This window comes from Bryocella elongata (assembly GCF_900108185.1).
GTDB lineage: Bacteria > Acidobacteriota > Terriglobia > Terriglobales > Acidobacteriaceae > Granulicella > Granulicella elongata.
In genome coordinates, this window is record NZ_FNVA01000008.1 from 57,672 (window position 1) to 288,357 (window position 230,686).

185 protein-coding genes, 2 tRNA genes and 2 pseudogenes (2 of these 189 only partly in view) are annotated in these 230,686 nt (G+C 62.7%); 94 read left to right on the plus strand and 95 right to left on the minus strand.

Annotation, left to right across the window (positions count from 1 at the left end; translation table 11 throughout):
- Both C4S68_RS19980 and C4S68_RS19990 read left to right on the plus strand, forming a co-directional pair.
- On the plus strand, positions 1–95 hold the 3' end of the coding sequence (locus tag C4S68_RS19980; protein WP_103934896.1) for a helix-turn-helix transcriptional regulator. It extends 97 nt beyond the left edge of the window; the window shows 95 of its 192 coding nt (coding positions 98–192); its start codon lies off the left edge, out of view; its stop codon occupies positions 93–95.
- A gap of 441 nt (positions 96–536) precedes the next feature.
- On the plus strand, positions 537–1,463 hold the full coding sequence (locus C4S68_RS19990) for an alpha/beta fold hydrolase (RefSeq protein WP_235011739.1): 927 nt from the start codon (positions 537–539) through the stop codon (positions 1,461–1,463).
- A 109-nt stretch (positions 1,464–1,572) separates the two neighbouring features.
- Here C4S68_RS19990 and C4S68_RS19995 read toward each other — a convergent pair whose 3' ends face one another.
- The 3 genes from C4S68_RS19995 to C4S68_RS20005 all read right to left on the minus strand — a co-directional run bounded on the left by C4S68_RS19995 (position 1,573) and on the right by C4S68_RS20005 (position 4,032).
- The gene (locus tag C4S68_RS19995) at positions 1,573–2,313 is read right to left on the minus strand and encodes an EAL domain-containing protein (RefSeq protein WP_103934899.1); all 741 of its coding nucleotides are present in this window, start codon (positions 2,311–2,313) and stop codon (positions 1,573–1,575) included.
- Positions 2,310–2,777, minus strand: coding sequence for a BLUF domain-containing protein (locus C4S68_RS20000; protein ID WP_103934900.1), 468 nt, complete (start codon positions 2,775–2,777; stop codon positions 2,310–2,312). The genes C4S68_RS19995 and C4S68_RS20000 overlap by 4 nt, the downstream gene beginning before the upstream one ends.
- Before the next feature lie 130 nt (positions 2,778–2,907).
- Positions 2,908–4,032: a serine hydrolase domain-containing protein gene (locus C4S68_RS20005; protein ID WP_160115259.1), complete on the minus strand. Its 1,125-nt coding sequence runs from the start codon at positions 4,030–4,032 to the stop codon at positions 2,908–2,910.
- A 275-nt stretch (positions 4,033–4,307) separates the two neighbouring features.
- On the opposite strand from C4S68_RS20005, the gene C4S68_RS20010 reads away from it, so the two are divergent.
- On the plus strand, positions 4,308–5,753 hold the full coding sequence (locus C4S68_RS20010; RefSeq protein ID WP_103934902.1) for a methyl-accepting chemotaxis protein: 1,446 nt from the start codon (positions 4,308–4,310) through the stop codon (positions 5,751–5,753).
- A 53-nt stretch (positions 5,754–5,806) separates the two neighbouring features.
- Here C4S68_RS20010 and C4S68_RS20015 read toward each other — a convergent pair whose 3' ends face one another.
- Together C4S68_RS20015 and C4S68_RS20020 are read right to left on the minus strand one after the other, a co-directional pair.
- The gene (locus tag C4S68_RS20015) at positions 5,807–6,037 is read right to left on the minus strand and encodes a DUF433 domain-containing protein (protein ID WP_103934903.1); all 231 of its coding nucleotides are present in this window, start codon (positions 6,035–6,037) and stop codon (positions 5,807–5,809) included.
- A 70-nt stretch (positions 6,038–6,107) separates the two neighbouring features.
- Entirely contained in the window at positions 6,108–6,458 is a 351-nt protein-coding gene (locus tag C4S68_RS20020; protein ID WP_103934904.1) for a hypothetical protein, read from the minus strand.
- A 73-nt stretch (positions 6,459–6,531) separates the two neighbouring features.
- Here C4S68_RS20020 and C4S68_RS20025 point away from each other — a divergent pair, with 73 nt between their 5' ends.
- From C4S68_RS20025 to C4S68_RS20040, 4 genes are all read left to right on the plus strand, one after another.
- On the plus strand, positions 6,532–7,593 hold the full coding sequence (locus C4S68_RS20025) for a 1,9-bis(guanidino)-5-aza-nonane synthase (protein ID WP_103934905.1): 1,062 nt from the start codon (positions 6,532–6,534) through the stop codon (positions 7,591–7,593).
- Positions 7,594–7,927: 334 nt separating this feature from the next.
- Positions 7,928–9,184 carry a magnesium transporter MgtE N-terminal domain-containing protein gene (locus C4S68_RS20030; RefSeq protein WP_103934906.1) on the plus strand — a complete coding sequence of 419 codons (1,257 nt, stop codon included), beginning with the start codon at positions 7,928–7,930 and terminating at the stop codon, positions 9,182–9,184.
- Between the two features lie 36 nt (positions 9,185–9,220).
- Entirely contained in the window at positions 9,221–10,273 is a 1,053-nt protein-coding gene (locus C4S68_RS20035; RefSeq protein ID WP_103935085.1) for a CgeB family protein, read from the plus strand.
- A 262-nt stretch (positions 10,274–10,535) separates the two neighbouring features.
- Complete coding sequence (locus C4S68_RS20040; protein WP_103934907.1) at positions 10,536–11,798, plus strand: Nramp family divalent metal transporter; 1,263 nt, start codon at positions 10,536–10,538, stop codon at positions 11,796–11,798.
- 79 nt (positions 11,799–11,877) lie between these two features.
- Here C4S68_RS20040 and C4S68_RS20045 read toward each other — a convergent pair whose 3' ends face one another.
- The 4 genes from C4S68_RS20045 to C4S68_RS20060 form a co-directional block, all read right to left on the minus strand.
- Positions 11,878–12,309: a hypothetical protein gene (locus C4S68_RS20045; protein WP_103934908.1), complete on the minus strand. Its 432-nt coding sequence runs from the start codon at positions 12,307–12,309 to the stop codon at positions 11,878–11,880.
- On the minus strand, positions 12,302–13,507 hold the full coding sequence (locus tag C4S68_RS20050) for a DUF4236 domain-containing protein (RefSeq protein WP_235011763.1): 1,206 nt from the start codon (positions 13,505–13,507) through the stop codon (positions 12,302–12,304). The genes C4S68_RS20045 and C4S68_RS20050 overlap by 8 nt, the downstream gene beginning before the upstream one ends.
- 130 nt (positions 13,508–13,637) lie before the next feature.
- Positions 13,638–14,102 carry an 8-oxo-dGTP diphosphatase MutT gene (gene mutT, locus C4S68_RS20055; protein WP_103934910.1) on the minus strand — a complete coding sequence of 155 codons (465 nt, stop codon included), beginning with the start codon at positions 14,100–14,102 and terminating at the stop codon, positions 13,638–13,640.
- A 180-nt stretch (positions 14,103–14,282) separates the two neighbouring features.
- The gene (locus C4S68_RS20060; protein WP_235011740.1) at positions 14,283–15,044 is read right to left on the minus strand and encodes an HAD family hydrolase; all 762 of its coding nucleotides are present in this window, start codon (positions 15,042–15,044) and stop codon (positions 14,283–14,285) included.
- Between the two features lie 349 nt (positions 15,045–15,393).
- On the opposite strand from C4S68_RS20060, the gene uxaC reads away from it, so the two are divergent.
- Positions 15,394–16,791: a glucuronate isomerase gene (uxaC, locus tag C4S68_RS20065; RefSeq protein ID WP_103934912.1), complete on the plus strand. Its 1,398-nt coding sequence runs from the start codon at positions 15,394–15,396 to the stop codon at positions 16,789–16,791.
- 132 nt (positions 16,792–16,923) lie between these two features.
- On the opposite strand, the gene C4S68_RS20070 is transcribed toward uxaC, so the two are convergent.
- Together C4S68_RS20070 and C4S68_RS20075 are read right to left on the minus strand one after the other, a co-directional pair.
- Positions 16,924–17,361 (minus strand): hypothetical protein, encoded by a 438-nt coding sequence (locus C4S68_RS20070; RefSeq protein ID WP_103934913.1) that lies wholly within the window; start codon positions 17,359–17,361, stop codon positions 16,924–16,926.
- A gap of 37 nt (positions 17,362–17,398) precedes the next feature.
- The gene (locus C4S68_RS20075; protein ID WP_160115260.1) at positions 17,399–18,277 is read right to left on the minus strand and encodes a glycoside hydrolase family 16 protein; all 879 of its coding nucleotides are present in this window, start codon (positions 18,275–18,277) and stop codon (positions 17,399–17,401) included.
- 115 nt (positions 18,278–18,392) lie between these two features.
- On the opposite strand from C4S68_RS20075, the gene C4S68_RS20080 reads away from it, so the two are divergent.
- Complete coding sequence (locus C4S68_RS20080; protein WP_235011741.1) at positions 18,393–20,015, plus strand: DUF5060 domain-containing protein; 1,623 nt, start codon at positions 18,393–18,395, stop codon at positions 20,013–20,015.
- On the opposite strand, the gene C4S68_RS20085 is transcribed toward C4S68_RS20080, so the two are convergent.
- Both C4S68_RS20085 and C4S68_RS23310 read right to left on the minus strand, forming a co-directional pair.
- Positions 20,012–20,368, minus strand: a complete 357-nt coding sequence (locus C4S68_RS20085) for a hypothetical protein (protein ID WP_200821600.1) — start codon at positions 20,366–20,368, stop codon at positions 20,012–20,014. The genes C4S68_RS20080 and C4S68_RS20085 overlap by 4 nt on opposite strands.
- Before the next feature lie 67 nt (positions 20,369–20,435).
- Positions 20,436–20,591, minus strand: a complete 156-nt coding sequence (locus C4S68_RS23310; protein WP_160115261.1) for a hypothetical protein — start codon at positions 20,589–20,591, stop codon at positions 20,436–20,438.
- Between the two features lie 134 nt (positions 20,592–20,725).
- Here C4S68_RS23310 and C4S68_RS20095 point away from each other — a divergent pair, with 134 nt between their 5' ends.
- Positions 20,726–22,000 carry a hypothetical protein gene (locus tag C4S68_RS20095; protein WP_103934917.1) on the plus strand — a complete coding sequence of 425 codons (1,275 nt, stop codon included), beginning with the start codon at positions 20,726–20,728 and terminating at the stop codon, positions 21,998–22,000.
- 27 nt (positions 22,001–22,027) lie between these two features.
- Positions 22,028–23,305, plus strand: a complete 1,278-nt coding sequence (locus tag C4S68_RS20100) for a lactate racemase domain-containing protein (protein WP_103934918.1) — start codon at positions 22,028–22,030, stop codon at positions 23,303–23,305.
- A gap of 96 nt (positions 23,306–23,401) precedes the next feature.
- Here C4S68_RS20100 and C4S68_RS20105 read toward each other — a convergent pair whose 3' ends face one another.
- Complete coding sequence (locus tag C4S68_RS20105) at positions 23,402–23,854, minus strand: MarR family winged helix-turn-helix transcriptional regulator (RefSeq protein ID WP_200821601.1); 453 nt, start codon at positions 23,852–23,854, stop codon at positions 23,402–23,404.
- Between the two features lie 75 nt (positions 23,855–23,929).
- Here C4S68_RS20105 and C4S68_RS20110 point away from each other — a divergent pair, with 75 nt between their 5' ends.
- The 6 genes from C4S68_RS20110 to C4S68_RS20135 all read left to right on the plus strand — a co-directional run bounded on the left by C4S68_RS20110 (position 23,930) and on the right by C4S68_RS20135 (position 32,181).
- Positions 23,930–24,955, plus strand: coding sequence for a quinone oxidoreductase family protein (locus tag C4S68_RS20110; RefSeq protein WP_103934920.1), 1,026 nt, complete (start codon positions 23,930–23,932; stop codon positions 24,953–24,955).
- A gap of 153 nt (positions 24,956–25,108) precedes the next feature.
- Positions 25,109–26,371, plus strand: a complete 1,263-nt coding sequence (locus C4S68_RS20115) for a tagaturonate epimerase family protein (protein ID WP_103934921.1) — start codon at positions 25,109–25,111, stop codon at positions 26,369–26,371.
- Between the two features lie 149 nt (positions 26,372–26,520).
- Positions 26,521–27,048 carry a gluconokinase gene (locus C4S68_RS20120; RefSeq protein WP_103934922.1) on the plus strand — a complete coding sequence of 176 codons (528 nt, stop codon included), beginning with the start codon at positions 26,521–26,523 and terminating at the stop codon, positions 27,046–27,048.
- 77 nt (positions 27,049–27,125) lie between these two features.
- Positions 27,126–27,902, plus strand: a complete 777-nt coding sequence (locus C4S68_RS20125) for a glucose 1-dehydrogenase (protein WP_103934923.1) — start codon at positions 27,126–27,128, stop codon at positions 27,900–27,902.
- Positions 27,903–28,197: 295 nt separating this feature from the next.
- The gene (locus C4S68_RS20130) at positions 28,198–29,868 is read left to right on the plus strand and encodes an amidase (RefSeq protein WP_103934924.1); all 1,671 of its coding nucleotides are present in this window, start codon (positions 28,198–28,200) and stop codon (positions 29,866–29,868) included.
- A 234-nt stretch (positions 29,869–30,102) separates the two neighbouring features.
- A complete protein-coding gene (locus C4S68_RS20135) occupies positions 30,103–32,181 on the plus strand; it encodes a beta-glucosidase family protein (RefSeq protein ID WP_235011742.1) in 2,079 nt (692 codons plus the stop codon).
- Between the two features lie 135 nt (positions 32,182–32,316).
- On the opposite strand, the gene C4S68_RS20140 is transcribed toward C4S68_RS20135, so the two are convergent.
- The 4 genes from C4S68_RS20140 to C4S68_RS20155 form a co-directional block, all read right to left on the minus strand.
- Positions 32,317–33,900, minus strand: coding sequence for a DHA2 family efflux MFS transporter permease subunit (locus C4S68_RS20140; RefSeq protein WP_103934926.1), 1,584 nt, complete (start codon positions 33,898–33,900; stop codon positions 32,317–32,319).
- A 130-nt stretch (positions 33,901–34,030) separates the two neighbouring features.
- On the minus strand, positions 34,031–35,224 hold the full coding sequence (locus C4S68_RS20145) for an acyltransferase family protein (protein WP_103934927.1): 1,194 nt from the start codon (positions 35,222–35,224) through the stop codon (positions 34,031–34,033).
- Positions 35,225–35,413: 189 nt separating this feature from the next.
- Complete coding sequence (locus C4S68_RS20150; protein ID WP_103934928.1) at positions 35,414–37,114, minus strand: arsenate reductase/protein-tyrosine-phosphatase family protein; 1,701 nt, start codon at positions 37,112–37,114, stop codon at positions 35,414–35,416.
- Positions 37,111–38,127 (minus strand): polysaccharide deacetylase family protein, encoded by a 1,017-nt coding sequence (locus C4S68_RS20155; RefSeq protein WP_103934929.1) that lies wholly within the window; start codon positions 38,125–38,127, stop codon positions 37,111–37,113. Before C4S68_RS20155 ends, C4S68_RS20150 begins: the two co-directional genes overlap by 4 nt.
- Before the next feature lie 260 nt (positions 38,128–38,387).
- Between C4S68_RS20155 and dnaK the strand changes: the two genes are divergently transcribed.
- The 6 genes from dnaK (at position 38,388) to C4S68_RS20185 (ending at position 43,995) form a co-directional block, all read left to right on the plus strand.
- The gene (dnaK, locus tag C4S68_RS20160; protein ID WP_103934930.1) at positions 38,388–40,295 is read left to right on the plus strand and encodes a molecular chaperone DnaK; all 1,908 of its coding nucleotides are present in this window, start codon (positions 38,388–38,390) and stop codon (positions 40,293–40,295) included.
- A 66-nt stretch (positions 40,296–40,361) separates the two neighbouring features.
- A complete protein-coding gene (locus C4S68_RS20165; protein WP_103934931.1) occupies positions 40,362–40,541 on the plus strand; it encodes a hypothetical protein in 180 nt (59 codons plus the stop codon).
- Between the two features lie 465 nt (positions 40,542–41,006).
- Complete coding sequence (locus tag C4S68_RS20170; protein WP_235011743.1) at positions 41,007–41,279, plus strand: hypothetical protein; 273 nt, start codon at positions 41,007–41,009, stop codon at positions 41,277–41,279.
- A gap of 3 nt (positions 41,280–41,282) precedes the next feature.
- Positions 41,283–42,233 carry an Fpg/Nei family DNA glycosylase gene (locus C4S68_RS20175; protein ID WP_103934932.1) on the plus strand — a complete coding sequence of 317 codons (951 nt, stop codon included), beginning with the start codon at positions 41,283–41,285 and terminating at the stop codon, positions 42,231–42,233.
- A gap of 11 nt (positions 42,234–42,244) precedes the next feature.
- On the plus strand, positions 42,245–43,483 hold the full coding sequence (locus tag C4S68_RS20180) for a DnaJ C-terminal domain-containing protein (RefSeq protein ID WP_103934933.1): 1,239 nt from the start codon (positions 42,245–42,247) through the stop codon (positions 43,481–43,483).
- Between the two features lie 68 nt (positions 43,484–43,551).
- On the plus strand, positions 43,552–43,995 hold the full coding sequence (locus C4S68_RS20185; RefSeq protein ID WP_160115262.1) for a hypothetical protein: 444 nt from the start codon (positions 43,552–43,554) through the stop codon (positions 43,993–43,995).
- 3 nt (positions 43,996–43,998) lie between these two features.
- Here C4S68_RS20185 and C4S68_RS20190 read toward each other — a convergent pair whose 3' ends face one another.
- Positions 43,999–45,024: an SDR family NAD(P)-dependent oxidoreductase gene (locus C4S68_RS20190; RefSeq protein WP_235011744.1), complete on the minus strand. Its 1,026-nt coding sequence runs from the start codon at positions 45,022–45,024 to the stop codon at positions 43,999–44,001.
- Between the two features lie 51 nt (positions 45,025–45,075).
- On the opposite strand from C4S68_RS20190, the gene C4S68_RS20195 reads away from it, so the two are divergent.
- Positions 45,076–45,486: a MerR family transcriptional regulator gene (locus tag C4S68_RS20195; RefSeq protein WP_103934935.1), complete on the plus strand. Its 411-nt coding sequence runs from the start codon at positions 45,076–45,078 to the stop codon at positions 45,484–45,486.
- On the opposite strand, the gene C4S68_RS20200 is transcribed toward C4S68_RS20195, so the two are convergent.
- A complete protein-coding gene (locus C4S68_RS20200) occupies positions 45,483–46,562 on the minus strand; it encodes a DUF3298 domain-containing protein (protein WP_103934936.1) in 1,080 nt (359 codons plus the stop codon). The genes C4S68_RS20195 and C4S68_RS20200 overlap by 4 nt on opposite strands.
- Positions 46,563–46,878: 316 nt before the next feature.
- Positions 46,879–47,946 (minus strand): acyltransferase family protein, encoded by a 1,068-nt coding sequence (locus C4S68_RS20205; RefSeq protein ID WP_160115263.1) that lies wholly within the window; start codon positions 47,944–47,946, stop codon positions 46,879–46,881.
- Between the two features lie 124 nt (positions 47,947–48,070).
- Here C4S68_RS20205 and C4S68_RS20210 point away from each other — a divergent pair, with 124 nt between their 5' ends.
- Positions 48,071–49,255: a glycosyltransferase gene (locus tag C4S68_RS20210; RefSeq protein ID WP_103934938.1), complete on the plus strand. Its 1,185-nt coding sequence runs from the start codon at positions 48,071–48,073 to the stop codon at positions 49,253–49,255.
- A gap of 95 nt (positions 49,256–49,350) precedes the next feature.
- On the opposite strand, the gene C4S68_RS20215 is transcribed toward C4S68_RS20210, so the two are convergent.
- Both C4S68_RS20215 and C4S68_RS20220 read right to left on the minus strand, forming a co-directional pair.
- Positions 49,351–51,366, minus strand: coding sequence for an ArnT family glycosyltransferase (locus tag C4S68_RS20215; RefSeq protein WP_103934939.1), 2,016 nt, complete (start codon positions 51,364–51,366; stop codon positions 49,351–49,353).
- Positions 51,363–53,369 carry an ArnT family glycosyltransferase gene (locus tag C4S68_RS20220; RefSeq protein ID WP_103934940.1) on the minus strand — a complete coding sequence of 669 codons (2,007 nt, stop codon included), beginning with the start codon at positions 53,367–53,369 and terminating at the stop codon, positions 51,363–51,365. The genes C4S68_RS20215 and C4S68_RS20220 overlap by 4 nt, the downstream gene beginning before the upstream one ends.
- A gap of 224 nt (positions 53,370–53,593) precedes the next feature.
- Between C4S68_RS20220 and C4S68_RS20225 the strand changes: the two genes are divergently transcribed.
- Positions 53,594–55,156: a Ppx/GppA phosphatase family protein gene (locus C4S68_RS20225; RefSeq protein ID WP_103934941.1), complete on the plus strand. Its 1,563-nt coding sequence runs from the start codon at positions 53,594–53,596 to the stop codon at positions 55,154–55,156.
- Here C4S68_RS20225 and C4S68_RS20230 read toward each other — a convergent pair.
- The 6 genes from C4S68_RS20230 to C4S68_RS20250 all read right to left on the minus strand — a co-directional run bounded on the left by C4S68_RS20230 (position 55,108) and on the right by C4S68_RS20250 (position 61,159).
- On the minus strand, positions 55,108–55,647 hold the full coding sequence (locus C4S68_RS20230; protein WP_103934942.1) for a SixA phosphatase family protein: 540 nt from the start codon (positions 55,645–55,647) through the stop codon (positions 55,108–55,110). The genes C4S68_RS20225 and C4S68_RS20230 overlap by 49 nt on opposite strands.
- A complete protein-coding gene (locus C4S68_RS23445; RefSeq protein WP_200821602.1) occupies positions 55,644–55,820 on the minus strand; it encodes a hypothetical protein in 177 nt (58 codons plus the stop codon). The genes C4S68_RS20230 and C4S68_RS23445 overlap by 4 nt, the downstream gene beginning before the upstream one ends.
- Positions 55,821–55,926: 106 nt before the next feature.
- Positions 55,927–56,577 (minus strand): class I SAM-dependent methyltransferase, encoded by a 651-nt coding sequence (locus tag C4S68_RS20235; protein ID WP_103934943.1) that lies wholly within the window; start codon positions 56,575–56,577, stop codon positions 55,927–55,929.
- Between the two features lie 10 nt (positions 56,578–56,587).
- Positions 56,588–57,577: a hypothetical protein gene (locus C4S68_RS20240; protein ID WP_103934944.1), complete on the minus strand. Its 990-nt coding sequence runs from the start codon at positions 57,575–57,577 to the stop codon at positions 56,588–56,590.
- Between the two features lie 66 nt (positions 57,578–57,643).
- Positions 57,644–59,563 (minus strand): glycoside hydrolase family 57 protein, encoded by a 1,920-nt coding sequence (locus C4S68_RS20245; RefSeq protein WP_235011745.1) that lies wholly within the window; start codon positions 59,561–59,563, stop codon positions 57,644–57,646.
- Between the two features lie 489 nt (positions 59,564–60,052).
- Entirely contained in the window at positions 60,053–61,159 is a 1,107-nt protein-coding gene (locus C4S68_RS20250) for a BON domain-containing protein (RefSeq protein ID WP_103934946.1), read from the minus strand.
- Positions 61,160–61,611: 452 nt separating this feature from the next.
- Between C4S68_RS20250 and C4S68_RS20255 the strand changes: the two genes are divergently transcribed.
- The gene (locus tag C4S68_RS20255; protein ID WP_103934947.1) at positions 61,612–62,037 is read left to right on the plus strand and encodes a YtxH domain-containing protein; all 426 of its coding nucleotides are present in this window, start codon (positions 61,612–61,614) and stop codon (positions 62,035–62,037) included.
- A gap of 178 nt (positions 62,038–62,215) precedes the next feature.
- The gene (locus tag C4S68_RS20260; RefSeq protein ID WP_103934948.1) at positions 62,216–62,767 is read left to right on the plus strand and encodes a hypothetical protein; all 552 of its coding nucleotides are present in this window, start codon (positions 62,216–62,218) and stop codon (positions 62,765–62,767) included.
- 118 nt (positions 62,768–62,885) lie between these two features.
- Here C4S68_RS20260 and mnmA read toward each other — a convergent pair whose 3' ends face one another.
- A complete protein-coding gene (gene mnmA, locus C4S68_RS20265) occupies positions 62,886–64,088 on the minus strand; it encodes a tRNA 2-thiouridine(34) synthase MnmA (protein WP_103934949.1) in 1,203 nt (400 codons plus the stop codon).
- Between the two features lie 101 nt (positions 64,089–64,189).
- Between mnmA and C4S68_RS20270 the strand changes: the two genes are divergently transcribed.
- Entirely contained in the window at positions 64,190–65,473 is a 1,284-nt protein-coding gene (locus C4S68_RS20270) for an MFS transporter (RefSeq protein WP_235011746.1), read from the plus strand.
- 430 nt (positions 65,474–65,903) lie between these two features.
- On the opposite strand, the gene C4S68_RS20275 is transcribed toward C4S68_RS20270, so the two are convergent.
- Both C4S68_RS20275 and C4S68_RS20280 read right to left on the minus strand, forming a co-directional pair.
- Complete coding sequence (locus C4S68_RS20275; protein WP_103934951.1) at positions 65,904–67,265, minus strand: sensor histidine kinase; 1,362 nt, start codon at positions 67,263–67,265, stop codon at positions 65,904–65,906.
- The gene (locus tag C4S68_RS20280) at positions 67,262–67,999 is read right to left on the minus strand and encodes a response regulator transcription factor (protein WP_103934952.1); all 738 of its coding nucleotides are present in this window, start codon (positions 67,997–67,999) and stop codon (positions 67,262–67,264) included. Before C4S68_RS20280 ends, C4S68_RS20275 begins: the two co-directional genes overlap by 4 nt.
- Positions 68,000–68,194: 195 nt before the next feature.
- Here C4S68_RS20280 and C4S68_RS20285 point away from each other — a divergent pair, with 195 nt between their 5' ends.
- Together C4S68_RS20285 and C4S68_RS20290 are read left to right on the plus strand one after the other, a co-directional pair.
- Complete coding sequence (locus tag C4S68_RS20285; RefSeq protein WP_103934953.1) at positions 68,195–68,641, plus strand: Spy/CpxP family protein refolding chaperone; 447 nt, start codon at positions 68,195–68,197, stop codon at positions 68,639–68,641.
- Between the two features lie 63 nt (positions 68,642–68,704).
- Positions 68,705–69,235, plus strand: coding sequence for a hypothetical protein (locus C4S68_RS20290; protein WP_200821603.1), 531 nt, complete (start codon positions 68,705–68,707; stop codon positions 69,233–69,235).
- 58 nt (positions 69,236–69,293) lie between these two features.
- On the opposite strand, the gene C4S68_RS20295 is transcribed toward C4S68_RS20290, so the two are convergent.
- The 4 genes from C4S68_RS20295 to C4S68_RS20310 all read right to left on the minus strand — a co-directional run bounded on the left by C4S68_RS20295 (position 69,294) and on the right by C4S68_RS20310 (position 77,511).
- Positions 69,294–70,721 (minus strand): methyl-accepting chemotaxis protein, encoded by a 1,428-nt coding sequence (locus C4S68_RS20295; RefSeq protein ID WP_103934954.1) that lies wholly within the window; start codon positions 70,719–70,721, stop codon positions 69,294–69,296.
- A gap of 149 nt (positions 70,722–70,870) precedes the next feature.
- Positions 70,871–73,174 carry a GH92 family glycosyl hydrolase gene (locus tag C4S68_RS20300; RefSeq protein ID WP_235011747.1) on the minus strand — a complete coding sequence of 768 codons (2,304 nt, stop codon included), beginning with the start codon at positions 73,172–73,174 and terminating at the stop codon, positions 70,871–70,873.
- 136 nt (positions 73,175–73,310) lie between these two features.
- Positions 73,311–74,561: a ComEC/Rec2 family competence protein gene (locus C4S68_RS20305; protein ID WP_103934955.1), complete on the minus strand. Its 1,251-nt coding sequence runs from the start codon at positions 74,559–74,561 to the stop codon at positions 73,311–73,313.
- Between the two features lie 109 nt (positions 74,562–74,670).
- The gene (locus tag C4S68_RS20310) at positions 74,671–77,511 is read right to left on the minus strand and encodes a PIG-L family deacetylase (protein ID WP_103934956.1); all 2,841 of its coding nucleotides are present in this window, start codon (positions 77,509–77,511) and stop codon (positions 74,671–74,673) included.
- Between the two features lie 97 nt (positions 77,512–77,608).
- Here C4S68_RS20310 and C4S68_RS20315 point away from each other — a divergent pair, with 97 nt between their 5' ends.
- From C4S68_RS20315 to C4S68_RS20330, 4 genes are all read left to right on the plus strand, one after another.
- Positions 77,609–78,880: an ROK family transcriptional regulator gene (locus tag C4S68_RS20315; RefSeq protein ID WP_235011748.1), complete on the plus strand. Its 1,272-nt coding sequence runs from the start codon at positions 77,609–77,611 to the stop codon at positions 78,878–78,880.
- A 217-nt stretch (positions 78,881–79,097) separates the two neighbouring features.
- Positions 79,098–82,094: a TonB-dependent receptor gene (locus C4S68_RS20320; RefSeq protein ID WP_103934958.1), complete on the plus strand. Its 2,997-nt coding sequence runs from the start codon at positions 79,098–79,100 to the stop codon at positions 82,092–82,094.
- 18 nt (positions 82,095–82,112) lie between these two features.
- The gene (gene argH, locus C4S68_RS20325) at positions 82,113–83,615 is read left to right on the plus strand and encodes an argininosuccinate lyase (RefSeq protein WP_103934959.1); all 1,503 of its coding nucleotides are present in this window, start codon (positions 82,113–82,115) and stop codon (positions 83,613–83,615) included.
- Positions 83,605–85,005, plus strand: coding sequence for an APC family permease (locus tag C4S68_RS20330; RefSeq protein ID WP_103934960.1), 1,401 nt, complete (start codon positions 83,605–83,607; stop codon positions 85,003–85,005). The genes argH and C4S68_RS20330 overlap by 11 nt, the downstream gene beginning before the upstream one ends.
- 555 nt (positions 85,006–85,560) lie before the next feature.
- Here the strand turns inward: C4S68_RS20330 and C4S68_RS20335 are convergent.
- Positions 85,561–85,962 (minus strand): response regulator, encoded by a 402-nt coding sequence (locus C4S68_RS20335; protein WP_160115264.1) that lies wholly within the window; start codon positions 85,960–85,962, stop codon positions 85,561–85,563.
- A 195-nt stretch (positions 85,963–86,157) separates the two neighbouring features.
- Between C4S68_RS20335 and C4S68_RS24020 the strand changes: the two are divergent.
- Both C4S68_RS24020 and C4S68_RS20340 read left to right on the plus strand, forming a co-directional pair.
- Positions 86,158–86,304, plus strand: a pseudogene (locus C4S68_RS24020) (helix-turn-helix domain-containing protein); the annotation flags it as partial.
- 24 nt (positions 86,305–86,328) lie between these two features.
- Positions 86,329–86,970: a S24 family peptidase gene (locus C4S68_RS20340; RefSeq protein WP_235011749.1), complete on the plus strand. Its 642-nt coding sequence runs from the start codon at positions 86,329–86,331 to the stop codon at positions 86,968–86,970.
- Positions 86,971–87,252: 282 nt separating this feature from the next.
- Here C4S68_RS20340 and C4S68_RS20345 read toward each other — a convergent pair whose 3' ends face one another.
- Together C4S68_RS20345 and C4S68_RS20350 are read right to left on the minus strand one after the other, a co-directional pair.
- Positions 87,253–88,077 carry a glycerophosphodiester phosphodiesterase gene (locus tag C4S68_RS20345; RefSeq protein WP_235011750.1) on the minus strand — a complete coding sequence of 275 codons (825 nt, stop codon included), beginning with the start codon at positions 88,075–88,077 and terminating at the stop codon, positions 87,253–87,255.
- A gap of 34 nt (positions 88,078–88,111) precedes the next feature.
- Positions 88,112–91,378 (minus strand): outer membrane beta-barrel protein, encoded by a 3,267-nt coding sequence (locus C4S68_RS20350; protein ID WP_235011751.1) that lies wholly within the window; start codon positions 91,376–91,378, stop codon positions 88,112–88,114.
- Between the two features lie 404 nt (positions 91,379–91,782).
- On the opposite strand from C4S68_RS20350, the gene C4S68_RS20355 reads away from it, so the two are divergent.
- From C4S68_RS20355 to C4S68_RS20370, 4 genes are all read left to right on the plus strand, one after another.
- A complete protein-coding gene (locus tag C4S68_RS20355; RefSeq protein WP_103934964.1) occupies positions 91,783–92,544 on the plus strand; it encodes a DeoR/GlpR family DNA-binding transcription regulator in 762 nt (253 codons plus the stop codon).
- Between the two features lie 51 nt (positions 92,545–92,595).
- Positions 92,596–94,044, plus strand: coding sequence for a GHMP family kinase ATP-binding protein (locus C4S68_RS20360; RefSeq protein WP_103934965.1), 1,449 nt, complete (start codon positions 92,596–92,598; stop codon positions 94,042–94,044).
- Complete coding sequence (locus C4S68_RS20365) at positions 94,038–94,967, plus strand: DMT family transporter (RefSeq protein WP_235011752.1); 930 nt, start codon at positions 94,038–94,040, stop codon at positions 94,965–94,967. The genes C4S68_RS20360 and C4S68_RS20365 overlap by 7 nt, the downstream gene beginning before the upstream one ends.
- 161 nt (positions 94,968–95,128) lie before the next feature.
- Entirely contained in the window at positions 95,129–95,554 is a 426-nt protein-coding gene (locus C4S68_RS20370; RefSeq protein WP_235011753.1) for a GNAT family N-acetyltransferase, read from the plus strand.
- Between the two features lie 91 nt (positions 95,555–95,645).
- Here the strand turns inward: C4S68_RS20370 and C4S68_RS20375 are convergent.
- From C4S68_RS20375 to C4S68_RS23315, 3 genes are all read right to left on the minus strand, one after another.
- Positions 95,646–95,722: transfer RNA gene (locus C4S68_RS20375), tRNA-Arg, on the minus strand.
- Between the two features lie 30 nt (positions 95,723–95,752).
- Positions 95,753–96,403, minus strand: coding sequence for a hypothetical protein (locus C4S68_RS20380; protein WP_103934967.1), 651 nt, complete (start codon positions 96,401–96,403; stop codon positions 95,753–95,755).
- A 648-nt stretch (positions 96,404–97,051) separates the two neighbouring features.
- Positions 97,052–97,294, minus strand: a complete 243-nt coding sequence (locus C4S68_RS23315) for a hypothetical protein (RefSeq protein WP_160115265.1) — start codon at positions 97,292–97,294, stop codon at positions 97,052–97,054.
- Positions 97,295–97,313: 19 nt separating this feature from the next.
- Here C4S68_RS23315 and C4S68_RS23320 point away from each other — a divergent pair, with 19 nt between their 5' ends.
- On the plus strand, positions 97,314–98,474 hold the full coding sequence (locus C4S68_RS23320; RefSeq protein ID WP_160115266.1) for a right-handed parallel beta-helix repeat-containing protein: 1,161 nt from the start codon (positions 97,314–97,316) through the stop codon (positions 98,472–98,474).
- A gap of 48 nt (positions 98,475–98,522) precedes the next feature.
- Here C4S68_RS23320 and C4S68_RS20390 read toward each other — a convergent pair whose 3' ends face one another.
- From C4S68_RS20390 to C4S68_RS20405, 4 genes are all read right to left on the minus strand, one after another.
- Positions 98,523–100,340 (minus strand): ArnT family glycosyltransferase, encoded by a 1,818-nt coding sequence (locus C4S68_RS20390; RefSeq protein ID WP_160115267.1) that lies wholly within the window; start codon positions 100,338–100,340, stop codon positions 98,523–98,525.
- Positions 100,337–101,437, minus strand: coding sequence for a YheT family hydrolase (locus tag C4S68_RS20395; protein WP_103934969.1), 1,101 nt, complete (start codon positions 101,435–101,437; stop codon positions 100,337–100,339). Before C4S68_RS20395 ends, C4S68_RS20390 begins: the two co-directional genes overlap by 4 nt.
- Positions 101,434–102,105: a DUF72 domain-containing protein gene (locus C4S68_RS20400; RefSeq protein WP_235011754.1), complete on the minus strand. Its 672-nt coding sequence runs from the start codon at positions 102,103–102,105 to the stop codon at positions 101,434–101,436. Before C4S68_RS20400 ends, C4S68_RS20395 begins: the two co-directional genes overlap by 4 nt.
- Positions 102,106–102,333: 228 nt before the next feature.
- Positions 102,334–102,408: transfer RNA gene (locus C4S68_RS20405), tRNA-His, on the minus strand.
- Positions 102,409–102,463: 55 nt separating this feature from the next.
- Between C4S68_RS20405 and C4S68_RS20410 the strand changes: the two genes are divergently transcribed.
- The 5 genes from C4S68_RS20410 to C4S68_RS20430 all read left to right on the plus strand — a co-directional run bounded on the left by C4S68_RS20410 (position 102,464) and on the right by C4S68_RS20430 (position 112,418).
- Positions 102,464–103,024, plus strand: coding sequence for a DUF4112 domain-containing protein (locus C4S68_RS20410; protein ID WP_103934970.1), 561 nt, complete (start codon positions 102,464–102,466; stop codon positions 103,022–103,024).
- 387 nt (positions 103,025–103,411) lie between these two features.
- Entirely contained in the window at positions 103,412–105,052 is a 1,641-nt protein-coding gene (locus C4S68_RS20415; RefSeq protein ID WP_103934971.1) for a flavin monoamine oxidase family protein, read from the plus strand.
- Between the two features lie 661 nt (positions 105,053–105,713).
- Complete coding sequence (locus tag C4S68_RS20420; RefSeq protein WP_103934972.1) at positions 105,714–109,424, plus strand: TonB-dependent receptor; 3,711 nt, start codon at positions 105,714–105,716, stop codon at positions 109,422–109,424.
- A gap of 140 nt (positions 109,425–109,564) precedes the next feature.
- The gene (locus C4S68_RS20425) at positions 109,565–110,785 is read left to right on the plus strand and encodes an FAD-dependent oxidoreductase (protein ID WP_103935092.1); all 1,221 of its coding nucleotides are present in this window, start codon (positions 109,565–109,567) and stop codon (positions 110,783–110,785) included.
- A 373-nt stretch (positions 110,786–111,158) separates the two neighbouring features.
- Positions 111,159–112,418, plus strand: coding sequence for a pyridoxal phosphate-dependent aminotransferase (locus C4S68_RS20430; protein ID WP_103934973.1), 1,260 nt, complete (start codon positions 111,159–111,161; stop codon positions 112,416–112,418).
- Positions 112,419–112,527: 109 nt separating this feature from the next.
- On the opposite strand, the gene C4S68_RS20435 is transcribed toward C4S68_RS20430, so the two are convergent.
- From C4S68_RS20435 to C4S68_RS23020, 4 genes are all read right to left on the minus strand, one after another.
- The gene (locus tag C4S68_RS20435) at positions 112,528–113,181 is read right to left on the minus strand and encodes a nicotinamidase (RefSeq protein WP_103934974.1); all 654 of its coding nucleotides are present in this window, start codon (positions 113,179–113,181) and stop codon (positions 112,528–112,530) included.
- Positions 113,182–113,225: 44 nt separating this feature from the next.
- The gene (locus tag C4S68_RS20440; RefSeq protein ID WP_103934975.1) at positions 113,226–113,621 is read right to left on the minus strand and encodes a helix-turn-helix transcriptional regulator; all 396 of its coding nucleotides are present in this window, start codon (positions 113,619–113,621) and stop codon (positions 113,226–113,228) included.
- A gap of 88 nt (positions 113,622–113,709) precedes the next feature.
- Positions 113,710–114,051, minus strand: coding sequence for a type II toxin-antitoxin system RelE/ParE family toxin (locus tag C4S68_RS20445; protein ID WP_103934976.1), 342 nt, complete (start codon positions 114,049–114,051; stop codon positions 113,710–113,712).
- The gene (locus tag C4S68_RS23020) at positions 114,048–114,728 is read right to left on the minus strand and encodes a ribbon-helix-helix domain-containing protein (protein ID WP_146072247.1); all 681 of its coding nucleotides are present in this window, start codon (positions 114,726–114,728) and stop codon (positions 114,048–114,050) included. The genes C4S68_RS20445 and C4S68_RS23020 overlap by 4 nt, the downstream gene beginning before the upstream one ends.
- Between C4S68_RS23020 and C4S68_RS20460 the strand changes: the two genes are divergently transcribed.
- The 3 genes from C4S68_RS20460 (at position 114,706) to C4S68_RS20470 (ending at position 117,007) form a co-directional block, all read left to right on the plus strand.
- Positions 114,706–115,575 (plus strand): beta/alpha barrel domain-containing protein, encoded by an 870-nt coding sequence (locus tag C4S68_RS20460; RefSeq protein WP_200821604.1) that lies wholly within the window; start codon positions 114,706–114,708, stop codon positions 115,573–115,575. The two genes, C4S68_RS23020 and C4S68_RS20460, sit on opposite strands and share 23 nt — an antisense overlap.
- Positions 115,576–115,679: 104 nt before the next feature.
- Entirely contained in the window at positions 115,680–116,243 is a 564-nt protein-coding gene (locus C4S68_RS20465) for an acyl-CoA thioesterase (protein WP_103934980.1), read from the plus strand.
- Positions 116,240–117,007, plus strand: a complete 768-nt coding sequence (locus C4S68_RS20470) for an SDR family oxidoreductase (RefSeq protein ID WP_103934981.1) — start codon at positions 116,240–116,242, stop codon at positions 117,005–117,007. The genes C4S68_RS20465 and C4S68_RS20470 overlap by 4 nt, the downstream gene beginning before the upstream one ends.
- A gap of 35 nt (positions 117,008–117,042) precedes the next feature.
- Here the strand turns inward: C4S68_RS20470 and C4S68_RS20475 are convergent, their stop codons facing one another.
- The 10 genes from C4S68_RS20475 to C4S68_RS20525 all read right to left on the minus strand — a co-directional run bounded on the left by C4S68_RS20475 (position 117,043) and on the right by C4S68_RS20525 (position 125,441).
- Positions 117,043–117,861, minus strand: a complete 819-nt coding sequence (locus tag C4S68_RS20475) for a glycosyltransferase family 2 protein (protein WP_103934982.1) — start codon at positions 117,859–117,861, stop codon at positions 117,043–117,045.
- 15 nt (positions 117,862–117,876) lie between these two features.
- On the minus strand, positions 117,877–118,212 hold the full coding sequence (gene cyaY / locus C4S68_RS20480) for an iron donor protein CyaY (protein ID WP_103934983.1): 336 nt from the start codon (positions 118,210–118,212) through the stop codon (positions 117,877–117,879).
- 64 nt (positions 118,213–118,276) lie between these two features.
- Complete coding sequence (locus tag C4S68_RS20485; protein WP_146072248.1) at positions 118,277–119,839, minus strand: PQQ-dependent sugar dehydrogenase; 1,563 nt, start codon at positions 119,837–119,839, stop codon at positions 118,277–118,279.
- 57 nt (positions 119,840–119,896) lie between these two features.
- The gene (locus C4S68_RS20490; RefSeq protein WP_103934985.1) at positions 119,897–120,751 is read right to left on the minus strand and encodes a hypothetical protein; all 855 of its coding nucleotides are present in this window, start codon (positions 120,749–120,751) and stop codon (positions 119,897–119,899) included.
- Between the two features lie 159 nt (positions 120,752–120,910).
- Positions 120,911–121,390, minus strand: coding sequence for a single-stranded DNA-binding protein (locus C4S68_RS20495; protein WP_103934986.1), 480 nt, complete (start codon positions 121,388–121,390; stop codon positions 120,911–120,913).
- Positions 121,391–121,707: 317 nt separating this feature from the next.
- The gene (locus tag C4S68_RS20505) at positions 121,708–121,956 is read right to left on the minus strand and encodes a hypothetical protein (protein ID WP_235011755.1); all 249 of its coding nucleotides are present in this window, start codon (positions 121,954–121,956) and stop codon (positions 121,708–121,710) included.
- On the minus strand, positions 121,957–122,532 hold the full coding sequence (locus tag C4S68_RS20510; protein ID WP_103934988.1) for a DUF420 domain-containing protein: 576 nt from the start codon (positions 122,530–122,532) through the stop codon (positions 121,957–121,959).
- 35 nt (positions 122,533–122,567) lie between these two features.
- The gene (locus C4S68_RS20515) at positions 122,568–123,224 is read right to left on the minus strand and encodes a leucine-rich repeat domain-containing protein (protein WP_103935094.1); all 657 of its coding nucleotides are present in this window, start codon (positions 123,222–123,224) and stop codon (positions 122,568–122,570) included.
- A 27-nt stretch (positions 123,225–123,251) separates the two neighbouring features.
- Positions 123,252–124,211, minus strand: a complete 960-nt coding sequence (cyoE, locus tag C4S68_RS20520) for a heme o synthase (protein WP_103934989.1) — start codon at positions 124,209–124,211, stop codon at positions 123,252–123,254.
- 69 nt (positions 124,212–124,280) lie between these two features.
- On the minus strand, positions 124,281–125,441 hold the full coding sequence (locus C4S68_RS20525; RefSeq protein WP_103934990.1) for an acyl-CoA dehydrogenase family protein: 1,161 nt from the start codon (positions 125,439–125,441) through the stop codon (positions 124,281–124,283).
- A 201-nt stretch (positions 125,442–125,642) separates the two neighbouring features.
- On the opposite strand from C4S68_RS20525, the gene C4S68_RS20530 reads away from it, so the two are divergent.
- The 3 genes from C4S68_RS20530 (at position 125,643) to C4S68_RS20540 (ending at position 128,294) form a co-directional block, all read left to right on the plus strand.
- Complete coding sequence (locus tag C4S68_RS20530; RefSeq protein ID WP_103934991.1) at positions 125,643–126,191, plus strand: hypothetical protein; 549 nt, start codon at positions 125,643–125,645, stop codon at positions 126,189–126,191.
- 120 nt (positions 126,192–126,311) lie between these two features.
- The gene (locus C4S68_RS23870) at positions 126,312–127,760 is read left to right on the plus strand and encodes a methyl-accepting chemotaxis protein (RefSeq protein ID WP_103934992.1); all 1,449 of its coding nucleotides are present in this window, start codon (positions 126,312–126,314) and stop codon (positions 127,758–127,760) included.
- A gap of 144 nt (positions 127,761–127,904) precedes the next feature.
- Complete coding sequence (locus tag C4S68_RS20540; RefSeq protein ID WP_235011756.1) at positions 127,905–128,294, plus strand: ribosomal maturation YjgA family protein; 390 nt, start codon at positions 127,905–127,907, stop codon at positions 128,292–128,294.
- Here the strand turns inward: C4S68_RS20540 and C4S68_RS20545 are convergent.
- A complete protein-coding gene (locus C4S68_RS20545; protein ID WP_103934993.1) occupies positions 128,291–128,656 on the minus strand; it encodes an acyl carrier protein in 366 nt (121 codons plus the stop codon). The genes C4S68_RS20540 and C4S68_RS20545 overlap by 4 nt on opposite strands.
- Before the next feature lie 273 nt (positions 128,657–128,929).
- Here C4S68_RS20545 and C4S68_RS20555 point away from each other — a divergent pair, with 273 nt between their 5' ends.
- Positions 128,930–129,208 carry a hypothetical protein gene (locus C4S68_RS20555; protein WP_103934995.1) on the plus strand — a complete coding sequence of 93 codons (279 nt, stop codon included), beginning with the start codon at positions 128,930–128,932 and terminating at the stop codon, positions 129,206–129,208.
- Between the two features lie 176 nt (positions 129,209–129,384).
- Here the strand turns inward: C4S68_RS20555 and C4S68_RS20560 are convergent, their stop codons facing one another.
- Positions 129,385–129,702 carry a hypothetical protein gene (locus C4S68_RS20560; protein WP_103934996.1) on the minus strand — a complete coding sequence of 106 codons (318 nt, stop codon included), beginning with the start codon at positions 129,700–129,702 and terminating at the stop codon, positions 129,385–129,387.
- 150 nt (positions 129,703–129,852) lie between these two features.
- Between C4S68_RS20560 and C4S68_RS20565 the strand changes: the two genes are divergently transcribed.
- Complete coding sequence (locus tag C4S68_RS20565; RefSeq protein ID WP_103934997.1) at positions 129,853–130,566, plus strand: DUF5343 domain-containing protein; 714 nt, start codon at positions 129,853–129,855, stop codon at positions 130,564–130,566.
- A gap of 37 nt (positions 130,567–130,603) precedes the next feature.
- Positions 130,604–131,158, plus strand: coding sequence for a Swt1 family HEPN domain-containing protein (locus C4S68_RS20570; protein ID WP_200821605.1), 555 nt, complete (start codon positions 130,604–130,606; stop codon positions 131,156–131,158).
- Positions 131,159–131,166: 8 nt separating this feature from the next.
- Here C4S68_RS20570 and ffh read toward each other — a convergent pair whose 3' ends face one another.
- Positions 131,167–132,552 (minus strand): signal recognition particle protein, encoded by a 1,386-nt coding sequence (ffh, locus tag C4S68_RS20575; protein WP_103934999.1) that lies wholly within the window; start codon positions 132,550–132,552, stop codon positions 131,167–131,169.
- A gap of 339 nt (positions 132,553–132,891) precedes the next feature.
- Between ffh and C4S68_RS20580 the strand changes: the two genes are divergently transcribed.
- From C4S68_RS20580 to C4S68_RS23830, 4 genes are all read left to right on the plus strand, one after another.
- Entirely contained in the window at positions 132,892–133,872 is a 981-nt protein-coding gene (locus C4S68_RS20580) for a tyrosine recombinase (RefSeq protein WP_103935000.1), read from the plus strand.
- 339 nt (positions 133,873–134,211) lie between these two features.
- Positions 134,212–135,195, plus strand: a complete 984-nt coding sequence (locus C4S68_RS20585) for a tyrosine-type recombinase/integrase (protein ID WP_103935001.1) — start codon at positions 134,212–134,214, stop codon at positions 135,193–135,195.
- Between the two features lie 159 nt (positions 135,196–135,354).
- Positions 135,355–135,816: a hypothetical protein gene (locus C4S68_RS20590; protein ID WP_235011757.1), complete on the plus strand. Its 462-nt coding sequence runs from the start codon at positions 135,355–135,357 to the stop codon at positions 135,814–135,816.
- Positions 135,817–136,089: 273 nt separating this feature from the next.
- Positions 136,090–137,424 (plus strand): hypothetical protein, encoded by a 1,335-nt coding sequence (locus C4S68_RS23830; protein WP_103935002.1) that lies wholly within the window; start codon positions 136,090–136,092, stop codon positions 137,422–137,424.
- A gap of 130 nt (positions 137,425–137,554) precedes the next feature.
- On the opposite strand, the gene C4S68_RS20600 is transcribed toward C4S68_RS23830, so the two are convergent.
- A complete protein-coding gene (locus C4S68_RS20600; protein WP_103935003.1) occupies positions 137,555–137,878 on the minus strand; it encodes a rhodanese-like domain-containing protein in 324 nt (107 codons plus the stop codon).
- Between the two features lie 111 nt (positions 137,879–137,989).
- On the opposite strand from C4S68_RS20600, the gene C4S68_RS20605 reads away from it, so the two are divergent.
- From C4S68_RS20605 to C4S68_RS20615, 3 genes are all read left to right on the plus strand, one after another.
- A complete protein-coding gene (locus C4S68_RS20605; RefSeq protein WP_146072250.1) occupies positions 137,990–138,778 on the plus strand; it encodes a hypothetical protein in 789 nt (262 codons plus the stop codon).
- Entirely contained in the window at positions 138,705–139,097 is a 393-nt protein-coding gene (locus C4S68_RS20610; protein WP_103935005.1) for a DoxX-like family protein, read from the plus strand. Before C4S68_RS20605 ends, C4S68_RS20610 begins: the two co-directional genes overlap by 74 nt.
- 131 nt (positions 139,098–139,228) lie before the next feature.
- Complete coding sequence (locus C4S68_RS20615; protein ID WP_146072251.1) at positions 139,229–140,047, plus strand: DUF3419 domain-containing protein; 819 nt, start codon at positions 139,229–139,231, stop codon at positions 140,045–140,047.
- A 79-nt stretch (positions 140,048–140,126) separates the two neighbouring features.
- Here C4S68_RS20615 and C4S68_RS20620 read toward each other — a convergent pair whose 3' ends face one another.
- From C4S68_RS20620 to sdhA, 3 genes are all read right to left on the minus strand, one after another.
- Positions 140,127–141,611 (minus strand): methyl-accepting chemotaxis protein, encoded by a 1,485-nt coding sequence (locus C4S68_RS20620; protein WP_103935007.1) that lies wholly within the window; start codon positions 141,609–141,611, stop codon positions 140,127–140,129.
- 97 nt (positions 141,612–141,708) lie between these two features.
- Positions 141,709–144,441, minus strand: a complete 2,733-nt coding sequence (locus tag C4S68_RS20625) for a PAS domain S-box protein (protein ID WP_103935008.1) — start codon at positions 144,439–144,441, stop codon at positions 141,709–141,711.
- A 459-nt stretch (positions 144,442–144,900) separates the two neighbouring features.
- Positions 144,901–146,673 (minus strand): succinate dehydrogenase flavoprotein subunit, encoded by a 1,773-nt coding sequence (gene sdhA / locus C4S68_RS20630; protein ID WP_103935009.1) that lies wholly within the window; start codon positions 146,671–146,673, stop codon positions 144,901–144,903.
- Between sdhA and C4S68_RS20635 the strand changes: the two genes are divergently transcribed.
- Positions 146,661–147,017 (plus strand): hypothetical protein, encoded by a 357-nt coding sequence (locus tag C4S68_RS20635; RefSeq protein ID WP_146072252.1) that lies wholly within the window; start codon positions 146,661–146,663, stop codon positions 147,015–147,017. The two genes, sdhA and C4S68_RS20635, sit on opposite strands and share 13 nt — an antisense overlap.
- Before the next feature lie 90 nt (positions 147,018–147,107).
- On the opposite strand, the gene C4S68_RS20640 is transcribed toward C4S68_RS20635, so the two are convergent.
- From C4S68_RS20640 to C4S68_RS20650, 3 genes are all read right to left on the minus strand, one after another.
- On the minus strand, positions 147,108–147,512 hold the full coding sequence (locus C4S68_RS20640; protein WP_103935011.1) for a hypothetical protein: 405 nt from the start codon (positions 147,510–147,512) through the stop codon (positions 147,108–147,110).
- Positions 147,513–147,689: 177 nt separating this feature from the next.
- Complete coding sequence (locus C4S68_RS20645; protein WP_103935012.1) at positions 147,690–147,995, minus strand: hypothetical protein; 306 nt, start codon at positions 147,993–147,995, stop codon at positions 147,690–147,692.
- Between the two features lie 177 nt (positions 147,996–148,172).
- Positions 148,173–148,940, minus strand: a complete 768-nt coding sequence (locus C4S68_RS20650) for a succinate dehydrogenase (protein ID WP_103935013.1) — start codon at positions 148,938–148,940, stop codon at positions 148,173–148,175.
- A 287-nt stretch (positions 148,941–149,227) separates the two neighbouring features.
- On the opposite strand from C4S68_RS20650, the gene C4S68_RS20655 reads away from it, so the two are divergent.
- Positions 149,228–150,976, plus strand: coding sequence for a GH39 family glycosyl hydrolase (locus C4S68_RS20655; protein ID WP_103935014.1), 1,749 nt, complete (start codon positions 149,228–149,230; stop codon positions 150,974–150,976).
- A 427-nt stretch (positions 150,977–151,403) separates the two neighbouring features.
- On the opposite strand, the gene C4S68_RS20660 is transcribed toward C4S68_RS20655, so the two are convergent.
- From C4S68_RS20660 to C4S68_RS20670, 3 genes are all read right to left on the minus strand, one after another.
- Positions 151,404–152,861 (minus strand): M20 family peptidase, encoded by a 1,458-nt coding sequence (locus tag C4S68_RS20660; protein ID WP_103935015.1) that lies wholly within the window; start codon positions 152,859–152,861, stop codon positions 151,404–151,406.
- 374 nt (positions 152,862–153,235) lie between these two features.
- Positions 153,236–153,910 (minus strand): non-canonical purine NTP pyrophosphatase, encoded by a 675-nt coding sequence (locus C4S68_RS20665; protein WP_103935016.1) that lies wholly within the window; start codon positions 153,908–153,910, stop codon positions 153,236–153,238.
- Positions 153,911–153,929: 19 nt separating this feature from the next.
- Positions 153,930–154,772: an IclR family transcriptional regulator gene (locus C4S68_RS20670; protein ID WP_103935017.1), complete on the minus strand. Its 843-nt coding sequence runs from the start codon at positions 154,770–154,772 to the stop codon at positions 153,930–153,932.
- 169 nt (positions 154,773–154,941) lie between these two features.
- Between C4S68_RS20670 and C4S68_RS20675 the strand changes: the two genes are divergently transcribed.
- The 4 genes from C4S68_RS20675 to C4S68_RS20690 all read left to right on the plus strand — a co-directional run bounded on the left by C4S68_RS20675 (position 154,942) and on the right by C4S68_RS20690 (position 158,986).
- The gene (locus tag C4S68_RS20675; RefSeq protein WP_103935097.1) at positions 154,942–156,042 is read left to right on the plus strand and encodes an aldose epimerase family protein; all 1,101 of its coding nucleotides are present in this window, start codon (positions 154,942–154,944) and stop codon (positions 156,040–156,042) included.
- Positions 156,043–156,198: 156 nt separating this feature from the next.
- Complete coding sequence (locus tag C4S68_RS20680; RefSeq protein ID WP_103935018.1) at positions 156,199–156,597, plus strand: GntR family transcriptional regulator; 399 nt, start codon at positions 156,199–156,201, stop codon at positions 156,595–156,597.
- On the plus strand, positions 156,594–157,526 hold the full coding sequence (locus C4S68_RS20685) for an ABC transporter ATP-binding protein (RefSeq protein ID WP_103935019.1): 933 nt from the start codon (positions 156,594–156,596) through the stop codon (positions 157,524–157,526). Before C4S68_RS20680 ends, C4S68_RS20685 begins: the two co-directional genes overlap by 4 nt.
- Positions 157,523–158,986 carry a hypothetical protein gene (locus tag C4S68_RS20690; RefSeq protein ID WP_103935020.1) on the plus strand — a complete coding sequence of 488 codons (1,464 nt, stop codon included), beginning with the start codon at positions 157,523–157,525 and terminating at the stop codon, positions 158,984–158,986. Before C4S68_RS20685 ends, C4S68_RS20690 begins: the two co-directional genes overlap by 4 nt.
- A gap of 95 nt (positions 158,987–159,081) precedes the next feature.
- On the opposite strand, the gene C4S68_RS20695 is transcribed toward C4S68_RS20690, so the two are convergent.
- On the minus strand, positions 159,082–161,181 hold the full coding sequence (locus C4S68_RS20695) for a glutaminase family protein (RefSeq protein WP_103935021.1): 2,100 nt from the start codon (positions 161,179–161,181) through the stop codon (positions 159,082–159,084).
- 147 nt (positions 161,182–161,328) lie between these two features.
- Here C4S68_RS20695 and C4S68_RS24025 point away from each other — a divergent pair.
- The 3 genes and pseudogenes from C4S68_RS24025 to C4S68_RS20705 all read left to right on the plus strand — a co-directional run.
- Positions 161,329–161,457 (plus strand): annotated as a pseudogene (locus C4S68_RS24025) (LacI family DNA-binding transcriptional regulator); the annotation flags it as partial.
- Between the two features lie 51 nt (positions 161,458–161,508).
- Entirely contained in the window at positions 161,509–162,348 is an 840-nt protein-coding gene (locus C4S68_RS20700) for a LacI family DNA-binding transcriptional regulator (RefSeq protein WP_235011758.1), read from the plus strand.
- A 78-nt stretch (positions 162,349–162,426) separates the two neighbouring features.
- Positions 162,427–164,133, plus strand: coding sequence for a sulfatase-like hydrolase/transferase (locus C4S68_RS20705; protein WP_103935023.1), 1,707 nt, complete (start codon positions 162,427–162,429; stop codon positions 164,131–164,133).
- Between the two features lie 81 nt (positions 164,134–164,214).
- On the opposite strand, the gene C4S68_RS20710 is transcribed toward C4S68_RS20705, so the two are convergent.
- Positions 164,215–167,535, minus strand: coding sequence for a TonB-dependent receptor (locus C4S68_RS20710; RefSeq protein ID WP_103935024.1), 3,321 nt, complete (start codon positions 167,533–167,535; stop codon positions 164,215–164,217).
- 479 nt (positions 167,536–168,014) lie between these two features.
- Here C4S68_RS20710 and C4S68_RS20720 point away from each other — a divergent pair, with 479 nt between their 5' ends.
- Positions 168,015–170,078: an alpha-L-arabinofuranosidase C-terminal domain-containing protein gene (locus C4S68_RS20720; protein ID WP_103935026.1), complete on the plus strand. Its 2,064-nt coding sequence runs from the start codon at positions 168,015–168,017 to the stop codon at positions 170,076–170,078.
- Between the two features lie 161 nt (positions 170,079–170,239).
- Here the strand turns inward: C4S68_RS20720 and C4S68_RS20725 are convergent, their stop codons facing one another.
- Together C4S68_RS20725 and C4S68_RS20730 are read right to left on the minus strand one after the other, a co-directional pair.
- The gene (locus C4S68_RS20725; protein WP_103935027.1) at positions 170,240–171,406 is read right to left on the minus strand and encodes a glycoside hydrolase family 88/105 protein; all 1,167 of its coding nucleotides are present in this window, start codon (positions 171,404–171,406) and stop codon (positions 170,240–170,242) included.
- Entirely contained in the window at positions 171,396–173,897 is a 2,502-nt protein-coding gene (locus C4S68_RS20730) for a glycoside hydrolase family 2 protein (RefSeq protein WP_103935028.1), read from the minus strand. The genes C4S68_RS20725 and C4S68_RS20730 overlap by 11 nt, the downstream gene beginning before the upstream one ends.
- A 223-nt stretch (positions 173,898–174,120) precedes the next feature.
- On the opposite strand from C4S68_RS20730, the gene C4S68_RS20735 reads away from it, so the two are divergent.
- Positions 174,121–175,320 (plus strand): alginate lyase family protein, encoded by a 1,200-nt coding sequence (locus C4S68_RS20735; protein WP_103935029.1) that lies wholly within the window; start codon positions 174,121–174,123, stop codon positions 175,318–175,320.
- A 138-nt stretch (positions 175,321–175,458) separates the two neighbouring features.
- On the opposite strand, the gene C4S68_RS20740 is transcribed toward C4S68_RS20735, so the two are convergent.
- The 5 genes from C4S68_RS20740 to C4S68_RS20760 all read right to left on the minus strand — a co-directional run bounded on the left by C4S68_RS20740 (position 175,459) and on the right by C4S68_RS20760 (position 185,541).
- Positions 175,459–176,616: an ROK family transcriptional regulator gene (locus C4S68_RS20740; protein WP_103935030.1), complete on the minus strand. Its 1,158-nt coding sequence runs from the start codon at positions 176,614–176,616 to the stop codon at positions 175,459–175,461.
- A 120-nt stretch (positions 176,617–176,736) separates the two neighbouring features.
- Positions 176,737–177,984: a glycoside hydrolase family 5 protein gene (locus C4S68_RS20745; protein ID WP_235011759.1), complete on the minus strand. Its 1,248-nt coding sequence runs from the start codon at positions 177,982–177,984 to the stop codon at positions 176,737–176,739.
- 141 nt (positions 177,985–178,125) lie between these two features.
- Entirely contained in the window at positions 178,126–181,662 is a 3,537-nt protein-coding gene (locus C4S68_RS20750) for a TonB-dependent receptor (RefSeq protein ID WP_103935032.1), read from the minus strand.
- Positions 181,663–181,948: 286 nt separating this feature from the next.
- Entirely contained in the window at positions 181,949–184,234 is a 2,286-nt protein-coding gene (locus C4S68_RS23835) for a tetratricopeptide repeat protein (RefSeq protein WP_103935033.1), read from the minus strand.
- A gap of 266 nt (positions 184,235–184,500) precedes the next feature.
- Positions 184,501–185,541: an alginate lyase family protein gene (locus tag C4S68_RS20760; protein WP_103935034.1), complete on the minus strand. Its 1,041-nt coding sequence runs from the start codon at positions 185,539–185,541 to the stop codon at positions 184,501–184,503.
- 613 nt (positions 185,542–186,154) lie between these two features.
- Between C4S68_RS20760 and C4S68_RS20765 the strand changes: the two genes are divergently transcribed.
- Both C4S68_RS20765 and C4S68_RS20770 read left to right on the plus strand, forming a co-directional pair.
- The gene (locus C4S68_RS20765; protein WP_103935035.1) at positions 186,155–189,445 is read left to right on the plus strand and encodes a TonB-dependent receptor; all 3,291 of its coding nucleotides are present in this window, start codon (positions 186,155–186,157) and stop codon (positions 189,443–189,445) included.
- 99 nt (positions 189,446–189,544) lie between these two features.
- Positions 189,545–191,059, plus strand: a complete 1,515-nt coding sequence (locus C4S68_RS20770; RefSeq protein WP_103935036.1) for a M20/M25/M40 family metallo-hydrolase — start codon at positions 189,545–189,547, stop codon at positions 191,057–191,059.
- Positions 191,060–191,182: 123 nt separating this feature from the next.
- Here C4S68_RS20770 and C4S68_RS20775 read toward each other — a convergent pair whose 3' ends face one another.
- The 6 genes from C4S68_RS20775 to C4S68_RS20800 form a co-directional block, all read right to left on the minus strand.
- Positions 191,183–192,505 carry a M24 family metallopeptidase gene (locus C4S68_RS20775; protein ID WP_160115269.1) on the minus strand — a complete coding sequence of 441 codons (1,323 nt, stop codon included), beginning with the start codon at positions 192,503–192,505 and terminating at the stop codon, positions 191,183–191,185.
- A 190-nt stretch (positions 192,506–192,695) separates the two neighbouring features.
- Positions 192,696–194,411, minus strand: coding sequence for a sodium:solute symporter family transporter (locus C4S68_RS20780; protein WP_103935038.1), 1,716 nt, complete (start codon positions 194,409–194,411; stop codon positions 192,696–192,698).
- Positions 194,408–195,460, minus strand: a complete 1,053-nt coding sequence (locus tag C4S68_RS20785; protein ID WP_268807311.1) for a 3-hydroxyacyl-CoA dehydrogenase family protein — start codon at positions 195,458–195,460, stop codon at positions 194,408–194,410. Before C4S68_RS20785 ends, C4S68_RS20780 begins: the two co-directional genes overlap by 4 nt.
- Positions 195,408–196,502: an alanine racemase gene (locus tag C4S68_RS20790; protein WP_103935040.1), complete on the minus strand. Its 1,095-nt coding sequence runs from the start codon at positions 196,500–196,502 to the stop codon at positions 195,408–195,410. The genes C4S68_RS20785 and C4S68_RS20790 overlap by 53 nt, the downstream gene beginning before the upstream one ends.
- A 14-nt stretch (positions 196,503–196,516) precedes the next feature.
- Entirely contained in the window at positions 196,517–197,296 is a 780-nt protein-coding gene (locus C4S68_RS20795; protein WP_103935041.1) for an IclR family transcriptional regulator, read from the minus strand.
- A 92-nt stretch (positions 197,297–197,388) separates the two neighbouring features.
- Positions 197,389–198,888 carry an N-acyl-D-amino-acid deacylase family protein gene (locus C4S68_RS20800; protein ID WP_103935042.1) on the minus strand — a complete coding sequence of 500 codons (1,500 nt, stop codon included), beginning with the start codon at positions 198,886–198,888 and terminating at the stop codon, positions 197,389–197,391.
- A gap of 198 nt (positions 198,889–199,086) precedes the next feature.
- On the opposite strand from C4S68_RS20800, the gene C4S68_RS20805 reads away from it, so the two are divergent.
- Positions 199,087–199,926: an amidohydrolase family protein gene (locus tag C4S68_RS20805; protein WP_103935043.1), complete on the plus strand. Its 840-nt coding sequence runs from the start codon at positions 199,087–199,089 to the stop codon at positions 199,924–199,926.
- 78 nt (positions 199,927–200,004) lie between these two features.
- Positions 200,005–201,186 (plus strand): family 10 glycosylhydrolase, encoded by a 1,182-nt coding sequence (locus tag C4S68_RS20810; protein WP_103935044.1) that lies wholly within the window; start codon positions 200,005–200,007, stop codon positions 201,184–201,186.
- Positions 201,187–201,246: 60 nt separating this feature from the next.
- Here the strand turns inward: C4S68_RS20810 and C4S68_RS20815 are convergent, their stop codons facing one another.
- A complete protein-coding gene (locus tag C4S68_RS20815; RefSeq protein ID WP_103935045.1) occupies positions 201,247–203,325 on the minus strand; it encodes a glycoside hydrolase family 20 zincin-like fold domain-containing protein in 2,079 nt (692 codons plus the stop codon).
- Between the two features lie 303 nt (positions 203,326–203,628).
- Between C4S68_RS20815 and C4S68_RS20820 the strand changes: the two genes are divergently transcribed.
- The 3 genes from C4S68_RS20820 (at position 203,629) to C4S68_RS20830 (ending at position 209,862) form a co-directional block, all read left to right on the plus strand.
- Positions 203,629–206,850, plus strand: a complete 3,222-nt coding sequence (locus tag C4S68_RS20820; protein ID WP_103935046.1) for a TonB-dependent receptor — start codon at positions 203,629–203,631, stop codon at positions 206,848–206,850.
- A gap of 139 nt (positions 206,851–206,989) precedes the next feature.
- Positions 206,990–208,318 (plus strand): aspartate aminotransferase family protein, encoded by a 1,329-nt coding sequence (locus C4S68_RS20825; protein ID WP_103935047.1) that lies wholly within the window; start codon positions 206,990–206,992, stop codon positions 208,316–208,318.
- Positions 208,319–208,335: 17 nt separating this feature from the next.
- Positions 208,336–209,862: an N-acyl-D-amino-acid deacylase family protein gene (locus tag C4S68_RS20830; protein ID WP_103935048.1), complete on the plus strand. Its 1,527-nt coding sequence runs from the start codon at positions 208,336–208,338 to the stop codon at positions 209,860–209,862.
- Here C4S68_RS20830 and C4S68_RS20835 read toward each other — a convergent pair.
- Positions 209,816–210,787: a DMT family transporter gene (locus C4S68_RS20835; protein ID WP_103935049.1), complete on the minus strand. Its 972-nt coding sequence runs from the start codon at positions 210,785–210,787 to the stop codon at positions 209,816–209,818. The genes C4S68_RS20830 and C4S68_RS20835 overlap by 47 nt on opposite strands.
- The gene (locus C4S68_RS20840) at positions 210,784–211,806 is read right to left on the minus strand and encodes a 3-hydroxyacyl-CoA dehydrogenase family protein (RefSeq protein WP_103935050.1); all 1,023 of its coding nucleotides are present in this window, start codon (positions 211,804–211,806) and stop codon (positions 210,784–210,786) included. The genes C4S68_RS20835 and C4S68_RS20840 overlap by 4 nt, the downstream gene beginning before the upstream one ends.
- Positions 211,807–211,969: 163 nt before the next feature.
- Between C4S68_RS20840 and C4S68_RS20845 the strand changes: the two genes are divergently transcribed.
- From C4S68_RS20845 to C4S68_RS20880, 8 genes are read left to right on the plus strand one after another with little or no spacing between them, the layout of a single operon-like run.
- Complete coding sequence (locus C4S68_RS20845; RefSeq protein ID WP_103935051.1) at positions 211,970–212,374, plus strand: RidA family protein; 405 nt, start codon at positions 211,970–211,972, stop codon at positions 212,372–212,374.
- Positions 212,364–213,713 (plus strand): neutral/alkaline non-lysosomal ceramidase N-terminal domain-containing protein, encoded by a 1,350-nt coding sequence (locus tag C4S68_RS20850; RefSeq protein ID WP_103935052.1) that lies wholly within the window; start codon positions 212,364–212,366, stop codon positions 213,711–213,713. Before C4S68_RS20845 ends, C4S68_RS20850 begins: the two co-directional genes overlap by 11 nt.
- Positions 213,710–214,750, plus strand: a complete 1,041-nt coding sequence (locus C4S68_RS20855; protein WP_103935053.1) for a Gfo/Idh/MocA family protein — start codon at positions 213,710–213,712, stop codon at positions 214,748–214,750. Before C4S68_RS20850 ends, C4S68_RS20855 begins: the two co-directional genes overlap by 4 nt.
- Before the next feature lie 43 nt (positions 214,751–214,793).
- Positions 214,794–216,152: an aspartate aminotransferase family protein gene (locus C4S68_RS20860; protein WP_103935054.1), complete on the plus strand. Its 1,359-nt coding sequence runs from the start codon at positions 214,794–214,796 to the stop codon at positions 216,150–216,152.
- Positions 216,149–217,033: a fumarylacetoacetate hydrolase family protein gene (locus tag C4S68_RS20865; protein ID WP_103935055.1), complete on the plus strand. Its 885-nt coding sequence runs from the start codon at positions 216,149–216,151 to the stop codon at positions 217,031–217,033. The genes C4S68_RS20860 and C4S68_RS20865 overlap by 4 nt, the downstream gene beginning before the upstream one ends.
- Positions 217,034–217,092: 59 nt before the next feature.
- Positions 217,093–220,017, plus strand: coding sequence for a heparinase II/III domain-containing protein (locus tag C4S68_RS20870; protein ID WP_160115270.1), 2,925 nt, complete (start codon positions 217,093–217,095; stop codon positions 220,015–220,017).
- Positions 220,018–220,054: 37 nt separating this feature from the next.
- Positions 220,055–220,840: a superoxide dismutase gene (locus C4S68_RS20875; protein ID WP_235011760.1), complete on the plus strand. Its 786-nt coding sequence runs from the start codon at positions 220,055–220,057 to the stop codon at positions 220,838–220,840.
- A gap of 58 nt (positions 220,841–220,898) precedes the next feature.
- Positions 220,899–221,318 (plus strand): hypothetical protein, encoded by a 420-nt coding sequence (locus C4S68_RS20880; protein WP_235011761.1) that lies wholly within the window; start codon positions 220,899–220,901, stop codon positions 221,316–221,318.
- Positions 221,319–221,469: 151 nt separating this feature from the next.
- Here C4S68_RS20880 and C4S68_RS20885 read toward each other — a convergent pair whose 3' ends face one another.
- The 3 genes from C4S68_RS20885 to C4S68_RS20895 all read right to left on the minus strand — a co-directional run bounded on the left by C4S68_RS20885 (position 221,470) and on the right by C4S68_RS20895 (position 222,922).
- Positions 221,470–221,721, minus strand: coding sequence for an anti-sigma factor family protein (locus C4S68_RS20885; protein ID WP_103935058.1), 252 nt, complete (start codon positions 221,719–221,721; stop codon positions 221,470–221,472).
- Positions 221,712–222,341 carry a sigma-70 family RNA polymerase sigma factor gene (locus C4S68_RS20890; RefSeq protein WP_103935059.1) on the minus strand — a complete coding sequence of 210 codons (630 nt, stop codon included), beginning with the start codon at positions 222,339–222,341 and terminating at the stop codon, positions 221,712–221,714. Before C4S68_RS20890 ends, C4S68_RS20885 begins: the two co-directional genes overlap by 10 nt.
- Positions 222,342–222,457: 116 nt before the next feature.
- Positions 222,458–222,922 (minus strand): DoxX family protein, encoded by a 465-nt coding sequence (locus C4S68_RS20895; RefSeq protein ID WP_103935060.1) that lies wholly within the window; start codon positions 222,920–222,922, stop codon positions 222,458–222,460.
- A 167-nt stretch (positions 222,923–223,089) separates the two neighbouring features.
- On the opposite strand from C4S68_RS20895, the gene C4S68_RS20900 reads away from it, so the two are divergent.
- From C4S68_RS20900 to C4S68_RS20920, 5 genes are all read left to right on the plus strand, one after another.
- Entirely contained in the window at positions 223,090–223,848 is a 759-nt protein-coding gene (locus C4S68_RS20900) for a DUF1223 domain-containing protein (RefSeq protein WP_103935061.1), read from the plus strand.
- 222 nt (positions 223,849–224,070) lie between these two features.
- A complete protein-coding gene (locus C4S68_RS20905; protein ID WP_103935062.1) occupies positions 224,071–224,358 on the plus strand; it encodes a hypothetical protein in 288 nt (95 codons plus the stop codon).
- A 103-nt stretch (positions 224,359–224,461) separates the two neighbouring features.
- Positions 224,462–225,325 carry an MNIO family bufferin maturase gene (gene bufB / locus C4S68_RS20910; RefSeq protein WP_103935063.1) on the plus strand — a complete coding sequence of 288 codons (864 nt, stop codon included), beginning with the start codon at positions 224,462–224,464 and terminating at the stop codon, positions 225,323–225,325.
- Positions 225,322–226,215: an HvfC/BufC N-terminal domain-containing protein gene (locus tag C4S68_RS20915; protein WP_103935064.1), complete on the plus strand. Its 894-nt coding sequence runs from the start codon at positions 225,322–225,324 to the stop codon at positions 226,213–226,215. The genes bufB and C4S68_RS20915 overlap by 4 nt, the downstream gene beginning before the upstream one ends.
- Positions 226,216–226,569: 354 nt before the next feature.
- On the plus strand, positions 226,570–229,995 hold the full coding sequence (locus C4S68_RS20920) for a TonB-dependent receptor (protein ID WP_103935065.1): 3,426 nt from the start codon (positions 226,570–226,572) through the stop codon (positions 229,993–229,995).
- Between the two features lie 196 nt (positions 229,996–230,191).
- On the opposite strand, the gene C4S68_RS20925 is transcribed toward C4S68_RS20920, so the two are convergent.
- Positions 230,192–230,686, minus strand: the end of a protein-coding gene (locus C4S68_RS20925; RefSeq protein ID WP_103935066.1) for an aldehyde dehydrogenase family protein. The gene runs 918 nt beyond the window's last position; the window shows 495 of its 1,413 coding nt (coding positions 919–1,413); its start codon lies off the right edge, out of view; it ends in the stop codon at positions 230,192–230,194.

The window sequence follows — 230,686 nt, forward strand, 5'->3', positions numbered from 1 at the left end:
TTGAGACGGGGAGGTACGATCCGTCGCTGCCGCTGGCGTTCAAGATCGCGAAGCTGTTCGGGATGCCGATTGAGGCGATCTTTCGGGAAGAGTAGCGGGGCCTTGCGGTGCGTGCGTGAGGGAGAGCTGGTACAGAAGCAGATCCTCTCCGAGAAGGACAGCAAGAACGGCAACGGTAAGGGCAGACGCAGATTCCCTTCGGGAATGACAACAAGAAAGACAAGAGCAACGGCAAAGGCAAGGGTGAGGAGGCTGGTGATGAAGTTCTTTTGCAGGGATCGACGGAATGTTGGGGCGTGGGTAGCGGTGAGCGTGGGGATATTGAGTGCTACGCACTCCGCTCATACTGGGCACCACCTCAGCGGATGGTGGTGCGCTGGGCTGGCGGTGGGGATGCTGATTGCGGCGGGCGTCGGATTGTTGCTGCGGCGGCGTTGCGCGTGACAAGTGTCATGCGCGTTAGGTGGCAAAGATCCATGGTGCAGCGCGCGAGGCCGCGCGAGCATGAAGTACATCGAGGGTTGAAGGAGCGAGGCGTGACGAAGTTTCTGCAGATTCTGGCGACGATTGCGTTTGTGGTGGGAGGCATCATGCTGTTGTGCGCTCCGGCGCCGGCGCAGACGGCTGTGGTGATGAAGGCGTCGAGCGGAGAGTTCACGCCGACGCGCTTTACGGTGGTGGATGAGGGCAAGGCGGGCGCGCCCGATGTGGTTTTGATTCCGGGGCTATCGAGCTCGCGCGCTGTGTGGGACGCCGAGGCGAAGCTGCTGGCGCCGAACTATCGGCTGCACCTGGTGCAGGTGAACGGCTTTGCTGGGCAGGCTGCGGGGCCGAACGCTACGGGCGAGATCCTGCCGGCAATTGTTGACGAGCTGCACGGTTACATCGCTGCGGCAGGGATGCATCCGGTGGTGATGGGGCACTCGCTGGGCGGGCTGCTGACGCTGATGCTGGCAGCGAGGTATCCGGGAGACGTGCGGAAGCTGGTGATTGTGGATACGCTGCCGTTTTATGCGCTGCTGTTCGGCTCGCAGGCGACGGTGGAGACGGTTCGGCCGCAGGCGGAGGCGATGAAGCAGCAGATGCTGTCCATTCCGGACGAGCAGCTTGCGATGGTTGCCCCGATGATGGCGCACCAGCTGGTGAAGGATGCCGATGGAGCGAAGATTGTGGGCGCGTGGTCGGTGTCGAGCGACCGCAAGGTGGTGGCGAACGCGATGGTCGAAGACATGCTGACGGACATGCGGCCGGTGCTGGGGTCGATCAAGACGCCTGCGCTGGTGCTGTACGAGCATGATCCGACGTTGACCATGCCGAATGCGGACAGGTACGAAGCGCTGATGAAGTCGAGCTATCAGCCGATGCCGAATGCCACGCTGGTGCGGGTGGATGACTCGCGGCACTTCATCATGTACGACCAGCCGGCGAAGTTCGATGCGGTCGTGGAAGGGTTTCTGAAGTAAGCGGGGAACGGGGTGAGCTTCCTGCCAGCTCCCTCTGCAGCTCGCGCCTCCGATCTCTCAGCGGACGGAAGACGTGGTCCCTTGTGACGGATGGGCGAAGAGGGAGCGGTTAAGCCAAGAGGGGGTTGGGGTTCGGAATGGACGGCTGGGGCAGGCACTCGAAGCCGGGTTGGGCGAAGAGGTATCCCTGAAACAGGCGGACTCCGTGTTCCGCGAACCAGGCATATTCGTCGAGGGTTTCGACGCCCTCGGCGATCATGTCGATTCCGAGATCGTGGCAGACGCCGAGGATGGCGCGGACGATCGACTGGCGCGGTCCAAGGGATGCGATGTTGCGCACCAGTGTCATATCGAGCTTGAGCTGGTCGGGTTGGAGGTCAGCGAGGAGGTTCAAGCCGGAGTGGCCGGCCCCGAAGTCGTCGATGGAGATTTTGATTCCGAGACCACGGTACTCGTCAAGCAGCTGGGCGAAGTGGGCGTGATCGTCGATGACCTCTCCTTCTGTGACCTCGAGGGTGATGCGATCGAGGGCGAGATGGTTGAGGTTAGCGGCCTGAATGGTCGAGAGGATGGCTTCTGGAGACGAAAACAGGCTCCGGGGAAGCAGGTTGAGATTCAGGTCGCAAGGGAGGCCGAGGTGGCATGCCAATTCGATGGCTGCGACACGACAGCTGGCATCGAAGGAGTGGAGATTGACGGCTTCGACTCGCTGAAAGACTTTGAACGCGGACTCATTGGCCCGGCCGCGCACCAGAGCTTCATACGAGACTGTCTTCCGATCAACGACATCAACGATGGGCTGATACGCGAAGGTGATGTCTGCATGGTGCGGTGACGGATTGGGGGTCATGCCGACATTTTGAACAGTTGCTGAGGAGCGGGCAGTTTTGTGCGCCAGCGTCCCTCGCAGAAGGCTTCCAGAAGCTTGCGGGCACGGCCGTTCACGATGGGCTGAATGGATTGAGTGCGGTCGGAGAAATCCCGGGCGCCGAGCATATCCGCGAGTTGCTGCTGAGAGAGGCTCAGGAAACCCATGGACCAATCGCTGAAGGCACGACGGTGGATGGACTCCGAGATGATGCGGGTCACCCGTGTGTGGCGGGAGTCCTGGCTGATTTTTTCGTAGGTGTGAATTACGTCGGCGGGGCGGCCTTCCAGCACCTGAAAGAAGTTACCTTCCACATACAGAAGGACGCCTGTGACGCCGCAGCGCTGGTTGTTCTGTTGCGAGCGCTGGAGCAGCTTTGCAAGTTCCACCGTGGTGTAATCGTGCACTGCTGCGCTCGCATAGATGCAATGCATAAGTTCGCTCATCGCAGGCCCCTCATTACATCTCGAGAATACCTGTTGGGCCGGGATTCAGGGTGCCCTGTCCCTACAACCTTGGTCGAGGGGCACCGATGTTGTGTGTGCAAAGTTCGGAATGACGACGGCCCTGGTCTCGCTAGTGCGCTGTGGTCTCGTCATACAGGGGATCGGGATAGAGGACGCGGACGATCTCACCGATGACTTTGGGGCCATTGTCTCCGTTGGTGAAGATGACGGCTCCGATCTGTTTGCCGGGGACGAAGAAGGCGAGGGTGTGGAAGCCACTGTCGGAGCCGGAGTGGTCGACGATGGTGACGCCGTTGTGATCGAAGACCTGCCAGCCGAGGCCCATGCCGGCGGAGAAGTGGCAGGGCGTGTTGGAGGCTTCGAGCTTGCAGAGGGCTTCGGAGTCCTTCGCGGGGACCCAGTTGCGGCTCATGGTCAGGCGCTGCTTCGCGAGCTCAGGGGTGACGCCATCGTTGTGCATGACGCTGACGACGAATTTGGCGTAGTCGCCGACGGTGGTGCGGACGAGATCGGCGGCGTTCCAGGTGGAGGTGAGCTGGGGCTCGAAGTAGCCGTCCTGGCCCGATGGAAGGTGGCCGTAAGGCGCGGCGATCCTGCCGGTGAACCACGGCTGCGTGGTGTAGGCGGTGTCCTTCATGCCGATGGGGCCGAAGACGTTCTCCTGCGCGAGCTGGTCGAAGGGCTTCTGCAGCTTGTTCTGGGTGAAGCGCGCGACGTAGAAGTAGCCTTCGCCGGAGTAGCCGGTCTGGGTGCCTGGCTCGAACTTGAAGGTGAGGACCTTGTTGGTCATGCGCCGCCAGTTGGCGAAGCCGGTCTGGTGGGTGAGGCAGAGCCGGGGCGTGAGTTCCTTGGTCCAGGGATTGTCCTTGATGTCGGGATCGACCCAGTAGGGAGAGATGGGCTCGTCGAGCGTGAGCTGGTTCTTCGAGGCGAGGCGCAGGATGGTTTCGGCGGTGATTGGCTTGGTGAGCGATGCGATGTTGTAGAGGGTCTGGCCGGTGGCGGGGATGCCTGGGCTTTGTTCGCCGGAGACGACGGTCCAGGCGACCTTGCCATCGGCGATGTAGGCGACGGCGGCGCTGGGGACATTGTTGGCCTTGAGCCATTCAGGAAGGCGTTGCTGGAGCTGGGTGCGAAGGTCTCCGGCGGAGGGAGATGCGGACTGGGCGACGCTGTGAAGTGTCAGCTGGGCAAGAGTCACGAGTGTTGCGATGCCTGCGGTTCTGATGCGCATGAACTTTCCTCTCCGAGGTGCTCCAGCTGATACGCGGAACGGTGGAGGGATGTTCCGGATGTCTGTCATAACACGACGGCTAAGTACCACGGGTAGCAGGTTCCGGGGACGGACGATGCGGGGCCTGGCACAGAATTCGGGGATCTTCATGGGGCTGGCCGTTCATCGGACTTCCATGAGAGAAAGGATTCCCGCAGTGAGTCGATAGGTTAAGGGTGAAAACCTGGCCTATTTCCCGGAAGATATCAGTCGGCTTTGCCGGATTGCTGGCGTTGATGGCTTATCTTGCGTTGATGTCCAGCGTGACGATGCGCAACGTGATGCAGGGAGAAGGTGCGCAGTCCAGGAGTTATGTACCGGCACAGCAGGAGGCGACGAACTTTGAGCGCGACATCCTGAATGCGCGCATCTTTTACATCTATTACGTCACGATCCAAAAGCCTGGAGCGATCGACAAGGGCGAAGAGAGGTTTCGGACAGCTCATCAGGATCTTGCCAAGCTGGCGGAGCTCGTGCAAAGTGAGGCGGCTCTTGCGGAGGTTCGGCCGGCGGTTGCAGAGCTGCAACGGGCGATGACGGCGTATGAGGAGGTTTTGCGGCCGACGCTGGCCATGGTGGCTCGCGGAGAGCGCAGCGGACCCGGTTACGACGCGCAGGTGAAGGAATGGGCTGCCCGGGGTGCGGCATTGATCGCTGCCGCCGAGGCGGTGGAGGGCGAGAGTGCGGGACTCGGGCAGCGGTCGCGCTCCTCCATGGTCGACAGCCTGTCGCACGCGGTTCTATTGGGCGGCGTGAGCTTTACGGTTGGGCTGCTGGTGGCGATTGTCTTTGCGATCTGGCTGACGCGCGGCATCAATGGCAGCCTGAATTCGATCAGCGCGGAGCTTCGGGTGGGCGCCGGCCAGGTCTCGCTGGCGGCTGCGGGCGTCTCGGACGCGAGCCGTGCGCTGGCGCGGGAGACCTCGGAGCAGGCGGCGATGATCGAGGAGACCTCTGCTTCGACGGAAGAGATCAACGCGATGGCGAGGAGGAACGTTACGAGTTCCGGCAATGCTGCGGGGCTGGTGAAGAGCGCAACGGCGAGTTCGGACGAGGCCAGCATGGCGATGCAGGAGTGTGTCGCCGCGATGGACGCGATTGGGCAGTCGAGCCAAAGCATTGCGAAGACGCTGCAGGTGATCGACCAGATTGCGTTCCAGACGAACATCCTGGCGCTGAACGCCGCGGTGGAGGCGGCCCGTGCGGGCGAGGCGGGAAAGGGGTTCGCCGTGGTGGCGGAGGAGGTTCGCAACCTCGCACAGCGCTCGGCGAAGGCGGCGGAGGAGATCTCGGAGCTGACGACGCTTTCGGCGAGCAACTCCCATGTGGGCAGCACGAAGATTGCGGCGTTGGTGGAGTCAGGGCAGAAGGCGAACTCGGCGTTTGCGTCGGTGCGTGGGTTGGTGGAACAGATCTTTCAAGGAAGCACGGAGCAGGGCCGGGGGATCGAGCAGATTGGGCGGGCGATCCAGAAGATGGAAGGCGTGACGCAGAAGAGTGCGGCCAGTGCGGAGGAGAGTGCGGCGGCAGCGACGCAGTTGACGGCGCAGGCAGAGATGCTCGAGGTGCTGGCGGCGCGGCTGGATGAGATGGTGCAGGGGACGCAGGCCGATGGCGGTCAGGTAGGACAGCCGATACGTCGTTCTTTGAGGGCGTTGACTCCGGAACCTAGAATGCGCTGAAGATCGATGCGATAGGCGCGAGCTTTAAGCTCGTCCAGAAGCGATCAGCAACTTCAAGCGGCTGGTAGCGTGACTTCGCGCTCCTCCACCCGCCAGGCGGCGAAGCGCAGGGCCTGAGTGATGTCTTCGCGTTCGAGATAGGGATATTCAACGAGGAGAGCTTCGGGCGAGTGTCCCGCGGCGATCTGTCCGACGATCATGCCGACGGTGACCCGCTGGCCGCGAATGCAGGGGCGACCGCCCATGACCTCGGGATTCTGGGTGATGCGATCGAATGGGGTCATGACGAACCTCCAGAGGTGCCGGTGGGACGTGGGTAGTGTATCGGAACGGGAGTATCGGCGCGGTAGTCGATCAGTGGGGTACGGCAACGATTACAGGGTGACGCATGGAGTGGACGATAGCCGTCTGTGCAGCGCCTTGCCGGAAGGGCTCCGTTGGGCAAACGGTGAAGGTGGCGAAGAGATCGTTGTTTCCAGCGGCACCTGCGCTCTCGGCCCCGTTCTTTAAACGGTCGACAACTCTATCCCACGAAGGATCGTCGAAGCGGTAGTCCGGCATGAACTCGTGGTGCGTTCCGATGTGCCAGATGCGGAGCTGGCCGTCTGCGGAGTAGAACCGGGCGCGGCCGTGGAAGGTCTGGCAGGGTTCGGCGGCGTGGAGGGTGACGGCGAAGAGGCTCAATAGGAGCGCCGCGGTTTTCATGGGGTCGATTGAAACACCAAATTCACAGATTTCCGCGTGGGTACTGGCGAAAAACGCTAAACTGTTAACCGATATGGCTACTAAGAAAGAACTTCTCCAGAAGCAGATTGAGCACATCGATATCACCAAGCACGACGTAGTGGCGCTGGTGGATGCGATGGGTTCGATGGCCTACAGCTCGCGTGATTTGCACCGCGCTGCCACCATTTACGACATGATGCTTCGCGACACGGAGTGCGGCGTCATCCTTTGCCTGGCGGGATCGTTGATCTCGGCGGGGCTGCAGAAGGTCATCGTCGACCTGGTGCGCAACAACATGGTGGACGCGATTGTGTCCACGGGCGCGAACATCGTCGACCAGGACTTCTTCGAGGCGCTGGGCTACCGGCACTACATCGCGGGAGATGAGTACAAGTACGGCGCGGGCGACGCTGATCTTCGCGAGCTGATGATCGACCGCATCTATGACACGTTCATCGACGAGGAAGAGCTGCGCATTTGTGACGACGTCACGCACCAGATCATCGACTCGCTGGAGCCGAAGGCATACAGCTCGCGTGAGCTGATCAAGGCGATGGGCGAGTACCTGGTGAAGAACGGCCGCACGCCGGAGCATGGCAACAACGATTCGATCGTGCTGGCGTGCTACGAGAAGGACGTGCCGATCTTCTGCCCGGCGTTCTCGGACTGCTCGTTTGGCTTCGGAATTGTGGCGCACCAGCATGCTCGCCAGGGCAAGGCGATGGTGTCGATCGACTCCGGCAAGGACTTTTACGAGCTGACGCAGCTGAAGCTGGCCAACCCGACGACGGGCCTGCTGATGATGGGCGGCGGCGTGCCGAAGAACTTCGCGCAGGACATCGTGGTGGCGGCGGACATTTTGGGCGTCGAAGCCTCGATGCACAAGTACGCGATCCAGGTGACGGTGGCGGATGCTCGCGACGGCGCGCTTTCGGGGTCGACGCTGAAGGAAGCTTCGAGCTGGGGCAAGGTCGATCTGACCTTCGAGCAGATGGTGTACGCCGAGGCGACGATGGCGTTCCCGCTGATCGCCGGCTATGCGTGGCACAAGAAGGCGGCGGCGGCGCGCGAAGGCAAGCGCTTTGCGGCAGTGCTGGAGCCGGTTACGGCTTAGGGACGAGGGCCCAGGGTCCAGGGTTCAGGGCCCAGGGTTCAGAGAACGGTGCGGCGGGGCTTTGGCTCCGCCGTTCGTGTGTCTGGGGCTCCGCACTCGAGAGAAAATGCTCGGGACCGATAGTGAAAATGCTCGGGGCTGTAGAGGGGCGAGGTCTTCAGGTCTCGAGGTGCGAGTTGTGGTGCCTGCCAGCGGCCTGGGAGGCTGTGGGGGCTGATTTCGGTTGAGCTGTGAGGGCGAGAGCTTTGAGCCACGAGGGAGTGTTGCTGAGGGGATGGTGCGGATCGCCATCGATCTCTTGCAATGCATCTGAATGGGGTAAGGTTAGGTAGCGATGAGCGAAGTGCGCACCATTCCGACGAGTGTCTCGGCCCTGCTGGGGACGACGGTTGTCGACGCCAGTGGAGTGAAGCTGGGGCGGGTGCGGGATCTTGCCATCGATGTGAACCGGGACGGCACCCAGGTGGCCGCGCTGGTGCTGCGGAACCCGCAGATGGGCGGCAAGGATCTGCTGGTGTGGGTCAGTGACCTGAAGACTCCGGAGGCGTTGGGTGCGGCGCTGGAGGCCACGGTCAAGCCGGAGCTGCTGATTCGTCCGCACGTCTTCCTGCTGCTGGACTATGACCTGCTCGACCAGCAGATCATCGATGTGGATGGCCGCAAGGTGGTTCGCGTGAACGATGTGGACCTGGCGTGGCAGCTGAATGGGGCGACGCGGCTGAGTATCGAGGACGTGGAGGTTGGCAATCGGGGCGCGATCCGGCGGTTGCTCAAGGGGCTTCCGGTCTCGGCGGTGGATGGCTTTACGGGCAAGATGAAGCCGCGGATCATTCCGTGGAACTGCGTGGATCTAATCGAGCGCGATCCGGCGCGGCGGGTGCGGTTGAAGATCGGGCGCGAGCGGCTGGCCAAGCTGCATCCTTCCGACATCGCGGAGATTCTCGAAGAGCTGGCTCCGGCGGAGCGCGAGGCGGTGTTCAGCTCGCTGCCGGAGGAGACGGCGGCGGAGACGCTGGAAGAGTTCGAGCCAAAGATGCAGAAGGAGCTCGTGCAGCGCATGGACTCCGAGCGTGCGGCGGACATCATCGAAGAGATGGACCCGGGCGCGGCGGCCGACCTGCTGAGCGAGCTTTCGGACGAGGAGTCCGAGGCCATTCTCGAGGAGATGGAGCCCGAGGAGCGGCAGGACGTTGAAGAGCTGCTGGAGTTTGAGCAGGACACCGCAGCCGGGCAGATGACGACGGACTTCCTGAGCGTGCCGAACGAGGCGACGGTGGGTGAAGCGATCGAAGCGCTGCGGACGTTCGAAGGCGATGCCGATACGATCACCGAGGTGTACCTGACGGACGCTGACGAGAAGCTGATGGGTGTGGTGATGCTGCCGCGGCTGATTCTGGCGAGGCCGGAGACGAAGTTGTCGACCTTGTGGGAGGGCCATATTGTGAGCTGTCCGCTGAAGGCGAGCCACAAGCAGGTGGCAGAGCTGTTCGACAAGTACAATTTGCGGTCGCTGCCGGTGGTGGATCATAACGGACATCTTGCAGGCGCCATTCACGCGGAGCAGGTGATCGCGCAGCTTCTTGAGGCGTAGGGGCGGCAAAGGCCCGGCCCAAGGACATTGCAGAAATTGAAGATTCTCTACGCAGCTCAGCTCAGCCCCAATGATTCGGCGCAGTATCGCGCGTGGGCTCTGGAGCGGCTGGGACACACGGTCATCACGATCAACGATCTCGTGTACCGGCCGGGGAACGAGCTGCTGCGCAAGATCGTCTTCCGGACGCAGATGGGGCCGTGGGTAGGGAAGCTCAACCGGGACATCCTGGCGATGGCCCGCGAGCACAAGCCTGATGTCTTCTGGGCGGACAAGCTGCTGAGCCTGCAGCCGGCGACGCTGGATGCTCTGCGGGCGATCGGCATCGCGACCGTGAGCTACATGATCGATAACGCGTTCGGGCCGAGGCGGGACCCGGGCTGGCGGCTTTACATGCAGTGCATCCCGCACTTCGACCTGCATGCCACGCAGCGCGACCAGAATGTGCTGGACTACGAGGCGCGTGGGGCGCGGGATGTGATCAAGATTCAGACGGCGTATGAGCCGACCATTCACTTTCCTGCGCCTGCGAGGTGGAACGAGCGCATGCGCGATCGCGGAGTGTCATTCATCGGGACGCCGTATGACCAGCGGGCGGAGTTCCTGACGCGTCTGTGGCGTGAGTATGGTGTGCCGGTGGCGATCTCGGGCAACTGGATGTGGAGGGAGCAGCTCGATCCCGAGGCGCTGGCTGCGTTATTTACGGGAGCGGAGCTGTATGGCATCGACTACCGCGAAGCCATCTGGCGGTCGAAGATCAACCTGAGCTTTCTGACGCACTCGAACCAGGACGAGTTCGTACACAAGAGCTTTGAGATTGCAGCGTGTGGGGGCTTTCTGCTGGCGGAGCGATCCCCAGGGCATCTGGCCAGGTTTGTGGAGGACGAGGAAGCTGTGTTCTTTTCGGACTTCGATGAGTGTCTGGCGAAGATCCGACGTTACCTGCCGGACGTGGAGGCGCGCGAGCGCATCGCACGGGCGGGTTGCGAGCGGGCCCAGCGCAGCGGCTACAGCAACGATGCGCAGGTGGCGTTGATCCTGGATCGCATCTCGCCGCTGGTGGCGAAGACGGGTAGCTTGCGGCCGTAACCAAATGTTCAAACGGGCATGTGGAAAGACGGTCCCGGAGTGTCCCCAGTGGGGGGCGGAGCAGTTAGTCTAGGGGGAGCGTCCTCGCGGCGCATCCTATTCCATTGATTCGGCCCCAAGCGGCATCGCTGGCTGCGGGTCTCCCCAGGAGAGGCGCTTCCATGCAGTTCAGCCGCTCGATGCATCGCTTGTGTCCCACGGTCTCGGCCGCGGCGCGGTCGCGCGTCGGTTCGGGGCTGGCGCAGGAGAGCCGGGTGCGCGTATGAGCTTCTGGAAGCGCTGGCGGATCAGCATCATGCTCTTCTTCGCTGTCCTGGGGCCGGGATTCATCACGGCGAACGTGGACAACGATGCGGGCGGCATCTTCACGTACTCGCAGGCGGGTGCGCAGTATGGCTACCACCTGCTGTGGACGATGCTGCCGATCACGATCGCGCTGATCGTGGTGCAGGAGATGTGCGCGCGCATGGGCGCGGTGACGGGCAAGGGCCTGTCGGACCTGATCCGCGAAGAGTTCGGCCTGCGGCTCACCTTCATCATGATGGTGCTGCTGGTCATTGTGAACTTCACGAACGTGATCGCGGAGTTTGCCGGCATCGCGGAGAGCGCGCAGCTGTTCGCGGTGCCGAAGATCATCAGCGTGCCCGTGTGCGGGTTTGCAGTGTGGCTGCTGGTGGTGAAGGGGAACTACAAGTCGGTCGAGAAGATCTTCCTGGTCGCGAGCCTGCTGTACTTCTCGTACATCATTGCGGGCGTGCTGGCGCATCCGGACTGGAAGCACGCGATGATGCAGACGATCACGCTGCCGCCGCGGTCGATCTGGAAGGACCACAACTACGTCTACATGACGGTGGGTGTGATCGGCACGACGATTACGCCGTGGATGCAGTTCTACCTGCAGTCATCGGTGGTGGAGAAGGGCGTCACGGTGAAGCAGTACAAGGCTTCGCGGCTGGACGTCATCGTGGGCTCGATCTTCACGGACGTGGTGGCGTGGTTCATCATCGTGGCGTGTGCGGGGACGCTGTACGCGCATGGCGTGCGGAACATTGCCAGCGGAGCGGATGCTGCTGCGGCGATGAAGCCCTTTGCAGAGCGGTATGCTCCGATCCTGTTTGCGGCGGGGCTGTTCAACGCGTCATTCTTCGCGGCTTCGATTCTTCCGCTCTCGACGACCTATGCGGTGTGCGAGGGGCTGGGCTTTGAGAGCGGCGTGAACCGGACGTTCAAGCAGGCTCCGTTCTTCTACTGGCTGTACACGCTGCTGATTGTGGCGGGCGGCGCGGTGGTGATCCTGCTGAAGCCGGATGACCAGGTGCCGATCACGATCCTGTCTCAGGTGCTGGACGGTGTGCTGCTGCCGTTCGTGCTGTACTTCATGCTCAAGCTGACCAATAACAAGGAGCTGATGGGCAAGTACACGAACTCGCGGGGGTTCAATGGGATTGCGTGGGCTACGTCGATTATTGTGATGGGACTGACAGCGGTGGGGATGTGGCAGACGTTGTCGTCGCTGAAGCACTGAAAGTAGTAGCGCCGGGATTCTGGCGGATGATAGGAACAGCGTTTATAAGGAGTAATGCGATAGTCCGTCTGGCCCGTCGCTAGTGACCTAGCGTCTTGATTTCGATGACTACATCATTGTCTAGCGTGACCCGCAGACGATAGCGGCCTCTGCCGTGTGGATGGTACTTCCAGACCTCACGCTTTCGCGTTTTAAGCAGGTTGTTGTCCATTGATGAGGGCAGCCCGATAGAGTCCCGTACCTGCTCGGCTGTCTCACCTTGCCAGAGGGTCTTCGACATGATGTGCTGAACTACGGATTCGTCTCCGTACTTCCCGCGCAGATACGCTAGCCGCTTTGCCCGCTTCGCAATTTTGACCCAAACCATGCAGACAATAACCAGAATCGCGGCGACTACGGCGCCGGTGAAACCGAGGCTGTCAACGACCTTCGATACGGCGAGGACGACCGCTCCAATCACTATGAGAACAGCGAGACCGGCGAACTCTTTCCCGACTTTCCGCCTAGCCATTGGCGACCGCCTCAAATGACGATGTGAAGTTGTTCAGCGATTCGAGGAAAGTTATCAAGCGTTGAGGGTTAGAGAAGTGAAACTCTTCCCACAGTCCGCTGTCGTTCTTCAGTGTCACCTGGATGTACTGTGCGATGGGTATTTGGTAGTTGTTCGCAAACCGCTTGTCACGGCTTCCGTCCTTATTGCATTTCGCCCAGGTCTGACCGATAACCTTCGCGTCGGACGGGACGTTGTCTTCCTCTTGAAATTGGACCAGCGATGCTCTCCCCTTCATATCGTGGTATTCGATGAGGGAGAAGGCTTCCCGCGCCGTCCTGTATACGATGAAACCCGGATAGAAGAAGAAGCTGCCGCCCTTGGCATTGCGGATGTGAGGGACTTTCTCATCCCACTCGATTAGGTCACAGCTTGCGAGGTTGAACTTCACTCGCTCGCGTTCAATCCTGGAATTAGCAATCGTGCGTTCGTGATACTGGTCTGTCGCCTGCCTCGTCTTCACATCCCAGATGGAATTGCACTCACAGAGCGCGGAGAAATCGTCCTTGAGCAGGTAGTAAAGGTTTGCCTGTTCCTTCTCTATCTCGATATGTGTCGCGATTGTCGAGAGCCTTAGCTGTTCTTCCAACTCAGTAACCTTATCGGTCGCGGTCCCGGCTTCTGCCCGGCGCTTCTCGAAGGCGGATTTGAATACGCGTTTGAAAAGAAAGCCGGTGTCCCACTTGTCGAAGCGGCTAACCGCTTCAATCTTCTCTGTGAGTGCGGAGTCCAGGTCTCGGCTGATTTCGTCTCGCTGTTTGGAAGCGGTTTGAATCAGGCGCTTGAGGTCCTTCAGCGTCTCGCTGGTGAGCAGCTCTGTGCTCGCGCTGTGGATGTGCTCGACAGGGGCAGTGTTTGTGAATTGCGGTAGGGATTGCTGGGGGAGATTGGAGGGCAAGTCAATCGACGGCCTTCCGTTTGAAGGCAGAGATTCGTGATGACGGTAGGAAATGCCAGTCCCAGGAATCGAAAGCGTCTCGGTGACACCATGAGGGCCGACGTTCAACGTGAGGGGCGAGCCGCCGATGCTGGCACTCAGTCCCCGGCTAGAAAGGCTTAGGCGCAGACCAGGCACAACAGTGAATGACTGACGAAACCGCCAACTCATGAGAAAGCTCCGCTTAGAGTGATGACCGCCATTATCCAATGACGCGACCACTTCGGCCAACAACTTCCTCCGAAAGCATTCTCGACTTTGGTCCTGATAAGTCGGCTTAGCGGAAGTGATTGCTATGCAAGCCCGGGTCCCTTGAGGGACCCGGGGCACCCGGATTGTGCAGGGTGTGGAGTTACTGCGGGAGGAGTTTGCCTTCGGCGAGTTCCTGGATGAGGGTGAGGTCAGCGGCGAGGAAGTCGAAGCCGGGGAGGCTTGTGAGGGGTGTCCATTGCATGGCTTCGAAGATGCGGTTTTCCATCTCGCCGTCCCAGCGGCTGAGGGTGAAGAACTGGATTTCGATCTCGCGGCCGTTGCGGTAGGCGTGGCGGACGGTGGTGACCAGCTCGCCGATGGTGGCGGTGATGCCCAGCTCCTCGGTCAGCTCGCGGACGAGGGCTTCTTCGGGGGTCTCGCCGGGTTCGATCTTGCCGCCGGGGAACTCCCATTTGAGTCCCATGGGCTGTTCTGCCTTGCGCTGGCAGATGAAGACCTCGCGCTCCGCGGCCTGGCCGCGCACGATGATCGCCGCGACGACCCGTCGAAGGGTCTTCGGCGGCGGCCGGCGGTTTCCCTGCAGTTTGCGGATCGACTCCTTCAAGGCTCCTCGAATCAACGGCAACGACCCACCCGTCGCCACGCGGCATATTCGCCGCATGGACAGGAGGGTATCACCCAGCTTCCCATTGACGCGTGCCTCCCGGCAAGCGGCTGTATCGGTTGACGAACCTGGAGGCGCATTGGATTGCCGGGGCGAGCGATAACCGCGGCCCAATTTGTGTCAGAGCGAGGGCTTTACGGAGTCGGGCCAGAAGACGCTCCAGCCGCTTTCGGCGCTGCGGCGCTGGAGTTCGGCGGAGGGGTTTACCGGGAATGGTCCGCGCGCGATCGCCAGCATCGCGTAGTCGTGGACGGAGTTGCCGAAGACGACGTCCGGCGCGGTGATGCCCATCCGCTTGAGCGAGGCGACCTTGCCGGCGTCGGTGGGTACGTCGATGAGGCGGCTGGTGGCGATGGCGGCGTTACCCTCTCCCTCGGTCTCCACGCAGGCGGCGAGGACGCGTTCGGGCGGAATGCCGAAGCGCTTTACGCCTTCTTCGATGACCCAGTCACAGGTGGAGCTGACGGCCCAGATCTCGACGCCGGTGCGCTGCAGGTCGGCGAGGAGGCCGGCCATTTCAGGGAAGATGTTCTTCTCGATTCGTTCGGCGAAGAAGGTGGCGGCGGCGCGGCGCATCTCGGCCACGGGGATACCTTCGTAGACCTGGACCATTTCGCCGCAGATGGCGAGCTCGGAGACCTGGCCGGCGTTGTAGCCGTCATAGCGGCCCTTGAGCCAGGCGGTCTTTTCGGCGCTCAGGAGGCCGTTCTCCATCGTCCACCACATGAAGGTGGAGCCCGCGTCGCCGGACCAGAGGGTGCCGTCGCAGTCGAAGACGGCGAGGCGCGGTTTGAGGGCGTGGACGTTCTGCAGGAAGTCTACGGTGGAGAGGACTTTGGGCTGGCCTGAGGCGATGAGGGACGAGGCGGCGTGTTCGGACAAGGTGCGGAGCTCCTGCGCGGCGATGGGCCGTACGGTGTAGTAGATCAGGTTGGGGCGTTGGCTCCAAGGGGAGTTGGACCGAGCAGGCTGGCCGAAGTCCTCCGACCCCACCTCTGAAGCGAGAGGTGGGCACCTGATTCGTGAGGGAAGGAACGTCCGATCGAGTTTGGAGCTGGGAGTCAGGAGCTGGGAGTTGAGGTTCAGGCGCCAGATCCCAGGGGTCCAGATTCCGGTCGGAGCGGTGGAAGCTGTATGGCGGATTTCAGGGCTGCCTGACCGATGTTGGAGCAGTCTGATAGGCTTTCGAAGCGTAGCGGTGTGAATCCCGCGCTTTGAAGGAACGTCTGCCATGCTGAACCCGAACCGCCTTTTTCCTGCGGCAAGCGCCGCCCGTGCTGTTGCCATCAAGCTGTATGAGACCGTGAAGGACGCGCCGATCCTGAGCCCGCATGGGCACACCGATCCGAGCTGGTTTGCGGAGAATAAGCCCTTCCCGAACCCGGCCAAGCTGTTGATCACGCCGGACCACTACATCTTCCGGATGTTGTACTCGCAGGGCGTGAGCCTGGAGTCGCTGGGTGTGCCGCAGCTGGACGGCAAGGAGTCGGCCGATCCGCGCGAGGTCTGGCGGATCTTCGCGAAGCACTACTACCTGTTCCGTGGCACGCCGACACGGCAGTGGGTGGACTACACGTTCGAGAACGAGTTTGGGCTGACGGATCGGCTGAACGAGCATAACGCCGACGAGTACTACGACATCATCGACCGCAAGCTGCAGACGCCGGAGTTTTTGCCGCGGGCGCTGTTTGAGCGGTTCCGGATCGAGGCACTGGCGACGACGGATGCGGCCTTCGACACGCTGGAGTATCACAAGCAGATTCGCGAGTCGGGCTGGGGCGGGCGGGTGCTGCCGACCTTCCGTCCGGATGCGGTGATCGACGCAGAGTACAGCGGGTTCCAGGACAATCTGAAGAAGCTTGCGGAGTCGGCGAACGAGGATGTGTCGACGTGGAAGGGCTACCTGACCGCGCTTCGCAAGCGGCGGCGGTTCTTTATCGAGAACGGAGCGACGGCGACCGACCATGGTCACTTGACGGCGCTGACGGCTGACCTTTCGCTGCTCGATGCGGAAGCGCTGTACGAGCGGATTTATACCGGCAAGATGAACCCGGGCGATGTGGAGTTGTTCCAGGCGCAGATGCTGACGGAGATGGCTGGCATGAGCGTCGAGGACGGCCTGACGATGCAACTGCATCCGGGGTCGGTGCGCAACCACAACCTGAAGGTCTACGAGAAGTTCGGGCGCGACAAGGGAGCGGATATCCCGAGCCCGACGGAGTATGTGCGCAGCCTGAAGCCGCTGCTGGACAAGTACGGCAACGAACCCAACTTCACGTTCATTGTGTTCACGCTGGATGAGTCGACGTTCTCGCGCGAGCTGGCTCCGCTGGCTGGGCATTATCCGTGCCTGCGGCTGGGTCCACCGTGGTGGTTCCATGACTCGCCCGAGGGCATGATGCGGTTCCGCGAGACGGCGACGGAGACGGCAGGGTTCTACAACACGGTGGGCTTCAACGATGACACGCGGGCGTTCCTGTCGATCCCGGCGCGGCATGATGTGGCTCGCCGCATCGACTGCGCTTTCCTGGGACGGCTGGTGGCGGAGCACTCGATCGATGAGGATGAGGCATTCGAGTTGATCCACGAGCTGACGGTGAACCTGGTGAAGAAGGCGTATAAGCTGTAGCGCTTCGCGGCTAGCAAGTTAGCGGCTTTGCCGTCAGCGCTTCGCGTTAGCGGGCTCGCGGCTGGCGCGTTGTGGAGAGCTAAGAAAGGACCGCCGGTGATCCCGGCGGTCCTTTTGCTTTTCTGGGTTCGCTTAGTGCTTGAGGTACGGCGCGGCGGCGAGGAGCTGCTCTTTGGCATAACCGAGGGCACTTGCGCCTTCGACGGCGCTATCGTCTTCGGGAGCGTAGAGCAGGGACGGCGTGGATGCGGCGAGAGCCGAGGCAGCCATGATCACGCACGCCATCTCTTCCATGGAGCTGCCCCAGACGAACGTGACGACGCTATCGAAGGGCTTTACGCGCGGGGCGAGGTAGGTGAACTCCTCGGCGATCTGGTCCTTGGGGTGGAGGTAGTACTCGAAGCCCGATGCGTGGCCGTTGAGCTGGCAGGGCAGGAAGCCAGTGAAGGTGAAGGGATCGAAGTCGGTGTCGAGGCTGACGGCGAAGCCTGCCGCGGTGATGGCGGTCTGCCACTGCGCGGGCGTGGGCATGGCGGAGCGCTCGAGGAAGACGTAGATCTCCATGGACATGACCTGAGGCTAAATGAATTGCCCGCGGGTCGCCGCGCTATGGGGCCTGGTACAAGCGTACGTAGTCCACCAGCATCTCACCTTGCTTCGGCGTGGTGGCGTCGGTGGGGCCAGCGAACCCCTGCGTGCCGATGGCGAAGTTGAGGATGACGAAGAAGGGATGGTCGTAGACCCAGGTGGCGCCGGTCGGGAGGCTATCGGGCGTGACGACCAGGTAGGGATGCGAAGGGTCGTCGCGGTAGAACTCCATGCGGTTGGGTGACCAGGTCATGCCATAGGTATGAAAGCGGCGATCGTCGATCTTGCCTCCATGAGGAAAGGTGAAGGTGGAGCCGACGCCGTGGGAGCCGGAGTAGCCCGGTCCGTGGACGGTGGAGGAGGTGGCGGTCGCGGTGTAGGACTGCACCCACTCCATGATGTCCTGCTCGCCGCAGCGGGGCCAGGAGGCGGTGGCGTGGTCGTTGCCGAGGAGCCAGAAGGCGGGCCAGAAGCCGTTGCCCGAGGTCATGCGTATGCGGGCTTCGACGCGGCCGTAGAGCAGCTCATGCTTGCCGAAGGAGTTGAGGCGGGCGGAGCTCCAGCCGGCGGAGGAGTGGATGGCACGGATCACCAGGTGACCGTGGCCGTCCTCAAAGGTGTTGGGCTTGCCGGCGCTGCAGGGAGCGGTGGAGCTGCCGGGCAGGCAATAGGTCTGGGCTTCATGGTTGGAACTGGGGCCGGGACCTTGTTCGAAGTTCCAGTCGGTCTGGCTGGGCAGGGAGTGGGCTGGGCCGTTGAACTCGTCGCTCCAGAGGAGCTTGTAGCTGGCCTGTGGGGCGGCGGTGCGAGGTTTGGCGCTCTGACCGGGGACAGGGCTGGCGAGACCGAGCAGGACGAAGAGCAGGGTTTCAAAGGAAAAACGATTGCCTTGAAGCATTGCGGGCCATGCTACCGGGAGGTTTCGATGCGGGCAAGCTGCGAAAGAGCCGGTTGAGAGGCACGTTAGGGGAGGATGGAGCGGCACGGGATCGCGAGGGCGGGAAAAGGAGGATATGCTGATCGGCATGAATATGCTGAATCGTCGCGAAGCTCTGAAGCTCGGCTCGGCTGCTCTTGGAGCGGCGGTTGTCTCCTCTGCGGGTGAGGCCGCCGCGCTGCCGGTGGAACGATCTCCCGAGGTGGCACGGTGGGAGATCTTTCACTACACGGTGCGTGGGCCGGCGGAGGGCAATCCGTTTGTTGACGTCGAGCTCAAGGCCGCCTTCCGGCAGGGGCATCGCGAGGTTGAGGTCACAGGCTTCTACGACGGAGCAGGCGTGTACATGGTCCGCTTCATGCCGGACACGGTGGGCGAGTGGAGTTTCACGACGCGGAGCAACGTGAAGGAGCTCGATGGCCGCAGTGGAACATTTCGAGTGGTGGAGGCAAAGCCCGGCGTGCATGGACCGGTGCGCGTGGCCAATACACATCACTTTGCGTATGAGGACGGAACGCCGTATTTTCCGTTTGGAACAACGAGCTACGCGTGGGTGCACCAGAGCGAGGCTTTGCAGGAAGAGACGCTACACACGCTGAAGGGTGCGCCGTTCAACAAGATTCGGATGTGTGTGTTCCCGAAGCACTATGAATACAACCACAACGAGCCTCCGTTCTATCCGTTCCCGCACACGGGGGCGAAGCCGGGCGATGCTGACTGGAAGAACGACTTTACGCGGTTCAATCCGGAGTTCTTCGAGCACATTGAGCACAGGCTGGCGGATCTGCAGGCGTTGAACATTGAGGCGGACCTGATCCTGTTTCATCCGTACGACCGGTGGGGTTATCAGTCGATGCCTGCCGATGTGGATGATCGCTATCTGCGTTACGTGTTGGCGCGGTTCAGTGCGTTCCGCAACGTGTGGTGGTCGATGGCGAACGAGTATGACCTGATGAAGGCGAAGCGGACGAGCGACTTCGACCGGCTGTTTCACATTGTGGAGATGGAGGATCCGTATGCGCATCTGCGGTCGATTCACTACTCGGTGGTGGCGTATGACTACTCGCGGCCGTGGGTGACGCATGGCTGCATGCAGTCGGCGAAGTTCGATGTGGCGACGCTGTATCTCGCGGACTGGCGGAAGCCGGTGCTGTTTGACGAGGTGCAGTACGAGGGCAATCTGAACAAGCGCTGGGGGAACTTGTCGGGCGATGAGATGACGCGGCGTTTCTGGCTGGGCGTGATCAACGGCTGCTATGTGACGCACGGCGAGACGCTGCTGGATGCTGACTCGGAGATGAGCGAGAACACCACGCCGACGTTGTGGTGGTCGCATGGCGGCACGCTGAAGGGCACGAGCCCGGCGCAGATCGCGTTTCTGCGAAGGCTGGTTGAGGAGAGCGCGAAGAGCAGCGGTGGGGTGGTGGTTCGGGCTGGGCTGGAGGCTGACGCGAAGCCTTACTACCTGAACGCCACGGCTTACGAGCAGGATAAGAAGACCGCGCGCACGATCCTCTACTTCTTCGACGACCATGCGCCGATCTGGTATGAGTTTCCTCTGCCGGCGGGGACGTTCAAGGCGGAGTACATCGATCCCATGGAGATGACGATCACTCCGGTTGGAGGAACGCACACGGGGAAGGCTACGATCCGGCTGAGTGGCAAGCCGTTTCGGGGGATGCGGTTTACGGCGGTCTAGATTGCTTTGTCGAACTGGATGTTTGCAACGGGCGACGGCGCCGCCGGTCGCAGCTTTGCCAGGACGTTGCCGGTCACGTCGGTGCCGCCGCGAAGGTTCTTCGCGAGGACCATGGGCGTGTAAATGAAGCCGAACGGGATTCCCCACCAGCCCGCGACGAGTGTGAGCAGGGTCCAGGGAAGGCCTTGTGTTGTGGCGCTCTCACCCGCGCGAATGAACTGAAGGGGAGCATTGCGTCGAAAGGTCACGAAGACCAGGGACACAACGAACTGGTAGACAACGAAGCGGCCGCCGCGGTTGATCTCGTCCGCGACTTCGGACGCTGGGCGTTTGAACAGGTCTTCGGCTTTCATGCTCTGGGAGCCTTGGCGTGGAATGGTTTTGGGTATCGTAACCCGAAACTGTGCCGCGAGAGTGAACTTACCTCTCGCCCCAGTGGCTGGAGCGGATGGTCGACCAGGTGCGCCATTTGCTGAGCGGGTTGCCGTCGCTGGGTTTTAACGGCGAGCGGACTGCGATGGCGAGGCGCGAGAGGTTCTGGCCGAGGAGGAAGATCATCCAGGCGAGGAGCTTCATGGAGGAGATTATAGGGGCCACAAGTAGCGGGGTAAGCGCAGTGTTGGCGTGCTTGAGGGCTGTTGGGCGGCTCTTGGACCGTTGGATGACTTGATCGCGATAGGATGTTCGCAACTCCACGCCGAGGTGTACGGATGCGCCGTGTTGTTCGAGTGACTACCCGTGTTGCCGGTTGGACGCTGCTGACGCTGGTGGTGGTGTTCCTCGTGCTTTGTACCGTGGGGGAGATTCGGCAGCGGGTGCTGGTGCATCGGGCGAAGGCGCTGATGTTGGATATTCAGTCACTACAGGACCACAAGAGCACGTGGGCGGATGCGCAGCGGCTGATGACGAAGTGGGGGAAGTGGGGGCGGTACGAGGGGAGTTGTACGGCGGTGGACTGCATGTATGTGGTCAAGGTGACGGCATACCCTCCGTACAACGATCAAGGGCCGACGAGACTGGAAATGCTCTGGTTTCGTCTTGAGCTTCTGCGGGTTAGCCCGTTGCAAATCGGCGATGGGCTGATGGAAATGACCGGAATGTTCCTCGTGCAGGATGGTGTGGTTCGGAGGAAAGGATTGGTGCTGTACGCGGAGTCTTCGTCTGTGCGTACCGTCTTGAATCTCTCGAGTCCTGATGAAGGATCATCCCTCGGGTTTATCGTGCAGGTCTCAGAGAGAGGATCGCTGGAGGGGAGGGGTGAAGATGCTTATCAAGCTGCAAGTCACCCGAACATGGCTGTAACCTCGCATCCGTGCGAGGGGTGCGCACACGTAAGGGCCACGTTAGCCTCAGGCAGCGACGCTGATTTCAAGACGATCAGCACGTTCCGCTTCGATTGCTTAACAGGATGGAGCCCGTGTAAGTCGCTGGACCAGTTCGTGCAGAGTGCCGACCTCTGGCGCCATGAAAATCAGTTTGGCTGGGATCTGCCGGGTGACGAGATGTATGAGCAGGATCCAACATCCAAGTGTGATGTTCCGCTAGAGGCTCGTGCGCGCGACGCCAAGAACATAGCCGTCGTTGAGGCGTTGGACGATTCTTCGGCACCTTACCTGAGCAGCGAACTCAACGCTTACTCCACAGGTGTGTTAGTTCGAGCGACTTCCATACTAAGGGAAGCCCGAAGTCTTCAGGGCAGGATCATTCCGCTGAGTACGATAGGGCGGCGGAATACCCGCCAGCCCGGGTTGCCGGTGAGCATGCGGAAAGGCGAACGATACGCTCTGCTCTTCACCGAATGGACATCGAGGCAGGGAAGCTACGGCGAAGGCGACCTGGAGCCGTGCGAAGTGATCCCTTGGAGCGCAGAGGCGGGTGTCTCGATTTCCAAAGGGATGGCGCTCCGTGATCCGATTCGGGGGGCAGAGCCTGCGGCGCTGATCTATGACTTCGTTCGAGACCCACTTTGGTCGGATCACTTCTGAGACACATGCTTCTACAATGGATGTGGTATGAGCCTACTGTTTGCTGCTGGATCGCCTACTACGGAACTTTCTCTGGATGAAACGCGTGCGGCGCTCAACGAAGCGTTTGCGAAGCTGGGTGCGCGGAAGAAGGTGCTTGCGGTTCCGCCGGACTTTACGCGGTTTCACTCCAAGAGCGGTGTGCTGACGGAGATGGCTTGGGAGTACTACGGGGACGCGCTGACCGATGTGTTGCCGGCGCTGGGTACGCATACGGCGATGACCGACGAGCAGCTGACGACGATGTTCGGCGCGGTGCCGAAGTCGCTATTCCGGGTACACAACTGGCGGGATGATATTGTGACGCTCGGCGAGATTCCGAGCGAGTTCATGCTCGAGGTGTCCGAGGGCAAGCTGGACTACACGTGGCCGGCGCAGGTGAACAAGCTGCTCCGCGATGGTGGCTTCGACCTGATTCTTTCCGTGGGGCAGGTGGTGCCGCATGAGGTGGTGGGCATGGCCAACGGGAGCAAGAACATCTTCGTGGGCACGGGCGGCGTGATGGGGATTCATCGTTCGCACTTCCTGGGTGCTGTGTATGGAATGGAGCGCATGATGGGCCGCGCGGACACGCCGGTGCGCCGTGTGCTGGACTATGCGAGCGAGCACTTCGGCGACCAGATGCCACCGATCGTGTACATCCAGACGGTGGTGAACAAGAACGATAAGGGCGAGCTGGTGTTGCGGGGGCTGTACATCGGGGAAGGCACGGAGCCGTTTGAGAAGGCGGCGGCGCTGAGCCTGGAGTGCAACTTCCTGATGATGGATCGCGAGATCAAGAAGGCGGTGGTCTTCCTCGACCCGCATGAGTTCCACTCGACGTGGCTGGGGAACAAGAGTGTGTATCGCACGCGCATGGCGCTGGCGGATGACGCGGAGCTGATCGTGCTGGCGCCGGGCGTGCATGAGTTCGGCGAAGACAAGAAGATCGATGAGCTGATCCGGCGCTATGGGTACTGCGGCACGCCGAAGACGCTGGAGTATGTGAAGACGGATCCGGAGCTGGCGGGGAATTTGTCAGCGGCGGCGCACCTGATTCATGGATCGAGCGAGGGGCGGTTTACGATCCGCTACTGCCCGGGCCACCTGACGCGCGAGGAGATCGAGAGCGTGCACTTCGAGTACGGCGACCTGGCCGAGTACACCGCAAAGTACAACCCCGATGTGCTGAAGGATGGGTGGAACGTGGTGGATGGGGAAGAGATCTTTTATATCTCGAACCCGGGGCTGGGGCTTTGGGCGTATCGGGGACGGTTCAAGGATTAGTGAGTCGAGGGCAGTAAGTAGAGAGTAGAGGGCTGCTTGCTAGCCCACATCTCTTCGAGATATGGGGCACCCGGTTGGTGCTGATCCTATGCGTGGCTACTGCTGGAGGGCGTCGGCGAAGCGGCGCATGAGGCGGACTAAGTCGTCGAGGTCATCGGGTTCCCAGGTTTTGAAGATGACTCGACCGAGGCGTTCGCGGGCGGCGTCTACGAGGTTCGTCATGGCCTTGCCCTTAGGCGTGATGGCGGCTTCACGGACGCGGCGGTCGGACTTGCTGGGCTGGCGTTTGACGAGGCCTAGCTCTTCGAGTTTGGCGACCTGGCGGCTGACGGTGGTGTAGTCGCGGCCGGCGCGGTAGGCGAGATCGACGACGCCGATGGGGCCGAAGCGTTCGACTCCGACAAGCAGGGGAAATAGGGCGCGATCGAGCGGGATGCCTGCTTCGCGGATGAGGACTTCATCGCGCTGAGGCTTGTTCATGGCGCTGACGATGTCGAGTGTGGCGCGGTGCAGCTCGCGCAGCTGGGTGGAAATATGTGTAGTTTGCACGTTTTTTCTTGACGCCATGCAGGGCCTCCGATATATGTGCATTGTACACATATTGACGTGAAGAGGAGACGTGCGATGAAGGCTGCGATTGTTCAGGGAGCGGGGCAGACGCCGGTGTATGGCGAGTTTGCGGAGCCAGTGGTGCGGGAAGGGCAGGAACTCATTACGGTGACGGCGTCGTCGATGAGCCATGTGACGAAGAGCCGGGCGGCTGGGTCGCATTACAGCTCGGCAGGGGAGTATCCCTTCGTGGCAGGGATTGATGGGGTGGGGAGGCTGGCGAGCGGAAAGCGAGTGTATTTCGTGATGCCTCGCGCGCCGTTTGGTGCGATGGCGGAGCGGGTGGTGGTGCGGCCGGAACAGTGCATTGCGCTGCCGGATGAGCTGGATGACGTGACGGCGGCGGCGATTGCGAATCCTGGGATGTCGGCGTGGGCGGCGTATCGGGAGCGGGCGCGGCTGAAGGTTGGAGAGACGGTACTGGTGAATGGAGCGACGGGCACGGCGGGGCGGCTGGCGGTGCAGATTGCGAAGTGGATGGGAGCGAAGAAGGTGATTGCAACGGGGCGTAATGAGGAGGCTCTGCGCGAGGTGGCGGGGTTGGGGGCCGACGTTGTGATTCCGCTATCTGGAGAGCATGGGCATGGGACCCCACCCTTCGACGGTGGGGCTGTCGAAGGATGGGCCACCCAAGGATCGGAGCTGAGTCTGGAGGAGACGCTCAAGGAGCAGTTTGCTGAGGGTGTGGATGTGGTGCTGGACTATCTGTGGGGTGAGAGTGCGCGGACGGTGCTGATTGCTGCGGCCAAGGAGGCTCCAGAGGCGGTGCCGATCCGGTTTGTGCACATCGGGTCGGTGGGTGGGGCGGAGGTGTCGTTGCCGGGTGCGGTGCTTCGGTCGTCGGCGATTGAGCTGATGGGGTGCGGGATTGGGAGTATACCGATGGAGAGGCTGGTGGCTTCGGTGCGTGAGCTGATGCAGGCCGCGGTGCCTGCTGGGCTGAAGATTGCGACGACTCCTTTGCCGCTCTCGAGCGTGGAGCGAGGCTGGCCTTTGGATGACAGCAGGAAGCGGACCGTGTTCCTGATGAGTCCCTCGTAGGGCCGTGGATCGACGGGGGAGCTGCTAATTTTCGACCTGTCTGACTCTCCCATTGCGCGGTCTGACTGCGTGGGCATATTCTGGAGAGCGTTGCTCTCGTGGCCCTGGCCCTTCGGGCCTCGTCTCAAGTTTTGATTCAGCAGGAGAATTGGTATGGCGGAAGCATTGAAGCTGCCGAAGTACAGCATCGGCACGGGTGATCGTTTTGCGCATCAGGCGAAGGCGCAGTTAGCGGCGGTGATGAAGGCGGCGGAGCAGGGCGTCGACATCGCGATCGTATGGAACAAGTCGAACCGCGAGCACATGATCATCGGCACGGAGCCCACACAGACGCGCGAGGCTGCGGATGCTGCGGTGAAGGAGCTGGGCTTCAAGGGCCAGTACTTCCTGGATGCCGATCACATCACGCTGAAGACGGTGGACCGCTTCCTGGCGCCCTGCGACTTCTACACGATCGATGTGGCAGAAGAGATTGGCAAGCCCGCGGCTGAGGCTGATGTCGAGGCGTTCGTGGCGGCGCATCCGGAGCTGGTGGGCGAGGTTCGCATCCCGCGCATCGCCGAGCCGTTCAAGACCGATGTGGCGTTTGTGAAGGGCGTGGCGAACAAGTTCCTGGCGGCGGTGAAGGATGCGGGCAAGATCTATCGCCACATTCTGGAAGCGAAGGGCGAAGGCAAGTTTGTGGCGGAGGTTTCGATGGACGAGACCGACCTGCCGCAGACGCCAGTGGAGCTGCTGATTATCCTTGCTGCGATTGCGGATGAGAAGATTCCGATCCAGACGATTGCTCCGAAGTTTACGGGCCGCTTCAACAAGGGTGTGGACTACGTCGGCGATGTGCCGCAGTTCACGAAGGAGTTCGAGGAAGACCTGGCGGCGATCGACTTTGCGATCAAGCGCTATGGGCTGCCGGACAATCTCAAGCTGAGCGTGCACTCGGGCTCGGACAAGTTCTCGATCTACAAGGCGATCCACACGGCGATCACGAAGTTCGACGCGGGCGTTCATCTGAAGACTGCGGGCACGACGTGGCTCGAAGAGCTCATTGGCCTGGCTGAGGCTGGTGGTGAAGGCCTGGCGATCGCGAAGGAAGTGTATGCGGAGGCCTTTGCTCATGCGGAGGAGCTTTGCAAGCCGTATGCGACGGTGATCGACATCGACTATGCGAAGCTGCCGAGCGTGGAAGAGGTGAATGGCTGGACGAGCGAGCAGTACACGAGCGCGCTGCGTCATGACCAGTCGAACCCGGCTTACAACTCGAGCTTCCGCCAGCTGCTGCATGTGGGCTTCAAGGTTGCGGCGAAGATGGGCGACAAGTACCTGAAGGCGCTGGAGGCGAATGAGGATGTGGTCGCGAAGAACGTGACGACCAACATCTACGATCGTCATATTGTGCCGGTGTTCCTGGGTAAGTAAGCACGGGACGGCGCGCTGCTTTCACGGGGCGCGCCGTTGCCTGTCTGGAGCTTGTTGTTGCTCCGAACTTTTTCCTTGCCAACTTTGCGATTTCTTGGTGTCATCCTGAGCGCGGGGAAGGTCTTTCTTCATAGGCGTTGGAGCTTTGCATGATTGTCATCCTGATGGGAGTCACGGGCAGCGGCAAGAGCACGATCGGTACGCTCATTGCGGAGCGGCTGGGGACGGTGTTTGCCGATGCGGATGACTACCACCCCAAGGCGAACAAGGACAAGATGGCGGCGGGGCATCCGTTGAATGATGACGACCGTCAGCCGTGGCTGGAAGAGTTGAACCGCGTGATGCGCGGCTGGCAAGAGAGCGGCAAGGGTGGTGTGCTGGCCTGCTCTGCGCTGAAGGAGAAGTACCGCGTGACCCTGGCCGCGGGTCTGCCTGAGGGGCAGCTTCACTTCGTGTGGCTGGATGGAGCGAAGGAGCTCATCGCGGATCGGCTGGCGCAGCGCAAGCATGAATACATGAACCCCAACCTGCTCGCGAGCCAGATTGCGACGCTGGAGCCTCCTGCGGATGCGCTGCACGTGATCAACGACCGTGCACCCGAGGTGGTGGCGGATGAGATTTTGAGCAAGTTGGGTGCGGAGGGTACCTCAGCGGCTAAAGCCGCGACCTCTTCTTGAGCTTTTACGGCACGGCTGAAGCCGTGCCCTTAACAAAAGCATGATTTGTTCCGACATCTAAGGAGTGAGTAACAGCGATGGCAAAGAATCTCTTCGATCTGACCGGCAAAGTTGCCGTTGTGGTGGGTGGTACCTCGGGTATTGGGCTCGCGATGTCGATTGGCCTGGCTGAGGCTGGTGCTGCCGTCGTGGCGACATCGCGTCGCGCGGAGCAGGTGGAAGAGGCCGCGAAGGCGATCGAAGCTGCCGGCGGCAAGACGCTTCGCCTGACCTCCGACGTGGCTGATCGCACCACACTGCAGACGCTGTGCGATGAGACGATCAAGGAGTTCGGGAAGGTCGATATCCTGATCAACTGCGCGGGCCGCATCAAGCGTGCGTCCACCCTCGACTTTCCGGAGGAAGAGTGGAACGCGATCATGGACACGAACGTGACCGGAACGCTGCGCGCGTGCCAGATTTTCGGCAAGGTGATGCTGGAGCAGGGCTTCGGGAAGATCATCAACATCGCTTCGCTGAACACGTTTGTGTCGCTGAAGGAAGTGACGGCGTATGCGTGCTCGAAGGCGGCGGTGGGTGCGCTGACGAAGTCGCTGGCGGTGGAGTGGAGCTCGAAGGGCGTGACGGTGAATGCGATCGCTCCGGGTGTGTTCCGGACGGCGCTGAACCAGAAGCTGCTGGATGAGAGCGATCGTGGCAAAGAGCTGCTGATGCGCACCCCGATGGCTCGGTTTGGCAAGACCGAGGAGCTGGTGGGTTCTGCGGTCTATCTGGCATCTGACGCCAGCTCGTTCGTGACCGGCGAGATCATCGTGGTGGATGGTGGGTTCCTGGCTAGCGGCGTGAATCAGTAGGGGAGATGCGAGCTTCTCGCTCCTAGCTTCTGGCTCCCAGCTTTAGAATCCCGATTTCGAGGGCCGTGTGCAGAGGATGCATGCGGCCCTTGGTGTTTGTGGCGAAAGATAAGGAGAGGTGCGGTTGTCTCGCTTGCCGAGATGTCCGCAACCCGATAGCCTGTAGCCACACTTGCAGCGATGTTCCCCCGGGCTGGTCTGGATTCTTCAGGCCTCATGAAGGCTTCATGCTTTCCGGGGAGAGGTGTATCGCGCGGGTGCCATCTGGATTTTGAGGTCGAAGGAGAGCGCAGGAATGAAGCTGACTCGTCGTGGATTCACGCGGCTGTGTGGTGGTGCGGTGGTGGCGAATGGTTTGCTGCACAGCTGGCCGATGGAGGCCGATGTCGCGGGCGGGACGAGCCCGCTGACGTCGAAGACGCTGACGGAGCTCTCGGACATGATCCATGCGAAGCAGGTGACGTCGACGCAGCTGGTGAAGGCGTTCCTGGAGCGCATGAACGCGATCAATCCCAAGGTGAACGCGATCGTCACCGTGATGGGCCGAGAGGCGCTGGCGCAGGCCGAGGTGCTGGATGCGGAGCAGAAGGCCGGCAAGTTCCGCGGGCCGCTGCACGGTATTCCGCTGGCGCTGAAGGACAACATCGACACGGCCGGCACGCGGACGACGGCGGCGAGCCCGATGTTCAAGGACCGCATCCCCACTGAGGATGCCGCGATTGTCGCGAAGCTGAAGAAGAGCGGCGCGATCATCATCGCGAAGGCGAACCTGCATGAGTTCGCGATTGGCTGCACGGGCGATATCTCGTACTTTGGCCCCGCGCGCAATCCGTGGGCGCTGGATCACATCACGGGTGGATCGTCGTCGGGCTCGGCCGCTTCGCTGGCGGCATATCTTGTACCCGGTGCGCTGGGTACGGATACGGGTGGGAGCATCCGTTGCCCGAGCGCATGGTGCGGCACGGTGGGCTTGATGCCGACGATTGGCCTGGTATCGATTCGCGGCATCATCCCTTGCCGGGCATCGGCGGATCACTGTGGTCCGATGGCGCGCACGGTTGAGGACGTGGCGCTGATGCTGGGGCAGATGGCGGGCTATGACCCGCTGGACATCTATAGCGTGCCGAGTACGCCAGTCGACTACGTGAAGGAGATGCATCAGCCGGTGAAGACGCTGCGTATTGGCACACCGCAGAGCTACTACGATCACGTCGACCCGGAAATCGACGCGGCGGTGAAGGCTGCGCTCGAGGTGCTGAAGGGCCTTACTGCGGGTGTGACGTCCGAAGCTCCCTTGTGGGAGGGGCTGATCGGCGACACCACGGGCGAGCAGGAGGAGTACCACCACGAGCTGATCGAGAAGTACGGCATCAACTACATGGGACCGGATCGCACACGTTTTGCGGCGATGGAGAACCCGGCGCCGGGTACGAGATTTGCGACGGCGATGGAGAGCGTGAAGGCGCATGAGCAGCTGGCGACGACGCGGCGGATGATCGATTCGCACTTCACCAACTTCGATGTGGTGGTGGTGCCGACGACACCGATGCAGGCGGGGAAGATCAACGACTCACTGGCGCAGCAGAACCGCAGCGGCCCGCCGACGGGCAAGGTCTACAACTGGTTCGAGACGGGCGGCGGCTGCACGAACACGCGTGCGTTCGACCTGTTTGGTGTGCCGGCGATCTCGCTACCTTGCGGCTTTACGAAGGCGGGGTTGCCGATTGGGCTGATGATCGCGGCGCCGCACTTCCAGGAGGGCAGGGTGCTGGCGCTGGCGTATGCGTACCAGCAGGCGACGGACTGGCACAAGCGGGTGCCGACGCTGACGGCGGAGACGCCCGTGCCCCCGATCATTGAAGGAGCTCCGGCACCTGGGGCTGGTGGCGGCCGCACTCCTGCTGCGCCTGCGGCAGCTCCGGCCCCCGGCGAAGAGAAGCCGGGAGCGACGGAGAAGCCCAGCTAGGAATTGTCGTCAACGGCCATCAACGGAAGACCTCTCGCGCCTCGACAGTTCGCTGTCGAGGCGCGATGACTTGTGGGGGTGACTTACGAGGTCGGCAGCGGATCGTGCGGCCTGTGTATCATTGCGGGCATGCCTTGGTTTTCTCTCCCACGTGTCGTGCCCGTGCTCTCATTAAGCGTTTGTCTTGGGTGTTTGAGCGCGCAGCAGCCTGCAAAGCCCAACGTGCAGCCATGGATGAACAAGGCTCTTGCGCCGGAGAAGCGCGCCGAGCTTGTGCTCAAGGAGATGACGCTCGACGAGAAGATCGGATTGCTGCATGGCGAAGGCATGCGGGACTGGCAAGGGATGTCGCCCGCGATCAAGGCGCTGCAGTACATGTCGAATGGCGGGGCGGGGTTTGTGCTGGGCGTGCCGCGGCTGGGGATCCCGGTGATCCAGCAGAGCGACGCGGCGTATGGCGTGCGTGCGAGCGCAAGCAACGGGCGCTACTCGACGGCACTGCCTTCGAACCTGGGCTCGACGGCCAGCTGGGATCCGGAGGCGGCCTGCGCGTATGGAGCGCTGATCGGGCAGGAGCTGCGGGCGCAGGGCTACAACATGACGCTGGGTGGTGGCGTGAACATCACCCGCGATCCACGCAACGGACGCACCTTCGAGTACATGGGCGAAGATCCGGTACTGGCGGGTACCATGGGCGGCGCTCGCATACGCTGCGAAGGCGAGCAGCACGTGATCTCCGACATCAAGCACTATGCCTTCAATGGGCAGGAGAGCGGGCGGCAGGAGGTTGACTCGCTGATCGGCGAACGGGCGGCGCATGAGAGTGATCTGCTCGCGTTCGAGATTGGCGTGCGGGAGGGCCATCCCAACGCTGTGATGTGCAGCTACAACGGGGTGGACGGCAAGTACGCGTGCGAGAGTCCGTGGCTGCTGACCGAGGTGCTGCGCAAGGAGTGGGGCTTCAAGGGATTTGTCGTTTCGGACTGGGCGGCGACGCACTCGACGGTGGCGGCTTCGGCTGCGGGGTTGGACCAGGAGCAGCCGCTCGACGAGTTCTTCGGGCCCGCGCTGAAGAAGGCCGTTGAGAGTGGTCAGGTTCCGATGGCGCAGCTGGATGGGCACGTGCTGCATGTGCTGCAAGCGGAGTTTGCTTCAGGCATTGTGGACGATCCGGTGGTGAAGTCGGTCGTCGATGTGAAGCATGGCTTCGAGGTGGCGCGGCGCACGGAGGAGCAGAGCGCGGTGCTGCTGAAGAACGCAGGCGGTGTGTTGCCGCTGGACCGTGCCGCACTGCGTTCGGTGGCGGTGATCGGGATGCATGCGGATACGGGGATGATCTCGGGTGGTGGGTCGGCGCAGGTGGACCCTCCGGGTGAGCCTGCGGGGCGCCGCTGGAAGGCGCATGTGTGGTTTCCGACTTCTCCTCTGCTGGCGCTGAAGGCGAAGGCTCCTCAGGCGCAGTTCAGCTTTGCCTCGGGTGAGAACAACGCCGAAGCTGTGGCGCAGGCTCAGCGGGCTGAGGTGGCGATTGTCTTTGCGCACCAGTGGGAGTCGGAGGACTATGACCTGCCGAACCTGTCGCTGCCGGATGGACAGGACAAGCTGATTGCAGCTGTGGCGGCAGCGAATCCGCGCACGATTGTTGTGCTGGAGACTGGAAGTGCGGTGACGATGCCCTGGCTCGCGAAGACTCCTGCGGTACTGGAGGCGTGGTTTGCCGGAAGCTCGGGCGCGGATGCGGTGGCGAACCTTCTCTTTGGTGACGTAAATCCTTCGGGCAAGCTGCCGATGACCTTTCCGATGAACGAGAGCGAGCTGCCGCGGGCGGCGATTGCGAAGCCTCCGCCTCCGGTGGTGAACGGCACGCTGAGCTTCAAGGTGGACTACAACATCGAGGGGGCAGCGGTCGGGTACAAGTGGTACGAGTCGAAGAACAGGCCGGTGCTGTTTCCGTTCGGCTTCGGGCTGTCGTATACGAGCTTTCGCTATGAGGATCTGCATGTGAGCGAGGATGGGTTGCTGGCGACGCTGACTCTGACGAACACGGGCAGTCGCAAGGGCGCGGAGGTTGCGCAGGTGTATGCGTGGATTCCGAGCTCTGCCGGAGAGCCGTGGAAGCGGCTGGTGGGCTGGCAGAAGGTGGAGCTGGCGCCGGGTGAAAAGCGCGTGCTGAAGATCAGGCTCGAGCGCTCGGCGATGAGTGTTTGGGATGAGGGTGCGAAGAAGTGGAACCAGCCCGCGGGTGTGTATCGCGTGGCGGCGGGGCCGAGTTCGGCGGAGCTGCCGCTGAAGGCGGAGTTCTCGGTGCGATAGGGCTTACGGCCTTCGGGGCGTTGCCTTGATTGGCGAGGGTTTCTGTAGAGCGATGAGGTTTGAGGTCGCCCGCTGCGCGGACGCTGAGCTGCGAGCGAGGTGGCTCAGAGTCCTTCACAGCTCCGTCCGTCGCGGCTAGTGGGCGCCGGCTGGGCCCTTGCCGGGCTTTACCTTCTTGAAGAACCAGACCACGATCACGCAGAAGAAGCAGAGCAGCGAGAGCCAGCGGAAGACGTCGATGAAGCTCCAGAGTGAGGCCTGCTGCTCCAGTGAGCGGTAGAGCGTTGCCTGCGCCGGAGCGGTGGCGTTGGCTGCCCCGTAGCTTCCTGAGAGGAAGCCGGTGAGCGCGTGGAGCTGGGTGCCGAGGCCGACGCTTTGTGAGTTGCTCAGGATCTCGTTCTGGTGGACATCGGAGCGGCGGGTGAGCAGCGTTGTGGCGATGGAGATGCCGATGGAGCCGCCGATGTTCCGCATCAGGTTGAAGACGCCGCTGGCGTTGCCGATCTGGTCGTTTTTCAGCGTGCCGTAGGCGGCGGTGGAGATGGGCACGAAGACGAAGCTGAGGCCGAAGCCGGTGATGAGGATGGGCAGGAAGAGCGTCGTCGGCGAGATGTCGGTGGTGATGGAGCCGAAGTAGAGCGTGGTCGAGCCAAAGACGACGAAGCCGAAGGTCAGCAGGTAGCGCGGGTCGATCTTGTTGCTGAGGTAGCCAATGACGGGCATACCGCAGATCGCGCCGAGGCCACGCGGAGCGACGACAAGTCCAGCGGTGAAGGCGGTGTAGCCGAGCAACTCCTGGTAGAAGAGCGGCAGCACGGTGACGGTGGAGTAGATGCCGATGCCGAAGAGGAAGATCAGGATGGAGCCGAGGAGAAAGTTGCGATCCTTGAGGACCTTGAGGTCGACGAGGGCGTCCTTGTGTGTCCAGGAGCGGTATGTGAACCAGGCGAAGCTGGCGATGAGTGCGACGGCGGCGTAGCGGATCCATGTCGCGCCAAACCAGTCGTCCTCCTGGCCCTTGTCGAGGATGACCTGGAGGGCCCCGGTCCAGACGACGAGGGTGGCAAAGCTGATGGTGTCGAACTTTGGCGCTTTGGCCTGCTTGATGTACGCCGGGTCGTGGACGAAGCGGTTGATCATGTAGAGCGCAAGCAGGCCGATGGGGATGTTGATGTAGAAGGCGTAGCGCCAGGAGTAGGTGTCGGTGAGCCAGCCGCCGAGGGTTGGTCCGAGGACGGGGGCCACGACGACGCCGAAGGCGAAGACGGCCATGGCCGCACCGCGCTTGGCGGGTGGGAAGCTCTCAAGGAGGATGGCCTGGGACAGAGGCTGCAGCGCTCCGCCGCCGGCTCCTTGGACGACGCGGGCCAGCAGGATGAAGCCCAGCGAAGGGGCGGCTCCACAGGCGAAGCTGGAGATGGTGAAGATGAGGACGCAGGTCATCAGGAAGCGCTTGCGGCCGAACTTCATCGAGAACCAGTTGGAGGCCGGCAGGATGATGGCGTTGGCGACCAGGTAGCTGGTGAGCACCCATGTGGCTTCGTCATTGGAGGCGGAGAGCGAACCGGCGATGTAGGGCAGCGCCACCGAGGCGATGGCGGTGTCGAGCACCTCCATGAACGTCGCGAGCATGACCGAGGCTGCGATGAGCCACGGATTTACGCCCTGCGCGGCGAGCTGGGACTGGTCTGGAGGAGCGGTTGCGCTAGCTGCAGCCATGGGTGACTGGGCATCTCCGGTTCATTGGGTTGGAGGGGCACGACCTGATCTCCAGTTGGATGCGGAGCTCGGGAAGAGGACTCGGGGAGCGTGAACTTCGAAGGGCCCAATCTTGTAGAAGAGCAGTGGTTTATGGACGGACGACAACCGGCTGGATCGGAAATCGCCGTTTCAGTCGAAGCAAGGGAGCCTGCATGAGCTCAAACAATAGCAGCGCAGCGGCAAAACTGAGTACGACGAGCAGGACGAAGCGTGCGGCGAGGAAGGGTGCACTCCCACTGGGAGCGATGTAACCGGCGATCTTGTTCGTCGAATGCTGGAGGAGTGGTGAAAGGACAAAGATGCCGTAGCTGAATCTTCCGATGTAGTTCAACGGAGGCCGTCCGAGGGCGCGGCGAAGAGGGCCATCCTCGAGCGCGAGTCCGAGGAGAGCGGCGGCTGCGATTCCGGCGGAAGGAATTCCGAACAGGAACATGGGCCGGGAGTTTCGCGCAAAGTGCCCGCCGAGGACTCCTGCCAGGTAGAAGCCCGCCAGGCCGGTGATGAGCAGGATCGGCAGACGGGATACGAGTCGTCGATGCCAGGAAAAGCCCGGAGCGAGGTACACCATGCCACCGAGACCAAAGACAGAAGCGTAGGTGAGTGGGAACTGGTCGAAGACGTGATTGCGGACCATCGGCCCGAGAAAGGGCAGTCCCCAGACGGCCCAGCAGAAGGCGACGGAGACGAGGGTGAGTCCTGCGGCGAGCTTCATGGCGCTGCGCCGGGCATTGACGGTGAGCATGAGCAGCGGCCACGCGCAGGCGAGCTGGAAGAGGATTGCGACCATCCAGAGGTGGCCGATCGGCAGAGGCGATGGCTGCTGGCTGGCGGGCTCGGTGAGGAAGGGGAGATTCTGCAGAAACCAGGCGTAGAGCTTGAGCGGGCCTACGTCGGCGAGCCGGGTGCCGCGGGCGACGGCAAGCGCGGTCGCGACGAGCAGCACGAGGTAGTAGAGCGGGAAGAGGCGGATCGCCCGGCGGGCGTAGAAGTTCCGGAGCCAGTGCGCAGGGTGCAGGCCGTCGGGCTGGTGCAGCGTCTCCCAGAGACCGCCGGTGAGCAGATAGCCGGAGAGCGTGAGGAAGACAAGGCCCGCAGCCCAGAAGGGGCTGGCGACGGTCTGAAGGAGCGGGTGTCCGGAGGTTCCGTCGGCGAGCGGTCCGCAGGTCCCAATGAAGAGCAGGCCCAGTACCGCGAGGCCGCGCATGCCGTCGAGCGCGGGATCACGGTTCACACTTCGGGGGTTGGCTGCGGTCCGCTGCGGGGCCCAGTCAAGAGTCGCCATAGGTGATTTGAGATACGGGGCTTCAAGTGGGATATGGGGCGAGGGCCGGAGACGTAAGCGCAGAATGCCATTCCGGACACACGCAGTTCTGAGTTGTCTCCCATGAGATGCATCTTTGGACAGGGACGCGACGGGACGGGGCGCGCAACGACCGATTTCCGGCCCGGCAGCCTGAGTGCGGAGGGCTGATTAGCTCTGAAGCTGCTGCGCAGCGTCGCGGATGCGCTGATAGCAGAGCTGAAACTCGGACAGGTCGCCGCCGTAGGGGTCGGAGATCTCGAGCGGCCCGGAGGGGTCGGCAGCTCCCAGAAAGGCAGCCCGTGCGAGAAGGCTGGGATCGAGAGCGCGGAGTGAGAGCCAGTTCTGGCGGTCGAAGAGGAGGATCATGTCCACGGAACGGGCTTCGTCCAGCGTCAGGACGGCGGAGCGGTGGGGCTCGAGGTCGACCCCGAACGCGGCAGCCGCGGTGACGGCGTTCCGTGGCGAGCGTCGACCGGGCAAGGGGAGGAAGCCCCGGCTGAGGATCGTCCGGCCGGAGGACTCCAGCAGCTGCGCCGCGAAGGGGCTGCGGCAGATGTTGCCGTGGCAGCAGACGGCGATGGTCTTCGAGGTTGCGAAGAGCAGGCGCAGGCGTCGCTGGCGTTGCTGCCGGTAGGGGCTGAGCATCTTGAGGACGCGAAAGAGCTTTTCTTCGAGATACTGCCCGAGGTCCTGCCATGCCGGCCGCGGGTCGCGGAGCTGGAAGGTGTCGCTGCGCTCGCGGAGGGTGACGATGTTCCAGAGCTCGGACGCGATGGCGGCGAAGGTACGGGTCTGGAGCTCGGGGTTGCGTTTGTCGGCGCGAAGATTGGCGAGGAACCACTGGATATCGGTCGACCAGTGGCGACAGTAGATGTTGTTGCGATAGGTCTGCGGCGCGGGCCGCACGCCCTCCAGGAGCAGACGCACGAGGTGCAGTGGGAAGTCGACGCCGGCGGCGACGCTGAGCGCCAACGAGCCCCAGAAGCGGGCGTTGATCTCGACCAGAATCCAGCGGCCGTCGGAGGTGTTGCGCTTGAACTCCACCATGGCGACGCCGGTGTAGTCCATCGAGCGCATCATCTTCCGGGTCGCTTCGAGCATGGCGGGTTCGAGGGGAACGCAGCGGCGGTAGGAGCTTCCGCCGCCCTGAATCGGCTCGTGGACGCGCTCGTGCTGGAAGGCCAGCAGGATTTCTCCGTGATCGCAGAGGACCTCGACGCCGACGCCAACGCCGATGAAGTTCTCCTGTGCAAGCACGGGGCCCGAACGCAACATCTCGAGAGCGACTTCGCGGGTCTCGGGCTCGCTGCGAACCTTGTGGACGCGGCGGCGGTGGAAGGGATCCTGCTCGGTGGCCGAGGTGGTGGGCTTGAGGACGAGCGGGTAACCGAAGCCAGCGGCGGCCTGCAAGGCCTGGTCGACGGTGTCAACGTGTTGCTGCCGGGGAACCGGAACTCCATGCGACGCGCCGAGCTCCCAGGTGAGGTTCTTGTCCGCGCAGAGGCGGTAGGTCTCGTCGGGAAGAAGGTAGACGCGGGTCAACGGCTCGAAGCGGTTGCGCTTCAGCTGCAGCGGGAGCGCGCTCTGGTCGTTGGTGGGGAGGACGAGGTCGATGCGGAAGTCGCGGATGAGGGCTTCGAGGGCAGTAATCCACGGAGCCTCGTCGCCGCGCTCGAACGCCGGGAGACGGTGAACGCGGTGCAGATACAGGGAGGATAGGGTGGGGAGATCGTAGGCACACCACGCCGCATGGACCTCGTAACCTGCTGCTCCCAGGGAGCGGACCACCGAAAGAAAGGACTTGGTGTCATCTCCCAGGACGAGAATGCGGCGCGGCTGCGTGCGCATGTTCAGTGCCGGAGTGCTCAAAGCCGGGACCTTCCGGTGGACGCCAGCGATGCCAGTCGGAAGCGGAACAGGGGACCTAGCGATCTGTCGATCGCCTCGCGGCGAACGTCCATGGGATTGGCCGACGGCAGAGAGTTGGTTCCTCCATAGAAGGAAAAGGCGATCTCAAAGCCGGCGTTGCGGGCGGCCTTCTGCGTTTCGCCGTTGAAGGCGGTCGTGCTTCCGACCGGATAGGCGATCGACCGGGTGGGACGGCCCAGCTCGTGGTCGAGGATGGCGCGGGAGGTGGCGCACTCTTCCGACTGCCCGGCCGGGGACAGCTTGGTCAGGATGGGGTGGGTGTGGGTGTGGGCGCCAAAGTTCATGCCGGCCTGTTGCATGATGCGCGCTTCGTCCCACGTGAGGAAGGCGCGCTCGGAGCTGGTCGAGGGGCGGGACGAGCCGCAGGCGCGCTCCAGTTCCTCGAGAAAGCGCGACGGGGTGTCCATCGCGGGACTCTTGAAGAGGTTGAGGATCTCCCGGATGGCGACCTCGCGCTGGGAACCCGCAAGGTCGAACTCTCGGGGTTCCGGGTACGTGAGTGTGATGCGGGGGCGGGTCGAGGACTTGACGAGGTAGGCGATCGAGTCCCACCAAGGGACGTTCCCGGTGCCGACGAAGGCCGTAGGCAGGAAGAACGTAGCCGGGACCTGGTGGCGGGTGAGAACGGGGAAGGCCTCGTCGAAGTTATCGCGATAGCCGTCGTCGAAGGTGAGGAGGATCGAGGTTTCGTTGGCCGTCGTCGCGCCGAGGAGGAGCTCCAGCGCCGCATCGAGGGAGACGATGGGGAAGCGCTGCTTGAGGAAGGCGACGTGCTCGTCAAACTCCGCGGTGCTGCAGGAGAAGAGCCCGGAGTCGTATGGGGTGGCCGCCGCGTCGCCCACGCGATGCAGATTCAGGACGAGCAGTGCGGGCAGGGTATGGCGGGATTCGAGGAGCCGCGTTACTCCGGCTGATGCAGCCAGCCGGGCCACAAGCTCTTTCTTTCCAGCCATCTCGCAGTCACCTCTCGGAAGCCCTAGGAATGACTATACGTGGGGTGTCGTGGAGTCGTGCGGGCGGTGCGGATGGGGCTGACGGAGGTGAAATCGGGTCGCGATATTCTCTGGTGGCGAGGGAGTTCGGGGTGTAGGGAAATGTTTGTCATGAAAGTTGACAATAACTCACTCACATGCGAGACTGGTGAAGTCACGAATTCCTCGGATCCCGCATCCGAGCTAGTAGCAGGACCCGAACAGGGCCAGGAGATCAGAGCATGGGCAAGATTATTGGAATTGACCTTGGGACCACCAACAGCTGCGTCGCCGTCATGGAAGGCGGAGAGCCGAAGGTGATCGCCAATGAAGAGGGCGGGCGCACGACGCCGTCCATCGTCGCGTTCACGAAGAACGGCGAGCGGTTGGTGGGTCAGGTGGCGAAGCGTCAGGCCATCACGAACCCTGAGAACACGATTTACTCGATCAAGCGTTTCATGGGCCGTCGTGCCAATGAAGTGAACGACGAGATGAAGATGGTGCCCTACAAGGTCGTGCAGCAGGGCGATCATGTTGCGGTGGTTGCACAGGGCAAGGAGTACACCGCGCCTGAAGTTTCGGCGATGATCCTGCAGAAGCTGAAGAAGGCTGCTGAGGACTATCTTGGCCAGTCGGTGACCGAGGCGGTCATCACGGTTCCCGCGTACTTCAACGACGCGCAGCGCCAGGCCACCAAGGATGCCGGCAAGATCGCTGGCCTCGAGGTGAAGCGCATCGTCAACGAGCCGACTGCGGCTGCGCTCGCGTACGGCCTCGACAAGGGTAAGGACGAGACCATCGCGGTGTATGACTTCGGCGGCGGTACGTTCGATGTGTCGATCCTGGAAGTGGGCGATGGCGTCATTGAGGTGAAGTCGACCAACGGCGATACGCACCTGGGCGGCGACAACCTCGACCAGCGCATCGTCGAGTGGCTGATCTCGGAGTTCAAGTCGGAGTCGGGTCTCGACCTGACGGCGAAGGGCAACGAAATGGCTCTGCAGCGCCTGAAGGACGCGGCGGAGCGCGCGAAGATCGAGCTGTCGACGGCGCAGGAGACGGAGATCAATCTCCCGTTCATCACGGCGGATGCCAGCGGACCGAAGCACCTGGTGCGTACGATGTCGCGCGCCAAGCTGGAGTCGCTCGTCGACGACCTGCTGCAGAAGTCGGTTGGCCCCTGCAAGCAGGCGCTGAAGGATGCAGGCATCGACGCGAGCAAGATCGACGAGGTCGTTCTCGTTGGTGGACAGACGCGTATGCCGGCGATCCAGGAGCTGGTGAAGAAGCTGTTCGGCCGCGAGCCGCATAAGGGTGTGAACCCGGATGAGGTCGTTGCGATCGGCGCGGCGGTGCAGGCCGGTGTGCTCTCGGGCGACGTGAAGGACCTGTTGCTGCTGGACGTGACCCCGCTGACGCTCTCCATCGAGACGATGGGTGGTGTCGCGACGGCGATGATCCCGCGCAACACGACGATCCCGACGAAGAAGTCGGAGACGTTCTCGACGGCGGCTGATAACCAGACCGAGGTTGAAGTTCACGTGATGCAGGGCGAGCGCCCGATGGCGAACCAGAACCGCACGCTGGGCAAGTTCAAGCTGGGCGGCATCATGCCGGCTCCGCGTGGCGTGCCGCAGATCGAGGTCACGTTCGACATCGATGCGAACGGCATCCTGAACGTGAGTGCGAAGGACAATGCGACGGGCAAGGACGCGAAGATCGCGATCACCAGCTCGTCGGGCCTGAGCAAGGAAGAGGTCGAGCGCATGGCCAAGGAGGCCGAAGCGCACGCGGCAGAGGACAAGGAAGCCAAGGAGAAGATCGAGGCCCGCAACCAGCTCGACTCCATGGTGTACAACGTCGAGAAGCTCGTGAAGGACGGTGGCGACAAGGTTGCCGCAGCCGACAAGAGCGAGGTGGAGTCGACGCTGGCCGATGCCAAGAGCGTGCTTTCGGGCGATCCGAGCAAGGCGGAGATGGAAGCGGCTCGCGAGAAGCTGACCGCTGCCAGCCACAAGCTTGCAGAGATCGTGTACAAGGCTAATGCGGCGGCTCCGACCGATGGCGGCGCAGCCGCTGCCGGAACGACCGAGCAGCCCAAGGACGAGGGCGTGATCGACGCCGAATACGTAGACGCGGACCACAAGTAACACCGATCCGCTCGCCAGGTTTGTACAATTGGGCCTCGCTCAAATGCACAAATTTCAGGAGGCCGCTTGTACAGACCTGGCGAAATCGTTCCGTACACCGGGATCTATCTGTTGATCAGCCCTAAGGGAGTGCATCTCGAAGAGATTTCGTTCGAGGCTGGGGAGCAGTTTCCGCAAAGCGATGTCCTGCGCAGTGTTTACAGGCTCGCCAAGCGCCCCAAGGTCGCGAAGGAATCGCTGAGCTGAAAGAACCAAACGGCCATCTGGTGCGTAGTACGAGTAACAGTCGAGGAGGAGCTTTGCAGACGTTGCAAAGATCCTCCTCGTTGCATCAGGGGGTTGGATTCCATGTTCTGGGGCTATGAGTTCGCACTTCTGCTTAGCATCGCGCTGGTGATCCGGATGCGGAGTTATCTCGGGGAAAGGCAGCCTGCGCGCGCGGCGAGACGGAGCGATCCAGCTTCTGATCGCGCGGTGAGCAGAGCCAGGAACAATTCCGAGACGGCTTGTGGGTTGCGGCATCGGATAGAGAGTGGCGGACTCAGTGCGCGGAACGATCCGGCTGGATCAGGGTTTGAGGAAGCAGGACGGGATTCAGTCGGCAGCGAAGAACTAAGCAGCGAAGAACTAAGCCGCGAAGGGCGCGAGCCACGTTCCGCGGAGCAGGAAGCGCAGCAAGGCAGGACGCAGAAACCGGAAGGGGTGGGTACCATGGCAAACATCAACGAGCAGGGCAACGGCGATCGCAACAACGGTATGGATCACGCCTGGCCGGGACACGTCGACTATCGCCTGGGATTTGGCAGCGAGCAGGTAAGCGATGTGATGTGGCGCTGCCGCGTGCTGCGTGCCGGCAAGTTGTACAGCACCTCATTGTTTGCCACGAAAGACGAGGCCGATGAGTTCGCGAAGAGGCTCGGCGAGAGCGAGCCGGACAAGATGTTCAATGTCGAGGCGATCAAGGCCGCGAGTGTGTGGAACTGACAGGTGCCTGAAGGAAACGAGATTCACCGGTGGGCGGAGCGACATCGCTCCGCCTTTGTCGGTAAGAAGATGCATGTGGAGAGCCCCAACGGCCGCACCGAGGATACGGAGCGGTTGGATGGTCGCGTGCTGGAGAAGGTGCTCGCGCATGGCAAGCACCTGGGCTACGTCTTCGGCAAAGACCGGATTCTGCATGTGCACCTGGGGCGCTATGGCGACTGGACTGAGGGCCAGATGCCGCTGGCGGAGGTGAAGGGCGTGCTGCGGCTGCGGATGTGGCGGGCTGGAGCACGGGCCCGCGTGGACCAGGCGGAGGCGACGACGAGGCACGGCTGGTACTCGAGCGATGATGGCTCCAGCACGGTGGCTCCAGAGAACGTGGACTGGCTGGAGCTGCGCGGAGCGTCCGACTGCAGTGTGTGGACGGATGCGCAGTGGGAGCAGCTGATCGAGCGGCTGGGGCCGGATCCTTTGGGCTCTACTGGAGAACCTGCCGGTGATGTGCCTGACGATCCTGGGCCTGCATTCGAGCGCATCGCGAAGACGAAGAAGCCGATCTGCGTACTGCTGATGGAGCAGGATGTGATCGCGGGCATTGGCAATATCTATCGGGCGGAGCTGCTGTATCGTGAGCGGCTGAACCCGATGACGCCGGGGAACGAGGTTCCTGTGGCGAGCTTGAAGCGGATATGGAAGGATTCGATTCCGCTGATGAAAGCGGGCATGGTCGACCGGCGGATTATCACGACGCGGCCAAAGGACCGCCCGACGAAGAAGGCAGGACTTCCGCTGAAGGAAGAGGCGCATTATGTCTACCGGAGGCACGGCAAGCCGTGCTTCGTCTGTGGGACGAAGGTGCTGAAGACGGACATTGCAGGCCGGACGTTGTACTGGTGCCCGGTGTGCCAGCAAGGACCACACGCTGACCGCGAGGTCGGCGTAGCAGTACAGTAAGTGAGACGACTATGGCGGCAAACCAACAGAAGGACTACTACGGCGTACTTGGGGTGAAGAAGGCGGCCTCGCAGGATGAGATCCGCAAGGCCTTCCGGAAGCTCGCGCGGAAGTACCACCCGGATGTGAATCCGGGCGACAAGAAGGCTGAGGAGAAGTTCAAAGAGATCTCGGAAGCCAACGAGGTGCTGAGCGACGAGAAGAAGCGGAAGATCTTCGATCAGCTGGGCTTCTACTCCGACAACATCGACCCTGCGACGGCCGAAGCGTATGCGCGTTCGGGCGGCGCTGCTGCTGCGAATGCTTACGGCGCGGCCGGAGCGCAGGGCGGGCAGGGAATGCCGTTCGACTTCAACGGCTTCGACTTCTCGGGATTTTCGGGTGGAGGAACGGGGAGGCAGAGCTCCAACGAGGGATTCGGCGGAAGCTTCCGCGATGTCTTCGGCAGCATGTTTTCGGGTGGCGGCGCCCGGCAGCCACGCGGGCCGCAGCCGGGCACGGATCTCGAGTACCAGGTCGAGGTCGACTTCTGGACGGCGATTCGCGGCGGCGAGGCGCGGCTGGAGATCCAGCGCCAGGAGCAGTGCCCGACCTGCAAAGGGCGCGCCGTGACGGGCGGCAGCATGGAGTGCCCGGAGTGCCATGGCTCCGGCCAGGTGACCCAGATGGGCGGCCGGATGAAGTTCAACATCCAGTGCCCGCAGTGCGGCGGCACGGGGAAGGTGCAGCACAGCTGCTCGACCTGCAGCGGCGCGGGTGTGGTCACACGCAAGGAGCCGCTGACCTTCCGCATCAAAGCCGGTACGCGTGACGGTCAACGGATTCGGCTCGCGGGCAAGGGCAATGCCGGGACGGAAGGCGCTTCTGCCGGCGACCTGTACCTGATCATCAAGGTCGAGCAGCACAAGTTCTTCCGCCGGGTCGGCGATGACATCCACATCACGGTCCCGGTGACGGTGATGGAGTCCGCACTGGGCGCGAAGATTGACGTGCCGACGATCGATGGGACGGGCGCGGAGGTGGGACGCTCGCAGCTGAAGATTCCGCCCGGAACGCAGACGGGGCAGAAGCTGCGGATGCGCGAAAAGGGCGTGCCGAATGCGACGCATGAGGGTGTTCGGGGCGATCAGATCGTCGAGGTAAAGATCGTGGTGCCGAAGGTGCAGGACGAGCGCTCGAAGGAGATCCTCCGCGAGCTGCAGAAGCTCAATCCGGAAGATCCTCGCGAAGAGATGCTGACGAGTGTCTGATTACGCATCCAATACGGGAAGGGGAGAGCAACTCCCCTTCCCGTTCTATTTGGGCTAAGGTCTCTGATATGTCGAGAAAGCATCTTCGGACTGCTGCCATCGCACTTTGCCTTGCGACTCCGGGCCTTCTGGCATCAGGGCTTCTGTCGGGTTGCCGGAGCGGCTGTGTAAGCCGGGAGTCATCGGAGTACCCATCACCCGATGGGAAGATCAAGGCCGTGCTCTACGAGAAGGAGTGCGGCGACCCCAGTGCTGCCACGACCACGATTGCGCTGCTGCAGCCCGGTGCCGTCTTCTCGCCGGACAAGATCGAGGAGTCCGAGATCGTGTATGCCGCGGACTCGAACCACGGGGATGCTGGCACCGATGCAAAGGGCATGCTGAAGATGACGGTGAAGTGGAGCGATGCGGAGCACCTCGTGGTGGTGACGGCGCCGAGCGCGCGGAACTTCGTTCTGAAGATGCAGCATGGGCCGACGCAGATCAGCTACACATTGCCATTGATGAACTAGTGTCTAGTCTTTGAGCGCAACGGCAGGCGCCTTGGGAAGCACGAAGCGATTGGTCAAGGCGTTGGCCAGCTGCGTGGTTTCGGGGAAGACGCCCGCGGTGCGGGCCATCAACCAGGCCTGCGGGCTGATGGTGATCTCGGCGCGACCCGACATGGTGGCGCGATAGATGCAGTTGGCTGCATGCTTCGCCGTCACGGAGACGACGGGAAGCGTGGCTGCGAGGTTGAACCACTTCTTCTCGCCCTTCACGTCACCGACGAACTGCGCGTGGGCTTCGCCGCCGGTGCGCATCAGGCCGGGGCAGACGGTGGTGACGCGGATGCCCTTCTCGCGAATCTCGGCGTGCAGGCCTTCGCTGAAGCCCACCAGCGCAAACTTCGCGGCGGAATAAGGAAGCATGTGGGGCACGGCCATCTTGCCGCCGATGGAGGCGATGTTGACGATGCGGGCACGGGTGCGGCTGCCGGCACCCGATACGTTGATTGCGCGCTGGGTGCGCATGTACGGCAGGGCCGCCCAGGTGGCGTAGAGCGCGGCGAGGAAGTTGACCTTCATGGAGCGCTCGAAGGCCTCAAGGGTCTGGGACTCGATGGGGCCGACCTCGATGATGCCGGCGTTGTTGACGAGGATGTCGATGCGTCCGAAGTGGCTGATGGTCTCGGCGACCATGCGCTCGCACTCGGAGCGCTCGGAGAGGTCTGCGGGGATGAGATAGAAGTCCTCCGCGCGCAAGTGCGTGTGCTCGGCGAGGAGCTGCGCCTGGGCCTTCTCCAGCTCGGCGCGGTTGCGCGAGGCGAGCGCGAGACGGATCTTGTTGCGGGCGAAGCGGGACGCGATGGCGAGGCCGAGGCCGCGCGATCCGCCGGTAACAAGGACGACGGAGCCATCCGCCAGCGGACGGGAGCGCAGGGCCTTGAAGGCCAGACCCGCGATGACGGTTCCGCCGACGACGGCTCCTGCGACACCGGCGCCGGTGATGGCGGCCCCGGCCATGGCGACGGACTTCAGCAACGTGATTGCGTTCTTCATGCGTCTATTAGGATGCGGCAAAGCAGGCCCGGGCGGTATATCCTTTTCGCGATGGCGACTCGACGTAAATCCAAGGGCGCGTACATGATCTCGGCGGTGGCCGAGATGTATGCGATTCATCCGCAGACGCTGCGGCTGTACGAGCGTGAAGGTTTGTTGCGCCCATCGCGCTCCGATGGCAACACTCGGCTCTATACAGATGAGGACCTGGAGCGGCTGGAGTTCATCCTGAACCTGGCACGCGATCTGGGCGTGAACATCGCGGGCATCGCGGTGGTGCTGCAGATGCGCGAACGCATGGAAGAGATGAACCGGCAGATGCAGGGGTTCGTGGACTACGTGCGCACGGAGATGCTGGCGCGGATGCAACAGGCGCAGAATCCTCCGGGGCTGGTGCCGGTGAAGCGGCCCATTGCGGTGGTGACGAAGGCGCCGGCGGCGACGCGGAAGAAAAGCAGCTAGTTCCTGTCTTTGCAGGATGGGGCGAAGTCGTTGCGAGGTGGGAGCAGCGCGGGCAGGTCCTGGGTGCGTAACGCCGGATTCATCGCAGGCTTCAGGTCTGCCCACGAGGCGCAGACGGTTGGGGCTCCCAGCGCCCAGGGGCCAACCTCGTAGGGATTGAAGGTGATCATCAGGCCGGAGTTGGAGAGCGTCCATTCTGAGGTGCTGGCGAGCTCATCCGTCGTCGAGCCATTGAGGGATTTGTCATCGGCGCCGCTGTCTTGAATCCTGGCCTTTAAGCGCGACACCAGAAGAGTGACGACCTTGGCTCGCGCGGCATTGTCATTGCTGAGGACGTCCTGAACCTGGACCAGCCGGCGTTGTTCCAGCCACCAAAGGAGGCTCACTCGGCTTTCCTGCGGGTGCGCCGCACCGTATCCGTAGGTCGCGACCGAAAAGGAGACATCGATCATGTGCTGGTTTGCGGCGAGCAGGTCGTAGTCGATGTCGATCGTCCCTCCGCCGCAGTCGTAGCTGGCGAAGTCGACCGGAGGCTTCTTGTCATCATCCTGGGCGAGATTGAGGGCGGCCTTGTATGCCGCGGCGTTCCATGCGGCGGCATTGGGTGTGGAGGCGTCCATCTGCGGCCAGGAGAACTCGCAGGTGCCGAAGCCGGGATCGTTGGGGGCGAGTGTCTCTCCGCTCTCCTTCTTGTAGCCGAATGCTGCGCGGGGATAGAAGACTGAGCTGCCATCTCCGGCTCGCACAGGGGCAAGATTTTCTAAGCGGCTCTGGTAGGCGTTGGATAGGCAGGTCTCGATCTTGAAGTCCTCTGGTGAAGCAGGCAGAGGGCAGGACTGATCGAGCCAGCGCAGCCACGCGCGTTGATCGTCGCGAACCTCTCCAGCAGCCCTGGGGGAAAGCTGCTGGAGCAGTGTCTTGTAGCCGACAGCGATCTTTGTGTCGAGATCGGAGAGCCTCGGATCCGCGCAGATGGCCTTTTCGCGTGGCGACTTGGCGAGTTTGCAGTCGAAACTGGCGGCGTGCGCTGATGTCCAAGCGGCGAGGGCTAGTACAAGAAGGGCGAAGCGGCGCATGCTGGGTGTCTCTCCGTGGGCAGCGGTTGCGGCAGGCCTACTTTACACCGCATGAGACGCTCCATCGCGATCCTGGCATGAACATCGCCGGAAAATGCCCGGAGGCAGGGAAGAGAATCACCGGTTGATGCATATCTTTGTGGGCTACGTGCGCACAGAGATGCTGGCAAGGATGCCGCAGGCGCAGAACGGTACGGACTGACGCCGGTGAAGCGGTCGCTTGCCGTGGTGACGAAGGCTTCGGCGGAGACGCCGCGGAAGAAGAGCTGATTGCTACTGTCTTGCCCGGGCTCAGACGCAGAGCGGAAGCTGCAACTTAGGGTGCGGGGTTGAGGTCCGTGGTCTGCTGTGCGAGCGTGAGGCGCGAGCGGCCGTTCAGGCGGCGTGCGATTCGCGCTCCTACGCGAATGAACGGAGCCTCGATCAGGTGATAGAGCAGATAGCAGGATGCTGTCAGCGTGACGAAAAAGACGAGTGTCCGCTCGACCGTGCCGCCTCTTGGCCAGTAGTGCATCGCGACCGCCAGGCAAGGGATGTGGGCGAGATAGATGCTGTAGGAGTACCGCGCGATGATCGCCGAAGCGTTTCGGATGACGGCGGATTGCATCTCCCGAAAGTGAGGAAGGCTAAGGCCCAGGAGGAGGCACAGGATCCAGCCTCCGCGAATGGAATTTTGCTGCTTCGATCCCCAGGTGTTCACCGCAAGAACGAGGGCGACCACCCATGGCGGAAAGAGGAACGATGGAAGCAACTTTCTTTCCCTCTGAAACAGGACGTACGCCATCGCTCCAGGAAGGAACAGGCCTCCGCAGAACAGCAGGCTTGTATTGATGGCAGGCAGTTGGGTATAGGCGGTAAGGCAGAGCAGAGCATCGAGTACAAGCAGCGGCCAAAGCAAACGATGAGCCCGGACGTAGGCGAAGAGAAAGGGGAGCAGAACGTACATCTGCATCTCGACTGGAAGCGACCATGAGGCGCCTACGACGTTGGCACCGAAGACGAGATTGAAGACGAGCAGAATGTTTGCGAGGACTTCCTTGCGCCTTGGCGCGAAGTAGCGGAAGTCGAAGGCATAGTATGGCGAGGCCGCGATGTGCAGGCCCAGATACAGGCCGAACACGACCGCCCACAGCGGCCAGAGCCTGAAGATCCTGCGCAAATAGAAACTCAGCGTATCTGCGTCCCGCTGCAAAGACCACATGAGCACCAAGGTGGTGTGGACGAAGAAGATGCAGACGCCCAGGATGCCGAAGAACCAAATGTCATAGCCGAGGACCCTGGGGCGGTGAGCATAGCCGGAGGCGTGCGAAATGACAACCAGAGCGACCGCAAACGAACGAACAAAATCCAAGTTGACAAGCGGGCCGGTCTGCTCTTTGGGCATGGGCCTTATCGTAGCAACTGTTCTTGCCAGCCTCCAGTATCGGATTGAGGAGAGACAACTTCGATACACTAACCAAGGGCCGCCTCCATAAATTCTGGATGCGGGAAACCTCATAATTCTTCGGATGCAGATTCTCCTACATGTCCTCTATTGGGTGGCGCTGGTTGGCAGCGTGACCTCTTCCATCTACTGCGGCATGGTGCTGGTGGCGGCGATCCGCTTTGGCATCAGGAAGCAGCGCGAGGAGCACGCCCCCGCGACGTATCTTCCTCCCGTCAGCGTGCTGAAGCCGCTGCATGGCACCGAGGAGGGGCTCGAGCGCAACCTCGAGACGTTCTTCGAGCAGCAGTATCCCGCTGACTTCGAGCTGCTGTTCTGCGCACGACAGCCGACCGATGAGGGACTGCAGCTGGCGCAGCGGGTGGGCCAACGGTATCCGCAGGTGCAGGCGCGTTACGTCACCTGCGGCGAACCGATGCCGAAGTTCCATAATGCCAAGGTGTATTCGCTGGCCAAGCTGGACTCCGTCGCGAAGTACGCGACGTACGTGACCAGCGATGCGGATGTGCGGGTGCAGCCGAACTATCTTGAGCGGTTGGTGCAGATGCTGGCCGACCCCAAGATGATGCTGGCCTCCTGCCTGTACCTGGGGACGGCGCATGAGGGCGCGGGCTTCTCGTCGCAGCTGGATGCGGTGGGCAAGAGCGTGGAGATGAGCTCGGGCGTACTGGTGGCGACGATGTTGGAAGGCACGAAGTTTGCGCTGGGCGCGACTCAGGTGCTGCGCAAGGAAGGTTTCCAGCTCGTTGGCGGGTTCGATGAGCTGGGCCAGTTCTATGCGGACGACTTTGTGCTGGGCAATCGCCTGGCGACCAAGGGCTATGGCGTGCGTATGGCGTCGCACACGATTCGCCTGATGGTGCAGGACTCTCCCTTCTGGCTGAGCTTCCGCAACCAGCTCCGCTGGATGCAGAGCACGCGGCGCTCGCGACCATGGGGACACCTGGGCACGGGGCTCACGTTTGCGATGCCGTTTGGGATGATGGGGCTGGTGTGGGGACTGCTCTCCGGCCATGCAGCACTGGGCGTGATGTGGCTGCTGCTGATGGCTGCGAACCGCGTGGTGCTCGCGGGCGCGGTTCTTGGAGTGCTGGCCGATAACAAGTGGCTTAAGCACACACTGCTCTACCCCCTGCGCGACTTGTTGGGTGGCGTGCTGTGGGCTGCCAGCTATGGTGGTGAGAACTTTTACTATCGCGGCAAGGTTTATAAGCTGAAGGACGGCGGTCGAGTGGAAGAGCCCAGCTAGCAGCGGCTTCGCCGTTAGCGCTTCGCGGTAGCCCTGCGGGTTAGCGCCTTCGGCGTTAGCTGGTCGGCGAGTCCGCGGGTTAGCGGGTTAGCAGGTCAGTGGCTGCAGAGGTTGGGTTGGCTGGCCTTGGTCGCTTGTCCGGGCGCGCTGTTGCGGAGGATGGTCTTGCCTCCGCTGTCGGCTACCTTGTAGACCGGGCCTTGCTGGCAAAGCTGCGGCACGCGTTGATCGGGGTGGTAGGTGAGCACGTAGACACGCGTGCGATTGTGCCACCACTGCATCAGGTCATCGTCTGTCAGGAAGATGGGGCGGGCATCCGGCCAGAAGCTGCCGAACCATGGGCCGTTGATGCGGCCATTGACGAGCAGTACGGGATTGTTCAAGTAGAAGAGCAGCGAGGAGCCGGAGGTCAGTTCGCCGTCGATGAGCACGGGCGTCTTCTGTGCCGGATCGTCGCTTAGGATGGCTTCGGCGAGGTCCTTGGAGCCGAGGATGGGATAGAAGCGCGCGAGGCCCTCGTGCGCGGCCATCAGGACGATGGTCATGGCACCGGCGACGGCGAGGTTCGCGGCGAAGGGAAAGCCTTTGCGGCGGACGAGATAAGCGATCGGGCCGAGCGCCAGCATGCCCAGAGAGACCGCGAGGAGCGGCCCGCGGAAGAAGCCCATCGCACTGCCGGTGAGATCGAAGACGTGGCCCAGCGACAGGTTGTACAGCTCCGGGTTGGAGCTGAGGGCATCGTTCAGCGTGAGCCCGGGCTTGGGTGCGGGAGAGATGATCGCCAGGATTCCGCAGATGAGGAAGAGGATGGTACCCAACGGTACCAGCATGTAGAGCGCGCCGCGCAGGGCCTGGGCGTATGGGGCCGTGCGATCCAACGTCTCAGAATCGAGACGTGGGGCACCCGGATCGTGGGTACGCTTGCGGTCGGCTGCGGCGAGCAGACCACCTGCGAGCAGAGCGAGCGCGGGAATCGCGGGCAGGTGGTAGTACTCCTGCCGCGAGGAGACGGTGAAGAAGCCAAGCACGATGCCGGCCCAGAGCATGCAGGTGAGTGCAGCCTCGTGGCGGACTGCGGTGAGCCGCTCCTGCAGAGAGTTCTCGTGGCTGGCGTGGAGGTCGGAGTCGAAGCGGACGGCGGTGTCCTGCGGTGCGCGCAGGGTGCGCCACGCGTTGCGCAGAGCCGCGGGGAGGAACGCGGCCCACGGGATGAGCCAAAGGAAGAGCAGCAGCCAGAAGAGCGGGATGGGTACCTGGCCGTAGTCGTGCGGGATGCGTTTGCCGAGGAAGCGGGCCACGTGCTCGTTGTAGAGATAGAACCACGCCCAGCCAGCGCGGGCGGGCAGGCCAAGTCCCGCGGGCATCGCTACGGGAGGATTGCGAAGCGCGGCGAGGATGTGCCACGGCGCGGCAACGACGAGGAACGCGAGCGTTGCGGGGACCACACTGAGCCTTGCGAGCAGCTTCAGGCGCCGCGTGAACGCGAGGTACAGCAGCACGAAGCCCACCGGGAAGACGAGGCCGATGAGGCCCTTGGTGAGCACATCGATGCCCATGACGGCGCCGAAGCCGAGCATGGGGACGATGGCCGAGCGGGCCTCGCGCAGGCGATCGAGCGCGATGAGGAAGAGGTGTATGGCAAGCGTCATCCACAGCGCGAGCAGGATGTCGGGGATGTAGAAGCGCGTGTAGAGATAGGGGCCGATGGAGGTCGCGACGGCAAGTGCAGCGTAGAGGCCGCCGCGGTCGGGTGCGTCCTGTGGCGAGAGGCCGGCGAAGAAGCGGATGCCCAGCGCATAGACCGCGAAGAGCAGCAGGAGCACGCCAAGCGCGAGCGGAAGACGCGCAGCCCAGTCATGCTGGCCGAAGATCTTCATCGAGCCGGCAGCCATCCAGTACATGAGGGGCGGCTTGTCGAAGAAGCGGATGCCATCGATGTACGGGGTGACGTAGTCGTGACGGCCGAGCATCTCGCGCGCGATCTGCGTGTAGACGGAGTCGACGTCGTCGAGCAGGCCGGGGCTGAAGAGCCCGCCGAGCTGCAGCACACCCCATACGCAGGTGAGCAACGCAAGAGAGGGCCAGCGCCAGCGGCGCTGAGGGAGGGTCATGGAGTGCTCCGGAGGACAGGCTGAGCTTCGGCTATGCGGCCCAGCGTTGTCAATGAGGCTTGCGTCGAGGGCGTCGCGAGAGGACGGTCGGTGTAGAGGCTCTTGCTGGATTCGGTCATGAGGAGGTAGCGCGGGCTGAGGCGCAGCGCCTCCACGTGGGTCTGCTCGCCGTCGGGGACAAACAGAATCTTGCGGTTGCCGGTTCCCCAGGTGGACTTCAGCTGGTCGTGTGTCAGGAAGACCGGAGCTGCATCGGGAAGGGTGCTGCCAAAGAGCATGGAGGTCGAGCGGCCATCGACGAGGAGGACATGTTGATCGAGGTAGTAGGGAATCGACGAGCCTCCGGCCTGGTCGCCGAAGAGCATGACCTGGGTCTTTGGCTCGATCTGATGGGCTTGCTGCAGCTCGCGGATGCTCTGTGCGAAGTCATAGGAGGAAAGCAGTGGAGCGAAGCGGACGAACGCAACGTGCGCGGCGATGAGGATGGCGCTGCTGGTGAGCGTGACCGCGATGAGTGAGGCGGTGCGCTTCGTACGCACATGGAGCCAGAGTGCGACGGCCGGGCCGAGGGCAAAGGAAGTTGCGGCGACCAGGGCTGGAAGGCGCAGCGCAGCAAAGGCTCCGGCGGTGAGGTCGAAGAAGTGTGACATGGAGAGCGTGTAGCCGCCTACGTCGCGGCGGGCCATCAAGGCGCCGATGTCGCTGGTTGCCGTTGCATGACGTGAGGTCCAGAGCGCATAGCCGAGGATAGCTGCCGCGGCTGCTCCGAAGATAACGAAGAGTGCGTGCGCGGCGAAGAGTGCTCTCACTCCGAGGGAGCGCGGTCTATGTGCCATGCTGCGCGAGAGTGGCGCGGTGAGAAGCATCAGTATAGGCACATAGGCGGGAAGCGTGTAGTACTCCTGGTTGGTCGAGAAGGCGAAGAAGACGAGCACCAGTGCGGCGTAGATCGTGAGCAGGGCTTCGGTGCGCCGGGTGAAGCTGGGCTCGTTGGCGGGCGCGCGCTTGTGGCGGGCAAGTTGAAAGCGGGAGAGTTCGTGTTCGCGAGCATCGGTGGCTGCGTTGCGCTCTCGCCACCAGAGGAGCAACGAAGCGGGAGCGAAGAGGCTCCAGGGGAAGAGCCAGACGAGGTGCAGCAGCCAGTAGGCCAGCGCGGGGAGCTTGTTGTAGTCGCGCGGCTGGCGCTGGCCGATGTAGCGCAGGAAGTGCTCGTTGACGAAGTAGAACCAAAGGAATCCGTGCTGGCCGGGGCGCTCGGGATAGCGCAGGGCTGCGAGCACATGCCAGGGTGCGGCGATGGCGAGGAACAGCAGCAGGCCCGAGCCGAGCTTGAGGCGATAGAGCCTCGTGAAGTCGCGCGTGATGGCGAGGTAGAGCAGGGCAGCTCCACCGACGAAGACCAGCGCGACGAGGCCCTTGGTCAACACTGCGAGCGCAAGCATGACCCAAGCGGCGTAGGCGTGGAGACGCGGCGTGCGGCAACCCGAGTCTATCGCGCGCAGGAAGAGGTAGAGCGTGAGCGCGAGGAGGAGTGAGAGCAGAGCGTCGGGGATAAAGACCCGCGTGAAGAGGAAGACGCCAAAGCTGGTGAGCGTCGCCAGGCCTGCGAGCAGCCCGACGAGCTCTCCCCAGGCGAGACGCGACCATTGCCACCCGAGCAAGGCGAGCCCAAGGATCGTCAGCGCGAGAGGCAGATGCACGGCGAGAGCGCCATTGCCGAACAAGTGCAGGCTGAGCGCGGTGAGCCAGTACGGCAGAGGGGCTTTCTCGAGATAGGGCACGCCGTCGACGTGCAGGATGACGAAGTCGTGCGTGCGCAGCATGGCCTGTGCGGCTTGTGCGTGCGTGGCATCGGCATCGTCGAGCAGAGGGGGTGTCCGCACCGCGGCAGCGTAGATCGCTGCCCACAGCAGGAGCAGAAACACCAGGTTTCGCCAGGACGCTGACCCTGGAGTCGAGCGCGAGGTTGTGTTCAGGGGGCTTTCGAGGCCGTTTGTCGCCATGCTCCGTCACGTGTGCCGCGAGCGAGCCAAGAAGGTTCGCGGGCCCTCGCGGCGGGAGATCTGCGGCCTCTTTTAGGATATCGGAGTCGGCGGGCGAAGTTGGAGATCGATCGAGGCGTTGCTGATATCGAACAGCTGCGGATCCGGGCCACAGGTTCGCCACGGCTTCCATGTATCTTGCTTATGAGCCGGATGAACCTCTCCGGCGGGGGACTGTCCTCTCTATGCCCACCTTTGCGGCCATCGATATCGGTTCGAACTCCTGCAGGCTTGCGATTGCCTCGGTGCAACAGCACCGGTTGAAGATGCTTTACGAGGAGCGTGAGGTGGTTCGGCTGGGCGCGAGCGTCTTCGAGACGGGAATGATCTCGCCCGAAGCGATGGACCTGACGATCAAGGCGCTGAAGCGGTTTCAGAAGGCGACCCAGACGCATGTCGTCGACCGCGTGCGTGTGGTGGCTACCAGTGCCATGCGCGATGCGCGCAACTCGGAGGCCTTCCGGGCGTGGGTGAAGAGCACGACGGGCTGGAACGTCGAGGTCATCTCCGGTTTGGAAGAGGGGCGTCTCATCCATCTTGGCGTGGTGACGCATGAGCCAGGCGCCAAGGGCCGGTGCCTGATGATCGATCTCGGCGGCGGAAGCTGCGAGGTCACGCTCTCCGAGGCGGGCCGGATCAGGTCCATGGTGAGCATGCCACTGGGAGCGGTGCGATTGCAGCAGGAGTTCATGCACACGGACCCTCCGGGCAAGGAAGAGATCGCGGGCCTGCGGAAGTACATCGGGCGGGAGCTGGAGCGTGGTGAGCGCAGGCTGGGGCAGCCGCGGGTGGCGCTGGTGATCGCGACCTCGGGCACGGCCTCGGCGCTGGCTGAGGCGAGCCGATCGATTGCAGCATCGGCCGCGAAGGGAAAGAAGCGGGCGCTGACTGCGGCTGCGCGGGCCAAGGCCGACATCGTTCCGACGGCACACGTGCGGCTGGTTGCGGACCAGCTGATGAAGATGACCAACGAGCAGCGCGCGAACTTCCCGGGCATCGGGCCGAAGCGCTCGGAGATCATCGTCGGCGGCGCGCAGGTGTACGCGATGCTGCTGGAGCGCTTCGCTCTGAAGGGCTTCCGTTATTCGGCACGGAGCCTGCGCGATGGTGTGCTGGCGCAGATGCTCGCGGACGTCGATACGCGTGCGAGTGTGCATCGCACGGTGGAGAACGAGCGGCGCGAAGGTGTGCTGCAGCTATGCAAGCGCTACGGGGTGGACGCGCGCAAGCAGGAGGCCGAGCGTGTGCAGGTGTCACAGCTGTTCGATCAGCTGCAGCGCGTGCATGAGCTTCCCGACGACTACAAGACGTGGCTGGAAGCCGCGGCGATGATGCAGAACGTGGGCAAGTACATGAACCACCAGGGGCATCATCGGCACACGCAGTACATCATCGCGAACTCCGATATCTTCGGCTTCTCGCCGGAGCAGCGCGCGATCGTGGCCGCGATTGCGCGCTACCAGGGCAAGAGCCGTCCGGACTCGATGGACAGGCCCATGCGTGCGATTCCCCTCGATGAGCACACGCATGTCGCACGCGCGGTGATGCTGCTGCGTCTGGTGCAGGCTCTCAACCAGGATCAGGCCACGGCGGCGCTGCGGATGACGGCGCGAGTGTATCCAAAGCGTGTCATCCTCGAGATCCACGGCGCCCGCGGGGGAGCAGAGCTCGAGCAGTGGTCGCTGCGCAAGGAAGCGGATTACTTCCTGGAGGTCTTCCGCCGCGCACTCTTCGTCGAGGTAGCGTAGAGCGCGGCGACGACGCGAGGATCGAGCAGCCACTGCAGCGTGGCCTGGCCGCGCTGCAGGGAGATGCGGCCGATGGTGCCCTTGCGCAGCCGTACCGGCGCGGTGGTGCGCTCGCCGTTCGGGCCCACGAGGAGCTGTCCGACGAACGAGGTGATGTTGGGGTTGTGGCCCACGACCAGTACGTTCTCATAGGCGGAGCACTCGCGCAGCAGCCGCTGGAACTGGTCGAAGGTTGCAGACGGATCGAGCGCCGTCGAGCGCAGGACCTTGGCCTCGTAGCCGGTCTCTGTGCCTACGAGCTGTGCGGTCTGCAGGCTGCGCTTGAGGGGGCTGGAGATCACCATGTCGAAGCTGACCTTGAGCGAGTTCAGCACGTAGGCCAGCTGCAGGGAGTGGCGTTTGCCTTCCTTATCCAGCGGACGCCGGGTGTCGAGCAAAGGATTCAGGCGGCGCACACCGGCGCTCGCATGTCGAAGCATGTACAGATTCATCGTGTCTTGTTCTCTGCAGTCGCCGAGGTGTTGGGCTCAGCGGCTGGGGGTTGATCCGGTTGGAAGATGCCGGGATCGGGCTCCGGCAGCGAGGGCGCTGCTGGCTCGGGATCGGGCAGGGCATCTGTGGGCAGATGCGGCGCGGGACGTCCGGTCTCGAAATCGTCGCTCATGCTCTCCTCGACCGCAATTTGCTGGCTGGGCCGCAGGGATGAGGCCGATTCGCTGCGGCTCCTGACTCTCCATTCTACCGCTGCATGGCGTTAAACGTGACCGCGATCACAGCCGCACCCAAAGCTCGGTGTAGAGCAGCCCGCCGAGACGCTCCTGTCGTTCGATGCGTGCGAAGCCTGCAGCGGCGAGTGCTTGTTGCGGGTCAGGGAGATGCGTGACGCGCAGTCCAGTGAGCATGCGGAAGGCGAGGTACAGCGTACGGACGTAGAGCGCCCCGAAGAAGCCCAGCACGGGAGATTGCGGCACCTCGAAGTCCGACACCACCCAGAGGCAGCCGGGCTGTACCTGTGCGGCGAGCCGTTGCGTGAGTTCATCGACCTGCTGCTGGGTGAGGCAGTCGAGCAGAAAGTGGGTGGCGATAAGGTCCGTTTGTGGAGGCGCGTCAGCCTCGAGCGCGGAGGTGCGGAGCGTGTGGAGCCTCGCGCCGGCGGCCGGGCTGGTGCGCAGGCAACGAGCGCGAAGCAGGTCGAGCATCTTCGCGCTGATGTCGATGGCAGTTGCGTGCAGCGCAGGGTTCTGCGTCATCAGCCGGGCGAGAAAGCGGCCGTCGCCATCGCCGAGGACCAGGGCATTCGTGCGGTCCTGCAAGCGGGGCAGAAGGTGGAAGCGGACCTGCTCGAGCAGGCGGCCGAGGGCAAGGTACTCCGACCAGCGATAGAGGTGCGCGATACGGTCGAAGTTCGGCTGGGAGTCCATAAGGAACGTTCTATCGCGCCAGTACGCGCAGCAGGGGAGCGGCGAACGGCAGCGTCACCAGTGGCGTGAGGAGGGCGAAGTCCGCCAGGGCGCGCAGCGTGGTGGGAGCGAAGCGATGCCGTACGCGGTGCAGGAGGAGCAGCAACGAGAGGCTTAATCCGCAGGTGAGCGGAGCGAGGAGGCTCGAACGCTCGAGGGCACCTGCGGAGCGTGAGGCGAGGTTCCGGGAGACGATGTCCAGTGAGATGGCCAATGCGACGCACAGCACGACCGCGGCGGAGGCCAGCGGCTGAAGGTGCCGGACTGCAATGGCTGCTCCGGAGAACATGCGGGGGCGCTTGCCTCCAGAGCTTGCCCGGACGGGGTGATGCTGAGGGGGCGTGCAGGATTCCCAGGAGAGCAGGAAGAGGCAGTTTGCTGCGCTCATGACGGCACAGGAGAGCATGGAGACCGCGATGACGCCTGGGTTGGCTCCGGCGAATGCGGCTGGGAGCCCGACAGCTAGCGCGAAGAAGGGCCCGACGGCGAACTCCTTGGGCAAGCGCGCCGGGCTGCGGCTGGTGTGGATGACGCCGAGCCAGACAGCGAGAGTGAAGCCCAAGGCGAAGTATGCGTGCAGCAGGGGGTGGGGCATCAGCGCCAGTGCGATTGCGAGGGTGGGGATCGCGACGGCGATGGCCGTGAGGAAGCCTCGGCGATGGCGCGCGTGGAAGAGGTGCCTGGCTTCGAGTGCCGCGTCGACACCGCGGAACGCGGCACGAGCGTCGAGGAGGCGGTCTCCAGCGTAGAGAATCCATACGGCCAGAAACATGGCGGACAGGGTCGCGGCGGTGGTGGGAACGCCAGCGATATGTGCGAGGAACCAGACCCACAGCGTCGCGACGCAGGGAGCGTCGAGTGAGAGCAGGTGCCAGCGTTCCAGAACCGACACGCGCAGTGGGGCCGATTGCGTGGATACGCGAAGCTGGCTGGCCGGAGGATAGAGGGCGCGTGTGTTCAAAGGCCTGCTTCTATTTCAACCTGTCGCGCGACGGTTGTCATGCTTTCGCGCATATGCTGCCGGCCGTCACGCCTCTCCGTGGGTGCGGAACTTGGGCAGTTCGCCAGCGACGCCGTCGATCACGGTCGCGCGGTCCTCTTCAAGCTCCGGTTCGAGCGCGGTGAAATCGTCGTCAGGGATGAGAGTCGTATGGGGCACAGGCTGTGTCGCGCGGCACCACAGGCCGGGATCGATCTCGGGGAAGATGCTGTCGCGTTCTTCGATGCCAGCTAGCCGTGTGAGCTGCGCTTCCGTGAGATCGACGCCCTCCGCGAGGACGCGGAGCATCGACCGCAGCTCTTCAAACTCACCGAAGTGGCCCCGGAAGCGTTGCTCGGCGTAGTCCCGGGCCGCGCCGGTGGTGATGAGGAACTGCCAGTCCGAGGATTCGAGCAGGAGCAGCTCACGGCAGAGCTGCTGCAGGACGCGGTGGTGCATCTCGCGTTGAGGACCAGCGACACGGCCGGGACCGGCTTCGCAGATCTCACGGACTGCTACCTCAGCGGCATAGAGCTCACGATAGGTCCACTCGGTTTCGGTGTTGAGCCATACCTGGTGATTGCCGCCGGCGCCCCAGCTTCCCTCGTGCATCTGGATGGTCGCTGCCGGCTTGTCGCGATCGAGGTAGCTGGAGCCGGAGACCAGCTCCAGGCCGGTGGGCTCGGTGTGGAGGATGCGTGCGACCTCTTCCAGCCACTGTGGGCCTTCGAACCACCAGTGGCCGAAGAGCTCTGCGTCGAACGGCGCAGAGAGCACCGGTGGCACGCCGTCGTTGAAGGCTGGCTCCAGCGTCTTCCAGACGAGATCTACGAAGTGCGAGGCGTGGCTGTGGATGCGTTCCTTCGCCGCTTCGGGGTCATAGGGCTGCTTGTCCGCAATGTCGACGCCCGCGCCGGTGACGCGCCAGTAGCGGTGCCCGCCGGGCCAACGCTTCTTGTGAAAGTCGAGGTACATCGCATCGCCGGGATAGCCGTTGTCGCTGGACCATACCTGGAGGCCGGTGCGCGGGTCGCGGGGAAAGACGGCGACTGGGCTGTGTCCTTGCCCGGCGCTTCCGACGTAGTACGGCTGGTAGAGCCTGCGGTGCGGCGCCTGGGCGAGGCGCCGGGAGTTGCCGACTGCCGAAGGCCGGCTGGACCTTGCTGCAGCGGCAGCGCCCTCGCCACGGACCGCGTCGACGCGGGCGGAGGGTTCTTCGACGATGTGTGAATCCACGAGGAAGAACTCGAGGCCGCTCTCGCCGAGGATCTCCTCGATGCCGAGTCGCGAGAACGCGGGGCCGAATGGCTGGCCATCTGCACGCGCGACAGGGAAGGCCCACTCGCCTGCGGGGCGATAGCCACACTCGGGAATCCACATGCCGCGCGGTGTCAGGCCAAGATGGCGCTCATGGGCTTGGATGGCGAGCCGGACCTGGGCACGGAGGCTCTCCTCCGTTCCGAGCAAGGGAAGGTAGCCGTGCGTCGCCGCGCAGGTGAGGATCTCCAGCGAGCCGCGCTCATGGAAGCGCCGGAAGCCTTCGTGGATTCGCCCGCCGAGCTCTTGAAACTGTTCGAGGCCCGCGGCGAAGAAGCGCTGCCAGTAACGCGCGGTGACGGCGTAGGCGTGCTCGTGGTTCGAGAGGAAGAAGGACTCATCCTCGCGAGCGGCGCTGATCTTGCGCTCGAGGTAGCGAGGGAACTCGGCCTGAAAAAACGGGTGCGCCAGCTGTTCCAGCAGGATGGGCGAGAGGTTGAGATTGCACTTGAGCGCGATGCCGTCGCGGTCGAGGTTCTCGAGCATCCGCAGCAGGGGCAGATACGTCTCTGCAGCTGCTTCGTGCAGCCACTCCATGCCGTGGGGCCAGGTGCCATGGTTCACCACCCACGGGAGATGAGCGTGCAGGGTGAAGCTCAGGTAGCCGCGGCTGCCGGTTTCCGATTCGATCTCAGGGTCGTGCAGGTGCAAGGCAGCAGGTTCCTTCCGAGGTTGTAAGGAGCTTCCATGCAGCAGCCTGAATGGCGCAATCATGCAGGGCTGGAGTGTCAGCTTCGAGCAGTCCCTGTTGTGCGTCGTTGAAAGCCTGCCGCGTTACCTGTCGCTTGGATGCGTCTTGCGCCGATTACGTCGCGTGCGATTGCACGAAGCGTTGGGCATCTTCCGGGCCCCACGATGGCCGATGCCCGGGCGATGCTACTGAGAAAGGAGACAGCGAGTTGCGCAGGCTGAGATTCTTATCAGGCTGCGGATCTCTCACTGGCCCGTGACAAAGCAACGCGGAGATACCCATACGCCGATATCGACACGCCAATGTCTTAAGAGACGCACAGGCCGGGTCCTGTGTCACGTAAAGTCGTGCGCTGATCGCTCAGTCTTTCGAGAAATCTTCGCAGAAAGGGAAAAACTCCACATCCGAAACTTGTTCAGCCCCGGATGTGGAGTGGTGACGGCAATACGTTAGCGTGGCTGAAGGGTTGGCTCCGACGGGGCAGCGTCGGGGTTCTGGTCGGGATAGGGGACTTCGGTTGTCTGGACGGCGATCGGGTCGATGGTGTGGAAGTGCAGCACCGTCTCGGACGGGATACTGACCTGCTGACCACGTGTTACGCCCTGGACCACAGCGCCGCCACCGCCGCCTGCGGCGGCTCCGATGGCAGCACCCTTGCCTCCGCCGAAGATGCCGCCGAGGATGGCTCCAACGGCGGCGCCCCCGCCGATCTTCTCGGCCGTGTTCTTTCCGCGGCCCTTGCCCTCGACGCTGTAGGCATCGGTGACGACGTGGACCCGCTCGCCGCGAATGCGGATGGAGTCAAGCGTGAGGGACAGCAGGGAGTTGCCTTTGTAGTGGCCTGCGTCCTTCGCGTCGGTGACGGTGCCGGTGACGGCGGACCCTGCAGGAATCGCGAGCATGCCATCGGCGTCGACCTCATGCGTCACGACGCCGTGGAAGGTCGTGCCGGGCTGGGTGGTCTCGCTGCTGAGGGACTCGGTGATGCGGATGGGGATCACGCGGCCTGCGGCGACGTGAACCGTCTTCACGAGGGGCTGCTGCGGCGCCGAGGCGACCAGGGCCGGAGGCAGCGGCTGCGGAAGCGGCTGATGGTTCGCAATGGCGGCGCGCTCGGCCGGGGTGGTGGGGCGCGGCATCGGCGGAGGCGCCGGCGATGCGCTGGAGCTGGAAGCGGCGGGGGCGGCCTCGGTGATGGTGGGAGCCACGGCCACGCCGGCGACGGTCATGCTGTCCACGACCTCCTTCACGCCTGCCACGCGCGCTGCATCCTGCGCCGCGACCTGCTTGGCGGTGTCATCGCTGACGTTGCCCGTGAGGGTCACGATGCCACCCTGCACGGCTACCTGCACAGGCTGCTTGCCGATGACCGCGTCTGCGCTGAGCGCGGACTGCACGTTCGTGGTCAGCGTCGCGTCGTCGATGGGCTTTTTCGTGCAGCCGGTGACGAGCATCGCCAACGCAGCGGGAAGCGCCACGGCGGTGAGGGTTCGACGTACGCTTGCGGTGCGGTGCATCGGCAGGAACGAGTGAGGAAGGGCAGTCTTCAATGTCATAGGCAACGATCTCCAGCGGAAGTCCGGATGGTACCGCGCGGCTGCGCGGCCTGATTCTCCGATGAGGAATAGGATGCTCCAACGATGAGAAAGCCGCTACCTCCGGAATGATGATTTTGTGCCTCGAATCTCAGCCCGTGACTCACCTGGGCCGATCCGGGAGCCAGTGGGCCAAACCGAATAGCTACGGGTACGGCGTCCATTGCGGGTTCCGGGCATCCAAAGACGTGTCTTTGGGCATCCAGAGAATGGCGGGTGAGATGCGGTGCTTTCTACGACCGGTCGCGCTGTCACCGCCGGGTGTCTCCGCGGTGACGTATGCTGGTGGTCAACCTTCGGGGGACCGGGCCAGCGGGATGTGCATCTCATAGGCAGCACAGGGCGTCGGCCACACGTGGCCGAACGCGGACAAAGGTTTCGCAGCAAAATTTTGTAGCAGATGGAGGACTCGAATGGCTGACAACGATAACGGAGTGGGCAACTTCGGCTGGTTCCTGGCGGGTCTGGGGATTGGCGCCCTGGTGGGTGTACTGTATGCGCCCAAGTCCGGCAAAGAGACGCGCGATGACCTCGTAGCCGGCGCGCTCGAAGCGAAGGATCGCGCCAACCAGGCGTATGCCCAGGGCCGCGAACAGGTAGGGCAGTATGTTGCCCAGGGTCGCGAACAGGTGACCCAGTACGTAGCGCAGGGCAAGCAGAAGGCCAGCGAGTACGTGGAGAAGGGCACCGAGTTTTACGACAAGGGCAAGACTCAGCTGTCGCAGTATGTCGAGAAGGGCAAGGGCGTGATCCAGAACCAGGCCGATGCCGTGAACGAAGCGGTGCAGGCGGGCAAGGAAGCGTACGTCGCCAAGACCAGCGAGATCGCAGAGAGCTAAGATCCGGCTCTGGTGGGATTCAGGACTGCGAGGGCCGGGCGGCAAGTCCGGCCCTTCGTCATGAGCGCCTGGCGTGGCCCATCTGCTGTCCGCAGATGGGCGACAATAGGAAGAACGTACCGGGTGGCGTGGTCGCACCCAAAGCATTGCAGGATCAGCTGAGAAGGAGCTATTGGAGATGCTGGAAGTGAACAGTGTGGCGATGGTGATGCTGCAGGTGGAATCCCACCGCGACGTGCACTGGGCGAGCGTCTTTGTGGGGCTGATTGCGCTGGCTCTGTGGTTTCAAGCCGCAGGCGTGGTCGCGGTGGCGTTTTATGCGTACCGCTTCCTGCAGCGGCTGGACAAACTCGGCAACTCCTTAGAGCAGAGGACCGTCCCGATCCTCGAGAAGACGAATCTGATGCTGGAGGACCTCGCTCCGAAGGTTCGCACGATCAGCGAGAACGTGGAGCAGCTGAGCTACACGGCTCGCGAAAAGGTGGATGAGCTGGGCGTGACGTTGACGCAGGTCAATCGCACAGTGGAAGAGATCAACGCGCGTACCCGGGTGCAGGTCGCCCGTGCCGATGCCATCGTTACCGACGCCATGGAAGCGACCGAGGACATCTCCGCCACGGTGCAGCAGGGGATTCGGATGCCGCTGCGTCAGGTGGTCGGTCTGGTGGCGGGAGTGAAGGCCGGAATCGAGACGCTGATCTCCCGGTTCCCCTTCGGATCGCGAGACTAGGCCGGAAGTTTCAAGAGAAGGATTGATCGAGTTTCGAGTTTCGGGTTTCGGGCTGGGAGCTGCGAGTTGTTGCAGGTCGCTCCGGAGCTCGAAGCCCGATTATCTTTGTCGATGAGACTTAGAAGATCCAGCCGCCGCCCACGACATCGTCTCCGTCATAGAAGACGGCAGACTGGCCGGGCGTGATGGCTCGCTGCGGTTCGTCAAAGGTCGCTTCGATCTCATCCTCACCGATGACACGCAGCGTGGCCCAGGCGGGCTCGTGGCGATGGCGGATCTTGATGGTCACGCGAATCGGCTCGGCGGGCGCGGCGATTGCGATCCAATTCAGCCGGTTCGCTCGCAGGGTGCAGGACATCAGCGCTTCGCCTGCGCCGATCTCGACCTTGTGCGAGTCGGGATGAATCTTGAGCACGTAAAGCGGGTCCGCGCTGGCGATGCCAATGCCCTTGCGCTGGCCCACGGTGAAGCTGTGGATGCCGGCGTGGGCGCCCATGACCTCGCCGTTTTCGGCTACAAGCTCGCCGGAGCTGTCTGGCATGGTGCGGCCCTGTTCTTCGAGATAAGCCTGGAGGAAGGTTGAGTAGCTTCCGCCGGGGATGAAGCAGATCTCCTGGGAGTCGGGCTTCTGCGCGAGCTCGAGGCCCTGCTCGGCGGCGAGGGCGCGGACGGCGGGCTTCTGCATCTCGCCCAGCGGAAAGAGTGTGCGCGAGAGCTGGGCCTGCGTCAGTCCGAAGAGGAAGTAGGTCTGGTCCTTGGTCTTGTCGGCGGGGCGGGAGAGGATCCAGCGGCCACGCTCGGCGTCATAGCGATTGCGGGCGTAGTGCCCGGTGGCGATGCGCTCGGCTCCGATCTGGCGGGCGGTCAGCAGAAGCTGGTCGAACTTGAGGTGGTTGTTGCACAACGTGCAGGGGATTGGCGTGCGCCCGGCGAGGTACTCGTCGACGAAGGGGCGGACGACCTCGTCCTCGAACCGCTGCTGCGCGTTGACGAGGTAATAGGGGATGCCGAGCTGCTCGGCGACACGGCGTGCGTCATAGACATCGTCGATGGAGCAGCAGCGGCCCTGTGATGTTTCGGGAAGTCCGTGACGGCCGGCAAGGCGGCGCTGGTTCCAGAGCTGCAAGGTCAGCCCGATGACGGGCGCTCCGGTGGCCTGCAGCATTCCTGCGACGGTGGAGGAGTCCACGCCGCCCGACATGGCGATCGCGACCGGAGCGTCGAGTGAGGCGTCGGGCGCAAGCAGGTCCGTCGAGACGCAGTCCGGCGCCGCCGCGATGTCGGCGATGTCTGGTATCGAGATGGAGCAATCGAGCGGCATCGTCCCAGCCTCTATGATAGTCCGCTTGGCAGGACAAGAGGGACTTCGGCATCTGCCTGTCCCTGACAGTCGGGATCGGTCTGACAGGATCGGTCAGAGGTGTGTACACTCAAATCGGTTTCTTCCCGCCCCTGCGCACCATGGACAATGCTTCGCCCCACAAGATGACCGGACGATGGGCCCTTGTTTTTCTAGGGGTTGCGTGTGCTGTCGGGGTCGCGTCGATTTACTACAACCAGCCGCTGCTGCTGGTGATGGGCGCGAGCTTCGGTTCCGCGCCGCGGGAGATGGGCTTTGTCGCCGTCGCCACGCAGGTGGGTTACGCCGTCGGGCTGCTGTTCTTCGTGCCGCTCGGGGATGTGGCCGAGCGCCGCGCGCTGATGGCCCGGATGTATGCCGGTGTTTCTCTGGCTTTGGTGTTGGCGGCGTTCGCGCAAAACCTGATCTGGATGATCGTGGCCAGTGCCCTGATTGGCGTGCTGGCGTCGGTGACTCATGTGGCTTTGCCGATGGCCCCCGACCTGGTGCCACCGGAGCGTCGCGGCCATGCCATTGGCTCCGTGATGACTGGCTTGCTGCTGGGAGTGCTTCTCGCGCGCACCTTCGCGGGCTGGCTGGCGAGGTTGTCCAACTGGCGGGCGGTCTTCCTGGTCGCTGCGTTGTTGAATATGGCCTTTGTGCCGATCGTGCTGAAGTACATGCCTCGGGTGGTGCCACGTGAGCCGCTCACCTACAGCCACGCGATGCGTTCGTTGTGGACACTGGTGAGGACCAAGCCGCTGCTTCGGGAAGCCAGCATGCTCGGCGCTTTGACCTTCGGTTCCTTCAGCTGTTTCTGGACGACCCTCGCATTCATGCTGGAGGAGCACCACCACCTGGGACCTGCCGTGGCGGGGACCTTTGGGCTGGTCGGAGCTGCGGGTGCGTTCGTCGCTCCTATCGCGGGTAAGCTGGCCGACAAGCGTGGAACGCGCGTGGTGGTTACCGTGGCGGGCATTGTTCTCACGGGAAGCTATCTGTGGCTGTGGCTGGTCGAGAAGCCCCACGTTTCGATGATGGTGCACATGGTCGCGCTCTTCATCGGTGTCATCGCACTCGATACGGGAGCGCAGATGATGCAGATTGCCAACCAGACCCGGATCTTCGGGCTGGGCTCGGAGTATCGCAGCCGCCTCAACACGATCTACATGACGATGTACTTTGCGGGTGGAGCGGTGGGCTCGGCGCTGGCTTCGCAGGCGTGGTCGCGGTGGGGCTGGGATGGTGTCTGCCTGCTCGCGCTGGGGCTGATCGGCATGGCCGGGTTTGTGCACCTCACCGGCTACAGCCGCACTCATGCCGAAGCGCTGATGAAGGTTTCGCGTCATGAGCAGGAGCCGGCGTGACGGCCGCACACAGCGATGGCTGAGAGCTCAACAGCTTTCGTGCGCGGCGTCCAGTCCCAAAGAGAAACACACGCGATGGCACGAAAATCTGATTTGCTTCTACTGAAAACATTCGCCTTAGCGCCGATAGAAGTGTTGGCGATTGAGACACCAACTTAGAGTCTTGTGGCGCAGTGTTCTGCAGGCCGTTCTTTGACCTTCCGACCTGTGCGGGCTTTTTGAACTGCTCTGTCAGATCTGCCGGGCCGGTGTTGCACCTACCATCCCTGCGCAACAAAGCTTCGTAACACCGGCCCTGCATCAACTCCCTCCCGCGGTGTGACCTGAACCGGGCGCAACGAAGACGATGGCTTACAAGACTTCTCATAGGTGGTGCAGAGCTGCAGCTCTGCACCACCTATTCCTGTCTGCAGGGTTGCAGATCGGTCGCTTAGTACGCGAACCTGATGCGAACCGTTAGACCCGTGGTGTTGGAACGGTTGGCCAGGGTGATTGAGCCGCCATGGAGCTCTGCGACGCGGCGCGAGATGGAGAGCCCGAGGCCTCCTCCGGCATGCTCATGCTCGCGGACCTGCGAGACGCGGTAGAAGGGATCGCAAAGGAAGGGCAGCACTTCTTCGGGCACGCCCGGGCCCTGGTCGGTTACGACGATCTCACATCCAGAACCTCCCACGAGTCGGCCCACCGCGATCTCTACTGTAGTGTGGGGAGCGGTGTGGCGGAGTGCATTGCGAACGACGTTCTCGATGGCGGAGCGAAGCAGCCCGGCATCACCGCGCACGAGGCATCGCTGTGGCGCTCGCACGGTGACGAGCTTGGGCTCGCGATTGGCCTCGCGCTGGGCTTCGAAGGTGGCATCCCGCGCGATGCTTTCGACCATTGCGGCGAGGTCAACTTCAGCAAGATGCGCACGCGGAGGCTGCAGGTCAAGCCTTGTCAGCAGCAGGATGTGGCCGATCATCTCGTTCATGCGTTCGACGTCGGCCTCCATCTGCGGAAGCACATCGGTAGCGCCGCGGCGCAGCAGTTCGAGAGAGACGGACATGCGCGTGAGCGGCGAGCGGAGCTCGTGGGAGATGTCTGCCAGCAGCTCCTGGCGCTTTTCGATGAGCAACTCCATGCGCTCGGCCATCTGGTCGAAGGCACGTGCGGTGTCGGCGAGCTCGTCGTTCCTCGGGGCCACAGCCGGCATCACGCGAGTGCGGAGGTCGCCGCCAGCAAGGCGCAAAGCGCCTGCCTGGATGGCACGCACGGGCTCGACGATGTGCCGCGTGAGGATGACACAGAACCCAGCAGCGATGAGCACTGCGAGCAGCGTTCGTGTGAGTACCGGAAAGGCCACGGTGCCATCGATGAAGCCCTGCATGGGGTGCGCCTGCATGACGAAGAGGAAGTGGTGACCGTTGTATTCCAAAGGGGTTGCCGCGCCCCAGATGCGGCCGAGGTGGAAGACCGGCCCGTGCTCCCACTCGCTTGCAGCGATGAGCCAACGCAGCGTTGGTGTCAGTGGACGGTTGAGGACGTCGTGATGCTGTTCGTCGAGCAGGTGCGCGTCGAGTGCGGAAGAGTCGCGCAGTGTGTCGAGGTAGCGCGCGAGCGCAGCATCGCCACCAGTCTCGTAGAAGTCCACCGCGCTGTGTGCATAGAGGCCCTGAGTGAGACGCATCCAACGGCGGCCGAGCGGCTGCGCGCCGGTGAAGACGGTGAGAAGGAATACGAGCAGCCCACCGACGATCAAGGTGAGCCAGAACCAGCCGAAGATCTTCGCGTAGAGCGAGCTCAACAGTCTCATGCGCTGTCCCCTGCGGTGTAGATGTAGCCCGAGCCGCGCAGGCTCTGGATACGTTCCTTATCCTGCCACGTGGCTCCAAGCTTCCTGCGCAGGTTGCTGATGTGGTTATCGACGCTTCGGTCGAAGGCCCCAATGGTGCGGCCCAGGCAAGCTTCGGCGATCTCGTCGCGCGTGACCACGCGACCGAAGGACTTGACCAGGAGAAGAAGGATTTCGAACTCGGTTCCGGTCAGTGTGATGTCTTCGCCATCGCGACGGACGAGGCGCGGCCCGGGATCGATCTCAAGGTCCCCAAGCTTAACCAGCTGCGGCGACGCCGGCGTTGCCATGCGTCGCTTGAGGACGGAGCGCATGCGCGCCAGCAGCTCACGCACGTGGAAGGGCTTAGGAAGGTAGTCGTCGGCGCCTGCTTCGAGGCCGTGGATGCGGTCCTTTTCGTCGCCACGCGCGGTGAGCATGATGACGGGGACCTCGGAGGTGGTGCGGAGCTTCTTCAGGAGCACGCGGCCATCGCCGCCGGGCAGCATGACGTCGAGGACAAGTAGGTCATAGGGCTCGGTGATGGCGCGCTCGAGGCCATCTGGCGCCGTATGCGCGAGCGCGACCTCGTAGCCTTCGAGACGCAGCAGTCGCTCGAGCGATGAGCACAAGGCGCGGTCGTCGTCGATGATGAGTACACGCGGTAACGCCGTGACGTTTCTTTGTGGTTCCACTGGCTGCGACGTCGGGCTCATCCCTTCAGTCTCCCATCACGGGAGCGGGCGCGCGCTCCCGATTTGTAAGGAACTGCATGCCTCGAGGGTCGCACACGGGGCGGTTCGCACGCTGACACTTCCATACATCGCGGGCTGCACAACTCGTGTTCTTCTCACCATGGACAGAGTGCCGGAGCTGAATCCGGCGTCACCATTCGGGAGGAAGGGAGAATCATGAATCGTACCGCTATCACCATCGCATGCGCCGGGGCCGTTGTGGCCACGGCCGTCTTCGCCGCTGGCGCCCAGGAGCCCGGGGCTCGCGCCCAGGAGTTCGTCCTGCGCCGCATGGAACATCGCCTCGGATTGACGGACGGGCAGAGGGAACAGATTCGCGGCATCGTCAAGACCGAACAGCCTGTCATCGTGGATCTTGCACGACGCGTGCATGCGCTGAACGAAGAGCTGCAGGGGCAGCCCGGCTTCGATGAAGCTCAGGTGCGTGCCTTTGCTAAGGCGCATGAGAGCACAGCCGAGGATGTGCTCGTCGAACGCGAGAAGATCCGCACCGAGGTGCTGCAGGTGCTGACACCGGAGCAGCGCGAGAAGCTCCAGGAGATGCGTGCTGAACGGGTTTCGCAGCTGGTGGACCGCCTCAGCGCACTGCAGAACCAGTTCTAGCGTGCGATGTCTACGAAGGAAGTTACAACCGCGAGAGTCTTACGAAACAAGAAAGGGATACGTATGAATCGGTTTACTCTTCTCTGTGCCACGGCGTGCTTTTTGGCCACCACAGCGTTTGCTCAGCAGACAGTCACCGGCGCCCGCGGGGGCACCGCGACCGGCACCGCGAGCCGCAACAGGAACACTGTCAGCGGCTCGGGTTCTGCCACCAGCGCGAACGGCGCGACGGTCAGCGGCAACGGCAGCGTGAGCCGGACCAGGACGGGCACCAGCGAGTCCGGCAGTGTGACCGGACCGAAGGGCGGCACGACAACGGCCAGCGGCACGACGACCAACAACGGCGGCGGCAGCCATTCGGGCCAGGGCTCTGTGACTGGCGCGAATGGCAACACGGTCTCCGGGCAGGGGACGGTGACGAGCACGTCGACGGGGACGAGCGGGTCAGGCAGTGTGACCGGCCCGAAGGGTGGCACGACCTCGGCGAGTGGCTCGAACACCAGAAACGGAAACGGCACCAGCACCGCGACGGGCACCGTGACCGGTGCTGGCGGAAGGACAAAGTCGGCGACCAAGACCTACACGCCGCATTAGATGCAAGAAGTGAGGCCGACGCGAAGGCGCCGGCCTCGTTGTTGTTCCTTCGGCCGAGCTAGCGTGCGCCCACGAATCCGCGCAGGGATCGTGCGAGGTCGTGCATCTCGCTGGCCTGGCTGCTGAGCTCCTGGCTGGCTGCCGCGCTTTGTTCTGCTGCTGCTGCCGTGCGCAGTGTGATCTGCTCCATCACGGAGAGTTCGCTGTGGATGGAGTGCAGGTTGCTGCTCTGGAGCGTTGCGCCGGTGCTGACGCGGGCCATGAGGCCGCGCAGCTGCTCGGAGCAGCGTTGCACCGAGCCGATGGACTTAGTCACGGCATCGACGCGCTCGCGGCCCTCCCTGGTGGTCCTGGAGGCGCCGTCGATCTGCACCGCCATCTCTGAGGAGGCCTTGGTGCAGAGCTGTGCGAGCCGGCCGACCTCGTCGGCGACGACCGCGAAGCCTGCGCCCGCATCGCCTGCGCGTGACGCTTCAACGGCAGCGTTGAGCGCGAGGAGATTGGTCTGGAAGGCAATTTTCTCGATGGCCGCGAGGATGGAGGTGATCGTCCCGGTGGAGGTCTCGATGCGAGCCATTGACGCGGTCAGATCGCCGACGCGATCGACGCTGCGTTTCACTTCGGTCAAGGTCTCATCGAGCAGCTGCATCGCGGTGGACGTGTCCTCGGAGGTGCGACGCGCGACGGTATCAGCCTCTGACGAGCTGCCGGAGGTGGACTGTACCTTCTCGGCCTGCTGCGAAGCTTCTCCCGAGAGGGTCTGCGAGGTTTGCGCAATCTGAATGGACGCGCTGGCAACCTGTGAGGCTCCGGTCTCCATGTCGCCGGAGATGCTGAGCAGGCGGCGGGCGCCGCGGCGCAGGGTCAGCCACACCCAGATCATTGCGACGAGTCCGACCACGATTGTCACCGTGGCAGCTTCGGTCATCAGCCTGGTGTTGCGGTCGGCGCTGGCCGCGGCTGCCTCGAGGTTGGCATTCGCTATGGAAGAGAGCTGGTTGGCGGGAGCCATGGCCTGGTCGAAGGGCGAGACCTTGTTCGCGGCTGAGATCGCGGCGGCTCCGGTGGCGTCGTCCGCCTCGCAGAGTGGAATCAGCCTCTCCACGTAGTCGTTGGCTGCGGCGAGCGCCGCCTTCGCGGTGGCCAGTGCATCCACCTCCTCGGCGGTGCCGCCCAGCGCGGCATAGGCTTCCTGCGCGGCGACCACGTTGGCGTGGTGCGCGCGGAAGCTGTCCCGCACCTGGATGACCTTGGCCGGCAGATGGTTGCGGCTATTGAGCTCGAGGCCGCGCTGGTCGGCGCGCATGCCGAGGATCTCACCCACCATTCGCGCGGCGAGGTAACGCTTCTCCGCATGGACCGCAATCAGCGAGTGGGAGGTGACGGTGCTGGCCAGGAACAGTCCCGTCATGATCAGGATCGACACCAGCATGAGCGAACCGCAGCGGTAAAGGCTGCCGATGAGAGTATTGGAGCGCGCGACCATAGGGCGTTCTATCGGCGCACCAGCCGTGTCGCGACAGGGTGCAATCTACGGAATCTCCGAAGACAGGTAATGCCCTGGGCGTGGCATTCCGCACATGGGACGGGCGCTCGTACGCTGACATGCTTCCTCGTGCGGATTCGATGCGCTTTCTAACGGCTAAGTGCCGCGGAACACAAGGGCGGATGGGCGTCCGACATGCTCGGCGGGGGAGTCGCGCGGCCCCAGGCGCTGGGCGCCGGGCCCATCGTGAAGATCAACGTTCCTCCGTCTGCGATCTCCTCGTGACGCAGCCAGTTGTTTTCGACGGTTTTGCCGTTCAGCGTGACGGATTGCAAGTAGCGGTTGATGTGCTCGGGGTCGAGGTTGCGGGCCACGATGTGCAGGGTCTTGCCTGCGCCCACAGCGATGGTCACATCGGGATAACTCGGTGTGCCGATGAGATATACCGGCTGGCCGGAGTTGGGATAGAAACCGATGGAGTTGAAGAGAAACCAGCTCGACATCGCGCCGGAATCATCGTTGCCAGGGATGCCGCCGCGGCCGGCGGTGAACCACTTCTCCAGCTCCTGCGTGATGACGTCCGCAGTCTTGTCCGGACGATTGGCCCAGTTGTAGAGGACGGGCATGAGGAAGCCTGGCTCGTTGCTTACGTCGAAGTGCTGCTTGAGGAAGATGTAGTCGAGGCGTTGGGCGAAGGTCTGGTCGCCGCCAGCGAGCTCGATGACCTTGCGCTGGTCCTGCGGCGCATAGAACGAGTAGGTCCACAGGTCGCCTTCGTAGAAGAAGTCCGGCCAGGTGCCTCGCACGACGAAGTACGGCGCCGCCCAGGATCCATCGGGATTGCGTGGACGAAGGAAGCCCTTGAAGCCCTCGCGCTCCAGGTCCTTGTCCCACAGGTTCTGCCAGTTGTTGGAGCGCTTCGCAAAGAGCTTCGCCTCGGCGTCGTGGTGCAGGCCGCAGGCCATCTCGGCGATGGCGAAGTCGTCGTAGGCGTACTCGACCGTGCGTGAACCGCTGCGCTCATCGGCGAGTGTGACGAAGCCCTTGCTGTTGTAGTCGAGGATGCCGCCGCGTCCTTCCTTCTGCTGATCTTTGGGTGGCACAGAGGCATCGTGCAGCATGGCCTGAAAGGCGGTCTCGTAGTCGATGCCTGCGAGGTTCTTGACGTAAGCGTCAGCCACCATGACGTTGGCGTTGGAACCGCCCTGGGTGCGGCCGTTGTCGTTGCCGCTGCGGGCATCGGGCATGTATCCGGTGTGTTTGTAGATATCGATGAGCGAGCGGATGAGGTCGCGCTCGCGGTCGGGAGCGATCAGCGTGAGCAGCGGCGCGGAGCTGCGGTAGGTGTCCCAGATGGCGTAGTAGTCGTCGTAGTAGGGGTGCTCGGCGTAGTCGGTGGGCCAGTAGGGGTTCTCGCCGGTGCGGTCGGCCGGCATCAGCATCGTGTGATACAGCGCGGTGTAGACCTTGGTCCGCTGCTCGGCCGTTTCACCGCGCAGCTGGATAACCGCCAACGCCTTGTCCCATGCGGCAGTGGCCTTCGCGTGCAATGCGTCGAAGTCCCACGCCGGGGCCTCTTCGGCGATGTTGGCGCTGGCCTGGTCGGTGCTGATGAAGGAGATGCCTACCTTGGCGCGGACGACCTGCTTGGCGTGGGCAGCGAACTCAAAGCTCACCCCGAGCTTCCCGTCGTCGCCGGTCTGGGCCGTGGCGGCGTCGCTCAACGTGGCATTGCTCTTGCTGCTTCCCGTCCAGGTACGGACAGAGCTTGCTGGCGTATCGAGCACCATGTCGAAGTACACGCGATACTCTCCACCGCGATTCCAGCCGCCGGTGTAGCGCCCGAAGCCCTTGATCTCGCGCGGCGAGACGACGGTTACCTCACCACCGAGGAAGCGCTGCGCCTCCCAGCCGGTGCCCTTGCTCAGGCAGTGTGCGATGTCCACGGTGAGATGTGCTGGCGCATCTGCAAGAAAGGTGTAGCGGTGCATCGCCACGCGCCGCGTGGTGGTCAACTCCGCGCGCACGTTGTAGCGGGTCAGCGTCGCAGCGTAGTAGCCGGGATGATCGACCTCATCCATTCTCGGAGTTGCCATCCTGTCGAGCGTGAGGTCGCCTGTCGCAGGCATCACGAGGATGTTGCCGTACTTGCCTGAAGCTCCAGAGAGATGCAGGTGTGAGAAGCCGACGATCGCGCCGCCGCTGACGTAGCCGAAGCCCGATGGGCGACCGTCGAAGGTCTGCATATCCGGTCCGGGCTTGACCATGCCGAAGGGCAGCGCCGCGCCGACGAAGGTGTTGCCGCCCCAGTCCACGCCGAGGAAGGGATAGACGTCCTTCGCATGACCCGCGGGGGGCTCGACGGCAAGGCAGGCACTGCCGAAGAAGGAGGCAAGCAAGACGAGGCAGGCGGTGCGGCAGACGTTCACGTAGAGGCTCCAGAGATCGCGCAAAGGATCATAGGGATTTCCTCGCAGAACAATCCAGTGGGGCTGCGAGATTCTCCTGGGTCATCATGCGCGCGTCGCGTGAACCGTCTGCAAACCGCGAGGGCGAGCCGGGCTGCGTCGCGATTCTCTAACTCAGGCTTCAGGAGGTATAGGGGCCAAAGCTGGCGGTCACCATGTCCGTCTCATCCGTGTTGGAGAGTATGTGCACAGAGAAAGTCTCCCCACCGGGCTCGACGCGTGTGACGATGTGTCCGGCCCGTGACTTGAGGTCATCGGTCTTCTTGTTGGCTATGCGATTTTCCTGCTTGATGCCGGTCGCGAAGACATCGCGCGGTCCGGGATAGATGGCCCTGGAATACAGCGTGTTCAGGACATTGACGGTCGGGTGGGCGGAGTCCCATGTAGGGATCACAAAGACCTTCGGCTGCAGCGCGCGAACGTATCGGTCGCCGTTGGCGTTGAAGTAGCCGTGGTGATTGGAGACGGCAACGCTGACCGGGCCGCAGACTTCGGCTGCGGGCGATTCGCTATCGCGCCAGGGATCGCGGCCGTAGTTGGTATCGCTGGTGAGGTCTCCGCCGGTGTAGTAGCCGAACTTGCCATAGCGTAGGCGGATGCCGCAGGAGCAGGGATTTTCGGCGGGATAGTCGGCGGCCTTGAGTGTGGAGAGCTCGGGAAAGAGCCGCCTTGTCTGCTCGCCTTTGCCCGTCCAGACCTCTCCATTGGCGATGAGGTTGCGAATCTCAAAGCTGGGATACGCAGCGGCGTTGCGCTGCAGCGTGAACTGGTCTTTGACGCCGGGACGAAAGCGCTCCACCGTCTTGCCGGCGCTGCTTTGTGTCTTGAGGAACGCGCGATAGTTCTTCTGGAAGTCCGCATCGGCGGGTGAGGGATAGGTGTAGTCGGGCCATGCGCGATCGACGAAGCGTTGGATCGGAACGATGGCGGCCACGTCGGATACGCCGGTGAGGCGGTAGGCGCCATCGGGCGAGGTGGGGCACTCCGGCGCGAGATAGCCTAAGTGATCGCCATGCAGATGCGTGAGCAGGAAGGTGTCGATGGATGCGAGGCCGGCGGCCTGGAGCCGCCGCTTCGCGTAGCGGCCGATCCATTCACCGGGGCGATGCTGGGCCGAAGGGAGCGGATCACTGAGGTATGGCGTGGAGCCGTAGATCGCGCCGGCATCGATCATCAGGGTGGTGCCATCGGGCAGGATGAGCAGCGCGCTGTTGCCGCGATTGGTGGCGATCTGGTGGATCTCGAGCACACCCGGAGCCCACGCGGGCAGGGACTTGGGCTCAGGCGCCTCGCCGCGGAGGATGCTTGCGGGCAGGCTCTCCGCGGCTGCGAGCGCAAGCGAGCTGAGGAGAAAACGTCGGCGCGGGAACATCGGATCTCCTGTCGGTGTGACCCATGAGAGTGCAGCCATGTGGGTTCTGAGGGTTAAGACAACCTCGCCAACAGCGGGCTTGCGCTGTTGGCGAGGTACTGAAGCGATTCTACTTTGCCGCTGTGAGTTGTGGGTTCTTCGAGGCGCTGATGAGATTCGCCATGATGCGGAACGAGCCCGGAACACCTTCGGGCATCTGGCGGAAGAACGCGTAGGCCATGTAGATGTAGTAACCCTTGCCATAGCGCGCGTAGACCAGGCCACCCTTTTGTGGATCCTGATCGACGTCGTGCATCTCGGTGGGTGTGATGTAGTGCGAGTCCCACGCATGAAGGAAGCCGTGACCTCGCTCCTCGACCCAGCCGTCGAAGTCCCTGGTGGTGATCTTGTTGGGCCAGTTGAGGAGCGGATCGCCGGGATCCAGCAGTTGTACCTTGCAGTCCTCTTCGACGACCTTTTCGGGGTCGGTGGTGAGCGTGAGCGGATAGGGGCCGAAGTTGTGATCGTACTCGGGCGTTTGATACTGCACGATCACCGAGCCGCCGTCCTTCACATATTCCAGAAGCCGGTTGTTGAAGGTCTTGAGCTCCGGCCGTGCCGCGTAGGCCCGAATGCCAAGGACGATGGCGTCATACTTCGAGAGATCGCCGCTGGCGATGTCCTGCGCGGAGAGGAACGTGGGATGCACGCCGAGGTTCTCGAGCGAAGTTGCTACATCGTCGCCGGTGCCCATGATGTAGGCGACCTTGAGGCTTGGCGCGGTCTGCACATCGACGCCTGTAGCGCGGTAGCTTGCGGGCTTGTAGCTGACGTAGGGGCGGAGGCCGGAGTAGCCGATGGTCTCGAAGCCTTCCTTGTACTGCTGGCCGTTAAGCTCTGCGACCGCAGTGATGTTGTATGGCTTCTGCTCCACGTGGCCGGGCTGCACGCGGAAGGACAGGTTGCGCTCGTCACCTTCGCGTGTGGTGGCGAAGTCAGCGACTGCAGGGGTGGAGCTCCAGCCACTGGGAAGATCGAGCTTCAAGGTGCCCTTTGCGCTGCCCTTGACGCTGGAGTGGAGCTTAACCTCAAGGTCAAAGGCTTCGCCGGTGAGAGACACGATGCCGGCCTGTGGCGTCACGCTCAGCGAGATGGCAGGAGCCACGCGCAGCGGTTGCATCACGGGGCCAACGCCGTTCTGCTGCTGCACGGTCTGCACCACACCGTTCAAGCGCACCGTGACGTCGCGATACTGCACGGATGCTACTGCCAGCAGAGGGTACGGGGCAGTGGGAAGGTTGAGATAACGGGGATCGCGGATGTCGTAGTAGGACTGCTCCAGCTCAGGGCGCGAGAAGTAAGGGCGCGTGAGCTCTGCGTCGACGGGAACCTTGACGGTGAAGCCGAGGTCACGTGCTTCGCCTGCAGGCATCGTGCCCGAGGTCGCAGCCTTCGGTGTGATCGTCCAGTCCTTGCCGGCCTGAGAGACGATGTCGACGCTGCTCAGAGACACGGTTTCGGAACCCTGGTTCGCGACGTGTGCATCGACGTCGATGGTCTGGCCGGGCACCACGGTCTGAGGCGTCGCCAGCTGCGTGGACATGTCCCCGAAGGGGCCCGGACGCGCGGGGCCAGTGCCTTCGGTGGTGTTTGCGATCAAAGACAGGCCAAGCGATTGAGCGAGCGCGTCGTTGAACTGCACCTGCTTGACGGTGAGCTCGTGGGCCATGTTGTAGCGCGCTTCGGCGGGAAGCTTGCTCTTCTCCAGTTCAGCAAGCAGAGCGTTGGTCTGCGCGAGTCCCTTGGCCAGCAGGGGGGCAATGGACTCAGGCTTCGTTGCATCGAACTGCTTTGAGGCGGAGTCGACGGTGCCGCTGAGGTCATGCAGCCTGGCGCTCCACTGGGCGCGTTGCGCTGCGGGAGCGTACGAAGCAATGCCCTCCAAGGTCACGTCGATGCCATCGAAGAAGGTGCTCTCTGTTGGCTGCGTGGCAAAGCGGGCGGCGTAGAGATGGTATGGGCTGCTGTTGGGACGCGGCAACGGAACGGCCACACCGCCATTCTGCGACTTCTGCTCGTTCAGGCCCTCACGCGCGACCTGCATATAGTTCTCACCGAAGAGCGGGTTATAGCTTCCTTCGGGAACCTCCACGTTGGCCTTGGGCAGACCTTCGATCCATGTTCCGTCGATGTAGTTGCGAAAGCGCACAGGAGCGTAGTGGCCGGTAGCGTAGTCGTAGATGCCCTTCTCGTTGACCCGGGCGAAGGGTACGCGAGCATAGACCTTCAGCGGCGACCAGGGGAGAAGACCGGCCTTGATCTGGTCGGGAAAGACGTTCGGGTCGCCGGCGAGTTTGTAGACCTGCTGTGCCGTGTAGCCCGCAACCTGATGATGTCCATGGCCGTCTGAGACGTTGCCCACGAAGACCGATGTGACGACGAGAGGACGGGTCATGCGGATCACACGAACAGCGTCATACAGCACGCGCTGTTCGCCCCATGTCTTCAGCGCTTCCTCGATGGTTTTGGAGAAGCCGAAGTCCGCGACGCGAGTCCAGTACTGATGCACGCCATAGTAGTTGCCGGCGCCGAGCAGCTCTTCCGTGCGAAGGATGCCAAGCTCATCCCAGTAGTCGGAGGTCATGTCGTTCTGGCCGCCTTCGCCGCGATTGAGGGTGAGCAACGTGGTGTCGACGCCCTGGCCGCGGCTTTCGTAGGCGAGCATGCCGCCATCTTCATCGTCCGGGTGAGCGACGACCATCGCGAGGCTGGCGCGCGTGCGGAGCTTTCGCAACGATTGCTCCAGAGCAGCAGAGCCACGGTCGATCGGCAACGGGCGCGCGGCTATCTTCTGCTGCGCGTATGGAATCGTCTGCGCGGACTGGGCCAACGCCGGGGATGCTGCCACGCAAAACGCGAGCGCGGCGGTCGAAGTGCGGAGAGTCGCGGTACGGAGAAAAGAGGAAGGCATGCGCAGTCGCTCCAGCCAGCGAAGTAGAAAAAAGTGTGGCTAAGGAATAGCATGGGCTTTACAACTTTGTAAAGTTTACTAAGATAGCCCTTGTATTATGAGTTGCGAACCCACTCCCTCCCAAACGATGCGCGTCCCCAATCCCGTCACTCCCGCTCTCGAGCTCACCGGCAGCTCCGAACCCCAGCCGTCGCGGCCGTCGCACCTGCGCCAGGTGAACGCTCGCGCCTTGCTGCGGCTGATACGGGAACACAACCCGTGCTCCAAGGCAGAGCTCGTTCGTCTCTCCGGTTTGAGTGCGCCAACGGTGTCGAGCGCGGTGTCTCACCTGGCAACCCTCGGCCTCATCGAGCATCTCGGAGAAGGGGAGTCGAGTGGAGGCAGGCCTCCGGAGATGTTGCGCTTCCATGCCGGGCATGGTCACGTTGCCGGCGTGGATATTGGGGGAACGCGCCTGCGGATGGTGCTGGCCGATCTGAACGGCCGCATTGTGACGCAATGGGCGCACCAGTTCACGGAGAAGGAGCGGACGCCGCGCGCGGTGTGTGACCTGATTCTTGAAGGCCTGCGATGTTGCTGCCAGGAGATTGGCGGCTCGATGCGCAAGGTGCTTCACCTGACCGCCGGGGCGCCAGGCATCACGAATGTCGAGACCGGTGTTGTGGTCTCGGCGCCCAACCTCACCGATTGGAACGGCGTCCCGCTGCGCGCGATGCTGGAGGAGCGGCTCGACCTGCCGGTGTCGGTGGAGAATGACACCAACCTCGCCGCCGTAGGCGAGCACTGGCGGGGCTCTGCAAAGGGTGTTGCGAACTTCGTCTTCATTGCGATGGGAACGGGCGTTGGAGCTGGCATCTTCCTGCTCGATCGCCTGCATCATGGAGCGAACTGGAGCGCTGGTGAGATCGGCTACATGAGCGTCGAAGGTCAGCCGCGCGAGCCGCTGCGCATTCGCGCCGTGGGTCAGCTGGAGCGCATCATCGGCGGGCTCGCGATCGAGAAGGAGTGGCATCGCCTGCTTGCGAAGCGAGGCCGCACCACGGATGCTGCACTGCGGCGCCTGCGTGCGTCCGAGGTCTTCGACCTTGCGGCGGAAGGGGATCGGCTCGCGCGCGAAGTTGTGCAATACACGGCGCGGATCCTTGCGCACAGCATCAGCGAGCTTTCGCTGGTGCTGGACCCCGAGATGGTCATCCTGGGCGGAGGAGTAGGGTCGCACGCGGAGTTGTGTCGAGCGACAGACAAGCTGCTGTCGGAGAACGAATTCGGCCGGCCTGCACTGCGGCAGAGCTCCCTGGGACCGCAGGCGCAGCTACATGGAGCGATCTCCGTGAGCCTGTCTGCCAGCGAAATGAAGCTGCTGTCTTAACCCCTCTGTGAATTCGTGTTGACGCCTCTGTCATGTTGGGCTATGCTTTGGGCCAATCACTACTTTGTAAATATTTATTACTAACTCGATCTTTGGGAACCAGGATCAGGGCCACTTCGTAAGCACGTTTTACTAAGTTTTGGTCAGCGCAGGGCGTCATCAGCAGTCGAATTTCAGGTCATGGCCATCTGCGGATGGCAACTTCAGGAGGCAATCCTTGTCGAACCTTCGTAATGTTCGCCACTCCGTATTCGCCGTCGCGATGGCGACCGCCCTCGGCAGCATGACGAGCCCGGTGGCCTGGTCGCAGTCGCAGTCCATCAACGGCACTATTCGTGGCCTGGTCACAGACAGCACGGGCGCGTCCCTTACGGGGGCCAGTGTCACCATCAAGAACATCGATACGGGCTACACACGCACGGTCACCAGTGGCGGGGATGGCCTCTACGTTGTTCCGGACCTGCCCGTGGGGAACTATACGGTCAGCGCGAGTGCAGCGAACTTTGCACCCCTGACCAAGAGCGGCATCCGCCTGGCTGCCGGCGCCGAGATCGTGATCGACGAGCAACTGAAGGCGGGCTCGGTGGCGACACAGGTCGAGGTCGATACGGCGACGCCCATTCTGGAGCCGGGACGTCTCACGGTGGGCCGCACCATCTCGCCGGAGGAGACGCAGAACGTTCCGCTGACCTCTCGCAACCCTTACAACCTGGTGTTGTTTCAGCCTGCGGTCAGCGGCCATCCGAACCCGGAGAATGGCATTCCGCGCACCGTCAACACCAACGGCCTTGTGGACCGCATCAACTACCAGCTCGACGGCATGGTCGATACGGAAACGGATCGCTATGGCCTGCGCCTGTTTGCCATTTCTGACTCGTATGCCAACGAGGTGCAGACCATCGCGAACGGCGCGCCTGCGGAGTTTGGCAACACGGCGGGTGTGACCTTCAACGTCATCACGCCCTCTGGTACCAATCAGTACCACGGCCTGGCGCAGTACATCTGGAGACCGAAGGCCGCGAGTGCCTGCCCGATTCTGCAGAACTGCTTGGTGGGCACGACGGGTTATGTACCCAAGCCCAGCCTGCACGTGGATGACTTCGTGGGACGCGTCGGTGGACCGGTGTTGCACGACAAGCTCTTCTTCTTTGCAGCGTACGAGCACCTGAAGCGAGCGAATCCACAGGCGATCACCATCACGCCGGCAAATCAGACGCTGCTGATCGCGAACGGCGTCAGCGCCAGCGATTTTGGCTCGGCGCCAAGCGTGCAGCGCGCGCAGTGGCTGGATGTACGCGGCGACTATGCGATCACGCCGAAGCATCAGTTCTTCGTCCGCTATAACTACTTCCGCAACAACTACCCGTTCAACACGAACATTGGCGGACTGTACGCTATCTCGTCAGCATCGGACTTTCAGGATCGCGCGCACATCATCGGCGCCCAGTTGATCAGCACGTTCTCTCCGAACCTCTTCAACGAGTTCCGCGGTTCATGGCCCTATCGCAACGAGCATCACGTGGCCGATCCTCTTACTGGTCCCGGGCCGATGATCACCATCTCGGGCGTTGCAAACTTTGGTGGCTCCAACGGTGTGGCGGACAAGTTCCAGGAGAAGATCCCATCCTTCAACGATAACGTGACATGGATCAAGGGCGCGCACAGCTTCAAGTTCGGCACGGGCTTGCAGAAGAACCTCGATACACAGCTTGCGGATGTTTACACGCAGTACACCTTCGGTACGATCCAGGACTGGATCGACGCCAAGGCCGGTGGCACACCCACCAATCCCTACGCCACCATCGGCTATAGCAACGTCAAGGCCAGCATCGGCCAGCCAGGCGCGGCGTATCATTCCATCTTCTTCGACTTATTCGCCCAGGATACATGGCAATTTCGCAAGAACATCCTTGTGTCTTATGGTGTTCGTTATGACCAGTACCGCGCCCCGACGCCGCCATCGGGCGAGCCGTTTGTCTACACGCAGAACTTCCGCACGCCGCTCGGCAACTTTGCTCCGCGCCTGGCGGTCTCATGGCAGGTCTTCCCCAAAACCGTGGTTCGCGTGAACAGTGGTATGTACTACGAGGCCACGCCCACCAACACCTGGTACAACCCGCTTTATAACAATGGCGCAGCAGGTTCCGGATCGTTCATCGCCTCGGTTGCAGGCTACAACACACACCAAACTGCACCCGCTGTGCCACCGACAGCGCAGCAACTCTCGTGCCTGCCGACCTTCCCCCAGAGCCCGAATCAGGTGCCTGCCACTTGCCTTGGAACACAGAGCATCACTGCTCTGACGCCGAACTTCAAGAACGAATACACCTGGAACGCGAGCCTACAGGTCCAGCAGCAGCTCTCGAACAGCGACTCACTGACCGTGGGGTACTTGTTGACCAATGGGCGCAACATGCAGTTCCTGCGCAACATGAACCTCATCAACCCGACGAGCACTCTGGCGGACGGCCGTCCGGTCTATTCCAGCGCAATCAATGCGAACACCCGACTCTATCCGCAATACAACAACATCACGCTGATCGACGTCGGTTCGAATTCGTCCTACAACGCCCTGACAGTCAGCTACCTGCACCGTGTTGCTTGGGGGATCGATTTCAATGCGGCCTACACGTGGTCGCACTCTATCAGCAACACGCCTGAAGCGAACAGCTACGAGTTCTCGGCATCTGTCGAAGACCCAAGCAATCCGCTTCGCGACCGCAGCCGCTCGGGAGTCGACCACCCCAACGCGGGGGCCTTCAGCCTGATCTACAACCCCAAGTTTCACTTCGGTAACAGGCTTGCGAATGGCTTCGCCACCGGAAATAACTTCGCACTCCTCGGTAATCTGATGAGCGGTGATACCCAGAACGAAACCGTCAGCGCCTCGCTGAACGGCGACTCCACCGCCTCCAGCCGCCCGCTCTTCGTTGGCCGCAATTCGCTGCGTGCTCCGGCGGTCTATCAGTACGACGCCCGGTACACTCGTTCTTTGGGCAAGTACTGGGACCATGTCAATCCACAGATCTTCGTCGAGGCCAACAATCTCTTCAACCGCACCAATGTCACCAGCATCAATACCACTGCTACCGTCGTCACCTCCTCCGGCGGATCCTTCCCGATCGGCACAGTCACGACAGGCCCCAGCAAGGCTCCAACCAGCAGCGTACTCGAAGCCCGCATACTCCAGTTCGGCGCCAAGATCGAGTTCTAACCTGAATCGAAGGGCACCATGCACACCCCGAAACAAAGCGATAGACCGGCGTTTCCAGCGCCGGTCTATCGCGATACGGTTCTCTCACCCATCTTTGCGGACGCGAAGAAATACTTTCTTGAACCGCTGCTGCGCATCGAGCGTGTTCATACGCTGATGCTCACGCGGCAGGCGATCATGAGCGTACAGGACGCTACCGCGTGTTTGCGCGCCCTGGATGCTTTGGATATTCCCTCAATCCTTGCAACACCCTACGACGGCTCCTTTGAGGACCTCTTCTTTCTGGTGGAGCGCGACCTTGCTGCGTTGGCCGGCGAAGCTGCTGAGCGCATGCACACTGCTCGCAGCCGCAACGATATCGATCTGACGATGTACCGCATGCTGATGCGGCAGCGGCTGCTTGATTTTCTTGGCGCGCAGCTTCAGCTTCGCCGCACGCTAGTTGCGCTGGCAGAAGAGCATCGCGCGGCGTTGATGCCGGCGTATACGCACAATCAGCCGGCACAGCCGACGACGCTCGGTCATTACCTGATGGCGATGGTCGAGATCCTGGAGCGCGATGCGCAGCGCGTGTGCTCGGCGTATGTTCGAGTGAATCGATGTCCCCTCGGGGCCTGTGCGATTACGACGACGGGCTTCCCTATAGATCGCAATTACACGGCAGATCTGCTGGGCTTTGGAGCGCTGCAGACGAACTCCTACGGAGCGATCGCGGCGGTAGACTACCTTGCGGAGTCCTGTAGCGTGCTTGCGACGGCGATGGTCAGCCTTGGCCGCTTTGCGCAGGATCTACTGCTGTGGAGCACTGCCGAGTTCGGCTATCTTCGCCTTAGTGACGGCTTCGTTCAGATCAGCAGCATCATGCCGCAGAAGCGCAATCCTGTGCCGCTGGAGCATGTGCGCATCCTTGCCAGCCGTGCGTTGACGCGCGCGCAGTCGGTGCTGGGATGCCTGCACAACACTCCGTTTGCGGATATGAATGATGCCGAGGACCCGTTGCAGCCAGAGGCGTATCACGCGCTCGAGGACGCGGAGCATGCGATGCGGCTGCTCTCTGCGGCTTTGGGTGAGGCAACCTTCCGTCTCGATCGTATGGCGAAGGCCGCTGAGGGAAGCTTCCTGACGGTGACCGAGTTGGCCGATACGCTGGTGCGTGAATCGGGCATGAGCTTCCACGAAGCCCACGGCATCGTGAGCCGCGCGGTGCGTTCGCTTCCGGATGGTTATGATCGCGATGCGTTAGCGAAGTTTGTCGAGACGGAGTTGGCAGCATGGCCCGAGAGAGCGGCCAAGGTTCCGCCCGAGAAGGTGCTCAATGCACTGAGTGCTGCGAACTTTGTTGCAGTGCGTCGTGTACCTGGTGGCACTGCGGTTGAAGCGCTGCAGCCTGAGATCGATCGCGCACGCGCGCAGCTGCAGATAGATGCGGAGTGGCTTGCAACGACGGAGGCAAATCTTGCTGCCGCTGACCAGCGAGCCCTCGAAGCCAGCAACTCACTCTTCCATTCCCATGCCATCTAGCCCCTCACCGCAGCCTGAGCTTCGCCGTGGTATCTCGACGCTTTCGGCGTTGGGGATCAACGTGATTGGGATGGTGGGTGTGGGTCCGTTCGTCACGCTTCCGCTGATTGTTGTGGCGATGGGCGGACCGCAGGCGATGCTGGGCTGGCTGCTGGGCGCAGCACTTTCGCTCTGCGATGGCATGGTGTGGGCCGAGCTGGGCACGGCCTACCCCGAGGCTGGCGGATCGTACGCGTATCTCAGCCATCTCTACGGCGAGAAGAAGTGGGGGCGGCTGTTCTCGTTCCTTTACGCATGGCAGCTGCTCTTCAGCTCGCCGCTTTCGATGGCATCCGGCTGCATCGGCTTCGCGCAGTACATCTCATTTTTTGTCCCGTCTTCCTCGCACGCATTCCTCTCGACGCAGCTTCTGGGCGTGCCCATCATCCTCAGCGGCCAGACACTGATCGCGATGGCTGCGGTACTCACTGCGCTGGCAGTGCTCTATCGCAGCATCGTGCAGATCGATAAGCTCGTTCGCTGGCTGGGCATTGCTGTCGTGCTGACGCTGCTGTTCATCACCTTCGCGGGCTTCACGCACTTTCATCCGCAGCTCGCGTTCGACTTTCCCGCAGGCGCATTTCATCTCGATCAGGCATTCTTCATCGGCCTCGGCGCAGGTCTGCTCGTCGCCGTGTATGACTACGGCGGCTACTACAGTGTGTGCTTCCTCGGTGGCGAGGTGCGGGAGCCGCAGAGGACGATTCCCCGCGCCGTTATTGGGTCGATCCTCATCTGCGCCACGCTCTATGTGCTGATGAACGTCAGCGTACTTGGCGTCATTCCATGGCGCGAGATGCTCGGCGAGCGCGGCCTGCACGAGCGCATGTTCATCATGGCCGTCTTCATCGAGCGGCTCTACGGCCACACCGCCGCAAGCATCATGGTGCTGCTCATCGCGCTGGCCGCGCTGTGCTCCATCTTCGCGCTGCTGCTCAGCCAGTCGCGCATCCCGTTCGCGGCAGCGCGCGACGGCAACTTCCCGCGCTGGTTCGCTGCACTGCATCCGAAGCACCGCATCCCGCAACATGCGCTGCTTGCACTCGGCGGCATGACCCTGCTGTGCTGCATCTTCCGCCTGCAGGAGGTCATCAGCACGCTCATCGTCGTGCGCATCCTCTTCCAGTTCCTGCTCCAGGGCATCGCAGTGATGTTGCCCAAGCATCGCCAACAACGCAGGCTCCGCGGCTTCCGCATGCCGCTCTATCCCCTACCAGCTCTGCTCGCCATCGCTGGATTCATCTTCATCCTCATCTCAAGACCCAACTTCCATCGCGAAGTCCGCGTCGCTGCACTCATCCTCGTCGCCGGCGCAAGCGTCTACCTCGTGAGGCAACGACGGCGAGCATGACCGACGCTGAGAAGTCGTGCGTCCAGGAGGCGGTCGCGATCGTGGGCCTACTTCGGCCACCTCGCAGGACACCTCCACCCGCACCTTCAGCCCGTCCCTCTGTCACGCAGTGGAATATCCACTGTAACTATGGAGAATTCAGCGTCTCCTCGCGGAGCGGCGCATGGCGTGTATTCTGGCACCAGTTTTGGTCCTGCGGAGAAAGAATGGACAAATCTCTACGTCGTCAACAGTCCTTTCTATTGAGGATGCCGCCGTCTCAGAAAAAGAAGCTTATTGAAATTGCAAAGGAAGAGGGAGTCTCTGCAAATCATCTGATCTGCCTCGCCCTGGCAGAGAAGTTAACGCGGATGGAGAGGGTAACCGCGCCGACGCCTCAACCTGCCGGGTCCAATTCTGGCAACCCCGGGCCGTCGATGCTTCGGAGAGCCTGATAGGTACAGGGCGCTCTACTATTGGGTGCGTTCGTCTCGAGGCGCGGGAGCGCGGCAAGTCTTGGTGGCTGCGCTACAAAGTAGTGGGGTCGACACGAGCATCGAGAGTTCGACGAAGACTTCACTCTGTGCTCTGGGCTTCAGGAGCAGGATTGTTCGCCGCCCAGGCAAGAAGCTGCTCAGGATGAATGGGCTTCGCGACGATGTCGAAGTGGTGTCCCTGGCTCTCTGCAAACTCAAGCAGTTCCGCGGTGGAAGTGTGGCCGGAGAATAGCGTCAGACGACACCCAGGGCACTCGGCTTTGAGCAGGATGGCGAAGTCAATCCCGTTCATCCTTGGCAATCGCACGTCGATGATCGCGAGGTCAGGGGGCCAGTCCTGGATCACCGCATGCGCTTCTTCAGCAGAGTAGACGCCTCGTGTGACATATCCCCGGGCAGAAAATATGGTCACCAGAGTGTCGGTGATGACTCGTTCGTCGTCGACGATCAACACCCGCTGGAGTTGGTGCATCTGAAGCATTGAAGCTACCTCTCGCGAGTGCCTTCGAGGTCCCTGTCTGTCACGGCAACCCAACTGCAGGTTCCGGGAGCGAACGATCTTCGTCGGTTCCGCACGTAGCTTCTGGGACGCTGATACGATACCTGCTGTTGCTCGCATGTTGCTGATTTCATTGATGAAATTGCATGTGTGAAACAGCCATGATTCGCAGGCCCTATGCTAAAGCACACAACACCCAGCACGGAGTGGATCGGCCCGATCCGGAGCCTCCTGGACGAACTCAGCCTGTCTCAAGCTGATTTGGCCAGTCGATTGGGTGTTTCGCGGGCTACCGTCACTCGATGGATCAAGGGGAGCCACGAACCTACCAGCGCATCCTACCTGGCGATGGGAAACCTCCTCGGCCATCCCAAGGGAGGCTACTTCTGGGAACGGGCCGGGGTTGATCGTTCGAACTTCCCCGACACCAAGCTGCAATCGACGCTCTCGTCCTTGCGAGTGAATCTCAGGGACTTTACCCTTGTGTCGGGCATGAAGCTGACGCGAGGGATCGTGGAGAGCAAATCGAACGCTGTTGTCCTCCCTCTCCTGAACATTGTGGCGTACGGGGATCGCGTACCTCCCGGACCGCATGTCACCCTGGCGCAGGCTGAGGTGCTGGACGTGCTGATGGCGCCGCTTAGCTGGTGCGCTCATCCCGAAAAGATGCTTTGCATGCAGCTCGTTGGCGACTCGATGTCGCCGCTCATCCCGCCGAACTCAGTCATCGCCGTCGATACCGGTTTGAATGACCGAGCGCAGTTGGACAAGAAGCTGGCTGTGTTTTCTCACCGAGATCTGGGCTTCAAAGTGGCCCGGCTTCAGAGGCTCCCGGCCTCCGACATTCTGATCTCCGCCAACCATACGTATCTTCCGGTCGACGTCACCGATCAATCCAAGTGGAAGGTGGTCGGCGCAGTTGCCTGGTGGGTCTCAAAGGATGCCTTGCCTCACGCGGCCGAGAACAGCAAGCCTGCTTCCGGGACATAGCCAAAGGGACAATCTGTCACAGGCCTCTGGAAAGCTTCCGGGGCGCTCGCGTAGCGCGATCTGGCCAGGGCCGCATCGGTGATGCATTGCAGAGGCGCCTGGCGCCATACATGGAGCCACAGACGAGATGGCGGCGGCGTGAAGAGTGATTGTGGGAGTCAATGCTGCCAACGACAGGCTTCACCGCGTCATGAGGAATCCAGCGTAGGCATGGACCAGAGACCAAAGGACTACCCCTTGATTTCTCGCAGGGTAGCCCTCTGTTGAGCAGTCTCGGTTCGCTTAGTGTGTCGTCAGGTTATGCTGCTTGAGCCACTGCGCGAGTTCGGCGGGGCGGTTGGTCTGGATACCCGCGGCGCCAAGGTCGATGGCCTTCTGCCACGTCTCCGGGGTGTCCGCGTCGCCGAGACGGTCGACAAAGATCCTTGCGTTTGCCGCCTTGGCACATGCGATCACCGGATCTTTGAAGTCGCTTGCATCGAAGGCGAGTACCTGTGGCTGCATGGCGCGCACCATGAGCCTGCATACGTCCGCGCTCATCGCTTCGGGCATCACGCGCAGCGTGGGGCGAATCTTCTTCACCTCATATAAGAAGAACGGATTGCCGTAGATCACAACGTGATCCTGCATGTCGTGCTTCACGATGGTGTCGACGAGCTGTTGTGGGTCCGCGTCCTTGGTGTCGACGTAGACGTTGATCTTGCCGTGGGCGAGATCGAAGGCCTCATCCAGCGTCGGCACCTTGGTGCTGGCAAACTCGGGCGAGAACTTCACCCCCGCATCGAGGGAGCGGATTTCGTTGAAGGTGTGCTTTTGGACTTCGCCCGAACCGTTGGTGGTGCGATCGAGCTTGCTGTCGTGAAGCAGAATGAATTTGCCGTCAGAGGTGGTGCGGACGTCGAGCTCGAAGTAGTCCGCGCCGGCGTCGATGGCGGCCTGGAATGCCGGCAGTGTGTTCTCCGGATGATGCAGGTGCTCACCGCGATGGGCGATCACGCGGATCTTCCCATCGTTGCTCAAAGGTTGCCACGCTGTTTGAGCGTGGGATGCGGCCCCGGCCGTTGCCAGCAGGGCGAGTAGATTCATCGTTGCAATGTGAATGCGCATGGTTCTGCTCTTTCTCTTGATGATCGTTCGGTTGTTAGAAGCGCAGGCGGCCGACAAGCAGCAACATGCGTGGGTCCTTCGCTCCGGTCACTGTGCCGAAGTTGGAGCTCGTGATGTTGGTTCCCAGGCCGGAGAACTGCGGATGATTGAAGGCGTTATGGGCGTCGACACGTACAGAGAAGGCCACGCGCTCCCAGATGGGGAAGTCCCGCTGAAGGCTGATGTCCCACACGTTCTGCCCAGGGCCATAGAGCGCGGCACGCGGCGCATTGCCGAGCGTGTTCGCAGGCGTAATCGCGAAGGCCGAAGTGTTGAACCAACGGGACACCGTGCGTGAGCCCCGCGACAGATCCGGATTGCCCACCTTGGTCACATACTGTCCGCCCGAGAAGATACCGAGCTGGTTAGATTGCGAGATGAAGTAGGGATACCCCATCTGAAATTGTGCGATCGCGCTCACCTTCCAGTGCCCGATGATCTGGTCGATCGCGCGCTGGTGAGTGAGGTACTTTCCGCCCGCACCGACGGGCAGCGCCTCCACCAGTGAGAGCGAGAAGCGTTGAGGGATGTTGGTCATCGCCGTGCCCCACTGGGCGTGCAGGTTGTAGTAGTTCTGCACGGGGGCCGCGTCGGCTCGCGAAGGGCCATCAGCATCGTCAAGGGTATTGGCCCAGGTGTAGGCGCCACGCACGGAGAGACCGCTGGTCCAGCGATGGCTCACCGTGGCATACAGCGCCGCGTAGGAGGAAGCGCCACCGTTCACCATGTCCGAGACGGTGAGGAACTGCGGATAGGGCCGAAGGCTCTGCGCTGTGCTCAGGCCAAAGCAGCAGCCTGCGGAAGGAGCGATCTGGTTGCTGGGCAGCGTTACCGGCAGGTGCACGCCATGATTTCCTGCGTAGTCGACCTCGACGACCCACTCGTGTCCCAGGTTCTGCTGGACGCTAAGTTGCCACTCCTGCAGATACGGTAGCGTGGCCTTCAGCGGAAGCTGTGTGGGGCTGGAGGAGGGCTTGGTGAGGCTCGAGGGAATGAGCGGTGTTCCGTTGGGGCCGACGTTCGGGCTGTACGAGGGAACACCCTGGTCGAGCTGGAAGGGCGCGGTCACGCCCGGGTTCGAGCTTTGGAAGCTGACCGCTACCGTGGACGCCGACGTGAGCCCGGCGGTGCCGTAACCGATGCTGGGCAGCTCATAGATGCCATAGCCGCCGCGCACCACCGTGTTGGTGAATGCGTGATAGTTGAAACCCACGCGAGGCAGGATGCCGGTATAGACGTTCGGGATCAGGCTGTGCGGCGCTCCGTTGTAGCCTGCAAACTGGATGCCGCCCATCTTGCCCGTCGTCGCGTCCGTGATGTTTGGGTTGAAGGTGTACATGTTGTTGTGCACCTCGGAGAAGGGACCATCGAACTCATAGCGCAGACCGAGGTTAAGGGTCAGCTTCTGGGAGAGGCGATAGTCGTCCTGGATATAACCCGCGAAGTAGTTGAGGTTCTCGTGGAATATTGTGTCCGTGGTGTTGATGCTTGCACTGGCGGGCAGACCAAGCTCGAGATCGACGATGCCAAGTCCGGACTGGCCTCCGGTCGTCGAGAAGGTGCCCGAGAAGCCATAGCTGCCGGAGAGCACGCCCGGGGAGTAGTTGCTGTAGGCGTAGCGCATGAACTCTCCGCCTACCGACAAGGTGTGGCGGCCGAACTGCATCGCGATCGCATCGTTGATGATGATGTGACCGTCGCGTGTCCTTGAGTACGAACCTGCACCGAAGCTTGCAAACTGCGTGGTCGAGATGCTGGGAAACTGTGTAAGCGGCACGCCCTGCAGGCCGATGGCTGAGGCTGGCGCCGGTTGCGGCGAGCTGAAGTTCACCTCCGACACGTAGCCGATGCGGGCCTCGTTCGAGAAGCGCGGCGAGAAGATGTGGCTCCACGAGATCTCGTAGTGGTCGTCGACCCAGCCGCCCGTAGCGGAGGTGTTCGCAGCGTTGGGAATGTAGTTCACCGCATCGTTGGTCGGGCCATCGCGCGAGAACTTCGCCCAGATGTGGTCATAGTCGGAGGCGTTGAAGTCCACGCGATCCGCGTTATAGAGATAGCTGCTGTGCGAGACGGGGTTGACGCAATAGTTGTTTGTTACCGAGCCCACCGTATAGCTGCAGTTGGGCTGCGGAAAGAACGCGAGGATGTTCATGCCGACGGGATCGAGCCGGGTCTTGGGGATGATGTTGCCCGCAAAGGCCGTACGGCTGATCTTGCCGTTGGTGACAACGGTGGAGTTGGGGTCGTAGATCGTAGGCGTGGTGCCGCCCAATGCCGAAGAGCCGGAGAAGTCGCCGGTGCGCTCCGCTGCCGTGGGCACGTTGGTATTCAGCGTGTTCGCGGAGTTGTTGAGCGTGTCTTCCCAGTCCGTGAAGAAGTAGAGGCGATGCTTGCGTCCGTCGAAGACGTGGGGAATCCACACTGGACCGCCGATCGAGCCTCCGAAGTAGTTGAACGACTGTGCCGGAACGACGGAGCCAGGCGCCGTGAAGTACCCCAGTGCGGTCAGGTTCTGCGAGTTGTAGGACTCGAAGAGCGAGCCGTGGAAGTGATCCGAGCCCGACTTGGTGGTCGTCAGGATGGCGCCGCCACCGCTTTGGCCATACTGCGCTGAGAACGGAGCCGTGAGCACCTGCAGCTCCTCGGTGGAGTCCGGCGTGGGGATGAGGCCATACGTTCCGTCGACGCCCATGTTGCTGGGCAGGCCATCGATGATGATTGGGCTGGAGACGGGACGTCCTCCACCGAGAGAAAGGTTGTTGACGTTGGAGTAGTCCTGGCTGGTGCTGGAAGCTCCCGCGAAGGTCTTGGTCAGCAGGAACTCGTTGGCTCCCTTGGAGCTGGTCGTTTCGGGCAGGTCGATCAGCTCGGCCGTGCTGAGCTCACCACCGATCTGCGAGTTGGTGGTGTTCAGCGCATCGGCTGCGCCACTGACTGTCACGACCTCGGTTGCCGCGCCTGGCTTCAGCACCGTATCTACAACCAGTTCCTGGTTCAGGACCAGGTTCTGAGGTTGCGTCACGTACTGTGCAAAGCCATCATGTCCGAACCGCACCGTATAGCTGCCGGGCTTCAGGAACGAGACACGGTAGGTGCCGGCGTGGTTCGTCGAGGTCTTGTACTCGGTCTGTGTGCTGTTCTCGTGGACCGTCACGGTGACATCCGCGACCACAGCTCCATCCGAGTCCTTCACAATGCCGCTCACGGAGCCATAGAAGGTCTGGGCATGGATCGCGGCGCTCCCCACGAGCACCGCAAACATCACGACAGAACCCAGGACGATCCGGCTCGCGCGTAGGACTCTGCCTGACAGACGCCAGGAAGAGCCACGGAGAAGCCGGAAGACAGAAACAGCGCAATTCATAAGGACTCCAGATCTTGAGTTCGCAGCAGAAGAGAAACGGGTGAAGAGAGTTCCATGCCCACGTCGCACGCCAGGCATGAACCATGGGGGATTGCGAAGGGCGATCAAGATGCGATGGGTGTGACCCTACCAAGCGAATGTGAATAACGGACAAAATGGAGCTGTGTTTATGTGAATTATTTTCACAACTTCGCGATCTTCATTCTTCGGGCAATCTTCAGGCGCAACGAGCGATCGTTTGCTACTCCAGCCTTGAATGGCCTCTATAATCTCGGTATCTTCATGAGGATGGGCGCACCGCTATGAGTGAGAGCAACGAACGTTCCCGGCTCGATTCGATCCTGCAGATGTTAAAAGTGAACACTTCTGCGTCGATCGCGGAGATCGCGGAAGCCTGCCACGTGTCACAGATGACCATCCGTCGCGACCTGCAGAAGCTGGTGGAGGCTGGCCAGGTGATCCGCATCCCAGGGGGCGCGCGCATCGAGCATTGGCGTGGTGCGGAGCGTAGCTTCTTCGAGCGCTTGCAGAAGATGTCGCATGCCAAGCGCAGCATCGGTGCGGCGGCCTGTGCGCTGGTCTCGGATGGCGAGTCGGTGGTGCTGGACTCTGGAACAACGACGCTCTATGTGGCGAGGGAGCTGCGGGCTCGCCGCAACATCGTGGTGTTCACCTTCTCACTTGCCGTTCTCGAAGAGCTCACGTCAGCTGAAGGGATTCGCGTGGAACTCACCGGTGGCGTCTACCGCTCCAGCAGCCACGACCTGATCGGCCACGCAGTCGGCAAGAGCCTGACCTCCATCTTTGCCGATACGGTCATCTTTGGCGCGGCGGCCATCTCCTTTGCCCGGGGTGTGATGGTGCACGATCCGGACGCGCAGCATGAATTGCTGCGGGCGGGAAAGCGCCGCATCCTTGCTGTAGACAGCAGCAAGATTGGCACCGAGGCTACCTATCGGCTGTGCGGCATCGAGGAATGCGATCTCATCCTGACCGATAGCGGAATTTCGCCCGATGATCTGTCGCGGCTTCGCCGCATGACGCAGGTCCAGGTGGCGGACTGACCCTCAGGATTCATCTTCCATCCACAGCGATCCTGTAACCTCAGCGGGCGAATGGTATCGCGGGCGATCAGGGAACAACCCTCCGAACCTCTGGACGAAGAAGCCGTCGTCGCCGCAGTGGCGGGGCATGACTTCTTTGCGCCTGGAGTTCCCGTGCTGCTCGCGCGCGCGCCGGGACGCCTGGATGTGATGGGCGGCAACGTGGACTATACCGGCGGCATGGTGCTGCAGGGGCTGCTCCGCGAATCGGTATGGGCAGCCTGTCAGCGGCGCGGCGATGGCTCGGTGCGGTTGTTGAATCCCGGCGCAGCAAGCTTTGGCTGGAAGAGGGACTTCGAGCTTCCACTGGCCAGCCTCGAGGATCCAGCGGCTATCGCCGCCCTTTGTTCCGGTGCGGCAGCCTTCTGGGGACGTTATGTGCTGGGCGCCGTGTGCTTCCTGCTGCGTCACGGAAGCATGGCCGGGAACGTACAGCGAGGTGGGCTCGATCTCTTCCTCTTGTCCGATCTTCCTCCGAATAAGGGCGTGAGCTCATCGGCGGCGCTGGTGGTGGCTTCACTCCGCGCCATGGCCGCGGCCTGGGACATCCCACTCGACGGTGTAGCGCTCGCGACGGCAGCCCAATGGGTGGAGAACGTGGTCGCCGGCGCGGCCTGCGGCATCATGGATCAGGCCGCCATCGTGCTTGGACGGGAGGATCATCTTCTGCCCATCCTCTGTCAGCCGTGCCTTCCATCGCCGCCTCTCAAGCTGCCTCCCGGGGTGTGTCTTTGGGGGTTGGACTCGATGACTCCACGCTCCACCACGGGTCACGCGTACGAACGCGCCAGGGCTGCAGCCTTCATGGGGTATCGCATCCTCTGCGCGAACGAGGGGCTGGATGTCGTGCACGAGGAAGGCTCAGCGATTCCTCGCTGGACGGATGTGCGGTGGAACGGTTATCTCTCCAACCTCGCGGTATCGGAGTTCCGCTCGCGTCATGAACGCACGTTGCCAGAGTCGATGCGCGGCAGTGATTTCCTCGCCGGCTACCGGGAGCATGTCGACCCATTCACGCAGATCGATCCCGATGCCGAGTATCCGGTGCGCGCTGCGGTGCGCTATGCCGTCGAGGAAAATCTGCGCGTCCAACGGGTACACGCCCTATTGGGGTCATATCGCGAGAGCGACGCAGAGAGCACACTGCGTCAGCTGGGTGAGATCTTCCTTCAGTCGCACCATGCCTATGCCGAGTGTGGACTCGGCGCTGAGGCATGCGACGAGTTGGTGCGGCGCGCGCTGCAGGCTGGACTGCCGGGAGCGAAGATGACAGGCGGCGGTGCGGGCGGTGTGGTCGTACTGTTGGGCCGGCCGGAGGACCGCGAGAAAGCCCTGGGGATCGCCGAGCTCTGGAGCCGCGAACATGGGGCCGACGCATCCTTCTTCCGCGGCAGTTCGGATGGTGTCGATGCCTTTGGCACCCGCATTCTGCGGATGGAGCTGGCCGGGGCCGCATGCTAGCGCTGCGTCTGGAACGCAGATGTTCCGCGCCGGCAATCCTGCTGTTGATGGCGGCGAACCTGCTATGGGCCGGGCAAGGCGTCGCCGTGAAGCTGCTCGTCGGTGGCCCCGGGCCACTGACGATCGCACTGGCGCCGCTCTACTGCATTACGGTCGTCGCCCTGATCGCGCTCTCGCTGCGAGGTGGATTCGCAGCGAGGCTTCGCGCGGCCTGCACACACTGGCGCGAGTTCGTCCTCGCGGGCATCGCGGGCCAGCTGATGGCACAGGTCGGCATGACGCTGGGCGTGACCTGGTCGACTGCCTCCAATGGCGCGATCCTTAGCCTCCTCATTCCCATCTTCGGCGCGGTGATCGCCGTGTGGCTGCTGCAGGAGCGGCTCACATCGTTGCGGCTTGGTGCGTTACTCCTCGGCTTCGCCGGGGTGTTCCTGCTCTCCCCGCTGCATCGCGCAACGGGCGCCGGGATGCCGGTGCATGAACTCGCGGGGAACTGCCTGATCGCGATAGGCTGCTTTGGATCAGCCTTCTACAACGTCTATTCCAAGCGATTGCTGGAGTCCTTCACAGGGATCGAAACCCTATTCTTCAGCTACCTTGCTACCACCCTCTTCAGCCTTCCCTTGCTGTTTGCCCTGGAGCCGCACTGCCTGCAGGCTCTGGCGCACCTGACCTTGCGGCAGTGGGGAGCTTTTGGCTATCTGGCGATCTTTCTGTATGGAGTCTCCATGGTGCTGTTCCTGCGCGCGCTGGGCTCGGTCGATGTGATCGTAGCTTCGGCATCGCTCTATCTGGTCCCTCTGTTCGGCGTGGCGCTCGCATTTTGCGTGCTCGGCGAGCGACTTGCGCCGCGCGTCCTGGTGGGCTCGGTAATCGTGCTCCTGGCCACGGTGATGATCTTCCGCTACGACTACGCGGTATAGCCGGAGAGACCCGGGAGCAGGCTTCCGGAGGGCGGAAATTGTTAATATTGAACATTTCCCCTCCCGCAGGAACGGAATGGGATTATCTTCCTGTTTTGTGGGTATCGCGTTTGCCTGGCTCTGCAGCAGCGAAGTTGGCGTCGGGGAGTACTGTTTTGAATGTGAACTATTTTCTTCTGGAGCGTGGGGAGTTTGTGATCTCCACCAATCCTGAGCGTCTCGATCCCCAGGCTGTCTTCGGCTTCCTGGCTGAGACCAGATGGTGGGCCGACCTGACCGAAGAGAGACTGCAACGAGCCTTGCGGCACTCGTTATGCTTCTCCCTCCTGGAGGGCGACCAACAGATCGGCGTGGCACGAGTCATCACCGATTACGTGACCTACGCTTACCTGTGCGATGTCTTCATCGTGGAACGCCGCCGGGGCCAGGGGCTGGGCGGCTGGCTGATCCGCTCGGTGCTTGAGCATCCGGATCTCGTGCCGCTAAAGCGCGTCGCGCTGATCACCCACGACGCACAGAGCTTTTACCGCGGACTGGACTTCCAAACGCTCTCGCATCCCGACTGGTACATGGAGCGGCTGCGGTAAAAGGTCGGCAAGATACCGCCTCCGATGCCAACTGCTTCCGTTGGTCCGCGCGACTGCGAAGGGACGAATCCGAACTTTTCGGACTTGGAAATGGTAGGCGAGGCAGGTCTCGAACCTGCAACCCCCGACTTAGAAGGTCGGTGCTCTATCCAGTTGAGCTACTCGCCCGTGGTGTGCGGGCTGGGTCTGGCCGTCCGGTCAGTCGGTATCGGCGTGTCCCATCACCGCATCGATTGTAGCGGAGCCGCGAGCCGGTTCGAGCTCCCGGTTCCTCAGGAGCTTCACGACGTCGTCCAGCGCGGCCTCCCAGCGCCGCACGGCGGTCTCCTCGTCAGGCCCGATTGCGACGACGTAGACCGAAAAAGCAAAGCCTTCGAGCGTCGCAGAAAAGTCCAGCATCGCGGGGCGCATGACGCACTCCAGCTTGGCGTCATCGTGCTCCAGGCGGGCTCCGCGCCTGACGATGCGGTCCAGCTTTTCCTGGTGCTGGTGTGCGGAAGCGAAGATCGAGCGCTCGCGGAAGACAAGGTCGATATACGAGCCGAAGCCAAACGCGGACTCTTCCGGTGCGCGTGCCGCTTCAAGACCTAATGTTGCGAGCTCCTCTGAGTGGGTTTCCCAGGTCATCGACCAGGTATCGCACTTGGCCGTCAGAAACGGGGATCGCTGCGCGTTGAGCGAGCGAAGTGCACGGCCCAGCGCCGGCGCGTGCTCCGCTTCGCCAATCTCTGCGAGCTCGTACGGGTCAGCACGAAGGTCGACGAAGTGCGCTCCCGTGGCGGGGTCGTTCCACGGCACGACCAGCATGGGTGCGTCGGCGCCGCATTCCGCATTCCACTCTGCAAGCATCTCATTCCAGCATACGGGACGGTAGCCGCTCTCGATTCGCAACTTGCTGGAAAAGCATGCGATGCGGCATGACGTCCCTCGCGAAGATGGCTCTGCCGGTGCCGCGAAGCGTTCTAAGTTGTCAGGGGCCACATAGGTCAAACTTCGTCGCGAGAGGAGGGCGTTCGTTCATCGAACAGGTTTTTCAATTGTGTCGTTTCTGTCGACACTCGAGAGCCATGTTGGCTCGGAAGCGTTTCATCCCGCGCACGATGCGTGATTCATTTCAGTGTGGGGAGCACGAGGGGCGTTGCTTGTCGTACCAAAATGGTACGCCCGTGTCTTTCCATGAGACATGAGCGGTGATCGCACAGGGAGCGGCGTGCAACGTCTGGCTATCAACGCGCAAACGCACCTGAGAGTCGTGTGTCGAGTGAACAGAGTCATGTGACGTCCGTCACACGCGCGTCATTTGCTGTCAGTGCGAACCGCGGGTATAAGTCTTTATACTTCAATTGGTTATGCTGTTTTCCATGATGGAACGGAAGGCAAAGTTAAAATCATTCAGACGTTCACATCTGTCGCAATATTTCATCGTCGAGCATCATAAGTCGTAGGTACCGGCCCGTGTCTGTGTGGTCCCGCGTCATATATCTCGGGGCCAAAACCTCAAGCCGATTCATGCAGCATGAACGACGCTGCGTGCAATCCGACCCCTTTCTCTTTCGCTAAAACGATGCTCTTCCTTGTGTGTGCAGTTGCAGCTCTGTCGGGTTGTGGCGCTGACCGCTTCGTCTCGGCAGCGAGCGTCACGTCTTCGTCTTCCAGTGCTTCTTCTTCCGCCTCCTCATCATCGTCTTCGTCCTCGTCCTCGTCCTCGTCCTCGTCGTCGAGCTCCCCCACTACCGTCACGTCGAGTGCTCCGTCGATCGTGGCTTCGTCGACGAATGGCTATATGATCACCGCCGGCGGCACGTATAGCGGTACGTTCAGCAGCGATGATCCCAACGTCCCAGCTGTCTCGATCCTGACGACGGCTCCAGTGATTCTGGAGAACGCCACGCTCAGCAGCCGCGGCGACCTGATCCACATTCTGTCCGCCGGCATCCACGTCGGCAGCAATGTGACGATCCGGAACGTCACCGGAACAGCTCTTGATCCTGGGGTTGCAGGCTTGCATCGTGGTGCGTTCGTTCGCGATGAAGAGGTCAACACGCTTTCGGTGACGAACTGCACCATGACCGGCGTGAGCTTCGGAATCTACGTCGCGCCGATCGCTTCAGCTGGTCAGATCACGCTTGATAACAACATGGCCTTCAACATGGAAGACAGGCCGAGCGACGGCAATGGCAACCTGGTCGCTTCGCGCGAGATGAAAGGACATTTCATTCAGCTGAACGAGGTCCCGCTGACAAAGGGAGCGGACATCGGTTGGAACCAGGTGATCGATACACCGGGTGAAGCTTCCGTGGAAGACATCATCGATATCGCTCAGAGCCAGGGAACGGCAGCGAATCCCATCAACATCCACGACAACTATCTTGAAGGTGCGTTCTCCACGGGCACCAGCGGCTATGACTACACCGGCGGAGGCATCATGAATGAGGGCATCGATCCCAGCTTTGCGCTCACGAACGCCTTCGTCACGATCACAAACAATGTTGTGGTGCATACCGCCAATTACGGGATCGGTCTGGCCTATGGGCACGACATCACCGAGACAAATAACCGCGTGGTGTCATGTGGCGTCGACAGCAATGGTGTCTGGTATGAGGGGCTCAGCGGCATCGCCTTTGGCATCGCGAACTTCACGTCGCCGTATTTCTATAACAATCACATCAGTGGCGCGACCGGGGGCCTGGTGCGGCCGGCGACCGTCGGGGGAGCACCTCTGGGTGCCGACTACTGGGCACCTTCGTTGAGCACAGCGAACAACAACACCATGACGGGTTCAGCCTTCGATGACCCATGCTGGACGAGCCCCACGACGGTTTCGAACCAGGCGGAGATTGTTGAGCGGACGAAGTGGAATGCCAAGGTGCTCCAGGCCCAGCAGGTCCTCGGCGACACGCATACGCAACAGGTCCAGTAGAAACGACGGGCTGTCCACTCACTTGCCCAAGGCGCATTCGCACCCGCGTCAGTGAATCGGAACCAGGACGTACGCGTGCCGGTTGAAGTCAGGAGCGATCACGACTGCGTCGGCGGGCACGCCATCGATCCTGGCTGTCATCTCGCGGGCGGGGCCTGCCGTGGGCTGTGAGTTCTCGCGTGGGTTCAGCTGATAGGCCATGTGGAAGCCCTCACTTGTTCGTTCGATGGGATCGGGCGGAAGGCCGGGCACTTCGAAGAACTGGTGCCCTCCGCATCCCGTGATCGAGGAGTGGATCACGAGTGTGTCTGTGCCCTGGCGTGACGCGTCGATGGACAGCTGTACGGGGCTCGGGGCATCTTCGGGCATGTACCAGCAGCTCGTGGAGAGGTCGTTCACGCGAATCACCTGAACGTCCTGCCCCAGGGCACGGCGGAAGGCCTCGGAGTTGTTTTCTCCTCCAGCGACATCATCCACGACAAAGACCGGGTGGCCGTGCGCGGACTTCAGCGCAGAAAGGAAGCTCGCTTCCAGCTGCCCAAGCCGGTGATAGACCGCGACGCCGTGGGTCGCATCGCTGAGCATCAACACCAGACCGTAGGTACCGACGCCAGCCAGATAGCCCCATGCAAAGACGCGCCGCAGCACTTGAGGGCGGGACGCGATCACCGTCGCGGCTGTAAGAATCAGCAGCGGAAAGGTGCCGGCGCCATAGCGCGGAGGTGATGCGAAGCGCAGAGGAAAGACGAGGCTCGCGATCGTCAGCGCGATAAGCGTCCACTGCACGGAGCGAGGCGAGAGAGTTGACGGCCAGAGCTTCGCGACAGACTCTCGTGCCGAGAGCTCGTGGTCGGAGGTCAACCGCCGGATCGCGTATCGCAGGATGGTGCCAGCCACGAACGCCCAGAAGATGAGATTGAAGGCGCTGCCGAACCAGCTGAAGGTCTGTACGATTCGATCGTTGTATTGGAACGAGTCCGTCATGAGGCCAAACGGCCAACGGCTTAGCCTCGCCACCACAAAGCCAAGGGGGCCCGACGTCAGCTTTGCCGCCACCATGGCTATGATCCCGCTCTGATGGCCTGACACAATCGACGGCGTGCTGTGGATGATAGCGGCGGTCTTATCTCCCTTGACGATGCCCTGCAGCCCAAAGGCGTGCACCCGAAGCCCCAGGAGGGTGGCGAGCGGAAGAAGGTAGGCCATGCCACCGAGCAGCCGCGCCCTCCTGGAGCGATCCGCCGTCAGGAAGAACAGCAACGCCATGCCGATGGAGAGTGGCCACGCCGTCTCCTTCGTGCCGACGGCGAGTGCGATCAGAATCCATGCCGCGACGTAACGCCGCTGCAGGAAGAACAGCGTTGCGGCGAGCATCCAGAACGCCGCCATGGGATCCGGAGCAAAGGTGGCCTGGAAGCGCTCCTGCTCAAGGTTTGCGGGCGACAGGAAGACCAACGCGGCACACAGGTGGCAGAGCCCGAGCGGAAGCTCGAGGATCTCAGCTGCAATGTAGAAGACGATGCCGCAGAGGCCCGCCATGCAGAGATACGTCCCGATGAGGTACGCGGCAAAGTTCGACCCGAAGATGCGCGACCAGAAGTAGTAGTCCATCGCCACGACCGGCCGGATGAAGTCACGCGAGAGACCCGTCCATTCTGTGTACGTCGTCGCGTAACGGTTCACGGGACCAAGGAACCAGTCGGCGGGATGAGGGTGATACATCGCCGTGGTGTTGGCGATCTCCGCGTACTCTGGCTCCACGTAATATGGGCGGACACAAGTCTGCCAGAAGGCCATCAAGGCAACGAACACAATTGCAAACCACAGCAGTGCGATTCGCTTGTTGCGTCGCCCCGAAGGTCTCATCTCTGGGAACCTGCGTGCTCGAGCACGAAGCGGAGGGCCTGGTGTTCGGCCCAATAGCCGTCGTAGTCGTTGCTCGCATCCGGCTCCGCGAGGAACGCGCAGTGTCCGCCATGCTCTGTCTCGATCAGCGTGATGTTTGGGTTGTCTTCGATCTTCGCGCGCGTCTCTGCGGTAAATCGGATGAAGGGATCGTCGGTCGCGTGCAGGATCAACGTGGGCACTGCAATGCGGTCGAGCACACGCGCGGCTGCTGCGCGGTAGTAGTAGTCGTCGGCGTTACGGAAGCCCGAGTAGAGCGCTGTGATGTACTCATCGAAGTCCCGAATGGAGTGCACGTTCAATGCAAGTCTAGGATCGAAGACGCGCGGGAAGAGCATGCTCTTGCGGCGGAAGCGCTTGAGCAGCGCTCGCAGGAACTTCTGCTCGTAGAGACGATTCGAAAGCGAATGTAACGCGTCGGCGGACTCCTTGAGATCCACCGCGGGAGAGACGCCGACGATGGCGTGGAGCTCCTTTGGTGCGTCCGCCCCCAGATCGCCAGCCAGTTTCAACACGAGGTTGCCGCCCATCGAATAGCCGATCAGCGACATCGAGGAAAGCTGCTCCCGCCTGAGGTAGTAGCGCATCACGTGATCGACGTCGCTCGATAGCCCGGAGTGGTAGAGCGTGGGCGTGCGGCGAGCCATCTCGTAGTCCCGGCCGCCGCAGTTGCGCATGTTCATGGCCACGATGTTGCAGCCCGCGCGCCACAGCTTATCGGCATTGCCCAGCACGTACTGCGAGCGCGACGAGCCTTCGAGCCCATGGAGAATGATGGCCGTGGGACGGTCGCGGCGGATGCTCTCCGGCTGCCAGAAGCACTCGCACAGCACCTGGCTGGAGATCTGCGAACCGTGCGCGGGCGAGACCTCGACGAGCTCCGACGTGGCCGCAGGAAGCCCCTCATGCTGCCGCGGGAGGAAGTTGCCCACGATGGTCTGGAGGTGGCCGTTCGCGAGCCACCGTCGCGGACGGAAGCCTGCCGCTGCGTCGTCGCCCACGATAGGAGAGTCCTGATGATCCGGAAGCTGCGGCAGCTCGGAGACGTGCGCGGTCATGCGGCCCCCTTGCTCTGGAGGACAAGCATGCGTTCCAGCAGGCGGGCGGCGCTCAGAGGTCCCGTGGGAAGCTCCTCGTGGCGGAGGTAGACGAAGGTTTCGCTCTGTGGGACGAGTGCGTTGAAGCGATGGGCGACACGATCGATCTCCGCATCGCTATAGCCGCCCGATCTCCGCAGGCGATAGGAGCGGAAGCTCGCCGTGGTCACATCGGGAGTGATCAGCTCATCGCTCTCGGAGACGCACAAGGCTGCGTCGCGAGACCGCAGCGCATCGTAGGTCGCTTCCGTGAACCAGCTTTCATGGCGGAACTCGAAGGACACGCGAAGCCCTTTGCGCCGTAGCGCGCGCAGCTTGAGAAAGTCCGCAAGCCGGTCGACGTCAGCTTTGAAGTTGGGTGGTAGTTGAAAGAATATCAGCCCCAGCTTCTTTGCCTTGCGCGCAGGCTCGATGGCGTCGAGAAAAGCCAGGAGAGGCTCCTCGCAGTCGCGCAGCCGCTTGATATGCGTGATGCGCTGCGGGGCCTTAAAGGTAAAGCGGAAGTCGGCGGGCGTCGCTGCCAGCCAGCCCTCGATCTGCTCCGTCGTCGGCAGGGCACGGAAGGTGTAGTTCACCTCGACCGAGTTAAGCCGCGAAGCGTAGGACGCAAGGAAGTCGCGAGGGCGCACATCCTTCGGATAGAAGTCGGGTTTCCACGAAGGGTAAGCCCAGCCGGATGTCCCGGAGAAGAATGTTGGGGTCGGGGGAGTATCCTGTGACTTTGCGGGGGTTCGAGATGCTCGCTGCAAGCACGCCTCGGGAACACACGCCGCCTGATACGGCGTCGCAGGATGCACCGCGGAGCTTTGGGCTCCTGCGGGTTGCAATCACTCAACGAAGAGCTGAAGAGGAAGGATTGGGGCGGCTAGTGGGGTTCGAACCCACGACATCCGCTGCCACAGAGCGGCGTTCTGCCACTGAACTATAGCCGCCGTATCAACTGAATTGTAGCATCCAACCGGGGAGTGAGTGAAGAGGGAGCGGTCGATGAAAACGAAAGCGGTGGAACCCCAGATTTTGCTGCCTGGCGTCGGGCCTCGAACGGACGCCGTAAACCCTCGCCTTGGCGGGGCAGGCGGCGCCTTCCGCGATGAAAACCTCGATATGCTCTCGAGGCTGCTGGACACCTGGTTTCGTGTTCCCGGAACGAATATCCGCTTCGGACTGGATGGCATCATCGGCTTCGTCCCAGGTATCGGCGATGTGCTGGCGGGACTGGCGAGCACCATCATCGTGCTGGCTGCCTTCTTCCGCGGCGCACCGATGATCACCATCCTGCGCATGGTGGTGAACATCGCGATCGAGGTTGGCGTCGGGATGGTGCCGGTCCTGGGCAATCTCTTCGACATCGGCTGGCGTGCGAATCGCCGCAACTATCATTTGCTGGAGCGCAGCCTTGCGACCGGCCCGCGGGACACCTGGCGCGACTGGATCTTCATGGGACTGCTCGGCGCAGGCCTGATGGCGCTCGCGATGGTGCCATTCTTCCTGCTGCTGTGGATGGGAGGCTCGCTGCTGCGCGCGCTCCACGCCCCGGGGTGGAACTAGGCGCTCGTTACCGGTCAATGTAGGAGGCTACGAACAGGCTTCAGCCGACTACCGGCTGGAGCCTGTTCTCTTTGCATCTCGCGACCCGACCCGTCCCGAAGCTCTTCTGAACGCGCCAATGCTTGCAATCCCTTACGCCGGCGGAATGGCCTGACGCGGATTCTCGCCACTTTCGCAAATCACAGTCGTGTAAAGTACAAGACATCTCCCCGCAACATTGGGCTTTGGGTGACTCGCGCGCGAGTCTCTCGCAGCTGAACCACATCGTGAGTTGGGTCACTCTCAGGCAAGGCACTTTTGTCGTCGTTTCCGAAGCCGCGCAGGCGCGCGAAGTGGACGCGAATCACTGTTCCATCAATTGAAAATCGTTCCGGAGGTAGGTTGCACATGGGTTTGACGCGGCGGCAGTTTTTGACCAGGGTCGGCGATGCGGGTGGCTACAGCGCGGCGTTCATCGCCATGCAGGGCCTCGGCCTGATGGAGGCACGTGCCACAGAGGTGCCCGAGCTGATGGCAGCTCCCGCCTCCGGGCACGGCACGAAGGTGGTCATCCTCGGTGGTGGCATCTCGGGCCTCGTCGCTGCGTATGAGCTGCGCAAACTCGGCTACAGCGTTACCGTGCTGGAGGCGCGCAATCGCCCCGGCGGCCGCAACTGGACCGTGCGCGGCGGCGACAAGGTGACCTTCACTGACGGCACGACGCAAACCTGTACCTGGGGCGAGGGAAGCTACCAGAACTTTGGTCCTGCCCGCCTGCCCTCTGCCCATACCAACATCCTTGGCTACTGCCACAAGCTCGGCGTCGAGCTGCAGGTCGAGGTCAACATGACCAACTCGGCCTTCCTGCAGAACGACAACGCCAACGGCGGCAAGCCGGAGATGATGCGGCGCGTCGTAAACGATACACGCGGTCACGTCAGCCAGCTGCTCTCGAAGTGTGTGAAAACCGGCGCACTCGACCAGGACCTCTCGTCAGAGGATAAGGACAAGATGCTGTCGTTCCTTCGCGTGTACGGCCCGCTCGATCTTGGCGGCAAGTACAACGGCAGCGAACGCGCCGGCTACTCGGAGCTTCCGGGAGCGGGCGACAAGGCCGGCACCATCAACCCCGCCATCGACCTGCACACGCTGCTCGACGAACGCTTCTGGCAGGGCATGATGTTCGATCAGCAGTTCGACATGCAGGCGACGATGTTTCAGCCCGTCGGCGGCATGGACCGCATCCCCTATGCGTTCGCGAAGGAGCTCGGTTCGATCATCAAGTACGAGTGCCCGGTCACGGAGATCCGCAAGACCGGAGCGGGCGTCACCATCACCTACATGGAGAAGGGCGCAAGCAAGCAGATCAGCGCGGACTACTGCCTCAACGGCCTTCCGCTGACGCAGCTCAAGAAGATCCCCAACGATCTCAGCGCGCCGTACAAGCAGGTGATCGATGCGACGACCTACGCTTCGGCGTACAAGATCGCGTGGGAGTCGCGCCGGTTCTGGGAGCAGGATCAGAACATCTTCGGCGGCCTCGAGTTCTGCAACGTAGGCTGCAGCCCCATCTGGTTCCCGTCGGCAAAGATGTTCTCGCCGCGTGGCGTCCTCGTCAGTGGCTACACGGACGAGACGAACTCGCCCTTCAGCAAGCTGACCATGCCGCAGAAGTTTGACGAGAGCCGCAAGTCGATCGAGCGTCTGCACCCTGGCTTCGGCAAAGAGCTCGAGAAGCCGATGTACGTTACCTGGGGCCGGATTCCTTACAACGAGGGCTCGTGGATTCGTGGCTACGGCCAGCCCGAGCACCCGGTCACCACGCAGCCTTCGGCAGCCGGTGGTTCGGTCAACCAGGGCTACGAGACGCTCTGCCAGCCCGATGGCCCGATCATCTTCATCGGCGATCACGTGAGCCACATCGTGGCATGGCAGGAGGGCGCAGCGCTCAGCGGTCTCCGCGGCGTACAGCTGCTCACGGAACGTGTGAAGGCGGCGCGGCTTGCATCGCCGTTCGCTACGCAGGGACGTGAGGCGGTCGCCGTCTAACTCGGTTGCCGTCACGCTGTTGCAGCATTCGTCACTCGCGCGTTAACCCGCGAGCGAGTAAGTCCCCTCGCCCAGGCGAGGGGACTTTTGTTTTGTCCTTTTACGCTTGTCGCATAACGAAAGCGGTGGAAAGTTTCAGCTTTTGGTTGACATGCAGTGAAAATCTGACTTAGGCTTGCCTTCAACTACTCCAAACGCAGATTGCACGGTTTCTGGACTCGCCTTACCTGGGGAGATCCTCTACCTACAGCCCCGATCCCCATGCTTCACGAACGACGTGAAGATGTGGCCCTCAACCAGTCTTTGCTGTACCAGCAATGTTTTTTGGTTGTCGCGCACCAAGCGTGAGGATAGTCAGCCGGAAGCTCTCGCCGGTTGATCCCCACGTGGATTCGGCAGGTTTTATACCGCGTTTCGCCCTGATGTCTGTTCCTTCCGGCTGCTGAAACTCAGTGGCCTCAGGTGAGGTGTATCTCGCGCCTGAAGGGAACAGGATTTCTCTCCACCGCCGGTAACCTCCGGACGGACTCGGCTCTATGTCTCCGCACTTAGAAGCGGTAGGCGGCAACGAGATTTTGGCATGCACGCACCGTTGTTCCGGACAGCGGACAGGTGACGTGTATCGCAAGACCGATGAGTTACGACCACTTAGTGAGGCTTCATGATGAATCTGTTGTTTTCGAAGGCACGTACATTCGGCCTTCTACTGGTTGTTCTGGCAGCAGCCTTCTCGTCCGTCTCGGCGCAGACAAGCTACGGCGGTCTGCGCGGTGAGGTAAAGGATTCGCAGGGCGCAGTGATAAGCGGCGCCGAGATCACCCTCACCAACGAAGACACGAAGATCACACGCTCCGCTGTCACCAACAGCGCGGGCGTGTATCTGTTTGGCGGCGTCGATCCCGGCACCTACAAGGTGACGATCGCGATGCCGGGGTTCAAGACCTTCGACTCTCCGGGACACATCGTCTCGCTTGGCGTTACGGCGACCGCCGATGCTTCGCTGCAGATCGGCGCCAAGGGGGAGACCATTGAGGTCACCGCCGACTCGCTCGAGCTGCAGACCTCCACCGCGTCCGGTGGCCAGCTCTACAACGCGCAGCAGGTTGAGGATCTGCCGCTGCTCGGGCGCAATCCCTTCATGCTCGAGGCGTTCGACGCCAACGTCGTGACACTCGGCGACCCGCGTTATGTGCGCGCCGAGGACCAGACCGGCAGCTCGCAGGTCTCGCTCGCGGGTGCTCCTTCGAACTCCAACAGCTACGTGGTCGATGGCATTCCGATCTCAACGTCATCGGGTGGTGTCACCTTCATCCCCACCGTCGAAGCTGTCTCCGACGCGAAGATCCAGGCCAACACCTACGACGCTGAGGTTGGCCGCTCTGGTGGCGGCATCTTCGCGTCGGATCTGAAGTCAGGCTCCTCGCAGTACCACGGTGTGCTCTACGGTGAAACTCGCCAGACCGGCTGGTCGGGCAATCTGTGGTTCAACCACTTCGCCTTCGGCGGAGCTGGAGCACCGACTCCGAGTGACGAGACCTATATCTACGAGGGTGCGTTCGGAGGTCCGCTCGTTCCCCCGTTGCTCAGGGACAAGGCACCCCACTGGCTCGACCAGACCTTCTACTGGCTCGATGAAGCGGGCTATCGCCAGGGACAGCCGCTGACGGGCGTCACCACCAGCTTCTACACGCCCACAACCGCCGAACGCTCCGGCGACTTCTCCGCCTACGCACCGAACACGGGTAGCTCGACCTCCTGCACGGGGGCCCAGTCGAACTGCTACATCCTCTACGATCCGACGACCTTCCCGCGTGTGTCTTTCCTTCAGGAAACCGGAGCGAATAAGATCCCGGCGTCCTACATCAACCCGCTCGGCCAGTACACGGTCAACCAGTTTCCCTCGCCGACCGCCAGCTACATCTACGGAACCACCGGCCAGTCGTATAACTTCTCCAACCCGAGCAGCGCGTTCAAGAGCCGCGACGACACGTACTCCGGCAAGCTGGAGCACACGTTCTTCCCCTGGTACACGGCGAGCGCGTCGTATGTGCACTCGGCCATCCAGGAACCCAGCGGTAACGCGCTGATTGTGCCTTTCGCAAGCAGCACCAAGCTGCTGCGCTACACGGACGCAACAGCGATCAACAATACCTTCACCATCAACCCCACGACGCTTCTCACGGTCGCCTACGGATACAACCGTTACTACAGCGCCTCGTTCCAGTACTCGACTGGCTTCAATGCGGCGACAGGCTTCGGCGGAACCGGTTTCCCGGCAGCTTTCGCCAGCCAGCTACAGTCGGCAACGTTCCCGGCCATCAGTCTCTCGAGCGTGAGCGGCGCAGCCGGCATCGGTGCATCGAACGGCGGGCCTACGGTCTACGCTTCGCACAACGTGGTAGCGGTTGCGTCCAAGACCCTCGGGCGGCACACCATCAAGGCCGGGTACGAGTATCGCGGCTTTGACGTCTACACGAATCCGACCTCAGGTGGTGCGGGCTCGTTCACCTTCGACGGACAATACACCAACTCCACAGGTCTCTCCGACAGCGGTTCGCCACGCTCGATTGCCGACCTGCTCGTCGGGCAGCCGTCGTCAGCGACGGTGACGTTGAACTCCGGCGTCTTCATCAACAAGATCAACTACAACTCGCTCTTTGCGCAGGATGACTTCCGCTTCAGCAGCAAGCTCACCGTCAATGCGGGCTTGCGCTACGAGTACGAGCCTGGACAGACCGAGCAGCGCAACCGCTATAACGTCGGCTTCGATCCAAAGGCGACGGGAAGCTATGTCAACGCTGCCGGCAACACGGTGAACTTCACCGGGGCTCTGGCCTTCGCCGGCCAGAACGGTGAGCCGACCCACTGCTGCAACAACAGCCATACGAAGTTCTCGCCACGCATCGGCATCTCCTACTCGCCCGATAGCAAGACCGTGGTCCACGCGGGCTATGGCATCTTCTTCGCTCCTGTGGGCATCGCCGCTGCCACTACCGGCTATTCGCAGACCAGCACCTACAGCATCACCTCGGCGACGGCCGGCGTTGCGGTTGGCAACGCTGCGTACCTCTCGAATCCGTTTCCGTCGGGCCTGCTGCAGCCCACGGGCAACACTCTCGGGCCGCTGACTGGCCTGGGCAGCTCTCTCACCGGTTCTTCAACCTACGCCTTCACCACCGGCCTGCAGGACTTCCAGAAGCGCTTCCCGTTCGTCGAGCAGTATTCGCTGGACGTAGAGCGTGCGATCCCGTGGGGCATCATGGCCAAGGTCGGATACTACGGTGCGCATGCTCGCAACTATGCGAACTACACCAACATCAATCAGCTGTCGGACACGGTCATGGCCAGCTACGCTCAGGGCGGTTCGAACTATGGCCAGAGCCTTGCGACCAAGGTGACGAACCCCTTCTACGCGAAGACCATCGGCGGCCTTCCGGCGACGGGCACTGTCTCCACAACGACCATCGCACAAGGCCAGCTGCTGCTGCCGTTCCCGCAGTTCGGTGCGGTCTACGTGCTGAGGTCTTCGGGCTACTCCAACTACAACTCGCTGGTCTTCAAGGCGGAGAAGCACACCCGCAACGGCCTGACCATGCTGGCGACATACACCTGGTCTGCGAACTGGGACAACATCTGGAGCACAGGCTCGCAGATCTACAGCTCCTACGGTCCGCAGGACGCCTACAACCCGCGAGGTGAGTACGCTCGCTCGCTCAATAGCATTCCTAACCGCGCGACCGCCGCTGTAACCTACGAGCTTCCGTTCGGCCGCGGCAAGAAGTACCTCTCCGGCGCGAACCGGCTGGTCGATTCCGTCGTCGGTGGATGGTCGATCTCGGACGAATGGATCGATCAAAACGGTGTACCGCTCAGCATTCAGCAGACCGATCTGAGCTCGGGAACGTATGGCACGACGGGTATCGGCGGCACGTATCAGCGCCCGAACCTGGCGGGCGATGCCCATGCCGTCTGCGGTTCGGGTAAGCCCCAGACCCGCCTCGGGAACTTCAGTAGCGCTGCAACCGCTGAAGCTCCTTACGTCAAGTCGTCGGCACTTACTCCCGCCGCGCCGTACACCTACGGCAACGCGCCACGCATGCTGCCGTGCCGCGCACCTGGCTACGATGCCCAGAACATCTCGGTGTTCAAGGACATCAAAATCTCTGAGCGGTTCACCTTCCAGTTCCGTGCGGAAGCACTGAATGCTATGAACACGCCGGAGTTCGCTCCTCCCTCGCTGTCCTACACGGTTAGCACTCCCGCTTCGGTGACGGCCACACCGGCAGCCTCGTCGTCGCAGACATTCGGTAACATCACGACAACGGTGGGCTTCGCCAGAATCATTCAGCTGGGAGGGCGACTCAGCTTCTGATGCAAGCGTGATGGTTCGCCGCATCGGGCCTTGAACAGGACCGATGCGGCGTTCCTGCGTGGGGTCATAGGATGTGCAAGAAATGCCCAACCGGGAACTGAGAGGTCGTTGTGGGGGAAGTACCGAAGTTTGGCGGGGAAGTGAGTCGCCGCCAGTTTCTCTATGGTTCGGCAGCACTGGCTGGTTCCAGTGTGCTTGGACTCAGTGGTTGCGGAAAGACCGCGAAGTCCCCAGCGGTGGGCCTGGCGCCAGCGTTGCCGTTTTATGACGCGTATCAGCCGCTCGTGCCGATCCGCGTTCACACAGATCGAATCTTCCGCATCACTGTCTGCCTGCGTCCATTTCGAGCGCAGGGGCCGCGCATGGAAGCCGAGAAGATCGGCGACAAGACGGTGGTCTACAACTACGGCCACGGGGGTAGCGGCTGGTCGCTCTCCTGGGGATGCGCGGATGTCGTCACGAAGATGGCGATGGAGGCCGCGCAGGGAGCACGCGAGATTGCTGTGATCGGCGCGGGAGCCCTGGGGCTTACCGCAGCTACGATTCTGCAGCGTGCCGGAGCGAAGGTGACCGTCTATGCGAAGGAGCGTGCGCCGTACACCCGCAGCTCGCGCGCTACGGGCAGCTGGACGCCTTCGTCGCGCATCGCGCTGAGCTCCGCCATGGGCCCGGACTTCGCCACAAAGTGGGAGTCGATGGCGCGCACCTCGTTCGCCTACTACCAGAGCTTCCTCGGCACGCCCGGTGCGCCTATCGAGTGGACCGATCGCTACAGCCTTTGGGACGAAGAGCGTAAGCCCGGAGAGCGTCGCGCCTCCTCTGTGCCGCAGATTCATGACTTCGCGCATCTCGACGATCGCATCGCCGACCTTGTGCCGAAGCAGGAGGTGATGCCGCCGGGATCGACGCCGTTCCCGACGAAGTATGTGGCCCGCACCTCCTCGATGAGCTTCAACGTGGCGGGTTACTCGCGGCAGCTCACCAGCGACATTCTCCTTGCCGGCGGCACGTTTGTAGATCGCGAGTTTCATTCGCCGCAGGACTTCGCTTCACTGCCGGAGAAGGTGATCGTCGTGTGCACGGGGTATGGCTCGCGTGCGTTGTTCAACGACGACAGCATCGTTCCCGTGCGTGGTCAGATCGCCTGGCTCATCCCGCAGGAGGGCGCGCAGTATGGGCTCAATTACAACGGTCTGAACATGCTCGCGCGCCGCGATGGCATCGTGATGCAGTACAGCAAAGGCGGCGAGGACGAAGGCTGGAACGACACCAACGAGGCTCCTGATCGCGCGTATGCGGAGCAGGGAATCAACGTTCTGGCCGAGCTCTACAGCCGCATGCAAGCGAAGATGAAGCCTTGAGCCTGAGCCTTCTGCGGGTCAATCGTGGGTGGCCAAAACGGCTTGCAGCGATATCGCAAGTGCTTCGCCCGACGCAGATTGCGTCGGGCGCGAAGTGCCGCGAAGCAGCGTGAATACTGGGCCCTCGCTCCGCAATCGGGCTAAATCCCGCATCACAGGCGGGTTTCCACCGTGTTTCAGCTTTGCAAATGTTGAGGAATGCGGTAGTGTGAGAGTCGGAATAACCCTTCCAACTTTTAGAAACGCAGCCGTCGTTTCACCAACAGACCGTTCCCGCCTCTGTCAGGACGCTGGCCCCCGTGTATCCGGGCGTCAAGCTCCTGGAGTCCGCATCGTCGCACCTTCACCCGGTTCCACCTCAGGAGAATGGCAAATGGAAGTGACAAAGTGTAGCTCGGAAGTCTCGCGACGTAACTTTATGCGCTGGATCAGCGCGGGTGCCGCGGCTGCCGCGGTGGTTCCCGGTCTCGCACCGAACGCGTTTGCCCAGCAGATGGCCGCCGACACCACGCCGCGTCGCCGCAGCGGCATGCCGGACTTCAGCCACCTTCCTCCCGACGCCGTCATCATCAGCTCCAACGAAAATCCCCTCGGACCCGCTGCTTCGGCTCTGGCGGCCGTCGGCCAGGTGGGCGTGTCGGGCGGCCGTTATGACCGCTTCGGCGTCGCTGCTGCGACCGTCAAGACCATCAGCGAGCAGTTCGGCCTCAAGCCGGGCTACGTCGAACTCTTCCCGGGTTCGGGTGGTCCGCTCGATATGGCGCTGATGTCCAACATCAGCCCGTCCAAGGGTCTGGTCTGCGCCGATCCCAGCTATGAGCAGGGTCCCCGCGCCGCAGCGACTTGTAAGGCCCCACTGAAGATGGTGCCGCTGACCAAGACCTACGCGCACGACGTGAAGGCGATGCTCGCAGCCGATCCGAACGCCGGCGCGTTCTACATCGTGAACCCCAACAACCCGACGGGCACCATGACGCCGAAGGAAGACATCCTCTGGCTCATTAAGAACAAGCCCAAGGGCTCCGTGGTCATCGTCGACGAAGCGTACTTCCACTTCTCGAACGATGAGTCCGTGATCGACCAGGTCGTTGCCGACCAGGACGTGATCGTGATGCGCACGTTCTCGAAGATCTACGGCATGGCTGGCGTCCGCGCGGGCTTTGCCTTTGGGCGCCCCGACCTGCTGGCCAAGTTCCAGACCATCTCTCCGGAGATCTCGCTGCGCAATGTTGCTTCGGTGTCGCTCTTCGCCGCGGCTGCGGCGCACGCCAGCCTGCTTGATCCGAAGCTGGTTCCGGAGCGCAAGAAGATCAACACCGACATCCGCGAGTCCACGCTTGAGTTCCTCGACAAGCGCGGCTACAAGATCGTCCCCGGCTCCCAGGCCAACATGTTCATGGTCGACGTCAACCGCCCCGGTCGCGAGTTCATGGGCAACATGATCAAGGAAGGCGTTGTCATCGGCCGCTCCTGGTCGGCGATGCCCAACTATGTTCGCGTCACCGTCGGCACCAAGCCGGAGATGGAGAAGTTCCAGACCGCCTTCGTCAAGTGCATGGACATGCCGCCGGCCACCGTCAGTGCTTCGCTCCACGCCGAGCTCGACATGCCGTCCGAGCTCTGGCGCGCTTGAGCTTTGCGCACCTCGTCAACAGCAAGGCCTCGGAGAGATCCGGGGCCTTCGTTTTTGTGCGGGGAGTGGTGAGTGACAAGTGGGAAGTGAAAAGTGGAGAAGCTTCGTGCTACAGGCTGGCCGTCCTCGTTGCGACGTGCTGGCTGGCAAGTGACTGGCGCATGGCGTCAACGGAGCTGAGCGATCCGGCCACGGGCACGTTCACCGCGCGGGTAAGCTCTTCGATCACGACGCACTCGAAGCCCATCTTGGCGCCATCGACTGCGGAGGATCCTACGCAGAAGTCATACGCCAGCCCAACGAAGAACAGCCGATGCAGCTGGCGTTCGCGCAGGTAGCCTGCGAGCCCCGTAGGCGTCATGTGGTCGTTCTCGAGGAACGCCGAGTAGCTGTCGATGGTTTGGCGAAAGCCCTTGCGCAGGATCAGCTCGGCGTGCGGAATGTCGACCGCGATCTCCGCTCCACTGGTGTTCTGGACACAATGATCCGGCCAAAGCATCTGCGGTCCGTAGGCTGCCTCGATGCTCTCGAAGGGCGGCCTCTCATGCGTGCTCGCGAAGGAGATGTGTCCTTGAGGATGCCAGTCCGCGGTGAGGACGACGTGCTCGAAGCGAGCTGCCAGCGCTTCGATGGGCGCGAGGATCTCCTCGCCCCGCGGCACGCCGAGCGCGCCTTCGAAGCCAGCCTCACGCGGCAGGAAGTCGCGCTGCATGTCGATGACGATGAGGCAATCCGTGGAGCAGGGGGTGAGGTGCGGCGTCATGCTGTCAGTCTACTGCTGACTTGCGCTTGGCTGAGAATCGATCACTAGACGCGCTCGATCATGACCTCGGTGGCTTTCACCAGGGCGGCCGCGGTCTGTCCGCGGCGCAGCTGCATCTCGCGTGCGGCGTCGGCGGTGATGATGGCTGTGACGCGCTGGTCGCCGATGTCGAGCACGACCTTGGCGAGCAGGCCGCTGATCTTCACTTCGGCGATGCGGCCCACGAGCTGGTTGCGCCCGCTGATGCTGCGATAGCGCTCGCGCGAGGTGCGCGCCGGCTCTTCGCTGCGGCTCTGCGTCAACGGCTTCAGCGCGCTCTCCGGGATGCGGTGATGCCCGCCGGGAGTCTTCACGGTATGCAGCTTGCCGGAGAGGATCCACTGCTTCAACGTGGGGTAGCTGACGCCGAGCGCCGTTGCGGCCTCGCGAGGCTTCAGCATCAGTTCGGCTTGGTCGTGTGGTTGCCGGGTCGCCATGGGTGCCCAGTATACGGCCACTCGCTGCGGCGCCGCAGATGTGAGGGCAGGCCTATTCGGAAGGATCCCGCAGCAGCGCCGAGAGATCGCGTGCTCCGTGCACGACGCTGAGGATGTCTACCTGCGGGATGTTGCCGTCGTAAACGTAAAACACCAGGTGTTTGGGGAAACCTTCAAGGTGCAACATGCGCAGGCCCGCGAGTTCGGGCAGGGAGGCTTTGGCGGGAGCTCCTCGTTCGGGAAGGATCCGCAGCGACTGGATCGCTCGATTCACCGAAGTTCGCCAACGATTACTAAGCTCTTCGCCAGCTTTTTCGCGATAGTACGCAGATTGTTCCGCGATCTCGATCCGAGCAATCCGCGCGACTCGAATCTTGATCTTCTGTGCGGTCATTTGGGCTGATGCAGACTCGATTCAAGGAAAGGGGTAACATCGCCGGATTCGAGCACATCCTCCGGGATCTCGATAAATCCTTCGTCGTCGTGCAGCGCGCTCAGCAAGTGATCCTCAAGCTTCCGAACTCTCCGCTCGCGGTCTTCCTGGATGAGTTCGCGGATGTATTGGCCTGGCGTGCCAAACGCTCCCGCCTCTACCTGGGCTTCAACGAACTTGCTCAGTGATTCCGGGAGCGTGATGTTGATCGTAGATGCCATACCTGCATAGGATGACAGTTCCCGGGATGGTGTCAAGGGAGGTGTGGCGTGATCTCGTGATCGACGGTGATCTGGTCCATTGCCTGGCTGCTCCTCACGGGAGGCCTCTATCTCGATGCGCAGCTTCAGAGGGGCCCGTGCGAGTTTTCCGGTCTGCGTGTGTCGCCAGTTCAAGCCGCCTCGCGGCAGGACGACGCCGCGCCAGAGGTGGGATTCAACCCGTGCTTCATGTGGCGGGAGACCTACTGGTGGGAAAAGCTGCTTGCCCTTTCCTGGCTCTTCGCAGGAGTCGGTTTGCTTCTCAGCGTCATCAGAGATATGGTGCGTTGGGGAAAGCGGCGCAGGGATTTGCGAGTGCGCGGCGTTCAGGAGCGCAGGGAAGCAGGAGTGCACGTTGAGTGAATTGGTAAAGATCATCGAATGTCCGCGGGACGCCTGGCAGAATCTGCCGAAGATCATCAGTCCCGAGGCGAAGGCAGATTACCTGCGGCAGCTGGTGCAGGCAGGATTTCAGTACATTGACGCGGCGAGCTTTGTGTCGCGGCGCGCCATGCCGCAGATGGCGGACTCCGAATACGTCCTCGAGTACCTGGACGCACCCGAAGAGGTCGAGATCATCGGCGTGGCGGTGAATGCGCGTGGGGCCGAGCGGGCATCCGAGAGCGGTCGCGTTACGACGCTGGCCTTTCCGTACTCCATCTCGCCCACCTATCTCGAGCGGAACCAGAACCAGACCCCGGAGGATGCGGTCGAGCAGCTGGAGCAGATTGGCGAGATCGCTTACAAGGCCGGCATGGACACCGTAGGGTACCTCTCCATGGCCTTCGGCAACCCCTATGGCGACGCGTGGGACATCGACGAGGTCGTCAGTGCGGTGGACATCCTGGTCGATTCGGGTGTGCTCGCGGTCTCCCTCGCCGACACCGCAGGGACGGCGAGCGCGGACACGATCCGCAACGTTCTTTCCTGCGTCATGGGAGTGCACGATGGCCTCGAGGTCGGGGTGCACCTGCACTCGAAGGTGGAAGAGGCTCCGTTGAAGATCAAGGCCGCCTATGACGCAGGCTGCCGGCGCTTCGATGGAACGATTGGCGGCACGGGAACGGTGCCGTTCGCGCAGGACGCGCTGGTGGGCAATGTCTCGACCGAGCTGCTGATCGCGACCCTGAAGCACCTCGGGGCGGAGCTTCCCGATCTCGAACCTCTGGATCGGTTGATCGCATCGAGCAAGGACATCGCGAAGAAGTACGGCATGGTGCAGTAGAGTGCCGGGCGCGACGGCCGGGGGATCGGGACGAGGCACCTAGCCGGAGTCCCCCTCCCGTCGTAGGGACGCGTCTTGCACAGCGCGAACGCTAGACTTTACGGATGGCAACTGAACCACAAGAGGCGCCCGAGACGGCTGTCGACCGGGAACTCGACGACGCGATCGCCGCGCGCGGGTACGTGGAATCGCGCGTACGCGTGCGCTATGCCGAGACCGACAAGATGGGCGTCGTGTACCACGCCAACTACCTGGTGTGGTTTGAAGTAGGGCGTGTGGAGTTTCTGCGTGCGATGGGGCTGGACTACAGCACCATGGAGCGCGAGACCAATGTGATGCTCGCCGTGCTGGAAGCGACCGCTCGCTATAAAGCTCCGGCAAAATATGACGATGAATTAGCGGTGCGCGCCACGATGACGGGCATTCGAGGCCCGATCGTGCGTTTTCGTTACTCCATCGTCCGCATCGTCGATAGGCTCGTCCTGTGCGAGGGAGAAACCGTGCACATGGCGTTGGGGCCAGACTTCAAGAGAGCAGAGCTGCCTTCCGAGTATGCCGAGCGCTTCCGGAGACTGGTGCACGAGATCCACGGAAACGCCGCCGGATCAGGGATCGCCAAGCTGGCTGGCTCTTCCGAGCCCGGAGCCAATGGAGGAGAACTCGCATGAGCACGCCACAGGATGCGATTGCAGGAACCGAGGGCCGGAAGGTCGCCCTGGTCAGCGGAGCTAACAAGGGACTGGGCTTTGAGACAGCGCGTCAGCTGGGCCGAATGGGCTATATCGTCTACGTCGGTTCGCGCGATGCGATGAAGGGTGAGATCGCCGCGCGCCGCATGCGCGCTGAAGGTATTGACGCCCGCGTGCTCAAGCTCGACGTGACGAAGCAGAGCGACATCGACGCCGCGGCAAAGAAGATCGGTGCGGAATGCGGTGTGCTGGATGCGCTGGTCAACAACGCTGGCGTCATGCATGAGAAGAGCTGGACGGTGAACTCCACCAGCGCGACGGATATGACCAGCCTCCGAGCGACCTACGAAGCGAATGTCTTTGCGGTGGTCGCGGTCACGCAGGCGATGCTTCCTCTGCTGCGCAAGTCAGCAGCAGGGCGCATCGTGAACGTGTCGAGCATTCTCGGCTCGGTCAGCCTGCAGGCCACGCCCGGCTCACCCACCTATGCGACCAAGCTCTTCGCGTACAACAGCTCGAAGGCCGCGCTGAACATGTTCACTATCTCGCTTGCACACGAGCTCCGCAACACGAAGATCAAGGTGAACTCCGCACACCCCGGCTGGGTGAAGACCGACCTCGGCGGCGACGCTGCGCCGCTGAACGCCGAGGCCGGAGCGAAGACCGAGGTGGAGCTCGCCACGCTGCCCGAGGATGGCCCTACCGGCGGTTTCTTCCACGACGGCAAACCCATCGCCTGGTAGATGTTTCTCGGCGCACTGCTTGCGGCACACATGCTCTAGATCACAATCTGTCGCGTCCGTGCGCCTTCGCGCTCGCGTGTCCGGGCCAGCTCCCAGGCCTTGGCGTACTTCCAGCTGGAGTACACCGAGTGGTACAGGTGCAGCATCAGGCCCTCGCGTCCATCCAGGAAGCCAAACCGGATGATGTAGTTCCAGAAAAAGGTCCACACCGGCGCCAGCAGGATGCGGAAGACGAAGGCCATCCACGACCGGCAGACCTTGCCGCGTTCGATCAGCAGGTCCGCTCCGAGTGAGCTGTAGCGGTCCATGTGTTCGATATAGGTCGAGAGCGTCGGATACGCGTGGTGGATGAGGTCGAAGTCCATCGTCCCCGCCTCTCCATCGAACGAGACGATCTCATGCACAGGGCGATTCTCAAACTTCGGCGTCAGCGTGAAGTTCGCCGCGTTGCGGCGGAACAGCCGCAGTTTGGGATCCGGGTAGAAGCCGCCATGCTTGATCCAACGCCCGAGGAACAGGTTCCGGCGCTGCAGGAAGAAGGCATCGTAGGGGGGGCTGCTGGCCAGAAGGGTACGCATCTGGTCGCGCAGCTCGGGCGACAGCTCCTCATCCGCATCGAGCGTCAGAATCCAGGTGCCGGTGCACTCCGAGATGGCGAAGTTCTTCTGTTCCGCGAAGCCCGGCCACGGCCGCTGGATGACGCGCGCGCCGTAGCTCTCTGCGATCGCGACGGTGCGATCGGTGGACCCGGAGTCGACCACGACGATCTCTTCCGCCCAAACGACGCTGGCGAGGGTGCGGGCCAGATTGGCCTCTTCATTCAGGGTGATGATCGCAACAGAGAGCAGCGGCATAGGCGTCGTCGGAGCTCAGGCAAGAGTGATGGAGTCGTCCTGGAGCTGTTCCTGCAGCAGGCGTTGGGTCAGCTTCATCAGGTTTTCGCCGGTCTTCGGAAGCACGAAAGCAGACTCGCCTTCGTTCCACTCCAGCTTGAAGCTGGAGGTGAGCGCCGAGATCCAGATCTGGCGTACGGGCGTGTTGGGCGTGAAGACGAACTTGGTGCCGCCATCCTCAAACAGGACGTTGAGCACGCCGTTCTTCTCTTCGGCTTCAAAACCGCCTTCTTCTTCAGCACGAAACAGGGACTGCTTGAGCGCTTCGAGGGCGCTGTCGGACTCACGTCGGAAGGTAGCTTCGTCGATCATTTTCACTCGTAGTGTACCGGCAACCGGGCGAAGCGCAACCCGGCCTTGTGCGATCGAGGGGCGTTCACTGTGCTTTCACGGGATGCACGATGTAGACGAGGCCAAGGTAATCATCGGTAAGGAGGAAGGTATCCGGACCCAGGATCAACAATCCGCAGGGTCTTCCGTCGACCTTGGCGGAGGTGATGCCGCCGCCAAGAAAACCGGTGATGAGTGGCTTCGGTGTGCGGTCCTGGGCGGTGAAGCGCACCAGCCGGTAGCCCGTTCCAATATGAGGGTGGCTTGCGCCGTGTTGCGCCACGACGAAGCTTCCGCCCGTCCCCCCGAGGATCGGCGACTTCGCGTCGAAGTACGCCATGCCGAGCGGCGAGCTATGCGCCGCGAAGGTGGTGTACGCGGCGGGCACCTGCGAGCAGTCCGACAAGGGCGCTGGGGGCTTGCCCAGCGCGGCATTGGGATCGACACCGTCCGCGTGGCCTCCGCCGGCGGCAAGGTTCGTCCCTGCTGCGGCCACACCCTGCTGATAGCCATACACCGAGTCCGCATTGGCCTTGCGGTGGGCCTTCACCTGCGGCGTCTGCGCGGAGGTCACCTTGGGGTCGTTCTCGGTGCTGGTCGTTGGCAGAGGGGTCGAATCGTGGACTGCCTTCCCATGCGCGAAGTAGCAGGTGGGCCAGCCGTAGTTGGGAGCCGTGGCAGCCGCGATGGGCCCAGCATGGCTATTGGAGTCCAGCTCGAAGAAGGTGTCCTCCGGCAGCTGGTCGCCCAGGTGGTCGTCGCCCATGTTGGTCGCGAACAGAGCTCCGCCATCAACCTCCGGCACCCAGCGAAGATCCACGGCATTGCGCATCCCGTGGGCGACCACCTTCTGGTCGCTGCCGTCAGGATTCATGCTGAGGATGGCCGCGCGTGCCACCTCGCGCTCCTGACAGTAGTTGCAGCTTGATCCTGTGGCGACGTAGACGCGCGTGTGGCCGTGCAAATTCGCGACGGCGACGGTCCGGGTCAGGTGCCAGCCGCCGTATTTGTAGCTCAGGCCGTAGTCAGGCCAGCGGATCAGCACCTCGGGCTCGGAGCTGGGGGCCTCATCGCCGGGGTTGTAGCGATAGCGGACCAGCTTGTCGGTCAACGGAACGTAGAGCCACATCGCGCCGGGGTTGCCGCCACTTGCCGGCTCCGTATAAAACGCCAGGTTGTTCGGATTGCGCAGGTGGTCGAGGTAATGCGTGACGTGCGTATAGCGCTGCGTGGCGGCGTCCCAGCCCTCGAGGATGTAGACCGAGCCATTCGTATTGTCCGCCAGGTTGAACATCCCGGTCGCGAAGACGCGATTGTCCGGAGACATCGTCAGGAAACGTACACGCTTCAGCCCCGTGGCCGCCACATCGACGGTGAGCCCCCTGGGCATTGCCAGCGTGATGCTCTTTCCGGGAGCGTAGGTGATGGTGTGGGGGATCAGCGGAGCCTGGGCGACCAACCTCGCGCCCGACAACGCAGGTGCAGCGACAACAACAGCAGTGACAACAAGAGCAGCAAGTCTACGAACGACAGCGTTGCGAAGAGCGGATGCAGTGGAACGGCGAAGCAGGACCGTGTCCGCGGTCGAAGGAAACATCAAAGAAAACATGCCCTCCGTTTAGACGCGACTCGAAGGGAAGGAGACGCCCACGGCCACTCCGGCGACTCAGCGGCCGCGAGAGTCATCCCGAGGCAGATTGCAGGACGCAGGTTGGGCAGACGGCTCATAGTGCTGCGATGCGTCGTTGAAAACAAAGGGCTGGCACACAAAGCTGCGCAGACGGGTGAGTTCGAACTCCCGTGCGTGGGAGAGCGGGCTCGCTGCCTCCTGAGGCGATAGCTTGCCCAGTCCGCTGACCAGCATCGTGTGTTGCCCTACTGGCTCGGAGAGGTCGGGCTGCACCCAGCGCAGCGTTAGGTCACATCCGCCGTGGCCCTTGCCGTGCCCCGTGTCGCAGGTGCGCAGCTCGGAGACGAAGCTCATCACCACAACCGCCTTGTTGTTGATCACCCGCATGAAGCCCTGATTCTCTGCGCCGTCCCCTGATGGTGTCGACGTGGCCGCGGTGAAGATCGCGCGATAACGCCCCTTCTGCAGCACGGAACGTGCGACGCGCAGGAAGGTGGAGGGCAGCATCGTGGCGTCGGCGGATGCTGTGGGGAAGATCACCGTGCCTACGCGCCGCCACAGGCCGTCTGCGGGGACAAGGATCGCGCTGACGATGTGCTGGTCGAGCTCGGCGGTGAGGATCGCATCCTGATCGTCGTTCTGGCCCATCGGCGCGAACTCGAGCTGCAGAGCGCGCGGCGTGGGGATGTGCCCGCGCTGAAGGTACTGCGCAGGGGCTCCGATGGCCGAGAGGGCTGCTGCGCGGGTGCGGTCGTCATCGGCCTGCAGCTGCCGCGTAAGCGCCTGCGGAGCGGGAACCCCGTAGTCGACCTGCTGGAACTGCAGGGGGCCAAGCCCGGTGCTGATGGGGAGGATCGGCTGGGAACGCGGCGGGGCTGTCGGGGGCGACATTCCATCGCTATGCCGCTGCGCCGACGCACCTCCCACAGAGAGAAGGGCCAGCAAGAGAGCGACTGAGGTTCTGCGGCGAATCATCGGAGGTTGGCAGTCCAGGTGAAGCGCCAAGGGTTGCGCGGCTCCCGTGCGAGAGGCGTCGCGCAACCCTCTGGGCTAGAAGGGGATATCGTCGTCGGTGATACCCACGTCGCCGTAGTCCGGCGAGGAGGCTGCCGGGGCTGCAGCGCGCGAGCCGGAGTAGCCGCCGGAGCTGGAGCTGCGCTCGTATCCGCCACCGCCGGAGCCGCCGGATTCGCCGCGGCCCCCCAGAAGCGAAAGCTCGTTGACGAGGATCTCGGTGCGGTACTTCTTCTCGCCGCTGGTCTTGTCATCCCAGCTGCGGGTCTGGATCTTGCCTTCGACGAAGATCTGGGTGCCCTTCTTCACGTAGTCGCGAACGATCTCCGCGGTGCGCTGGAAGCAGACGAGGTTGTGCCACTCGGTCTTGTCGGCCCAGTTGCCGGTCGAGTCCTTCTGCCGGTCCGCGGTGGCCAGCGAGAAGCTTGCGACGGTCATGCCGCCTGCGGTCGTACGGATCTCGGGGTCCTTGCCTACATTGCCGAGAAGGAAGACTTTGTTAACGCCCTTTGCCATTGGAAAACTCTCCGTTTCGCAGGTTGAGGATAGCAGAGGAAGGTGGCGGGAAAACGCGGAGTTAGCGTCGACGATGGCGTGTGAGTCGGACGCCGTGTGCGACAACAAGCCCCGCGCCTGCCATGATGGCGAGCAACCCTGCAGCGGCGGGACCTGCGAGTGGGCCGACAGGACCGCAGATCCCGAGGATGATCGTGTTCCTCGAGCAAGCAGCCACGTCGATCGCACCGGTGATCGCCAGGATCAAACCCATCCGAAGTAGTGTCATCGGTCGCCCCAGCACTCCCAATTTGGACTCTTACCCTTGGCTGAAGAGCCTACTCTCGCCCACGCAGATCGCCGATGAGCTTGGCGAGTCCCAAGACGAGTGTGAGCACCGCGGTGGGCCCGGCCCCCATCACCAGCATGAGCGCCAGCCAGCCCGCATTGTTGTGGGGGCCCTGCTTGGTCACGCCGCCCAGCACGGTATAGAGCAGCAGAGCCGCGATCGCGGCGACCAGCAAGATCACTCCGCCGGTCATCAGCAGCTTACGTGTGTCGGGCCGGATTGCTGTCTGGGCTGCCATCTACTTGTGCACGACCGCTTGCAGCAGATACACAAAGACACCGCTGACGGAGACATAAAGCCAGATCGGATAGGTCCAGCGCGCGATCTTCCGGTGCGCCGGGAAGCGCCCGGTGAGTGACAGGAAGAACGTAATCAGGATCATCGGGAGGCACACGATAGCCAGCGGAATATGCGTCGCGAAGAGCACGATCGCGTAGGTGTACCAGAGCCAGCCCGTGTGCGCGATGGGCAGCCGCGTCTCGCCATGCAGGAAGTAGGTGCCGAGGTAGCTGACCAGGAAGGCGCTGGAGACGATGAACGCCGCGAACATGGCGTTGCGGTGGCCGGTGATGTCGCGGCTCCTGATCTTGCTGAGGCCGACCAACAGTGCGATGGCACAAAGCGCATTGAGCACGGCGTTGAGGCCGGGCAGGAAGCGGAAGCTGGTCGCGGCGGCGTCCACGGGAGGATGCACGTAGACGAGCCAGAAGATGAACAGGCTGGCGACTACGCTGACGGCGATGATGCCCCAAACCACCGAGGCGGGTGTGCGTGCGCTCGTCGCGCCGGGAAGCGTGCTGGACTGCGGTGTCATGGCTTCTTCAGTGTACCGGCAGGAGGGCCGTGCAGCTAACGGTAGATCAGACAGCCGCGCGCCTCCAGTGCGTCGAACCACGACGGCGGCTCGAGACCGTTTACCCAACGCAGGTCAAGCTTTTCGAGCTTTGGCAGTGCGGCCACCGCATCCGGGAGGGATTCGATCGGGTTACCGCGCAGGTCCAGTTGGCGAAGTTCCGTCAGGTCCGCGATGGCATCCGGAAGTGTTCGCAGGGCATTGTTTCGAAGATGAAGTTCGCGCAGCTTCACCAGGCCTGCGATGGAGCTGGGCAATTCGGAGATGTGGTTATCCGTCACCCGAAGCTCGACGAGGCTCGAGAGCGAACCGACGCACTTTGGCAGATGCGCAAACCGGTTCTGACTGATGTTCAGATAGCGGAGCTGCTGCAGTCCTGCAAGAGACGGAGGCAGTGCGGTGATCTGATTGTCATGTAGATAAAGGAAGTCGCTGAGACCATGAAGTTCACCGATCTCGCCGGGTAGTTCGGTAAGCAAATTATGTCCCAGATCCAACGTTCGAAGCTTGGAGAGGCGGCCGATCTGGGGCGAGATCTCTGTAAGGTCGTTGTCGGCGAGGATGAGCACGCGGATGCAGGTTTGCTGCCACACTTGCTCGGGGACGGCGCCAAGACGTTTCTTCCAGAGATTCAGGGTCTCTATGCTAGTCATGCCCGTCATCGGTCTGCGTTGCCAGAGTTAGAAGAACAGGCGGCCGCGGGCATCCAGCATCATGGCAGCGAGCAGCAGCGGCAGGTAGATCACGCTGACCTTGAGCAGGTGCCGGGCGAGCTTGCGGGCGTCGGGATTCTCCGGGTCGCCGGCGATCTTTGCGAACTGGATCGAAGCGGTCAGGTACCAGAGGCCCAGCGCGAGCGCTGCCACGCCGTACAACTTGCCGTCGACTCCGAGCGGCACGAGCCACAGGCTGGCGGGAATCATGATCACCGCATAGAAGATGGCCTGGATCGCGGTGGACTTGGCGGCCCAGCCCAGGGGCTTCTGGCTGGCGGTCACGCGGATACCCGCTCCTGCATACTCCTCGCGGTACATCCAGCCGATGGCCATAAAGTGTGGGAACTGCCAGATGAAGAGCACCGCGAAGAGTGCGACGGCGGGCCACTCGATGATGCCGCGCGCGGCGGTCCAGCCAATGAGTGGCGGCAGCGCGCCCGGGAAGGCCCCGATGAAGGTGTTCAGCGTGGTGATGCGCTTGAGCGGCGTGTAGACCCCGACGTAGCTCGCGGCGGTGAGCAGCGTCAGCGTGCCCGTAATCATGTTCGTGGCCCACGAGAGGTACAGCGAACCACCGCAGATGAGCAGGAAGCCGATCAGCAGGCCATGCACCAGGCCGACGCGATGCTGCGCCATGGGGCGCTGCGCGGTGCGGATCATCAGGCGGTCGGTACGACGCTCGAGCGCCTGGTTGAGCGCGCTGGAACCTGCTGTGACCAGCGCAATGCCGAAGAGCGCCTCAACCATCGAGCGGCTGAAGGGGCTGATGCCTGAACGCAGGCAGCCGAGGTAGAACCCCGCACCCGCGGTGATGATGACCATCAGCGAGACGCGCGGCTTCGTCAGCAGAGCGTAGTCCGACAGCAGCGTGGAGAAACCACTGCGCGAGCGGATGGCCGGAGATGTGGTGATGGCGGCTGGCATCAGGAATCTGTCAACACTCAAGGATACCGCGTGAGGGCGATCTGGTGCTGGAAGCAGCTTGCCTGGCGCTCAGCTATCGCCCAATACCAGCTTGGCGATGGTCGCCAGCTGCATGAAGCTGGTGCCCTCATAGATCTTGCCGATCTTGGCGTCGCGGTAGAGCTTCTCCACGGGGTAGTCCTTCACAAAGCCGGCGCCGCCGAAGACCTCCACGGCGAGCGAGGCGGTGCGTTCGGCGACCTCGCTGGCGAAGAGTTTGGCCATGGCGGCCTCTTTGAGATAGGGCTGGCCTGCGTCCTTGAGGCGTGCGGCGTTGTAGACCAGCAGCTGTGCAGCTTCGACCTCCATGGCCATGCGGGCGAGTTGGAACTGCATGGCCTGGAACTCGGCCAAACGCTTGCCGAACTGCTTGCGCTCGCGGGCGTACTTCAGGGCGTGATCGAGCGCTCCCTGCGCGAGGCCGACTAACTGAGCGCCGATGCCGATGCGGCCTTCGTTGAGGGTTTCGATGGCGATCTTATAGCCTTTGCCGACGAACTCCGGGCCGCCGAGGACATTCGCGGCTGGGATGCGGCACTCCGCGAAGACTAACTCGCAGGTGGAGCTGGCGCGGATTCCTAACTTGTCTTCCTTACGTCCGATGGAGAATCCGGGCATGCCTTTTTCGACCAGGAAGCAGGTGATGCCCTTGTATCCCGCTGCAGGATCGATGGTGGCGAAGACGAGGAAGAGACCGGCTTCCCTGGCGTTGGTGATCCAGAGCTTGGAGCCGTTGAGGACGTAACTGCCATCGGCCGCTCTGGTGGCCCGGCACTTGAGAGCGAAGGCGTCGGAGCCGGAGCTGGCTTCCGAGAGGGCGTAGGCGCCGGTGAGGGACTCGGCGAGGCGGGGGAGCCAGTGGGTCTTCTGGTCTTCCGTCGCCCAGCGCATGAGGGCGCTGATGACGAGGGTGTTCTGGACGTCGACCAGGACGCCGACGGCGGGGTCGACGGCGGAGATCTCCTCGACGGCGAGGACTGCCTGGAAGAGCGTTCCCGCCGGGCCGTTGTACTGCTCGGGGATCTGGATGCCCATGAGCCCGAGGGCGTGGAGTTGGGTGAGGAGTGCGGGGTCGAAGGCCTGCTGCTCATCCATGTGGCGGACGAGGGGGGCGATTTCAGCGCGGGCAAATTCGCGGACGGTGTCGCGGAAGAGAGTTTCGTCGTCGGAGAGCTGGGTGAGCGGCTGCATGGCGGTATGAGGGTAGCGGGGCGGCGATGCGTGTGTCGAGGCAGCGGTGTTGCGGGATGGTGATTTGTGGACAGTTTCTTTCGGGCGTGGCCGAGTATCGGCGCGATCGGAGTCTCTCGCTGGTGTTGCAGTGAATTGCTGGGGTGCGGCCGCCGATAGAGCGATGTGCCGGCTCTCGCGATTGCCGGTCGGAGGAAGATCATGCTGGTCTCGAGCGTGTCCGGCGTCGGCAGCCTCGCCTCGGAGCTGCAAGGGGCGATCAGCGCAGCGAAGAGCCCGGCGACGCCTGCTGTAGCAAGCCCGGCTGCTGCAACATCCCCGCAGGCATCGCTTCCGGTCGATACGTATACTCCGTCGGCTGCCACGAAGAGTGCCGCCACGGCACCAGCTTCAGGAGCCTCGGAGACCTACTCCGCGACTTCGACGGCGTCCGGTTCAGCAGGCGCGGGCTCGTCCAAATCGTCGGGTTCCGGCTCGGCTAAGCCGTCTGGAGCGTCAGGATCAGGCGGCTCGGGGGGCGGTGCCGGATCGGGCGCAGCGAATGCGGCGGCGGTTTCGTCGGCCGACGAGGTGGCGGCAGCGTTCTCAGTGACCGTGGGCGGAAAGAGCTATGGCGCGAGCGTGCAGAGCTCTGGCGGAACCTACACGGCTTCGGTGGGGAACCTGCCCGGGGCGAGCGCGAGCGGTTCGTGTGCAGTCGGCCGAAAGCAACCTCATGGCCAAGGTCAGCGCGCTGGCTTAGCGGGATGACGTGGGCCGGTGTCTGCGAGCCGGTGAACGATGTCCGTTATTGGACGATAGAGCTATCACTGGCCCGCTTGTGGAGCGGTTTCTAACGGTTCCAGAATCTGGGCGCAATTGGAGTAGTACATGACGATCGGAAAGAAGCTGTTCACGAGCTTCGGGGCAATGCTGGGTTTGACGCTGTTTATCGGCGGCGTTGCCATATGGAATGTGGGTGACCTGGGGGCGAGTGTCGATCGGCTGGGGCACCACTACTCGAGGAATATCTACCTGACCGGGGCCATGAATACGATTGGCGCGGACGGTTTGGCGACCACCAACGGTCTGCTGCTGAGCGCGCACAGGAACGACCTGGAGGCGGCTCGCCGGGCCGATGAGCACTACGCGGAAGATGTCGCAGAGATGACGAAGTACGTCGATGAGTTCATCAGCGAGACGTCCAGGCCGGAGTTGAGGGCCCTCGCGCAGCAGGAGATTCTCGACAAGCTGAAGTTTGTGGGCGAAGGCACGCACACGATGTTCGAAATGGTGCAGCGCGGGAGGCTTGCGGAGGCGGACGCTCTCTACGACGAGAAGCTGATGCCGGTGGTCGCGGCGATCCGGGAATCGGGAGAGAAGCTTGCAGAGAACGAGAACCAGGGAGCTTCGAAGTATGCCGACAATGCGTCGGCTGCGGTGGGCCCGGAGCGCACGCTGAGCGTGGTGCTGATGCTGCTGTCGGTGGTGATCGGGGCGTTCCTTATCTACAGCATTCGGGGCATCAATGCTTCCCTGAGTGCGACGGTGGTGAGCCTGGCGGAAGGTTGCGACCAGATTCTGGGGGCAGCGACGCAGGTGGCGGAGTCGAGCCAGTCGCTGGCGCGGGACACATCGGAACAGGCGGCGATGATTGAGGAGACGTCGGCCTCGTCGGAGCAGGTGAATGCGATGGCGCGCCGGAACACGGAGAGCGCGCGGAATGCGACGGCGCTGGTGAACGAAGCGGTGGCGAGCACGGAGCAATCGAAGCGCGCGGTAGCGGACTGCGTGGTGGCGATGGATGCGATCGGAGAGTCGAGCACGCAGATTGCGAAGATTCTGCAGGTGATCGACAAGATTGCGTTCCAGACGAACATCCTGGCGCTGAATGCGGCGGTGGAGGCGGCGCGGGCGGGTGAGGCGGGCGCGGGGTTTGCGGTGGTGGCTGAAGAGGTCCGCAACCTGGCACAGCGGTGCGCGGGAGCTTCGGAAGAGATTACGGTGCTGATCGATAAGTCGGTGGGGAATTCGCATGCGGGCCGGGCGACGATGGGCACGGTGGTGGAGTCGGGCGAGAAGGTGAACCAGGTGTTTGTGTCGATGAAGCTGCTGGTGGAAGAGATTGGTCTGAGCAGCGAAGAGCAGGGGCAGGGCATCGACCAGATTGGGCGCTCGATCCGACGGATGGAGCAAGGGACGCAGAAGAGCGCGGCCAATGCGGAACAGAGCGCAGCGGCGGCAGAGCAGCTGAATGCGCAGTCGGACTGCCTGCGGGATGTGGCGGCTGGGCTGAGCGCGATGGTGGGCGCCGAGGCCGTGGCGGTGAGACGGCGGTAGGTGGGCTGTGCTGCTAAAGATCTGTGAGGCGTATGTCACGATGCTGTGGCGGCACACTGGTAATTAGTGCGTGATGATGCTGGTTGCGAGCCGAGTGCTTCCTGCGGGGTCGTGATGATGGATGGAGATTGGGTGGGCGGGGTGTTGCCACGACGTTCTGTCGCGCTGTCCGTGGCGCTGATGGCGGCGACGATTGCAGGCGGGCTGGCGGTGCGGTTCTCGCGGTTGGGGCTGCCGGGGTTTGTGGTTAAGTACGGCGGGTCGTGCCTGTGGGCGCTGACGATCTATTGGGTCGTCTCGACGCTGCTGCCGCGGTTGCATTTGTATTCGGCCGCGCTGGTAGCTGGGGCGATCTCTACCGGTGTGGAGTTTCTGAAGCTCTATCGGTCGCCGGGGCTGGATGCGTTTCGGTACACGCTGGCGGGGATCCTGCTGCTGGGGCGGATCTTTTCGTGGTGGGATATCTTGGCGTACCTGATGGCGATAGGGGCGGGGGCTTGGTTGGACTCGTGGCTGCGGGCGACTCGCGGCTAATCGATGCCGAGGTCGCGGACGATCTCGGCGTCGGGGAGGACTTGGACGGGATCGAGGCCCTGCTGGTCGACGAAGATCGCGATGAGATAGGACCAGACGAGGTCCGGGGTCCATGTGTCGGGAGCGGGTGGCGGCAGGTTCTCGCGCTTGTGGAAGAAGAGGAGCGTTCTGCCGGTGATGGTGGAGATGGCGGGCAGGTGATCGGGTGTGACGAGGTTCGGCGTGGGAATGAGCTTGAGTTTGGCGCAGAGGAGCGCGTAGAGCTCGCGGACGGTGTGAATGTCACGGACTTCGTCGTCGGCGAGGGTGATGGCGAAGACTTCTTCGCAGCGGAGGACGAGTTCTACGGCGTCGAGGCCCATGGGGGAAGGCAACTCCGATTGTCAGGGATTCTTCGTGGGGAGCGGTGGGTTAAAGATGGCGTGAACTTCTGACTCGAGTTGCGCCGCCGCCTTGTCCCCGCGCGCAAAGGCCTCTGCTGACTCGACGAGCCGCTCAAGGTTCAATAGGCCCCCGACGCGCGTTTCGAGCTTCGAGCGGAGTTTTTGATCGTGGCCGGGCCTGAAGCCGGTTTTTGACTCTTCCTGGCAAGCACAGCGGCAGAGCATGACCGCAATCGTAGCGGGAGAGCCGAGTTGAGGAAAGGCAATTCCGTCGTTGCGGCTCCGCCTGCACTCCAGCCTTCGGCAGAGCGGAAGCGCCTGCGGCGGGGGCTCTTTGGCCCGGTTAAAACCGGGCCCTTCCGGGTGGTCGCGGGGCCGGAGGAGTGGGCGTGGTCGAGCTTCCGGCAGTGGTGGGGCGGTGAGGTTGGGGTGGTGGAGGTGGAGTATCCGGCGCTGGCGCGGAGGCGCGGCGGGTTGGGAGAGAAGCTCGGGCCGGATGGACGGGTGAGGAAGATACCTGAGTCCGAGTAAGTGGGCGCCCCACGTCTCGCGTTTGAGACGTGGTGGTGGTGCGGGTGTTTGGGGGAGACTTGTGGTGGTTCGGGATGGGTGGTCTTGCGGGGCATCCTGCGAACCCATGTCTCAGAATCGAGACATGGGCACCCGATTTGTGGTGGTCCTTCGGGAGACATGGGCCACCCGCCTAACTATTTCTTTTTCGGATTCTTTTTCGGACGGCCGGGGGTCTTGTAGTTGGTAGTCTTCTCGATTTTGGAGATTTCCTTGTCGATTTCGTTCTGGAGGCTCGTCATTTTCTCCATCACTTCGGCGCGTCCGAGCCTCTTGCCCTGTTCCTGCGCAGCCTCAAGTAAATTGATTAAATGTGCGCCCGCGAAAAGGTCAAGCTTTTCGCTGACGATGTCCCATGAGTGGTGGATCTTAGGACCCACGTATAGAGTTATCGATTTGTTCCCGCCTATAACGTCGAGCTTCTTGTACTTCCCCGCATTCTTCGTGCTGGCCAAGACGCCTCCTCAGTTTCGCACAAAGGTTACCGCAGAAATTCGCGCTTGCCAAGCAAATGCCGTATCCCACTTCAGGTGCGTGCCATTCCTCTTATACTGTGGTACCGTCAGTGGCTATCATGATGGCGATGATTCAAGAAAGGTCGGCTTATGGCAGAGGTATCGAATCCGGCAGTTGTGGCTCCTACGGAGGCCGCAGGTAAGGCTAGCTCGAAGAAGCTCGGCACCCAGTTGCCCTATCTTGCATCTCCAGGTTCGATCAAGACCGCCCTCGATCGCATTAGGGAGGCGGCGGCGCCTGAACGCGTTCATCTCGATTTTGTAAATACCATCCTGAAGATGAAGGGCGGGACAGGAGCCGCTGTCATCCCGTTCTTGAAGAAGATTGGCTTTGTGGCATCTGACGGCAGTCCCACTGAGCTGTATAAGCGATTTCGCAATAAGACCTCGGGAGGGGCCGCAATGGCGGCGGCCATTAGATATGGATACAAGCCCCTAGGGGACTCCCGAGAGTATTTTTACAAGTTGGATGACAAAGACTTACTTAATCTGATTGTCGAAGTCACCGGGGCTGAACTCAATAGTTCTGCGGCGAAGCAGATTCTCTACACCCTGAACGCGCTGAGGGAATACGCCGATTTCGCTGCGGCGCAGCCTGGAGACGGCGAAGTTCAGCAGACGAGTATCCAAGAGGGGAGCAGCGGGGGCAGTCGGCCCGGAGGGGCAGATCGAAGCAAATACGAGGGCGTTGGCCTGCGCTTGGGGTACACCATCAATCTGAATTTACCCGCCACCACAGATCAAGCCGTGTTTAATGCGATTTTCCGTAGCCTAAAGGAGCACCTCTTGTCATATGGCGAATGAGAACTCAGGAGTCCTGGGCAGGATCAAGGAATTCGGAATGACGAATCAGATGCTCGCGGATGATCTCTTGCGCATTGGGGCGGCGCACGGGGTCGACCTCGGGCATCTCGCCAGCGGCGCCAATGCCGCTGAGGACGCATACTATCCTCAATTTCCTGCTCGTATCAGGGCGGAAGCTCATCGTATGGCGCGGCACTACGAGCTTTTCTATTGTTTGGAGGTGTCTGTCCGAGACCTTGTTAATGTCACGCTTACCGAGTCGAAGGGAACGGACGACTGGTGGGCGACTGACTGCGTGCCCCAGCAGATCAAGCTAGACGTCAGCGGTCGCATCAAGGCGGAAATAGATTCTGGCGTAAGCCGGCGGTCGGACGATGAGTTAGACTTCACGACGTTCGGCGAGCTCGGCACGATAATCGTCGTAAATTGGAATTCATTCGGCGGTATTTTCACGAGTAAGAAGGCTGTCGAGAAGGTGGTCGGCAGTCTAAATTCCTTACGAAATCCCATCGCGCACTGCTGCCCGCTCGCAGAGGATGAGGAGGTACGGCTTAGCCTCGCGCTGCGCGATTGGTTTCGGCTGATGGAATGAATTGCAACCTACCTTCCGAACTTTTGGCCGCCGCCTAGTTGGGACATGAGGCGTTGTTGCATTTTGCCTCCTCCTGAGCCCATGGTTTTGAACATTTTGGCCATCTGGTCGTGTTGTTTCAGTAGGCGGTTGACTTCGGCTACTTCGACTCCGGCGCCTTTGGCGATGCGTTTTCTGCGGCTGCCGTTGATGATGGCGGAGTTGAGGCGTTCCTTCTGGGTCATGGAGTTGATGATGGCTTCGACGCGGCCGAACTGTTTCTCGTCGACCTGGGAGGCGGCCTGCTGCATGCCGGCGAAGGGGCCTACCGAGGGCATCATCTTCATGATGGATTGAATGCTGCCGAGCTTCTTGATCTGGCGGAGCTGTTCGCGGAAGTCGTCGAGGGTGAAGCCGTCGCCCATGAGAGCTTTCTGGGCGAAGGCGGTGGCCTTGGACTTGTCGAGCTTTTCTTCGGCGCGTTCGAGCAGGGTGGCGATGTCGCCCATGCCGAGGATGCGGCCGACGATGCGGTCGGGGTGGAAGGGCTCGAAGGCGTCGGGCTTCTCGCCGGTGCCGAGGAACTTGATGGGGGCGCCGGTGATCTGGCGGATGGAGAGCGCAGCGCCGCCGCGGGAGTCGCCGTCCATCTTGGTGAGGATGGCGCCGGTGATCTGGAGACGGTCGTTGAAGGCCTTGGCGGAGTTGACGGCGTCCTGGCCGGTCATGGCGTCGGCGACGAAGAGGATCTCGGAGGGGTTGAGCTCCTTTTTGAGGGCGGCCATCTCGTCCATGAGGGCCTCGTCGATGCCGAGGCGGCCGGCGGTGTCGACGATGAGGATGTCGTGGGCGAAGTTGCGGGCCTCTTTGTAGGCGGCCTTGGCGAGGCGGAGGACGGCGGCGGTGTTGTTGTCGGTGGCGGCGTCGTAGGCGCCTTCGTAGATGGCGGCGCCGACGGACTGGGCGACGACCTTGAGCTGCTCGCGGGCGGCGGGGCGGTAGACGTCGACGGAGACGAGCAGGGGGCGGTGGCCGCCCTTCTTGAGCCAGGTGGCGAGCTTGCCGGAGGAGGTGGTTTTACCCGAGCCCTGGAGGCCCGCCATGAGGATGACGGTGGGGGGTTGGGAGGCGAACTTGAACTTGGCAGTGTCGCGGCCGAGGACGTTGAGGAGCTCGTCGGAGACGATCTTGACGATCTGCTCGGAGGGGTTGAGGGCTGTAGCGACGGAGGCGCCGATGGCCTTGGCGCGGACCTGCTCGATGAGATCGCGGGCGACGGTGAGGTTCACGTCGGCTTCGAGGAGGGCGACGCGGATGTCGCGGAGGGCGTCGTTGATGTTCTCGTCGGTGAGTGTGCCCTGGCCGCGGAGGGACTTGAAGGAGCGCTGGAGCTTGTCTGTGAGGGTCTCGAACATGGCAGTTTCTATTTTACGGGGAACGGGATGCGGTTTCCGGGGAAAGGCGAATGCTAAGGAGGCTGAGGGCGCTAAGGTGTGCCACGGGATTGGTGGCGGGATGTAGGAGAGCGGATTTCTGTAGAGCGATGAGGTCGTCAGGTCGCGCGCGGGGCGCGCTGGAGGGATGAGGAAGAGCAGCATAGGGAGTCGAAGCAGCAGATCCCCTCCGGGGATAACAACAAGAAAGGCAAGAACCACAAAGGGAAAGGCAAGTGTGGGGGCGGGTTCGTGTCTGGCTTGGTTCGGGATCGGGGGTGAGGGCTGGTGCGGGGAGCGGCGGGGCGACACAATCGAGAGATGGCTGCCGGGACGAGTGATGTGACGCTGCTGCGGGAGTACGCGAGCCATCTGCGGGTGGAGCGGGGACTGCGTCCGCTGAGCGTGGAGGCGTACCGGAGCGACCTGGAGATGTTTGCGGAGTTTCTGGATGGTGCCGGGCGGACGTTGATGGTGGCTTCGCAGGAGGATGTTGCGGGGTTCATGCAGCATCTGCGGGAGCATGGGCAGGAGTCGCGGTCGGTGGCGCGGAAGCTGAGTTGCCTGCGGGGGTTCTTCCGGTGGCTGCTGAAGGACAAGCGGATTCAGCGGGACCCGACGGTGAATATCGAGAGCCCGAATGCGTGGAAGGTGCTGCCGAAGGCTCTGGCGGAGGATGACGTCAACGAGATGCTGGAGCGACTGGGTGCGGCGGCTCGGGCGGACGATGCGGATGCGCTGGCGTTGCGGGATGCGGCGATGGTCGAGCTGCTGTATGCGGGCGGGCTGCGCGTGGGGGAGATTGTGGCGCTGCGGCAGGAGGATCTGCGGCTGCAGAGCGCTACGGTGCAGGTTCGGGGCAAGGGCGATAAGGAGCGGATTGTGCCGATCGGGGTGTCGGCGATTGCGGCTCTGGAGCGGTATGTGGAGCGGGGGCGACCGGAGTTGTTGCGGGCGCGGAAGGCGGGCAGTGGCGTTGTCCGGGAGCTGTTTCTCAGCGTGCGGGGGCGGGCGTTGACCACGCAGGCGGTGTGGCAGATGGTGCGCGGGGTGAACTCGCAGGCGAGCCCGCATAAGTTGCGGCATAGCTGTGCGACGCACATGGTGTCGCATGGAGCGGACTTGAGGACGGTGCAGACGATCCTGGGGCATGCGGATATTGCTACGACGCAGGTGTACACGCACCTGGCGATTGACCGGTTGAAGCAGGTGCATCGGAGCTTTCATCCGCGGGCGCGGATGAAAGAGGGGTCAGGGGTCAGGGCCCAGGGGCCAGAGGGCGATGTTGAGGTGGGGGCGTGAAGCGTCTGCCGAATCGTACGGCAGCGATTCTGGCTTCAGCTATCCTGCTGACTGCTTTGTGGCCACTACTGTATGGGCTGCTTTCGCTCCGGTTTCATCTGCCTGGAACACCAGATTGGTGCGTCGCGTTCTTATGGCTGCTTCTGCCTCTTACTCCGCTGTCCGAAGTTCTGGGGCGTTTGCCCGTCAACGCCCGGCTTGTCATTTTTGCTATTGCCGCGTGGATTTTCTATTTCCTACTTGTCCGGTGCGTCTTCATCTACCCCAGTTTTCGGGGAATGATTCGACGTTCGGCCCAGTGGTATGTGGCGAGGTCACATCGTGAAAGCTGAAGGCAGCATGATCAGTGACTATGCGGAGCGGTTTCTTGCGATGTTGCGGGGTGAGCGGGGGGCTTCTGAGCATACGGTGCGGGCTTACTCGCGGGAGGTGCGGGGATTTGTCGCGTATCTCGTGGAGAGTCTTGGTGAGGATGTGGAGGTGCGGTCGATTGAGCACACTCATATCCGGAGTTACATGGCGGTGCTGTACGACAAGGGGCTGACGAAGGCTTCGATTGCGCGGGCGCTGGCGGCGATACGGAGCTGGTTCAAGTGGCTGGCGAAGATGGGCGTCGTGGAGGCGAATCCTGGAGCGCTGGTGACGACGCCGAGATTGCCGAAGCATCTGCCTCGGGTGCCGAGTATGGAGGATGTGAACGGGGTTCTCGATTCTCTCGAACAAGGCTCAGGGCCCAGGGCTCAGGGCCCAGACGGCGGAGAGGCGGACGCTACAGCATGGCCGGAGCGGGATCGGGTGATCTTCGAGTTACTGTACGGCTGTGGGATTCGTAACTCGGAGTTAGTGGGGCTGGACTTAGTAAGTGTTCGCTGGAAGGATGAGGCGCTTCGGGTGTTTGGCAAGGGTCGCAAGGAGCGGATGGTGCCGCTGGGCGATGCTGCAGCGGAGGCGATCCGGGGCTATCTGCCGGACCGTGCGGCGAGGCTGGAGCGGGCGGGCAAGGGCAAGCTGGTCCATGAGGGTCCGTTGCTGGTGAATCTGCGGATGCGAGGGACGTGCCGGCTGACGACGCGGAGCGTGGGGCGCATTGTGAAGCGGATTGCGTTGAGTGGAGGGCTGCCGGCGGATGTGCATCCGCACACGCTGCGCCATGCGTTTGGCACGCACATGCTGGAGGAAGGCGCGGACCTGCGTGCGATCCAGGAGATGCTGGGGCACGAGCGGCTGTCGACGACGCAGCGGTATACGCAGCTGACGGTAACGCAGGTGCAGCGGGTGTATGACGAGACGCATCCGCGGGCTAAGTTGCAGCAGAACAGCTGAAGAGCAGAACAGCGGAACAGCTGGGAGCGAATAGCGAGATAGCTTGATCGAGCTGGGAGCTACGAGCCAGGAGCTGGGAGCCAGGAGCTTGGGAGTTGGGGACCTTCCAGATTCCAGATGCCAGTTGCCTTGGGTGGTTGGCGATGCCATGCTGGAGGTATGAAGTTTCTGGCGGGTTTGCTGGTTTGCGGTGCGATGGCGGTTAGTGCAGTGAGCGCGAGGGCGCAGGATAACGGCTATTGGCGTGCTTCCAGCGAGACCGCGAAGTCGACGACGGGTGACATTGGCATTGGCACGCTGAAGGTGACGATCAACTTCGCGCTGTACACGATTGCCCAGATCCACAAGGTGGATGCGGCGCAGGCTCGGGCGGTATTTGACATCGATGCTCCTGAGGGCGCGGTGGTGGGCAACCTGTATCACCTGAGCATCGAGCCCGGCAAGAAGCTGCTGCACAAGAACACATTGTGCGGCAACGAAGAGACGCAATACATGGTGACGGCGGTGGTGGGCAAAGAGCTGCACGTGGCGTTTTTCTCGGGCTCGGCGATGCCGGAGCTGAAGGCGGAGGCGATCATGAACTCGACGACGCTTTGCGGGACGTATACGTATATGAGGTAGCGGCTGCGCCGTTAGCGGGCTTCGCCCGGTAGCCGCTGCGCGGGAAGCGCTTCGCGTTCGTGTGAGGGCGCTGGTAGCTGAGGGGCCCACCCGATGGTGGTTGTCCTGATGCATCCTGCGAACCCATGTCTCAAGAGCGAGACATGGGGCACCTGGGGTATGCGCGGGGTTGTGTACACTACGGACATTCCTGACCAGATTTTGAAATAGCTCTGCCTGTTGTCGTCTGCGGGTTTCCAAGCGTATTGAGCGCGGGAATCGGAGGTGTGTTGCATGAGCAGTTCTGTGGCCGTGGTGTCTTCGATTGAAGCGGTGGAGGTTGTGAACCCTGCGTCGGCGGTGTGGTCCTTGCCGCGGAAGATCGCGTTTCGGGTGGTGTTTCTGTACCTGACGCTCTATATGTTCTGCAACGGGAACGTGACGATCTTCACGCCGCTGGAGGTCTTTCCGTCGATCGACAAGCCGCTGGCGACGGCGCTGGCGCAGCCGATGGCGGCGTTGACGCAATGGTGGGCGGTGCGGCTGCTGCACCTGACGGGCATGGCGGCGGCGTGGCATCGCGATGGCAGCGGGGACACGCTGCTGAACTACCTGCTGTGTGTGACGTTTCTGGTGATTGCGGTGGTGGGCACGGCGGTGTGGTCGGTGCTGGACCGCAAGCGGGCGAACTACGACACGCTGTATGCGTGGCTGCGGTTCCTGGTGCGGTTGAATGTGGGCATCGGGATGTTGCAGTACGGGTTTTACAAGGTGTTTCCGGTGCAGATGCAGCCGCCGAATCTGGCGGTGCTGAATGAGCCGGTGGGCAACAGCTCTCCGATGACGCTGCTGTGGACGCTGTTGGGGCTGGTGCCCATGTATGAGCGGGTGTGCGGCTTCGCAGAGGTTGCGGGCGGCGTGCTGATCCTGTTCCGGAGGACGGCGCTGGCGGGAGCGATGCTGAGCGCGTTCGTGATGACGAACGTGGTGCTGTACAACCTGTTCTTCGATGTGCCGGTGAAGTTGTATGCGATTCATCTGCTGGCGATGGCGTGCTTTGTGATGCTGCCGGACATGAAGCCGCTGTGGGAGTTCTTCGTGATGCAGCGGCACACGCGGCCGGTGGGCGTGTGGGTGCCTCCGGCGCAGGGGCTGAGCTTGCGACGGGCGATTGTGGGCTTCGAGGTTGCGTACATGGTGCTGAGCGTTTGGGCGCTGGCGGCGTATGACAGCGGACGCTACGCAACGTACCTGGCGTCGGTGCAGAAGCCTTCGCCGATACGCGGGCTATGGGAGCTGGATGCGGGACAGACGATGCCGAAGATGTTCGGCGGGGCGCAGTGGTACTCGATCTCGATCGATAGCCTGACGCGCGGGATGGCGCGGTCGACGGACGGGCAGCTGTACCGGATGTACCTGACGTACGACGAAGCGAAGCACAAGCTGAAGATGACGAGTCGCGGCGGAAGTGGCGCGGTGAACTACACGTGGCAGACGCCGGATGCGAATCACCTGGTTCTGAGTACGGAGGGATCTTCGATGGAGTTTCATCGCGTGGCTACCCCGGCGAGCTACCCGCTGATGACGCGGGGATTTCACATGATCAGCGAGTGGGGGTATGAGAGGTGAGGGCAGCGGGCAGCGCCCGTTGGCGCTTCGTGTTAGCGGGCTGGACTGGTGGTGACCGGACGCGTTGCTGTTGAGCTGTAGAGGTGCGAGGTTTTCAGGTAAAAGCGAGGTGTGAGGTTGAGTGGCGTGCTCAGTAGCGGGGGACGTGGGGATCGATGGCGCGGGACCAGGCGTCGATGCCACCGGCTACGGACTGGGCGTAGGGGAAGCCCTGGTTGCGGAGCCAGACGGTGACGTTGAGGGAGCGGGCGCCGTGGTGGCAGAGGACGAGGATGGGCTTGTCTTCGTCGAGCTCCTGGAAGGCGCGCTTGGGGACGTCGCCCATGGGCATGAGGGTGGAGCCTTCGATGTGGGCGGTGTCGTACTCCCAGGGCTCACGTACGTCGAGGAGCAGAGGCGGGTTGGCGGAAGCAAGCTGGGTCTTCAGGTCGTCGACGGTGATCTCGAGATTCATGCTGTATGCATGGTACCCGGCGCGGTGCGAAGAGCGATAACCGAAGTTGCCTTGCTGTGGCGGTGACAGGCATCACGGCGATGGCGATGGCACGAGCCAATACTTTGCAGCATGGAACGTTCCGTAATCCCTGTGGAGACGAATCTCCATACGGGCGAGGTGGTTTCAGTAGCGGCTCCGGGCGCGGACGACCTGGATGATCCGAGCAGCGTGGTGGAATCGTCTGATGGTGGCGAGGCAGGCGTAAGAGCGGGCCTGAGTCCATGGCTGCGCCTGTTCTGGGGCGTTCTGCGCTGGTTCAAGGGCACAGCGACCGAGGAGTTGATCACGACGACGGTGACGTTGCCGGAGTCTCCGGAGCGGTGCTGGACGGCGGTGGTGTTCTACGAGGAGATTCCCGGGGTCGCACCGCGGTTGTTGCGGAGGGTGCTCCCGGCGCCGGTAAGGACGCGGGGATCGAAGTCGGGGCCGGGAGCGCAGGTGGACTGCGTGTACACGAGCGGCTTTCTGGCCAAACGGATTCTGGAGGTCTCGCCGCCGACGCGGCTGGTGTTCGATGTGGTGGCGTCGCACCTGGGGATCGAGGACTGCGCGGTCGCGGTGCAGGGAGCGTATGTGCTGCGGCGGGCGAAGAGCGGGACGGAGATTGTTCTGACGACGCTGTACCGGACGACGCTGGGGCCGCGGTGGCTGTTCCGTCCGCTGGAGGCGTGGGTGCTGCATTCGCTGCACCGGTACGTGCTGCGCGGGCTGGTGCGGTCGTTGAACAGGCCCGGCGCGGGGCCGGGAGCGGCGTCGATGGCGAATGTGAAGAGTGGAGGTTCCAATGCTGGATCTGGCGATACCGTCTCCACCGATTCTGTTGCTGCGCGTGGGCGTCGCGGCGGTGTGGCTGTATGAGGGGCTGTGGTGCAAGGTGCTGGCGAAGGCGCCGTCGCAAAAAGAGGTAGTGAGTGCGGTGCCTCGTTTCGGCGGATGGGCTGCGCCGTTTTTGATGGTGCTGGGCGTTGTGGAAGCGGCACTTGGCGTATGGGTGTTGTGGGGCTTCGCTCCGGGGCTGTGCGCTGTGACGCAGACGGTCTTGCTGGTGACGCTGAATGCGAATGGTCTGCTGTGGGCTCGCAACATGATTCATGACCCGGCAGGCATGGTGGTGAAGAATGCGGCGTTCCTGATGCTGGCATGGGTGTGTGGCGCCGCGGGTGGGGTGCGGCCATGAGCGTTGTGGCGACGCCGCCGAGCACGGGTCCGACACCGGCAATCGCTGATACTGCCTGGTCTGCCGGGCGGCTGGGTGCCCGCCAGGGGGAACGCCGAATCCTCTTTGGCCGCATGTACGAGGATGCGGAGGTGGAACGAGCTGTATTCGCGGGCAAAGGGCGGGTGTTCTGCATCGCTTCCGCGGGAGATACGGCACTGGCACTGGCAGAAGAGCATGAGGTGGTGGCATGCGACATCAACCCGGTCCAGCTGGAGTATGCGCGGGAGCGTGGACAGGGAGCTCCGCGACGGGTTGGAGATGCTGACCGGGCGATGGCTGCGATGCGGAGGTTGATGCCGCAGATCGGCTGGAGCCGCGGGCTGCTGGAAGAGTTCCTCAGCATGCGGGATGTGGAAGCGCAGTCGGAGTTCTGGCATCGCAACCTGGATACGTGGAGATTTCGCAAAGGGATGGAGCTGCTGATGTCGAGAGCAGTATTGCGGAGGGTGTATTCGGAGCCGTTGCTGGCCGCGCTCGAACCTGAGTTTGGCAAGGTGCTGTGCCAGCGCATGGAGCGGACGTTTTCACGTCACCCGAATGCGGAGAATCCCTATGCGCGGGCGCTGCTGCTGGGTGAAGCCGAGGAGCAGGCGATAGATATGGCGCGCGGCGGCAGCGTGACGTGGCGTGATGGCGATGCGGCCAGCGTGCTGGAGGCGTTGGCGGAGGGCAGCGTGGAGGGGTTTACGCTGTCGAACATTCTGGATGGAGCTTCAGCGGGCTATCGCGAGCGGCTGATGCGTGCGGTGGCACGAGCGTCTGCCGCGGGAGCGATGCTGGTATTGCGTACGTTTGGACGGAGCACGGGCTTTCCGTTCTGCGAGGACTGGAGTGAACGGGACAGGTCCATCCTGTGGGGCGAGGTGACGGTGGCAACGGCGGACCACTACCTTTCCGTCCTGGGATGACAGATATAAGCGTTGCTTGAACCGCGCAGAGGCGACGAGATGCTCTCGTCGCCTCCGCGCATTTGGGTGTCCAGCGGGACTAGCTGGCGTAACGGAGCGATGGGGAGGTTCGCTGGTGGGCGAAGTTCCCGGCCTGGGACTCGCCGACCCCGACCATCTTGCCGAGGCGACCGGCGACGTGATGGAGGGTTTCGGACTGGGCGTTGAGCTCTTCGGCGGCTGCTGCGCGCTCCTCGGCGGCAGCTGCGGTGCGCTGGGTGGCCTGCTCGATGCGCTGGACGGCCTGGCCGATCTGGCCGACGCCACGTCCCTGCTCCTGGCTGGCATCGGTGATCTGTTGGACGAGGCCTTTGAGCCTGGAGAATGCGGCTGTGACCTGCTGGCCGCTCTCGGTGAGAGCTGAGATGAGGGTGCGGCCGGTGTTGGCGTTCTTGACGGAGCGGTTGATGAGCACGGTGATCTCGTCGGAGGCCTTGGTGCAGCGCTGGGCGAGGTTGCGGACCTCTTCGGCGACGACGGCGAAGCCCATGCCGGCTTCTCCGGCGCGTGCGGCCTCGACCGCGGCGTTGAGGGCGAGGATGTTGGTCTGGAAGGCGATCTGCTCGATGATCTGGAGGGTCTGCGCGATCTGGTGACTAGTCTCGCTGATGGCGTTCATGGCATCGACGCAGTCTGCGACGCCCTGGTTGGCGGCGGCGGAGTTGGTCTCGGCTTCCAGCATGACGGAGAGCGCGTTGTTGGCATTGGCCGAGTTGCGCTGAGCCATGGAGCTGACCTGCTCGGTGGCGGCCGAGGTCTCCTCGGTGAGGGCTGCCTGTTCGCTGGCGTCGCGGGAGAGGGCCTGGGCGGAAGTTGCGATCTCGTTGGAGGCCTGCGCGATCTGCGAGGAGCCGTCGCGGAGTTCGTGGACGCTCTCGCGGAGGTCGCTCTCAAGCTTCTGAATCACGACGAAGAGCCAGGCACCGACGGCGAGGCTGAGGACGACAAGCGCAATCTGGCTGATGAGGCCGTTGTGCACGGTGCTCTCGAGGGTGGCGCCGATGTCGGCGATGCGTCCCTCTTCGCGCTTCTGGAGCTTTGCAGCGAGTGCGTTGACGTTGGAAGAGATGGGGAGGAGCTTCGAGGCGTACTCGGCACGTGCTTCCGGGAGGCGGTGAGCGTCGACAAGGGCAGCGAGGGAAGTGGCCTCGTTGTTGAGATCCTGGTTGGACTTCTCGAGTGTCGCGACGAGCTGCTTGCCTTCAGCAGTGATGAGCAGGGGGCGAAACTGCTCGAGAATCTCACTGAAGCGTGCGGAGCTCTTTTCCAGGGTCGTGCGGGCTGCGGCGATGCCATGCTCGTCGTTGAGGACGGCGCTGGTGAGCTGGCTTTGCTGCGCGGAGGAGATCTGGAGCGCGAGGGCTTCCAGTTCGCCGGAGAGGCCAAGCTTTACGGAGTCCCCATGAACGACGCGGTGGACTTCGTCGGTGGTGCTCTGGAAGATGAGTACGGCAGTGGTGCCCATGATGATGGCACAGAGTAGCGCGGCCCCATACAACATCAACAGTTTCTTCTTGATCGACATCCAGCTTCACTCCTGCGTCGATATTCCATTCGTGGGCGAGGCTATCGCCGTTACGAGGAGATCGGTAACAGGGCTATCGGCAGGCAGGGGAGAAGGTTTAGAACGCCGTTTTGATACGGGGAGGATTTGGGGCGTGTGCAGCGGAGATTTCCCCATTCAGGATGGAGTTGACCTTGGCGAGCAGCTTCTTTCGATTGAAGGGCTTCTGGAGGAAGGTGTGCTCTGTGGCGGCGCTGTTGCGGCCCTGTAGGACGTCGCTGGGGTAGCCGGACATGAAGAGGACCTTGGCGGTGGGGTAGGTGGTGGCCAGGTCGCCGTGGAGCTCGACGCCGTTGCGTCCGGGCATGATGACGTCCGTCAGGAGGAGATCGATGCGGGGCTTGTCGCGCGAGATGAGTTCCATGGCTGACTCGGCGCTATCAGCCTCGAGGATCTGAAAGCCGGCTTCGCAGAGCATTTCGACGGTGAGTTCGCGGAGAGGAGCGTTGTCTTCGACGACCAGGACGACCGGCTTTGCCTCGAGCTCCTGCACGGGTGGGGGCGGGGGGACGACTGGCTCGACTGCGGCGCGGGGCTCGGCGTGAAGGGTGGGCAGGTAGAGGGTGAATGTCGTTCCGTGGCCCATTTCGCTATGGGCGTCGACGAAGCCACCGCACTGGAGCGCGATACCCTGCACCGCGGCGTATCCGAGACCGTCGCCCTCCATTCCGGGGCGGGTGGCGCCGAAGGGTTCGAAGATTCGCTCGATCTGCTCGGGTGACATGCCTGGACCGGAGTCCGTGACGGAGATGGCATAGTAGGACCGCGCGCGGCAGGCGGGATGGAGGACGCGGGCTGTCTCGGGCGTGAACTGTACGGGATGCAAGCTCACGACGACGTGCCTGTCTCCACTCGCCTCGCGGGCTTTCGCGGTCAGGGTGAGGAGTGCGCGTTCGATGAGGGTCGGATCCGCATGAATGAGTGCGGGCTTTTGGTCGGGGACCAGCTTGACGCGGCAGGAGGTTGGATCCGTCGATTCGGAGCGTTGACGGAGTTGCTGCAGGACTTCATTGAGGTCGAGGTCGCGGGGGAAGGCTGCATCGTGATTGCTGAGGGCGAGGAGCTGGCCGGTGAGTTCGGTGGCGCGTGACGCTGCTGTGCGAATGCGATCGAGCTGGGTGTCGAGCTGGGCGGTCGGGCCAGACTCTGCCTGCTCGGTGGCTGCGGTGATGACGCCGAGGAGGTTGTTGAAGTCGTGGGCGAGGCCACCGGCTAGCCGGCCGATGGCCTGGGTCTTCTGCAGGTCGGCCGTTTGCTGCTCGAGACGCAGCTCGTCTGTGACGTCGCGGGTGACGTTGACGACGCAGGGCTGGCCGCTGATTTCAAGCTGCTGGGCGTCGATGACCCCGTCGCGAATCTCACCGTCGCCACGGCGGAACTTCATGCGGAAGTCCTTGACGCTGCCTAAGTTGGTGACGGCTTGGCGAAGCTGCTCCCGACGTTCGGGGTCGACCCAGAATTCGTAGTCGGGGGTGGACCGGCCGATGACTTCCTCTCGGCGCCGATCCATGAGGGTCAGCTGAGCTTCGTTGGCATCGATGACGACGCCAGTGTCCCAGTTGATGAGGATGACGGGGAAGGGCGAAAGCAGGAAGGCTTTGCGGAAGCGCTCTTCCGTGGCTTCAAGATGGGCCTGGGCTTTGCGCTGTGCGGTGATGTCCTCCGTAAAGAGGATGACGCCGCTTACGGCACCGTTGACGTCGCGCCATGGGTAGATCTGCCAGCGAATCCATTGCGTGGAGCCGTCGGGACGCCGGAACGGTTCGGCGTTGCAGTCGTGCTGCTCGCCTTCGAGAGCGAGCTGGTGGATGCTGCGAAGTGAGGAGGGAAGATCGGGAAAGACGTCATAGTGCCCGAGGCCGATGACGTTCCTACCAACCAGGTCGAAGTCCTCCAGGAAGCGCCGGCTGACCTTCATGTAACGCATCTGGCGGTCGAACATGGCGAGGCCGACGGGTGCGTTCTCGATGAGCAGCTCGAGCCGGTCGCGGTTGGCTTTGAGCTCGTCTTCCGCGAGCTTGCTGGCGGTGATGTCGCTGAAGGAGGTCACGGCGCCGGCGATCGTTCCATCCGAGGCGCGCAGGGGCCGGGCATTGACCTTGAGCCAGTGGCGATTGCCGCTGGCGTCGGGGAGATTCATGCGGACGTCGGTGACGCTTTCGCCGGAGACGATGACCCGGGCGCTGGGAATTTCCGTGAGCGCCATGACGCGCCCCTGCTCGTCGAGAGAATGGGCGCGTGGGTCGGTCGCGGGATTAGCGAAGGCAGCGGCCGAAACTCCGAGGATGCGGGTGACGGCGGCGTTGGCGGTGACACCAGCCCCGCTGGCATCGACGAAGAGCACGCCTTCCTCGAGGTTGTCGAAGACAGCCTGAAGGCGGGCGTTTGCCTGGGCGAGCTGCATCGCGGAGGCGTCCGCCTCGGCGCGGGCTTTTGTAGCGGCAACCGATTCCCTGCGCGTGCGCGTGGTGACCAGCCAGGCCATGGCCGAGGCGGTGACGACGAAGGTGGCGAAGGCGATGCCGGTGGTGGCCCTGGAGAAGACGACGGATCCGGATGGAGGCACCAGAAAGGCGTACGCGCAGAGCCCGCAGAAGATACCGGAGAAAAAACCTGACCACACGCCTGACAGCAGCGCTGCGACTGCTACGGCGGGATAGAACGTCAGGTAGGGTGGCAGCGGACCGAGAAACTGACGCAGGGCGAGGTGCACCAGCAGGGCAGACCCCGCACAGAGCAGTGCGGTCGCGAGATCGCGACTGCGAGCCGTGACGAACTGTCTTGACGGCATGACGCCCTCTCTCTGCAACCCTTCGTCTCTGCCCGGTCGAACGAGGTTGATGCTAACGACTTCGATGCGCTGTGGGGACTCCTGCTGCCTACCACTGTTGTGGATTCCCGAACCGTCGGTTTCGTTTCGGGACTTTATATGACGACCTAACGGCGTTCCAAGCGCACACGTTTATCAAACAGGGACATATTTTCCTGCGCGATGCCACGTTGGTTGCACGGAATCAAGTCAGGAAATGGCGGCAAAGTAATCCCTGCGGCTCGTCGGTTTTTATTCCGAGATACCCGTGACGGTGCAGCGCCAGACGTGCCTGTCAGGCAGGATTGTATGGATCGATCAGGTTGTGGTTCAGCAGGATCAGCGCGCTCGGGATGGTTGGCGTAGCGCAAGAAAAGGGCTGGCGGGGGAGATAGTCTTCGCCCAACCAGCCTTTCCTTTCGGCAGTTACTTTGAGATACCTTATGCGGTCGCGTCGTAACGGCGTGGCCGTGGGGTGATGTATTGGATGTCGACGTCCTCGAACTCGAGCTTCGGGGCGCCGTCGACGAAGCTGGCCTTGGTGGTCTTGAGGAAGCGCTCGTCATCCCGCTCGGGGAAGTCCGGCTTGTAGTGGGCGCCGCGGCTTTCGTCGCGGGCGGCAGCGCCCTGAACGATGACCCGGGCGAGCTCAAGCATGTTCCAGAGCTGGCGGGTGAAGGCGAAGCTGGTGTTGGCCCACTGGCTCTTGTCGGAGAGGTTGACGTTCTTGTAGCGATCCATCAGCTCGACGATCTTGGCGTCGGCTTCGGCGAGGCCGGCGTTGTAGCGGATGATGGTGGCGTGCTTGGTCATGGTCTCGCCGAGCTCGCGCCAGACGCGGAAGGGATTCTCCTTGCCCTGGTTGGAGATGAGGGCCTGGTTCATCATCTTCTGCCGGGCGAGCTCAGCGGCGTGGCCGCCATCGCCTGAGGCTGCGGGAAGGGTCTTCGCATACTTCATGGCGTTGGGGCCGGCGATGAAGCCACCGTAGATGCAGGAGAGCAAGGAGTTGGCGCCGAGGCGATTGGCGCCGTGGATGGAGTAGTCGGCCTCACCCGCAGCGAAGACGCCGGGGATGTTGGTCTGCTGCTCGAAGTCCACCCAAAGGCCGCCCATGGTGTAGTGCATGCCGGGGAAGATCTTCATCGGGACCTTGCGGGGGTCATCGCCGACGAACTTCTCGTAGATCTCGAGGATGCCTTCGAGCTTGTGCTGGCGCTCGGGCGAGAGGTGCGAGACGTCGAGGTAGACCATAGGTTGGCCGTCGATTCCCATGCCGTTCTCGTAGACGACCTTGAAGATGGCGCGGGTGGCGACGTCGCGGGGGACGAGGTTGCCGTACTTGGGGTACCACTCTTCGAGGAAGTACCAGCGATCGCCTTCGGGGATGGTTTCGGGAGCGCGCTTGTCGAGCTTGTCCTTCGGCACCCAGACGCGGCCGCCTTCGCCGCGTGCGGACTCGGACATGAGGCGGAGCTTGTCTTCGCCGGGGATGGCGGTGGGGTGGACCTGGATGAACTCTCCGTTGGCATAGTACGCGCCCTGCTGGTAGAGCGCGGACTGCGCGGAGCCGGTGCAGACGACGGAGTTGGTGGACTTGCCGAAGATGGCTCCGTTGCCGCCGGTGCAGACGATGATGGCGTCGGCGGGGAAGGTGCGGACTTCCATCGTGCGGAGGTCCATGGCGCAGATGCCGCGGGCGACTCCGTTGGAGTCGAGGACGGCGGAGAGGAACTCCCAACCTTCGTACTTGGTGACCTTGCCTTCGGACTCGAAGCGGCGGACCTGCTCGTCGAGGGCGTAGAGGAGCTGCTGGCCGGTCGTTGCTCCGGCGAAGGCGGTGCGGTGATAGAGCGTTCCGCCGAAGCGGCGGAAGTCGAGCAGGCCTTCGGGGGTGCGGTTGAAGGGCACTCCCATGCGATCGAGGAGATCGATGATGGCAGGGCCCATGGCCGTCATGGCCTTGACGGGGGTCTGGTTGGCGAGGAAGTCGCCGCCATAGATGGTGTCGTCGAAGTGCTTGAGGACGTCGTCGCCTTCGCCCTTGAGGTTCTTGGCGGCGTTGATGCCACCCTGGGCGCAGACGGAGTGTGAGCGCTTGACCGGGACGATGGAGAAGAGGTCAACCTTGCCGCCGGCTTCGGCGATCTTGATGACGGCCGAGAGGCCTGCGAGGCCTCCGCCGACTACGATGATGCGGGGTGTTGCTGCCATTGTTCGGGTCCTATCTAGAGATCAAAATCCAGCGTGAATCAAAATCCAAGGCCAAGGTCAACGAGTATGGTCATGAGGGCTGCAAGAGAGGCGGCGAGCATCGCTGCGAGGTATGCGCGGCGGAACCGAGCTCGGACGGGGCTCTCTGCAAAGGAAAATCGATGGGCGCGCTCGAGCAGGAGAGGAATGTGGAGCGGGAAGTCGCTCGGGTTAACGGTCCTGACGCCTTTGAGTTCATCGATCAGTTTTTCTCGAAGGAATATCGCATAAATTCCGGCGCAGCCAGCGACGAGAAGGGCGAAACCGCGAATGAGATTGGCTGCCATTTTTCCCTCCAGGGCTAAAGCCCTTCGCGCTCTGCCGTTCTTGTGGCCCGGTTGAAACCGGGCCCTTCCGTTCTTGCCTCGGCGTGGGTCTTGCCGGGGTTTGGTTCGTCAGGGTTGAGGCCCCTGGTGTGCGTAGACGTGGAGAATCTTACTGCCGGTGTAGGCCAGCGCCCAGATACCACCCATCGAAATCGACAAGGATCGCAGGACGCCGTAGATATCCGCTTTCCAGCTGTCCGGGAAGAGATTTCGATATACGGTCTCGAGCTCGGAACATTGAGCTATGCCAAGATGCCACATTGGTTTTACCGGAGCGTACCGCTGGGTGCGATTGATCTGGTTCACCATGGATCGCTGAAGAAAACCCATGCCGGGGAGTGTGATCAGCAAGCCAGCGACTTGCACTGATCCAATCAGCCAGAAGAGGTTGATGGCTGCAGCGTCGGACAACCGTGCGAGCGCCAGCGAAAGGCTGACGATCGGGGAGGTGACGATGCTTGGGGTTGCTGCCATCCTTGCTTCCCTCAGGGGCTGAAGCCCGTCGCGCTTTGGGTCTCTTCGGCACGGCTGAAGCCATGTCCTGCCGTTCGTACGTTCCTTCAAAGCTCCGGGGCTTAAGCCCCTTCGGTGTTGCCTGCGTTCCGCGGGCTGAAGCCCGCTGCTACTCCGGTACGGCGCGCCGTACTTCAACTAATGCTGCGCGGTTCTGTTGGAGAGCATGCTCCAGAGGACCGATACCATCACGACGCCGAGGACCATGGAGAGGCGCCGAACCATCAGAAATGCGTCGAGCTTCCAGCTGCCGGGGAAGAGCTCGCGGTGGGTGTGTTCCAGCTCGCGATACTGCTTCCAGGTGATCACCTGCCAGTGGCGGACGGGGGATCGGTGGCCGGAGCGATTGATCTCCGCGATGAGCCAGTGCTCGAGGAGGCAGAAGCCCGGGACGAGGATCAGTACGGCGGTGATCAGGAGCGTCTGCAGGACCCGGAGCGTCATGGTGGTTGTCTCCGAAACCCTTTGCGTTGGCGCGGGGTTCGAGCGTTCGGTTGCGTACCTCGGGGGCTAAAGCCCCTTTCGTTCTTATTCTGGTGTCACGGCTGAAGCCGTGACCTGCCGTTCGTGGCGATTCAAGTCAAACGCAGATTCCCTTCGGGAATGACAAGCAAAACAAGGCTATCGTGTCTGCGACAGGGAGACCGGGGAAGCGGGCGCCGAGATGCTGGTGTGCACGTCTGGCATGGCGTCTTCTGGGGCTGGCGGGGCGATGACGATGGCGATGATGCTGGCGAGGCCCATGGCGCAGATGAGGGTGCCACCGGCGGCGCACGCGTAGCCGAAGGTCTTGCGGGCCTTTTCGCCGGGGGTGATGCCCCACTTGGCGGCGAAGAGCCAGACGCCGTAGGCGAAGTGCCAGCAGGTCGCGATCATGGCGATGACGTAGATGGCCAGCATCCAGGGATTGGAGAGCTCGTGCTGGACCTTGGCGAAGGCTGCACCGGGGTGTTCGGGGAGGCTGACGCCGGTGAAGCGTTCGCGGTACAGGTGCTGAATGATGTAGAGCAGCGCGATGATGCCGGTGATGCGCTGGGCGATGTAGCCGAAGTTGCCGGCCCAGGGGTAGACGTTGACGTTGCTGCGTCCCTTGAAGGCGATGACGACGCCGTAGAGGGCGTGATAGGCCAGGGGGATGAAGATGAAGGCCCACTCCAGCACGCGGACGAGCGGCAGGGAGTTGAGGAAGAGCACCTGCTTGCCGTAGGCGACGGGACCGTGGAGGATCTCGAAGTTGGAGAGGATGTGCTCGAGGAGGAAGGCGCCGATGGGGACGATTCCGGTGAGCGAGTGCAGCTTGCGCCACAGGTAGCTATCACCCTGTCCGGCGCGGAGCGGTTGCACGCCACGGGGCGAGCGGGAGGACGGGGCTGGTGCGGTGGCGGCCATGCTTATCTTCTACTCCTATAGGTCCTGAGGGAGGGCAAACGGACGCTGGAGCGCGGAAGAGATGGACCCGCACGGCACGTTTGCGGCAGGTCGATTCTTCCACCGGCATTTAAGCAGCGTCAAGGGAAAGGGTTGAGGTACGCGCGGTTATCGAAGATTCTGTGCGGAGATGGGGCGTCGGCGCCCATGATGAGCCCTGGAAGGCCACAACTCTTCGAGATGCGGGGCACCCGGATTCGTGGTGACGCCCGAGGTTGCGGTTCTGCTAGATTGCGGTCGAGTCTCTTATGCGAAATCTTTTGGTGGTGTGTTCGGTCGTGACGTCGGTTGTTGCCAGTGGTCTGTCGATTGCAGCTCAGAAGCCGGTTGGGGCGGAGCCGGTTCGGATCGCGGTGGATCTGGACGCGAAGCAGGGGGCGTTCAAGCCGGCGTATGCGTGGTTTGGGTATGACGAGGCGAACTACACGACGATGAAGGACGGCCGGGCGCTGCTGGGTGAGTTGCATGACCTGACTCCGGCGCCGGTGTACATCCGGGCGCATCATCTGTTGACTTCGGGCGATGGGAGGGCCGAGCTGAAGTTCAGCTCGACGAATGTGTATACGGAGGATGCGCAGGGGCGGCCGCATTACGACTTCACGCTGCTGGATGGGATCTTCGACGCGTGGAAGGCGGCGGGGGTGAAGCCGATGGTGGAGCTGGGGTTCATGCCGAAGGACCTGGCTGCGGTGCTGCCGAACCGGCATGAGCCGTACCAGGTGCACTACCCGGCGTCGACCGTGTCGGGGGCGTCGAACAATCCTCCGAAGGACTATGCGAAGTGGGAAGAGCTTTGCCGCGTGGTGACGGCGCATCTGGTGGAACGGTATGGGCGCGACGAGGTGCTGGGGTGGTACTTCGAGGTGTGGAACGAGCCGGATATTGACTATTGGCATGGGTCGATGGAGGACTACTTCAAGCTGTATGACCATGCGGTCGCGGGCGTGCGGGCGGCGCTGCCGGGGGCGCGCGTGGGAGGGCCGGCGACGACGAGTCCGCGGAGCGAGAAGGCGCGGGGATTCCTGAAGGCGTTTCTGGACCACGTGCAGGGTGGGAAGAGCGATGCGGGTGGAGGCAAAGTGCCGCTGGACTTCATCAGCTTCCATGCGAAGGGATCGCCGGCGATTCAGGGCGCTGCGGTAACGATGGGGATCGATCGGGAGCTGAAGGACGTGGACGCGGGGTTTGGCCTGATTGCGAGCTACTCGAGGTTCAAGGGGCTGCCGATCATCCTGAGCGAGGCGGACCCGGAGGGGTGCGCGGCGTGCAGCTCGCGGGTGAACCCGGCGAACAACTATCGGAATGGGACGCTGTATCCGGCGTATACGGCGGCGGCTTACAAGGCGCTGCTGGACCTGAACGCACGGCATGGGACGAACCTGATCTCGATGCTGAGCTGGAGCTTCGAGTTCGAGGACAAGGAGTACTTCGAGGGATTTCGGGATCTGGCGACGAATGGCATCGACAAGCCGATCCTGAATTTGTTCCGGATGCTGGGGATGATGGGCGGCGAGCGGGTGGCGGTGACGAGCTCGGGTGCGGTGGCGCTGGATACGATGGTCGCGAGCGGAGTGCGGGGTGCGGCGGACGTGGATGCGCTGGCGACGCGGGATCGCGACTCGGCCGAGGTTTTGGTGTGGAACTACCGGGATGAGACTGTTGCGGGGCCTGGCGCGAGGACCGTTGTTGGGGTGAAGGGAATTCCTGCGGGCGTAAAGCGCGTGCTGGTGGAGGCGTTTCGGATCGACGGGACGCATAGCAATGCGTACACGGAATGGTTAGGGATGGGGTCTCCGCCGCAGCCTGACTCGGAGCAGCGGATGAAGTTGAAGGCGGCGGGACAGTTGGCGATGGTGGGATCGCCGCGATGGCTGGAGGTCAGGGACGGAGAGGTGGAGATCCCGGAGGATGTGACAGGGGAGTCGGTCTCGTTGCTTCGGCTGAGCTGGGTGGGGGAAGTGAGGGCGAAAGCTGTAGAGGTGCGAGGAGTGAGGTAAGTACCGGTGCGAGCGGGTTCTGTTGAGCTATGAGGGCGGTAGCGATGAGCGGTGAGGATGGGCTTGGTCAGGGTCTTTCGTCTGGTTTTCGTCGATGGCGAGGTAGCGGGTGGCGTCGGGGTGGACCAGCAGAAGGTGGAGAGCCGCTTGTCGGTTTGTGAGGGTGTCATGGGCTGTTGTGGTTAGTTGGTGAGCGTTGGGGTCCTTCGACTGCGTGGATCGCGGCTTCGCTGCAACCCGCTTCGCTCAGGACGACGGGTGTGGTGGTGGTCCTGACAGATCCTGCGAACCCACATCTCAAAGGCGAGATGTGGGGCACCCGGAGTGCGCGACGCAAAGAAGCGGGTCTCTCCACTGCGCAGGACGAAAAAGCTGTCCTGCTTCGGTAGAGATGACACATCTTCGCCGCGTTTGAGCTGACGGTCTGCTACTTCACGGACTGGATGAGCTGGGCTTCGAACTGGACCATGTGGCGGTAGTTGTCGACGCCGATGTGTTCGTTGAAGCCGTGGGCCATGGTCATGCCGGCGGGGGTGATTTCGAGCGGCGCGAAGCGATACACGTTGGGGCTGATGGCGTAGTAGTAGCTGGCGTCGGTGGCGGCCTGGACCATGTAGGGCGAGACGACGGCGGTGGGATAGAGCTGGTGGATGGTGGTCTGGAGATCGTTGAAGCCTTCGGAGGTGGTGGGGGAGACGGGGCTGGGATTGCGTGCGGAGCCGGCGGCGGTGACCTCGACCTTGATGCCGGGGTCGTTGAGTTTTTCGCGGACGGCGGCGATGACGGAGTCGGTGGTTTCGCCGGGCAGTATGCGGAAGTTGACGACGGCGGAGGCGGTGGTGGGCAACACGTTATCTTTTGTCCCGCCGGTGACCATGTCCACGGCGGTGGTGGTGTGGTAGCCGCCGGCCATCTTTGGATCCTTGAGGCCTGAGGAGACGATGAGTGGCTTGAAGAGCCAGAGGTTGGCCAGGGCGAGCCTCTTGCTGAACGGCATCCAGGGCGCGAGGGCCTCGAACTGCTTGACGGAGGGTTCGGGAAGACCGCCGGGGAAGGGATTGGCCTCGAGGCGGGTGATCCCGAGGGCGAGTTCGCCGATGGCGGTGTGGGCGGGGGGCTCAGACGAGTGGCCGCCGGTGCCGGTGGTGCTGAGCTTGAGGCTCAGGTAGCCCTTCTCCGAGACGCCAATGACGGCGAGGGGACGGTCGAGGCCGGCGAGCATGCCGGTGACGACGGCTCCGCCTTCGTCGACGACGAAGTGGGCGTGGACGCCGCGGGCGGCGAGCTCCTTGACGATGCCGGAGGCGCCCTGCGAGCCGCCGTTTTCTTCGTCGTCGCCGAAGGCGAGGACGATGGTGCGGGCGGGGGTGAAGCCCTGCGCGAGGAGGGTTTCGGCGGCTTCGAGGGTGGAGAGGACGGCGGCCTTGTCGTCGAGGGTGCCGCGGCCCCAGATGGAGCCTTCGGCGACGTCGCCGGAGAAGGGCTGGTGCTTCCAGTGGTCGAGGGTGGACTGCTCGACGGGGACGACGTCCATGTGGCCCATGAGGATGACGGGCTCGGCTGAGGGGTCTTTGCCCTTCCAGGTGAAGAGGAGCGAGCCGGAGGGGAGGACCTCGTGGGTCATGGCGGCGTGGACGTGGGGGAAGCTGGTGGCGAGGAGGTCGCGGAAGGCCGTCATGGCGTCGGCGTCGATGGGCTGGCCGAAGTTGGAGACGGTCTGGATTTTGACGGCGGAGGCGAAGCGGTCGACGGCGCCGGCGTCGACAGTGATCAGCGTGGCGGGCGGCACGGAGGCCTGTTCGGGCTTGAGGCGCACGGTACGTACGACCAGGATAGCGGCGAGGACGAGGACGGCGACGAAGAACAGCGCGAGCAGACGCTTCAATGGGATTCTCCGGGCGGCGCTGGGCCGCGGTTGCGGTGGTGCTGATGCTGTGCTGCAGGCTGGAGCTTCGCGGGTAAGCGAAGGCACCTCTGCCGATTGAGGGCAGGAGGTCAGTTGGAGTTCAGGTAAGGCAGGGCTTTGGGTGAGAGTAGCACGGTGCGGGGGAGCTTTAGCATCCCGCGAACCCACATCTCTTCGAGATGTGGGTTCGCGGATTGTGGGTGACCTGCAGGTGCTGGGGCTCCGGAGCTGTAGAGGTGCGAGGTGTTCAGGTAGGAGCCAGGAGCGAGTGGCGGGGGCTGGAGTGTGTGCGGGTGCTTGTTCGCTGTAGAGGTGTGAGGTGTCCAGGTAAGAGCCAGGAGCGAGTGGAGGAGTCAGAGGCCGAAGGCGGCGATTTCGGCGAGGAGGCTGCGGAAGGCGCGGCCACGGTGGCTCAGGGACCACTTCTTGTCGGCGGGGAGTTCTGCGGTGGTGAGGTATAGCGAGGGGATCAGGAAGAGGGGATCGTAGCCAAAGCCGTTGGTGCCGCGGGGCGCGTCGAGGATTTCGCCGTCGACGGCGCTGGTAGCGCGGAGGAGGACGTGGCCGTCGCGGGCGAGTGCGAGAGCGCAGACGAATTTTGCAGTGCGGGGGGTGTTGGCGGGGAGGGCGCGGAGGCGTTCGAGGAGGAGGGCGTTGTTGCGCTGGTCCTTGGAGAGGGGTGGTTCAGCGGAAGCCCACGTCTCAGAAGAGAGACGTGGGGCACCCGAATTGGTGGGAGCAAGATAGCCGGCGTCGTCGGCGTAGCGGGCGGAGCGGACTCCGGGTTCGCCGTGGAGGGCGTCGACTTCGAGGCCGGAGTCGTCGGCGAAGACGAAGAGGCCGGGAGCGGCGAGGGAGCAGGCGACGGCTTTAAGTTCGGCGTTGCCCATGAAGGTGGGCGCGTCTTCGACGGGCTCGGGGATGTCTTTGAGGCCAGGGAGGGGGAGGACGTCGATGCCGGCGGAAGAGGCTGACGTGGAGAACTCGCGGAGCTTGCCGGGGTTGGAGGTAGCAGCGTAGAGGATCATGCGGCGTTGACTCCGGAGCTCATGCGTGTCCACCTATGGCGCGGGTGATTTCAGCGGCAGCGTCGCGGGAAAGGTCGATGACTTTGGCGAGCGGGGTAGCGGCGTCCTTCTGCTGGATGTAGGGAATGGTCAGAGCACCGATCGCGGAGTTTCGGCTGTCGAGGACGGGGAAGCTGATGTTGACGACACCTTTGACCTGGTAGCTGTCGCGCTTTTCGAAGCCAGCCTTGCGAATGCGCGTGAGGTGCTGGGCGAGGTCGCGCGGCGGTTTGCTGCCGGTCTGGCGGGTCCACTCGGCAAGGGTGCGCTGGAGGGCAGCCTGCTCCATGTGGGCGAGGATGACGTAGCCGGATGCGGCCTCCATGAGGTCGATGGCGGAGCCGGGTTTGACGTAGAAGCCGACGGGGGTGGGTGGGTTGACCTGCGCGAGGATGACGACGCGGGCGTCTTCGACGACGCCAAGATGGCAGGACTGCTGTGCGTCGTGGGCGAGGCGCTCGATGACAGGAAGGGCGTCGGCGAGGAGACGCTCGGTGGGCGGATGCTCCTGCACGAGGCGAAATAGCTGGAGGGTGAGGGCGTAGCGTTCGCCATCGACGATGGCGATGTAGCCGCGGCGCTCGAGTGTGACGAGCATGCGGAAGATCTCGGAGATGGTGCGGTCGAGACGGCGGGCGATCTCGCTCTTGGTGAGGCCGTCGCGCTGTCGGGCGAGGAGCTCGAGGACGTCGAGCCCCTTTTCGAGGGCGGGTGTGGAGTAGTTGGTTCGGCCGTCGCTTGAGACGTCGTTGAGGTCGGGGGACGGGGCGTTGCTGGTGGCGGTGTTGCGTCTTGCGGTGGCCTTCGTACGGGCGGCTGACATCGTGGTATCAACGTACCGAAGCTGGGGCGGGAAGTACAGCGGTTTGGGACTGCCAGCGTCGCATGAGAGCAGGTATGATCCCGCTGGGAATACGATTACATCCGGACGGCAGCGAAAGGCGATGCGGCGGCCAGGGACGGATGAACCGGCACGGAGGATGAAGGACGAGATGACGAAGATTGGAACTCTGGCAGCGTTGGCGCTGCTGGCCGCAACCAGTGTGCATGCCGCCGTGACGTCGAAGGACTGGGGCACGGGCCCCGATGGCAAGGCCGTAGAGCTGTACACGGTGACCGATGGCGATTTGACGGTGACGATCACCAACTTCGGCGCGCACATTGTGAGCATCGAGGCACCGGACCGTGCAGGCAAGAAGGCCGACGTGGTGCTGGGCTACAAGGATTTGGATGGCTACCTCGCGGAGAAGAAGGCGTACCTGGGCGCGGTGGTGGGTCGCTATGGCAACCGGATCGCGAAGGGTGTATTCACGCTCGACGGAAAGACCTACCAGATCCCGACGAACAACAATGGCAACGCTCTGCATGGCGGAACGGTGGGCTTCGATCGCAAGGTGTGGAGCAGCAAGACGCTGGCGGACGGGGTGGAGCTGACCTACGTGAGCGCAGATGGCGAGATGGGGTTTCCGGGCACGTTGACGGCACATGTGAAGTACACGCTGGAGGGCAGGAGCTTGCACATCGAGTACAGTGCGACGACGGACAAGGATACGGTTCTGAACCTGACGAACCACAGCTACTTCAATCTTGGCGGCGAGGGTTCCGGCGATATTCTTGGCGAGAAGATCATGATCAACGCGGACCGGTATACGCCGGTGGACGCGGGGCTGATTCCAACGGGCAAGCTGCCTTCGGTGAAGGGCACGCCGTTCGATTTTCTGAAGCCGACAGCGATTGGAGCGCGCATTGAGGCGAATGACGAGCAGCTGAAGATTGCGGGTGGCTATGACCACAACTTTGTGCTGAATGGCGGCAAGGAGTTGCATGTTGCAGCGAAGGTCGAAGACCCGAAGAGCGGACGCACGCTGACGGTGACGACGACGGAGCCGGGGGTGCAGTTCTACTCGGGCAACTTCCTGGATGGCAGCGCGACTGGGGTTGGCGGCAAGCCGTACGTGAAGCATGATGGGTTCTGCCTGGAGACGCAGCACTTTCCGGACTCGCCGAATCATCCTGCGTTTCCGTCGACGGAGCTGAAGCCGGGACAGGTGATGCGGTCGACCACGATCTTTACGTTTGGGGTGGCTAAGTGACGGCTAGAGGCAGCGAATAGCGGAATAGCGAATAGCTAAGAGTAGGGCAGTGGGAGGGTCGGCGTTTGCCGGCCCTTCTTCTTGCGGTGAAGACGGTGTGGCAGGAAAGAGGATTGACCCGGGAGTGTGCCATGTGTACTATGCGTGCTAGTACACATGATCCCATTTCGATTGACGGTGCAACCCGGGGTTCCTATCTACGAGCAGGCGGTCTATGCTGCGACGCGAGCGATTGTGGCGGGACAGATGCGGCAGGGTGATCCATTTCCCTCCGTGCGCGTGCTTTCGCGTGAACTGAAGATCAACCCGAATACGGCGCAGAAGGTGGTGGCGCAGCTGCTGAACGATGGGCTGCTGGAGTCTCGTCCCGGGATTGGCACCGTGGTGGCGAAGCGGCCGGGCTCGAGTTCGAGTGAGCGGGCGGCGTTGTTGAACCGCAGCATTGAAGAGCTCGTGGTGGAGGCGAAGCGGCTTTCGATTTCGCGGGACGACGTGCTGGCGGCGATCGACAAGCACTGGCAGCGGTTGTCGAGCGTGGAGGGGACGTACCGATGACGGCACCTGCTGCGATTGAGGTACGGCAGCTTGCGAAGCGGTTCGGCGCGACGACGGTTCTGGCTCCGCTGGATCTGACAGTGCCGCGGGGAGCGATCTTTGCGTTGATCGGTCACAATGGCGCGGGCAAGAGCATGTTGATGAAGCTGCTGCTGAATATTGTGCAACCGAGCGAAGGCCATGCGAACGTGCTGGGGATGCCGACGAGCCAGCTGCGGGGCGAAGCGTTCACGCGCATCGGGTACGTGTCGGAGAGCCAGGAGATGCCGGAGTGGATGACGGTGGGCGCGTTGATGGCGCACCTGCGACCGATGTATCCGCGATGGGACGATGCGGGGCTGCTGGAGGAACTTGATCTGCCTGCGGAGCGGAAGATCAGGGAGCTTTCGCGCGGTATGAGGATGAAGGCCGCGCTGGCGAGCGTGCTGGCGTTCGGTCCTGAGCTGCTGCTGATGGATGAGCCGTTCTCCGGTCTGGACCCGGCGGTGCGCACGGAGCTGATTCAGGCGCTCCTGGACCGTACGCACACGGAGGACCCTGCGAGGGCGACGACCATTGTGATCTCTTCGCATGACCTGGACGAGATGGAGTCGTTTGCTACGCACGTGGGCTTCTTGCAGCGAGGCACGCTGCTGTTTGCGCAGCCGATCGATGCGTTGTTGACGCGCTGCCGGGAGGTGACGGTGACGTTTGAGGGCGACGTAGCCGCGAGCGTGCGGGCGAAGCTGCCGGAGGGTTGTGTTGCGGCGGAGTCCAGCGGGGCGATGCTGCGGTTCGTGGACCTGCGGGTGCATGTCGAGGACCATGAGGGCGCGATCCGCGCGCTGATGCCGGACGCGGTGCAGGTGCAGTCGGAGCCGATGAGCCTGCGGACGATCTTTCTGGCGCTCAACAAGGCTCCTCGCGCGGAAGAGAGAGGGCGCGCATGACGCAGCTCCGGTTGATCGTCTGGAAGGATGTGCGGCAGCTGTGGCCGCAGCTGAGCGCGTATGCGCTGCTGCTGGCGATGTATGGATGGGGGGTTCCGCAGACGTGGCCGGGGAGCGCGTCGAACAGCTTTCTGGCGATCTTCGTGACGTTGCTGAAGTTGCTGCTGATCGCCTCGCAGTTTGTGCTGATCACGAGCGTTGTTCATGCAGACCGGCTGGTGGGAGAGGAGCAGTTCTGGATTACGCGGCCGTATGACTGGCGAACGCTGCTGGGAGCGAAGCTGCTGTTTGTGGTGGCGTGCGTGGAGCTGCCCCTGGTGCTGATGCAGGCGCGGCTGCTGGAGGCGGCAGGTCTGCATCCCTGGGCTGTGAAGATGCGCGTGGTGGTGTCGCTGCTAAGGTTCCTGCTGCTTCCTTGTCTGCCGATGATGTTGGTTGCCGCTGTAACCGAGACACTGGCGATGGCATTTGTGTTCCTGGCCGGGTTGCTGGTGGCGTTCGCGGGATTCGAGCAGTTTGCTCTGACTGGCACGTTGTCGCGGATGTCTCCGCCGTTTGAGGTGGTGGTGTATGGCGGGGTGTTCAGCGTGCTGGTGATGGCGATGCTCGCTTACCAGTACGCGCGACGACGTACGATGCAGTGCCGCGTGGCGATGGTGGCGACGCTGGCGCTGCTGCTGGTGGTGAGCTTTGGCTACGACCGGCAAGGATTCGGTGCGCCCGTCGAGGAGCTGATACGGAGCCAATATGCAACGCCTGGCGGCGGCCTGCGTGCGGTGTTCGGGGGGCCGGTGCCGTATGAAGAGCGTGGGGAAGACCTGCAGTTTTTGCGGAACTTCGTCGAGGTGAAGTTGCCGATCCGATTGGAGGGGCTACCTGCGGATGCAAGGATCCATCGGCCGAATGTGGCAGTGGCGTTCGAAGCGGGCGGCGTCCGCTATGCAGGGCCGTGGCAGAACGCGAGCGTGAGCGAGAGTGCGATTGGCTTTCCGCTGCCGAAGGACATTTATGACCGCGTTGCGGGAACGGATTTGACGCTGCACCTTGAGCTGATCGCGGAGGAGCTGAATGTTAGCGAGATGAAGCAGGTGACGGTGGAGGAGCGGTTCGCAGGGCCAATGGGAGGCAACTGCATCCTGTCCCGTGGGAAGGTGGTTTGCCGCTTCGCGTACCAAGCGTGGACGCCGACCCATGTGGAAGCGGTGACGGGGTCGTTGGGATGCAATGTGGCGGGCAAGCCGATGCATGTGGGAGCGTGGCTGCTGGAGATACCGCAGGGGACCACGTATGACCCGGTGGTGAACGAGACGTTATCGCTTGGCGGCCGGGTGTGCGCGGGGGATGCGCTTCGCTTCACGGAGTATGGTTCGCCGCAGAGGTTTCGCGTGGCGGTCGATGCTCCGGGCGTGAGGCTGAGTGATTACCGTGCGGTCGATGAGCCGGGCGGGGCGCGGCCCTGATCTTTGAGGCCGCAGATTTGGTGTCGATCCTAAGACATTCCGGTAGCCACTCTCTTCGAAATATGGCTACCGGGTGTTGTGCTGGTCGAAGCGAGCTACCTGGTGCGGAACTCTTTGACGATGGCGGGGTCGGCGAGGGCCTTGATGAAGATGCCGCCGACGACGCTTCGTGCCTGGAAGCCGCGTTGTTTGCCGTCGTCGGTGTTGTACCAGTCGGTGGTGGGGACGCGGGAGGTTGTGGCGTCGGCCCAGACGATGAGGCGGTGGATGAGGTCTGCGGACTGGGCCTGGTCGCCGAGGGTTGCGGTCCATACCTCCCAGTCGAGCTTGGTGAAGTTCTTACGCTCGTCGAGGGGAAGGCCGTAGATCTGCAACTTGGTGGAGTAAAAGGCCCAGTCCTTCTTCGCGACGGAGGCGGGAAAGAGGTGTAGGTCGAGTAAGTCGTCCCAGACGAGGTTGTATTTCTGGCTCCAGGTGTTTGGCTGGTCGAAGGCGAGACGGAAGTGGTCGCCGTCGTCGGCCATCTTCTGCCACTGGGCTGGCATGGGCTGGACGATGTGCTGGAACTTCGCGGCGAGGTCGTTGTCGCCGACGCCGCGGGCGATCTGCACGAAGGCGCCGAGGGCTTCGATGGCCTTGATGGAGAGGTTGGTGTTGTGGGCGAGGTGGCCGGCGAAGTCATCGGTGCTTAGCTGGTTGTCCGGATCCAGGCCCTTGGCGGCGAGGAAGTCGGCCCAGCGGGTGAGCTGGGGCATGTACTTCTTCGCGAAGGCGTAGCTGCCCTGGGCGCGGCCTAACGCGTCGATCATGATGAGGAGGTTGCCGGACTCTTCGACCGGCATCTGGTTCTCTTCGTCCTTCTCGCCGCCGCCGTAGACCTGGCCGTTGGCTAGAGGATACGTGCCGAGGTCGTGCGGGGCGAAGGGGAACTTCCAGCGATCCATCGCGGCGTAGCGCATGAGGGGTTCGAGCTGGGCTTCGAGCAGCGTGGGGTTGAAGAGCAGGAAGAAGGGCGACGAGGGGTAGGTGACGTCGACGGTGTCGATGCAGCCGTTGGAGTCGTTCTCCTTGGAGAAGAGCATGGGTGTGCCGTCGACGTCGGCGACGAGTTTGTGGGCGGCGATGGTCTGGCGGAAGACGAGAGAGGTGAGGTAGGCGTAATCGTCGCCACCGAGCCTGCGCATGGCGGCGGTCTCCTGCTGGTCGAAGGCGTCCGCTTTGGCTTCGAGCGAGGGCAGCTGGGTCTCGGCGAGGCCGAGCATGTCGGACTCGGTCATGCCGTTGCGCTGCCAGTACTCGCGGAGGCGGCGGCCGAGGTACTCGATGGCGAAGGTCTCGGTGTAGGCGGCAATGATGTGGCGCGTGACGGGCTGTGTGCCGACGGAGCCGAGGGGGATCTCGACGGCGAGATGGGCTGCGCTGCCGGAGGAGCTGCCGGCGGGTTTGGGCATGGAGAGCTCGTCGGCGTCGTCGAGATGGCCATTGGTGACGAACTGATGCAGAGCGTCGGAGGATAGCTCGGTGGAGGCCATGTTGCCGTCGGGGACTGCGAGGTGGAAGTAGCCCCAGTCAGCGCGGACGCGATCGCCAGAGCGATTGAGGTAGTTCTGGTCGCGTGAGCCGACGGAGAGCACCGTGAGGCCGTGGGTGTGGTTGCGGGACCAGGTGACCTGCTCGGAGGCGTCGTTGACGGCGATGACGGGATCGACGTCGAGGAGGAGCTGGACGTCGTGCTGCTTGCCGTCGGTGGCGACGGCCTGCCAGGTGAGGTAGGAGACGGGGCGGGAGAGGACGTCGAGGTCGCCGGGGAGCAGTGGCGTGAAGAAGCTGACGCGGAGCTCGATGCCTGCGGCGGCGAAGCGATAGCGCGAGTGCAGCGGGGTGACCTCGAGTGAGACCTGCTGCATGGCGTCGTCGGCGGAGATCGCACGGCGACGCGTGCCGGGACCCATCCAGCGATAGACGTGGCCATCAATGCGCGCGAGGCCCGTCATTGGCTGCGGAGCTTCGGTCCAATGCTTCGTGACGGTGTCGGTGAGTTTGTCGCTCATAGACCAGACGCTGAAGAAAGGATCATTGGCGAAGAGGGGGACGGCTGGAGGACGGTGCGGCGCTGCCTGCTGCGCGAGGACAGGGCAAGCGAACAGGAGGCAGGAGAGTACGAAAGGAGCGGCTTGGCACAGGCGACGCGTCATGACTTTTTGTCCCGGAAGTTGCAAAGGATTACATTTGTTGCTGGCGAAACGGTGTCACAACGGTCGCCGCGTTGTCAATCAGTACAAATGGACTACCGGGGACTAGAACCCCTGTCCTTTCTAAGGGCTATACTCCCGAGAAGAAGCATGGATATTCTTGCGGTTGCACGAAAAGCAGGCGTTTCAACGGCCACGGTTTCCCGGGTTCTGAACGCGTCCCCGAAGGTGCGCGCGGCTACCGCGGAGCGCGTGCGCACGGCGATCGCGGAGCTGAACTATGTTCCGAATAATTCGGCACGGAGTTTGCGGTCGGGCAGAAGCAACCTGATGGGTCTGCTGATCTCGGATGTGCGCAATCCATTCTTCCCGGATCTGATCGAGCACTTTGAGTCGCTCGCTGGGCAACATGGGATCGACGTAACGTTCGTGAACACGGGGTACAGCGAAGAGCGATTCTCGAACGGTGTGCGGCGGCTGCTGGAGCGCGGCGTGGATGGGATAGCGATACTGACCTCGGAGCTGAGCCGGGAGGGCATTGACCGGCTGCGGGCGACGAACACGCCGGTGGTATTTCTGAACCAGCCCACGGTGATCGGGAACTATCCGAACATCACGGTGGATTACGTGAAGGGGTTTCGCGATGCGGTGGACCATCTGCGGATGCTGGGACACTCGCGGATCGCGTTCCTGTCGGGGCCCCCGACGTTGAGTTCCGCGACACGGCGTCGCAAGGCGTTCCTTGCGGCGATGCGCGCGTGTGGCATGGACAAGGAAGAGCCATGGGTGTTTGAAGGCGACCACAAGATTGCAGGGGGACGCCTGGTGGCGCAGCAGTTGTTCTCGATGGCGAAGCCCCCGACGGCGCTGATCTGCTCGAACGACATGATGGCGGTGGGTGTGTTGCAGGGAGCGAGCCAGCTCGGCGTTCGTATCCCGGATGCGCTGTCGCTGATTGGCTTCGACGACCTGTTTCTGTGCGAGGCGGTGCAGCCTGCGCTGACGAGCCTTCATCTGTCGCGCCAGGAGATTGCGAGCCGGGCGTTTTATGCGCTGCAGGCGGGGCGGGAAGATATGCCGCAGGCTCATGCATCGGTGATATTGCCGCATCTTGTGGTGCGTTCGTCGACGGCGCCGGTGGGTGGGAGCAAGGGGAAGCTGAAGCGGTAGTGGCGGAGGGAAAGGTCCCCGTTGTAAACCTTTACATGAAATGCTCTCCTCGCGTATGGTGGTGCCCGGAGAGTGGTAATGGACCGCCGACGCTTCCTTGAACTCGCAGCCGGGGCAACAATCAGTGGGAGCGCCGCCAGTGCGGCTGCACCAGCCTATGCAGCAGCACAGACGCGGGGGCAAGAGGCCTTCGTGGATCAGCGACGGGGCACTGCACCGTTTGAGCGGACACGGCAGGGCCGCGCGCCGAATATCTTCCTGATCTGCGCCGACATGGTTGGCCCGGACCTCTATCATCCTGAGCGTTCGTTCTCGCGCCATGTGCAGCTGCCGGCGATTCGAGCGTTGATGGATGATGGCACGTTTTTTGCGAATGCGTTCTGCACGGTGCCCTTGTGCTCGCCTTCGCGGGCTTCGTATCTTACAGGGCGTTACAGCTACATCCAGGGCAACGGAGAGCGTGCTCCTGAAGGGCTGGAGACGCAGCTTCGGCGCGATGACACGATCTTTCCGGAGTACCTGAAGGCCAGCGGATACGAGACGCGCCAGGTGGGCAAGGCGCATGTGGGATCGGACAAGTTTCTCGATGCGTTTGGCGAGAACGACAATCCGTGGGATCGCTGGTCACCCCCGGTGTTCGACGATGATGGATACCTTGCGTATCAGCGATCGCTGGGCGTGAAGCCGCAGAAGTACTCGCGGGAGATTGTGTTCAAGCAGCAGGATCGCGTGTCGCCTGGGAACTCTGCTGGTGGATGGATTGTGCAGGAGGATGGCAAGGCGTTTCCGTTCGAAGCGCATTACAGCTACTACCTGGCGAAGCGCGCGGTGGATACGCTGCGGAACTACATGGAGAACGGCACGGCTGCGCGGCACCCGGTATATCTGCAGCTGGATATCTTCGATCCGCACCAGCCGTTCTCGATTCCCTCAGGTTTTGAGGAGCGCGAGAAGGAACTGCGTGCCGCGGTGAAGCTGCCGGCATCGTATGAGCGCGCGGTGCAGAACAACTTCAAGCGCGAGGCCAACGAGCCGGAGATCCTGAACGTCTATCGGCGGTACTGGGGCATCTACGATGCGAAGGCGCTGGTGGACTACCGCGTGGCGTATGCGTTGCAGATGGAGCTGGTCGATCGCGTGATCGGGTACTTCCTCAGCGAGGTGACGAAGCTGGGGCTATATGACGAGAGCGTGGTGGCCTTCATCAGCGATCACGGGGAGATGAACGGACGGCGCGCGATGGTGGACAAGGGCGTGTATCTGTATCCCGACGTGCTGCGCGTGCCGATGATCTTCAAGGTGCCGGGCGCGGCGAAGGGGCGCGTGGTGCAGGACACGGTATCGCTCCTTGACCTATCGCAGACACTGCTGGATGTTGCGGGTGTTCGTCCTGAAGCGATGATGGATGGCGTGTCGCTGCTGCCTGTGATTGGGGGTGGCAACGTGGAGCGCGCGAACCGGCTGCTGTTCTTCGGGGGATGGCATGTGGGTGTGAACTTTGCGTGCGGACTGGAACGTCGCACGAGCGATGGACGGCACTATGTGTATGCGTACAACTGCAGCTCGCCTTGCGATGAGCTGTATGACCTGGACAGCGAGGACGCGGTGAACCTGATCGATGAGCCGCAGTATGCCGGTGTATGCAAGGAGATGATTCAAGCGCTGGGTGCGGAGTTGCAGAAAGATCCACGATGGGTTGGGTATTGGGCGGAGTTCCGGATTGCGCGGTATGACGATCTGCCGAAGATGAATGGAGATATGCAGCTGTTTACGAAGCCGAGTTAGATGGGCAGAGAGTAGACAGTAGAGTGAAAGCAAAAGGCCCGCAGCCATGTTGGCAGCGGGCCTTTTGTTGCGTGGTTGAGGTTAGAAGTTGAGGGTTCCACCGATCTGGACGATGCGGTTGTCGTGGGAGGTGCTGGTGATCTGGCCGAAGGTAGCGTTGGAGGCGATGCCGGAGGCCGGGTTGCCGAACTGGGTGTGGTTGAAGGCGTTGAAGAACTCACCACGAAGGGTGAACTTCCAATCGCGATAGATGGCGAAGGCCTTGTGTGCGCCAAGGTCCCAGTTGTTGAGGCCAGGACCGATGACGTCGTCGAAGCCGGCGTTGCCGTACCAGGCGATCACGCCGGGAGTTGCGGGGTGATCGAGGTATGGGTCGGCGTAGCAGGGAGAGACGCTCGCAACTGCAGGAGCCATCCAGAAGTTGCCATTGGTGCGGACGTTCTTGTTCGCAAGAGCCTTGTGGCCGTTGCAGGTTTCGTCCGCGTGGATGTTTGCCGGAGACCAGACGGTGCGATTGGGAGCGGTGATGGTGAAGGGAGTACCGCGCTGCATCGTTGCGATGGCATCGATGCTCCAGCCGCCGACGATCTCATTGACGACGGGACCAACGTTGTGAAGGAAGGGCTTGCTCTTGCCGAAGGGAAGTTCAGCGACAGCACTGATGACGAGTGAGAGCGGGACGTCCGAGGTGGTGAGGCCATAGTCGCAGCGGATGCAGCTGCGGTTCTGGTTGAGCGTGCCGTTGGAGCCCTGTTGCGCGGCGGCGAGAGCCTTGGAGTAGTTGAAGTTGGTGATGAGGCTGAAGCCGTCGGCGAACTGGCGCTGGAACTTTACGAGCAGCGAGTTGTAATTGCCGTAACCAATGCTGGAGGCTTCCTGGATGTAGGGATACTTCGGGTAATAGGGATTGTTGGCGTTATTGCAAGCGTAGGAGCCGACGGAGGAGCAGTCGATGGGATCGAAGTTCAGAGCGAGGTGATGCGATTCGTTGCCGATGTAGGCGATGTCAAGCAGGTACTTGGTGCCGAAGTTGTGCTGGACATCAAGGTTCCACTGCGAGATGTATGGCGTACGGTTGTTGGCCCCGAGATACTGGATGGCGCCGGTGACGTTGGCCGCCTGGGTGGGAGTGATCTGTCCGGTAGTGACTGCGGGCATGGCGTTGACGCCCAGCACATAGGTGGGGTTGGGTTGCGTGTTGGTGACGGAGCTGTTGACGGTGATGTATTCGCTGACGACGGAGTACTGGGCGTTCACGTCCATCTGGGTGGTGTAGTAGAGGCCCCAGCCGGCGCGGATGGTGGTGTTCTTGAGCGCGGTGGGCGACCATGCGATGCCGACGCGCGGCGCCCAGTTGGTCATGGTCATGGGGTAGACCTCGGGGTTGGTCTGTCCGAGGGCGGCGAAGGTTTCGAGGCCAGTGTTGAAGTCGAAGCTGTGGATGAGGTTCTTGTCGGAGCCTACGGGGTTGGGGGTGGTGCTACCGAACCAGGCAAGTGCGACATTGGCGGTCAGCGTTGGCGAGACCTTCCAGGTGTCTTCGATGTAAGGCGACGCGGTGGTCCACCGGAAATGGGTCTTGGGCATACCGATGGACTGACCGCTGCTGAGATCACCGAGCAGGAAGTCGGCGAAGGCGTTGCCGGTGTTGGCCTGAACGGTGTAGGCGCTGGTGCCGTTGAGCTGCGCGGTGTAGGTGTCGTTGAAGGTGAAGACACCGCGTGCGTTGGCGTTGGCGCTGGATTGTACGTTGCGGCTGTAGAGGATAATGGCGCCGAACTTAATCTGGTGGTTGCCCTTGAGCCAGTTGAAGCTGTCGTGGATCTGGTAGATGTTATCGATATCACCAAGCAATCCGGTGGAGGCTCCGAAGCCTGCGTAGCCGCCGGAGATGTTGATGCCGGGGACGCCGTTGGGATCTTCAGTCCCTGTGATGTTGAGCTTCTGCTGGAGGCCCGGCACGGTGGCGCCTTCATCGTAGACAGCGTCGCGTACGACACCGGCGCGGAACTCATTGACCATGCGCGAATTCAAGGTCCAGTTCCAGCCGAGAGCCACGTACTCGGTATCGAGGGGGTAGTATGCTCCCTGTCCTGGAAAAAGGCCTGGGTTGCTGTAGGGCGAGTTGAGCCACGTGCCCTGCGCAAAGACCTGATGCTTTGGACCAAGGTTGTAATCGATGCGGCCGGTGAACTGGTCGGAGTTGAGCGTGGTCTTGGGAGAGCCGTAGTAGCGGCCCTGCGAGGTGGAGATAGCCGGGCCAGCTGCATAGTAGCCGAGCAAGGTCTGAATGCTGCTGGAGATTCGCGCGGCGGGAATCTTGTTGCCGGGGAACTGCGTGCGCTGGAGGGTAACAGGGTTGAACGTGGTTGGATCGTAGATGGGGGTGGAGAGTGCGGAAAAGTCACCGCCCAGCATGGCTGAAGTAGGTGTGACGGCGTTGGATACGGCGGTAAGGATCTGACGATAGCCTTCGTAATTGGTGAAGAAGAAGAGCTTGTCGTGAAGGACGGGACCGCCGAAATAGAAGCCGAACTGGTTCTGGTTATAGGGGCCGGGGAGCTGTGGAACTCCGGCGCTGATGGCGAAGTAGTTGCGAGCCTGCAGGTAGCTATTGCGGTTATATTCGTAAACTTCGCCGTGGTACTTGTTGGTACCACTCTTGGTGACGGTGTCGACGACGGCGGGGTTGGGGCCAAGGTCGGGCATGAAGAAGCCGTAGTGGACTTCGAACTGGTCGATGGCTTCGGTGGAGATATTCAGCGAGTTATTTGCGGCGCGGGAGCCCACGGTTTCGAGGCCGTTGAGCAGGTACATGGTGTAGTCGGGCTCGTTGCCTGCGACGTTGATGGAGAGGCCGGGGTGGCCGGTCTGTGCGATGGAGTTATTCGCAGCGCCGGAGTTGTTGAAGGCCGCTCCAGAAAGCAAGGCGAGCTGTAGGAAGTTGCGATTGTTCAGCGGCAGGTTCTCGACGCTCTGCGGTCCGATGACGGTGCCCATGTCATTGGAGCTGGGGTCGATGAGGTTGCTGAGGCCGCTGGCTTCGACGACGACCTGATCGGAAGCAGAGACGCCGAGCTTGGCGTTCTCAGTGGCTTTCTGGCCGACGACGAGGTTGAAGCTCGCTACCTTGTATGAGCCGAAGGAGTCCTTGGTGACCTCGAGCGAATAGAGGCCGGGAGAAAGAGCAGGGAAGGAGTATGCACCCTGGGAATCGGTCGAAGCCTTGAAGATGGTGCCGTTGGATGTGTTGGTGAGAGTGATGTTTGCGTTTGGAATGACCGCACCCGTTGAGTCTGTGACTGTACCTTCCACAGAGCTTCCGCTTTGTGCGCGGCCGAGCGGTGCGCTGGCGAGTGCGAGGGAAGCGGCCAGCATCCAGTAACGTAAATGGACTTTCATGAGTTGCCTCCAGAAATCCTCGACGAGTCGAGGTGTAGTGCACTCAGGAACGCTTTGAAAGTTGAGAGGGAGCGTTACCGGTACAGAATGTAATGGTTTTCAAAATCGGCGGAAGCATATTTCCCAGCGCGCGGCACTGTCAAGACGCAAATTGTCACAAGCCTTTCTGCGGAAATGCGCAGTGAGACGGCCCGGCTATGGCGTGCGAATGCAGTCCGACAGATTCTCTGGGGCGTGTGACGAAGCGGATCCTGAAGAGATCGCTAGATGGCGCAGGGACAACAGGCACGCGGGCAACAACAGGCAACCACCGCGGTTAGCGGAAGGCCAGCGATGCCGAAGAGCGAGAGAGAAGCGCGCATGTTGATGGCTATCATACACAAAGTGGAGTCCGGATTGAATGCGAAGGGTATGGAGTGGAGGAGTTCGCTTGACAGGTGCGTCGTGTCCGCCTAGCGTTGTTGCGTAAACGATTACATATGCGATCTGACCTCATACTTTCCTCGCTCCCCATTGCTCTTGGCGCCGCGCTGCTGGCGGTTGCCGCGCCCGTCTCAGCGCAGGTGACTGAAGGCAAGCCGATGCCGCCCGTGGTGAACGTGCATGTCGATGCCGGCGGCGATCTCGGCAAGGTTCCGGAACGGATCTTTGGGACGTTCATTGAGCCGATCGACTATTCGATCGACAACGGTGTTGTGGCTGAGGTGCTGGTGGATGGCAGCCTGGAGGCCGGGTTGTGGAACCACGCGATGGTGGAGCAGATCTATCGCGATCAACCGGAGCTGATTGAATCCAGCAACCAGACGGGCATACCGATTCCGTGGGCGCCGCTGAATGCGGCGGCGGGGAACCGCTATGAGCTGCATGTTGGCAACGCGGCAAACAGCTGGCAGTCGCTGGAGATCATGGGCGTGCCGGGTCAGTTGACGGGAATTGCGCAGAGGGTATACCTGCCGGTGCCGCGCGCGCTGAAGTACAACGTATCGATCTACGCGAAGCACGTGAGCGGACCGGCGAGGCTCACGTTATCGCTGCGGGCGATGCAGTCGAATGATGTGATCGCAGAGGCCAGCGTGGATGCGGGCGCGGACCAATGGACGAAGTACACCGCGACGATTGAACTTAAGCCGGGACAGGTGCGCCGGCTGGAGCCGGTGCGGTTCGCGGTATCGGTGGAAGGCACGGGACGGATCGATGTGGACCAGATTTCGCTGATGCCTGCGGATGCGATGGGCACGTTGGATCCGGATGTGGTGCACATGGCCGCGGCGATGCACATGAAGGAGCTGCGGCTGGGCGGGAACTTCTCGAGCTACTACCACTGGAAGGATGGCGTCGGGCCGCTGGACAAGCGGGTGACGATGGAGAACATCGCGTGGGGCATACCGGAGTACAACAACTTTGGTACCGACGAGTTCCTGCAGTTCTGCCAGCTGGTGCATGCGGAGCCGCAGTTCAATGTGAACGAGGGCAGCGGCACTCCGGAAGAGGCTGCGGAGTGGATGAAGTATGTGCGCGAGCGGTATCACGGGCCGATGATCGTGGAGATGGGCAATGAGCTCTACGGGCACTGGCAGGTGGGATATCCGACGGTGGATGAGATCGGGCCGAGGACGCTGGAGTTCAGCAAAGCGCTGCGGCCGGTGATTGGCGATGCGACGCTGATGGCGACGGGCGGAACTCCCGATGGATTCGAGAGGTGGAATGCGGCGCTGATTGCGAATCCGGCGGGGACGCAGGATTTGATTACGACGCACTTCATCACGGGGACCAACCATGTGAAGCTGACGCCGTATACGCCGGACTTTATGGCGCAGGCGGCGTATGCGGTGCCGTTCGCGGTGGGGAAGAACTTTGACCGCATGCAGGCGCAGCTGGATGCGAAGCCGGGCTACAAAAACACGCACTTCGCGGTGACGGAGTGGCTGTTCAACAGCAAGGGCCAGGGCGAACGGAACTTCACGAACGAAAGCCCCAGCAGCCGCAATGAGGGCGGCGCGGTGATGATCGCGGCGACGTTCAACACGTACTTCCGGCATAACCAGGAGATCAAGCTGGTGGACATGACGGGGTTGATGGAGTTTGCGGGGATCTGGAAGCGCAAGGAGCAGGTATTTGGGACGCCTGCGTACTACGCGTTCGGGCTGTACTCGCAGGCGCAGGGGCAGACGGTGTTGCCTGTGGTGACGGACTCTGGCACGTACAGCGTGAAGAACGGGACGCAGGGGTATGCGGATGCCAACGACGTGCCGTATATCGACGTTGCCGCGACGCGGAGCGTCGATGGGAAGACGCTGACGCTGTACTGTGTGAACCGGTCCATCAGTGTAGATGAGCCGGCGAGCTTCGATGTGGGGAACTTTGCGGCGGGGCAGGCGTTTGTGCAGCAGATTACGGCGGCGTCTCGTTATGTGATGAACGATGAGGTGGAGCCGCAGCGTGTGGTGCCGGTGCCGTTTGGGATGGTGGTGCCGCAGAGTGCGCCGCTGAAGGTGACGCTGCCGCATGAGTCGGTGACGGTGATTACGCTGAGCGCGAAGTAGCGGAGGGCGCGAGCGAACGGCTTGAGCTATAGAGGTGCGAGGTGTCCAGGTAGGAGCAAAGAGTGAGGTAGAGGATCTGGCTGTAGAGGTAGGAGGTATTCAGGTTGGATACAGGAGTGAGTGGGCCCGCATCTTGAGAAGATGCGGGCCCACGTTCTTTGCTACCTGGCGTAGTGTTTCAGCTCTTCCGCGGTCATGAGGAAGGCTCCGACGCCGTAGACGTAGCTGGAGGTTTCGGTGAAGGCTCCGGGAGCGGCGCCGATGGGCTGGATGCAGCCGAGGCGGCCGTCGGCGTAGACGTGCTGGAGCATGCCGGCCCAGGCCTTCTCAATGACGGGGCCGTAGGTCTTGCGGTCGAGCAGGCCGTTGTTGACGCCCCAGGTGAGGCCGTAGGCGAAGAAGGCGGAGCCGGAGATCTCAGGCAGAGGGTAATGCGTGGGGTCGAGGAGGCTGGGCTTCCAGAGGCCGTCGGGCTGCTGGAGTTCGGCGATGCGGGCGGCCATGTCCTTGAAGAGGGCTTCGTACTTCGGGCGCAGGGGGTCGTTCTTGGGCATGGCCTTGAGGACGTTTGCGGTACCGGCGAGTACCCAGCCGTTACCGCGGGTCCAGTAGATGTTTTCGCCGTTGGCTTCGTGCTTGCCGAAGTAGGTGGCATCGCGGTAGAAGAGCTTCTGCTTGGGGTCGTAGAGGTGGTTCTGGGTGAGGGACCACTCGCGGTCCATGGCGTCGATGTACTTGTGGTCGCCGGTGATGACGGACATCTTGACGAGGCCAGTAGGCGCCATGAAGAGGGCGTCGCACCACCACCAGAGGTCCTTGTCGAGATTGTCGCGGTAGTCGACGAGGCGGTCGAAGGTGGCGCGGGTGTCGGCGATGCGGGCGGGATCCTTCTTCTCGGCGTAGAGCTTCTCGTAGGACTGGCCGATGGCTTCATCGTCGGCGTGGAGCGGGCGGTTGTTCCAGAGCTTCCACTCGTAGCGTTGCGCGTCTGCGAGCACGGCGTCGTGGTACTTCTTGTCGCCGGTGGCATCGGTCGCGGCGAGCAGGCCGAGGTAGAGCGGAGCGTAGGTCCAGTCCTGATTGAACTTGCCTTTGGCGTTGACGAGTTGCCAATCGGCGACGGTGCGGATGGCCTTGTCGATGGCCTTCTTGTTTATCGCCGGGGAGAGGTTGGCCATGCCGGAGGCGTCGGGGGCAGAGTTGCCGGCTGCGGCGGTGATGTCCTTGCCGGACATCGGCTTTTCAGGCGCTTTCTGGGCAAAGGCAGCGGTGGTGACGGCGAGGCAGCAGGAAGCAGTTGCGATCAGGGACAACCGGTTATGAAGCATTGGATCCTCCAACAGAATGGGCAGCGAGGGCGCCAGCAAGAGTAAGGAACGCAGGGGGAAGATCCTGCGTGGAAACTGAGATGACAGCAGGGCTCGTTGTAGCTACAGAGATGTGTGCGTGGCCATTGTAAAGCTGCACGACGCGAGAGCCGGTGGGCGTGCCGAGGTTGTCGAGGAGGCGGCCGTTGCCAGCCAGAGCGAAGCGGACCTGGGCGCGGGAGTCGAGGCAACGAACGCCGTTGGTGTCGAGGAGTTCGGCTTCGACGGTGGCGATGTTGCCGGAGAGGCTGTGAAGTTGGAGCGCGAGCTTCGCGGGCTTGCCCCATGGACGGGTCTCGTAGCGGAAGCGGATGGTGTCGGTGAGTTGCTGGCCGTCGTGGGTGTGGGCTACTGCGCGTAGCTCGTTGTCTCCGGGGCGGAAGATGGCGTTCCAGCGCAGGCCGGCGCAGGGGAAGTCGTTGGGATCGCGCTTGCGTTTGCCTGCGGAGACGCCGTTGACGAAGAGCTCGACCTCGGGGCAGTTGGAGTAGACGCGGACGAGCCGTGGCTGATTTTCCGCGCCCCAGCGGACGGGCCAGTTGTGACCGAAGAGGCGGAGCATGGGCTTTTGCGACCACCACGACTGGAAGACGAAGTAGCCTTCCTTGGGCTGCATGTCGCGGGTGATAAGGCCCTTCTGGTTCACGCGGGGGACGGGGTTTTCGACGCGCAGGGGAGTGGTGAAGTCCTTGAAGCACCATTGCAGCGCGCCGGTGAGCCAGGGCGTGTTGTCGATGGTGCGGAGGTACCACTCGAAGAGGTCGCAGGCGTAGGTCTCGGTCCAGGTGCCGTCTTTGGAGACGCGGGCGTCGCCGCCGGAGGGCTTGTAGGCGAGGCCTTTTTCGGCGGGGTCGCTGCTGGGAGGGACGTGGGCGATGGCGGGATCGGGCTCTTCGGCAAAGCGGCCGGCGTGGGAGTCGGCGCCCCACTCGACGTGGAGGAGATGGGGGACGATGTTGCGGGCTTTCTCGAGCGCGGGGGCGTAGTCGGTGTAGACGCCGGAGTACCAGCCGGCCCAGATGGAGGGCGAGTAGACGTCAGGGATGTCCTTGACGAAGTCGCCGCGGCGGTAGCCGGTCATGCGGGTGGGATCCTGGGCGTGGGCGAGGTCGCGCAGCTCGGTCATGTAGCGGCGGATGGCTTCGTGATCGTTGATGTTGATCTCGGTGGGCCAGTCGTCCTCGTTGCCGAGGCCCCAGATGAGCACGCTGGGATGATTGCGATGCTGGTCGATGAGGGTGTGCAGCATGCGCTTGCCCATGGCTTCGAAGGTCTCGGAGACGATGCCGCTGCGGCACCAGCAGAGCTCTTCCCAGACGAAGAGGCCGAGCTCGTCGCAGAGCTCGAGCACGAGCGCGCGCTGCTGATAGTGGCCGAGGCGGACGATGTTAGCGCCCATCGCCTTCAGGAGGCGGAACTCTTCGCGGATGAGCTCGGCGGACATGGCCGCGGCGGTGCCGGCGTGGTCTTCGTGGCGCTGCGAGCCTTTGAGGAGCAGGCGCTGGCCGTTGAGGAAGAACGGGCCGTGGTCTTGCCAGCGGGTGTGGCGGATGCCGAAGTGATGCGAGGCGCTGGTTGTATCCGCGCCGGTACCGAGGGTGACCTCGCAGCGATAGAGGTTGGGTTCGCCGGGGGACCAGAGCTTCGGGGCTTTGATCGTGGTGCTCGTGAGCTCGATCTCGCCCTGCCAGGGAGCGCGTGTTACGTGCTGCGTGTGGACGGTGCGACCGGCGGGGTCGAGGAGGGTGATGGTGAGGTCGAGCTCGCCAGTTGCGGGCTGCGGAGCGTAGAGGCGTGCGGTGATGGAGATGGCTGCTGGCTTGTCGGGCTCGAAGTCGATGTGAGTGTGGACGGCTTCGAGGGAGACCGCGGGCAAGTAGATGAGATGGACGGGGCGATAGAGGCCGCCGTAGAGCGTGAAGTCGCTCTGGTCGGAGGGCATGCGGTCGATATTGCGGCCGTTGTCGCAGAGGATGGCCAGTTGGAGCGGCTCGTTGGGCTTGAGGGCGCTGGTGTGGTCGGTGATGTCGACCATCCACTCGTCGTAGCCGCCGATGTGCTCGGCGATTTTCGTGCCGCCTAGCCAGACCTCGGCTTGCTGGCCTGCGCCTTCGACGTGGAGCAAGGTGCGGCCGTTGGAATAAGGGTTCGCGACGGCGAGCCTCGTGCGATACCAGCCGAGGCCGCGATAGGCGGGAGCGTCGGGGTCGCAGGCGTCGTAGTGATTGAAGCAATGCGGGAGCGAGACCTTCTCCCAGGTGACGAGCTCTTCGCTGTGCCAGACCTGCTGGCGGCCGTCGAGCGGGCCGCGGTAGAACTCCCAGTTGCTGTCGAGGACGAGGTCATGGGTCGCGGAGCGCTCGGCCTGCTGTGCGGATGCGAGCGCGGGGAAGGGCAAGGCGGCGAGTGCAGCGGCGGAGGCGCTGCTTTTGAGGAAGGTGCGTCGATTCATGTGCGAAATTCCGCCGTCATGGGTGAAAATTTGATGAGAGCCGCGTTTCTTGCTAGACAAACGCTTCAATTGAAGATTTCGGACGTCGAGCGAGGAAAAGTTGGAAGATACAACAAAGCCCAGGCAGCGGAAGGATACCGCATCCGGCATGGCACATGGAACCGAATCTTTTTAGGCGAAGGGAGGTTGACGAGGCATGGGGGCGGAGAGGAGACTACGCGGGATGCGACGTCGAGAGTTTCTTGCTGGAGGGCTGGCCGCTGCGGCGGTTGCGGGCCGGAGTGCGTGGGGAAGTCCGCGCGAGACGCCGCTTGTGGATGCGGCCGCGGTGGACCGCGGGCGCGTGCTGAAGGCGGCGGAGCTGTATCTGCGCGAGGAGCCGCGGACGATCACGTCGGTGTCGTCGCCGCGGAGCACAGGCGGGGCGCACGACTACTTCTCTGAGGGCGACTACTGGTGGCCGGATGAGAAGAATCCGGATGGGCCGTATGTGCGGCGCGATGGGTACTCGAACCCTGCGAACTTCAACGCGCATCGGGAGCTGTTGATCCGGCTGAGCGTGCAGATGCCGGCGCTGACGGCGGCGTGGGTGCTGACGAAGAATAGCGTGTATGCGAAGCATGCGGCGGCGCATCTGCGGGCGTGGTTTGTGGATGAAGACACGCTGATGCACCCGAACCTGGAACATGCGCAGGCGATCCAAGGGGTGACGCCCGGGCGGGGTGTGGGGATCATCGACACGCTGCACCTTGTGGAGGTGGCGAGGGCTGCGATGTGGCTGGAGCATGCGGGCGTGATGGATGCAGCCACGCAGACCGCAGTGCGTGAGTGGTTCCGGCAGTACACCCGGTGGATGATGACTTCGAAGAACGGCCAGGAAGAACGCGACGCGAAGAACAACCACGGCACGTGCTGGGTGGCGCAGGTGGCGGCGTTTGCTGCGTATGTGGGAGACATCGGGTGGATGGAGTTCTGCAGGACGCGGTACCGGGAGCACCTGATTCCGGAGCAGGTGGGAGCGGATGGCAGGCTGCCGCTGGAGCTGGCGCGAACCAAGCCGTACAGCTACTCGCTGTTCAACATGGATGTGCTGGCGACGTGTTGCCAGGTCCTGAGCGAAGGCCAACGTGGTGAGGGAGACCTGTGGCGGTTCAAGACTGCCCAGGGGCAGGGGATTGCGAGTGTCGTGGCATTCATGGCGCCTTACATCCGTGACAAGGCGGCGTGGCCGTTTGCGAAGGATGTGGAGTACTTTGACGATCTTCCGGTGCGGCAGCCGAGCTTGCTGTTCGCTGGGCTGGCGTATAGGGATCGCGCTTATGTCGAGCTGTGGCGCAGGCTGAACCCGGATCCGGTGGTGGCGGAGATCATACGGAACTTCCCGGTGCGGCAGCCGGTGCTTTGGGTTTCGCGGGTGGGGTGAGGCCTGATCTGTAGAGGGCCGAGGTATCCAGGAAGTGCGAGGGGCAGCTTGTTCTGTTGAGCGATGAGGTCGACAGCCATGAGCGATGAGGTCGAGAGCCGTGAGCGATGAGGTGAGATCGCGTGGTCTTTTCGCTTCCTAGCTCACGGCCCCGGCGGTAAGGACGAGGGCTACAGCGCCGCGGAGGCGGGCGAGGTTGCCGTCGTAGGCCGGGCGGAGACTCGTGTTGGCGCGGAGGAGATCCTTGCGCATGGTGGAGTCGATGATGGGTCCGACGCGATGCCATACGGAGGTGATGTCGCCGACGATGACGATCTCCTTGGGTGCGAGGGCTGCGACGATGACGCGGAGGCCCTTGCCGAGGTTGGTGGCCATGCGTTCGAGCGCGGCCCCGGCGTGTTTGTCTCCGGACTGAGCGAGGCCAAGGAGCGCAGGGAAGGTGCTGATGCCGTTGCCACCATTGGCCGCGTAGTCGCGCATTGCGGCGCGATTGGAGGCGAGCATCTCCCAGCAGCCGTGGCTGCCACAACCGCAGAGGGGACCATCGGGCATGAGCTGCACGTGGCCGAATTCGCCGGCCATGCCGTGCTCTCCGCGGAGGAGCTGGCCATTGGCGAGGATGCCGGTGCCGATGCCTTCGGAGACGTTGACGGCGACGATGTCGTGATTGGTCTCGGTGCCCCCGAACCAGACTTCACCGAGGACGCAGGCGTTGGCGACGTTGTCGATTTCGACGCGGAGGCCGGTGGCTGCGATGAATCGCTTGCTGAGGTCGGCGATGGGGAAGTGGAGGTTGGGGGCGAAGATGGGCTTGTCGGTCTGAGGATCGGTGCGTCCGGGGAGGCAGATGCCGATACCGTCGAAGGTCTTGTCCTTATGTTCGGCGAGGGTGCGCTTGACGGCGTTGACCATGGCGGCGACGGAGCGGTTGTCGCTGGGGATGTTGATGAGGCGCTGCTCGACGATCTTGCCGCAGAGGTCGGAGACGGCGAGGGTGGCCTGCTCGGGATGGATGTCGAGGGCGAGGATGGCGCGCTGGGGGTTGATCTGGAGGTAGGTGGGGCGGCGTCCGCGGGGCAGGCGTGCGGTGGAGCCTTCAAGCACGAGACGCTCAGCGATGAGCTCCTCGATGATGAGGGAGATGGTGCTGCGCTGGAGGCCGGAGACGCGTGCGAGATCGGCGCGGGAGATGGGCTGCTGCTTGCGGAGGATGTTGAGCACCAGGCTGCGATTGATCTCTCGCGGCGTGCGGTTGGTGGCGGTCTTCTGGTGCGTCGGGAGCGAGGTGGAATACATGAGGGACCTGGACAAGAGACGAGAAATACAGGCTCTTGCGAATCAGCAGGATTGTACTGTACGGCGTTGGGACAAAGGCAGCGGCGTTACGGTAACGAGGATGATGCGGTGGGTTGAGATTTAGTTCTTCGGCGCAACAGTGACTGGAGCGTTGGGCAGAAGAGCGTGGATGTAGCCTTCATTGGGCGTGGAGTTGGGGAACTGGATGTTGTGGAGGAGCTCGTCCATGGCGGCGTCGATGAGCTGTTGTGGCGGGCGGCTGGTGATGCGCTGCTTGGAGCCGGCGTCTCCGCCGGTGTGGGCGAGTCTGGCGTAGGCGACGATCTGGTCCCAGCCCTGGGGTGCAGCGAAGGTCATGGGCGAGGAGGTGGCCTGCATCTTCTTGTAGGGCCAGAAGGCCCAGGGGATGGAGTTGGCGTCGAGCAAAGTGCGGAAGCGGGCGACCCACTCGTCGGGGTTCTCGCCGGATTCGCCGAGCCAGACGGGGACGTTGTATTTGGCGCGGAAGGCGATCCAGGGGGCGAGCTTCTCTTGATTCACGCCGACGTTGTAGGTGTGGGTCTGATAGATGATGTTGGCGTCGAAGGGAGGGCCGAAGACGCTGAGGTCGTTGTCCCACTGGGCGCCGCCGAGGACAAGGGTGTGATGCGTGTCGACCTTGCGGATGGCGGTCGCGATGCGCTTGTAGAGCGGCTCGAGCATGGGGTGAAAGCGGGCGTAGCCCTGCCAGTTAGGGATGGGCTCGTTGAGCAGGTCGTAGCCGAGGACGATGCGGTCGTTGCGGTAGTGCTTCGCGATGCGTGCCCAGAGGTCGATGGTCTTCTGTTGCATGCCGGGATCGAGGAAGAGCCAGGGATAGCCGTGGCCGTCGTCGATGTTGTAGCCGGTCTGTCCACCTTCAGCGGCGTGGAGATCGATCATCACGTAGAGGCCTTCGGCGCGGCACCAGCCGAGGAGGCGATCGAGGAGCTGGAAGCCTTCGGCGTCGTCGGTCTGGAAGAGCTCCCAATGGATGGGCACGCGGACCATGTTGAAGCCCTGGGCGCGGATGAAGTGGATGTCGGCCTGGGTGATGTAGTTCTGGCGATAGGTGTGCCAGAAGGCGTCGGCGCGGGTGGGGCCGATGAGCTCGGTGACGAAGGCGTGGATCTCTTTGGGGGAGGCGGGGCCACCGTCGAAGTGCCACATGTAGCCTTCGGGGACGAGCCAGTTGCCGAGGTTGGTGCCCTTGAGATGGAGAGGCTGATTGCTGCCGTCGAGGACTTCAGCGCCCTGGGTGTGCACGAACTGTGCGTGGACGGCCGAGGTGGAGGCTGAAGCGAAGAGTGCGAGCGCGAGGCTCAAGCAACGAAGGACAGAGCTCGACAACGTGGTGCCTCCAAAGGGCGGGAGCATTGTGGCGGAAGCTATGGGTGAAGCGCAAAGGTTGAGCGTTTGTAGGGCAAAAAGAAACGGTGGGAAGACGTGGGTGCTGAGGCCTGCACCCACGCTACCCACCGCTGAGGCGATCTAGAAGAAGAAGCGGCCGGAGATTTGCAGCTTACGTGCGGGCTGCGTTCCGGTGATCTGTCCGAAGGTTGAGCTGCTGAGGAAGGTGGCAGCCGTGGAGTTGGCCGTCGTGGTGACGGACAGCGAAGAGTTGGGCTGGGTGAAGTTGGTGTGGTTGATGACGTTGAAGGCGTCGAGCCGAAGCTGGAACTTCAGAGCCTTCCATACCTGGAAGTCCTTGGAGATCGAGGCGTCGAAGTCGACTTCGCCGGGCGCACGGTTGGAGTCTCTGGGCACGTTGCCGAAGCCGGTGGAGACGATGCGGGTGCGAACGCCGTTGATGGTCGTGTAGACGGGACCCGAGGGCGTGAGCGGGAAGCTGCTGGTGTCGATGACGGGGTTGTCGAGGTACTGGAGGGCAGCGCCGTTGAGATAGGGATTGGCGAGCTTGAGGTGCGAGGGATCGCCGTTGGGGCGCTGCTGCGAGACGTTGGAGATCTCACCGCTCTGCGTGATGTTGAAGGGCAGGCCGGTGTGGCCGACGAAGACCGGCGAGATGTGCCAGCCTTTGAGCCACCAGGGACCGGCGGTGGTGTAGATCATGACGATGTTGAGGGTGTGGGTGGCGTCGATGTTGGAGACGGTGAAGTCCTTCGCACGGTAGGCGCCGGTGGCGGTGTACTGCGCGTTGGCGGTGCCGAAGGGTGCGGAGAAGTTGTAGATGGTGGAGCCGTCGTCCATGCTCTTGGCATAGGTGTAGTTGGAGAGGACGGCGAGGCTCTTGGAGAAGTCGCGCCGGACGGTGGCCTGCAGGGCGTTGTAGTTGGAGTTGCCTACGTGGTCGACGCCGGTCCAGCTGGCGAGCGTGGGGTAGGGCTTGGCGTCCTGCGAGGCCTTGGTGGTGTTGGCGAGGGTGACAGCATCGACGCTGGAGAGCGGAACGATGTTGTAGGGGACGTTGTAGGGCAGATGCACGGCGTGGTTGCCGACGTAGTTGACCTCAAGCGTGAGAGCGAGGGGCAGCTGACGCTGGAAGCCGAGGTTCCACTGCTCGACGACGGGCATCTTGGACATGTAGTTGAACTCGACGCCGGAGATGCTGTAGGGCGAAGAGTCGGTGGCTGCCAGGTAGACGGGCGACTGGCGAGGATCGTTGGTGACGACGGCGGCGGTGAGTGGGAAGCCCTGAGAGAGCGAGAAGGGCTGCGCGACGCCGGTGCCGAGGTTGTTGTAGCTGATGTTGTTGTCGAAGCCCGGGAAGGCGACCTGGCCGCCGAGGTTCTGGAAGATGGTCCCGAAGAAGGTGCCGAAGGCGGCGCGGATGACGGTCTTCTGGTCGACGCTATAAGCGAGTCCCACGCGGGGCGAGAAGTCGTTCTTCGGGGTGTTGATGTTGAGCGACGGGCTGGCGTTGATGCCGGCGGCGAGCATCTGGCCGGTGGCGGGATCGAAGCGGCTATAGATGTTGTGCGCGATGGTGAGCGGGGACTCGTACTCCCAACGGATGCCGAGGTTGAGGGTGAGCTTGGAGGTGGCCTTGTAGTCGTCCTGGAGGAAGACGCCGACGTTCCAGTTGCGTCGTCCGGTGGGCGGCTGAGGCTGCTCGTAGCTGCCGGTTTTGATCTTTCCGAGGAGGAAGTCAGCGAGGCCGGTGGTGGCGTTGCCGGTGGCGCCCTGGTTGGTGATGGAGCCGTCGAAGCTCAGGTTGCCTTCCGGGCTGGAGGCCGGGTTATAGGAGTTGAACTGGTTCTTGCGCAGGGAGGCGCCGATCTTGAAGGTGTGCGGGCCCCAGATCTTGGTGATGCTTCCGAAGGGCGTGTAGGTGTTGGTGATGTTGATCTGGTTGGTATTGGTGTCCGCACCGAGGTTGCTGAAGCCGGGCGAGGTGAGCTCGGGCATCTGGTCCAAGGGCAGCGAAGCGATGCCGGTGGCGGAGGCAGCGCTTAGGTGCGTGCCCGGCGGGTTGCGGAAGGTGGCGTAGCGGAAGAAGCCCATGTTGAGGTCCATGACGAGGGTGTCGGACCAGGTGCGGGTGTAGTCGACCGAAGGCAGCCAGGCGTTGGAGCAGGAGCAGTCCCAGGTGGTGTTGAGGAGCGCGGTGGCGAAGGAAAGGGTCTTGCCGGAGGCGTCCTGGTTGTAGTTCACCGCGTTGGGCGAGGTGTTGGTGTAGCGATAGAGGTTGACGCTGACGCGGTCGCGAGTGGTGATCTGCTCGTCGACACGGGCCTCAAGACGAAGGTAGTTCGAGGTGTTGTTCTGCTGCGTCGTCCAGTTGCTGGTGTAGCGATTGTTGGTCTTGTCGTAGGTGCCGGTGGTGTTGGGCAGCGGGACGAGGGCGAGGATCTTCGCGGCTGCGGGATCGATGGGGCCGATCTGGTTGTTGGCGTATGCGACGCTGGTGCCGGGTGCATAGACCTTGACGGCCGTGCGCGAAGAGCCGTCGACCGGGGAGGTCCCGGCAAGAGCTGCAGAGAGATCGCCGGTGCGCTGCGCGGCTGTGGGGACCGTATCCGTGAAGGATGAGGTGCTGGGCTGGATGGTGTAGTCGTAGTTGACGAAGAAGAAGGTCTTGTCGCGGCCGTTGTAGATCTTGGGGATGCGGACGGGACCGCCGAGGGAGCCGCCGACCTGGAAGAAGCGATCCTTGGCGCGTGGCGTGTAGGGCGAGTTGCCGATGGGCTTCAACTTGTTGAAGTAGGTGTTGGCGTCGAAGTCCTCATTGCGCATGAGGTAGTACACGTTGCCGTGAAAGGTGTTGGTGCCGGAGTTGGTGTTGGCGGAGAGCACAGCGCCGGCGGTGCGGCCGTATTCGGCGGGGGCGTTGGTGGAGAGCAGGCGGAACTGGTCGATGCCGTCCGGGGAAGGCAGCGCGAGCGCTGTGCCGGTGGAGGCGATGATCAGCGAGACACCGTTGAGCAGGAAGTCGGAGTTCAAGGTGCGGCTGCCGTTGATGGACAGCTGCGAGGTGCTGGGGGTATCGCCGGCGCCGCCGTGGGCTACGCCGGGGATGAAGGCCAGCAGGTTCTCCGGAGCGCGGCCGACGAGGGGAACGTTCTGGACGTCGGCGGGCGTGATGAGGGTGGAGATCTCGGAGCTGGAGCGCTCGAGCTCGATGCCTTCAGCGCTGACGCTGACGACGTCGCTGACGGCGCCGACCTGCATGTTGACGTTGATGGAGACGACCTGCGCGACGGTGGCGACGAGGTCATCGGCGACGGACTCCTTGAAGCCGGTGGCATCGACGGTGACCTTGTAGGTGCCGGGGATGACCTGAGGCGCGACGAAGGCGCCCGCGGAGTCGGAGGTTCCGCTGTAGACGGTGACGCCGGTGTTCTTGTTAAGGATGACGATCTTTGCGCCGGGGAGGAAAGCTCCGGCGGGATCGAGCACCTGACCGCGGATGGTGGCGTTGGTGTTCTGGGCGAGAGCGGGGCTGGTAAGGAGCCACGGGGTCGCGACGACGCAACCGCCCAGCACAAGGCTGCCCGCGGTCAAAGGAAGGCCGAGCAAGCGCAGAGCGCGATGCGACTTCCTGACTGGGAAAGAAGAAGAGATCACTGCATTACCTCCGAGAAACGCGCTGCGAAAACTCGCGGCGCCAGTTTGCCATGGACTGTTTTGGCTTTTGGTGCTCAAAACACGAGCTTCGGACAGACTTCCGATTGTTCAAAGACAATCGCTTAACTTCGATCCGGAGCGTCCACTATAAAAACGCAGGGCGAGCAAGATTGTCAACGATAATCCGTAGCTTGGACAAAATGAACAGGTGCTAGTCAAACGTTAGTCTTGAGATCGAGCAAAGCTCAAACGTTGACCCCGGCTCGAAAGGGGCAAAATGATCCAATCATTTCGAGGGGGTAGCGCGGGAGAGTATCTGTGCGGCGCGCTGGGCGACGGCCGGGTTGGTGGAGAGGCTGGCCTTCTGGAGCCAGGGAAGAGCCTGACGTAGGTCCCCGAGCTCGATGAAGGTCTCAGCGGTGTCGAGCTGGGCGGGAGCGAAGGAGGGATCCGCCTGGGCGGCGGCCTGGAAGGCGGCGAGGGCCTGGGGAAGCTTTCCGCGAAGGCGGGCGAGCTGTCCGGAGAGGTCGAGCGCGAGAGCGGAGTGGGGATTGAGGGTGAGTGCAGCGTGGATCTCGGCTTTGGCCTGGGGGATGTGGCCGTTGCCGAGCAGAAGGATGGCGTAGTCGAGGTGCGGGGCGGGGTCTGAGGGTGCGAGGGAGGCGGCACGCTGAAGCTGGAAGGCGGCTTCGCCGGTTTGGCCCTGGGCGCTGAGGAGCTTGCCGAGGTTGGAGCGCGCGGCGGCGTCGTAGGGGTTGATGGAGACGGCCTGGCGGAGAGCGGACTCGGCCTCCTGCGACTGGCCGGCCTGGGCGAGGAGTGAGCCGAGATTGTTGAGGGCGTCGGCGTAGTCCGGGCGGAGGGTGAGGGCCTTGCGAAGGTCGGAGATGGCGGAGGTCGAATCGCCCGAGTGGGTTTCGACCTGGGCTCGTTCGTAGAGCAGGAGCTCGTTGGTGGGATCGGAGGCGATGGCGGTGGTGAGGACCTGCAGGGCCTCGGTGGGGCGCGATGCGCCGGCGAGGGCGACGCCGAGGCGGCGGGCGGCGCGGGAGGATTGTGGGTCGAGCTCGAGGGCCTTGCGATAGGAGGCGATGGCCGCGTCAAGCTGGCCGTTGTGGCGCAGTGCGTCGCCTAGCTCGATGTAGAAGGCGGGCTCGCGCGGCTTCTGCTCATCGAGGAGGGTGGCGAGCTGTGGGGCTGCGCTGTTGTTGCTGGAGTCGATGACCTGGGCGACGGCGTTGTAGAGCGCATCGTCGGGGCGCGGGGTTTCGCCATCGAGCAGGTAGCGGAGGACGGGACCGTTATAGCGCGAGGTGGCTTCGTGCAGCTCGGCGAGTGGTCGTGCAGGAGCGCTGCGCTGGATGAGGTGATCAGTGACGGCGGCGTGGATGACGTCTTCGGTGCGGCGCTGCGGCATGTGGCAGGACGTGCACTGCTGCGAGTCGGTGTGCTGCTTCGTGGCGACGAGCTGCTTGAGCTTGGTGGCATGGCAGTTGAGGCAGATGTTGGCGTAGAACTGGGTGCTCTGCGGACCTTTGTGGAGGTCGTGGGGATTGTGGCAGAGCTCGCAGGTGAGCGCGCCCCTGGTGGCGAGATAGCACTTCGATTGCCTGAGGCGATAGGCGGCGTTCACGATCTCGACGTTGTTGGTGGGGCCGTGGGCGGGATCGCGGGTGAAGTAGGCGTTGAAGGTGCTGAGCGGCTGGTTGGGATCGTAGCCAAAGGGATGCTGGTCGTAGCGGCGGATGCGGTCGGGCAGGAGGGTGCTGGTGGTCTCGAGGTGGCACTGCTCGCAGACCTGCATCTGGCGCTCGTTGGAGAGGTGTGCGGGATTGAGGATGGTGGCGTGGATCTTTGCGGTGTCCGGCTTGCGGGCTGAGGCGGCCTGCACGTGTGCGGCGCCGGGGCCGTGGCAGCGCTGGCAGTCGATGCCCATGGGGAGCGAGGTGTAGACGGGTTTGGCGGAGAGATCGCGATGCGTGGGATCGGGGATGGCGGGGTAGCCGTTGTGGCAGAACATGCACTCGTAGGCGATGACGCGGCGGGTCATGGGAGTGGCGTTGTCGAAGCCGGGGTTCATGGCGAACTCGCCGCCTTGCTGGGATCCGTTTTGGGAGTACCAGGCGAGGGGAAGCTCGATGAGGGTGCCGTCCTGCTCGCGATGGAGGAAGGTGCGGGCGTGATTGCCGCTGCCCATGACGTAGTCGATGGAGAGCTCTTCTACGTTATCGTCACGGCCATCGAAGCCCTTCTGCCAGCGGCGCTGGAAGAACCTGCCATCGTGCGCGGTGAGGGAGAAGGAGGTGGAGGACGCGGGATGGAAGTAGGTGCGGGTCTGTGCCGGAGCGGCGATGGTGGTGGCGGCTGTGGGCGCGTAGAAGGCGTGGGCCATGCCGGTTTCGTTGTAGCCGGCGGTCTCATCACGATGGCAGCGGACGCAGGATTGGGGATCGGCGTAGGCGGAGGCTGTGGTGGGAGTCGATGAGGGGTGCGGGTGCAGGAAGAGCCATGCGGCCGCGGCTCCTGCGAGGCAGAAGGCGGTGAGGCCGATGGTCCAGAGTTTGCGTGTCACGTCGTTGTCTTATCGTTGCTCGCGGCCTTGCACTCAGGATGACAGAAGGAGTCGTACCTGACGACCGCGGTTGCCACAAATGAGCCCGGGTCCGAGAATCCGGGGCACCCGGATGGTGAAGACATCAGGCATCCTGCGAACCCACGTCTCAGAAGCGAGACGTGGGGCACCCGGAGCATCGCTTCTTCCGATCAGGTGTTCGTTTAGGAGCGGACAATTCTGATTGACCTTCGAGCTATGAGCTACGGGTCAGATGTTCTGGTGCGTTATTCCGGGGGAAGGCCGCCGAGGTAGAAGGAACTCAGGGTGTCGGCGTGCTCCGTGATGGCCGAGATGGCAGGTGAAGGGAAGCGTGCGGCGTAGGGCTTCGTCCACCAGGCGTCATCGCCGCTGGCGTTCTTCGGGACCTCCTGCTTGACCTTGGTTCGCTCTTCAAACAACGAAGGGTCGGAGAGGCCGTGGACGCAGAGGGCGACGAGCCGAGCGAGGGCGTGGTCGTTGGCGGCGTAGAGGTCTTTGCCGTTCGCTTCGCCGAACTCGGCGAGGAAGACGAGAGGCGTAAGGGCGTAGAGGTGATAGTGGAGGGCGCGCTGGCCGCGGGCCATCTCGAGCGGAAGGACGCCGTCGGGCTGAATCTGGTCGTCACCGTTCTTATAGGTGGCGAGAGCCCAGTCGAGGAGGTCGGGGCGGTTGGCGACTGCTGCGATGCCGGCGATCTCGGTACCGGCCCAGTAGAGATGGTTGTTCTGCTCGGGCCGCTTCTTCTCCTGGGCTTCGTAGTAGGCGCGGGTGGAGTCGCCGAGTTTGCCGAGCCACGTTGCGATGGCCTGGGCCTGCTGCGGAGTGTCGAAGCCGGAGTTGCGGACCTTGAGGTAGGCGACGGCCATGGCACCGGCGAGCCAGCCCTGCACGTAGTAGGCCTGCTGCGAGGACATGTGGCCGGCCATGGTGTTGTTGCGGGCCATCTGTGCGAGGAGTTTGAGGGTGCACTGCGCGGCCTCGCGAGAGCCGGTGGTGCGGAAGCGGTCGGCCATGTCGACGATGACGTGGGTGGCGTTCTTCACCGGGCCGGAGGATTCGGTGTAGGCCTTCATGAGGACGGGGTCGACGATGGAGTGGGTGGGATCGTCCTTGCGGTAGAAGCCGTCGGTGATGAGGTCGGCGGGGAGGTCGGGCTGGGTGGGGCAATTGGTTGCAACATTGGACAAAGTGACCGGCCGATTGTCCCAGGGGGAGTGGACGAGGCCATGGGCCGGTGCGAGGACACCGGCGAAGGCGAAGGCTGCGAAGAGAGGAGCGAAGCGCATGCGGTGGGATCTCCGTCACCGAGGATGAAGAAGGGACGGGAGCCCTGTCAAATGCAGTGGTAAGAAGACACGCGTTTGACTTAGGAGAAATCCATTTGATGCAAGACATTGGAGCGGGCTGCCGCGGAGCTTTGACGGATGCCGGGGGAGTGATGGAGTCCACGCTTCTCGATGCGAAGGGGGCTGTGTGTTGTGTTACATTCTGGGGTATGCAAACAGCAGGCCACAGCATGAATTGCCGTCTAAGCGATGTCAAGGTGCTCGTGTGCGTGCGATGTACGGTGCGTTGAAGAGTTGCGAATCTTGACATGGTTGTAACATCGCCCTAATCTGGGCAGAACCGTATCAAAAATTTGACACAGATCCCTTGGGGCTCATGCTCTCGAAGTATGTGATCCAACGGATTTGAGTCTGCGACTCTTTCTCTTCAAGCAACCACCCCCGTTGCTTTCGCTGTCGTTAGGGTGCATCACGTCATCATGACCTCCTGGTTGTGATTGCACTTGTCTACCCATAGCCGTAACCCGGAAGCCATCGCACAGCCGTGTCTCTCAACAGACAGCTGCGACGACGCAGCTGTGTCTTCGCACTACCAGCAAGCAAAGGAACAACGATGAAACACTTCTTACGGAGGCCTGGTAAGGCCGGTCTGCTATTTGTCGCTTCAATTGTGGTGTCCAGTGCGCTGATGGCGCAGACGTTCCGGGGCGGAATCTCCGGTACGGTGCAGGATCCGTCCGGCGCGGTGGTGCCGAACGCGAAGATCACGCTGGTGGGACAGGACACGGGCCTGACTCGTGAGACCACCTCGACTGCGGACGGTAACTATACGTTCCAGGACCTTCCGCTGGGCAAGTACACGGTGACGATTACGGCTAATGGATTTGCGACGTCGAAGGTGGAGAACATCACGACGCGTCCGGGCGAGGTGTACTCGCTGAGCCCGAAGCTGGCAATGGCGGGATCGTCGCAGAGCGTGGACGTGAATGCGAATGCGCTGACGCTGGATACGGAGAGCACGACGAACACCTCCGTGGTGGGCGACAAGGCTGTGGCGAACGTGCCGTTGAACGGCCGCGACTTTACGCAGCTGATCAAGATCGTTCCGGGCTACAACGGAGCTGGATCGCTGAACGGCACGCGCACGAACCAGAACAACTATCAGATCGACGGTGCAGACAACAATGACATCTGGCAGAACGGCGCGGCGGCCAACCAGGGCGGCGTGGGTTCGATTGCCGGTGTGACGTTGCCGATCGATGCGATCGACCAGTTCAGCGTGCAGTCGCAGGGCAATGCGGAGATCGGGCGCAACGGCGGCGGGCTTATCTCGCTGGCGATCAAGAGCGGCACGAACCAGATTCATGGATCGGCGTACTACTTCAACCGCAACGAGTTCTTTGCGGCGCGAAGCCCGTTCCTGGCGACCTCAGTGCGGAAGCCGGAGCTTCGCAACCAGCAGTTCGGTGGATCGTTCGGTGGACCGATCATGAAGAACCGTCTGTTCTACTTTGCGAACTACGAACGCCAGATGTACACGATCCAGAACAGTGCGTATGCGGTGGAGCCGACGGCGGCGTACCTGACCGAGGCGACGAGCCTGCTGGCGGCGCACGGCTTCAACGTGAACCAGCTTTCGAAGAACCTGCTGGTGTTGTGGCCGGACGCGAATGGACCTGGCGCGGCAAACTCGAGCGGCAACTATCTCGATCCGCATCCGCAGCATGGGTATAGCGACAACGCGATCGGCAAGATCGACTGGCAGATTTCAGACCGCCAGACGCTTTCGGCGCGCGCGTTTGTGGGCACGGGACGTCAGTTTGCCGCAGTGGGCACGAACGTCTTCGACTACTACCAGGTGGCACCGGACATCACGCAGAACTTTACGGTGGCGCACAACATCGCGATTACGCCGCACATCAGCAACTTCCTGGTGGCGGGCGTGGGCGTGTTCAACCAGACGTTCAACGACGAGAACCACAGCTTCAACATGCCGTCGCTGGGACTTGCGGATGGCGTGACGAATCCTTCGCTGTTCGGTGCGCCGACGATCACGATCACGAGCCTGGACGTGACGGGCGAGACGCAGCCGCTGGGCCGCAAGGACTACACGGGCCATCTGACGGACACGGCGACGTGGATCTTCGGCAAGCACCAGCTGCGCTTTGGTGGTGAGTACCGGCGCAACTACATGGACCTGCAGTACCAGCGCAATGTGCGCGGCACGTTCACGTTCAACGGCACAGCGACGCAGGTGAGCTCGACGACGAACCAGCCGAACGTGACGCTGCCGGCGGGCGCGACCTCGTACTACAACGACACCACCTATGGCGGAAGCGATGTGCGTGCGCTGGCCGATTACCTGGCAGGCTATGTTGCGAGCTCCACGTTTACGCAGGGCTACCTGCGACGCAGCATCTACCAGAACACGTTCTCGCTGTACGCGTCGGATGTGTTCCAGGTGTTGCCGAAGTTCACGCTGAACTACGGCATTCGTTATGACTACAACGCGCCGTTCAATTCGCCGGGCACGCTGTCTGATTTCCGTCCGGGCACGAGCGGAGCGGATGCGTATGGGCTGGTGCAGCCGGGGCAGGGGATCGACAAGATCTTCCCGGGCAACTTCACGAACTTTGCACCGCGGTTTGGATTCTCGTACCAGGCGGCGCCGAAGCTGGTGGTTCGCGGCACGTATGGCATCTTCTTCGATGCGATCAACTTCAACGGCTTCTTCGACAACCGTCCGGGCAACGGCGCCGCGGCGGGTGTGCAGGCGAACCCGACCGGAGCGACGCCGGTAGAGACGCTGACGGCGACGTACTACCAGTGGCAGAATGGCGTGAATCCGTTCTCCGGTGCAGCTTCGCCCTCGGTGTTCGGCCTGGCGACGGTGGATCCGAACTTCCGCACGGCGTATGTGCAGAACTTCAACACGAACCTGGAGTACCAGCTGGGCCGCAACACGGTGTTTCAGGCAGGTTATGTGGGTTCGCTGGGACGGCGGTTGTTCCAGCTGATTGACATCAACCAGGCGACGTTGAGCCCGACGGGCACGACGGCGACGGCGAACGTGCAGACGCGGCGTCCGTACTACACGGCTGCGAACATCACGAACGCGAAGTCGATTGCTGCGATCAACGACATCAGCAGCATTGGGACCTCGAACTACAACTCGCTGCAGCTGAGCATTCGCACCTCGGGCTTCCATGGCCTGACGGCGCAGGGATCGTACACGTACGGACATGCGCTGGATACGGTGTCGGGCACGCGTGGCTTTGCCCCGCAGAACTCGTACAACGTGGCGGGTGAGTATGGGAACGCCGACTTCGACGTTCGCAATACGTTCAATGGCTACGTGGTGTATGAAGCGCCGAAGTTCACGGAGAAGCTGAAGCTGCTGACGCAGGGATGGCAGGGCAACGCGTTCATCAGCGCGTTTACCGGCACGCCGTTCTCGGTGAAGTCGGGCGCGGACAACAGCCACACGGGCGAGAACCAGGACCGTGCGAACCAGATTGCGGCACCGACGGCGGGTCTGACTCGCCAGCTGGTGCGCGCGAGTGCGACGTCGGCCCCGTACTATGCGTGGGTTGCTCCGACTTCATGGACGGCGAATGCTGCGAACACGTTTGGTACCTCGGCGCGCAATGCGTACCGCGGACCGGCCTTCGCGACTGCGGACATGGCTCTGGTGAAGAACACGCCGGTGCATCGCGGGGTAAACTTCCAGCTGCGCGCGGAGATGTTCAACGTGTTCAACCGGACGAACCTTGCGAATCCGACGGCGACGCTGACCTCTTCGAGCTTCGGCCGGATCTCGGCGACGCGCAACAACAGCGGAGCGCCTGGCATTGGGCCGGGTGAGCCGTTCAACGTGCAGTTCGCGGGCAAGCTGATCTTCTAAGGCTGCCTGTGGGTGCGTTTTTTTGGCCGGCTGTGAAGTCTCTTTCGCAGCCGGCCAAATTCATTTCTACTTAAGCATTCCCGCAACAGGAGCTGTTCGATGAAGCGTCTTGTCCCCATTGTCTTGTGTGTTGCAGCCGCGTCCGCGTCGTTGATGGCGCAGGAGCCTGCACGTCCTGCCGGTTATCCGGCTGTCCCCGGTCCGCTGACGGCGAAGTACCAGGCCACGGCCGACAAGATTCTTGCTGCGGCGATGAGCGATACCGATGGCTATGCGGACCTGCAGTATCTGTGCGACCACATTGGCAACCGGAACTCAGGCACACCGCAGCTGAACACTGCGATTGCGTGGGGCGCGGACCTGATGAAGAAGGCCGGGTTGAGCAACGTGCATGTGCAGCCGGTGATGGTGCCGCACTGGGTGCGTGGGGAAGAGGATGCGGAGTTTGTGGCTCCGGTGAAGAAGAAGATGCACATGCTGGGGCTGGGCATGAGTGTGGGCACTCCGCCCGAAGGCATCACGGCGGAGGTGGTGTTTGTACACACGTTCGATGAGCTGGATGCGTTGGCGGACAGCGCGGTGAAGGGCAAGATCGTGGTGCTGAACCCGGGCTGGCATGGGTATGGCGTGAACTCGGGCTATCGCACGGGTTCGGCGTCGCGCGCGGCGAAGAAGGGTGCGGTGGCGGTGCTGGTTCGCGCGGCGACTCCGCTGGCGCAGCAGCTGCCGCATACGGGCACGCTGGTGTATGCGGAGGACGCTCCGAAGATTCCGGCGGCGGCGATCTCGATTGAAGATGCGACGATGATCGAGCGGCTGACGAAGGAAGGCCCGGTGACCGTGCACCTGAAGATGGATGCGCAGCGGCTGCCGGATGTGCAGGCGGGCAATGTGATCGGAGAGATCCCGGGCAGCGAACATCCGGAGCAGATCGTTGTACTGGGTGGACACATCGATTCGTGGGATGTGGGCCAGGGCGCGCAGGACGATGGCTCGGGTATCATGGCGACGTTCGAGGCGGTGAGCCTGCTGCACAAGCTAGGGCTCAAGCCGAAGCGGACGGTGCGGATCGTCTTCTGGGTGAACGAGGAGACGCTGGGCCGGGGCGCGCTGGCGTATGCGAAGGAGCTGGGCGATAAGGTGTCCACGCATGTTGCAGCTATCGAGATGGACGGCGGCGCGGAGCGTCCTCTGGGGATGAACTATGGCAGCTTTGGCGGGCCGCGTGGTGGAGGCGGTGGGCGTGCTTCGGGTGCTCCGCGCGTGAACCCGGGCGCAGGGTTCGATATGAGCAAGCTTTCGCCAGAGGATAAGAAGTCAGTGGATGCAATGCTGGATCTCGTGGCGCTGCTGAAGCCGATCGATGCGGCGACGTGGGCGCCGGGCGGCGGCGGATCGGATATTGGGCCGATTGTGGCTGAGGGGGTTCCGGCGCTGAGCCCGCACACGGTGGGTGAACACTACTTCGACTGGCACCACACCGAGGCGGACTCGTTCGACAAGGTTGACCTGACGGACTTCCGGAAGAACATCGGGATGCTGGCGGTGACGGCGTATGTGCTGGCGGATATGGATGAAACGCTGGTGGGTCACAAGGGGACGTTCCGGGATTAGCGCACGTCAAGACAGAAGTAGGCAAGCCCCGCACTCATGTGCGGGGCTTGTTGTTTCTGTAGAGGTACGAGGAACCGAGGTCGCCCGCGTTGCGGGCTTGAGCCACGAGGAAGGGCGATAGCTCTAGGCCTTGCCGAAGGGCTCGTCGAGGGAGAGGCTTTGGGGAGTGAGTAACTCGGCTGCGTTGGCGGTGATGTGGAGTTCGTCTTCGAGGCGGACGCCGAACTCGCCCTTGATGTAGAGGCCGGGTTCGTCGGAGAAGGTCATGTTGGCGGCGAGGATGGGAGCGCGGTCGTCGAGGAACATGTTGTTCTCGGAGAGGTAGGGCCACTCGTGCATGTCCATGCCGATGCCGTGGCCGACGCGGTGGGTGAAATATTTGTGGGCGGGACCGTAGCCAGCGTCGGCGATGACCTTGCGGGCGGCGAGATCGACGTTGGCCAGCGGGATACCGGGACGTGCGGTCTTGAGCGCGGCGGTCTGCGCAGCCTTGACGATGTCGAAGACCTTGCGCATCTTGTCGGTGGGCTTGCCGAAGCAGAAGGTGCGGGTGATGTCGGAGGTGTAGCCTTCGACGACGCAGCCGTCATCGAGCATGAGGATGGAGCCTTCGCGAATGGTCTGCGGCTTGCGTGAGCCGTGCGGGACGGCGGTGAACTCGTCGATGTTGAGCGAAGCTTCGCCCTGCAGGCCGGTCTTCGCATAGGCCATGAGGACGAGGTTGTGGACGTCGCGGGTGGTCATGCCTTCCTTGAGCGAGAGGTAGACGGCCTCGTAGACGGCGAGGGTGGCCGCGCCGGCGGTGCGGAGGCAATCGAGTTCGTGCTCGTCCTTGATGCTGCGGCAGCCGCCGGTGACGGGCGTGGCGCTGACGAAGTGCAGCGCGGGTGCGGCCTTCATAAGCTCATTCGCGAAGGTGAACTTCATGTTCTCGTCGAGGCCGACGTTGCCGGAGGTGACGCCGCGGGCTTTGAGTGCAGAGGCGATGAGGGCGAAGGGTGATTCGTCTTCCTCCCAGGTGAGGATCTCGGCTTCGTGTGCGAAGGGTGTGTCTTCGAGCATCTCGACGGCGCGGTCGTGCTCGAAGGCGGGGCAGACGATGAAGGGCTTGGCCCTGGCGGGGATGACGAGGGCCCAGAGGCGCTCGCTGGCGCCGAGGCGGACGTTGGCGAAGTAGAGGGTGTTGGAGGTGGAGTTGGCGAGGACGATGGCCTGGATCTTCTGCTGACCCATGAGCTCTTTGGCGCGTGCGATGCGGGCGAGGCGCTCGTCGTTGGTGAAGGGAGCGACCTTGCCGGCGAAGGAAGGGAGCCTGGCGATGGCTTCGGGGACTGGGCCTTGCGGGACTTCGGCGGCGGGCCGCTGGGCCTGGAGCGCGAAGGGGGAGGCGACGGTCGAGAGAGCGGCTCCGGCGGATGCGCCGAGGAGGGACCTGCGAGTGATCATGCGGATGTTCCTTCGCGCGTGGCGCGGGTTTGTGTTGGTGAGATGAGAGGCAGCTTCAGAGTAGCGCATTGTCGGGGCGTTCCGCGCCACCTGTCGATGGCTGGGAGAGATGCAGGTTTCTCCACTACGCGGGACGATGAGACTGTCCCGCTGCGGTCGAGATGACACATTCTCCCTACTCGAAGTGGGCTCAGCTCCTGCGCTGTCGCAGCTGCCGAAGAGGGATGGCGCTGAGGAGGAGGAGGCTGCCGAGGATGCCATCGACCCAGCGGGCCTGCGGGGAGTGCGAGAGCAGACCGGCGGCGACGAGGAGGGCTCCTACGGAGGCGGTGGAGAGCCGGAGGATGTGGCTGGTGCCTTCGGACTGGCGTTCGGAGACGTGGGACTCGGCGGCGGTGATGGGGCGCTGGAGGCGGGCGAAGAAGGCGTTGGTGCGGGCCTGTTCGTCGGGAGTGATGTTGAGCCAACGGCTACCGGCCCACATGCCGGCGCAGGTGGCGGCTACGTTGATGAAGATGGAGATGCCTTCGAGCTGGTAGTCGAGTGCCTGCGTGGGCCCGGCGGAGTGGGACATCAGCCAGGTCTTGGCGCAGAGCGTGAGGATGCCGCTGGCGAGGCCGGTGGTGAAGCCGGCGAGGACTCCGCGCGAGGTGAGCTTCGGGAAGAGCAGTGTGGCGAGCATGGGCAGCAGCGTGGGCGAGAGCAGGACGCCGAAGGCCGTGACCATGACGTGGAAGAGCGAGTCCTGATGGCTGTGCGCGAGCCAGAGGCTGAGCGAGAGGAGCAGCGAGCCGAGGACGAAGGTGAGGGTGCGGCCTACGGTGACGAGGGCGCGCTCGGAGGTGTGGGGGCGAAGGATGCGCTGGTAGACGTCTTTGGTGAGGACGCCGGCGATGGCGTTGAGGTCGGCGCTGACGGTGGCCATGGTGGCGGAGAAGAGCGCGGCGATGATGATGCCGATCATGCCGGGAGGAAGCAGCGTGAAGATGAGCTGCACGTAGACGTCTTGAGGTTTGTGTGTGGCTGAAAATTGCGGCATGAGGCTGCGGGCCATCATGGCGGGTAGCAGAAGGATGGGCGTGCCGACGAAGTTGAGCGCGGCGGCGAGGTAGGCGGCGCGCTGGCCGGAGCGTTCATCGGGGACGGAGTAGTACTTCTGTGCGAAGGACCAGCTGCCGTTGTAGCTGATGCACACGATGAGGAGGTAGCTGAGGATGTAGACCCAGCTATAGGGGCCTGCGTGGGCGTGGAGGAGATCACGCGGGACGGAGTGGAAGGAGGCTGCGAGGCCGCCGAGTCTCCAGACGGCGAGGGGCAGCAGCAGAAGAATCGCGAGGGCCTTCATGATGAACTGGAGGTAGTCGGTGACGACGAGCGCGAGCAGTCCACCGAGCACGGTGTAGGCGATCACGATCAGCGTGCAGAGGAGGATCGACATCCCAATGCCGAGGCCCATGCCGGCCGAGAGAAAGAGTGCGGTGGTGAAGATCTTGAGGGAGTCCTCGAAGATCTTGGCGGGGATGGCGGCCCAGGCGAAGGTCTGACGGACGGTGAGGGAGCAGCGCTGCTCGAGGAACTCAACGGGGGTGATGATGCGGGCGCGACGCCAGCGTTTTGCGAAGAGAGCGCCGCCGAGGATGCAGGCGGGGACGCTGGTCCAGAAGAGGATGATGGCGACCAGGCCGTAGCGGTAGGCGATCTCGGAATAGACCACGAAGGTGAACGCGCTGAAGCCGGACATGTAATGCGAGATCCCGGCTAGCCACCAGGAGACCTGGTGGCCTCCGGCGAAGTAGTCCTCGGCGGTCTTCTGCTGTCGGCGGAAGTACATGCCGATGAGGAGAACGAGAACGAAGTAGCCGAGGACGACGACGAGGTCGGGCGCGGCGAGGTGCATGCCGTTCATGCGGGCTCGTCCTTGTGGAGGGGGAAGACCTCTTCTGCGACGGCGTGCACGCGCCAGACCTGCTCGCGGTAGATCTGTTCCCAGCGATGGGCGTCTTCGGAGGTGTAGGTGTGGAAGCCCTGGCCGTCACGGACGCCGGTGAGGCCGGAGGCCATCATGGTGGCGAGGGGCTCGGGGACTTCGGTGGCGTTGCTGAGGGTGGGCAGGACGCCCTGCATGGCTTTGCCATAGAGCGCGGGGCCGCCAGTGAGGTCGATCCAGCGGAGTGGGCCGCAGACGGAAGCCCAGAGGCCGACGGAGTTGCGGAAGGAGCGGTCGATGGTCTCGGCGTCGGCGACGCCGGTGGCGAGCAGGTTGCAGGCCTCGCGATAGAGGGCGTAGCCGAGGCGGTTGGCGATGAAGCCGGGGATATCCTGCTGCACGATGCAGGGATCCTTGCTGAGGAGCAGTGCGAGCTGCGAGGCCGCTTCGAGGGTGGCGTCGGAGGTTGCTTCGCCGCGGATGAGTTCGAGGAAGCGGGTGGCGTGGGCGGGCTCGGCCCAGTGCATGCCGACGATGCGCTCGGGATAGCGAAGGCCGCGTTGCAGCGACGAGATGGGGAGTGCAGAGGTGTTGCTGGCTATCGGTGTTGTGGGCGGGAGGATGTCTTCGAGGAGGACGTAGAGTGCTGACTTGGACTCAACGGACTCGGTGATGCTTTCGATGACGAAGTTGCAGGCTGCGAGGTCGTCGAGGGTACTGGCTTCGGTGAAGCGGTGGGGCCAATCTTCACGGACAGAGGTGGGGATGACGTCGTGCGCGATGAGTTCGTCGATGGCGCGGGCGATTTCAACGCGCGCAGCAGCGAGTTCCTGCGCGGAGCGGTCGAAGGCGATGACGCGGAGGCCATGCGCGAGGAGGCAACCGGCGATGCCTCGACCGAGCAGGCCGAGGCCCACGACGCCGATGGTTTGCATCTTCATGTCGAGGCTCCGTTGATTCGAGATGCGTTGATGGCTACTGAACGTGGCCGCGGGCTGCGACGTCCCACACGCACTCGACGACGTCACCGCGGATGCCGTAGACGCGGTCGTGCATGTTGATGGTGGCGCAGACGTGGTTGGGCACGATGCGGAGCCGCTCGCCGATGGTGTAGCTGCGGGAGCTGCGGCTGATGTCGATGTGGCCGTGTTCCTCGGAGAGGCCATAGAGGGTGGCGTCGCGGTCGGCGAGGACGACGCCGTGGCCGATGTGGTCGCCAGTGAGGAGGCGATCGGAGGAGAAGGTCTTGGAGCCGCCGTCAAGGATGACGCGCTGCGGGACGGCGGTGCTGACAACGGTGGTCATCACGGTGAGGGCGCAGTCTTCGAGGGTGGCGAAGCCGCCGGCGACGAGGTTGCGGTCGTTGAGCGGATACATGCCGGGGCGAATCTCGGTGAGATGCGAGAACTCCTGCGAGCGATAGGCCATGGGCGTGGAGCCGCCGCTGACGCGGGCGATGGGGAGGCCGGAGGCGGTGATGGCAGTGTAGGCGGCTTCGACGCGGGTGTTGACCTCGCGCAGCAGAGGTTCCTGCTCAGCGGGCGGGACCATCATGTGGCCGGGGTAGAACATGATGCCGCCGAAGGTTGCGCCGGGGAGCTTTGCGATGTGCAGCGCGAGCTCTGCGGCGGCAGCGGCTGACTGAACGCCGCAGCGGGCGAAGCCGACGTCGATCTCGACGAGCAGGTCGACGTTGCGGCCGGCGGCGTGGAAGCTGCGGGCGACGCAGTCGGCGGCCTCGTGGGAGTCGAGCGAGACGCTGATGCGGGTGTGCTCGGCGAGGCGCGCGAGGCGGTCTGCCTTGGCTGCGGCCACGATGGGGTAGGCGAGCATGATGTCGCGGATGCCGGCCTCGGACATGACTTCAGCCTCGGTGGGTTTGGCGGCGGCGATGCCTATGGCGCCGAGGGCGATCTGGCGCTGCGCGAGCGCGGGGATCTTGTGGGTCTTGATGTGGGGACGGAGCGCAACGCCGGTTCGGGCGGTGTATTCGGCCATGCGGCCGAGGTTGCGCTCCATGACGTCCAGGTCGATCAGGACCGCGGGGGTCTCAAGCTCATGCAGCAACATCAGGGAAACGGACCTCAGTTACGGGAGTAGCCAACGGCGGAGGAGATGGCCGAGGTGCAGGACTTGAGCGTCTCGGCGAGGCGCGGGATGTTTTCCGCGTGGATCATCTGGGTGGTGCCGGCGACGGAGACGGCGGCGACGGGGCGGCCTTCTTCGTTGAAGACGGGAGCGCCGAGGCAGCGCCAGCCGACCTCATCCTCTTCGTCGTCGAGGGCGTAGGAGAGCTGGCGGATGCGGGAGAACTCTTCCTGCAGGCGGCGGAAGTTGGAGATGGTGTTCTCGTTGTGGCGGGGGAGCTTGCGCACGCGGTGGAGGGCCTTGAGCTCTTCTTCGCTCATGTAGGCTCCGAGGGCCTTGCCGAGGCCGGTGCAGTGGATCGCCATGCGCTTGCCGCGCCAGGTGGCGAGGCCGGTGGAGCCGGGAGGGTTGTACTTGGCGATGAGCACGGCCTCGTACTTGTCGAGCACACCCATGTGCACGGTCAGGCCGGTGCGCTCCATGAGATGGACGAGCAGGGGAGCGGCCTGTTCGCGGATGGGGAGGCCGCTGACGGAGGCGTTGGCCAGGCCGAAGAGTTTGAGGCTGTAGGTGTAGCGGCCGGTCTGGGGGCTGCGCTGGATGTAGCCGCCGCGCTCAAGGGTGAGGAGCAGGCAATGGATGCTGCTCTTCGGAAGGTGCGAGCTCTCGACGAGCTGGGAGAGGGAGAGGCCGTTTTTCGATTCTGCCAGCTGTTCGAGGAGCCAGAAGGCTCGTTCGACGGCGGGCACTGATGGCGTGCGACAAGCGGTCGTCATTCAGTCCTCCAGAAGGAGAGTTGCGATGGAACGGTGAACCCAGCATCGCTCCAAACTGCCTTCTCTGCGCGGAGGTTATCATGTGCGTCCGATTAGCTGGACGGTGGGGTGAGGATTCTACCGGCTTTGATGACGTGGAGGATGCCGACCGGGGCGGCGGTGGGGTGGTCGTAGGTGGCGGGGCTGCCGATGGTGGCGGGATCGAAGGCGACGAGATCGGCGATGGCTCCGGGGGCGATGCGGCCGCGGTCGTGGAGGCCGAGGCGTTCGGCGGGCTGGGAGGTGATCTTGCGGATGGCGGTCTCGAGGTGTAGCCAGCCGCGCTGCCGCGTGTACTCGCCGAGGAAGGTGGGGAAGGCCCCGGCGAGGCGCGGATGCGGACGCTCGGAGACGTAGAAGCCGTCCGTGATGATGGAGCTGAGCGGGTGGGTGAGCAGGGCGCGGAGGTTCTCGTCGGACTGGTTGAAGGCGACGATGTTGATGCGGCCGTCCTCTTCGCGGAGGAGGTCGAGGACGACGCGCTCGGGCGAGGTGTTGCGGTCGATGGCGATGGAGGCGAGGTCGCGGCCGATGAGGGCACGGTTGGCGTCGGAGTGGAGTGAGGAGAGGAAGATGTCGGACCAGGCCTGGGCGGTCTCGTCGCGGAGGTGGGCTTCGAGGCGGGCGTAGCCGGAGCTGGAGGAGAGCAGCTTGAGGAGGCCAGGAAGTCCGCCGCTGAGGGTGTCCTGCGGCAGGAGCTGGGTGAGGACGGTGCTTCCGGCGAGGTAGGGGTAGCAGTCGAAGGCGACGTCGATGCCTTCGTCTCGGGCGCGCTCGATGCGGGCGAGGGCTTCGTGCTGCTTGGGCCAGTTGTCGCGGCCGACGGCCTGGAGGTGCGAGATCTGCAGGCGGCAGCCGGTGCGGCGGGCGAGCTCGAGCTGTTCGTCGATGGATTCGAGCAGCTCCCACGAGTAGCTGCGCATGTGCGTGGTGTAGAGCTTGTTGTGGCGTGCGACGATGCGGCAGAGGGCTTCGAGCTCGGCGAAGGGGGCCTGCGAGCCGGGAGCGTACATGAGGCCGGTGGAGAAGCCGATAGCGCCTTCGGCGAGGGCGCGGTCGAGCTCGGCTTCGAGGTCGGCGAGGCGTGGGGATGCGGTGGTGTTGGCGTCCTCGCCGAGGACGGCGGTGCGGAGCGCACCATGGCCGATGAGGGACTCGGTGTGGACGAGGTGGGAGAGCTTCCGCGCTTCGGCGAGGTAGTCGGCTGCGCCGGAGAAGCATGTCGCGCCGTGGAGGATGCCTTCGTTCTGGGCGGCGAGCTGGGCGGCGTGGTGGCCGCAGGGGTAGGGCGAGAAGCCGCAGTTGCCGACGACCTCGGTGGTGATGCCCTGGCGGGTCTTTTCGAGGCGATTCTCGAGGACCTGGAGGTCGGAGTGGCTGTGCAGGTCGATGAAGCCGGGGGCGAGGGCCGCGCCGTGGAGGTCGAGGATGTCGTGGTGGCTGGCATCGGGGAAGGAGCCGATGGCAGAGATGAGGCCGCCTTCGACGAGCACGTCGGCGGAGATGGGCGGAGCGCCGGTGCCGTCGTAGAGGAGAGCGTTGGTGAGCAGCATGGAGCGGAGACCTCAGGCAGACGGGGTGGATAGAAGTGTAGCGAAGCTGCCGGGGCAGGCCGGGGAGCGTGCCGGGCGGAGGGAGGGGTTGTCCACGGGAATGGACGGTGCGCGGGGGTGGGTGTGGGGGCGAGGGGCGTGGAGCGCGATAGCCTGAAGGCTCAAGCGCGAACCTGGATCAAACTGGAGGGGACCTCGATGATCGTTGACTGTCATACACACCTGTGGCGTGCGGAGGACTGGAGCGAAGAGATGACGCGCGAGGCGTCGATTGCACGCGGCGGGCCGGCGCAGGTGGAGATCAGCGAAGAGGAGCACTGGGCGGCGATGGCCCCGGTGGACAAGGCGATTGTGTTTGGCTTCCACTCCAAGCACCTTGGGCTGGTGGTGCCGAACGATCGCGTGAAGTCGTATGTGGCGAAGCATCCGGAGAAGCTGATCGGGTTTGCTTGCCTGGACCCGAATGAGCCGGACTATCTCGACGAGATGGAGAAGGTGTTTCTCAAGGATGGGTTTCGCGGGCTGAAGCTCGCGCCAATCTATCAGAACTACCACGTGATGGATGAGCGGATGCAGCCGGTGTATGCGTTCTGCGAGAAGCATGGGATTCCGGCGCTGGTGCACCAGGGGACGACGTTTCCGCGGCGAGCGCCGCTGAAGTATGCGCTGCCGATCGACCTCGAAGATGTGGCGATGGCGTATCCGAAGCTGAAGATGGTGATCGCGCACATGGGGCATCCGTGGGTGGAGGATGCGGTGGTGCTGATCCGCAAGCAGCCCAATGTGTATGCGGACATCTCGGCGCTGTACTACAGGCCGTGGCAGTTCTGGAATGCGTTGATGCTGGCGCAGGAGTATGGCTGCGGACACAAGCTGCTGCTGGGCTCGGACTATCCGTTTACGACGCCGGGGGACACGATGGCGGCGCTGCGGAACGTGAACCACATCACGGGGAACTCGGGGCTGCCGCGGATCCGCGAGGAGCTGATCGAGGGGATGATCGAGCGGGACACGCTGGCTTGCCTGGGGATCGGGTAGGAGCGAATCGTCCATTGGGTTGAACTGCGGGGCTGCGAGCAGCAGCGTGAGTGGGCGTGCATGCGATAGAGTGCGGCCATGCCATTGTTTGGAAGTTCTGTCAGCCGTCGTCGTCTGTTGCAGCTGGTCTCTTCAGCGTCCGTCGCGGGTGTGTTGCGAGCGGAGACGCCGCAGGCCGCGAAGCCTGTTCCTTCGAAGGTGCTGACTGCGCCGCGTCCTGCGCGCGAGGTGCGTGCGATCTGGGTGCATCCGGAGGCCCACATTGCCGCGGATGAGACGCAGGGCAAGACGCAGATCCGGGAGATGGTACAGAGGTTTGCGAAGGCAAACTTCAACACGCTGTTTCCGTGGACGGTGAGCGGGTACCTGGCGGCGCTGGAGCATGAAGCGTATCGCGAGAAGCATCCGCTGGCGCGTTGGGATGCGCTGGGTGTGCTGGTGGAAGAGGCTGCGCGCGAGGGCCTCGATGTCGACATGTGGTACAGCTTCACGGACTATCGCGAGGCCGATTCGCCGGAGTTCGATCCGAAGCTGGGGGGCGATCCTGCGTGGATGGCGAAGCGGCTGGACGAGCTGGTGCCGGACCAGAAGCTGATGAAGCTGGAGGACAAGCATCAGCAGAATGTTTGTCCGCAGCACTACAAGGCGCGGGCTTGGATGCAGGCGCAGTTGAAATCGACGATGGCGCGGTATCCCAAGCTGCATGGGCTGCAGATTGAAGAGCCGGGCTATGGGACGAAGGGCTACTGCGTCTGCGAGCTGTGCCGCCATGTTTACGAGCAGCTGCACGGACGCAAGCTGACCGAGGTGCTGGACAGCGACACGGCGGAGGACTTCCGCACGCTGGGCAACAGCGCGATGATCGAAGAGCTGCGGGCGATGTTTACGGGCACGAAGCTGCAACTCGCGGCGAACGGCGGCCATGACTGGCGGCACGATCGGATTCGCGGGCGGGATTGGGGACGGTGGGGAGCTTCGGGCTGGCTGAGTTACTACATCCCGCAGGTGTATGTGCCGGACGTGGCGACGTTCCGGAGCCAGTTGCAGCGGACGCTGGATGACATTGGAGCGGAGTGCCCTGTGTACGCGGGCATGGCGCTCGCCTCCACCTCAGGCAATACGACGGCAGCGATGCTGGGGCAGCAGATTGAAGCGGCGCGGGAGATGGGCGCGCCGGGAGTGGCGCTGTTTCATGGCGCGGCCTTCAAAGATGAGGACCTTGCGGCGTTGCGTGCGGGCGTGTTCCGCAGGCCGGCGTAGCGAGGGCCAGAGATCTCCTGAAACGCTGGCGCGGGCCTCGATGAGGCCCGCTTTTGCGCGTTAGCGGACGGCGAGGACGTCGGTGAGTGTGGGGCGGGGATCGCCGGGTTTGAAGTCGCGGCATACGGTCCAGACGGAGGCCTGGAAGCGACGCCAGTACTCCTGCTCGGCGCGCCAGCGGGCCTGTGCGGTGGCGAGGCGGAAGGGTTTGTTGGAGCGGAGCCAGGCGGCGCTGTAGTCCTGTTCGAGTTCGCCGGAGAGATCGAGGAGATCGCCGACGCGGCTGTGGTTGCGGGCGCTGGTCTCGCGCTTGAGGAGATAGGAGATGTCGTCGGGCTTCGGTTGCTGCGGGAGCGCGTCGAAGTTGTCGGCGATCTCGATGGCGTACTCGAACTTCATGGCGGCGAAGTCGAGCATCCGTGCGCCGAGCTGGAGGTCCTGAGTGGTCTGCTGAGCCTCAGGGCTTGTGGCGGCGAGATGTTCGAGGGCGGATTCGGCGGCGAGGCGGGCGTCGCGGAGTTCCGTGCGATGGGTGCGTACGCGGGCGAGCGTGGAGGCATGGAAGGGATCATCCCACATGCGGAAGCTGGTCTCGGAGCCAAGGGCGCCGCGTAGCTTCGATTGCGCTTGTGCGATAGCGGTGAGAGCGGCAGCGATGTGGGGAGCGTCGGCTGCGGTGGACGTGGTGTGCGCGTAGGCCGCGAAGAAGGTGCCGGGGTGCATGGGCGTGGACTGCCAGGCGGCTGCGGCGCCGTAGGCGATGGCGGCATCGGCTTCGCGATGGATGGCCTGCGCGGAGTCGGACCACATGGTGTTGAGCAGGCCGATGGCTCCGGCTTTGCGACCGGCGGCGAGCATGCCATCGATGTTGATGAAGGTGGTGTCGAAGTCGGGAGCGATGTTGTCCCAGTCAGAGATGCCGGAGGCGACGACGATGGGGACGTGGTTGGCGGCGAAGAGATCGAGCAGGCCGGAGTAGTCAGAGCGTGCGTCGTAGAACCAGGGCGCGGCGATGGCGTTCTTCGGAAGGCCGGCGGCGAGGCCGGGGTACTTGTTGAAGATGTAGGCGCCTTCGTCGATGTCGGCCCAGAAGAGCGGGCGTTTGCCGAGTGCTGCGGCCTTGGCGGCGAGGTGATGCAGGTGTTGCAGCCAAAGGTCTCCGGGTGAGGTTCCTGCTGTGTTGTGGTGCGCGCGTTCTAGCTCAAAGGGTTCGTCGAAGCCGATGTGCAGCCACGGACTGGGGAAGAGGGCGGCGTACTGCTCGAGCCAATCGTCGAGGAGCTTCTGGACCTTGGGATCAGCGGGATTGGCTTCGCCGCCGTGCGGGAGCGCGGACTCGTCGCTGTACTGCTCGGTGCGGAAGAGATCGTGGAGATGACCGAAGAGCTCGACGCAGGGGACGACATCGATGTGGCGGGCCGCGGCGTAGGCGACGATCTCGCGGATGTCAGCGGCAGACCAGTTGGAGGTCTTGTGGAGCAAGGGATAGCCGCGAAGGTCGAGGTCGGTTTCGACGTAGAAGAAGTACTGATTGGCCTTGAAGCGGGCGAAGAGATCGAGCTGGCGTTCGACTTCCGCGACGGTGGGGATGGCGCCGTGGCTGATGTCCATCATGAAGCCGCGATAGGGCAGCGAGGGGAGGTCGGAGATCTCGGCGAAGGGCAGTGAGGCTTGTGTGCCGGTGGTGTTGAGGAGTTGCGTGAGTGTCTCGACGGCATAGAAGAGGCCGGCGGAGGCGTTGCCCGTGAGTGTGACGCCGGTGCGGGAGATGGAGAGCCGATAGGCCTCGCGGGAGCTGGGCGAAGCGGCGTCATTGATGCCGGGAAGCTGGCCGCCTGGAGCTTTCTGCACGAGATGAAGCGGCAGCGAGGCGACGGTAGGGTGTGAGTTGCAATGCGCCTGGAGGAGCTGCTGCGTGGCGTTGAGAGCCTGCGGATCGACGCCGGGGTCTGCCTGGAGCGAGAGCTCACAGAGCGGAAGCGAGCCGTTGGAGAAAGAGGCTTGCTGTGCTGCGGGCAGCAACACCGGAGGGGCGGTGGGCTGCTGGGCGCTGGCGAGGTTCGTCGCGCCGGCGGCGGTGATTACCGTGAGCAGAGCGAGGGCGCGACGGGGCATCGTGTAACGGCGAGACGGCTGCATGATGACTGAGGATATCGCGCAGCGTGCAGCGTTGAGAGCGTTACAGCGCTGTTGGGAGGCTTGTGCGAGGGCTTTGTCCAAGGCGATGGACGAATGGGCTCTTGTGACGCGATTCTGCTTGGCTGTTCATCGGGAAATCGCGAAAGTGGGTTAACGCTCGTCGGCAACAGAGAAGAAGGAAGGGGCAGCATGCGGCCGCATGGGCACCCTATTCTCCATTTCTTGTGTTGTGCAGCAAGGAAGCGAGTGACGATTTCGAAGTTTCAGGTTCCGTAGTTCCATCTTGAATTGAGGAAGACTGCCATGAAACGCAACGCTTTGGCCTCCCTGTTCGCCCTGTGTTGGCTTGGTCTCGCTCCGGCGATGGCCACCGCACAGACAGTCTCTGGCTCGCTCACCGGGCAGGTTACGGACGCCAGTGGCGCTGCCGTATCGAACGCGAAGGTGACGGTGCGGAACCTCGCGACGAACCAGACGCTCTCGGTAACGACGAGCGGCGACGGTACGTATACGCTGCCCAACCTTGATCCTGCGATGTACGAGATTACGATTGCGGCGCCTGGATTCGAGAAGGCGACGCTGTCGAGCGTGAAGCTGCTGTTGAGCTCGACGGTACGCAATGATGTGAAGCTGACGGTGGGATCCGAAGCGCAGACGGTGAATGTGACGGGATCTCCGGACTCGATCACGACGGACTCGGGCGCGATCGGCGATGTGATTGAGTCGCAGGCGATCGAGCGTTTGCCGCTGAATGGCCGCACGATTGACCGTGTGCTGACGTATGTTGCGGGCAACACGAGCGACAGCCCGTCCTCGCCGAATATTGGCGGCGGCCTGCGCTGGGGGGGAACGTATTACACGGTGGACGGTGTGCCGTTCAACGATCTGGGCAACGGCGCGGCGGCTTACTCCTACAACACGAACCTGACGACACTGCCTTCGACGGAGACGGTGGCCGAGGTGAAGGTGGAGAGCAGCCTTGCACCGGCGGAGTATGAGGGCGGCACGGCGATCCAGGTGGCGACCAAGTCCGGCTCGAACAAGTTTCATGGCACGGCGTATGAGTTCAACCGCAACCGGGCGTATGCGGCGCGCAGCTACTTCTCTCCTGCGCCGCTGCTGAAGCCGCAGCTGAACCGCAATGAGTTCGGCGGCGTGCTGGGTGGACCGATCTGGAAGGACAAGACGTTCTTCTTTGGCGCGGCCGAGGCACTGCTGCAGCGGCAGGGCAGCGTGTACACCTTCACGGTCCCTACGGACGCGCAGCGCGGCGGAGACTTCTCAGCCTATGCGCCGTTGACGGACCCCAACACGGGTCTGCCGTTCGCGGGCAACAAGCTGCCGTACATCGATGCGCGCGCGGCGACGATTCTTTCCTATGTGCCGCATGCGAATCTCTCGGGACTAACGAACAACCTGACGCAGAGCGTGCCCACGAAGTATGACGTGAAGCGCTACACGCTGCGGCTGGACCACAACCTGAACCGCGTGCACACGCTGACGCTGTCGGGAGCGTTGTCGATCGGCGATCCGTATTTTGCGCCGAACGGTACGCCGGCACAGTACGGCAACTACGAGAGCGCGGGCTACACGACGCAGTCCGCGCTGCTGCGGGACAACATGGTGTTCACGCCGCACCTGTTGAACGAAGCGCACTACTCGTACCTGAGCCATCGCAGCATCCGGAAGGGGCAGAACGGCAACTTCGATCCGTACACGATCTTCCCGGGGCTCTATGGGCCGTTCGCGATCGGCGGTCTGCCGACGGTTTCGATGACGGGCTACACGGGCATTGGGGACACGGGCAGCTCGGGTCACTCGCCGGAGACGACGCAGCAGATCCTGGATAACGTGACGCTGGTTCACGGCAAGCACACGATGAAGTTCGGCGCGGCGGTGAACTTCAACGGGCTGGCGATCAAGAGCGGCACGAGCTCGTCGACGCTGGGAACGTTCGGCTTCACGGGACGGTACACGGCGAATACGGCGAATCCCACGGGCAACGCGTTTGCGGACTTCCTGCTGGGCTACGCGAACACCACAACGCGCGCGACGCCGCAGATCCCGATCTACCTGAAGTACCAGAACTACGCGTTCTTCGGACAGGACGACTGGGTTGTGACGCCGCGCCTGACGCTGAACTTCGGCCTGCGTTACGTGCTGCAGACGTCGCCGACGGAGGCGAATGGGGCGTTCACGAACTTCGACTTCGCGAAGGGCGTCTATGTGATCCGGAGTGTCGGCGGACAGCTGCCTTCGACGGTGAACCAGACGGCGCTGTCGCTCTACCCGAACACGTATACGACCTCAGAGCAGGATGGCTGGGGACAGAGCGTGCTGCAGACGGACAAGTCTGACTGGGGACCGCGGCTGGGCTTTGCGTATCGTCCGCTGAGTGGAGACAAGCTGGTGGTGCGCGGCGGCTACGGCATGTTCTACAACTTTGTGCCGACGTACATTGGCATTCGCCAGATCTCGCAGCTGAACTTCCCGTTCACGCTGACGCAGTCTTACACGGCGTCGTCGTCGACGACACCGACGCTGACGCTGGCGAACCCGTTCCCGGGTACGGGCACGGTGAGCGCGAACCCGACGATCTACGCGGTGAACCGAGACCTGAAGAACACGCGCGTGCAGCAGTGGAATCTGTCAATGGAAGAGGCTCTGCCGAGCAACGTGGGACTGCGGGTGTCGTACGTGGGCAACCAGGCCACGCATGCTCCCTGGTACTACTACGACAAGAACGAGCCGTACCCGATGCGTGCGTTGACGACGTTGCAGTCGGGGCGTCCGTACCAGCCGTGGGGCGATATCTACACGCTGGTGACGGAAGGCTTCTCGATTACGCACCAGCTGCAGATTGAAGCGACGAAGCGCACGGGGCATGGGCTGTACCTGCAGACCAGCTACACATGGGGCAAGTCGCTGGACAATGTGCCGATCACGTACGGTCCGCAGAATCCGGCTGACCCGTCCGGGGACTACAGCAACGGCGACGGCGAGCGTCATCACAACTTCTACTTCTCGGGAACGTATGAGCTTCCGATTCATCGCACGGGGTTCGGCTCGCGGCTGACGAATGGATGGTCGGTGAGCAGCCTGACGCAGGTGCGCTCGGGTATTCCGTTCACGCCGACGTTCTCGATTGTGGGCAACGTGGGCTGGTATGCGACGCGGCCGAACATTGTTCCGGGTGTGGGGTACTACTCGGGGGCGCACACGCTCTCGAAGTGGTTCAACCCTGCAGCGTTTACCGCGCCGACGCCGTATACGTTCGGCAATGCGCGCAGGAACATCCTGTTTGGACCGCACGAGATCGGCTTCGACGCGAGCCTGGAGAAGAAGACGACGATGCGGGACGGGGTTGACCTGCTGCTGCGGTTCGATGCCTTCAATGCGGTGAACACGCCTAACTTCTCTACTCCTTCCTCGAACATTTCGGTGGGGAATGCGGGTGTGATCTCGGGCATCAACAGCACGACTCCGAATCGCCAGGTACAGATTGGCGGCAAGATCGTGTTCTAAGTGACGGCAGGCGCGGAACCCCGGTCGAGGCTGGGGTTCCGCGCCCGCGGCCTTGCTGCGGAGATGGGGCCTGTAGGCCCTGGCTGGGCTCCGCTGCATTGTGATTTCACGTTTGCTTCAACCCTTCTGGAAGAATTGCATGTCGAGATTTACCAAGTCAGAAGCGCTTCTACGCGAGAACGCGCGTTATATTCCGGGCGGAGTGGTTAGCACGAACCGGGCCGTGGATCCGCCGATTGTGTTCACGCGCGCACGGGGCGCAGAGATGTGGGACGTGGATGGGAACCGGTTCCTGGACTACCACGCTGCGTTCGGGCCATACATCCTGGGTCATGGCGATGCTGCGGTCAACGCGGCGGTGTTGCAAGCGATTGCCGAGGACCGGAGCCTGTTCGGCTCCGGCAGCACGGAGCTTGAGGGCGAACTGGCGCGGCGTATCTGCGCGGCAGCGCCGTTTGTGGAGCGTGTGCAGCTGCTGAACACGGGAAGCGAGGCGACGTACCAGGCGATTCGCCTGGCGCGTGCGTACACGGGGCGGGACCACATCATCAAGCCGCAGGGTGGCTATCATGGTTGGCACAATGATGTGTCCTGCAACCTGATGACGCCGCTGGATCAGCTGGGACCGCGTCGGCCTGGCGAAGAGTATCCGTTTTTGCCGATCAGCGCCGGTATTCCCGAAGCGCACCAAGGTCTGGTTCATCCGGTCGGCTTCAACGATCTTGAGGCTGTTGAGGCTGTGTGCCGGAAATATCCTGTGGCGGCACTGATCACCGAGCCTATCCTGCAGAACATTGGCGTGGTGAAGCCGCAGGCTGGCTATCTCGAAGGCCTGCGGGCGTTGGCAGACAAGTATGGTTTTGTGCTGATCTTCGATGAGGTGAAGACGGGCTTCCGCCATGCGCTGGGTGGGTACTCGACCGTGTGTGGCGTGACGCCCGACCTGGTGACGTATGGAAAAGCCGTGGCCAACGGCTATCCGCTGGGTGTGATCGGGGGACGCAAGGATCTTATGGATCTGTTTATCTCTCCGGATGCTTCGAAGCGCGTGCTACTGGCAGGAACGTACAACGGTCATCCGGTGACGGCTGCTGCCGGCATCGCGACGATTGATCGCCTGAGTGCGAACGACGGCCAGGTGTATCGCGACCTCGAGGTGCTGGGGGCTCGCATGCAGAGTGGCCTGGAGCGTGTGTTGCAGGATGCCGGTGTTGAGTCGGTGGTGGTGCGGCAAAGTTCGGCGTTCTGCATCTACTTCATGGATCACGCGCCCGTGGACTGGCATGACCTGATTGAGAATCATGACGCGAAGCTGGACTCTCATCTGAGGCGTGAGCTACTGGACCAGGGAGTGTACTTCTTCCAGCTTCCGGTGAAGCAGTGCTCCATCTCGGCAGCGCATACGGAAGCTCACATCGACGAGACGATTGGTGCAGTGGCAAAGTGCCTGGCTTCGGTGCACGCGTAATCGACTAGGCTGAAGTGATGAAGCAAGACCTTGTACTTCGTGGCGGGTTGATCGCGGACGGGACGGGAGCGGCGGTGTTTCGCGGCGACCTGCTCGTCCGCGATGGCCGTATTGCGGCTGTGGGAAGCGTCGGTGCGGCGCCTGGGGCTGTGGCGATTGATTGCGCGGGTATGGTGGTGAGCCCGGGCTTCATCGATGTGCATAGCCACTCCGATCTTCAGGTGTTGGACTCGCGGCGCGAGAAGATGCTGCAGGGCGTGACGACGGAGGTTGTGGGGAACTGCGGCTTCTCGCCCTATCCGAGCGCTGGCCATGCGGAGGAACTACGTTCATTTGCGAATGGGATTTTTTGTGGTGGGCAGGCGTGGGGTTGGAGATCGGCTGGGGAGTATCTTGCCGATGCGAACGCCTATGCCCATGTGGCGCGCGTGTACTCGCTGCTGGGGCATGGAAGCCTGCGGATCGCGGTGCGCGGCAATCGCATGGACCCTGTGAGTGAAGGCGAGATCGCGCAGATGGAGGAGCTTCTCCGCGAGGCTCTGATGCAGGGCGCGGTGGGGTTCTCGACGGGCTTGATGTATGCGCCGGGGTCGAGTGCTGGCGAAGACGAACTGACGCGGCTGTGCAAGGTGGTGGCGGAGTGTGGAGCGATCTACACGACTCACATGCGCGACTATGGATTCAAGCTGATCGAAGCTATTGACGAGCAGATTGTGCTGGCGGAGCGTAGCGGATGCAGGCTGCAGATCTCCCACCTGCAGGCGGTGGGCAAGCCGAATCGTGAGCTGAATGAGCGGGCGCTGGAGCGGATTGAAGCGGCGCGGGCGCGTGGGATCGACGTGGCGTTCGATTGCTACCCGTACATCGCGGGAAGCACGGTGATGACGCAGCTGCTGCCGCAGTGGGCGCTGGCCGGAGGCACGGAGGCGATGCTGGCCCGGCTTGGTGAACTTGGCGAGCGCGAGCGGATTGCTGCGGAGATGCGGTCGACGATTGCCAATGACTGGAGCGAGCTGCTGGTCAGCGCTGTGGCTTCAGCGGGCAATGCCGGATGTGTAGGCCGGACGATCGAAGAGCTTGCGGCAGCGCGTGGCCGTCAGGCTGAGGATGCGATCTTCGATTTGCTGATCGAGGAGCGCGGCGAGGTGAACATCCTCGAGTACAACCAGAGCGAAGAGAACCTGCGGCGGAATGTGACTCATCCGCTGGCGATCATCATCAGCGATGGTTTTTATGTGAAGGGGCGTCCGCACCCGCGCCTGCATGGAACGTTTCCGGAGCTGCTGGGGCGGATGTGCCGTGACCTGGGATGGCTGCCGCTGGAGACGGCGATCCACAAGATCACGGGGTATCCGGCGGAGCGCTTCGGGATGAAGGAGATCGGCGTGTTGCGCGAGGGATACCTGGCGGACGTGACGATCTTCGACCCGAAGCGCATCCGGAGCCATGCAAGCTATGACGATCCGGAGCGTGCGCCTGAGGGCATCGAGTATGTGCTCAGGGAAGGACAGACTCTACTGGAGCCGGCTTCTCAAACACGGTGATGACAAGGGTACTGCCGAGTACCAGAACGCCTCCGAGTGCGGCCATGAGGCCGATGCGCTCATGCAGCCAGAAGGCGGCGATGGGGACGCCGAAGAAGGCGATGAGGTAGTTAGAGAGCGCGGCCTGGATGGCGTCGATGGACTTGAGCGCCTTGAGGAAGAGGATCATCGAGAGCGTGGTGTGGAAGAGCATGAGCAGGGCGAGGCCGCTCCACGTGCTGACGGTGAAGTGTGGGATGTTGCGGAAGCTCTGGCCTTCGAGTGCGATGACGAAGGGCGACATGAGCAGGGTGAGGCCAACGTAGGTCCAGAAGAGCATCTCCAGCGGGGAGTGGTGCTCGAGCGCGGCCTTGCCGTAGGAGTTGTAAAACGAGCTGCCAAGAATGGCGGCGAAGACGAGCAGGTTGCCGAGGAGTTGATCGCGGTTCAGCTTGACGCCGTGGACGTCGAGGCCGGAGCACATGGCGACGCCCACGAGCGCGAGCGCGAAGCTGGCCCAGCGGACGCCGGTCATGCGCTCCTTGAGGAACAGCACGGCAAAGATGGCGGTGGTGACCGGCAGAGCGAGGGTGATGACGGCCGCGTTGGTGGCGAGCGACATGCGGGTGCCCCAGGTCATGAAGAGCTGTCCGGGAATGACGCCGAGGACGCAGAGCATCGCATAGATGGCGAAGAGGCGGCCGCGTGTAGCCTTGGGGGCCTCGATGCCGGCGGCAGCGTTCGCGCGGCGTTCGGCGCGCACGAAGGGGTAGAGCACGAGTACGGAGATGGCCGTCGGGAACCACACGGTGAAGAGCGGCCCGGCTTGATCCTGCACGAGCTTGATGCAGGTGAACTGCAGAGCCCACATGAGATTGCAGGAGAAGAGCAGGACCCAGGAGACGAACTTGGATTGTGCGGGCGGAGCGGCGACGGCGGTGCTCATGCGGTGGGTGTGTACCTTTCAGCGAGCTTGCGAACCTCGTAGGTGAACTGCACCCAGTCCTGCTCCCAGCGTTTGGCGGAGGCAGGCGTGTAGGGATAGAAGCCTTTCGCGTTGGCAACGCCGAGGGCCTTGCTGCGGACGACTCGCTTCATGAGCTTCGGGACCTCGGTGCCGGTGCTCAGCTCGGGCAGGAGGCCTTCCATCACCGCGGCGTAGGCGGGGATGCCGGTGAGGTCCATCCAGCGGAAGGGGCCAGCGAGGAGCGCCCACCAGCCAATGTCGTTGCGGAAGGACTGGTCGACGGTCTCGATGTCGGCGATGCCGGATTCGACGAGGTGGAAGGCCTCGCGCATCATCGCATACATGAGGCGATTGGAGAGGAAGCCGCGGATGTCCTGCTTGAGGACCGCAGGCTCCTTTCCGCAGGCGATGCCGAAGCGCTTTGCCGCCGTGACGATGGCGGCCTTGGTCTGCTTGCCGGGGATGATCTCGAGGTAGCGCATGATCTGCGCAGGCTCGCCCCAATGCATGCCGAGGTAGCGGCCGGGAGCGAGGCGGCCTTGTTGCAGGAGGGTGATAGGGAGGCTGGATGTGTTCGATGCGATGATGGTCGTCTGTGGGACGGCTTGCTCGAGCTCAGCGAAGATGGATCGCTTAAGGGCGAGGTCCTCGCGGACGCATTCCAGCACAAGTTCGCAAGAGGCGAGGTCGGCGTAGCCTTCGGCACGATGGAGGCGCTGCTTCCAGGTGGCGAGGATCTTGGGGGCGAGTCCGAGCTGCTTGTTGAGCTCCTTGAGCTCGCGCGCGACGTGCAGTTGCGTGGCGCGGAACTTTGCCTTGTCGGTGTCCAGACCGATGACCTCGAAACCATGCGCGAGCAGGCAGGTGGCGATGCCCTGGCCCATGAGGCCGAGGCCGATGATGCCTACGGTGCGGATCGGCATGGGAGCTTTGGGGCTGCCGACGTTTGTCTTGGGGGAGCGTCGTGGGGCGGAGCTTCGTGCGGGCTTCGATGGCATGGTGTGGATTCAGTCTTGCGGGGACAGGGGCGCACGTCAAGCAGGCACGCGGGGAGCGGGCTTCTGCGTCCAGCCGAGTGGACGACCCGGGTGCGCGAAGGTGTTGTAGCGTCGCTGGAGCGCGTACCCTAAGCTCGAGACAAGACCTCACGCAGGAGAGAAGATGGCATTCGTCCAGGTAACAAATCCGAATCGCGCGGCCAGCACGGGAGCGTACTCCGATGGGCTGATCGTTGATGGCTGGCTGTATTGCAGCGGGCAGGGACCGATCGATGTGGCAACAGGCGCGGCGGTGGCTGGCAGTATTGAAGAAGAGGTGCGGTTGACGCTGAAGAACCTCGGCGACGTGCTGAAGGCCGGCGGTTGCAGCTACAAGGATGTGGTGAAGTGCACGGTGCACCTGATCAACATTGAGGACTTTGGGCGCTTCAACGAGGTGTACCAGGAGTTCTTCACCGGTGTGCTGCCGACACGGACGACGGTGCAGTCGATGCTGGGTCTGGGCATCAAGGTGGAGATCGATGCGATTGCGCGCATCCCAACCGCGGGGGAGAGCGTTGCAGGCTGATCGCACAGTGTGGGAGATCGGCGTGGCCCAGCGAGTGGTCACGCCGTCACTCGGCAGCCAGATGGCTGGCTTCGACGCGCGCAAGGGCGTGGCGGAGTCGGTGCATGACGACCTGCACGCACGGGCGCTGGCGCTGACTGCCGGTGATCGGACGGCGCTGCTGGTGAGCGTCGAGGTGATTGCGGTTTCAGCTGCGTTCTCCGCTGCTGTTCGGCAGCGCGTCCGCGAAGCAACGGGAGTGCCGGAGAGCCATATCGTACTGTCCGCGACGCATACGCACTGCGGCCCTGTGACGTTGAACCATTTCTTCAACCAGGGGCAGGCGCTGGATGATGGCTATCTGGCGAAGCTGGCGGATGGGGTCGTGGAGGCTGCGGTTGCGGCGTATGGCGAACGAAGGGCGCGCACGCTGCGCGTCGGGCTTGCGCCTGCTGAGGGCATTGCAAAGAACCGACGGACAGCGGATGAACTGCCGATAGATCCTTTCGCTGGTGTGCTGCTGGTGGAAGAGCTGGACGGCAGGACGGTGGCGATCGCGGTGAACTACGCGTGCCACACTACCTGCCTGGGGCCGGATACGTTGAGCCTCACGCAGGACTTTCCGTTCTACACGCTGGAGAAGCTGCGTGCAGAGCTGGGCAGCGATGTGATGGCGATGTTCTTCAATGGAGCGGAGGGCGACCTCAGCATCGGGCACAAGAGCGACCTGAGCGCGGTGGGCGTGGTGGATTCGTTCCGGACGTTCGCGACGGCGAAGACTCTGGGCGAGCGGTTGGCGGATGCGGTGCTGGAGGTGCTGCCGACGTGTGCGGCGGAGCTGGCGGAGATTGCGGTGATTCGGCGCGAGGTGGCGCTGCCGCTGAAGAGCTATGCGCCGCTGGCGGCGATGACGGAGCGGAAGATCGAGACGAAGGCGGCGATCGATGTGGACGCGCCGCTGCTGGAGCAGGTGAAGAGCAAGCAGCAGTACCTGTTTGCGCGGATCGAAGAGTATTACGCGCGGCTGTATGAAGAGAGCGTTGCGGCGGAGCCGAAGGCGCTGGCGGTGGAGATGATCGCGCTGCGGCTGGGAAGCACGGTGTTTGTGTCGTTGCCGGGCGAGGTGTTTGTGCGCATTTCGCTGGCGATCCGCGAGCGTTCGCCGTTTGCGCGGACGCTGTTCCTGGGGCTGGCGAACGACTACATCGGGTATGTGCCGGACGAGCAGGCCAACGCGACGATCGGATATGAGGTGGTGGCGGCGCGTGTGACGACGGCGGCGAGCGAGGTGATGGAGCAGGCGGCGGTGGAGATGCTCGAGGGCCTGTCAGAGGCGAAGCAGAGGGAGAACGCGGCATGAGCGAGAAGCTACGCATTGGTGTGATCGGCGCGGGGATCATGGGGCAGCAGTATGTGCGGATCTACCAGGACCACCCGTATGCGCGCGTGACGAAGGTGGCGGCGCGGCGGCTGGAGAGCGCGCAGGAGGTCGCGACGCGGTTTGAGGTGCCGCGTGCGACGGATGACTGGCGGACGATTACGGAGTCGAGCGAGATCGATGCGGTGTGCGTGGCACTGCCGGACGATCAGCACTTTGCAGCGACGAAGAGCGCGCTGGAGCACGGCAAGCATGTGCTGATCGAGAAGCCGATGACGACGGACCTGGGCGAAGCGGACGAGCTGGTTCGGATTGCGGAGCGCTCGGGCAAGGTGGCGCAGGTGGCGTTCAATCATCGCTGGCTGGCTCCGTATCACCAGGGCAAGGCGTCGATTGCGGCGGGCGAGATTGGTATGCCGCTGACGAGCTATGCGCGGAAGAACGACACGATCTTTGTGCCGACGAAGTTCATCTCGTGGGCTGCGGAGACGACGCCGGCGTGGTTTCTGAGCTGCCATGACATGGACCTGGTGACGTGGTTCTTCGCCAGCGAGCCGGTGGAGGCGCGGGCGTGGGGCGTGAAGAAGGTGCTGGTGGCGCAGGGCATCGACACGTATGACATGATCCAGGCGCAGGTGCGGTACGCGAATGGAGCGATTGCGACGTTCGAGTCGGGATGGGTGCATCCGAACACATTTCCGACGATGGTGGACTCGTTTATCGGCGTAGTGGGAGAGCATGGGCACCTGCACTTCGACCGCAAGCGCGAGAGCCTGGAGATGAGCACGCCGAAGAGCTTTACGTATCCGAAGACGTTTCTGTCGGCGGATGTGTTTGGCACGCTGCGCGGAGCGTTTCCTTCCTGCCTGGACGACTTTGTGAATGCGATTCGCAAGGGCCATGCGCCGGCGGTGGGTGTGCGCGATGGGCGCAGGGTGACGGCGATCCTGACGGCGGTGCACGAGTCGCTGGCGAGTGGTGGTGAGACGGTCCGGGTGCCCGCGCTGGCGGGCGAGTAAAGCAAGAGCCGAAGAGGCTTCGAAGACATAAGAGGGAGAAGGTATGCACCACGGTTATGCGAAGTCGATTGCCAGCCTGGAGCGGGCGAAGAGGTCGCTTGCGGGCGGCGTGAGCAGCAATGTGCGCGCGGGAGACAAGCCGTTTCCGCTGTACTTCGAGCGCGGGATGGGCTCGAAGCTGTGGGACGTGGACGGCAATGAGTACATCGACTTTGTGCTGGGGCGCGGGCCATTGTTCCTGGGGCATACCCATGCAGGCGTGATCGAAGCGACGTGCAAGCAGCTGCAGATGGGACAGATCTATGCGGCGCAGCATGAGCTGGAGATTGAGCTGGCAGAACGCGTGTGCCGGATCGTGCCGTGTGCGGATCTGGTGCGGTTCGGCATCTCTGGCTCGGAGGCGGTGCATGGGGCGCTGCGTCTGGCGCGTGCTGCCACGGGACGCAAGACGGTGATCAAGTTCGAGGGGCAGTATCACGGCTGGCTGGACAATATTCTGTACAGCCTTGGGCCTGATCCCACGCGCGCGGGAGAGTGGGATCATCCACGAACGCTAGCGGAGTCGCCGGGTCAATTCGATGGCGAAGAGAGCCACGTGGTGGTGCTGCCGTGGAATCATCTGCCGACGCTGGAGCAGTATCTCGACCAACATCGGGGAGAGATCGCCGCGGTGATTACGGAGCCGGTGATGTGCAACACGGCGGTGATTCCGCCGCTGCCGGGATTCCTCGAGGGAATGCGTGAGCTCTGTACGAAGCATGATGTGGTGCTGATCTTCGACGAGGTGATCACAGGCTTCCGGCTGTCGCTGGCGGGCGCGCAGGGACGGTTCGGGATCAAGCCGGACCTGACGATCTTCGGCAAGGCGATTGCGAATGGGATGCCGATCAGCTGCCTGGCGGGGATTGAGAAGTACATGAGGCTGATTGCGGCGGGCAAGGTGGGCCACGGCGGAACGTACAACAGCATTCCTCCGGCGGTGGCGGGTGCGATTGCGACGCTGGACGCGCTGGAGCAGGACGAGCACGCGGCGTATGCGGCTGCGGACCGTGCAGGGCTGGCGCTGGTCGACGGCTTGCGTGGATTGGCGAAGAAGCTAAATCTGCCGCTGGTGGTTCAAGGCTATGGAGTGATCTTCTATCTGGGCTTCCCGAAGCAGGGAGTCGCATTGCATGAAGGCCAGGCAATTACGGACTATCGGACGTCGTTGACGATGGATCAGGATTTGTACAGTGCGTTCGTATCGGACATCGTTGGCCGAGGTGTGCGGATCATTCCGCGAGGGAACTGGTTTCTTTCGTCGGCACATACGGACGATGATGTGGCGGCTACGCTGGAGGCTGCTGAGGCTGCGTTGATTGAAGTGGTAGTGCCGGCGTACGAGAAGGCGGTACAGGCATGAAGCTTGGAATCGCGGAGAAGGATGGACGGAGATTCGTCGCGGCTTCGGTGAACGAGGGCGTGGTCGATCTCACGTCGGTGGTTGCAGGCACGAGCCTGCGTGGCCTGATCGAGACGTGGTCGAGCAATCTAGATGAATGCGCGGCGTTGCTGAGCTCGGGAGCGCATATTGAGGGAGCGCGTTGGTGTGCACCTCTGCCGGATCCGCCGAAGTTCCTGCTGCTGGCGGGTAACTTCCGCGCACATGTTGTGGAGTCGGGGTATGAGGCTGCGCCGGAGAAGAATCTGACGCCACAGTTCTTTATGAAGCCGGCGACCACGATCCTTGATCCTGAGGCGGACATTCCTCTTGTAAGCGAGAACGTTGGCCTGGACTACGAGGCTGAGCTTGCTGTGGTGATGGGCAAGCGCGTGAAGAACGCGACACTGGAGAACGCGCTGGAAGCGGTGTGGGGATATACGGTGGTCAACGATATCTCGGAGCGAAAGTTGAACTCGCGCATGCAGCCACGGGAGAAGCGGTCGAATGATGACTTCTTCGATTGGCTCGTGGGTAAGTGGTTTGATGGATCGGCGCCGATGGGGCCTTGGGTGACGACTTCGGATGAGATGTCAGGGCTTGCTGCGGGAGAGATCGTAGTGAGCGGATACCTGAATGGCGAAGAGGTACAACGGGCGCCGATTACGGCGATGATTCACTCCGTGGCTGAGGCGATTGTGTACATCAGCCGCGTACTTACGCTGGAGCCGGGAGACGTGATCGCCATGGGCACGCCCGCAGGTGTAGGGCTGGCGCGTGGACGGCTGCTTCAGGACGGCGATGAGATCTCATGCGAGGTGACGGGTATTGGGGTACTGCGCAATCGAGTGAGGCTGAGCTAGGCGTGGCCGCGCACGGGTTCATTCGATCAGCTACGTGGGTGTTGCTGTGCGGATCGTTGATGTCTGCCGGTGCGCAGGAGTTGGCTGGCTGTCGTGGGGTGACCTGTCCGACGACGTACCGTTCGCACTTTGAACCGAACCCCGGAGCGTATCCGGATTCGGGTTCGCGCGATGGTTGGGAGAGCTATCCCACGACGCAGGAGACCGGGTACGAACCGTCGATCTTCCCCTTGACGGAGAAGGGCGAGAGCCGGCTGGTGCGTGAGGCTGCACCCACGAAGGACGGAGAGTTTTCGCTCGGGTTCATTCGCCGGGTGCAGCTGGTTGCGGGGCAGCACGCTTCGTTTCATGCGTGGGTGAGGGCACCGTTTGCGAATCGTTCGACGCACGTGACGCTGACCGTCTTTCATGGCCGCGAGGAGGAGCGGCATGATGCGACGCTAGCGGAGAACATGTGGACTTCGATTGACGTGGCGTTGAAGAGCTCGGAGGCTCCGGTCACTGCGATCGCTCTGACGGAAGATCTGCCGGAGGCGCATGTGGGGCGTCTCGAGCGGATCGAGATGAAAGATGTCCGTGTGGAGGCGATGGGGACGCGGCACCTCAAGGTGAGAGAGCCTGCAGCCCTGTGGGATGGCAGTCGCGAGCTGTACTATGCGCAGCGGTCGCTGACGCCGGGTGAGACGTTGCATGTGGCGTTGCAGAGCAGCGAACCTGGACTGCGATGGACGTTGTCCGCGCCGGGGGAGCGTGTGATCGCTCGGGGCGATGGGGCTGAGGTCAGCCACTTGATTAGCGCAAACGAGCCTGTCGGAATGTGGATACTGCATGCGATGAGCGCACATTCTGACACGGAAGTGCTGGTGCTCGTGAGGCCACAGAGTCCAAGGGCTTTGGTATTTGATGCAGCACCGAAGATCTCTGCAGAGATGCTGGCCTCGGTTCGCAGGCGCAGAGATGAGCTGCGTGCGAAGACGCATGTGGAGGAAGGGGCGAACATCGCTGCGATGGACCCGCATTGGCTGCTGGCGGGATTGCCCTCGTATTTCAATCTGTTGCTGCAACCATCGGAGCTGGCATTGATGGATGCGATCGACTATCGCGAGAGCGGGGACGCGAGGTCGCTTGAGGAGTCGCGGCGGCTGTTGCAGGCGATGGCGGCGTGGCCATTGTGGGTTCATCCATGGTTTCCGGCGCATGGGTATCACAGCTACTATCCCGTTGGGCTGATGACACGGTCGGTGGTGATGGCGATGGAGTTTCTCGGGCCGGACCTCGGTATGGGGGAGCGCAGGGAGCTTGAGAGCGCATTGCGCAGGCAGGCTGTTGTGCCGATCTATGAAGAGTATGTGCTTGAGGATCGGCTGCAGTTCAATACGAGCAACTGGATTGGCAATACGGTCAGCGCAGCGCTGCTGGCGGCTCTGGAAAGCCGTGATCCCGAACTTGGCTGTTACACACTGGGGCTGGCCATGAAGGAGCGGGACCATGTTCGTGCGGCGTACACACCGGATGGCAGTTACGGCGAGGGCGTGACGTACCACCGCTTCGACCTGGAGACGACGGCTCCAGCGGCAGCTGCGATGAAGCGTCTGCTTGGAGTGCCGGTGGATGAGGAGTTACTGCGGAGCTCAGATAGTTATCTGCGACATACGGTCTATAACAACGAAGGCAACGTGCTGGACTATGGGGACTCGCATGTGGATGCGGGGCCGTCGAATGTCTTCGCGTACGTCGCGGCGATGAACCGATCGGAGTCGCTGGCGAGGTATTACTTCCGCTTTCGCGACACGGGCACGGCTGAGTTGTTGCCTCGCGTGTTGTGGGAGGGTGATATCCAGAAGCCCGGAGACGCAGCCGAAACAGAGCCGGCTTCGAAGGTCTTCGAGACGCGGGGTATCGCCGTGCTGCGGAGCGGATGGAACGACGATGCCAATGTTATTGCGATGCGTGCGGGTGAGAACTTCAATCACAATCACGCGGATGAGGGCAGTTTGTTCTATGCGCGCGGTGGAACGCTGTGGCTCGGCGAGGCGGGATACGCGGATTACTACAAGGATCCTTCGTACAACAGCTACAACATCCAGGCGCTGGGGCACAACGTACTGCTGGTGGATGACGATGCGGAGAGCCAGGCGTTGGCAGGGGATGCGGTCGCTGGCGCTTCGCCGAAGATCGAGCACGCTGTGCTTGGAGGAACGGCTGCGCTGTTGCAGGCGGATCTGACTTCGGTGTATCGCGGCAAGCTGGAGCGGTATACGCGGACGTTGTTGTGGAAGCGTGACGGTACGCTGGTGGTGCTGGATGATGTTGCGTCTGCGGAGCCGCATCGGTTCACGCAGGTGTGGCATCCGTTGCAAAGCATAGTGGAGACGTCCCTTGCGGATGGGCGTTTTGTTCTGGCGCATGATGCGGAGCGGTTGACGATGCAGGCGGCTGCGTCGACCGCACTGGAGACGCGACGCGGTGAAGCTCCGATGCCGTTGACGAGTTATGAGCTTGCGGAGACGAAGGTTGTGTCCCGGCCGCAGCTGCTGTTTTTCAGCACACGGGAGGCTACGAAGACTGCGTATCTCGCGAGTGTGATCCAGCCCGGCGAGCGTGATGGTCCTGCTCCAACGATGAAGGTCACGAGCGAAGGTGTGGAGCTGGCGTTTGATGACGGAAGCGTCGCGCAGCACAGAAAGAGCGGCGAAGTGACGGTGGTTGCGCGATGGAAGGGTGGTGTCGCAGCGCTGGATGTGTCTACCTGGAGCGAAGGGTTGCTGGGTGGTTCGCTGCGTGCGGACGGGCCCGTCGACCTGCTCTCGGAGTTGAGTCCATCAAATCTTTCGGTGCTTACGCTGCATTCGGATCGCGGAGTGTTGGCCCATCTCGATGGAGTGCGGGCGAGTTGCCGGTCGGGTTGCACGATCGATGGTGGGGGGATTCACGTCGGTGCGGGGACGGCGGTACTGGACCTGACTCCTATGGTCCCTCGCTGACCGGCAGGGCCTGTCTCTCATAGAATGAAGCGGCGGGATGCTGCTTCAGGAGATGGCGATGGACCGGCGTGAGGCGATCAAGACGCTTGGATTGACGGCGGGCTTTGTAGCTGCGGGAGCGCGGCTGGAGGCGGTTACCGGGGCGCAGGCTCCTGTGACGACCGGACCTTTTACGCTGCCGCCTTTGCCGTATGCGTACGACGCGCTGGAGCCTTACATCGATGCCGAGACGATGCACCTGCATCATGACAAGCATCATGCGAGCTATGTTGCGAACCTGAATGCGGCTGTTGCAGGGCATCCGGAGCTGGGGCAGAAGACGGTGGAGCAACTCGTCACGAATCTCAACGCGGTACCGGAGGACGTGCGGACGGCGGTGCGGAACCAGGGCGGAGGGCATGCGAATCACAGCTTCTTCTGGCAACTGCTGTCGCAGAAAGGTGGAGCTGCGCCGGTGGGCCGTTTGAAGGCCGATGTGAATGCGCGGTTCGGGAGCCAGGGACAGTTTCAGGAGAAGTTTGCTGCTGCTGCAGCGAGCGTCTTTGGCAGCGGCTGGGCGTGGCTGACGTTATCGCACCAGGGTGTGCTGGAGATCGAGACGACGGCGAACCAGGACAGCCCTCTGAGCCGCGGCGTGACGCCTATCCTTGGGCTCGATGTGTGGGAGCATGCGTACTACCTCAAGTATCAGAACCGCAGGGCGGAGTATGTGGCGGCGTTCTTCCATGCGGTGAACTGGGATGGGGTGAGCGAGAAGTACTTCTCGCAGCGTGCGGCGTGCGATCCGCAGCTGCCATGCCAGGTGCATTCCTACATGGACTGAGCAAGGGCTGTTGGCGCGAATCTGAAGTCAATGCGGTAGAGTGGCGGAGGGAGATCCCGTGTCCGAACCTTCGTTTGATACGACGAATCGCAGGAGCTGGCTTGTTGGCCTGACAAGCCTTGGATTCATTCTGCTGCAGAGCGCCTGTACCGCGGTGATGACGATCAGCGGTGTGCGGGTGATTATTGGGCTGAGCGCGCTTGCCGCAGCTTCAGGGCTCAATCGGCCGGCCAGCGGGTTTCATCGCGATGGGCTGCGGATTCCGATGATGCTGATTGCGGTGGGCGGGTCGCTGATCAACCTATACGTGATCTGGCGGGTGAGGTCACTGCGGAATCGACCTGCGGCGCAGTGGCGGATGGTGCCGCCGACGTCGAAGCAGTTGCGCTCGGAGCGGATTCAGATCGTGTTGGCGATCGTGACGCTGGTGCTGGTGCTCGCGGAGTATGTGACGCATCGGATCGTGCATAACGCGTAGATGGTGGCTACTGGTTTCGCTTCAGGTAGCTCTGCACAGATCATCGCCATGTCAAGCTTCGACACCTCAGGGGCTAAAGCCCGGTGATTGCGGCCGTTTATGACGGGGCTGAAGCCCAGCCCTGACAAAGCGTGACTCGTGCAGAGGCTCCTCAGGGTGATGTCGAGGGTGGCCGCAGCTCCTCGTCAAGGCGGGCGTGCAGGCGTTCGCTGAAGCCGGCGGGGAGCTCGAAGACGCGCTCGTCCGCGGTGAGGATGATGATGTTGCGCGTGGAGTCGAGGACAGCGGAGCAGAGCTCGCAGTGGTCGAGGTGGTTCTGGACCATCCTGCGCGTCTCTTCGGAGAGCGAGCCGTCGATGTACTCGGAGATATAGCCCCAGACGTGTTTGCAGTCTATGACCAAGGGATCCACCTCCTTTTCTGTGCGGGCTGCGTTGCTTTCAGCAGGGGTGTGAGCTGCTTCTGCAGCATGAGCCGAGCGCGGTGTAACCGGACTTTTACGGCCGGGACGCTGATCTGGAGCGCCTCGGCGGTTTCGCTTACATTCAATTCTTCTACATCGCGAAGCAGAAAGACCTGGCGGTAGATCTCCGGCAGTGCGGAGACGGCCTGTTGCAGGATGGTGCGAACCTCCATGCGCTCGAGGGCTTCGGAAGGGATCTCGCGCCAGTCTCGCAGCAGCGCGGGGGAGATGGGGCGATCTTCGTCAGGGTCTTCATCGAGCGACTGGATGCGAACGTTGCTTTGCTTGCGAAGGCGACTGCGAGCTTCGTTCAAGGTGATGCTGATGAGCCAGGTGCTGAACTGGGACTCGAGGCGGAAGGTCGACAGGGCGCGGAAGGCCTTGAGAAAGGCCTCCTGAGCGACATCTTCGGCTTCTGCTTCGTTCTTCATAAAGGACAACGCCATCATGTAGACGGTTCGCTCATGAGGCCGGATGAGCTCGTGATAGAGCTGGGTCTCACCGGCAAGGATTGCGGTGATGATCTCGGTCTCGGACTGCCTGGTGGGCGGCGGTTGCATGTCTAGAGCATTTTCCCTGTTGCTGATTATCCCGGAAATGACGTGTGATGGCGTTTTCGGTGGGAGAAAACGCCCCTGGAGTCGAGCTCCTGGATTGCACCTACAGAGGGAGTGAACTACCGGGTGGCCTGGAGCCTCCTTGCGATGAGGGTATCGAGCGAGAAGAAGCCAGCGCCGAAGATGAGCACCATCAGGGAGGCGAAGAGGAAGGTGTAGGGATCGGCGACGTAGAACTTTCCGGGGTCCGAGAAGACGGAGGTGAGGGCCTCGTGATCGGCGGTCCAGTACGCGACGAGCATGTTGCAGGCGAGCAGGAAGGCGACGGGACGGGAGGCGAGTCCGAGCATCAGCAGGATGCCGCCGACGAACTCCAGCGTGGAGACGGCGGGCGCGTTTATGGCGGGGAAGGGGATGTTGAGGCTGGTGAAGAAGGCGGTGATCTTCGCGAGATTGTGGAGCTTGCCCCAGCCGGTCTGGGCGAACTGGAAGCCCCAGTAGAGGCGGACGGCGAGGAGCATGGGGGACTGAAGCTGGCAGAGCGCACGCACGACGCGCTGGTGATGTTCGATGAGCTTGTTCATGGTTTTTCCCTTTGGGAAGAAGTATTGAGGCAGGCGTGCACTGCCAGCGTCGCCTCGTTAGAGACACCGGTCGGGATTCGGTTACAGGCAATCTGCTTCGGCTGGCGATGTAACCGTTGTGGCGGAGGTGCGTCTGATGGTGACTTCGGCAATGTGAGGTGCTGACTATGCGACTACGTTATGTTTTTCCTGCATTTTTCCTTGTGGCTGCCGCACCCGCGAAGCCATGGGCGGCGATGCCAAATCCGGGCGGTGAGCCGGTGGCGGTGGTCGAGCTGTTTACGTCGGAGGGATGCTCGAGCTGCCCGCCTGCCGACGACTTCCTGCGCCGAATCAACCTGCAACATAACTCGGGGGAGCTGATTCTCGGGCTCAGCGAGCATGTGACGTACTGGAACCAGCTGGGGTGGAAGGATCCCTTCTCGCAGCAGGCCTTTACCGATCGGCAGGAGGTGTATGCGGACAAGCTTTCGAGCCGCGGACCGTACACGCCCCAGATGGTGGTGAACGGGAGGGCCGAGTTTGTGGGCGGGAACGGTCCGGCGCTGGAGAAGGCGCTGCATGAAGACGCCGGCCTCGCGCATGGAGCGCTGGGGATCGCTGGGCATGAGGTGGACAGTGGGAAGCTCAATGTGAGCTTCCACTTCAAGGCGCCGGATGCTCATGCGTACGACATCCTCGCGGTGATTGCGGACGATGCGGATCACTCGAGCGTGGCGCGTGGGGAGAATGCAGGGCGAACACTCGCGCATGTCTCCGTTGTGAGACTGATGGCGAAGGTGGCGACGTTGAGCGGGGATTCCGACCAGACGGCACAGGTGAACCTGCCTGCGGATCTCGGCGGAGCCAGTCCGAGGCATCTCGTGTTGATCGCACAGCAACCTCATCAGGGAAGGATTGTCGCGGCAGTCACTGTGCCGCTATAGTTCCAGCGTTCCCTGCAAGTGTCCTGGGCCCGCGAAAAAAGTTTGGAAGTTTCTGTAACCCGGCGGGTCTTTTCGCTTCAAACCGGCGGCAACAAGAAAAAAGCAATACCGACATCCAGGCGAGCCCAGGCAGCGTAGTGCAAGCAGCTGCAGGCGGTCTCCCCACCGCAACTCCTCCCATGTCCAGGCTGGCCGCCTGGCCCCAACCGAAAGGACAATCCCATGAAGACGACCACCGTAAACACCCTCGCACTCGCAGCTGCACTGGCTGGCATGATGGGCGGCACCGCTGTCCGCATGAACGCACAGACGACCTCGGGCAACAGCCATGTATCGGCCACCGCTGGCACGCTGCTGGCGCAGGCTGACCAGAAGGACGTTGCGAAGCACTCCTGCAAGGGCAAGAACGATTGCAAGGGCCAGGGCGGCGGCAAGAATGCCGGCAAGAACTCCTGCAAGGGCAAGGGCGATTGCGCTACCGATGGTTCCAAGGCGCCGAAGGCTGTCTAACTTCCTCCCCCGGTGGGAGGTCCGGATCATGGGCCTCCCATTTGTTTTTCTGCAGTGAACTTCAGTCTGCAGCGACCGCCATTACGATTTGCAAGGGAGAGCCATGCCAGCCAATCGCTTCAACGCATTCACGGACTACGGCGTCGGCATTGGGCTGCGGGTACCGCACTACGATCACATCCTGTGCCGCAAGCCGGTGGTGGACTGGTTCGAGATCATCAGTGAGAACTACATGATCGATGGCGGCCGTCCGTTGCGGATGCTGGACGCGATCCTCGATCAATATCGGGTTGTGCAGCATGGCGTGTCGATGTACTTCGGCAACGCGCAGCCGCTGAACCGGGATCATCTGCGGAGGCTCAAAGAGCTTACGAAGCGGACGAAGACGCCGTGGCTCTCGGACCATCTCTGCTGGGGCAGTGTGGACGGGCGTTACACGCATGACCTGCTGCCACTGCCGTATACGTTCGAGGCGGTGCGCAATACGGCGCAGCGCATTCGCGAGGTGCAGGACTTTATCGAGATTCCGATCGCTGTCGAAAACGTGAGCAGCTATGCGGAGTTTCACGAATCAGAGATGACGGAGTGGGAGTTCCTGAACGAGGTAGTTGAGGCTGCGGATTGCGGCATCCTGCTCGACGTGAACAATATCTACGTGTCATCGCAGAATCATGGGTTCGACCCGATGGAGTATGTGAACAGCGTCCCTGCAGAGCGCGTCGCGCAGATGCACATCGCGGGTCACTCAAAGTTTGAGCGCTACACGCTGGACACGCATGATCATCCGGTGCTGGACCCTGTGTGGAAGCTTTACGAACGTGCGATTGAGCGGTGCGGACCGACCGCTACGCTGCTGGAGTGGGACGACAACATCCCTTCCTTCGATGAGGTGCATGCCGAGGCGCTGAAGGCGATGCGGTTCCTCGAGCCCGCGCGGGCGCTGGAGCTCGACGAGGTGATGGCATGAGCCTGCTGGAGCTGCAGCGTCGCATGGCGGAGGATGTGCGCCGGCCATTGGCGGCAGGCTTTGCGATGCAGACTGTCACGGAAGATGGAACCTTGATGGAGGAGCGTGCTGCGAGTTACATCACGCCGAATCCGCAGCTGAGTTCTTTCGAGCGACTGGAGATCTACAACCGGCAGTACTGGTTTCGGGTGATCGGCGCGGTGTCGGAGGACTTTCCGGCGGTGAATGCTGTGCTGGGCGAACGCAGGTTCGATGCGCTGGTGCTGGCGTACCTCAAGGAGCATGCGTCGATCTCGTGGACGTTGCGGGACCTGGGAGCGAAGCTGCCGGAGTTCCTGGAGGAGCACCCTGAGCTTGCTGGGCGGCGGTATCGTCTGGCGGTGGATGTCGCGCGGCTGGAATGGGCGTATGTGGATGCGTTCGACGGGGAGCGGCTGGAGCCGCTGTCGTTGGCGGAGCTGGCGGGGATCGGTCCCGAGTCGAGGTTTGAGCTGCAGCCGCATCTTCGATTGCTGGAGCTGAGTTATCCGGTGGAAGACCTGGTGCTGGCGGTGCGTCGCGGGACTCCGGAGACGGAGATGTCGAGCAGCGCATCGCAGGAGCGAAGCGGGCCGGCCGAGCTGAGGCTTCCGGCGATGCGGCGGCGGACGGTGTACCTCGCGGTGCATCGCTATGACGACCAGGTGTACTACCGGCGCATCGGCCCGGAGGCCTTCCGGCTTCTGGGAGCATTGCAGGAGGGACGGACGCTGGCGGAGTCGCTGACCGCTGCGTTCGTGGGGAAGACGGTGTCGGCGGGGCGGCAGGCGCAGGTGGTGCAGGAGTGCCTGGCGCACGCGTCGCAGCTGGGCTGGCTGTGCGCTCCCCGAGTCGAAGAGCGGCCGGCTTAGGACAGGAGCCTGTACCGAAGCGGGCGTTTTCTGTTCTGCGAAGAGACCTGGAGACCCTCAAAGTTCCTCGCCGCTCGGCGGCTGACGGAACGAGGCGTGTCCAGTGTTCATGCGGCTCTGCGGAGATCTGCTACCTCAGTGCGGCTCATTGAGGCGAATTTCCACGTAGAACAAGCTATCAGTGCAGAGCAGGTTACAGCAGGTATGGAACGGTGATGGCACGGTTCATTCGTTGACATCGCGGGAGGGCCACTCCTAGTATCCGCGGCGACTCGCAGAAGGATTGCGAGCGGATGCCGGGACCCGCGGTCGCACGCGCCAGTCTCAAGGGCACAACTCTTTGAGGTCGGATGCATGAAAGTTTTTCGCCTGACGCTGGCAGTGATGATGTTGCTGCTCGTCCCCGGCTTGAGCCGGTCGCAGTCTCTCAATACCTCACAGATCTCCGGAACAATTGAAGATCAGACCGGTGCGGCGATCCCGAACGCCGAGGTCAAGCTGACGCAGACGGATACGGGAACCGTCCGAACGGTGCGCACGAATGCGCAGGGTGAGTACCTTGCACCGGACCTTCCCCTGGGGCCGTACGCGATCGAGGTCCATGCAACGGGTTTCAAGGCTTATGTCGCGAAGGGGATTCAGCTGCAGGTCGGTACGAACCCGCAGATCAGCGCAAAGCTGGAAGCCGGCGCGGTGACCGAGACTGTGACAGTGGAGGCTCTATCGACGGCGCAGGTTGAGACGGAGACCAACGGCATCGGGCAGGTCATCGACCAGAAGCAGGTCGTGGAGCTGCCGCTGAACGGCCGCGACCCGACGCAGCTGATCGCTCTGGCCGGTGCAACGACGACGGCCCCCGCAGGCGACTTGAACAGCAACAAGAACTTTCCCTCGGTCACGCTTTCAGTGGCGGGAGGCCTGCCCAACGGCGTGTCGTTCGTGCTGGACGGCGGCATGCACAATGACATCTTCAACAACCTGAACCTGCCGATTCCGTTCCCGGATGCGTTGCAGGAGTTCAAGGTGGAGACCAATTCGCTGCCAGCGCAGTATGGCGACCATGCGACGGCGGCGGTGAACGTCATCACGAAGGGCGGCAGTAACCAGTTCCATGGCGATGTGTTTGAGTTTGTCCGGAACTATGCGTTCAATGCGGCGAACTTCTTCGGCTATAACTCGGCGACGGGTGCGAAGGTACGCGACAACCTGAAGCGCAACCAGTTTGGCGGCGTGATCGGCGGGCCGATCATCAAGAACAAGCTGTTCTTCTTCGGCGGCTTCCAGGACACAATCGTGCGGTCGCAGCAGGCGCCGACAGCGGTGTATGTGCCTACCCCGGCGATGATGGCAGGCGACTTTACGACGATCGCTTCGACGACGTGCCAGTCTTCCGCGCTGACGCTGCCGGCGCCGTTCGTGGGCAACAAGGTAAGTCCGTCTTTATTCAATCAGCAGGCACTGAACGCGATTGCGGCGGGCATCCCGGTAAGCAACGGCAACACCGGGACGATTGGCTGCGGCCAGATCAACGTGTATCTGTCGAATAACTCGACGCAGCAGCAGGCGATCGGCCGCGTGGACTACACGATCAATCCGAGCCAGAGTGTGTTCGCGCGGTACTACATTGCGCGGTTCAACTCGCCTGTCACCGTGGCTGGCGGCAATTTGCTGCAGGCGAACCAGGTCAACCAGTTCAACCAGGACCAATCGGTGACGGTGGGGCACACGTACTCGATCACGCCGCGCATCATCAATTCGATCCGGCTGACGGGCAATCGCACGCTGGGGCTGCGGACGCTTTATCCCTTCTTCGATCCTTCGTCGCTGGGCATCAACGACTACACGACGCCGGCGGACAAGGGGTTCATGGGCATCGCCATCACCAATGGCTTCTCACTGGGACAGGGCGGGAATAATCCGGGCTACTTCAATACGACGGACTACCAGATCGTGGACGACGTAAATATTGTTCGCGGCAACCACCAGATATCGTTCGGCGGCAATTACTTCTACGCGTACATGAACTCGGTAAACGGACGTCCGGTGAACGGTACGTTTTCGTTTGCGGGTACGTTGTACGGTGGAGGCAAGCTAGGCTACGCGGACTTCCTGCTGGGCACACAGACGAGTACAGGCACGACCTTCACGCAGGGCAATCCTGATCTCGAGAACGATGTGTACCACTACGTCGGTGTGTACGGTCAGGACTCGTGGAAGGTGCGTAAGAACTTCACGCTCAACTACGGCCTGCGTTGGGAGCCGTACATTCCTTTCTGGAACCGGAACTCGCATGCCGAGCACTTCAGCATGACGGACTTTACGGCGGGCCGCATCAGCACGGTGTTTCCGCTGGCTCCTGCGGGACTGACGTTCCCGGGCGATACGGGCTTCACGGGCAGGTCTTACAACGCCGGGACGAAGAACATCCTGGAGCCTCGTGTGGGCATGATCTGGGATCCGACAGGACGGGGCAAGATGTCTGTCCGTGCGGGCTACGGCAAGTTCTATGACACGCCGCAGATGTTCTTCGATACGCGATTCTCGAACGCACCTCCGTTTGGGCAGACGGTATCGCTGAATGGTAATGTTCCATTTACCAATCCGTGGTCGGTGTATCCGGGCGACCCGCAGACTCCTGCAGGACAGGATCCGTTCCCGGCGCTATCGCACCTGAGTGCAGCGACGCCGTTCGTCACGGGCGGCACGTACGTGAACATGCCGTCGAAGATCAACCCGCAGTATTTGCAGCAGTACAACGTGAGCTTCCAGGAGCAGGTTGGCAAGTTCCTGCTGGCGGTGACGTACCTGGGCAATACCACGACGCATCTGCCGGTGTCGTATGAAGCCAATCCCGGCGTCTACATCGCGGGGACATCGACGGGCGTTACGGGATCCTGCGGCGCGCTAACGGCGGGCAACGGGCTTCCCGCGAGCGGGCAACCGTGTTCCAGCACCGCGAACACACAGCAGCGCCGGGTGCTGTCGCTGCAGAATTACTCGCAGGGCAAGTACTACGCGACGATCGGGCAGTATGACGATGCGGGCACGGCCAACTACAACGGCATGCTGGCCTCGGCACAGACGCACACGCGTACTGTCGACCTGGTGTTGAACTACACGTGGGCGCACTGCCTGAGCATGGCGGAGACGACAGAGCTCACAGGGCCGTCGTACATCATTCCGGAGCAGTACGATCCAAATGGGCGTAACTATAGCTACTCGAACTGCGATTCCGATCGTCGGCAAATTCTCAATGCGTCTGCGGTGCTTCATGCGCCGAAGTTTGCGGGGCGGATGACGAATCTGCTGGTTGGCGGATGGGGGTTGGGGACGATCTTCACGGCGCGAAGCGGCGGCTATGGAACGGTGACGTCGGGATCGGATAATGCGCTGAGCGGCAGCTCGAACCAGCTGGCAGTGATCACGGGCAATCCGTACTCGGGGGCGCGCAGCCGGTTTGGAGCGAACAACAACCTCGTGGCAACGGCGTTCTCGAGCCCGGCGACGGGCACGTATGCGCTGACGAGGCCGCTGACCATTCTGGGGCCCTCGAGCTACGAACTGGATATGGCACTGATGCGCGATTTCCATACCTATGAAAATCAGTTTCTGCAGTTCCGCTGGGAGGTCTTCAACGTTCCCAACGAAGCTAGCTTTACGGGAGCGGCGACGGGGGGATCGAATGCACAGGTTGGAGCGAGGAACAGCTCGACATTCGGCAACTTCACTGCTGCTGCCGATCCACGCATCATGCAGCTGGCTCTGAAGTACGTCTTCTAGCGAAACGAGCGGCAGGAAGTTCGCTGCACAAACCAAGCGCCTGCCTTCGTGCAGGCGCTTGCCTTTGTGGGCAGGTACGGGCGAGAGAATGATGATCGAGTTACGAGTTACGAGTTGCCAGATGGAACGCGGGCGGGCAAAAAATGGCCTCTCCGCGTTGAAACGGAGAGGGCCGGGGAGTGGATTGGGAGGATGTCTAGTAGGTTTGCGTGCCGTAGTACTCGCCGAAGATGGCTTGCTCAGTGGGGCGGTTTTCGGGGATAGGGCGGCTGACCCAGGTGGTCTGCATGTAGTGCTTGAGGGAGACGTTCTCGTTGGTGATGTTGCCGCCCCAGATGCCGCAGCCCATGGAAGAGGTCATGGGCATGCCGTTGGTGAAGGAGCCGGAGTTGGCTTTCGACTGCGGCTGGCGGACCATGATGCGGCTTACGGGTGCGAGACGCGCGAGCTGGTCGATGTGGTCGTCGTTGAAGGAGTAGATGCCGACGGAGTGGCCGCGGCCGCCAACCTTGTAGATCTCGGTGACCATGTTGAGCAGGGTGTCCCAGCCGCTGTATTTGAAGATGGAGAGCACAGGCGAGAGCTTCTCGCTGGAGAAGGGATAGTCCCTGCCGATGTGGTCTTCGGGGACGATGAGGAAGGTCTTGCCGTCGGGGATGGAGAAGCCTGCGATCTCGGCGATCTTCTTTGC

What these genes read in the sequence shown, in the direction of transcription:
- C4S68_RS19995 (WP_103934899.1), bottom strand. Translation starts at nt 2,313, where the DNA reads ATGACCCCCAATCCGTCACCGCACCATGCAGACATCACCTTCGCGTAT.
- C4S68_RS20000 (WP_103934900.1), bottom strand. Translation starts at nt 2,777, where the DNA reads ATGAGCGAACTTATGCATTGCATCTATGCGAGCGCAGCAGTGCACGAT.
- C4S68_RS20005 (WP_160115259.1), bottom strand. Translation starts at nt 4,032, where the DNA reads ATGCGCATCAGAACCGCAGGCATCGCAACACTCGTGACTCTTGCCCAG.
- C4S68_RS20010 (WP_103934902.1), top strand. Translation starts at nt 4,308, where the DNA reads ATGGCTTATCTTGCGTTGATGTCCAGCGTGACGATGCGCAACGTGATG.
- C4S68_RS20015 (WP_103934903.1), bottom strand. Translation starts at nt 6,037, where the DNA reads ATGACCCCATTCGATCGCATCACCCAGAATCCCGAGGTCATGGGCGGT.
- C4S68_RS20020 (WP_103934904.1), bottom strand. Translation starts at nt 6,458, where the DNA reads ATGAAAACCGCGGCGCTCCTATTGAGCCTCTTCGCCGTCACCCTCCAC.
- C4S68_RS20025 (WP_103934905.1), top strand. Translation starts at nt 6,532, where the DNA reads ATGGCTACTAAGAAAGAACTTCTCCAGAAGCAGATTGAGCACATCGAT.
- C4S68_RS20030 (WP_103934906.1), top strand. Translation starts at nt 7,928, where the DNA reads ATGAGCGAAGTGCGCACCATTCCGACGAGTGTCTCGGCCCTGCTGGGG.
- C4S68_RS20040 (WP_103934907.1), top strand. Translation starts at nt 10,536, where the DNA reads ATGAGCTTCTGGAAGCGCTGGCGGATCAGCATCATGCTCTTCTTCGCT.
- C4S68_RS20045 (WP_103934908.1), bottom strand. Translation starts at nt 12,309, where the DNA reads ATGGCTAGGCGGAAAGTCGGGAAAGAGTTCGCCGGTCTCGCTGTTCTC.
- uxaC (WP_103934912.1), top strand. Translation starts at nt 15,394, where the DNA reads ATGCTGAACCCGAACCGCCTTTTTCCTGCGGCAAGCGCCGCCCGTGCT.
- C4S68_RS20070 (WP_103934913.1), bottom strand. Translation starts at nt 17,361, where the DNA reads ATGTCCATGGAGATCTACGTCTTCCTCGAGCGCTCCGCCATGCCCACG.
- C4S68_RS20075 (WP_160115260.1), bottom strand. Translation starts at nt 18,277, where the DNA reads ATGCTTCAAGGCAATCGTTTTTCCTTTGAAACCCTGCTCTTCGTCCTG.
- C4S68_RS20080 (WP_235011741.1), top strand. Translation starts at nt 18,393, where the DNA reads ATGCTGATCGGCATGAATATGCTGAATCGTCGCGAAGCTCTGAAGCTC.
- C4S68_RS20085 (WP_200821600.1), bottom strand. Translation starts at nt 20,368, where the DNA reads ATGAAAGCCGAAGACCTGTTCAAACGCCCAGCGTCCGAAGTCGCGGAC.
- C4S68_RS23310 (WP_160115261.1), bottom strand. Translation starts at nt 20,591, where the DNA reads ATGAAGCTCCTCGCCTGGATGATCTTCCTCCTCGGCCAGAACCTCTCG.
- C4S68_RS20095 (WP_103934917.1), top strand. Translation starts at nt 20,726, where the DNA reads ATGCGCCGTGTTGTTCGAGTGACTACCCGTGTTGCCGGTTGGACGCTG.
- C4S68_RS20100 (WP_103934918.1), top strand. Translation starts at nt 22,028, where the DNA reads ATGAGCCTACTGTTTGCTGCTGGATCGCCTACTACGGAACTTTCTCTG.
- C4S68_RS20110 (WP_103934920.1), top strand. Translation starts at nt 23,930, where the DNA reads ATGAAGGCTGCGATTGTTCAGGGAGCGGGGCAGACGCCGGTGTATGGC.
- C4S68_RS20115 (WP_103934921.1), top strand. Translation starts at nt 25,109, where the DNA reads ATGGCGGAAGCATTGAAGCTGCCGAAGTACAGCATCGGCACGGGTGAT.
- C4S68_RS20120 (WP_103934922.1), top strand. Translation starts at nt 26,521, where the DNA reads ATGATTGTCATCCTGATGGGAGTCACGGGCAGCGGCAAGAGCACGATC.
- C4S68_RS20125 (WP_103934923.1), top strand. Translation starts at nt 27,126, where the DNA reads ATGGCAAAGAATCTCTTCGATCTGACCGGCAAAGTTGCCGTTGTGGTG.
- C4S68_RS20130 (WP_103934924.1), top strand. Translation starts at nt 28,198, where the DNA reads ATGAAGCTGACTCGTCGTGGATTCACGCGGCTGTGTGGTGGTGCGGTG.
- C4S68_RS20135 (WP_235011742.1), top strand. Translation starts at nt 30,103, where the DNA reads ATGAACAAGGCTCTTGCGCCGGAGAAGCGCGCCGAGCTTGTGCTCAAG.
- C4S68_RS20140 (WP_103934926.1), bottom strand. Translation starts at nt 33,900, where the DNA reads ATGGCTGCAGCTAGCGCAACCGCTCCTCCAGACCAGTCCCAGCTCGCC.
- C4S68_RS20145 (WP_103934927.1), bottom strand. Translation starts at nt 35,224, where the DNA reads ATGGCGACTCTTGACTGGGCCCCGCAGCGGACCGCAGCCAACCCCCGA.
- C4S68_RS20155 (WP_103934929.1), bottom strand. Translation starts at nt 38,127, where the DNA reads ATGGCTGGAAAGAAAGAGCTTGTGGCCCGGCTGGCTGCATCAGCCGGA.
- dnaK (WP_103934930.1), top strand. Translation starts at nt 38,388, where the DNA reads ATGGGCAAGATTATTGGAATTGACCTTGGGACCACCAACAGCTGCGTC.
- C4S68_RS20170 (WP_235011743.1), top strand. Translation starts at nt 41,007, where the DNA reads ATGGCAAACATCAACGAGCAGGGCAACGGCGATCGCAACAACGGTATG.
- C4S68_RS20180 (WP_103934933.1), top strand. Translation starts at nt 42,245, where the DNA reads ATGGCGGCAAACCAACAGAAGGACTACTACGGCGTACTTGGGGTGAAG.
- C4S68_RS20185 (WP_160115262.1), top strand. Translation starts at nt 43,552, where the DNA reads ATGTCGAGAAAGCATCTTCGGACTGCTGCCATCGCACTTTGCCTTGCG.
- C4S68_RS20190 (WP_235011744.1), bottom strand. Translation starts at nt 45,024, where the DNA reads ATGAAGAACGCAATCACGTTGCTGAAGTCCGTCGCCATGGCCGGGGCC.
- C4S68_RS20195 (WP_103934935.1), top strand. Translation starts at nt 45,076, where the DNA reads ATGGCGACTCGACGTAAATCCAAGGGCGCGTACATGATCTCGGCGGTG.
- C4S68_RS20200 (WP_103934936.1), bottom strand. Translation starts at nt 46,562, where the DNA reads ATGCGCCGCTTCGCCCTTCTTGTACTAGCCCTCGCCGCTTGGACATCA.
- C4S68_RS20205 (WP_160115263.1), bottom strand. Translation starts at nt 47,946, where the DNA reads ATGCCCAAAGAGCAGACCGGCCCGCTTGTCAACTTGGATTTTGTTCGT.
- C4S68_RS20210 (WP_103934938.1), top strand. Translation starts at nt 48,071, where the DNA reads ATGCAGATTCTCCTACATGTCCTCTATTGGGTGGCGCTGGTTGGCAGC.
- C4S68_RS20215 (WP_103934939.1), bottom strand. Translation starts at nt 51,366, where the DNA reads ATGACCCTCCCTCAGCGCCGCTGGCGCTGGCCCTCTCTTGCGTTGCTC.
- C4S68_RS20220 (WP_103934940.1), bottom strand. Translation starts at nt 53,369, where the DNA reads ATGGCGACAAACGGCCTCGAAAGCCCCCTGAACACAACCTCGCGCTCG.
- C4S68_RS20225 (WP_103934941.1), top strand. Translation starts at nt 53,594, where the DNA reads ATGCCCACCTTTGCGGCCATCGATATCGGTTCGAACTCCTGCAGGCTT.
- C4S68_RS20230 (WP_103934942.1), bottom strand. Translation starts at nt 55,647, where the DNA reads ATGAATCTGTACATGCTTCGACATGCGAGCGCCGGTGTGCGCCGCCTG.
- C4S68_RS23445 (WP_200821602.1), bottom strand. Translation starts at nt 55,820, where the DNA reads ATGAGCGACGATTTCGAGACCGGACGTCCCGCGCCGCATCTGCCCACA.
- C4S68_RS20235 (WP_103934943.1), bottom strand. Translation starts at nt 56,577, where the DNA reads ATGGACTCCCAGCCGAACTTCGACCGTATCGCGCACCTCTATCGCTGG.
- C4S68_RS20250 (WP_103934946.1), bottom strand. Translation starts at nt 61,159, where the DNA reads ATGACATTGAAGACTGCCCTTCCTCACTCGTTCCTGCCGATGCACCGC.
- C4S68_RS20255 (WP_103934947.1), top strand. Translation starts at nt 61,612, where the DNA reads ATGGCTGACAACGATAACGGAGTGGGCAACTTCGGCTGGTTCCTGGCG.
- C4S68_RS20260 (WP_103934948.1), top strand. Translation starts at nt 62,216, where the DNA reads ATGCTGGAAGTGAACAGTGTGGCGATGGTGATGCTGCAGGTGGAATCC.
- mnmA (WP_103934949.1), bottom strand. Translation starts at nt 64,088, where the DNA reads ATGCCGCTCGATTGCTCCATCTCGATACCAGACATCGCCGACATCGCG.
- C4S68_RS20275 (WP_103934951.1), bottom strand. Translation starts at nt 67,265, where the DNA reads ATGAGACTGTTGAGCTCGCTCTACGCGAAGATCTTCGGCTGGTTCTGG.
- C4S68_RS20280 (WP_103934952.1), bottom strand. Translation starts at nt 67,999, where the DNA reads ATGAGCCCGACGTCGCAGCCAGTGGAACCACAAAGAAACGTCACGGCG.
- C4S68_RS20285 (WP_103934953.1), top strand. Translation starts at nt 68,195, where the DNA reads ATGAATCGTACCGCTATCACCATCGCATGCGCCGGGGCCGTTGTGGCC.
- C4S68_RS20290 (WP_200821603.1), top strand. Translation starts at nt 68,705, where the DNA reads ATGAATCGGTTTACTCTTCTCTGTGCCACGGCGTGCTTTTTGGCCACC.
- C4S68_RS20295 (WP_103934954.1), bottom strand. Translation starts at nt 70,721, where the DNA reads ATGGTCGCGCGCTCCAATACTCTCATCGGCAGCCTTTACCGCTGCGGT.
- C4S68_RS20305 (WP_103934955.1), bottom strand. Translation starts at nt 74,561, where the DNA reads ATGTTCCCGCGCCGACGTTTTCTCCTCAGCTCGCTTGCGCTCGCAGCC.
- C4S68_RS20310 (WP_103934956.1), bottom strand. Translation starts at nt 77,511, where the DNA reads ATGCCTTCCTCTTTTCTCCGTACCGCGACTCTCCGCACTTCGACCGCC.
- C4S68_RS20315 (WP_235011748.1), top strand. Translation starts at nt 77,609, where the DNA reads ATGAGTTGCGAACCCACTCCCTCCCAAACGATGCGCGTCCCCAATCCC.
- argH (WP_103934959.1), top strand. Translation starts at nt 82,113, where the DNA reads ATGCACACCCCGAAACAAAGCGATAGACCGGCGTTTCCAGCGCCGGTC.
- C4S68_RS20330 (WP_103934960.1), top strand. Translation starts at nt 83,605, where the DNA reads ATGCCATCTAGCCCCTCACCGCAGCCTGAGCTTCGCCGTGGTATCTCG.
- C4S68_RS20335 (WP_160115264.1), bottom strand. Translation starts at nt 85,962, where the DNA reads ATGCTTCAGATGCACCAACTCCAGCGGGTGTTGATCGTCGACGACGAA.
- C4S68_RS20340 (WP_235011749.1), top strand. Translation starts at nt 86,329, where the DNA reads ATGGGAAACCTCCTCGGCCATCCCAAGGGAGGCTACTTCTGGGAACGG.
- C4S68_RS20345 (WP_235011750.1), bottom strand. Translation starts at nt 88,077, where the DNA reads ATGCGCATTCACATTGCAACGATGAATCTACTCGCCCTGCTGGCAACG.
- C4S68_RS20350 (WP_235011751.1), bottom strand. Translation starts at nt 91,378, where the DNA reads ATGTTTGCGGTGCTCGTGGGGAGCGCCGCGATCCATGCCCAGACCTTC.
- C4S68_RS20355 (WP_103934964.1), top strand. Translation starts at nt 91,783, where the DNA reads ATGAGTGAGAGCAACGAACGTTCCCGGCTCGATTCGATCCTGCAGATG.
- C4S68_RS20360 (WP_103934965.1), top strand. Translation starts at nt 92,596, where the DNA reads ATGGTATCGCGGGCGATCAGGGAACAACCCTCCGAACCTCTGGACGAA.
- C4S68_RS20365 (WP_235011752.1), top strand. Translation starts at nt 94,038, where the DNA reads ATGCTAGCGCTGCGTCTGGAACGCAGATGTTCCGCGCCGGCAATCCTG.
- C4S68_RS20380 (WP_103934967.1), bottom strand. Translation starts at nt 96,403, where the DNA reads ATGCTTGCAGAGTGGAATGCGGAATGCGGCGCCGACGCACCCATGCTG.
- C4S68_RS20390 (WP_160115267.1), bottom strand. Translation starts at nt 100,340, where the DNA reads ATGAGACCTTCGGGGCGACGCAACAAGCGAATCGCACTGCTGTGGTTT.
- C4S68_RS20395 (WP_103934969.1), bottom strand. Translation starts at nt 101,437, where the DNA reads ATGACCGCGCACGTCTCCGAGCTGCCGCAGCTTCCGGATCATCAGGAC.
- C4S68_RS20410 (WP_103934970.1), top strand. Translation starts at nt 102,464, where the DNA reads ATGAAAACGAAAGCGGTGGAACCCCAGATTTTGCTGCCTGGCGTCGGG.
- C4S68_RS20415 (WP_103934971.1), top strand. Translation starts at nt 103,412, where the DNA reads ATGGGTTTGACGCGGCGGCAGTTTTTGACCAGGGTCGGCGATGCGGGT.
- C4S68_RS20420 (WP_103934972.1), top strand. Translation starts at nt 105,714, where the DNA reads ATGATGAATCTGTTGTTTTCGAAGGCACGTACATTCGGCCTTCTACTG.
- C4S68_RS20430 (WP_103934973.1), top strand. Translation starts at nt 111,159, where the DNA reads ATGGAAGTGACAAAGTGTAGCTCGGAAGTCTCGCGACGTAACTTTATG.
- C4S68_RS20435 (WP_103934974.1), bottom strand. Translation starts at nt 113,181, where the DNA reads ATGACGCCGCACCTCACCCCCTGCTCCACGGATTGCCTCATCGTCATC.
- C4S68_RS20440 (WP_103934975.1), bottom strand. Translation starts at nt 113,621, where the DNA reads ATGCTGAAGCCTCGCGAGGCCGCAACGGCGCTCGGCGTCAGCTACCCC.
- C4S68_RS20445 (WP_103934976.1), bottom strand. Translation starts at nt 114,051, where the DNA reads ATGACCGCACAGAAGATCAAGATTCGAGTCGCGCGGATTGCTCGGATC.
- C4S68_RS23020 (WP_146072247.1), bottom strand. Translation starts at nt 114,728, where the DNA reads ATGATCTTTACCAATTCACTCAACGTGCACTCCTGCTTCCCTGCGCTC.
- C4S68_RS20465 (WP_103934980.1), top strand. Translation starts at nt 115,680, where the DNA reads ATGGCAACTGAACCACAAGAGGCGCCCGAGACGGCTGTCGACCGGGAA.
- C4S68_RS20470 (WP_103934981.1), top strand. Translation starts at nt 116,240, where the DNA reads ATGAGCACGCCACAGGATGCGATTGCAGGAACCGAGGGCCGGAAGGTC.
- C4S68_RS20475 (WP_103934982.1), bottom strand. Translation starts at nt 117,861, where the DNA reads ATGCCGCTGCTCTCTGTTGCGATCATCACCCTGAATGAAGAGGCCAAT.
- cyaY (WP_103934983.1), bottom strand. Translation starts at nt 118,212, where the DNA reads ATGATCGACGAAGCTACCTTCCGACGTGAGTCCGACAGCGCCCTCGAA.
- C4S68_RS20485 (WP_146072248.1), bottom strand. Translation starts at nt 119,839, where the DNA reads ATGTTTTCTTTGATGTTTCCTTCGACCGCGGACACGGTCCTGCTTCGC.
- C4S68_RS20490 (WP_103934985.1), bottom strand. Translation starts at nt 120,751, where the DNA reads ATGTCGCCCCCGACAGCCCCGCCGCGTTCCCAGCCGATCCTCCCCATC.
- C4S68_RS20495 (WP_103934986.1), bottom strand. Translation starts at nt 121,390, where the DNA reads ATGGCAAAGGGCGTTAACAAAGTCTTCCTTCTCGGCAATGTAGGCAAG.
- C4S68_RS20505 (WP_235011755.1), bottom strand. Translation starts at nt 121,956, where the DNA reads ATGGCAGCCCAGACAGCAATCCGGCCCGACACACGTAAGCTGCTGATG.
- C4S68_RS20510 (WP_103934988.1), bottom strand. Translation starts at nt 122,532, where the DNA reads ATGACACCGCAGTCCAGCACGCTTCCCGGCGCGACGAGCGCACGCACA.
- C4S68_RS20515 (WP_103935094.1), bottom strand. Translation starts at nt 123,224, where the DNA reads ATGACTAGCATAGAGACCCTGAATCTCTGGAAGAAACGTCTTGGCGCC.
- cyoE (WP_103934989.1), bottom strand. Translation starts at nt 124,211, where the DNA reads ATGCCAGCCGCCATCACCACATCTCCGGCCATCCGCTCGCGCAGTGGT.
- C4S68_RS20525 (WP_103934990.1), bottom strand. Translation starts at nt 125,441, where the DNA reads ATGCAGCCGCTCACCCAGCTCTCCGACGACGAAACTCTCTTCCGCGAC.
- C4S68_RS20530 (WP_103934991.1), top strand. Translation starts at nt 125,643, where the DNA reads ATGCTGGTCTCGAGCGTGTCCGGCGTCGGCAGCCTCGCCTCGGAGCTG.
- C4S68_RS23870 (WP_103934992.1), top strand. Translation starts at nt 126,312, where the DNA reads ATGACGATCGGAAAGAAGCTGTTCACGAGCTTCGGGGCAATGCTGGGT.
- C4S68_RS20545 (WP_103934993.1), bottom strand. Translation starts at nt 128,656, where the DNA reads ATGGGCCTCGACGCCGTAGAACTCGTCCTCCGCTGCGAAGAAGTCTTC.
- C4S68_RS20565 (WP_103934997.1), top strand. Translation starts at nt 129,853, where the DNA reads ATGGCAGAGGTATCGAATCCGGCAGTTGTGGCTCCTACGGAGGCCGCA.
- C4S68_RS20570 (WP_200821605.1), top strand. Translation starts at nt 130,604, where the DNA reads ATGACGAATCAGATGCTCGCGGATGATCTCTTGCGCATTGGGGCGGCG.
- ffh (WP_103934999.1), bottom strand. Translation starts at nt 132,552, where the DNA reads ATGTTCGAGACCCTCACAGACAAGCTCCAGCGCTCCTTCAAGTCCCTC.
- C4S68_RS20580 (WP_103935000.1), top strand. Translation starts at nt 132,892, where the DNA reads ATGGCTGCCGGGACGAGTGATGTGACGCTGCTGCGGGAGTACGCGAGC.
- C4S68_RS20585 (WP_103935001.1), top strand. Translation starts at nt 134,212, where the DNA reads ATGATCAGTGACTATGCGGAGCGGTTTCTTGCGATGTTGCGGGGTGAG.
- C4S68_RS20590 (WP_235011757.1), top strand. Translation starts at nt 135,355, where the DNA reads ATGAAGTTTCTGGCGGGTTTGCTGGTTTGCGGTGCGATGGCGGTTAGT.
- C4S68_RS23830 (WP_103935002.1), top strand. Translation starts at nt 136,090, where the DNA reads ATGAGCAGTTCTGTGGCCGTGGTGTCTTCGATTGAAGCGGTGGAGGTT.
- C4S68_RS20600 (WP_103935003.1), bottom strand. Translation starts at nt 137,878, where the DNA reads ATGAATCTCGAGATCACCGTCGACGACCTGAAGACCCAGCTTGCTTCC.
- C4S68_RS20605 (WP_146072250.1), top strand. Translation starts at nt 137,990, where the DNA reads ATGGAACGTTCCGTAATCCCTGTGGAGACGAATCTCCATACGGGCGAG.
- C4S68_RS20610 (WP_103935005.1), top strand. Translation starts at nt 138,705, where the DNA reads ATGCTGGATCTGGCGATACCGTCTCCACCGATTCTGTTGCTGCGCGTG.
- C4S68_RS20620 (WP_103935007.1), bottom strand. Translation starts at nt 141,611, where the DNA reads ATGTCGATCAAGAAGAAACTGTTGATGTTGTATGGGGCCGCGCTACTC.
- C4S68_RS20625 (WP_103935008.1), bottom strand. Translation starts at nt 144,441, where the DNA reads ATGCCGTCAAGACAGTTCGTCACGGCTCGCAGTCGCGATCTCGCGACC.
- sdhA (WP_103935009.1), bottom strand. Translation starts at nt 146,673, where the DNA reads ATGGCAGCAACACCCCGCATCATCGTAGTCGGCGGAGGCCTCGCAGGC.
- C4S68_RS20640 (WP_103935011.1), bottom strand. Translation starts at nt 147,512, where the DNA reads ATGGCAGCAACCCCAAGCATCGTCACCTCCCCGATCGTCAGCCTTTCG.
- C4S68_RS20645 (WP_103935012.1), bottom strand. Translation starts at nt 147,995, where the DNA reads ATGACGCTCCGGGTCCTGCAGACGCTCCTGATCACCGCCGTACTGATC.
- C4S68_RS20650 (WP_103935013.1), bottom strand. Translation starts at nt 148,940, where the DNA reads ATGGCCGCCACCGCACCAGCCCCGTCCTCCCGCTCGCCCCGTGGCGTG.
- C4S68_RS20655 (WP_103935014.1), top strand. Translation starts at nt 149,228, where the DNA reads ATGCGAAATCTTTTGGTGGTGTGTTCGGTCGTGACGTCGGTTGTTGCC.
- C4S68_RS20665 (WP_103935016.1), bottom strand. Translation starts at nt 153,910, where the DNA reads ATGATCCTCTACGCTGCTACCTCCAACCCCGGCAAGCTCCGCGAGTTC.
- C4S68_RS20670 (WP_103935017.1), bottom strand. Translation starts at nt 154,772, where the DNA reads ATGTCAGCCGCCCGTACGAAGGCCACCGCAAGACGCAACACCGCCACC.
- C4S68_RS20675 (WP_103935097.1), top strand. Translation starts at nt 154,942, where the DNA reads ATGACGAAGATTGGAACTCTGGCAGCGTTGGCGCTGCTGGCCGCAACC.
- C4S68_RS20680 (WP_103935018.1), top strand. Translation starts at nt 156,199, where the DNA reads ATGATCCCATTTCGATTGACGGTGCAACCCGGGGTTCCTATCTACGAG.
- C4S68_RS20685 (WP_103935019.1), top strand. Translation starts at nt 156,594, where the DNA reads ATGACGGCACCTGCTGCGATTGAGGTACGGCAGCTTGCGAAGCGGTTC.
- C4S68_RS20690 (WP_103935020.1), top strand. Translation starts at nt 157,523, where the DNA reads ATGACGCAGCTCCGGTTGATCGTCTGGAAGGATGTGCGGCAGCTGTGG.
- C4S68_RS20695 (WP_103935021.1), bottom strand. Translation starts at nt 161,181, where the DNA reads ATGACGCGTCGCCTGTGCCAAGCCGCTCCTTTCGTACTCTCCTGCCTC.
- C4S68_RS20700 (WP_235011758.1), top strand. Translation starts at nt 161,509, where the DNA reads ATGGGTCTGCTGATCTCGGATGTGCGCAATCCATTCTTCCCGGATCTG.
- C4S68_RS20705 (WP_103935023.1), top strand. Translation starts at nt 162,427, where the DNA reads ATGGACCGCCGACGCTTCCTTGAACTCGCAGCCGGGGCAACAATCAGT.
- C4S68_RS20710 (WP_103935024.1), bottom strand. Translation starts at nt 167,535, where the DNA reads ATGAAAGTCCATTTACGTTACTGGATGCTGGCCGCTTCCCTCGCACTC.
- C4S68_RS20720 (WP_103935026.1), top strand. Translation starts at nt 168,015, where the DNA reads ATGCGATCTGACCTCATACTTTCCTCGCTCCCCATTGCTCTTGGCGCC.
- C4S68_RS20725 (WP_103935027.1), bottom strand. Translation starts at nt 171,406, where the DNA reads ATGCTTCATAACCGGTTGTCCCTGATCGCAACTGCTTCCTGCTGCCTC.
- C4S68_RS20730 (WP_103935028.1), bottom strand. Translation starts at nt 173,897, where the DNA reads ATGAATCGACGCACCTTCCTCAAAAGCAGCGCCTCCGCCGCTGCACTC.
- C4S68_RS20735 (WP_103935029.1), top strand. Translation starts at nt 174,121, where the DNA reads ATGCGACGTCGAGAGTTTCTTGCTGGAGGGCTGGCCGCTGCGGCGGTT.
- C4S68_RS20740 (WP_103935030.1), bottom strand. Translation starts at nt 176,616, where the DNA reads ATGTATTCCACCTCGCTCCCGACGCACCAGAAGACCGCCACCAACCGC.
- C4S68_RS20760 (WP_103935034.1), bottom strand. Translation starts at nt 185,541, where the DNA reads ATGCGCTTCGCTCCTCTCTTCGCAGCCTTCGCCTTCGCCGGTGTCCTC.
- C4S68_RS20765 (WP_103935035.1), top strand. Translation starts at nt 186,155, where the DNA reads ATGAAACACTTCTTACGGAGGCCTGGTAAGGCCGGTCTGCTATTTGTC.
- C4S68_RS20770 (WP_103935036.1), top strand. Translation starts at nt 189,545, where the DNA reads ATGAAGCGTCTTGTCCCCATTGTCTTGTGTGTTGCAGCCGCGTCCGCG.
- C4S68_RS20775 (WP_160115269.1), bottom strand. Translation starts at nt 192,505, where the DNA reads ATGATCACTCGCAGGTCCCTCCTCGGCGCATCCGCCGGAGCCGCTCTC.
- C4S68_RS20780 (WP_103935038.1), bottom strand. Translation starts at nt 194,411, where the DNA reads ATGAACGGCATGCACCTCGCCGCGCCCGACCTCGTCGTCGTCCTCGGC.
- C4S68_RS20790 (WP_103935040.1), bottom strand. Translation starts at nt 196,502, where the DNA reads ATGTTGCTGCATGAGCTTGAGACCCCCGCGGTCCTGATCGACCTGGAC.
- C4S68_RS20795 (WP_103935041.1), bottom strand. Translation starts at nt 197,296, where the DNA reads ATGACGACCGCTTGTCGCACGCCATCAGTGCCCGCCGTCGAACGAGCC.
- C4S68_RS20800 (WP_103935042.1), bottom strand. Translation starts at nt 198,888, where the DNA reads ATGCTGCTCACCAACGCTCTCCTCTACGACGGCACCGGCGCTCCGCCC.
- C4S68_RS20805 (WP_103935043.1), top strand. Translation starts at nt 199,087, where the DNA reads ATGATCGTTGACTGTCATACACACCTGTGGCGTGCGGAGGACTGGAGC.
- C4S68_RS20810 (WP_103935044.1), top strand. Translation starts at nt 200,005, where the DNA reads ATGCCATTGTTTGGAAGTTCTGTCAGCCGTCGTCGTCTGTTGCAGCTG.
- C4S68_RS20815 (WP_103935045.1), bottom strand. Translation starts at nt 203,325, where the DNA reads ATGCAGCCGTCTCGCCGTTACACGATGCCCCGTCGCGCCCTCGCTCTG.
- C4S68_RS20820 (WP_103935046.1), top strand. Translation starts at nt 203,629, where the DNA reads ATGAAACGCAACGCTTTGGCCTCCCTGTTCGCCCTGTGTTGGCTTGGT.
- C4S68_RS20825 (WP_103935047.1), top strand. Translation starts at nt 206,990, where the DNA reads ATGTCGAGATTTACCAAGTCAGAAGCGCTTCTACGCGAGAACGCGCGT.
- C4S68_RS20830 (WP_103935048.1), top strand. Translation starts at nt 208,336, where the DNA reads ATGAAGCAAGACCTTGTACTTCGTGGCGGGTTGATCGCGGACGGGACG.
- C4S68_RS20835 (WP_103935049.1), bottom strand. Translation starts at nt 210,787, where the DNA reads ATGAGCACCGCCGTCGCCGCTCCGCCCGCACAATCCAAGTTCGTCTCC.
- C4S68_RS20840 (WP_103935050.1), bottom strand. Translation starts at nt 211,806, where the DNA reads ATGCCATCGAAGCCCGCACGAAGCTCCGCCCCACGACGCTCCCCCAAG.
- C4S68_RS20845 (WP_103935051.1), top strand. Translation starts at nt 211,970, where the DNA reads ATGGCATTCGTCCAGGTAACAAATCCGAATCGCGCGGCCAGCACGGGA.
- C4S68_RS20855 (WP_103935053.1), top strand. Translation starts at nt 213,710, where the DNA reads ATGAGCGAGAAGCTACGCATTGGTGTGATCGGCGCGGGGATCATGGGG.
- C4S68_RS20860 (WP_103935054.1), top strand. Translation starts at nt 214,794, where the DNA reads ATGCACCACGGTTATGCGAAGTCGATTGCCAGCCTGGAGCGGGCGAAG.
- C4S68_RS20865 (WP_103935055.1), top strand. Translation starts at nt 216,149, where the DNA reads ATGAAGCTTGGAATCGCGGAGAAGGATGGACGGAGATTCGTCGCGGCT.
- C4S68_RS20870 (WP_160115270.1), top strand. Translation starts at nt 217,093, where the DNA reads ATGTCTGCCGGTGCGCAGGAGTTGGCTGGCTGTCGTGGGGTGACCTGT.
- C4S68_RS20875 (WP_235011760.1), top strand. Translation starts at nt 220,055, where the DNA reads ATGCTGCTTCAGGAGATGGCGATGGACCGGCGTGAGGCGATCAAGACG.
- C4S68_RS20890 (WP_103935059.1), bottom strand. Translation starts at nt 222,341, where the DNA reads ATGCAACCGCCGCCCACCAGGCAGTCCGAGACCGAGATCATCACCGCA.
- C4S68_RS20895 (WP_103935060.1), bottom strand. Translation starts at nt 222,922, where the DNA reads ATGAACAAGCTCATCGAACATCACCAGCGCGTCGTGCGTGCGCTCTGC.
- C4S68_RS20900 (WP_103935061.1), top strand. Translation starts at nt 223,090, where the DNA reads ATGCGACTACGTTATGTTTTTCCTGCATTTTTCCTTGTGGCTGCCGCA.
- C4S68_RS20905 (WP_103935062.1), top strand. Translation starts at nt 224,071, where the DNA reads ATGAAGACGACCACCGTAAACACCCTCGCACTCGCAGCTGCACTGGCT.
- bufB (WP_103935063.1), top strand. Translation starts at nt 224,462, where the DNA reads ATGCCAGCCAATCGCTTCAACGCATTCACGGACTACGGCGTCGGCATT.
- C4S68_RS20915 (WP_103935064.1), top strand. Translation starts at nt 225,322, where the DNA reads ATGAGCCTGCTGGAGCTGCAGCGTCGCATGGCGGAGGATGTGCGCCGG.
- C4S68_RS20920 (WP_103935065.1), top strand. Translation starts at nt 226,570, where the DNA reads ATGAAAGTTTTTCGCCTGACGCTGGCAGTGATGATGTTGCTGCTCGTC.